Genomic DNA, 229,077 nt, shown 5'->3' with positions numbered 1-229,077 from the left:
ACTCGACAAACACACGAAAGCCCCCGGCACCGAAAGGTCCCGGGGGCTTTTTTTTGCATCAGGAAAAAGGAATAACAACCATGAACGGCGCACAGCACATTCTTGACGCGTTCCACCGCCACAGCATCAGCACGGTTTTCGGGTATCCGGGCGGCTGCATCATGCCGCTATACGATGCGCTGGTGGACGATGTCGGTGTGGAACACGTGCTGTGCCGCCACGAGCAGGCCTGCGCCCTGGCCGCCGACGGCTACGCCCGCGCAAGCGGTAAGCTCGGCGTATGTATTGCCACCTCAGGCCCCGGCGCCACCAACCTGATCACCGGCGTTGCCAACGCTCACCGGGACTCCATCCCCATGCTGGTCATCACCGGCCAGGTGCCCTCGGGATTGATCGGTACCGACGCCTTCCAGGAAACCGACGTATTGGGCATGACGCTGGGCATCGTTAAACACAGCTATCTGGTTGACGACGCAGACAGCCTGCCCGCGATCATGGAAGAGGCGATGGAACTGGCTCAAAGTGGGCGGCCGGGGCCGGTGTGGATTGATATACCCAAGGACCTGCTGCTGGCTGATGTCAGCGATGCTCCCTTCCCCCGGTCCGAGCCACGGGAGATCAGCTTCCCAGACCTGGCCGAAGCGCTCACGATGCTGCGGGCGGCCCGCAAACCCATACTCTACAGCGGTGGTGGCATCAGCCTGGCACACGCTGAAGATCGCTTTCGCACGTTTGCTGAATCCGCCGCTCTGCCAGCGGTGGTAACGCTCAAAGGTATCGGCAACCCGGGAAAACACAACCCTTACAACCTGGGCATGCTGGGCATGCACGGCTCCCGGGCGGCCAATAAAGCCGTGGATGAATGCGACCTGTTGCTGGTTATCGGTGCCCGCCTGGATGACCGCGCCACCGGCAGCCTGGATGGCTTCGCCCCCAATGCAAAGATGATTCACATTGACGCCGACGCCGCCGAGATCAACAAACTGCGCCCGACCGAGCTGGCTATTCGGGGGGACCTGAATGACATTCTCGAAACACTGACCAACGCCTTACAGGACAAGCCGCTGGACATTGGCGACTGGCAGAAACAGTGCCGAACCTGGTACACCACCGGCGGCTTCCATGCCGCCGACAATGAAGAACCCTTGGCGCCGATCACCGGCCCGGCCTTTGTTCGCCAGCTCTCCCGAATTGCCCCGGATGATACCGTTATCGCCTGTGACGTCGGCCAGCACCAGATGTGGGTAGCCCAGCACTACGACTTTGACCACCCTCGCCACCACCTCACCAGTGGCGGCCTGGGCACCATGGGCTTTGGCCTGCCCGCTGCCATCGGTGCCCAGTTTTCCGACCGCAATAGTACGGTGATCAACGTGACGGGCGATGGCTCGTTCATGATGAACGCCCAGGAACTGGCCACTATCCGCCGCTATAACCTGCCGGTAAAACTGATCGTCATGGACAACCAGTGCCTGGGCATGGTGCGCCAGCAACAGGAACTGTTCTACGGCAATCGTGAAAGCCAGATCAATCTGGACGACAACCCGGACTTCGTCGCCATGGCCCGCGCCTTCGACATCCCGGCGTTGCACATCAGCCGCACTGACCAGATCCGTCGTGGCATTGAGACCATCCTGGCCTACAACGGCCCGATGCTTTTGCACGTAGCCATCAGCCGTGAGGAGAACGTCTGGCCCATCGTCAAACCCGGCGCCAGCAACCGCGAAATGATCGACGAAACCCGACGCACCAACAAAAAGGAACACGTTGCATGAAACCGCAAAGCCAGTCCTCAACACCGAGCTATAAAATCAGCTGCCGCATGTCGCAGGAAGCGGCCGCCCTGGAGCGTCTTTGCCAGGTGGTCCGTATTCGCGGTTTCCGGATTGCAACAATGGCGGTGGAATCCGCCGGGGAGAATTTCGATATCACCCTGACCCTGGAGGGAACCCGGCCGATTGCCATGCTCCAGTCGCAATTGGAGAAGTTGCATACAGTGGCGGAGGTTGCCCTTGGTCAGGTTTCGGGGGTTCGGGTTCAGACTGCCTGACGCTTTGGGAGTTGCTTTCTCTTTCGTAGCCTGATGGTTTTGGGGGCGGGCTTGCGGGGTGGCATCTGTATTTTTCTTGAAAAAGAACTCGCTTTGCTCAGACATCTTTTTCTGGCGAAAAATCCAGATACCACCCCGCGCCGAGCTGACCACGGAGTGTTCGCGAAGAGAGACAAAGCGACTGGAAAGGTCCTGGATATTCCTGAGCTGCACGTCGATAGGGGGGTGGGGGTATTTTTTCTTCTGGAAAAAGATGTCTGAGCGAAGCGAGTTCTTTTTCCAGAAGAAAAAATACCCCCACCCCCCGTATCCGCCCGCAAAACCTCAGGCTACAAAAGAATGTGAGTAAGCCCCCCACAGTCAACCATCGGATCATCGCAGTTCACGATGATATCCGCCCGGTTAAGAACGTAGCTCTTGCCGGTGATGGTATTCTCGACCACCTGGTGCTTCCCTTCCTGGCGCACGCCTGTGAACTCACCGATAAACCCGGTTTCACGCAGGGAGACGGTTTCCAGGCGGTCGCCCGGGCTGATTTTGCCCTCGTAGTTCATTAACGCAAGCCGTGCTGAAGTACCCGTGCCGGTGGTGCTGCGGCAGATGACGCCAGGGTGCACATAAGTGGCCGAACGGGAGCGATACGAATGATCCGACAATTGTTCAACCGGCCCCATGAAATGGAGGAAGGGCAAGGGTCCGACATCACCCAGCGTGTAGTGGGAGAAGCCGCGTTCTGCCTGGATGGCCTCTACGATCTGATAGGCGCATTCGCTGAGTTTGCGTTCTTCATCCAGGGTCAGGGAAAACCCAAGGCTCGTCGCGTCCACCAGGGCGTAGAAACCACCACTGTAGGCCACGCTGTAGGATACGTCACCGATCGAGGGCACGTGGATGCTGGCCTGGTAGGTGTCGATGTAACTGGGCAGCCCGCCGCAGGTAATGGCTTCTACAACACCGTCCCGAACAAGGGCGTCAATGTGGACCAGGCCCGCTGGAGCTTCCAGAGCGAAACTCTGCCACCCTTCCCGCTTGGCGACAATGCCACTCTCCAGAACGGCCGTGGCGGTACAGATGGTGTTGGAACCGGAGTAAATCGGATATCCCATCACTTCCATGATGATATAACCGGCGACTGCCTCGGGGTCTGTGGGCGGCACCAGCAGGTCCACGGACATTTCCGGGATGCCGTAGGGCTCTTCCAGTAGTAGAGTGCGAAGGCCATCTGCCTTGTCCCGCAGGTATTCCATCTGGGCGCGCACGGTGTCCCCCGGAAGCGGGCAGATCCCGCCAGTTACTATCCGGCTCACATCCCCGCCGGCGTGGGTGTCCATCAGTTGCAGTTTGAGTTCGGGACGCATTAGGACTTCTCCAGGGCAAACGGGGCGCCATGCTCGGCCCATTGGGCATCCGGGACGATTACGATTTTGCCCAGGTAGTTGCTGTTGCGGTTGACGAAGTAGCGTTCGGCTTCGTGCAACTCTGACAGTCTGAAAGCGGCGTGCAGCACCGGCTTCAGTTGGCCGCTGCGAATCCAGGCCACCAGTTGTTCGGCTTCCTCCCGGGTGCCGTGTGACACGCCGAACACCTGCACCTGATACAGGTAAATCCGTGTCCACATGATTTCACTGACGTTTCCGGCGCTGGCGCCAGCGATGCTGAGCCTTGGGTAATCATCGCGGCTGTTCATGTCGAAGATCATGGTGTCGATAAACTGATCGGTCATCTCGCCACCGGCCAGGTCCATCACGGCATCAATCGGTCGCCCCCCAGTGACGGACCGCACCTGATCCGTGAAGTTGTCCATGTCGGAACGGTCCAGCACGGCTTCGGCGCCCAGCTTGAGCAGTGGGTCGGCCTTGTCACGCTGGCTCAGCGCATAGGGAATCGCCCCCATGATGCGGCAAAGCTGGATAAGGGCCGTACCAACGCCACCACTGGCACCGGTCACAAGGATGTGCTCGCCCGCTTTTACCCGTGCTGATGTGAGCATGTGCAAGGCGGTCTGGTAGGAGCACATGCCCATGGCGGCAAGTTCGGCATCGGCCAGATCGGCATTCTCGACATGGTGAAACTGGTCGGAAGGCACAGCAATATATTCCGCGAACCCACCATCGGCGCCGTGGCCGTAGTAGTCCGGGGTCAGGTTGATATCCCGGCGGTCGTCGGCGTAGAGGTTGAAGTCCAGCAGGCCTCGTTGGCCGATCCGCGTATCCTCAACACCCTGCCCCACGGCGACGATACGCCCAACAACGTCCGCGCCTTGAACTCTTGGGAACGTCAGCGTGGCTGAGCCTCCCATCTGAAAGGAGGTTACGTCGCCTTTATCCTTGGTGGGGTATAGACCCTCCCGGGCTTTGCGGTCGGTGTTGTTCTTCGCGGTGGCGGTGACCTGGACGAGCACCTCTCCCGCACCAGGGGTGGGGATGGGCACATTTTCGGTGTATTCCAGTTTCTCGACGCCACCGTGGCCGGTGAGCAGCATGGCTTTCATGGTCTTCTGGATCATGGGCGTTCTGCTCCTGCTTTGCTGGATATCAGGTCAGGATAGGCCAGATTCATACCAGTGTCAGGGCCCCCTGGCAGCTTTTACCGCGCAATAACCTTGTAGATCGGCCGCAGTTTCGGGATCTGCTTGAGGACCACCTGGATGATGGTCATCAGAGGCACCGCCAGCAGCACGCCCACCGGCCCCCACAACCAGCCCCAGAAGAAGATGGATACGAAGATGACCACGGGATTGATGGCCATGCGAAAACCGTGGATCCAGGGTTCGATGAAAAAACCGACGGTGGAGGTAAGTGCCAGGTAGCCGAGCGGGGCAATGGCCATTATCCAGAGTGTGTCGAGGCTGGTGGCAGACACAACCGCAAGCAGGATGATGGTCAGGATAACGCCCAGATAAGGGATGAATCTGGCCAAGCCGGCAACGAGCCCCCAAACGGCTGGGTCCGGAAGCCCCACTGCCCAGCAGATGAGCCCGGTGGTGATGCCAACCAGCAGGTTGCTGAGGCTGAGTACCGCCAGATACTGGGCGATCTGCTGCTGGGAGTCGCGGGCAATCTGGAGCACATTGCGACGTTGTCGTCTCGGGAGTTGCCGCACAAAGTTGAGGATGATGCGGTCACCGCCCACCAACAGGAAATAGGTCAGGGCCAGCGCAAGTGCGAGGCCGGCCGCACCGTTACGGGCCTTGGTCAATAGCTGGTTGCGCCACGAGTCGGTTTTAAGCACGACAGTGTTGGTTGTGGTCTTCTCGTCCTTGGACAGTTCGTCCATGGACTCCTCCACTTTCTTTGCCGATTCGTTGACCTTGTCAATCTGGCTTTTAATGCCACTCTCCCCCATGAGCAGTCGTGAGATCCCCTGTGGCGCCTGCTGCGCCCACTCCAGGGCAGGCGTTGCGACGGCGGCCCCAACACCCGCCAGACCAGCGATCACCACGATGATCAACACCAATGAGCTGAGCACCCTTGGGATCCCGGCTTTGTCATAGGCTTTTTTGACAAGGGGAAACAACAGCAGGCTGGTCAGGACCGCCAGGACAATTGGCAGGACAATCTGGTGGGCGACGTAGAGGGTATAGAGTATCCCGAGCGCAAAGAGGCCATTCAGTGGTGTCGCGAGTTCAGAGCGTGCGGGTTGTTCGTTATCGTTGTTCATGCGAGTCCATGCACCTTGTCGGGCTGTATTGGGGGTATGATACCTGAGGCACCACGGTGCTCAGTGTACCTGTCGCTCGGCTGCCATTCAGCCCTTTTGGGCCAACGCCCGGTCATTGCCAGCACGTCACTTTTGTTGTAACACATAACCGGATACCCTGTTGGAAACTGTCTCTGAAGAGTTCATACATGGCGAACTACAAGATTGAAATTGACGAAACCTTTGATGTGCCGCGCAACCGTGTGTTTGCACTGTTTGCGGACCATGAGCGCTTCGGGAAGCTGTTGGGAGCGCCGGTGAAGCGCATTCGCGACAGCGACCAGGCCGACCCCAACGGCCTTGGGTCCATCCGCAAGATCGGCATAGGCCCCATCGGCCTTGAAGAGACCGTCATTACCTTCGAGCCAGGCACGCTCATTGAGTACACGATTTCCAGTATGAGCCCCATCCGCAACCATCTCGGCCGCATCCGCTTCGACGATGCCGCCAACGGCAGAACTCGCGTCCAGTACACCATTTCCTTTGACGACATCGTGCCGTTTACCGGCAAGCTGGTCAGCTCCGCTCTCGACCAAGGCATCCGCAAGGGCATCCGCCGGGTCCCCAAACTGGCCTGAAAACACTTCAAACAAGGCATTTCGTGATCATGCCGTTGTCATCGGCAGCCTCGACAAATAAGGCTGTCGCCAGCCTGTCTAGTCGAGTAAAATCCGCACTTTTGAAAACGACATTGAGGCAGCGTAATGGGCAGAGCCTATCAGAATCGCAAAGACTCCATGGCCAAAACGGCCGCCGCCAAAACCAAGGTCTACAGCAAGTACGGCCGTGAAATCTATGTATGCGCCAAGTCCGGCGGCCCGGACCCGGAGGCCAACCTCAGCCTGCGTGGCCTGATCGACCGTGCCAAGAAAGACCAGGTGCCCGCGCACGTCATTGAAAAGGCCATCGAGAAAGCCCGTGGCGGAGCCGGTGAGGACTTCTCCCCTGCCCGCTATGAAGGTTTCGGCCCGGGTAACTGCATGGCCATCGTGGATTGTCTGACCGACAATCCCAACCGCACCTTCGGTGACGTGCGCCTGGCGTTTACCAAGACCAAATGCAAGATCGGCACCCAGGGCAGCGTCAGCCATATGTTCGATCATTGCGCCATTCTCGGTTTCAAGGGCGACGACGAGGAAGCGGCCCTGGAAGCACTGATGATGGCGGATGTGGATGTCACTGACATTGAGCACGAAGAGGGTATGATTACTGTGTTCGCGCCCCACACCGAATACGCCAAGGCGCGACAGGCATTGCAGGAAGCGTTTGAAGGCCTGGAGTTTGAAGTGGATGAGATCCAGTTCCTGCCCCAGACCACCACTACAGTCGAAGGCGACGACATTGAGCTGTTCGAGAAGTTTATGGACATGCTGAACGACCTCGATGACGTCCAGAATGTTTACCACAACGCAGTCATCGCAGACTGACGGGAGCAACACCTTGGCCAGGGTCGTCATACTCAAAACAGGTAATACCTACCCGTCCCTTCTGGAGTCATTCGGGGATTTTGATAGCTGGTTTTTGGCCGGGCTGGCTCCGGAACTCGACCTTCATGTGGTGGATGTCACGGTTGACGATCTGCCGGGCAAACCTGGGGATTGGGACGGTATCGTGGTGACGGGATCACCGGCCATGGTCAGCGACCGGGCGCCCTGGAGTGAGCGCACTGCCGCGTGGCTGGCTGAGGCAGTGACGGAAGAGGTGCCGGTTCTGGGGGTCTGCTATGGCCATCAGCTGCTGGCCCACGCTCTGGGTGGTGAAGCGGGTTATCATCCACGTGGCCGGGAAACCGGCACCCATCAGGTAGAGTTGCTGGACGCAGCGATGGATGACCCTTTATTTAAGGGGTTGCCCCAAACATTCCCGGCGCAATTAACACATCGGCAGTCCGTTCTCCGGCTGCCGGAGAACGCCGTTCTTCTGGGCCGAAACGAGTTCGAACCGCATCAGGCCTTCCGTGTGGGCCGCTGCGCCTGGGGTATCCAGTTCCACCCGGAATTCTCAGCAGAGGTGATGCGGGCCTACCTCAAGGTGCAGGCACCCGATCTGGAAAAGGAAGGGCTCGATGCCAAGGCACTGATTGAGAACGTGATCGATGCGCCCAACGCCACCTCCCTGCTCGGCCGGTTCTCCAGACTGGTGCTCAACGGCCTGCCAACGGACCACTAATCCAGTATGTAGGCGGTTTTCTCCAGCGCATTTTCATCTTCGTCAATGAAGCGGAATTCGTTCCAGCCAATGCGAACCAGGTCGTTACTGTTCAGGCGCTGGCGTCGGTCAATCCGCAGTTCATTCACAAACGTTCCGTTGGTGCTGTTCTGGTCGGTGATGTAATAGTCCACCGTGCCTTCCAGATAGGCATTGGGCACCGCCTCGATCAACGCATGATGGCCGCTGACTGAAATCTCGTCGATGCGGATATCGTTATCGCCACGCCTGCCGACATGAATCTCCGGCTGATCCAGCTCAAAAGTGGTCACCACAACGTTGTCCACCAGTTGGGAAAGTGACGCCATACAGGCCTCCTCCATTAATTAAGAATCAACAGTACAACGGACACATTGTCGGCCGCCTCGTTATCCAGGCTCGCATCCACCAGCGCCCGGACTTTATCGTCGGGTGTTTCGCACACAGACATCAGCGACAGCCATTGGTCCTCTGGCAAGGCCCCCGTCAGGCCATCGGAACAGAGCAACAGGGAGTCTCCAGCTGCCATCCGCACGCGGCGGAAGCTGGCAATGGCCGCTGAGGCGCCAAGCGCCCGTGTCAGCACATTACGGAAAGGCACATGGGGCACGTCATCAGGGCGGATGCTGCCGTCATCCAGCATGTTCTGTACCACGGTGTCATCCCGGGTCTGGCATGCCAGTTCGCGCCCTTGAACGAGATAGCAGCGGGAATCCCCCAGGTGGGCAATGTGAGCCTCACCGTCAATCACCCAGGCCATGACCAGCGTGGTCCCCATTTTGGCCAGGTCCGCATCGGCAGCCCTTCGATCAGCAATTCGCTCACTGGCCAGGTTGATCGCAAACTGTATGGCATCGTCCGGCTCCTCCGGCACCCCCTCATCCGGCGACAACCAGGGCACCAGCACTTCCATCACCGTGTCTACGGCAATGCGGCTGGCCACTTCTCCGCCGTGGTAACCGCCCATGCCATCGGCAACCACCAGCAGCACCTGCCGGTTATCCTCGCTGACCCGCCAGTCAATAGCGTCCTGGTTGGCTGTACGCAACGCCCCTACATCCGTTATGCCAGCCACCTGGGGATTCATCACGATGCTTCCTCCCTTGCCTCACGGCTCGCCTGTCTTCGCAACGCTTCCGCCATGGTGGCGGCACTCAGGAAGCGCTTGTCAGGCTCCCGTTGTATGGCTTTATTAATCAGACGGACAACACCGTTGGGGAGTTCCGGGTTGAACTCGCGGACACTCCGTGGGCGCTTGTTCAGAATCTGGTAGGTCAGGTTGGCCAGCGTGTCACCCTGATAGGGTGTTTCCCCGCACACCAGTTTGTACAGCGTGATTCCCAGGCTGTAGGTATCGGTGGCGCCAGTCACTTTCTGGCCCTTGAGCTGCTCAGGGGACATATACAGTGGGCTGCCCATGACACTGCCGGTGCGAGTCCGGGAGTCGTCGGAGATCTTGGCTATGCCAAAATCGGTAATCTTGATCTCACCGTTGTCCGGGTTGAAGATGATGTTACCCGGTTTAATATCGCGATGGATGATCTTCTGACGATGCGCGTAATCGAGGGCATCCGCCACCCGGGCGACGATATCCAGCACCTTCGCCAACGGCAGTAACCGCCCCGGCTTGCCAAATTCACTAAGCGGCCTGCCCTTGGCATAATCCATGGCGATAAACGCAAGGTCGGCCTCTTCCCCGACATCATACACGGTGACAATTGCCGGATGGCTGAGGCGGCCCGCCGCCTCGGCTTCCCGAAAGAAGCGTGATTTCAGGTCCCGCAGTTCGTTGTCCTCAAACGCCTGGTAACTGAGCGTCTTGATCGCCACGGTACGGGCAATCTTGGGGTCCTTGCCGAGATAGACCACGCCCATGGCGCCCCGCCCTATCTCGCGCTCGATCTCGTAGCGGCCCAGGGTGGGCCGGCTGACACTTTGCTCAGGCATGACCAGGGTTCGGGTATTGTCAAAGCCACCGGGAGAAACAACGGTTGCCTCGGTGGTCAGGCTCCCGAGTGCCGCCAGGCGTTTTTCCACGTCGCGATACTTTCGCTTCTGCTGAAGAATCTGCTGGTAGGTGGCTGACGCGCGGTCATACTGCCGCTTGCGCTCCTGCTGAATGGCGATGTCGTATTGCAATGCCAAGGTATCTTCGGTGGGCGGGCATTCAGCCAGCACCTCCAGCGCCTCTTCGGGCTGTCCCTGTTGCAGCAGCAGACGACCAAGCCGCGTGCGGGCTACGCGGACATTCTCCGACAAGGCGACGATATCCCGCCTCGGTTGCAGCCAGAACAGCATGATGACATAGCCGACCATCAGCAGGGTCACCACTTCACCCAATGGCAGCCAGGCGCTCTGATAGAACATGAACGCTGCTTGCAGAACCACCAGTGCCCCGGCAATCAGTAACAGCACCGGCAGCGCGACCGCTCCACCCATTCTGGGAACTGCAAGTACCAGGATGAGTGTCGACACCATCAACCCGGCACGAATCGCCAGCGCCGACCACTCTGGCTCGACGAGCCCCCGGGCCTGCAGCGCTATTGCGAAGGCGTCCGGTGTCATATCCACAACCCGAACAGCATCCCCAATACCCTCAGGGTTGCCAAGAGCGCTGAACAGCACCCGATCCAACCAGCCCAGCAGTGGCAGCGCGTCACCCACAAACACACAAGCCAACGCCAGCACAACAATGAGCAGGCGCAGACTGAACAGACGGGAACCAATAAAAGCCAGTGAATTCACAGGAACCGTTATCGTAAATGATTGATCCAGCAAGTTTAGAAAGTGAACGCCGGCAGCGATAGTTCCAGAAGAACGTTTTTTGTAAGTGTTTGTTTACCTGGGACCACGATCACGTCGCGACCATTATTAACCCAGGATGACAAGGGTGTAAGGACGGCACAGGTTCCGGTGCAGTATAGTTTCGTCTTTGGACCTTTTCCGTCAGGAAGTACGACGATGACAGTGAAGTTACTGATCGGCCTGGTTATTCTGACCATCACAACAACCGGTTTTTACCACACATTGAAGCCCCTGCCACCGGGGATAGGTTACGAGGGCACAGTCCATCCTCTGACGAATGCCAGGCTTCTCACCGACAGGACCCTGCATTTCGGCAACGAGGAACCGCGGCTGGACCAGGAAATTTTCGACGAGGCCCTCAACATGATTTCGGCGGCTCGCCGTTTTGTTCTGGTGGATATGTTCCTCTTCAACGGCACCCGCGAGGAAGGCAGCCGTCAGCGGCCATTGGCAAGGGAGTTGACTGACGCCCTGCTCAAGCAACGCAAGGCGAATCCGGATGTGCGTATTGTCGTTATTTCCGATCCCATAAACACCGTATACGGTGGTACGGTCTCGCCCTACTTCCAGCAACTAAGGCAAGCAGGCATTCCGGTAATAGAAACCAGGTTGGAGCGCCTTCGTGACAGCAACCCCACCTGGTCCGGCCTGTGGCGCTTCTGTTGTCAGTGGATGGGCAACTCCGCGACCGGGGGCTGGCTACCAAACGCACTCGGTGAGCAGCCGGTCACCCTGCGCAGTTACCTGGCACTCCCCAACTTCAAGGCCAACCACCGCAAGGTTCTGATCACCGACAACGCAGAGGGCTTTAGCGCCCTGGTGACCTCCGCCAACCCCCACGATGGCAGTAGCCGGCACAGCAACATCGGCCTGCGATTCGGAGGGCCAGCCGTGGCCGATTTGCTGCTCAGTGAGCGTGCCGTTCTGGCGATGTCCGGTGCAGACACCGAGGTGGTGGACGAAATGATCAGCAGCCTGCCTCAAGCCGCAGCCGGCATCGCTTCGCTCGATACCATCCAGGTCGTCACAGAATCGGCCATAAGGACAACCGCGAGAGACATCATTGGCACCGCAAAGGCAGGCGACAGGCTGGATCTGGCCATGTTCTACCTGTCACACCGAACATTACTGGAAGAATTGAAAGAAGCCCACGAACGCGGTGTCGAAGTGCGGATACTGTTAGACGCCAACAACGATGCTTTTGGCATGGAAAAAAGCGGCATACCCAACCGGCAGTCGGCCATGGAGCTTAATGGCAGCGGCATTACCGTACGTTGGTGCAACACCGAAGGTGAGCAGTGCCACAGTAAATTACTGATCAGGCGCGACAGCCACGGCAACGCTCAACTGCTGCTCGGCTCGGCCAACTTCACCCGCCGCAACCTTGACGACCTGAACCTTGAAACCAGCGTACTCGTGCGCTCCAACGTGCACTCAGAGATCGTGCGCAAAGCGGCCGGCTTCTTCGATGAGCAATGGAACCACGGCCCGGGCGAAACACCGGTAATGAGCCTGCCTTACAATGCCTGGGCCGATGAATCCCGGATACGGTATTGGCAATACAGGCTGATGGAGGCAACGGGACTGTCCACATTTTAAGTTTCCGTCACCATTAGGAACCTGGGACGCCGAAAACGCGTGCTACTATTAGGTCAGCTTGAATGTCGGATGTAGCCGTCGGCTACATCGCAGGCAGCAACCGGAAAGACCGCTTCTTGAACGAAAATAACAGGAGAGTGTAATGCAAACCCTGAGAAACCATCTGCGGTACGTATCGTTTGTCATGGCCATCATGATGGCTTTCGGCTCCGTTTGGGCATCGTCCGCCTCGGCGGGCATGGTTGGAACCGGTGAACTGCTGACCGAGCAACGCACGGATCTGGACCGCCAGTCACTGCTCAACATGCTTGAGCGGGATGAGGTTAAAGAGAAACTGGCGGAAATGGGCGTTAGTCAGGAGCAGGTTGAACAGCGCATCCAGAACCTGACGCCGGAGGAGTTGTCGTCGTTTGAGCAACAGTTGGCGGAGGCTCCCGTTGGCGAGGGCGTTGTCGGGATCATCGTTCTGTTCCTGCTGGTGTTCATCATCACCGACATGCTGTGCGCCACCAATATCTTCCCGTTCATCAACTGCATCCGGTAGCGCAATAGCTCCGTGATCCGTCCTACCCAGTTGCACCTGCTGCGAGTCGTTGTCAGTCTCTTACTGGCAACGATTCTGGCGGGCTGCGCCAGCCGCCCCCAATGGCCCGATACCCCTGCCCTGAACACGGCCGGTGTTGACCAGCGGAAAGTGCTGGACCATGTTCCCTTCCACGCTCAGGAACTGTACCAGTGCGGCCCGGCGTCCCTGGCCATGATGCTCAACAGCCAGGGCCTGAACACCAACCCCGCCGTACTGAAGGAGTTGGTGTACCTGCCTGCCCGCCAGGGCAGCCTGAAAGTTGAAATGGTGTCCGCCGCCCGATCCCATGGCTTACTGGTCTACCCGCTGGACGGTTCGCTCAAGAGCCTGTTGGAGGAGATAGCCTCTGGCCACCCGGTGCTGGTGATGCAGAATCTGCGATTCGATTGGTGGCCACAATGGCATTTTGCCGTGGCGATTGGTTACGACGCCAGCGACCGCTCCATCATCCTTCACACCGGCACCCAGGAGCGGCACGAGCAGGCACTGGAAGTGTTCATGGCCACATGGGACCGCGCAGACAACTGGGCCACGGTCATCCTGCCGCCCGACCGACTACCTGCAACGGCGCAGCCCCTGCGTTATCTGACATCCGCCAACGACCTGGAAACCACTGGCAGGACCATCGCTGCCACTGAGGCCTATCGAACAGCCGAGCAGGCCTGGCCAGACCAACCGGCTGCCATCATGGGGCAGGGAAACATTGCCTGGCAACAGGGCCAGGTGGACCTGGCCGCGCAACATTTCCTGAGACTGACCGCCAAATTCCCGAACCTGGCCGCAGGCTGGAACAACCTGGCCCACGCACTGGCCACCCAAGGCTGTGCCACGGCATCAAGAACCGCAGCGAGCTGTGCCAGCGCCATCGATCCAGAGCGTTTCGACGGCAATGTCCAGAACGACAGCGACAGACCCCGTCCCGTCGAGTGCCCTGCACTGGACTGCCCTACCCCGATTCACTGAATCTTCTGGAACAGCGCGACGTCCTTGGCCGGAACCTCCAGGCGCCACCCATACCTCCGGGCCAACCAGGCCATGGTGAACTCCCGATAAAACACAACGTGGGTTGGGTCCCGCCGGTAATGCCAGTTGGCAAATAGCTGGTCGTCTGTCTGGAAGCAGGTCATCACACCCAACCAGCCACCCGGTTTCAGCAGCCTGTCCAGCCGACGGAACGTATCCGCCGGGCGATGAAGGTGTTCCACCACCTCCGTGCAGGATACGAAATCATACTGGCGGTCCAGAACAGACGTTTCCGGATGAAAGACGGGATCATAGAGCGACATGTCCATGCCCGCTTCCCGCAGTATCCCGGCCAGCGCCGGGCCGGGGCCACAGCCAAAGTCCAGGCCGCGTGCACCCGCTTCCAGCCTTTCGAGTAACGGCCTGGTCATCTTCGAAAGAAAGCGGCGATAGCCCTCATCTTCCGGATGATTGTCGTGAAGGTTGTAGATATCCCTTTCCCGGCGCTCGTCCAGCCAGCAAGACGAGTCCATGACTGTGGCCTCACAGGTTTCACAACGATAATACGGTATGCCTTTGATGGTCTGGAACGGCACCAGTGAGCGTGTTTCACACACCGGACAGGGCACTTTCAATGGGAGATCTCCTGCAAAATCTAACGAATGTTTCATTGTCATTTCCGGCCATCACACCAGAACCGTGACCGGTGAGCAAAATCGACCCGAGCAACCCTGCCTATACTGGGCCAAGACAGAGTAAACAACTGTGCGCTGAACGCGACAGTTCCAGTTCAATAAGGCTACCTCTCATGGAACGAACGGTGGAAACGTCCAGCCCGATGGCGCTCGAAGTGCCGCTGATCTCGGCACGCTACGCCCGACAGTTTATTCGGTTTATGGAGCGCAAGGGCGTTCGGCGCCACGCCATCCTTGGAGATACCGACATTTCCAGCGACATGCTGGACGATCCCGATGCGAGTCTTTCCATGGGGCAGGTCCGGCAACTGCTGGGCAAGGCGGAGTGGCTGATGGGCGACGAGAGGGCGGCCTTCCAGTTCGGCCAGCAACTGGACCTCCCGGCCCACGGATTACTTGGCTTCGCCGTGCTCGGCCAGGAAAACCCCCGGCGACTGATCAGCATGATTGTACAGTACTTGCGCGTGGGCCTGCCGCTGATGGACATGGACCTCAGTTCAACCGGATCCACTTTCAGGATACAACTGATCGACAATTGGGGCCTTGGCGACTTACGCCCCTGCCTCACCAAAATCTATATGGGCAGCATCCATCGAATTTCATCCCAGGTGTGCAATCACTTCTGTTTTGAGTTCGATTTCGACTCGTCCCTGGAACCCGAGCAGTGGCGCAGCATTGCTGCCGACTGCGAATTTCGCTTCAACGCTCCGGCGAGCCAGGTCACCATGCCTTTGTCCGGCCGACCTGTTCGCAACGACGATACCGGCCTGGAATTCATCTTGGCCAACGCCCGCTCACGAGAGCGGGAACCATCAGAACAGGCCGATGAAACCGTCATGCAGGTGCGGGAGATGATCATGAGCCAACCGGGCCGCCCCTGCACCATGGACAATCTTGCACGTCGGCTCGACATGAGTCCCCGCACCCTGCGACAGCACCTGTCGACCGCAGGCACCTCATTCAGAGTGCTCAGAAACGAGATACGTCAGAACTTTGCCACTCTGTACCTCACCGATACAGTCATCCCACTCGATTCCATTGCTGAGAAGCTGGGGTTCAGCGACCAGGCCGGTTTTACCAAAGCCTACCGCTCCTGGACGGGCCAGACGCCCGGTGATGTCCGCCGGCAGGCCCGCGACCGTAGATAGCTCTCATCCTCAAAGTGCTCTCGCTCCTGATAGCCCGCACTGAATGATTTTCGGGATTTGAAGGGCGTCACGAAATTGGAATTTCCCCGGCTCTCTCTCCGCTTTGAACAAAAACCTTGCCGGCCTTAGCAATGACCCGAACCGCTCGGCGACGGCCTAATGGCACTGCGTGGAGATAGTAACCTCCGCGCAGTCATAAAGGGACACATTGCAAGACCGATACAGCAGTCCTCATCGGTGATTTCTGCATACCCACACAACAAAGATTGAAACCCTAGAGGACGAACTCATGAAACTCAGGAATCCCAACAAAAGCGTCCGCACGCTCGGTACTGCGATAGCAGCCGCGGCGCTTATGACCGGTGGTGGCAATGCCTTTGCCGAACCGGTGTCACTGGAACTGGAATTCACCTGCCCGTTCCCGTTGATTGGCGAACAGCCCATTCGAGCGCAAATCAGTGCCGATGTACCCACCCAGGCAACCGTGGGGCAACCCACACCAGAGTTCACGGTGGATGCCCTGACAACGGTGAATGAAGATTCCAGGCTGGGCCTCAAGCTGGTGGGTTCCGCCACCATTGAAGGCACCGCCACCAATGAAACCATTGTTGTCACGCCGAGCCGTGAGATTGACCTGACGGTACCGCTGACCATTCCCCAGTCGCCCATTCCCGATGAAACCGGCGAATTTACCGTTCCGGCTCAGGGCACTTCCCCGGCCATCACCTTCACCGAGGATGATGTTGGCGAGGCGGTCATTAGCATCGGTGGCCTTACACTCGACATGATCGCCCGTGTTGAGAACGGCGATATTGCGCCTGCGCCCATCGGCGAATTTACCTCCGAGTGTGTTCAGAACGCCGGCCAGGACAACATTCTGCAGACCGTGCAGGTGGTTCCCGACGAGCAGTTTGAACCCCGTATCGCGGTCAGCCCGGAAAACATCGACTTCGGCAACGTGCAGGCCGGCACCACCGCGGAAGAGGTGGTTACCATTTCCAACACCGGCCAGGCAGAACTTGGCATTAACAACATCAGCCTTGGTGGTGCGGACGCAGCAGCGTTCACCCAGACCAACAGCTGTACCACTGTTGCTGCCGGCGAAAGCTGCGACGTCAACGTCACCTATATCCCCGATGGCGAAGGTGACCAGAGCGCTACTCTGAGCATTGAATCCGGCGACGCCGAGAACCCTGTGGTGGACGTACCGCTGACAGGTACCAGCGTGCTCGCGCCCGTTCCGGAAATCAGCGCTACGCCTGCTGACGTCAGCTTTGGCTCGGTGATGCTCGGTGAAACTGCCACCGCACAGGTCACCATTGCCAACGAAGGCAACGCATCGCTGATGATCAACGCCATTGAGATCGCCGGTACCAACAGCAGCGATTTCACCCAAACCAACGACTGCACAACCGTGGCACAGGATGGAAGCTGTACCGTTGAAATCAGCTTCATGCCGTCTGCCGCCGGTGGACGCAGTGCGACGCTCAACATTGCCTCTGACGACCCTGAAACCCCGGACGTCTCCGTGGCCCTGAGTGGTCAGGGTAACGATGGCAGCGACGACGTGCTCGAGGTGCTTCTGGATCTGGAAGGACAGACCGACATCAACGCTTCCGGAAGCTCTCTGCCTCTCTCAGGCAGCATTGCAACGCAACTGGAGCTGGCAACCGGTATGTTCGAAGCAGATCTTGCGCTTGAACCCACCCAAGGACAATTCAAGATCCCGCTGCTGTTCAAGAGCTTGACGGCCAACGCGAAAGTGACGTTCGAACAGGCTGACATGACAACGGGCACGCTGATAGACGGCAACCTGACGGCCAACTCCTCGCTGTATGTGGAAGTACCGAAGGTAACCGTACGCCTGTTCGGCCTGAAAATTCCGGTAGGTGGTGGCAAGGATTGCCGCACGGCGGATCCGGTCAACATCGAGCTGGCTTCGGTAGAAGGCACCAACTTCTCGCTGTCCGAGGGCGGCGATGTGACTGGCAACTACACACTGCCTCCCCTGCAGAACTGCGGTCCGCTGACCGACGTTCTCAACCAGTTCCTCGCCGGTCCGGACAATGGCATTGATCTGACATTGACCCCGAACCTCTGAGGGAAGTAAGGGAGGCCCCCAGAGGCCTCCCGGTTTGCCGGTAGCCGCACTTTCGGGTGCCGGCAAACCACCATAACAACACCAGGAAGGATGATAACAATGAAAAGCCTGAAGCAATCAGCGTTAGTGTTAGCCATCGCGGGCCTACCCCTGAGCGGGTATGCCGAACTCAAACCACTGCACGACGCCGACATGGGCCAGATTACCGGCCAGGCCGGCGTTACCATTGAACTCGAAACCCAGGTCACCATGGACGAGTTCACCTACACCGATGAAGGCACGCTGGGCATCAGCGACATCTTCATTGGCGGTGCGGATCGCATCGACATGTTCGAGGAATTCACCTCCGGGCGCGATGCCATTTTCGGCACCAGCAGTACGGATCTGATCGACAACATCAAGATTGAACTGGATGTCGCCGACGATGGCGATGCCATTATCAACGTATTCCCCATCACCGCACGGCCCGTGGACTTCGCCGTACGTACCGGCGCCTGGGAACTGCGGGGCAACGGCGGCGAGAGCACGTTGTTGGCGGACAACTTCTCTGCGGAGGGTCTTATACTCCAGGCCCAGGCAACCGTGGATACCGACACGGACACCCTCAACCTGACCACCCGGTTCGCCATCGATGAGCTGGAACTGGATGTGCCCTTCATGGCAGTGGGGATTCGTGACATGCGGATTACCGGCGCTGGTTACGATCCGGACAACCCTTCACTTCTGCCACTGTTCACACTGGTGGACATGGACATCTACAAGGATGCAAATGCGGCGGGTACCGACAGCCTGGCTATCGACATCAACACCTTTGAAGCCGATATGTCCATCGGCCAGGTGCTGGTGGGAGGCACCTCCATTGGTTCGGTGGGATTGGATGATCTTGCTATCCGCAACACCTCCATGCGGGTGTACGGGCACTGACACCCGGCATCGCTCTCCGGGCGCAAGCCCGGGGAGCCCCCAATCTCCGACCGGTCGCTACAACGCGCCAAAGAGCACCACCATCACGACCGCCAGGAACAGCAGAAACCAGGTGGCGTAACGGTTGGCCCGATCCTCTCCATGGGCAGACGCACTCTCCGGGGCATTTGCCGATTCGTATTCAGCGACCAGGGTACGAGCCAGGACGTAATCTTCATCCTCGACATGAACATTGGTAAATCCCGCGGCACCTATCTCGCCCATGGCCCCTTGCAGGTAATGACCGCCAACATGACACTCGATGCCTCTGGACTGCAGGAGGCCGGCGACGATATGGGCTTCGGCCAGATCTCGGGCGCGATACGCTATTTGCATTGGCAGGCTCCGGTCACTTCCAAGAATGTCTTAATTGAACCCTAGCCTGCTTCACGACATTCGTCGATTCTCGCGGGTTATTTTGGCAGTCGACCGGTCCTCTCCAGCCGTTCACCCACCCAGCGGTGATAAAGCTTTGCGAATGCCGGGCGAATCACCGGTAAGCCAATCAGCCAAGCCAGTGGCTTCAGCAACCACACCCGCGACATCAGCAAAATGTAGGCATCCAGTTCCCGATGAATGTTGCCCCGGCCATCTTCAACATGCAGTTCCTGAAGTGCTGCAACCGGGTCAATACCCAGCTGTTTCAACTCTTCGTCACGACCGGTGATATCAACCCACTCGACAGCGTCACCGGTTCGGCCCGCCAGCCGTTCATAAAATTTGCGATCCCTCACACAGCTTGGACAGGCGCCATCATAAAATACCCGAAGCCGATCTTCTGATGCGGTCATAGCCCTCTCCATTTGTTGCATCGCATTCACTTGATTACACGATAAAACAATGATTACTGTTATCAAAACAATCAGAAAATCGCCGCAAGGGACCAGGTGTAGCGACTATGACCATAGCCAGCCGTATCAACGCGCTTTACCAAACCGAGTCACGCCGGGTGCAGGCCACGCTCATTCGCCTGCTTGGCGACTTTGACCTGGCCGAGGAGTCCATGCAGGAGGCCTTCGCCGCTGCGGTGAAACAGTGGCCTGAACAGGGCATTCCTGACAACCCTGCGGCCTGGCTGATCAAAACCGGCCATCGACGCGGCATTGACCACATTCGCCGGCGACAGACCGCCCGGGATAACCTTTCCCGCGTCGCCGAGGACGAGCCCTACACCCCAGAGCCGGACACCGACCACATTGACGACGACCTGCTGCGGCTGATTTTCACCTGTTGCCACCCGAGCCTTGCCATCGAGGCCCAACTGGCACTGACGTTGCGCGAGATATGCAGCCTTACCACCGAACAGGTCGCCAGCGCCTTGCTGCAGAAACCCACCACCACAGCGCAACGAATTGTCCGCGCCAAGCGCAAGATACGTGAAGCGAACATTCCCTACGAAGTTCCAGAACGAAAGGAGCTCCCTCAGCGCCTGCAGAGCGTCCTGAAGGTCGTCTACCTGATCTTCAACGAGGGTTATTCCTCCAGCGAAGGCAACACCATTGTAAACATCAGCCTCGCCGGCGAGGCCATCCGCCTGGCCACACTACTGGCCGAATTGCTGCCGGATGGGGAAGTCTTCGGCCTGCTGGCGCTGATGCTCCTGCACGATTCACGACGGCATGCTCGCCAGGATGCGAATGGCGAACTGATAACCCTGGAGGACCAGAACCGTGCTCTCTGGGACCAGGAGCAGATTCGCTCCGGACTGGCCTGGCTGGCCCGAGCCCTGGAACTGACACCAGCGGCACCCTATACCCTTCAGGCTTCCATCGCCGCCGCCCACGCCAAGGCCGCCACCGCTTCGGATACCGACTGGGCCCGTATCGCCAGGCTATATCAGGCTCTCTATCAACGTCAGCCATCCCCGGTCATTGCCCTGAACCACGCCGTGGCGGTGGCCATGCGAGACACACCGGAGGAAGGCCTGAAGCTGCTCGACCAGTTGGCCGGCCACAAAGCCATCCAGAGTTACTACCTCTATCACGCCGCACGCGCCGATCTCTTTCGCCGTTCGGGCGATCTCGCAGGCGCCCGCACTGCTTATCAGAGAGCATTGACCCTCACGCAACAGGGGCCGGAACAACGCTACCTGAGCCGACGGCTGACGGCTCTCGACAGCGCGTGATAAAAAATTTTCCCGGGCTGTCGATTCAGCCACCTTCCGTACGACATACAGATAACCACACGCAAAAAGGGAGATTCACATGAAGTACGTGGCTCTGGTGTACTACCAGGAAAGCATCATCAACAACATGACGGAACAGGAGTGGCACGACCTCAACCAGGAGTGTATTGCCGGCGTGGAGAAGCTCACCAGTCAGGGCAAGTTTGTAACCGGCCAACCTCTGCAGCCCATCGACACGGCTACAACGGTGAGAGTCAGGGACGACGAGGTGCTGATCTCAGACGGCCCGTTTGCCGAAACCAAGGAACAACTGGCGGGTTTCTACCTGCTGGATGCCAACGACCTGAACGAGGCTCTGCAACTCGCGAGCCGTATCCCCCCTGCGCGCTTTGGCAGCATTGAAGTCAGGCCCGCGCGCGAACTTCCTCCCAAGGACTGATACCAGGAGATTCAACATGACGTATGTCGACGGATTTGTAGCGGCGGTCCCTACCGCCAACAAAGAGCAATACATCAAACACGCCAGCGATGCGGCCGTGGTGTTCAAGGATCACGGCGCCCTCAAACTGGTGGAGTGCTGGGGTGACGATGTGCCCGACGGCGAGGTCACATCGTTCCCCATGGCGGTGAAGTGCAAGCCCGATGAGACGGTGGTGTTTTCCTGGATACTCTGGCCCTCACGCGAGGCCCGGAACAGGGGCATGCCAAAAGTGATGGAAGACCCCCGTATCCAGGCGGATGTAAATCCCATGCCCTTCGATGGGAAACGCCTCATTTATGGCGGATTTGAAACGGTTGTGGACGAGTAGTCTACCCCAGCCGTTTCAACGCGTTCTCGATGGCCCCCGCCCAGCCATCCGGAGTCTCTTCCCTGAACCCGGACGTGCCAGTATATGCACTGGAGATAACCACGTCCGGTGTCAGGGTACCCAGCAACCTCACGCTGCGAGCCAGCTCTTCCCTGTCGCTGACACCCTTGATGTAACCCGCCTGCCACTCACCGGACTCCGACAGGAACAGGGTATCGCCGGTGAAGAGATAACGTTTCCCACTCGGAGACAACACCTGAAAACAGGTGCTTCCGGGTGTGTGCCCTGGCGTCGGGATCACCTCAATGTTGTTCAGTATGGTTTCACGATGATCAAACAGAACGTCGGGATCGCGAATCTTGGCGAACACCTCCCGCTCTCGGACATGACCGCCAAGAGTGGCACCAAAGCGTTGATGGATCGTCACCAGCGTCTCCCCCAATTCGTCCTGATGACTAAGGAGTTGATGGGCGACACCACCAAGCTCTGCCATTCTATCAATCTCGTGATGATGGCCTGTGTTGTAGAACAATACGTTGCCGTCGTCCCGGGTCAGTAGATAGGCGTGGGTTGTCAGCCCCGGAAACGGACTTTCAACATCCGTTTCCCACAAATCAGTCTGGATCTGTCTCATCGCTTCCTCCTGTTGTTGTGTCAGGTTCGACAGCAGCTTAAAACCTGAAGTAAGCTTGAGGTCAACAAATCCAGCGATTGGAGTTGGCTATGGTGAGCATAGAAAACGGAGAAATTAAAACAGCCCTGAGCGTTGGCGAGGTTGCTGAGCGCAGTGGAGTCGCAGTCTCAGCCATACACTTCTATGAGAAGAAAGGACTGATCGACAGCTGGCGCAATGCCGGAAACCAGCGACGCTTCCATCGGGGCGTGTTGCGTCGGATCGCCGTTATCAAAGTAGCGCAACGGCTTGGCATTCCGTTGTCGGAGATCGGCGAAACCCTGGCAACCCTGCCGACCGACCGCACCGTGACATCCCACGACTGGCAGCGGCTCTCCGAGCAATGGAAGTCCGATCTGAATCACCGCATAGAGTTACTGGTCGGACTTCGGGATCAACTCACAAGCTGCATCGGCTGCGGCTGCCTGTCCATTGACGCCTGCCGGCTACGCAATCCCTGGGACGAGCTTGGCGATGAAGGCCCTGGCGCGAGATTGCTGGATAAAAACGAGTAGCCGATGGGCAGGGCTAGAGAGAAACCTTACCCCGCAGTGCCTTGGTTTTACCTTTCCGGGTCTTTTTGTCCACGCGCCGACGCTGTGATCCCTTGGTGGGGCGCGTGGGTCGGCGAGCTTTCTGCTGCTTTACCGCGTCCTGAATCAAGGCTTTCAGGCGTTCAAGGGCGTCTTCCTTGTTCAGCTCCAGGGTGCGAAATTTCTGCGCCTTGATGACAATCACACCTTCCTTGCTAATGCGCTGATCGGACAGTCGCATCAACCGCTCTTTATAGAACGGTGGCAAACTGGAGTTGAGGACGTCGAAGCGCAGGTGAACGGCGGAGGCTACCTTGTTGACGTTTTGGCCACCGGCGCCCTGGGCCCGGATCTGGGTAAGCTCGATCTCCCAGTCCCCCAGTTCCACCGCATTGGAAATTTTCAGCATGACAGGCCCGTTTTCTCGATAGATTCACGCAGGCTGGCATCCAGCTCATCAACGTCCAGGCTTTGCTCGCTAATGACTTCGAGACGGGACAGTTCTCGTGGTTCGCACTCAGATACCGACAGCGCGCCGTCCGCCATATTGATCGTCCGCCAGCCATCACTGGTTTGAGCCACAGCCTTGAACCGGACAAAACGGCTATCGAGCGATAATGCCAGCAGAGCGGTTTCTGAAAAGACCGTGTCTGGATGGACACGCCAGCCCACGCTGAAATGCCCCTGCCCACGGTTGCTGACCCGCTGCCACGGTTCGTCCTGGATATCGGGAACCGGCGAGGCTTCCGAAGAGGCATGGTGATGATGCGCGTGGGGCGTACTGACCTCGGAGAGCGCGGTCTCCCCGTCGAGCCAGACGGATTCCAACCGGCCTTGCCGGGTGTGGAAAACAGCCGTCTTTTCCGGCTGCAGCTCGGCCACCCAATGATCAAACCGGTCAACCTGCTCCGGTGTGCAAAGGTCGGTTTTATTGGCGATCACAATATCAGCTGCCGCAACCTGATCCTGAAACTGTACGTTTTCCAGAACCTTTTGCTCCTCAAGCCTTCTCGGGTCGACCAGGCAAAGCACGGGGCCCAGTTGAAGCACATCCTGATAATGCTCTCCCGTCAGGGTTTCAATAATCTGGGAGGGATGCCCAAGGCCCGTGGGTTCAATCAGCAACCGGTCTGGGCGGGCTTTATGAATCAACTGGTTGAGTCCGATTTGCATCGGTAACCCGGCCACGCAACACATGCAGCCTCCTGGCACTTCCCGCACGAAAGCACCTTCGGTTTCCAGCAAGGCGCCATCAATGCCCACTTCGCCAAACTCATTCACCAGAACCGCCCACACCTCCCCTTCCGGCTTTTTTTTCAGCAGGTCCAGTATGGCGGTGGTCTTTCCCACGCCCAGAAAGCCGAGCACCAGATTGGTGGGTATTGGTGAAGTCATAGATCGCCCGTGTCGTTCATTGAAAAGGTCGGCAGAACATAGTGTTATAACATAACACTGTAGTATTCCCCTAATACCCGCTGCGATTCGCCCGCTGATACTGTATTCAGGCTACCACCAACAAGCACAAGGAGACGGGTATGAACGGTAAAAAAATACTGATGATCACAGGTGATTTCACCGAGGACTACGAAACCATGGTGCCCTTTCAGGCACTTCAGGCCGTTGGCCACACGGTGCATGCGGTCTGCCCTGACAAAAAGTCAGGAGACACCGTGGCCACGGCCATCCACGACTTCGAAGGCGACCAGACCTACACCGAAAAGCCGGGCCATCGTTTCGCCCTGAACGCCGATTTCGCCGGACTCAACCCCGCGGATTATGACGCGCTTGTCGTACCCGGTGGTCGCGCCCCGGAATACCTACGCCTGAACGACGACGTCAAGAAACTGGTCCGCCACTTCTTTGAAACCGAAAAACCGGTGGCGGCCATTTGTCACGGCGCACAACTGCTGGCCGCGGCCGGTGTGCTCGAAGGCCGCGAATGCTCTGCCTACCCGGCGTGCCAACCGGAAGTGGAGCTGGCGGGAGGCCGCTTCGCCGCCATCGACGTTGACGCCGCGGTCACCGATGGTAATCTGGTGACAGCACCGGCATGGCCAGCGCATCCGCAGTGGCTGGCACAGTTTTTCAAACTGCTGGACAAGTGACGGAAACGGGGCTGCCAATGCAGCCCCGGATTCACGAGGACCACACCATGTGTAAACTCTTCGTCCACGCGGATTCCGAACTCTGGATCAGCCGCACCCATTCCCTGCGCATCGACGGCATGGTCACCAGTATTCGCATGGAGAACGCGTTCTGGAACGCACTCACAGAAATCGCGGCCCGGGACGGCATGAACCTGCCCCAGATGATCACCAGGCTTTATCACGAATCCATCGATGCCGGGCATGACCTGGGCAACTTCACCTCCTTTTTGCGGGTCTGTGCCATGCGATACGTCGCCCTGCAACTCAGCGGCGATATTCCCCGCGACACCCAGATACCCATCGCCTCCCTGGATGCCGACAAGATCCTCGCCAGGAACATGGACCAGAAGCCTCCCAGCGAAGCCACGCACTAAATCCGCGAATATGAGGGGTCTTTTACCAATTTCAGGTAAGATGCCCCCATACACGCCGGTCGACATCCGATGACCCGCCAGGCCCAACCAGCCGACCGAAAGGATCTATGAAGATACCCAAACGATTGCAGCCCCTTGTCGATGACGGCATGGTGGACGAAGTGCTCTACCAGTTGATGAGCGGCAAGGAGGCCCAGGTGTTCGTAGTGCGCTGCGGTGACAGTGTTCGCTGCGCCAAGGTGTACAAGGAGGCTCAGAAACGTAGCTTCAAACAGGCCGTTCAATACCAGGAAGGCCGTAAGGTTCGTAACAGCCGTCGCGCCCGCGCCATGGGCAAGAAAACCCGCTACGGGCAAAAGGAACAGGAAGACGCCTGGCTGAACGCCGAGGTGGACGCCCTTTATCGTTTGGCAGGCGCGGGCGTGCGAGTACCAGAACCGTTTGGGTTCGTGGATGGCGTGCTGCTGATGGAGATGATTGCCGACGAAGACGGCAAAGCAGCGCCACGGCTGGACGATGTCACACTCACGCCGGAGCAGGCCCGGGATTTTCACAGCAAAGTCATTGCTGACGTGGTGCGCATGCTCAGCGCCGGCCTGATCCATGGCGACCTGTCAGAGTTCAATGTACTGGTCGATGCCACTGGCCCGGTCATCATCGACCTGCCGCAGGCGGTTAATGCTTCTGGCAACAACAGCGCGGAAAGAATGCTGGAACGGGACGTGGACAACATGCGCCGTTATTTTGGCCGCTTCGCCCCTGAACTGTTGAACACGGATTATGGCAAGGAAATCTGGGCGCTCTATGAGTCCGGCGACCTGCACCCCGACAGCCGGCTGACCGGGTGTTTCGAGCACGACACGGAAAGCGCGGATGTGGACGAGCTGATGGCGGTTATTGATGCCGCGAAAGAGGAAGAGCGCGAACGTCTGGAACGCCTGAGGGATGCCGAGGCCGGCGACGACTAACCGGCCTTCCCCACGAACCGGGCTGCCATACGGTCTGACAACATCAGGTGGGCCAGCGCCGGGTACGGCAGGTAATGACTAAGCAGGAACAGTACTCCCGAGGAATCCAGCCCGGCAGACAGGCCCACATAGGCACCCCAGGCCACGAACAGTGCGCCGAGAAAGCCGCCATAGGCCCACAGCACGCGCCCGCGCTCTTCACTGGTCGGCACCCGTTTCAATACCCGGGCCACCGACCAGCCGATGTAGGCCGCAATCAATGCTGCGATCACCACGGAAACCACCACCCCTGTCAGCCCGAACAGGAAGCGCGCCAGATAGTTGGTGAGAAAAAACAGAACAACGGCGCTGACGGCGACAATAGTTACCCGCGAACGCTTCAGATCTTCCATACACAGAATCCCGGTCGGTTACATCACAAGGTCTGCACTGTTTTAACATTCCGGGCGCGCAGAAGCGACTTTGCTTCCTGAATCTGTTGTGTGCTTTCTGCATGAATGGCCAATACGTAATGGCCCTTGCGCAATGCTGACTGTGCCTTCATCAGATAGGGTGTATGGTCCGGGCGGATTGTTATGCCCCCTGCGAGCAATAGCCCGAGCATCAAACCAAGCGCGGTGAGCGCAGACGCTGAAACCACCGTATTCTGCGAAATAAAGCCAATGCCAAGGGCATTCAGTATCACATAGACGACAAAACCCGACACGGCACCGCCGACACTCAGACCCACATGGGAACGCACAAGCGTCTGCCAGATACCCTGGTCTTCAGGTTCAAGTTCTTTTCCCTGGCGCCGGTCCGCGGGGCTCAGCACGGATACCTGATCATTGGTCAGGCTGGTCTCGTTGCACAATGCTTTTGCCGTTCCATTGGCATCTGACTCTGTCTCGAAAACGGCAGCCACTTTGTGGCTTTCGTGCTCACCGGTCAAACTCATTGAGGGTTTCATGACAATACCTCCTGAGTCTTTCAGCGAATGGATGGGGCTTTTGCTGTGGAGCATCGCCCCTCTATCCACAAACATACAACACACATACCTGTATTTCGAATGACCATCCAGCAATAAGGCCCTCGGAGGGCCCGCTCTACCAGGCCAGCCAGATCACGTGGCGTGCGCCCTTGCCCGGTCGCAAAGCCCTGACCGTAACCGGCTCTACGGAGAAGCCCGCGCGGCGCAGCCTTTCGGTGAATGCATGCTCCGGGCCGGCGGACCAATAGGCCAGTACGCCGTCGGGGCTAAGAGACTTCTGGGCAGCTGCAATACCGTCCGGGGAGTAAATCCAGTTATTCTCCTTGCGGGTGAGCCCTTCCGGGCCGTTGTCCACATCCAGCAGGATGGCATCCCAGTTGCCATCGCCTTCTCTCAGCAACTCCGCCACATCGCCCACATGAACACTGGCACGAGCATCGTTCAGTGGATACCCGGCGGCAGCGCCCAGCGGCCCCCGGTTCCAGTCCTCGACCTCGGGTACGAGCTCCGCCACGGTTACCCTGGCATCCTCTGCCAGAGCCGACAACGCCGCAGCCAACGTGAACCCCATGCCCAGCCCACCAATCAATACCCGGGGCCCAGCCACGCCGCCGATACGCTCGCAGGCGAGCGTGGCCAGCGCGTCCTCCGAGCCATGCAGGCGGCTGTTCATCAGCTCACCGGTGGTACCGGCAATCTTGATAGAGAACTCATCATTGCGTTGCAGCAGTCGCAACCGGGTCCCGTTACCGGGAATCGTCGCTGTACCGATTTCCTGGAAGCGGCCCATCTATTTTTTAACCCACTGGCCATCCTTCAGGATGTACTGCCCGGATGGTGTTCTTTCCAGTGCTTTCTGGCCGGCCACCGTTTCCACCTGGGTGACAGGAATATCGTGTTTCTCCGCAATGCGGGCGTATTCATCCCGACGTGCCTGGTTGATGGCGTCGACAATTCCCTGGGCGTTTCCGCTTGCCTTGACCACATCCAGATAACCCGTTGGGGTTTCCCCTACCAGCCCTTGCTGTTTGGCGGTATCCAGCTGGTTTTTGGCCTCTTGCAGCCCCATGGCCGCGGCCGGTAGTGCCAGGCAAAGCACGAGGAAAAACGCACCGAGTTTGGAAAACCGTTTCATGAGTGACTCCCTGGATTCAGAATTGACCATCAGAACAACCCCTTCTCGCCGAAGAGTTCATCCACCTCTTCATCCACCTTCACGTAGATTTCATGCTGGATCTTGACGTTCAGGTTCACGGTGATGGGCTCCTTGGGCGCCTCCATTCTGACCGTAGGCGTGCAGGCTGCCATACCCAGGGCCAGTGCCAGCAGCACCAGCGTGTAACCACCTTTTCCGGACAAACCGCCCGGCCCAAATGCGACCATATTCCTTACTCCTGATTGTTTCCCGCCCCGGTGGATTGACGTTGCGCGTCCCGCTCCCGTATCAGGTTGCGCACTTTTTCTGTCACGGCTTCATTGACCCGGCCACTCAGTTGCAGGCTGGTCAGCAACGCTGGAATGTCCTCTTCCAGATTGATATTCAGGACAATGGGATGACCATCTCGTACTTCAGGGCTGCTACCTTCCAACCGCAATCCCAGCATAAGGGTACCATCCTGAGCGTAGTCTATCGTGCTGTTGAGAACCGAGTAGTGAAAGTTTTCCATGGCCTGGACCACCAGTGCCATCGCCTGGTTACCCTGGGCCATCCCCTTCAATCGATCGGCTGGCAGTTTCAGCGTGCCGCCAGGGGCCACCGCCTGGACCTGCCCGGCATCAATGCTCACACCCTCCGGACCAACCCGGACCGGAATGGCGCCCTGAAGCAAACCACTGCCCGCCAACCCCTCGGCGGGGTATACCTGCATCAGTTTCGCCAGCTCAATGCCGCTGAGTTCAAGGGAAATCCGCAGCGGCATGTCAGCGAGTTGCCATTCTCCGGGTGTGACCCGAACCTCACCACCCAGAAGTTCGGAAGAGGCCTGGTCCAGAACGAGGGTACCGTTGGCGATCTGATCCCGGGGTGAGCGATAGAGGCCGGCGACCCGCACATCGCGCAAGGCGATGCCAGGATTGAGGGCATCCAATACCAGGTCGGAGGTCCGAACATTTACGTGGTCATTGTCCAGGTTCAGATTCACCCTGCCGTCGAGACCGGTCCAGGCCGTCCGGTCGTACAATCCATCAAGATTATCGAAAACAAGATCTCCCTGAACGCGGAAGCCCTGAGATGGGAAGCGCGCACTCAGGGCCGCCTCGACGCGGCCGTCACTCACCTCGAGCGCCGCTGGCCACGCGGTGAACGTATCCGCCAGCGCGCGACCGCCACTTGCTCCGGCAGCGTTCATGCTCACCTCAAGCGCCGGTATCCCTTCGAACGGATAGTTCATGTCCATGTCAGCATCGACGCCGGCGTCCGACGAAAGCCTGCCGTCGATCTTCAATTCGCTGAGGGTGCCGTCCAGCTGCCCATCGAATCGCCAGGGCTGGGGAAGCAACTGGGGGTGGTGAATGGTGGCGACGGTCGCCTCAAACGGCCCCTCGACCGCAAGACGCTCCAATGCCATGGGGGCAAGCTGATACTCCCCGACCAGAGTCACACCGGCCAGGTTGACCCACAGGCCATCCAACCGGGAATCCTTACCGGGCGCGGCAATGTCGTCGAACTCGACGCGGCTTTGTTCACCGAGGGTTAGTGTTGCAGACCGCTCGCTGGCTGTACCGCTGACCGTCAGGTTTATCCGGCCATCACCTATGGTCCAGCCAGCGAGGGCCCGTTCAGCCAAGCGACCTTCGATCTTCATGGCGCTGGTGGTGAGTTGCCGTTCACCGGGTTCCAGGGGCTTTGATATTGTCAGATCGCCTTCCGCATGGACACCTTGCGGCAGAGTCAGTGCCAGTTGTTCGATCACAATGGCCTCGGGCATGGGACCATACCAGTGCCAGCTCCAGGCCAGCGACAGTTGCTTCCCCACCATGTGATAGCGCTGCCCTTCCCGGCTCTGGGTCGCAGACAAACGGTCCAGTCGCAGGCCCGCCAGCGAGACGTCACCCCATCGCCATTCAAGGTTGCTGATGCCGTTGGCCTTCCGCCAGGTCTCCCACGCCACAAGGGCGTGCAGGCCTCCCGCCATCGACAACATGACAATCAGGCTCAGAAGCAGTAGCAGGCATCGGCGTAATGTCATGAAAGCAGCCATCAATGGGTCAGTGTCCGCGCCAGTTCACCGTGTACAGGTCGTGGCGGCGATCCTTGAGGTTCTTCACGGTACCGCTGTTGCGGGCGGTAAGCAGTGTTTCCGGCCGTAGATCGGCAAAGGCGACGGTCTCCACATTCGGCGTGGTATCCGCGGCGATGCCATCACGGGCAAAGGGAAAATCACAGGGTGTCAGGATGCAACTCTGGCCGTACTGCAACTCCATGTTGGGCACTTTGGGCAGGTTGCCGACATTGCCGGACATGACCACGAACAGCTGGTTCTCCACCGCACGGGCCTGACAACAGTACCGTACCCTCAGATAACTCTGGCGCTCATCGGTACAGAAAGGCACGAACAGGATCTGGATACCCTGGTCCACCAGATGACGCGTCAGCTCGGGAAACTCCGCATCGTAGCAAACCAGGACCCCAATGGGGCCGCAATCGGTTTCAATGGCAGTGACACGGCTGCCACCGGTGATATTCCACCAATAGGCTTCGTTCGGCGTGGGGTGAATCTTGGGCTGCGAGAACACCTGTCCGTCTCTCAGGAAGACATAGGCAACATTGCGAACCCGGCCGTCCTCTTCCTTGACCGGCGTGGAGCCACCGATAATGTTGATGTTGTGCCTCAGGGCCAGATCGCGCATCAGGTTGCGGAAAGGTTCGGCATATTCCGTCACCGCTTCGATGGCTTCCGCCGGGGTCCCTTCACGGCTTTCAATGGACAGCAATTGCAGCGTGAACAACTCCGGGAACACTACGAAATCACCTTTGTAGGTGGACACCACATCCACAAAGTACCGGACGATGTCGCTGAATTCTTCAAACGATGCCACCCGGCGCTGCTGGTACTGGACCGTGCCGATCCGAACGGTGTCGGGCATTCGCCGGCCGTATCGCTTGCGCTTGCCGTTGTCGCCGTTGCGGGCCACCTTGGGATTCCGCCAGGTCAGGTGGATACCGTAACCCAGGGAAGCGTGGTCAGCATCCAGGTAGTGCGGAATAATGCCGTGGATTTCAAAACCGTTGTGTAATTGGAACGACAGTACCGGGTCCCGCTGCTTTTTCGATTTCACCGCCTCCACGTACTCTTCCACCGATTCAAACTTCTTCAGGCGTTTGGCCAGTGTCGGTAACCTGCCCGCGAACACAACGCCCTGCAATTCCAGCGCCTGGCAGAGCGTTTTACGTTCGTTGTACAGGCGCTCACCAATCCGGTAGCCACGGCAGTCGGGGTCTACACACACCTCCATGCCGTACAGCCACTCCCCTTCCGGGTCGTGGCGCGATGCATAACCATTACCGGTAATTTCTGTCCAGTCATGGGGCGCCAATGCAACGTCTTCACCAATACGAAACGTGGCGCAATACCCCACCACGCGGTCACCCAGCATGGCGACAAACTGGCCCTCAGGAAAGGTGTTGATCTGCCCTGTCAGGGGGCCAGCGGTGTAGCCATACATCCCTGTGCCCGCGTACACCCGGCGGCTCAGGGCGATGATTCCCGGTATATCGCCAAGGGTGGCGTTTCTTACGTACAGGCGCTGTGTCTTGTCTGAAAAGGGAGGACTCATGGAAACCTCGGAAGCTGGAAGCCTAAAGGCATAGTTCGCGAAATGTCCTCGAGCCGTCAAGTGGCCTCTGCAGAAAACAAATCGAAGCAAACTTTAACCTGACAAACCGGCGCCAGGCCTTTTAGAGTAGGCCCATGTAAAACGATTAGAGGCTTTCCCATGAATCGGCGCCCAGTGCTTCCGATGCTCGCAATCCTGATGGCCGTCGGCCTCGCAGGCTGCGCCAGTAACCAGAACCTGCCTCCAACGAATGGCACCACCTGGCAGCCCCCTCACAACGCCACACCCGAGGATGCGGCGACAGCAGATCGGTTATGGCAGGTATTCGAGCGTTACGAAGGCACGCCCTATCGCTACGGTGGCGCCTCAGCCAATGGCTTCGATTGCTCTGGCTTCATCGCCACTGCCTTCGATGAAGCCCTCGGCCGTCAGTTACCCCGTACAACCTCACAGATGCTGGCATCCGGTGACGTGGTCGGGCGTGACCAGCTGCGTGCTGGCGACCTGGTGTTTTTCCGTATCAAAGGCAAGGACCAGCATGCTGGCATCTACATGGGTGGTGACAGCTTCATTCATTCCTCGACCTCCATCGGCGTTACCCGCTCGTCCCTCAACGGATACTACTGGCGGGATCGTTTCAGCCAGGCAAGACGGTTTGACTAGCCCGCCAATAGCAACACCACGCCCAGCAGATAGAGAACCATGATAACCACGCTTTCTGTGCCGATCTGACCGATACCGTGGCGCTCACGGCGGATTAATCCCATCATCAGCACGCCGGACATCAATAGGGTGAGCGCCGCCCAGAATACCGAATCCTCCGGCATGGCATGGTAGATCGACCCGTCCCGGTAGGCGATATCGGAGGCTGCAGTAAACAGCGTGTCGAACGCGTTGCCGCCAATAATACCGCTTACGGCCAAGGTCAGAGCGCCTCGGCGAACTGCGGCTATGGACGTCACCAGCTCGGGAATTGACGTACTGATCGCCGTCAACATCACGCCAACAATGGTCTGGCTCAGGTTAGCCCTGTCTGCAATCACCGTTGCCGCCGGCTCCAGCATCCAGCCTGCAATTCCCAGCACCAGCATCAGCGCCAGGAACTCTATCCAAAGCCGCAGCAGCGGCGGCATGGCTGTTACGTCGTCAGGCTCGTCTTGCCGCGTGTCCCTGGTTATTGAAGGCCGCCACATGGGCGATTCCGATGCGTCCCGCACCAGGTATATTCCGTAGATGTAGGCGCCCAGAAGAACCGGCGTGACCGGATGAACACCGAAGAACGTCACGTCCGGCAGGTGGGGCGCGAACAGGATCAACGCCAGAAGGCAAATCAGCAAGCCGTTCTGCATCATGTTCGGCACAGACGCAGCCGCATGCTCAAGATTGGCGCGACGATAAACCATATCCGCCACCGCAAGGAAAAACGTCTGGACAGCAATGCCACCCAAAGCGTTGCTCACGGCCAGTTCCGCGTTGCCGTGCCACGCTGCAGTCACCGACAGCACCGACCCACCCAGGGATGTCGATGCCCCCAGAAGCACCGCGCCCGCAGCAGCCTCTCCTATTCCAGTGCGGTCAGCGAGTTGGTCCACAACCCGTGTGATACGCGTGCCGGCCAGCGCGATAATGGCGGCACACACGAAAAACACGAGACTACCCTGAAGAAGGGTCCAGCTTCCGGGAGACGATAGCTCCACGTTAAAAATCTCCTTGGAAAAGAGAGAATGGCACCTATCTGCGCGAGCGAGGCGGAAACCACCACCAGGTAGCGACGACCACAAGCCCAAATACCGTATAGGCGGCAATGAATACCCAGGCAGGCGCATCGTAATAGAGAATCTGCTGCAGCCAATGCTCGATAAAGCTGCCGGTGTAGCCATCAATACCGGCCTTTGACCGCAGCCATATTTCCAGTGTGGTCAACGGGCAGACAATGCCAAGCCAGGCCTCTGCAACCACGATGGCAATCGCACCCAGGTGAGCCAGCCGGAACCACAAGTTGTTCACCCAGCGCCAACCCAGGCCGTTGCCCGCCAGCACCAGAACCAACCCGAACAGAACGAAGGCCACCACCAGCAGATGAATGGTCAGGACGGTATCGGCGAGAATCTGATAAACGTTGCCCATGACGACTGTCTACTCTATCAAATTGCCAGGTCCCCATGATCCCGCCAGACAACATCGGTTGGCAAACGTGGACTCGCGCACGGAATGCACGATAATATCTGTAGCAAATATCTACAATCTTCTGTGGTTATGTCGGCGCCCCAAGCGCGCCCGCGATAAACGGAATTACAAACGCTATGGACCCAGCACCCGGAAATCATCTCCAAGCCGTCAAAATAGAACTTAACCGCCTTGAGACCTACCGGCGGCGCACCTATCTTGGCGTTCTGGCCCTGACCGTGGCTATCATGATGCTCAGTTGGGCCTTCCGGGAACAGGGCGACCCGTTCATTACCATCGCCTACCCTGTTTTTTCTGTCATTCTCACCATTCTTGGCTTCGCATTCTGGCGCCGATCCTTGCAGCTCAGAACCATGGAAATCACCCTCGTTGCCGTGGTCGGTACGATGATACTCAGCCGCCTCGCATGGCATTTTGCGGTTGGCGACCCGCTCGGCGAACACCTTCTTTTGCTCACGGGCGGGCACTACTGGGCAGTGGGTATCATGATCGTTGGCGGTTTTATTGCGCTTGGTTTTCGGGGCGGCATGGTGACAGGTGTCGCGACCTTGCTGTTTTCGGGCGCGCTGACCACTCAGGAAGTCTCTCAATGCTTCCTGGCAGCAGGCGATCACTGTCAAAACTGGGTATACCTGCTGCGCATCCATCTGTTCCTCACCGTTCTGTTGGTGCTTACCAGCGCCGGAACGCTGCTGCGTGAACGCTCCTGGAGTGCCTTTGCGCGAGCTGAAACCCTGCACCATTGGGCGAACACAGATCCGCTATGCGGCCTGGCAAACCGCCGGGGTGCTGACCGTTTCCTGTCTGCCGAAGCCGCCCAGGCAGACCGATACCAGCGCCCTCTGACCATCATTCTGATTGATATTGACGAATTCAAGAGCATCAACGATGACTACGGCCACGAAGTTGGTGATGCGGTGATTCGCGAATTTGCCGCTATCCTTTCCAAAACCGTTCGTGAAGTGGACCTCGCCGCTCGCTGGGGCGGAGACGAATTCCTCGTCGCCACACCGGGCGTGGACCTTCGCAGCGCCCGCCACGCCGCACAACGCTGCCGCCGCGCCATTGAAAGGGCACCCATCGCGGGTGTCTCCGTGACTGCCACCGTCGGTATTGCCGAGTACCTGCCTGGACAGGGCATCGAGGATGCCATCAGCCGGGCCGACGCCATGCTATACCGCGCCAAGGCCGCTGGCCGAAACCGGGTGATTACGGAGGCCTGCGAACTGGCCTGAACGCTACGCGAGCATCCCTGCCGTTTTTGGACGACTTGATGTCGTATTGGATTTACCACCCGTGACCGATCCGGGCCACATTGAATCAAGGCCGCGCACGCGGCTGCCATTGTGGGTAAAGGGGGATCGAGATGGCACAACTACCGAAACGTGCAAAAGTCGTCATCATTGGCCAGGGCGGTATCGTTGGCTCATCGGTCGCCCACCACCTGATCGAACAGGGCTGGGATGACATCGTCGGGCTGGAAAAATCCGCCATTCCCTCGGACATCGGCTCTACCTCCCATGCCTCGGACTTCTGCTTCACCACCTCCCACGACAAGCTGAATATCTACACCACCAAGTACAGCCAGGCGTTCTATGAAAAGCGCGGCAACTATGTGAAATGCGGCGGCATGGAAGTGGCTCGCGCTGATGACGACGAGCGCATGGACGAACTCCGCCGCAAGGTCGGTTCCGGCAAGGCGTTCGGCACCAACGTCAGTATGATTTCACCGAAACAGGCGAAAGAACTGTTTCCCCTGCTGAACGAAGACTGTATCCAGGGCGCCATGTGGGACCCGGACGCGGGGCTGGTGGTGCCCCGCTCCCAGAGCGTTGCAGGCGATCTGGTTGAAGAGGCGGTCGCTACCGGAAAATTGCAGGCCTTTGCCTACACACCGGCCATCCGCATCGACGTACAGGACGGCCAGGTACGGGGCGTTGAAACCCACAAGGGCTATATCGAAACCGAGTACGTGGTGCTGTCCATGGGCATCTGGGGGCCCCTGATGGCCAACACCGCCAACTCGCCCCTGCCGCTGATGCCACTGGAACACCCGCTGCTGTTCTTCGGCCCTTACGAGGAACTGGCCGGCACCGGTAAGCAGATTGTCTATCCCTTGTTCCGCGACCAGGGCAACTCCGCCTACGTGCGGGATACTGGCGACCCTACCACCACCGAGGGTGGCCGCATTGAGTGGGGCTATTACGAAGCGGAAGATCCCCGACTGGTCTACCCCGCGGCCATTTCCGAGCCCGGCGAGGCGCGGATGTCGCCATCCATGCGAGATCTGACGTTGGATCAGGTTATGGACGCCTACGAAAAAGCCATCGAAATGACGCCGATCCTTGGCGAACTGGGCTGGGAGGAAAAGCACTCCTTTAACGGCCTGCTGTCGGTCACACCCGACGGCGGATCACTGATGGGGGAATCCCCGGAAGTGCGCAACCTCTGGTTCTGTGAAGCGGTCTGGGTCAAGGATGGCCCCGGTGCAGGCAAAATCCTGGCGGACTGGATGACCCATGGCTCTCCGGAGATGGACCCCCACAGCATCGACATCGCCCGCCACTATCCGCTGCAGAAAACCCCGGACTACGTTTACAACCGATGCTACGAAACCGCCAAAAAAATCTACACCCCGGCGGTGCATCCCCGCGAGCCCTACATGACCGGTCGTAAGATGCGAACCAGCCCCTTCTATCTGCGGGAAGTCGAGCTGGGTGCCTACTTCATGGAAGCCGCCGGCTGGGAGCGGGCTCACGGCTACGCCGCGAACGAGTCCACTTTGCTGGCGAAATACCGCGACCGCATTCCGGTACGGGAACATGAATGGGACGCCCGGCATTTCTGGGAAGTGTCCAACGCCGAGCAACTGGAAATGAGCGAATCGGTGGGCATGATCAACCTGTCCCACTTCGCTATTTTCGACATCTCCGGAGACGACGCCGAAACTCTGCTGGAGTATCTGTCCGTCGCCAAGGTGGGCGGTACCATCCCTCATGGCAAGGGTGTTTATACTCACTTTCTGGATGCCCGTGGCGGCATCCGCTCAGACCTGACCATCATCCGGCGGGGCGACAACGATTATCGGGTGGTCTGCGGCGGCGACACTGGCCATCGGGACCATTGCTGGATCAAACGCATCGCACGGGAAAAAGGCCTGAACAATATCCGCCTGCAGGACCGCACCGATGAGCTGGCCACCCTGGGGCTTTGGGGGCCGAAGGCGCGGGAAACGCTGGCACAGTTCGTCACCAACCCTGACGAGCTGTCGGCAGAGAATTTCCCATTTGCCACCGCCCGGGAACTGAATGTCCAGGGCGTTCCGGTGTGGGCATTCCGGATATCCTATGTGGGCGAACAGGGCTGGGAGCTCTACTTCCCGTTCAGCTATGGCCTGCGAATCTGGGATCTGCTGTACGACGCTGGCGTTACGCCGGTTGGCATCGAAACCTACGCCAACACGCGCCGTCTGGAGAAGAGCCTGCGGCTGCAGAACGTAGACCTCGAAACGGAGTACAACCTTTACGAAGCCGGACTCCAGCGACCCAAGGTCAAGGAGGCAGACTTCCATGGCAAGGCCGCCTACCTGGAACAACGAAGCTGGTCACAGCAGGCCGCGTACCTGTGCACCATGACCATGACGGAACATCGGGATGCCAACGGGGTATTGCGCTACCCGGTTGGCCAGTGGCCGATCCTCGACCCGCAAACCGGAGAAGTGCTGGTGGACAGTCACGGCCGCCGCTCCTACAACACCAGCGTGGTGTGGGGGCCGTCAGTGGGCAAGATCATCCTGCTGGGGTACATTCCCGTGGAGTATGCTCAGGAGGGCCGGGAACTGACTCTGGAATACTTCCAGGAGCACTACCCCATCCGTATCGAAGCCGTCGGCTACCGGGCGCTGTTTGATCCGGACAACGAGCGGGTCAAGTCCTGAACGCTGTCGTTCAGCCAACACTGGCGGTCAGCACTCGATGATGTTGACCGCCAGCCCGCCTCTTGAAGTTTCCTTGTACTTGTCCAGCATATCGCGACCGGTTTCCCGCATGGTGTGCAGCACCTTGTCGAGGGACACAAAATGCTTGCCGTCTCCTCGCAAAGCCATAATGGCTGCGTCGATGGCTTTCACCGATGCCATGGCATTACGCTCGATACAGGGAATTTGCACCAACCCACCAATGGGGTCACAGGTCATCCCCAAATGGTGCTCCATACCAATCTCGGCCGCGTTCTCAACCTGTTCTGGTGAGCCGCCTGTCGCTGCAGCCAGGCCGGCAGCAGCCATCGCACAGGCCGATCCCACTTCGCCCTGACAACCCACTTCCGCCCCTGAAATGGACGCGTTTTCTTTGAACAGAACGCCAATTGCCGCCGCTGTCAGCATAAAGCGGACAACGCCGTCTTCATCCGCCTGGGGGCAGAACTCCCAGTAGTAGTGCAGCACCGCAGGAATAATGCCGGCGGCGCCGTTGGTCGGTGCAGTCACAATCCGACCGCCGGCCGCGTTCTCTTCATTGACGGCGAGGGCATAGAGATTCACCCAGTCGAGCGCGCTCAACGACGGCGATATCAGGTCCACTCGCGTTTTATCCATCAGCGAGCGATACAGCGACGCAGCCCTGCGCCGAACCTTGAGGCCTCCGGGCAACTCCCCTTCATGGCGGATACCGTTTTGCACACACTCACGCATCACCCGCCAGAGCTCGAGAATGCCCGTTCGAATGTCATCGGCCGTACGCCAGGCCTGCTCATTGGCCAACATTATGTCGGCGATGGTGAGCTCGTGTTCCTGGCAAAGGGCCAACAGGGTTTTCCCGCTGTTGAAGGGATAAGGCAAGGGCGTGTCGTCTGCGCGGATTTCCAGGCTGCCATCGGCGTTCGCCGCCACCACAAAACCACCGCCGACCGAGTAATAGGTATGCTCACACAGGCACTGCCCGTGCTCGTCAAATGCCTGACAGACCATGCCGTTGGGGTGTTCTGGCAGGGATTTCCGTCGGTAATACACGATATCGGTACTCTCGCGGAAACGAATCTGATGTTGACCAGCGAGGCTGAGTGTTCCTGTGCTTCGAATACGCTCAAGCCGCCCCGGCATTTGCTCCGGATCAATCCGGGCCGGTTGCTCGCCTTCCAGCCCCATCATCACAGCCGGTCCAGTACCATGCCCCTTGCCGGTAGCACCTAAAGAGCCATACAGGGATACCTTTAGTCGATGCACGGAAGCCAGCAGACATTCATCGTCCAGGCCACCTGCAAACCGGCGCGCGGCCTCCATGGGCCCGACGGTATGGGAACTGGACGGGCCAATGCCTGCCTTGAACAGCTCAAACAGACTGACAGCCACTTTTCAGCCTCCTACCTTGGGGTGTGCTTCAAGGATAGCGCCTTCAACGATCCGCCGCCTGCTTGCTGACGACATTCGAACGATGGTTTACGACAGCTCTGATCAACCAGAATAGTGGCATAAACGTCGCTTCTGGATCATTCCGCAAACTCCCGTGTCGGTTGTGGACCATTCGCTACCGGGCCGCCAGCATAGAATGAGATCACATTGGAACTGATCACTTATTGCACTATCAAAAGGCAACAACTAGTGTTCAGGTTGAGGTAATACAATTGGTGTGACAGCCAGACATTGCCGCGACAGGCCCAGGCGGGGCAAGGGGGTTTACCATGACCGCTGACACAGGCTCACACACAGACAGGCCCGCCCAAGAGCCCTATCGGGTCGGCTTTCTGCTGATCGATAATTTCACCCTGATTGCCCTCGCCACGGCCGTTGAGCCACTGCGCATGGCCAACCAATTGGCCGGTACTGAACTCTATTCCTGGAAGCTTCTTACCGCCGAAGGCGAACCTGCCCGTGCCAGCGATGGCATTACCATGCTGCCCGACGGGTCGATCCAGGAAGAGCACCGGTTTGACCTGGTGATCGTGGTGGCCGGTATTGATGTTACCCGGAGTTTTTCCCGCAAAGAGGTCGTCTGGTTGAAGCAGATGGCGCGTCGCCACGTCCTCCTTGGGGCGGTCTGCACTGGCCCCTATGTCCTGGCCAGCGCAGGCCTTCTCGACGGTCATGCCTGTAGCGCCCATTGGGAATGCCTGGAGGCCATGCAGGAGGGTTTCCCACGGGTACAGACCAACAACCGCCTGTTCACCGTCGAGCGGGAACGCATGACCTGTACCGGTGGTACCGTCCCCATGCACATGATGCTCAGCTTTCTGGCAAGGCGTCACGGCCAGGAGCTCAGTAATGCAATATCCCACATGTTTGTGTGCGACCGGGTGCGCGAGGAAAGTGAACAGCAACCGATGCCCATGCACCCGCGACTGGCGTGCGCCCAACCCAAACTGGCGGAGGCGGCCCAGTTGATGGAGGCCAATATCGAAGAGCCCATCGAACTGAAGGAGCTGGCAACACTGGCCGGCATTTCGCGGCGGCAACTGGAACGGTTGTTCCTCAAGCACACGGGCTGCACGCCTTCGCGCTATTACCTGCGGGTGCGCCTTAACCGGGCACGCCGATTGCTCAAGCAGACATCCTGCTCGATTGTGGAAATCGCCTCCATGTGTGGGTTCGTGTCCGCCACCCACTTCAGCCGATGCTATCGCAAGACCATGGGGCGAGCGCCCAAACACGAGCGAATGGAAATTTATTCCCAGGGCTCTTCCAGCGCGGTTTTTACCGATTCCATGGCCAGCCTGCCGTCTTCCTCTCTGCAGGCATTGAGGCGCGCCCGGTCTGAGCCGACCTATGGCATTTTCGAGAACACCGGGTCAGGTTAACCCCACCACCAGGCCGTTTTCATCCAGAGCAATGTCCAGTGCCGCGGGATGGCGTGGCAAACCGGGCATGGTCATGATGTCACCACACACCGCCACCACAAAGCCGGCGCCGGCCGCCAGGCGCACTTCCCTTACCGGAAGCATATGGCCGGACGGCGCTCCCTTCACCGACGAGTCCGCCGAAAAGCTGTACTGAGTCTTGGCAATACATACTGGCAGGTGGCCAAACCCCAGGCTTTCGTATTCCTCCAGCTGCCGCTTCGCCACCGTGGTGAATTCCACGCTACCGGCGTGGTAAATGCGCGTGGCGATGGTGCGGATTTTATCCGCCAGCGGCAGGCCGTCTTCATAGAGAAAGTTCACCTCAGGTGTGCCTTCGTCCATCTGATCAAGCACCGCCTGGGCCAGTTCGGTGGCACCCTCACCACCCATAGCCCAGTGGTCGGCAGGCACAGCACGCACACCCAGCGACTCACTGATGGACTGCACCAGCGACATTTCCTCCTCGGTATCGTCTGGGAAACGGTTGATGCACACCACTGGCGTCAGTCCGAACTGCTGCAGATTACGAACGTGTCGCTCCAGGTTGGCGGCACCGGCCCTCAAAGCAGCAAGGTCGGGAACGGAGAGCTGGCTGCGAGGGACCCCACCCTGCATCTTGAGTGCTCTAATGGTACAGACAACCACGGCGGCGTCTGGCCGCAAGCCTGTTTGCCGGCACTTGATATCTATGAACTTTTCCGCCCCCAGGTCGGCGCCAAATCCCGCCTCGGTGACGACCACATCGTTCAGTGCCAGAGCCGCACGGGTGGCGGTCACGGAGTTGCAGCCATGGGCGATATTGGCAAACGGCCCACCGTGGATAAACACCGGGTTGTGCTCCAAACTCTGGACCAGATTAGGCTGCAGCGCTTCTTTCAGAAGCACGGTTAACGACCCTTCCACACCCAGGTCACGAACGGTCACCGGAGTCATATCAGAGCGCCTGCCGATAATGATATTGCCCAGCCGCTGCTTGAGGTCCGCCCGACCGTCCGCCAGGCACAGGATCGCCATGATCTCGGAGGACACCGTAATATCGAACCCGGTTTCCCGGGGCACGCCATGGGCCGCACCACCAAGTCCGCACACCATGTTGCGCAGGGATCGGTCGGTAAGATCCATCACCCTCCGCCAGCTCACATAACGAGGGTCCAGGCCAGTTTCATTACCCCAGTGAATGTGGTTGTCGATCAACGACGCCAGCAGATTATGGGCCGTGGTGATGGCGTGGAAGTCACCGTTGAAATGCAGATTGATGTCTTCCATCGGAATCACCTGCGCGCGGCCACCGCCGGCTGCGCCCCCTTTCATGCCGAAACAGGGGCCCAGGGAGGGCTCCCGCAGGCACACGGACGAACGCACGCCCAGGCGATTGAAACCGTCGTTCAATCCCACACTGGTGGTGGTCTTGCCCTCCCCCGCTGGCGTGGGCGTTATGGCGGTCACCAGTACCAGCTTGCCCCGGGGCGCACTATCAGAGGTATCCACATAGGCCATATCCAGTTTGGCCTTGTAGTGGCCGAACGGCACCAGACTCTCCCCTGGCAGACCGAAACGCTGCTGGGCCAGCAGCAGAATAGACTGAGGCTGGACCGAGCGAGCGATCTCAATGTCAGGAGTGCCCGGCGGCGGAAAGTCAGCTTCCGGTGGTGTTGCGGGTGTCAGCTTACTGTACTGAAGACTCATGGAACTGACCTCTCTGGTCCTCAATGGACCCACTGTGTTCTTGAATCCATTGCGCCGATTGGCGCAGGCCACCGAATGGGAAAAGATGAATGCCCCGTAGCAAAGTATCCGGGTTGTCCAGGCAATACTGGACAAGCGCGCGCACCATTCCGTCCGGCGACCACGCACGCAACAGTTTGGCGCTGCCAGGGCGTCGCAGCATCAGGCGGGCCGATGCTCCCACCCCGCATTGAGCCGCATAGGCAATGAGCGTTTTCACCCGCGTCGGGCCGGCCATGCCAATGTATACCGGCACCTCTTCCAGGATGCTGCCGAGGCTTTGCAGCCAGTCGATGACCACGTTGGCGTCAAAGGTGAACTGGGTGACCACCCAGAGCCGCGTGGACGTCGTGCGCGCGTATTCGCGTTTGATACCAAGGGCCTGGATGAGTGTTGCCCGGTCCGCCATGGGATGCCCGTCCGGATGGGCTGCCACACCGATACCATGGAATTGGAACTGGGCCAGCAAGCCAGATTCCAGAACGGCCAGGGTATCTGGAAAAGGGCCGGCGATCGCATCGCTGTCGCCGGCAATCAGCAATAGACGGTCAACGCCGCTTTCATTCAGTTGCGAAAGCCAGTCCCGAAGTTGCCTGCGGCTCTCGGCCATACGTGCGGGTACGTGGGGAATCGGCTGCATGCCAACGCTCAGCAGATGTCGGCATGCCCGCAGGGTATCGCTGAACTGGCCTTTTGGCAGAAAAGGCACGTAGACACAGGTGCCCCGCGGCAGCAAATCCGGCAAATGCTCCTGTGCCAGTATCTGGCGGGGTGTTGCCTCAATGGACGCCCAACGTACCAGAGCCTGCATCCGTGCGGTGGCTTCCGCGTCATGGGCACTGAACGGCTGTTTATCACTCACCAGTTTCATGAATCACGCACCCCATTGATACCTGCTTGCATCGGGCAGGCGACGGCCACCGCCGTCTGCCCCACTGCATTGCTAGTCCGCGAAGTCGATTCCCTTCGCCCGTGCCCTCTCGCGGGCGTTGGGGTTCACCGAAGGCCGGAACGGAACTTCCACCACTTCCGCCTCGACAGCCGTTGAGCCATCCGTAGCAGCGTATTCCACCGGCAGGTGGACCGTCAGGCGGGTGCCAACAGCACGCAGGTCAAACGGCACATAGGCCAAGCCAATATTGGTTTCCAGCTCAGGCGAATACCAAGGCGAGGTAACATAGCCCTCTGGCTCGCCGCCTTCTGGTCCGCTGACCAGCCAGAAGTCGTTGGCATAGTCGGTTACCTGGCCACCGCCAAAACGGATACCCACCATGATGTGGCTGAAAGGCGGTCGGCCAGCGTCCAGTTGCTCGCGGACTTTCTCGAGCTTCTGCTTACCGATGTAATCCGCGTCCTTGTTGCGAGGCACCTGATACGCCAGGTTGCACTGGAATGGCAGGGTTTCCTGATCCACATCCTGGCCCCAGGAAAGGATACCGGCAGCAATTCGGCGGTGATGCGCCGGCGCAATCACTCTCAGATTGTGGGCCTCACCGGCGGCAAGCACGGTGTACCAGAGGTCTTCGGCGTATTTGGTGGCTTCCTTGAGGTAAATCTCGTAACCCTTCTCACCGGTAAAACCGGTTTGGGAGATAATCACGTCATGACCGGCCACCTGGCCCTCCATCAAGCCATAGTACGGAATCTCCTTCACGCGCTCACCGAACAGGTCAGCCATGAGCGCCTCAGATTTGGGACCCTGGATCTGCACCGGTGCTACATCGATTTCCGCGATGGTGACGTTGAAGCCCATCCCGATGTTGACGCCCCGCAACCAGAATTCCAGGTCGCTATCGGAAAGGGAGAACCAGAACTCGTCCTCGGCAACACGAAGCAGAACCGGGTCATTGAGAATGCCGCCCTCTTCATTGCACAAGATGACGTACTTGCCACGCATAGGTTTTATCTTGGTGGCATCTCGAGTAATCACATAGTTCACGAAGCGTTCCGCGTCCGGCCCCTTTACCTGAATCTGGCGCTCTACGGCGACATTCCACATGGTGACGTCATGTATCAGCGACTCGTATTCCACCATGGCGCCGCCATCTTCCGGACGGACATAGCCCCGGGGGTGATACATACGGTTGTAAACGGTCGCCCGCCAGCATCCAGCTTCGTACGCCAGGTGCCAGTATGGCGACTTGCGTACACGGGTGGAGATCAACATCTCCACCGGCGTGGGGCCGGACTGGCGCAGGTTAATGGGAACCCGACGGTCGGACTGGTCAACACTGTCAGGCTGGCGGGCGGCGCCCGCCCGTTGCTGCGGATAATCCAGAAGTGCTTGCTCAAATTTAACGGCCATTGCTATCTCCCCCTACCGGGTTGTCGATAGCTCTAATGTGACCCTGTTTTCAGTTATCAGGTTGAACCAATACGACACTGGCACAACCAAAAACGTCAACACCACCGTGATGAATCCTGGAAGCCGCGCCAAAGTGCCAAGCATGAGATGGGGCTACAGCAACCGACAAAGCCTGCTATATTGGTCAAACCTGTCCGTGCAGATCAAGGAGTCGACGTTGACACTGACCACCCCCGCCCTTCTGTTTCCCGCCATTTCACTGTTGCTGCTGGCCTACACCAATCGCTTTCTTGTTCTGGCGCAATTGATACGCCAGCTTAAGCAAATGGATACGGAAGAAGACCATGCCCTTATCGCCCGCCAGATCAGCATGCTGCGAAAACGCATTTTGCTGACCAAACGGATGCAGGCTTACGGTGTGCTCAGCTTTTTTGTCTGCACCATGTCCATGTTTGTTCTGTTTGTGGGAGCTCAGCTTGCAGGGGCCATCGCGTTCGGCATCAGCCTGATATTACTGTCGGTCTCATTGTTGTATTCGCTGTACGAAATCGTGATTTCGACCAACGCCATCAACGTTGAGCTTGAAAACTTCGAAGCCAGGAAACGAGCCGGGGAGTAACACGCAAACGTTCAGGAAACCGGATCCGGTCTTCCTTTTTTCATCCGGTACATGGCGCTGTCTGCGTAGCGAATCAGTACTTCATGGTTGTCCCCGTGTTCGGGATAGACAGCCACACCAATACTTGGAATCAATGTCAGGGATGCCATCGGCAACTCGTAGGGTTCACTGAGAGTTGCCCGCAATTTTTCAGCAACACTGTCCGCGTCACTTGGCTGTTCAATTCCATCAAGCAGCACGATGAACTCATCGCCACCCAGCCGACCAACCGTATCTGCGGCCCGAACCCCCTGCACCAATCGGCGAGCCATTTCCTGCAAGACCTGATCTCCGACGGCGTGTCCGTAGGTATCGTTGACCTGCTTGAAATCATCCAGATCGAGGTACAGTATCGCCAGAAAGCCGACTTCCCTGGCTGCACGCGCAAGCGCTGTCTGAATCCGGTCCAGGACCAGGCTACGGTTCGGCAATTCCGTCAGCTGGTCGTACCTGGCCATATGCTCCAATTGCGCTTGCATTTGCTTACGCTCCACCGCGGCGGCAACCTGTATGCCGACAAACTCCAACAGCTCTCTGTCTTCGTCCGTGTAACACGCACTCTTTGATTGCCTTTGTACGGCAATCGCGCCGAACACACCCTGGGATGATTTCAGCGGCACACCCAGCCAGTGGTGACGTACCTCAACGTGCGAGGTATCGATCGCCTGAGGCGAGAAAGCCACGCTGCTTCCGGGCGTCAGCAACAGAGCCTTGGCGGAACGGATGACCTGTTCACAGAGAGAACCGATATCCTGAGAGAAACCGTGGGTCCCCGTCTCATGACGGTCGGCATTATAGGGAAAGTACAACTCACCGCCCTGCGTATCCACGAGCGCCACCATAAAAGCAGGCGCTGACATCAGGCCTTCCACAACCTGGTGAATTCGCCGGAACATGGCAGGCAGGCTATCCGAACTGTTCGCTGCGTCCGATATGGCATACATGGCGGCCTGCATAGCCTCGGCCCGCTTGCGCTGGGTCACGTCACGGGCGACCGCCACGCGGATCTGTTCCTTTTCAGACCAACGGGCAGACCACATGATATGGGCTGTTGAGCCATCCTTGCGGATGTAACGGTTCTCAAAGTGCGGCTTCAGCTCTCCCCGCAGGATTTCTTTGACAGCCTGACGCGTTTTCTCAAGGTCCTCCGGATGAACAAAATCCAGGATTCGCCGTCCAATCATTTCCTCCGGCAGATAACCAAATACCCGCTCACTGGCTGCGCTGACGTAGCGAACGTAGCCATCGCGATCTACAACGCAGAGTGCGTCCAGCAGCAGGTCGATAAAGCTTTCCGGCGGAATGGTGGGGCCCATGGCCTATCGGGCGCCCCAGATCCGGGCTACAGCACTATCGCTGCCCAGCAGTCCTACCACGAAACAGACGAGACTGATCACGAAAAACAGCACAATAGGTAACAAAGCGCTGAAGGTTTCCGCGAAGATTGAAAAGAAAAGCGACACCCCGGACAGAACCAGGAACAGAAAACCGACCACCAGCAGTATTTTACGATGCGACTGACGATAACCCTCGGCGCTTCCACCTTTCTCGAAAAAACAGAGAATGGGCCAGAACAGCTTTCGAAAAATGTCTTTCACTGCACGCCACCTCACCTGTTTTTGGGGCTGACAATGGCCAGTGTCACCGTTGCCTTGGAGACAAGCCTCATGTCGCCGGCCTTGCCACAGTACACCTCAGACTCTACCACGGTTAACGTGGAGCCTGCCTTGAGCACAGTGGCGACACACTCGATATGTGTCCCGCTGGCTGACCGCAGCAGCTTCAGCGAGAAATCCGATGTCAGGACCATCTGCCCGGATTTAACAGCGGAGGCACCGGCAGCACCGGCCGTATGATCCGCCACCGTAGCCTGCACCCCGAAGTGCACGAAACCGTCCTGCTGCAGATGCCGTTCCGCCAGTACCAGACGGGAGCGACATTCACCGGTTTTGATAGACACCAGTTCCAGACCAATATCTGCAACAAACGGTGCCGATGAAAAAATCCGTTCCACTTCGTTATTGTTAAGCGTGTCCACGTTGTCTCCGGAACTGTGGTTGGCAATCCAGCGGTTTATGCCTCAAAAGTATGCACTGCAAGCTCGCTACGAACCGCTTCAGGGATGGGGACCGACTTTTGAGTCTCGTAGTCGAAATGAATCAGCACGGTAACGCCACGCGCAACCAAAACACCATTTTGCCAAGCTTCCTGGATTACCTCGAAGGAAGAGTTGCCGACTTTGCCAATTCCGGACCGCACCTTAACAGGCGTGGCCCAGTAACACTGGGCTTTGAGATCAATTTCCATGCGGGCGAGAATCAGTGGCCAGCCTTTCGGCTCCAGGGAAGGATGGAATATACGGAACACCGGTGTTCTCGCCTGCTCAAACCAGACCGGGTAAACCGTGTTATTGATATGGCCAAGTGCGTCGGTGTCGCTGAATCTTGGTTCGGTTTCGTAGTGGAACATTTGACTCCCCTTACATCGTGTTAGCGGCAAAGTCTCTCGGGATTTCCGGCGAGGGGAAACCGTTCAATGATCTGATAGACAGACCCATGAGCCCCCTGTGTGCTTTCAAACAACGCGATCCCGCCCACCGAAAAGGTCCCTATAGGTTGTCGTTCCTGAGACTCAAGCAATTCGGCGACTGACCCACGCTGCCTCTTGAAACGAGCCAACGTGATATGTGGGCAGAACGGGCGTTTTTCCTGCTCAAACCCAGGCATGCACAGACTCTGGTTAAGCACCTCGTGAAGCTCAGCCAGTTTATCCGCTGGCTGAACTCCGGCCCACAGATTTTTTGGAAAGTCCGGTCGGCCGAAGCAGCCCAGGCCGCAAACGGTGAGATCAAATTGTCCAACTGGCAGGTTTCGGGCAGCATCACATACATCTGGCAACCGCTGCCTGGCCACACTACCGAGAAATACCAGCGTAAGATGCAGCTGATCCGGTCGCTGCCAGCGCGCCCCTGCAACCGGTTGCTGAATTGACACCAGACGCTGCTTCACCGAATCGGGGATTTCCAACCCGAAGAACAGACGATGTGTTTCTGGTTTATCCAACCCGCACCCCAAACCATTCCGGAAACCGACGCAGACAGTACAGCGCAATCATGTCGTAAACACCATGCCAGACCATTACCAGCAGCAGGCTGTCCGTCAGTGCATACGCTACTCCCAACACCACTCCCAACCCGGTCGCCAATAGAAAGTAGGTGAACGAAAGATAATGCACCATGCCAAACAGCACCGACGCAGCGACTATCGCAACCGCATCGTGGGTGTGTTGGGCCAGCCAACCCTGGATCGCCCCGCGGAACAGCAATTCTTCACCGACTCCTGCGAAGACTGCCAAGGCTACCAGCACCGACCAGGAATACTCGCAGGCGAAACGATGCAACTGCTCCAGTTGGGATTCCAGAGAGTCACGAAGCCGGCCCGGAAGCCAGGTCAGCATCATGATCACGACGTACGTTGCCACACTGCCGGCCACTCCCCATAGAACGACCGAGCCAAAGCTCAAACCATCGTACTGAACCGGTATACCGAACAGAAAAATCGCCAGCAGCCCCACCACACCAATGCCGGCCTGGAATCCCAATGCGGCCGTGGATGGGATCTGCGGGCGTTTTCGAGCCATGGCCACTCATCTACCTCGCTTACCAGGCGGCATAACTACCCACTCAGGGTCCTCGAATTCGCCAAGCGGCGTAATTTCGCAAAATGGCGCGGCGCTGCGGATGATTCGGGCCACTTCCGGGTTATGCTGCCCTTCCATGGCATCCCGCTGCTCTTTGCTGTCCCAACTGGCGATGGCAATCAGCACATTCGGGTCACCAATTTTCCGGTGCAGCTCTGTTCCGCGCGCGCCCGGCGCCTGCTGGATGATCTCGCTGGCACGAACCCAGGCATCGGCGTATTCCTCTGCCGTGTGCCCTTCTCGTATGCGGACCTCGAAGATGTATTTCATGAGTTCACCCTCGTTCCAAACGGCAATTTCCCAAATAACGGGCCTCTGACTCTCAGAGTAATTGTTTTGATTTTGGATCGCATCGGTAAATGCCTACAAATAAACTTGGCAATTCCGGGGACATAGGAGTAAAGTTCGTTTCGTAGGAAAGATTTAGCACAGCATTTCACGAATAAGACGCATCTCTGTTGTTTTGGTAGTTGTCCGTCCTGTTTTTGATTCCGCGCGTTTTTTGTTTCCGCACAACGCTGATCAGTCATCGTTCAAGATGGTCTGGCGGCACATTAAATTATCGATTTCAGGATTATGATTATGTCGACTACTACCGGTACTGTTAAGTTTTTCAACGAAGCAAAAGGCTTTGGTTTCATCACTCGTGAAAGCGGCCCTGACGTATTCGTTCACTACAGCGCTATTCAAGGCGGCGGATTCAAGACCCTGGCAGAAGGCCAGCAGGTTGAGTTCACCGTAACTGACGGCCAGAAAGGCCCTCAGGCAGAGAACGTTGTTGCTGTTTAAATAACAGTCAGCACGTTTGAAAAAGGCAGCTTCGGCTGCCTTTTTTTATTGCCCCTTCATAATTTCGTCATTGACCTGTCACCTACCTGACACTGCTTTGTCACCCTCAAGGATTACCGTTGCATTGTAACTCGCAATAAAGCGAGCTTATGTATTGCAAAAGGTGATTCCATGCCGTCTATGCATTCCCCCGATATGATGCTCCGCATCGAGGACATGGGAGTAACATACCCCGGCAACATCCTGGCGCTGCGGCCTACCACCGTCGAGTTCCACAAAGGTGAGTTTACGGTACTACTCGGCCTTTCGGGCGCGGGCAAATCGACCCTTCTGCGTTCACTCAATCATCTGGTGCAACCCACCACCGGCACGGTGATCTCGGCTGAGTTCGGCACCCTGAAGACCAGCAGGACGGTCCGCCGGCACCGATGTAGAACTGCCATGGTCTTCCAGCACCACCAACTCATCGAACGACATACCGCGCTCCAGAATGTACTCACAGGCCGGCTTGCCTACCACAGTACGTGGCGCAGCCTGTTTCCCCTACCGAGGGCGGAACTGGAGTACGCCTTGCGTTGCCTGGAGCGTGTTGGTCTTGGTGAAAAGGCCCTTGCGCGGGTGGATCAACTGTCTGGCGGCCAACAACAACGGGTGGGTATCGCCCGCGCCCTGGCGCAACAGCCGTCCATGATCCTCGCGGATGAGCCTGTCGCCAGTCTGGACCCCGCAACGTCCGAACGGGTACTCACACTCTTGCGCGATATCTGCCGGGAGGACGGTATCACCGCCGTAATGTCACTCCACCAGCTGGAGTACGCCCGGCGGTTTGCCGATCGCATCATCGGCCTGGCAAACGCCCGGATCGTATTCGATGCGGAACCGGCAAAGCTGGAGCAACACCATCTTGATGAGATCTACCACAGCGCGAGCGTTGCAGTTTCCGACCCCGGCAAGACCGCCGCGCAGACCTCCCACCCTCAACCATCGAACCATCCCACCAAGCAACTGGAGATCGCCCAATGAAACCGTTATTCAACCTCGTGTTAGTGCTCTGCCTGATGATGGGAATGAACATGCAGGCCTCCGCAGCAGACCCCAACCCGGATCTGCTGAAGGTCGCCCTGCTCCCCGATGAAAATGCCTCTGAACTGATCAAGCGCAACCAGCCTCTGAAAGACTACCTGGAAAGCACCCTCGGGAAAGAAGTGGAACTGATCGTCACAACGGACTATTCGTCCATGATCGAAGCCATGCGCTTCGGCCGTATCGACCTTGGCTATTTCGGCCCACTGTCCTACGTGATGGCGAAGAGTAAAAGCGACATCGAGCCTTTCGCCGCCATGATTGTAGACGGCAAACCCACGTACCGTTCCATCCTCATCGCCAATGCGGACTCGGGCGTGAAGTCCTATGACGATATCAAGGGCAAGAAAATGGCCTATGGCGATCGCGCCTCCACCTCAAGCCACCTCATCCCCAAAACGGTGCTGCTTGAATCTGCCGGACTGGAAGCAGACAGGGACTATGAAGCCCACTTCGTCGGCAGCCACGATTCCGTTGCGGTGAACGTGGCCAACGGCAACGCTGAGGCCGGCGGCCTGTCGGAAGTCATCTTCCAGCATGTCATGGACCGTGGCCTGATTGATCGCGATAACGTCCGGATTCTTGGCTACAGCGGCGAGTTCCCACAGTATCCGTGGGCCATGCGGTCAAACCTGAACCCGGACCTCAAGGCAAAGATACGCGACGCCTTCATCAGCATTAATGACAAAGAAATCCTGAACAACCTTAAGGCCGAGGGGTTTGCCGCTATCGAGGATTCCGACTACGACGTGATCCGCAAGATGGGCGGCCTGCTCAACCTTGATTTCGCGAAGATGTAAGAGGCTTTATGACTCACACGACGACGGAACCGGCGGCCCTGTCGCCGGCTCCGTCGGCTTCCGTGCTGGACGAACACGCACGGGGCTGGCGGAGCAAGCTTTGGCAGGCAGGCCTGGTACTGGCGGTGGTCTTTTTCGCCAGCTGGTACGTGGACCTGCTCGACTTCCGCACCCTTGCTAACGGCGTCCCCGCGATCGCCACCCTGTTACGAGAATCACTACCACCTGATTTCACCAATGTGATGGACTGGGTATCGCCCCTGCTGGACACACTGGCGATGAGCATCGCCGGCACCGCGATTGCGGTTTCAGCCTCCGTGCCCCTGGCCTTTCTGGCGGCCCGAAACACCACGCCCCATCCTGCTGTGTTTCGCCTGACCCGCACCCTGCTGAACGGCCTGCGTTCCGTACCGGAACTCATCATGGGCATTATTTTCGTCGCGGCCGTGGGTTTTGGCGCACTGCCAGGGGTGTTGGCCCTTGGCCTGCATTCCATCGGTATGGTCGGCAAGTTCTTCGCAGAAGCCATAGAGCATGTGGATGAAGCCCCCGTTGAGGCCGCTGATGCCTCCGGAGCCACGCGTTTGCAAGTGCTCTGGCACGCGGTTCTGCCACAGGTGCTGCCGCAGTTTGCCGATGTGTCGATCTATCGCTGGGAATACAACTTTCGCGCCTCCACCGTCATGGGCATGGTCGGTGCCGGCGGTATCGGCTTCGAGCTCATGGGGTCGTTGCGCATCATGCAGTATCAGGAAGTCAGTGCCATCCTCATTGTCATACTGCTGATGGTAACGATGGTGGACAGCCTGAGCGGTCACCTCCGTAAGACATTCAAATAAGGACAGCGAATGAAACCAAGAGTTGTCATCACCCACCGGGTCCACGACAGTATACTTGCCAGCCTGGAGCCCCACTGCGAGCTGATCACTAACCAGTCTGCCGTCACCCTGCCACCGGGTTCGGTGAGAGCTCGCGCGGCTACGGCCGATGCCATGATGGCGTTTATGCCAGATCGCGTTAGCGAGGAATTTCTGGTGGCCTGCCCCGACCTGAAAGTGATCGGCGCTGCCCTGAAGGGATTCGATAACTTTGACGTGGACGCCTGCACCCGTCACGGAGTCTGGCTGACCTTCGTGCCCGATTTGCTGACCGTGCCCACCGCCGAACTCACCGTTGGATTAACCATAGGCCTGATTCGCCAGATCCGGCCAGCAGACCAGTTCGTCCGTTCCGGAGAATTCCAGGGCTGGCAGCCTCAATTCTATGGCCTCGGCATTGAAGGCTCGACCATTGGTATTGTGGGCATGGGAGCCATCGGCAAAGCCGTGGCTACACGGCTCCAGGGCTGGGGCGCACGAGTACTGTACTCACAACCGGAAAGCCTACCGGCTGCCGAAGAAGACGCCCTGGACCTTTCCAGGTCAGAGCTTGATGACCTGCTGGCCGAATCCGACATCGTCATACTGGCCCTGGCGCTTAATGAACATACCCTGCACACGCTCAACGCTGACCGCCTGCGCCAGATGAAACGCGGTAGTTTTCTGATCAATCCCTGCCGGGGTTCCGTCGTGGACGAGGCAGCCGTTCTGCAATCGCTGACGTACGGACATCTGGGTGGCTACGCGGCGGACGTGTTTGAAATGGAAGACTGGGCCAGACCGGACCGCCCGCAGCGGATTGATCCGGCACTGCGGGCCCACCCGAACACCCTGTTCACCGCACACACGGGCTCGGCCGTCAGGGACGTGAGATTTGCCATCGAACAGCGGGCAGCCGACAACATCCTTCAGGCGCTCAGAGGCCATCAGCCCCAGGACGCGGTCAACTCACCGCTCGAACCCAAGGGAACAGTATGCTGAACCTGGTCTGGCTCAAGAGTTTTATCACCCTCGTTCAGCACCACAGTTTCCAGGCCGCCGCCAATCACCTCGGCATCGCCCAGCCCACCCTATCCCAGCACATTCAGAAACTGGAGGAGCAGCTGGACGTATTATTGATCCAACGCGGCAAGTCCGGTTGCGAACCCACCAGGGCGGCCCAGGCGCTGATGCCGCTCGCCCTAAGCATGTTACGCCTGGACCAACGCGCGCGGGAGGCGGTCACGGGAACAAGTCTGCGGGTAGGTGCCAGCTCCAACATCGGTATCTACATGCTGCAGCCTCACGTTCGCTCCTTCATGGACCGGATGACCTCTCCGCACGTGGATCTGGTGATCGACAATAACCCCGCCATCGCACGACAGCTCACCAGCGGCGAATTGGATATCGCAGTCATGGAGTGGTGGCACCCCAAGCCCGGCTTCCAGGCCCGTGACTGGAAACAGGAGCCAGTGGTGTTGATTGTGCCGCCTGGCCACCCCTGTGCCGATATGACGCAGATCAACCGGGAAGCCCTGGCAGGAATGACGCTGCTGGGCGGCGAGCCAGGGACCGGCACTGGCCGTTTATTGGCTAATTTCTTTGGCGACGACGGGCCTTTTCCGGAGGTATCGATGCAACTGGGCAGTACCGAAGCCGTAAAGCAGGCGGTCAAGGCGGGGGTGGGTATTTCGCTGGTGTTGGCGGCTTCGGTCACTGACGAAGTGCGAGCAGGCACCCTGCGAGCCATCCCCGTCAGCGATCCCGGGCTTGCCAAGGAACTGGTGGTCATCTGCCCCGAGACGATTGCCCGGCACCCACCGGTCTCCAGCTTTGTCAGCCACCTATGCCACTGAGCGAGGCCCCCTGGCAAGTTATTACCAGGGCAGTTCCTCACCATTGCTGTGCCAGAAGGAGCCCGTGTTTTCCAGGTTAAGGCCCTCGATTCTCGCCGCCAAGCCCTTTGCTGACTCCTCGGGCGTAATCAGTCCGCCGAAATTCACCATACGGGTTTGCACATAACCGGGATGGAGCTGGGCCACCGCAATGCCCTTTGGTTTAAGGTCCATCGCCAGGGACTTGCCAAAGGCGTTCAGCGCCGCCTTGGACGCACGATAGCCATAGCGGCCGCCGGAGTCGTTGTCCGCGATGGAGCCCATCCGGCTGGTGATGTTGGCAATTTTACCGCCGTACGGTATCTGGGACACCAGCGCTTCCGCCACCCTCAATGGCGCGTAAGCGTTGATTTCCATCTGGGTACGAATGGAATCGAAATCAATGCTGCCCAGTTTTTCATCCTGCAGCAGGCCGGCATTATTGATCAGCAGGTCGATCGACTGGCCCTTCACGCCGTCAATCAATGACTGAAGTCCACTTGCCGTGGTGACGTCAACAGATTCAACGACTCGAGTCGCCACCTCCTTGAGCTCGGGGGACGCTTCCCGACATACGCCAATCACGTCACAGCCTTCACCAGCAAAGTGACGGGCCAACTCAAGGCCGATGCCGCGATTGGCCCCGGTAATCACAACGGTTCTTTGTTCAGGCATGACAGCCTCCTGTTATTGGGATAAAGGTCCGTTATACGGACTCACCACTGCAGTGTTCAACCCTCAAATTGAGAGAAAAATCGCCGGGCACTGTCGTTGGCGGGAAAGACCATCTCACCCCGTAGCTCCGCCTGATAGTTGACTCTCGCGGGCAGCCCTTCCACTATTTGGGAAAACAATAAGGCAAAGCCCGTGACGCAGAGTTCTTTCAAGGTCGTTATATTTGGCGCTGGCAGTATCGGCTGTTACCTCGGAGGCAGGCTGCTTTCTTCCGGTGTGAACGTGGTCATGGTGGGCCGAAAGACCATGCAGGAGCGCCTTCGAACCTCCCCACTGACGGTCACTGACTATGAAGGGTTTCGCTTCCACAGCCAGCTGGCCGAGCATCAGTATGTGACCTCTGCCGAGGCGGCAGGCAACGCCGATCTTGTGCTGGTAACGGTCAAATCCGCCGCCACCTCCGAGGCCGGCAAACAGCTCGCGCCCTGGGTGAGCGAGGGCATACCGGTGGTCAGCCTGCAAAACGGAATCTCCAACGCAGAGCACCTCCAGGCCGCTATGCCCAACGCCAACGTATTGGCCGGGATGGTTCCATTCAACGTGCTGCAACAGGAGCCGGGGCATTTCCATCAAGGCACTCAGGGCCACCTGATGGCCGACCGGCACCCGTCACTGCAACCGGCCCTGCCCTGGTTTGAGCATGCCGGGCTCCCCCTGGAACTGCGGCGCGATATCGAATCGGTGATGTGGTCCAAGCTGTTACTCAATCTGAATAACCCGGTCAACGCCCTTTCTGGCGTTCCGCTGCTGGAAGAGCTCTCGCAAAGGGACTATCGCCGCTGCCTGGCAATGGCTCAGAGAGAGACGCTAGAGCTCCTTAAATCGGCAGGCATACCCACGGTAAAACTCACAGGCCTGCCTACCAAACTGATTCCTTCCGTGATGTCACTACCAGATTGGCTGTTTACCCGACTAGCCAAACGGATGCTCACCATCGATCCTGTTGCACGTTCCTCCATGTGGGAAGACCTCCAGGCCGGGCGCCCAACCGAAATTGACTGGATCAATGGCGAAGTGGTGAAACTGGCGGAAAAGCTGGGTACGGACGCACCGGTCAACCGCAAACTTGTGCGACTGATGCATCAACGGGAGGAAACGGAAAAAACCTGGGGTGCTTCTGAATTGCTGAATGAGCTCACCGATCACTCCAGACCATAACCTGCCGGTCAAAAGCGAACACATCGTTTCGAGAGGCCAGTCACACTCCAGCTCATCCCGCCGAAAAAGACAAAAAAACGGCCACTTCCGACCTGTTGCGCTGATCATAATTTGTGCAAGTTGCGAATGAATGGTGTCTCGCCAGGCACCATTCATCCCCAACAACGGAGACACAATAATGAACAAGATCCGACACTGTGACGAAAGAGACACCTCCTCCAAAGGCCATTCCCTGTTTCGACTCCTGGCGGTCACTGCGATGGCCATGGCTATGACAGGCTGCGGCCAGCTGGGACAACTGCTCAGCAATCCCCAGGTCTCTGATGCGGACAACGACCAGGTGATATTCCTGGGCGACTCAATCTTCGCCCTGTCCGGCAAGATCCAGGACGAACTGGAAGCCAAAGCCGGGGAAACCTTCCGCCGCTACACGGTCTCCGGCGCCGAACTCACCGGTGGGTTCCTCGCGCCCTCTGTTGTCGAGCAGTTCGCCACCGCACAGGAGGACAATCCCGACATCCGCACCATGGTTGGTAATGGCGGCGGTAACGACATCCTTATTCCGGCGATTGCCCTTGACCCATACAACTGCAAAACCCAGTGGTATCAGTTCGGCCGCCTCAGCAGCAAGTGCAAGGATCTGATCGATGATCTGTATGTGGACGGCGTGAACTATCTGAACGAATTGTCCGATGCGGGCGTGGAGAACGGCGTGCTGGTGGGTTACTACTACACCAAGAACGGCCTTTTCCGTCTTAAAAGCATGAAACAGGCGGTCGACTACGGCAACAAAATCCTCGCCAGGGCCTGCGAATATTCCACTCTCGACTGTACCTTCGTGGACCCAAGACAGGTGGTGACGGAGAGCGACATCATCTTCGATGGCATACACCCGGCCGATAGTGGCTCCCAAAAGATCGCAGAGTTGATCTGGCCGAAACTCCAGCCTTTGCTGTAACTCAACCAGGGGGCCGTCAACGACGTTGAAAGGCTCCCTGACAACCGGTGAACAGGAAAATACTTTGTGAAAACATCCCTTTGGCTTGCAGGGCTGGCCGTAGTGATTCTGGGCACGGCCGGCTTTATCCTTAGCCTGTCGACGACACCCGTACAGCCTTTGACGTCCGAGACCTCGTCCACTCCGGTGCTGCCCGGCCAACCAGCTACATCACCGCCGGCCCAATCCCAGGGGCCATCAGCCCTGAGCAATGAAGACCTTGCAAAGCTCTCCGCGTACGAGCAATGGCTGGAAGACAACCGGCTGCTGTTGCAGGGCATGCCCATGCTCGAACGCCAGACAGCGCTCTGGGAAAAACGGGAGGCACTGTTCGGTGACGAGGCCAGCCGTATATGGGGCGAGCGGGAGTCTCCCATGCATGCGAATCAGGACGCCTTTCAGGCGGAACTGCAGCGACTGGACCAAGCCCACGAAATCACCCCGGAAGAAACCGCGCACCAGCTTAAAACCTCCGTAGAACAGCTTTACAACAACGATATGGCCCGACGGCTTATTGGCCCGGACGTGATGGCTCGCACCTTGTTCAGCCTCGACGCTGTTCAGAGCCACCTCCACACCTTATCGGCAGACGCTCGCCAGGAACGCATCAACAGCCTGCGCCGCCAGATGGGCTATCCGGAAGAAGCCATCAGCCGCCTTTCAAAGCAGGACCAGCAACGCAACGAACGCTGGCAAAATGGCAAAGCCTACATGGCCGAACGAAACCAACTTGCCCGGCGCTATTCCGGAGATCAACTGGATAAAGCGCTGGACGATTTGCGTGCAGAACACTTCGGGCGCTCTGCCAAAACCATTGCCCTTGAGGAACGGGACGGATTCTTCCGGTTTGAGCGAGAGCGGCGATTTGGGGTTAACTGAAATCCGCAATCACAATCGGTGAACGTTTCGTGACGGATCATAACGAGTCGGCTTCTCAGCCACTTTTCCATTCAACGATGCTTTGAAGAAATCCAGAACTTTCGCGTTCTTTAACGGCGACTCCTCAAAGTAGGCGTGGGAATCCCCGACATGAGGCTGGCTGGTAACGTCGATATAGGTCGCCACCCTGGAATCCAGCCGGCGCAGGTAATGGCCAAGCCGGGCTTTCTGCTGTTCGCCCATTTTCAGGCGTGAGGCCTTTAGTGCTCCGTCGTTTTCGTTGATGGTGATATAGAGACGATTGCGGTAGGGAATTCGGTCCACCCACTCGGCGTGGTTTTCATTATTGGTGTCCGCGGCCACCATCACAACGTTATCGAACAACAGCCGATCTCCGCTGTACACCGAACTCCCCAGCAAATGCTTGTAGAGATAGTTCCCCATGCTGTGCAACATCAGATTCACAGTGAACGGGCAGTGCTTCTCGACTTCCTTCGCAAAGTAGCGGTCCCACGCGGCGGCGTTGTCTGCAAACCGGGCTTCCGCACGCGCCTCCAGATCCATCACGTACTGCGCATGAAAGTCGCTCACCAGGGCTTCCAGCTTCTCCAGCACGCGATTGAATGCCCCTACCGAGGCGAGGGCGTCCCGCTTGTCGCTCTTGTAGCTGAGCACGCCGTGCAACCCTCCACCATTGGCGGGCCAACTGAACACAATGACTTCAACGCCGAAGTTCTGCTCCAGCCTTTCGGCACGATCAAGCACATCAGTCATATCGTTGTTGTAACCATGAACAAACAACAGCAGGTTTCTTCCGTTCGGGCGCGCACCAGCGCCGTGGCCGGATCTCTCGATCAGTTTGCGGGCCACGTAGGCGCTCGCCGGATAGGTATTGTCGGGATTAAGATCGACACTCTTCGCCATTTGCGGTGTGATCTGGTCAGGCAGGATATCAATATGCCAGCGGTTTCGCCGGCGGGATGCCTCCGCCAGCCGCAACTCGTTGGGGCCTTCAATGGGTTTACTGCCAAAGGCCTCACTCTCTGTGTGTTTGCTTTCATCGACGGTTCTATTGGTTACGATATACATGGAGCAGATTCCTTTATGCTTCCATGCCACGGAACGACCTGGTGGCCACTACTGATAGGAAGTAACGAAAAGTTCCCTGACGGCCGCCCTACAACCCCCTATGATGAACGGCATCAGAATTCAATCGCACGGTGGGAATGTTGCTACCCAACACCTAATTAATTAGCAAACTGAACTAAAATGTCAAATCACCACACGGCCCCGGAATCTTGCCCATGCTGATCTACACTCTCTGCGCGATGTCCGTGATTGCCGCCTCGGTTTTCTATCTGTTTTTCTACCGCAACTGGCGTCGCGAGAGACAGCTTCAAACTCCCTTTCCGGAGAACTGGCGCGCGACGCTCGAGTCCCAGGTGCCCCTATTCCCCGGGTTGCCGGCCAAGCTGAAACGACAACTGGAACAGCATGTACAGTTGTTCCTGGCGGAGAAATCCTTTTACGGCTGCGATGGGTTCGAGGTGGACGACACCGTACGCCTGACCATCGCGGGACATGCCTGCCTGCTCATCATGAACCGCAGCTATTCCGACTTCGACGACATCCGCAGTATCCTGGTCTATCCGGATGCCTATCGTGTCAGGGATATTGAGCATGATGGCCTGGTGGTGAGCGAGAGTAACGAGATTCGCGCCGGCGAAGCCTCAAGTTATGGACAGGTGGTTCTGGCCTGGACACAGTGCGAGGAAGGTGCCGTCAATCCTGCTGGGCACCACAACGTCATTCTTCACGAATTCGCCCACCAGCTGGACTATCTGGACGGCACTGCGGACGGCGCTCCGCCACTTAGCGGCGAACAGGCAAGACATTGGCAGGAAACGATGACTCAGGCCTATGAACACTTGAGACAGTCGCTTCAACATCACCAGAAGCCCTGGCTGGACCCATACGGCGCCACCGAACCCGCCGAGTTTTTTGCAGTGCTGACGGAAGCCTTTTACCAACAACCGGAGCACCTGAAAGCGGAACAGCCGGAAGTCTACGAAGCGCTGCAACGGTTTTACCGATTAGACACGGAGGCAATATCCCATGGAGAACGGCGATAAGACAAAGCGTGAGGAGTCGGGAGCAGACAACAACTCCCAGAACAGTCAGGCGCTGATTGACGCCATCAACATGCGCAGCATGTCGCTTATCACACTCACAAGTATCGCAACCCTTTATTTTATTGACTGGGCCCAGGCGGTTCTTTTGCCACTGGTGGTGGCGGTGTTAATCAGCTACGCCCTTGAACCCCTTGTCGCCACAATCAATCGGTTGAGAGTACCCCGCCCCCTGGCGGCGGCTGTGGTGTTGATTCTGCTTATCGGTATCATTGCCGGAGCCAGTATTCCCCTGAAGCAGGAAGCCATGGCTATGCTGGACAAGATACCGGTGGCCATCGAACAGTTTCAGCAGAATGAAGCCAGCCGCCCCAAGGACGGGGAAAGCATGATGGAAAAAGCGCAATCCGCCGCAAAGAAAATTGAAGCCACCGCCAGCCCCGATCAGGGCAACGAAGACGCCTCCCGATCGGGTGCAACGCCCGTGCGCGTGGTGGACGAACCCCTCGAGATCAAAGATTACGTACTTCAGGGTTCCCCGGCAGCGCTGGTGCTGATTTCCCAGTGCTTCTCGGCGTTGTTGCTGGTGTATTTCGTGCTCGCCATTGGCTCGCTGTACAGACGCAAGATCGTCAAAATATCCGGGCCATCCTTCGCACGAATGCGTAAAGCCGCCCGAATCATGAACGAGTTCCATCGCAGCGTACGGCAGTTCCTGTTTGTGATGTTTGTAGGTGCCGTATTTGTGGGCGTGCTGACCTGGCTGGCGTTTTTGGCATTGGGCGTTGAACAGGCCGGCTTTTGGGGTGTTTTGGCAGGCGTCGCCAGTGCCGTGCCGTACCTGGGTCCGTTCCTGGTGCTTATGGGCACAGGTGTGGCCGCCTTTATCCAGTTTGGCGAATTGGAGATGTCGATCATTGTTGCCGGCACGTCGCTGGCCATCACCAGCGTTCAGGGCTATCTGCTGACGCCCTGGCTTACCAGCCATATCTCCAGCCTCAACGCGGTTGCCATCTTTATCGGCCTGCTGTTCTGGGGCTGGCTCTGGGGACCCGTAGGCCTCGTGGTTGCCACTCCAATCCTGATGATCGTCAAGTCATTATGCGACCATGTCGTTAACTTGCGTCCGGTCGGTGAACTGCTAGGAAAATAGACGCCCCATTCACTCATTCATCGCTTAATAACAACAAAGGAGACACACGATGTTCGACAGTGAAATCCCCCTGATGGATATGTTGTTCCGACTTTTGGCCGCGGCTGGGCTGGCCCTGTTACTGGGGCTGGAAAGGGAATTGAGAGGCAAAGCGGCAGGCCTGCGCTCCCACATGCTAGTGTCATTGGGGGCCTCGGCCTTCATTATGATGGGGATTCATATCCTGTTCGCCACGGCCGAGGGCGACCCCTCGGCACGAATCGATCCCACGCGGATCGTTGAAGGTGTCATCGGCGGCATCGGTTTTCTGGGTGCTGGCAGCATTATTCAGAGCCGTGGCAGTATTCAGGGTATTACCACTGGTGCATCCATCTGGACAGCGGGCGCAGTTGGCGTTGCGTGCGGCATCGGCAACCTCGCCCTGGCCGGCATGGTCACGGCGCTGGCGCTGATCATCATGGTGGTTCTTGGCCGGTTCGAGCACGAAGTCATTAACGATAATTAGGCCATTAACGATAATTAGGTCATTAACGATCACTGATCCGGCCAAAACCGGAGGTCAGAACGCAGCTGTCGACAGCCCGGCCACCCACTGGATCATTGGCGAGGGATAAACACCCAGCACCAGGATCAACACGGCCACGACCAGCAGCGTCAGCCCACCAATGCGGTTACCCCAGTCGTTGGTGGCGTCCATCCGGCGCATGCCGGGTTCCGGCAGGTACAGGGTCACCATCACCCTCAGATAGTAGAACAGGCCAATGGCACTGCCTGCGACGATACCGCCCACCAGCCACCAGCGGTTTTCAGCAACCCCCAGTGCCAATACATAGAACTTGCCGATAAACCCCGCCGTGAGCGGGATGCCAGCCAGGGACAGGAAGCTCACGGTCATCACGGCTGCCAGCCATGGACGGCGCCAGAACAGCCCACGGTAATAGTGCAGTCCGGCGGCATCTTCACCACTGAATGGGCTGGACAGCTGGGTAACCACGCCGAAGGCTGCCAGTGTGGTGACAAGGTAGGTCACCAGATAAACCCCCACGGTTTCTACTGCCAGTGCCCCACCTGCAACGATAGCCACCATCAGGTAGCCAAAATGGGCAATGGAGGAATAGCCAAGCAGTCGCTTCAGGTTGGATTGGAACAACGCCAACAGGTTGCCCCCCAACATGGTGATCAGGGCCAGCAGTGTTATCAGCGTGTTCAACCAGTCGCTGTTAAACACCGGCGCAACGGTCACCAGACGCAGTAACAGCACGAACACCGCCAACTTGCTGACCGTGGCGAGGAAAATGGTGGCCGGCGCAGGCCCACCCTGGTAAACGTCCGGCGTCCAGAGATGAAAGGGAACAATGGAGAGCTTGAAGCCAAGCCCCACCAGCATCAACACAGCCCCGGCCAGCGTCCATGCATCGGAGGTGTTTGCCAGCCCCGTCGCCAGGCCCGCCAGGTCGAGATGCCCGGTACGGGCATAGATCAACGCCATGCCAAACAACAGGAACGCCGTCGCGGCCGCAGACAAAACCAGGTACTTGATGCCGGCTTCCAGAGACCGTTCTGCCCGAAAGCTATAGGCCAACATGCCGTAGAGGGGCATCGACAACAGTTCCAGGCTGATGAACAGGGTCGCCAGATGGTCGCTGGCCACCAGCCCCAGTGCCCCGGTCACCGCACACAAGAGCAACAGGTAAAACTCTTCCTTGGGGCCGATGTAACCGGTGAGGTAATGATGACTCAGGGCGACCGTGACCAGCGCACACAGGAGCACCAGCACGCTGCCCATTAACGCCAGCCCATCCATAGTCATCAGTGGCGGCGATGACAATGCTGTGGAGGCCACAGGCACGCAGGCCAGAGCCAATACCAGCCCAACGGCCGAAACCAACGCCGTGGCACCATGGTGCCGCTGCCAGGCTACGCCAAGCATGACGATCACCGCGGTGGCACCAACGACGATCAGTGGTATGAGTGCAACCAGATTTGCCAGGGTCAGCATCAGTTCACCTCCCCTGCGCGGCTGGCCAGTTCTGCCCCGGCTTGCTCAAACAGCTCGGCAGCCGGGCCCGCTATCGGGGCGGTAATGTCGAGTATTGGCTGAGGATAGAGCCCCACCATCACCGTCAGCACAAGCAGCACCAACATCATGCCGTATTCTCTCCCGTCCGGCCCTCTCAGGGCGCCCTGGCGGTATTCCGGGCCATAATGCACCCGCTGCATCAGCAGCAGGGAGTATATCGCCGCCAGCACCAGCCCCAAGCTGGCAATCACCACCACGACCGGCGCGCTGGGGAAGGTGCCAAACAGCACCATGAATTCACCCACGAAATTGGCGGTGGCAGGCATACCCAGGGAGGCGGCAACGAAACACAGGGTAAAACCGGGCAGCACCGGGATTCGACCCCATAAGCCGCCCATGATCCGCATGTCACGGGTGTGAATGCGCTCATACAGTTGGCCGCTGAGAATAAACAGCCCGGCGCTGGAGAAGGCATGGGCCACCATGAGGATGATCGCACCCTGAATCGCCAGTTCCGAGCCTGAATACAAGGCAATCAGCACGAAGCCCATGTGGGAGATACTGGTATAGGCGATCAGGCGCTTGATGTCCTGCTGTCCACACGCCAGTACGGCACCATAGATAATGCCCACCAGCCCGAGTGTCATGGCGACAGGCGCAAACGCCTGGGACTCTTCCGGGAACAGCGGCAGCGCAAACCGCAGGATGCCGTAGGCGGCGGTTTTCAACAGGATACCGGCCAGATCGACACTGCCGGCGGTCGGCGCCTGGGCATGGGCATCCGGAAGCCAGCCATGGAATGGGACCACCGGCAGCTTCACGGCAAAGGCCACAAAGAAGCCCAGCATCAGCCACGGCGCCAGCGCCTCCGGGACCTCGGTATCCAGCAAGGTGTCGTAGCTGAAGGACAGTTCGCCGGTGTTGGCGTAATGCACGAACACCAGTGAGAGTATCGCCACCAGCATGAGCAGGCCACTGGCCTGGGTGTAGATGAAGAATCGGGTAGCGGCTCGAATCCGGGTCTGCCCCGCCGAGCCGCTGTGCCCCCAGAGCGCAATCAGGAAGTACATCGGCACCAGCATCATTTCCCAGAACAGGAAGAACAGGAACAGGTCCAGCGCCAGGAATACGCCCACCACACCACCGAGGATGAACAGCAGGTTCAGGTGGAAAAAGCCCACACGGTGGTCAATCTCGTGCCAGGAACAGAGCACGGCCAGTGCGCCGAGGAAGCCGGTCAACGCCACCAGGATCAGCGACAGGCCGTCCATCGCCAGATGAATCTCAATACCAAAACGCGGGATCCAGGACGTTCTCCATTCCAGCAGCCAATGCCTGGTGACCTCGCCCGGCAACGCAAAATCACCGGTTACCCAGAGCACCAGGCTGATGACCAGAACAAACAACATGGTGGCCAGCGCTATCCAGCGAGGCGCCCTGTCGCCCCAACGGTCCGCCTGCCAGCACAGCAGCCCACCCACAAACGGGATCAGGATCAGCCACACCAGGATCATGCTAGCCCTCCCGGCAACACCGCCAGAGCCAGCAGGATGATCGTGGCGCCCAGTACCATCACCAGGGCGTAGCTGCGCACGCGACCGTTCTGGCTTTTCACCAGCCCGGCGTTAAGCGCACGCGCCAATAGCGCTGGCAGATTCATCACCAGGTTCAGCAGATCCACCCTCAGAACCTTCACCATCCACTGCCAGGGCTGCATCAGCACCCGATCAAACAGGGCGTCAAAACCCCACGCATGGTGCCAGAGCCTCCACAGACGAGCGCCTATGCCCTGCCCGACCTGTTTTGCAAGCCAGTCACGCCGCCAAAGGAACAGCCATGCTGCCAACAGCAAACCCGCAATAGCGGCACCCATGGCAAGTACCTGCAGCAGGGTATGGCCGGTGTCCGCTGCTTCTCCGGGTGCGTCCGGGAAGAGTCCGCCAAGGCCCGGATAGAGCCAGGCGCCGATAAAGGTGGACAGCACCGCCAGCACCATCAACGGCAGGTGATGAGTCAGTGGGTTGGTGCCGGATTCCGGATGGCGGGCGTGGTCGCTTCCGGGCTCGCCATGGAAGGTGCCGAGGATCAGTCGAACCGTATAGATGCCGGTCAACACCGCGCCCAGCAATCCAACAATCAATAGGCCGGTCTGGTCAGCCGCCATTGCCTGCCACAGGATTTCGTCCTTGCTGAAAAAGCCAGCCGACACCAGTGGCAATGCCACCAGCGCCGCGCCGCCCACGAGGAAGCCACCATAAGCCACGGGCAGCTTGCGCCAAAGCCCGCCGAGCCGCCGCATGTCCTGTTCGTGGTGGCAACTGATGATCACTGCCCCGGCAGACAGGAACAGCAGGGCCTTGAAGAAGGCGTGGGTCACCAGATGGAAGATCGCAGCATCGAACGCGCCTACCCCCAACGCCACGAACATGTAGCCAATCTGGCTCATGGTGGAGTAGGCCAGCACGCGCTTGATATCGGTTTGGGCCAGAGCCGCAAAGGCCGCCAGCAGCAGAGACACCGCCCCGATCACGCCGACCAGCAGGAGCACATCCGGGGCCAGCAGGAACAGGCCATTGAGCCGGGCAATCAGGTACACGCCCGCCGTGACCATGGTCGCCGCGTGGATCAGCGCTGACACCGGCGTGGGGCCAGCCATGGCGTCGGGCAACCAGGTATGCAGTGGCACCTGAGCCGACTTGCCGAGAGCACCACCAAGTACCAGTAACGCCGCCAGGTTGGCGGTGGCACTGCCTTCTTGCCACTGCTGCGGAGCCAGGGCCAGCAACTCCTGGATATCGAGTGTGCCCAGCTCCATGAAGATCAGGAACAGCCCGAGCGCCAGGAACACGTCGCCAATGCGGGTTACCACGAACGCCTTGAAGGCCGCCCAGCCGTTGGCACTGCCCTGATAGTAATAGCCGATCAGACCATAGCTGCAGAGGCCGACACCCTCCCAGCCGAGGAATAGCAGCAGCAGGTTGTCTCCCAGCACCAGCAGCATCATGCTGAACACAAACAGGTTCATCCAGGCGTAGAAGCGGGTAATGCCTTCCTCACCGGTCATGTACCAGGCGGCGAATAGGTGAATCAGGAAACCCACACCGGTAATCACTGACATCATCACCAGCGCCAGGCCATCCACTGCCAGGCCGATGGTGGGCTGGAAATCCCCGACGGCAATCCAGGTCCAAAGGGTTATTCCTTCACTGCCGCCGGCATGAGCCATCGTCGCCCAGGCCGTGGCCAGCGCCGCCAGCCCCACACTACCGACGCCCACGACGGAACTGGCCAATGCGCCCAAGCGTCCGCCGCTGAACGCCAGGATCAATGTGCCCGCCAAAGGCAACAGAAACGAAAGAGTCACTGCCATCGCCATCATCCACGCATCCTGCTAACGGCATCCAGATTCAGGGAGCGGAAGCGCTGGTAAAGCTGAATCATCAGCGCCAGCCCAACACTGGCTTCCGCCGCCGCCAGGGTAATTACCAGCAGGAACATGGCCTGGCCGTCCGGCTGGTTCCAGGCCGTGGCCCCCACCACAAATGCCAGCGCCGCCGAGTTGAGCATGACTTCCAGGCTCATCAGCACAAACAACATACTGCGGCGCAGCATCAGCCCCAGCAGTCCCAGGCTGAACAGAATGGCGGCCAGGATCAGCCCATGCTCCATGGGAATTCCCGTCATGAGTTGCCTCCCTGGTTGCGGTTGTCCAATGTCGTCTGCTTTCGCAAAGGATTTGATCGCCGCCCCACATGGGACGCTGTCACCAGGGCCGCCAGCAGGAGAATGGCGGCCAGCTCCACCACTATCAACCAGGGCCCGAACAGGGTCAGGGCTACGGCCCGTGCGGTCAGCAGCTCACCATCGATCATCTGCCCGATGCCACCCTGACCGATCAGGGTCGCCAGGGCACCCAAAAGCAGCAACGTTAGTAACGACGGCCCTGCCCAATGGCGAGGATTCCGCCAGGACTGGTCCCGCTCTGCATCCGACCGCAGGTTCAGCATCATCACCACGAACACAAACAGCACCATGATCGCCCCGGCATACACGATGATTTCCAGGGCGCCGGCAAACGGTGCCCCCAGGGCAAAAAACACCAGTGCCACAGCGATCAGCGACACGATCAGATACACCACCGCATGAACCGGGCTGGTGCCAGTGATCACGCCAATGGTCGCCAGCACCGCCACCAGTCCACTGACATAGAAGGCTAGCTCCATCAGGTTGCCTCCTCCGGCTTACGGTCACTATTGCGGTGACTATCAGGGTAACAACGTGCGCACATCCTCCGGCGCCTCCTCGTTCTGGGCCTGGCCCTTGTCCTTACCACCGATGGCCATGCCCGCTACCTTGTAGAAGTGGTAGTCATGGTCCTTGCCGGGACCATTGATCAGCAGATCCTCTTTTTCGTACACCAGTTGCTGGCGATCATACTCGCCCATCTCGAAGTCCGGCGTCAGCTGGATGGCCGACGTCGGGCAGGCTTCCTCGCACATGCCACAAAAGATGCAGCGGGAGAAGTTGATGCGGAAGAACTCCGGGTACCAGCGGCCGTCTTCCTGCTCTCCCTTCTGCAGCGAGATGCAGTCCACCGGGCAGGCTACCGCACACAGGTTGCAGGCCACGCAACGCTCTTCGCCGTCCGGATCGCGGGTCAGCACAATGCGGCCGCGGTAGCGCGGTGGCAGATAGACCTGTTGTTCCGGGTAGTTCACTGTCTCCCGCTTGCGAAAACTGTGCATGAACACCATGCCCAGGGTGCGCAATTGCGACCAGGTGGCCGGCAACAGCCAGAGCATGTGTTTGATGATCGGGACCTTTTCTCTTTCCATAAGCCCTCCCTTATTCAGCCACCAGGAGCATCACCGCCCCCGTCGCCAGTAAGTTGATTAGTGTTAGCGGTAGGCACACCTTCCAGCCAAAACTCATCACCCGGTCATAGCGGGGCCGGGGCAACGATGCCCGCAGCAGGATAAACAGCATCAGGAAGAAGCCGGTCTTGAGCGCGAACCACAGGATTGGTGGCAGCCACGGGCCGTGCCAGCCGCCAAAGAACAGCGTGACGATCAGCGCCGACACCAGCACCATGCCGACGTATTCGCCGATGAAAAACAGGCCGAATTTCATGCCGGAGTATTCAATGTGGTACCCGTCGGCCAGTTCCTGTTCCGCTTCCGGCTGGTCGAACGGGTGGCGGTGCGTGACAGCAATACCGGCGATCAGGAAGGTGGCGAAACCGAAGAACTGGGGAATGATGAACCAGAAACCTTCCTGGGCGTTGACGATGTCTCGCAGGTTGAACGACCCGGCCAGGGCCACCACCCCCATCAGCGACAGCCCCATGAACACTTCGTAGGACAGCGTCTGGGCCGTGGCTCGCATGGCGCCCAGCAGCGCGTATTTGTTGCCGCTGGACCAGCCCCCGAGCAACACCGCGTAGACGTTGACCCCAGCCATGGCCAGGAAAAACAGCAGGCCAATGTGCATGTCCGCCACGCCCCAACCGGGGGTGATCGGGATAATGACAAACGACAGCAGCAATGAGGCAAAGGCAATCACCGGCGCCAGGACGAACAGCGGCCGGTCGGCGAATGGCGGTATCCAATCTTCCTTGAAGAAGATCTTGATCATGTCCGCCACCAGTTGCAGAGTGCCAAACGGCCCGACCCGATTGGGCCCGTAACGGTCCTGCCAGAGCCCCAGCAGGCGACGTTCCACCACTGTCATAACCGCACCCAGAAGCACGGCGCCCAGCAGGATCACCAGTGCCTGGAACATCCCCCAGGCAATGGCAGCCAGTTGCGGAGTCCACCAGCTCATGGCTCACCTCCGGCAGAGTTGTCCAGTGCGACCGGCTCTCCCGGAAGCAGTCCGGCAAACAGCCCGGCTGGAAGACCGATCCAGCCTTTGGGCCAGCCATCCTGCTGAACCACCAATAGCGCTTCCCCAAAAATGGTCACCGTGTCACCGCCCCGGATCGACAAGTGTTCAGCGTCATCCATGCTCAGGGTGACACTGGGCGTTTGCGTACGCTCCTGAATGGGCACGGCCAATGAGGACGTCTCTTCGCCACCAAACAGCCGCGGCAGAATCAGGGCCCGTAAAGCTGGCGAGCGTTCTCCACTTTCGACGCTTTCGACGCCCTCGGCACGTTGAGGCGGTCGGCTGTAATGGCCCTGCCCCGGAACCGGACACATCAAACGCACGCCGGGGTCACCGCCGCGCAAATGCCCGCCTACTTCGTCGGTAAACTTGTTCCAGGCCTGGGGCGAGTTCCAGCCGGGCGCCCAGGCAAAGGGCACCTGCTGCCGGGGTTCGTGATAACCGCTGTAGCCCTCCATGGAGTAGGCAAACGCGGAATCCGGGTCCTGCGGCACCCGTGGTTCGCTGACGTTCTGGTTCGCCCGCATGGAAGTACGGCCACTGTACCGGTGGGGCTCCCGCGCCAGCTGCAGGCCATCAATGCGGTAGTGTGAGGCGGGAGCGGCTTCCTCCATACCGCCCAGCTCTGGATGAGCCTCGACACACGCCGCAATGACGGTATCCAGGGTGATATCACCGGCTTTCTCGCCTCGCAGGTTCACCGCCAGTGCGTGCAACCAGCGCCAGCTTTCATGAATACGGCTTTCCGGCCGCATGTAACCGGGGTCATACACCTGGAAGAAGCGTTGCGCCCGGCCCTCCAGGTTAACCAGCGTACCGTCCGCCTCCGCGAAACTGGCCGCGGACAGCAGGAAGTTGGCGCGCTCGGCCGTTGCCGTGCGTTGATGATCAAGCACCACGCAGATCTCTGCCTGCGCCAGTGCTGCATCCACCGTTTGCCGGGGCAGCCGTTGGTACAGGTCGTTTTCCAGCACCACCACGGCATCCGTGTGGCCTTTAGCCAGTTCCTCCAGTGCCCAGTCCAGCGGTTGGCCGCCCATCAGGGACAACCCCGTGCTGTTGGCCTCGCGCCGGATCAGCGCCAGCCCGCCCCGTTTTGCGCGCCGGGACAGTGCTCGGGCCACATTCCCGGCCGCTTCCAATACCGATTCGGAGGCCAGCGATCCACCACTCACCACCAAAGGGCGCTCCGCCGCCATTAAAGCCGTGGCAATGGTTTCAGCAGCCTCAGCCATGGCCTCAGAAAGCCCTTCCACCGGCGGGGCTCCCGGGTCGATCCGATGGGCCACCGCAAAACCAAGGCGGGCAATCTCATCCGGATTCAAGGCATAGCGAGCCGCAGCCACATCATCGAGGTCTGTAACGGTGGGCCAGGCGATAAACAGCGGGTGGTAACGATCCTGCGCCAGGGTTTTGAGGGCTTCAGCATTCCAGGCGGGCACACCAATGGTCTCGCCCAATGCCTCACGACGCGACAGCGCGGCCTGACGAAGGCTCAGGCCCAGGCGACCGGCACTCTGGACCGGGTCCTCGCCCAGCACCAGCACGGCGTCGTGATTTTCCATCTCCCGGGGCGTGGGCGTTGGCAGGCCGGTATGGCGCTGCAGGTGATTCATCAGGTCAAGGCAGGCCTGTTCCCGCGTCTCAATGCCGGTGGAGAAATTTTCCACGCCGACCAATGCCTGCAACTGGTGATTACTCTCCAGGCTGGCCCGTGGCGAGCCGATGCCGATCACCCGGCGCGAATGGCGCAGAGCGTCGCTGATACGGGCCAGAGCGGTGTCCACTTCAAGGCTGACCGGGTCACTGTCTGGCGATTCCCGGCATTCCGGCAGTCGCGGCCGGTCTGCGCGGTTGACGTAACCATAGCCGAACCGGCCCCGGTCACAGAGGAAATACCCGTTCAACTCACCGTGGTAGCGATTTTCAATACGGCGCAACTCTCCGTACCGCTCCCCCGGGCTGATGTTGCAGCCCATTGAACACTGGTGGCAGATGCCGGGCGCAAACTGCAAATCCCACTTGCGGGTGTAACGTTCGGAATGGCTCTGATCCGTGAACACGCCTGTGGGGCATACTTCCGTAAGATTGCCGGCGAAGGGGCTTTCCAGAATGCCTTCTTCGTAGCGACCGAAATAGACATTATCCTTGGCGCCAAAGGCCCCCAGGTCGGTACCACCAGCGTAGTCGTTGTAAAAACGCACACAGCGGTAACAGGTAATGCACCGGTTCATCTCATGGGCAATGAACGGCCCCAGATACTGGTTCCGGCGCGTGCGCTTGCGGAACCGGTAACGGCGGCAATCATGGCCGGTCATCACCGTCATGTCCTGCAGGTGACAATGCCCGCCCTCCTCGCACACCGGGCAGTCATGGGGATGGTTGATCATCAGCCACTCCACCACACTGGCGCGGAAGGCTTTGGCTTCCTCATCGTCGATATCAATGCGGGTCTGGTCCGCGGCGGGCGTCATGCAGGACATAACTACCATGCCCTTGTCGTCGTCCTTGTCCTTATACTGTTTGACCGCGCACTGGCGACAGGCACCAACACTGCCCATGGCCGGGTGCCAGCAGAAATAGGGAATATCCAGGCCGAGGGACAGACACGCCTGGAGCAGGTTGTGGGCTCCATTGACCGTATAGCGTTGTCCATCCACGTGAATCGTCGCCATGTTGCCTGCCTATCCTTCGATGACTTTCGCTCAGATTTCTCCCACCGGAATCGGGTCCTGATGGGCCTTACCCCGGGGTTTGCTGACGCCCTGCTCAAACTCCTGCCGGAAGTGTTTCAGGGCCGTCTGTAACGGCATGGCGGCGCCGGGCGCATGGGCGCAGAAGGTCAGCCCTGGGCCGCAGTCCGCCGCCAGCTTGTCCAGTAGTTCGATATCGCCAGTTTCACCCTGCCCCAGTTCCAGTGCCCACAGCAGTTTGACCGTCCACGGCAGCCCGTCCCGACAGGGGGTGCACCAGCCACAGGATTCCCGCGCAAAAAACTCCTCCAGGTTGCGCATCAGCGCCACCATGCTCTGTTCCTGAGGCACCACCGTCAGCAATCCCGTCCCCAGACGACTGCCTTCCTTGCCCACGGTGTCGAAATCCAGCGGCAGGTCCAGATGCTCCGGCAGCAGAAACCCGGTGCTGGCGCCGCCTGGCAGCCAGGCCTTGAGTGATCGGTTGCCACGCATACCCCCAGCCCGCTCAAGGATTTCTGCGCCGGTTGTCCCCATGGGCAATTCCCACAGGCCGGGCTTCTCCACCGGGCCGGACACGCCATAGAGTTTGCTGCCGCCGTCTTCAGTGCGATCTCCGGAAAGTGCCTGATACCAGTCCGCACCCTTGAGGATCACCGCCGGCACGTTGCACAGGGTTTCCACATTGTTCACCACCGAGGGTTTGCCCCAGGCCCCCGACTGGCCCGGGAACGGCGGCTTGGCACGGGGGTTGGCCCGTTTGCCTTCCAGCGAATTGATCAGTGCGGTTTCCTCGCCACAGATGTACCGCCCTGCGCCGGTATGCACGGCAATGTCGAAATCAAAGCCGCTGCCATTAATGTTGGCGCCCAGCCAACCGGCCTCCCTGGCTTCGTCCAGAGCTCGGTTCAGAACTCGAGCTGCCTCCACGTATTCACCGCGTAGGAAGATGTAGCCGTAAAAGGAATTGTTGGCCAAAGCCCCCAGAATCATACCTTCGATCAGCAGGTGAGGCTGTTGCTCCATCAGCAGGCGGTCCTTGAAGGTGCCTGGTTCCATTTCGTCCGCATTGCAGATCAGGTAGCCCCGGGGCATGTCGCCGCCCTGCAGGGTCAGGCTCCACTTGAGCCCGGCGGAAAAGCCTGCACCGCCGCGACCTCGTACATTGGCGTCTTTCATGGTGGCGATGATGGCCTGAGGGTCGCCATTGTCCAGCGCATTGCGAATCGACTGGTAGCCTTCCTTGCGCAGGTATTCGTCAAGCCAGATCACTTCGCCGTCGTCCCGCAGCCGCCAGGTCAGCGGATGGGTATCCGGATGACGGTCCGCCTCCGGTTGCAACAGCCGGCTGCGATAACGCACGGATGTACGCTGGCTGGAAATGGACTCGCTCATGGGTAACCCTCCAGCAGGCCCGGCAGGTCGTCCGGCGACACCGGGCCATAGGTATCATCGTCAATCATCAGCGCCGGCGCGCCATCGCAGGCACCCAGGCAGCAGACCGGCAGCAGAGTGAACCGACCGTCTTCTGTGGTCTGGCCATAGTCGATTCCAAGATGGCTCGCCAACGCCTGTTTCAATTCGTCGAAACCACTCAGAAAACAGGAACTGCTGTCACAGACCAGCACCACATGCCGACCCACCGGCTGACGGAAGATCAGGCTATAAAAGGTCGCCACGCCCTCTACCGACGCGGGGCCGATACCAAGCACCTTTGCAATGGCGCCAATGGCACCATCCGGCACCCAGCCGTAACGGCGCTGGACGATTTTCAGGGCCTCAATGCACGCGGCCTGAGGCTGCTCGTAGTGCCCTACTTCTTCCAGCATCGCGGCCTCGTCCGCGGGATCAAGTTCGAATCCGTCGGTGCCGATAAGCCGATGTGTCTGCGGTGTTGTTGCCATCATCAGCGGTCCACGTCTGCCATCACGAAGTCGATACTGCCCAGGTGGGCGATCAGGTCCGGCACGAAGCCTCCGCGCATCACCGCCGGTATCTGCTGCAGGTGCGGGAAGCTCGGGGTGCGGATGCGGGTACGGTAGCTCATGGTGTTGCCGTCACTGGTCAGGTAATAACTGTTGATGCCCTTGGTGGCCTCAATCATCTGCAGGGATTCATTGGGTTCCAGCACCGGCCCCCAGGACACCTGCAGGAAGTGGGTAATGAGGGTTTCAATGTGCTGGAGCATGCGTTCCCGGGGTGGCGGCGTCGTCAGCGGATGATCTGCCTTGTAGTCACCCGTGGGCATATTGTTGACGCACTGCTGGATGATTCGAAGGCTCTGGCGCATTTCGTCGATACGCAACTGTCCCCGATCGAACACATCCCCGTTGTGGCCCAGCGGCACCTCAAAATCGAACTGTTCATAACCGGAGTAAGGCCGCTGCTTACGCAAATCAAAATCGCAGCCGGTGGCCCGCAGGTTAGGCCCGGTCACCCCCCACTCCAGTGCCTCGGCTGTATTGAAGGCCGCCACATGGCGGGTCCGCTCGCGCACGATGGCGTTTTCCATCATCGCCCGCTCGTATTCCTTCAGGCGTGCAGGCATCCAGTCCAGAAAGCCCTGCACCAATTTTTCCCAACCCTGTGGCAGGTCCTGCATCACACCGCCAATGCGGTACCAGGCCGGGTGCATGCGAAAACCGGTAATGCCTTCGATCACCTCGTAGCCCCGCTGCCGGTCGCTGAAGGTGTAGAACACCGGCGTCATGGCCCCCAGATCCTGCAGGTACGTCCCGAGGAATAGCAGATGGCTGGTGATGCGGAACATCTCGGCCATCATCACCCGAATCACCTTCACCCTGTCCGGCACCTCAATACCGGCCAGTTTTTCTGCGGCCAGCACATAAGGCAGGTTGTTCATCACGCCACCGGTGTAATCAATGCGATCGGTGTAGGGAATAAAGCTGTGCCACGACTGGCGCTCGGCCATTTTCTCGGCGCCCCGGTGGTGGTAGCCAATGTCCGGCACGCAATCGACGATTTCCTCACCGTCCAGTTGCAGCACGATGCGGAAAGCCCCATGGGCGGATGGGTGGTTGGGCCCCAGGTTGAGGAACATAAACTCCGCCCCGTCGCGTTCACGCTGCATGCCCCAGGCTTCCGGGTCGAACCGCATGGCTTCCTGTTCGGCATCCTGGCCTTCCACAGTCAGGGTATAGGGGTCAAACTCGGTGGCCCGGGCGGGGTAATCCTTCCGCAGCGGGTGGCCTGTCCAGGTCGGCGGCATCAGGATCCGCTCCGGATGCGGGTGTCCGGCGACGGCGATGCCAAACATGTCCAGAATTTCCCGCTCGTACCAGTTGGCATTGGCGAAGACGTTGCTAACGGTGGGCACCCGCAAATCGCTCTCTGGCAGCCCAACCTTCAGGATCAGGTCTTCATTACGCTCCACCGACAGCAAGTGGTAGAACACGGTGAAGTCAGCCTCTGGCAGACCGTTCCTGTGACCACGCAAGCGCTCATCCACGGCCGACAGGTCATAGAGCATGGAAAATGGCGCTGGCTGCCGCTTCAAGTGGGTCAGGATATCCACGATGCTCTCACGAGACACCCAGAATACGGGCATGCCCGTCAGCGTGGGCTGTACATGCAGTACATCCTCTCTAAAATCGCCCAGCAGGCTCTCTAAGTCAGCGGTGCCTGTCGTCATCGTTGCGTTTGTCACAGTTTGTCCGGCGTTCTCAGTTCGGTGGCCTGGATGCGCTGGTCCCGCCATTTTTCACGCTGGGACGGCATCTCCGCCCGATAGACACCCTGATCGCCCACCACCCAGGACAGCGGGCGGCGCTCCTCCTGAATGGAGTCCTGCAGCAACTGCAACCCCTGCAGAAAGGCCTCTGGCCGGGGCGGGCAACCGGGCACATACACATCCACTGGCAGGAACTTGTCGACGCCCTGCACTACCGAGTAGATATCGTACATACCGCCGGAGTTTGCGCAGGAGCCCATGGAGATTACCCACTTGGGTTCCAGCATCTGGTCGTACAGTTGCTGGATCACCGGTGCCATCTTGATAAAGCAGGTACCGGCAATCACCATGAAATCCGCCTGTCGGGGCGATGCGCGGATAACTTCGGAGCCGAAACGGGCAATGTCGTGGGGCGCGGTGAAGGCCGTGGTCATTTCCACGTAGCAGCAGGACAGCCCGAAGTTGTAGGGCCAGAGGGAATTCTTGCGGCCCCAGTTGACCGCGGAATTGAGAACGTCGCTCAGCTTGCCGGTGAACACATTGCGTTCAAGCTGGCGTTTCACCGGATCTTCCGACGGTTCCTGTTGCCGTACAGGGTATTGCGTGTCACCGTCCGGCGAAGGTTCCGCCCTGGTCAGTGTGTAGGACATGCTGCGCCTCCATGGGCGCTGGTCCCAACAGCGAAATCACCGTTGGCCCGCGCCATAATCGGGTGCGTTGAATCAGCCTGCCGGACTACGAGGTCTACCGCTGGATGATTCCGGGGCCCAGTCCAGGGCACCGGTACGACTGTCATAGAGCAGACCGGCCAGCAGAATCAGGATAAAAACCGCCGCGCCCCAGAATCCTGTCCAGCCCACGTCGGGAATGACAATGGCCCAGGCAAACAGGAACACGGCTTCGATATCGAAGATCACGAACAGCATCGCGACCAGATAAAACTTGACGGAAAAGCGTTGTCTGGCATCACCGGTGCCGACGATGCCGGACTCAAAAGGGAGGGATTTGCTGACACCCCGGCTACGCCCTCCAAGCAAGCTGGAGGCACCCACCATAAAGGCACAAAGGCCCAATGTGGCAACGATGAAGAAGCCGGTGGCCCAGTAGCGGACCAGCAAGTCAGTGACGGTGTCTGCCATGCGCTCTCCCTATGAATTCAGGATGAAGCCCTGACTAGAAACCTAACAGTGGATTAGCGTTTGCGCAAATAATGAACGGCGAAAATCAATGACCTGGGGCAACTCAGCCGCCCCTCACACCCAACCTGTCCAGATAGACATGGAGCTCCGCTTCGCTGATGTTGACGTATTCCACCACCCGGCCATAGAGCATAACCGTTGGCACGTTACGACCTTTTAACTCATGCTGGGTTTCGTGTAACACATAGAGAATGATCCGCTCCGTGCGGGTGAGACCGTCACGGGCGTCGGGGATGGTTTCCAGCAGGGTATCGATTTGTTCCGGCGTCAATGAACTTTCTACCTCACCTCTGAAGCGCTGTTCTCGACAGCGCACGAATTCACACCACAGACGGATCGGATGGGCCCCTTTAATTCAAGCGAGACCATCACTACAGTATTTCCGCACAACCCCACAAACTTATACGGACATCCAGACTAGCGGACAAGCGGGGACCGACGATTGATGCGGCAAACCATCATCAGCCTGACGTCACTGATCCTGAGCATCATTCTGCTCATCGCGGGTAACGCTTTCCTCATGACCCTGCTGGGGCTCAGGCTCAGCATCGAAGACTTCAGCGCCAGTGTGATCGGGTGGATCCTGGCGTTCTACTCCATCGGCTTTGTGGCCGGCACGCTCTATGCCGGGCGCATCATTGAAAAGGTGGGACACATCCGCGCGTTCGCGGTTTTCGCCGCGGTGCTTTCTGCCTCGATTCTGATTTATCCAATGGCCGTCCAGGCCGGACTCTGGGGTGGCCTGCGGGCCGTGGGCGGCTTCGTAATGGCCGGCCTGATGATCGTGATGGAAAGCTGGTTCAGCAGCAAGGCCGACAACCGTAACCGGGCCAGCCTGTTTGCCATTTACCAGGTCATCTTCTTCCTATCCACTGCCGGGGGGCAGGTATTGATACGCGTCGCCGACCCGGCGGGCTTTATTCCCTTTTCCCTGGCCACCATCCTGGTGGTGCTCGCCCTCACCCCCCTGACAATGACCCGCCGGGAGTCACCGTCGGTTTCGCAGGGTGAACGCCTGTCATTACGTAAACTCTATAACAAGTCACCAACGGGCACGCTTGGTGCACTGATCGCCGGGCTGCTCATCAGTGCCTTCTATGCCATGGGACCAGTGTACGCTAATCAGATTGGTCTGAACCTGGGGCAGCTCTCCAACTTCATGGCCTCTGCCATCGTGGCTGCCATGCTGATGGCCTGGCCCATCGGGCAACTGTGCGACCGCTTCGACCGATACCGGGTCATGCTGGTGGCCGCCATCGTCGCTGCCGTGTGCAGTCTGGCTGCGGCCATTATTGGCAACATCAGCATGGTGGCCCTGGTGCTGTTTGTCGGGTTGTACATGGGCATCAGTGCTGCCATCTACCCAATCGCTGTGGCCATCACCAATGACCTGATGGAAACCCACCAGATCACCGCAGCGAGCACAGCGCTGTTACTGAGTTACGGCATTGGCAGCATCATCGGCCCGCTGGTCAGTTCCCTGTTCATGGACCTTCTGGGGCCGCGGGGCCTTTTCGTCAGCAATGCCCTGATGCTGGGAGGGCTGATCCTGTTCATGGTGGCGGGGCCGCAGCGCCAACACCCAACTGTGGAGCAGCAGGAGCAGTACTACACCGTCACTCCGGAAGCAGGATTGGGGGTTGAGGAACTTGATCCGCGCAATACGGAGTTTGAATCACGAGACATCTAGGATGCGTAGGATGCGCCTGCAACAACCCCACTGAGCCACCTGTCCATGGATGGTTTGGGCAGCTAATCCGGACGACGAACAACCCTCAACTTCCCACTCTGGCCGCCTCCGCAGAAGAAGCGACTACGACCATCGGCCCCAAGTCCCGATATGCCAACGCCGGACGGCATTGCAATGCTTTTCAGAACGTCCCCGGTCTGGGGGTCGATCTGCCTGATCTCATTGTCGTCACCGTCCCAGGTGGCGTGCCAAAGTTCGCTGTCGATCCAGGTAACACCGGTCACATCTCGGTTGGATTCGATGCTACGAAGAACCTTCCCTGTTTGCGGGTCCAGCTGATGAATCTTGCACGCCTGATACTGCCCCACCCAGAGAGAACCTTCCGCCCATGCCAGCCCCGAGCAGCCGTCTGGCGCAGGGATGGTTCCAAGTACCTCGCCGGTTTTTGGATCAACCTTTTGAATCTGGCTGTCCGCAATCTGGAAAATATGGTGTCCGTCAAAAGCGGTCCCGGCTTGTGCGGGCACACTAAGGGAATCGACCGGCTTGCCGCTATCCGGATCGATTGCATTCAGTTTGTCACCGGATGCAAACCAGACGCGCTGCCCATCGAATGTAACCCCATGGATCTGCTCAGCTCCGTGGAAGGGGCCGTACTCGTTGAGAATCTCTGCACTAAACTGTTTCATGGTCGTCTCCTGGTTGACTGAATCACGTCCCCATATTAGCCAAGGGCCAGTGAACCAGGGAGTAACAAGATTGTCGCGAATCCGGCAATGGGTGGCGTTGTCCAGCGGCGGTTTCGGCCCCGGCCAAACGAGTAAACCTTGCCTTCTGTCGCTAACGTATCGAGTGCCCGCTGCACGCTGCGCTGGCCGATATTCAACGCCAGAGCCAAGGCGGAACTCGACCAGGACTCACCATCGGAAAGCAGTGCCAGTATAGGCGCGTACTTTTCCTCCACTGGCTGTGCCAGGACGGCCACCTCGCACGCCTCGTGGGGTACCAGTGCAAAACCCCGTGACGTGGCATCCACGGTTGCCAACGGCTTCAATAACTCACGAAGGCGCCCGATCTCCACCCGCAGGCGTGCACGATGGGAATCATCAGCCTGTTTCATGCGAAATGCCCGTGCAATCAGCTCGTCTCTGGATGCTTCTTTGGGCCAGGCTTCAGCCATGATGCGAAGCAACACGAACAGCACTGGGCGCGTCGCGAGTAACACAACGGCTTCCTTGTGCTTCACGGTATAACGGCACCCGTCGACCACAAACGCCTGGGACGCCATTAACGCTTCTACTTCGTTCAGAAGCAGCAAACGCTCACTACCCATCCTGGTCAGGCGAGCGGCGGGCAAGCCCAGAAGTTCAACTTTACTGGCGACTTCAGCCACAAGAGCCGGAATACCGGCGTGCTGTGAGGCGCGTTCGGCCTGCAGGAGCGCATCGCGTGCCACCTGGGTTTCCAGGCGCCGCATAGCAATCCCGGCAACAATGAGTTCGTGGATGGTTCTCAACGCCGGCGGCAACGAGGCAACGTCCGTACCCCCTAGTTCGAACTCAGCTTCATTGAGTCGACCAATCAGCAGCCGGCGCCGGATATCGATATAGCGCGCATGCGTTGCATTCACCCGGTCGCCATGCTGTTCCAGCACCTCGCGCGCTGCGTCAAGCTTGCGGGATGGCCAGCCGAGATCACGGGAAGCAAGCGCAATTTCCGCCTCGGCCACAATGCACTTTGCGCGTGCCAACGGTTCCTGCGAACCAAAAGCACGGGTAGCGTTGCCTATCAACACCCTGGCCCGGTCCAGTTCTCCGAGCTGGGCCATGGCGATGCCACGCAGCGCAAGCGACGGCGCGTCGTCGCGCAAGGCAACGCAGTTCAGCGCGGCCAACGGGTCGCCCATTGCAAGCGCTCGGCCAGCGGCTGTGATCATCGGGTCCATCGCGAGCTCGTCACGGTGTTTTAGCTTTCTATGGCTTAGTTTGAGACATCTGGCTCAACCACTTCCGCAGGTTCTCACCGACGTGCGACTGGGGATAGGACCAATTCGATTCTTCCATACCAATCTCTTCTTCCCAGGTTCGGATCTGCTGGTTGATGTCCTCGAACATGGCATCAGGGTCGGCCAATGACAGCCCCACACTCTGATAAACCGCCTTGGTGAACCAGGTCATCTCCGAGTCATCACCACAGCCGAAAGAGGTACGGTCTGCCCGGGCGGAGGTCATGATCAGTGTGTCTTCGTCCTTGAGTGGCTCTATCCATTGGCCGGAGTAGCATGCCGAAATTACCAGCAATTTTCGGCGCACGTTCAGTGGTTCCAGCATTTCCGCAAAATCCTGCGGCGAGAGGTTCGGCAACTCGATACCGGGTTGCTGCAACAGCAACTGCCCGTTTTGCATGCCGTGGCTGACCAGGTGAACCACGAGCAGGTCTTCCTTCGGGTTCATCTGCGCATCCAATGCCGCCAGAGCTGAGGCAATGGATGGCCGGGTAGCCAGAGGAAACGTTTCATAGTCCCGGTGATTGAGCAGCATGATGGCGCGGTTTTCCACATCGAACTGCGCCTGAAGGCCAGTTTTGGCAACCTGGATATCGCGCATGAACACCGACTCGGTGCCGTCGCCACCAACTGCCAGGAAGTAAGCATCTGCTGCCTCCGCCTGTTCAGGGGCGAGGCTCTCGATCTGGTTGTTCAGGCGCCGACGGTCTTCGACGAGAATAGTCTCGGTGAAAAGCGCTGGTTCTTCCGGGACAGGTGCTTCCGCGACGTACTCTTCCTGGTCGACGAACTCACCAAACTCCCAGGTTCCTGTGAGGCTACCCAGATCCTCCGATTCGCCGGTAAAGGCGTAGCTGCCTTCCCCGTGGTAATACCAGTCACGGAACTCCCCTTCGTAGGTGCCGTAATCCGTAACGTGTTTTCCCTCCACGGGCTCGCCATCTTCAAACTCAGCGATATAGACACTGCCACCGGCTTCGTAACGCCCCTCACCGTGAAACTCACCGTTCCGGAATTCCCCCTCGTAGCGACTGCCGTCGTCTTCGATTACGCCCTGTCCCGACATCGTCCCTTTCTGGAACTCGCCCTCGTAATGCCAACCCGCCGGGGACTCGAGCTCACCATGGCCGTGCCAGTAGCCCTCCTGGAACTGACCGGTGTAAACCATGCCACTGGCAAATTCCTGAACGCCTTCACCGTGAAAGTAACCGTCCTGAATATCACCGGAATAGGTACTGCCGTCCGGAAGGCGGGCGTCAGGCGGAAGCAGTTGTGGCGCATCGCAGGCGGTGAGCAAAAGGATTGCGACCAGCGGGAAAGCTCGCCGCAGGGGGCTTGATACAACGGGCTTGCTCATCCAGTCTCCTGTGTGTCCGCCGCCTTGGGCGCACTGAGTGCTTTGCTGTAATACCCTGAAGGATCAAAGCAGCAAACGCGCCGCTTTCCCGAGGCCAGCATGTCGCACGCATCGCTAATCCGCTTCGTTCGGGTCTTCGCCTGCTTGGCTGAGACAACCCAATGAATCCAGTCCAGACGCGCGATGGTGGTTGTATCGTCCCAAACCGCCCGAGCCTCGGGGGCCGCTTCCAACGCCTCTTGCAGGTCCGAGGGAACTTCTGGTTCAGGTTCCTGGTCCACCGGCCTGATGCCCAAATCAACAACATCACCGACGCTCACACCTGCAGCTTCGAGATGTTCCTTGCTCACCTTTAGCCAATGGCTCAATTGACCATCGGGCTCGAGCGTTACCTGAAAATGATGACCGTTGAGGCTGGCCTCTACCGTTGTTCTTCCCCGCCTGGGAAGCTTTTTGCTTGCCTCCCGGGGCAGAACAATAAAGGCCCAGGGAGCGCCTTCGCCGGGCTTGGCCGGACAAAGTAATTCCGCGTTGAACTGAGAGTTTGTTTCACTTTGCTCCATGCTACTCCTCCCCTCGACATGCACTAGGCATTACCACTTTCTTTGACTTTATCGCCGACATGTTTGGGAAATCTAACCGATGGCTACACCACAGACAATGGAGCAGTTTCCAACGACGGAATCACCCATACAAGCGCTGGAAGTGATTCGCCGCTACCTGCTCGCCGTTGCCAGCCCCACACCAAAACCAACAAACGTCGCCCCACCCAGTTTATTGACCAAGTGCCCCCCTTTTTCAGATGAAAGCCAGCCACGGGCTGATCTGGCGAGGCGTGCATACAGCAAGTGGATGGCGACAACCAGGGCGCTGTAAGTGACGACCAAAAGGGCAAACTGGCCGACAAACTCTGTCGAGTAATCAATAAATTGAGGAAAAACAGACAGGAAGAAGAATACGGCTTTCGGGTTTGTGAGTTGCAATGTCAGCCCCTCAAGAAACTGGAGTTTCCTGCTCCGAGCTGCCGCCGTCGCTTCCTCCATTTCCGTAACAGGAGACCGCCACAGTTTTACCCCCAGATAAATCAGGTAGGCGGCACCAATAAACTTCATGATGCTAAATGCCGTCGCCGACGTCGCCAGTACAATGCCCAGGCTTGTGGCTGAAATACCCGCAACAATGAACGTACCAAAGGCAATCCCCAGAATTCCGCCGAAGGCACCGGACACACCGAACCGAATGGCGTTGGTCAGTGTCAACATAACGCCTGGCCCCGGGCTGAGGACAGTCGCTATAGCGATAACAACAAACAGCAGATAACTACCCATCTAGACTCCTACGGATTGCAATCGACGATCCCAGGATCGTTCAAGTGCTTCAAACAGGCTATCCGTTGTCAGCGCAAGCAACCCGATCAGAATCGCCCCTTGCAGCACATACGCGGTATTGCCGTTCACCAGCCCGGCGATCACCGGATCGCCCAGGGTGCGGGCTCCAATGGTTGAGCCGATAGCGGCGGTCGCGATATTGATAGTAACAGAGGTTCGAATACCCGCGAGAATGACCCTTCCGGCCAGGGGCAGTTCTACTCGCACAAGGACCTGCACTGGCGACATGCCCATACCCAGTGCTGCCTCCCGTACAGCCGGATTGATACCTTCCAGCCCCGCCAGGGTATTGCGCAGAATGGGCAGCAAGCCATAAAGGACCAACGCAAGAAGAATCGGAGCCTCGCCGAAACCAAGCACTGGTACCGCCAACGCAAGTACAGCCACCGGCGGAAAGGTCTGGCCAATGGAGGCCACTTGCCCAACCAAGGGCAGGAAATCGCGGCCAAAAGGACGGGTAACAAAGATGCCGCCAGCCACCGCAACGAACGTACCCACGGCCGCCGATACGACGACCAGCATCAGGTGATTCTGAAGCAGGAATAAAAAGCTCTCCCGTTCATAGATCACCTGCTGCTTGCCCGGCTGCACCCAGTTAAACAATGGCTCCAGCACCGGCATGCCGGCACTCAGCACGAGCAGCAGTGAGGCCAAAAGAGTGGCAGGTAACCAGACACGCATTACACGCCTTCCTGGATAATGCGTTCACGGGTAATCACACCTGTCTCCTGCCCCTGCGCATTGAACACCGCGACCTGCCGCAGGTCCTGCCAGAGCATCACGGACAGAGCCAGGCGAATACTGTCCTCCTCCCTGAGCACATGCTCCCCGGGTTCCGACTGCCGCGGCTCGGTGTGATTGGCCATCAGGTCCCGCACAGGCCGCAGGCTCATCAGTTTCAGACCGCGGTCCTGCTTGCCAATCAGGTTTTCAACAAAGTCCGATGCTGGATGGCGGAGGATATTCTCCGGCGTGTCATGCTGGATGATGCGCCCCTGATCCATCACGGCAATGCGGGTGGCCAGCTTCAGTGCTTCATCAATATCGTGGGTCACGAAAACAGTGGTTTTACGGACCTGCTTCTGGATCCGCAGCATTTCCAGTTGGAGGTTTTCCCGCGTTATCGCATCCAATGCACCAAAAGGTTCGTCCATCAGCAGAATGTTGGGGTCCGCCGCCAATGCCCGCGCAACACCGACCCGTTGCGCCTGGCCGCCAGACAATTGCTGGGGGTATTTGTTGGCGTGGGCGCTGGGGTCGAGATCCAACAAGGTCATCAACTCGTCGACGCGTGCGTCGATCCGCTCCCTCGGCCAGTTCAATAACCTGGGCACCATGGCGATGTTGCGCGCCACCGTCCAGTGAGGAAACAACCCCGTACCCTGGATCACATACCCCATGTTCAGCCGCAGCTGTTCCGGATTCATGGTGGTGATGTCCTCACCATCCACCAATATCTCGCCAGCGCTGTGGGGCAAAAGACGGTTGATCATGCGCAGCGTGGTCGATTTACCGCAGCCGGAACTGCCCACCAGCACGCAGACTTCACCGGTTTCGATGGTCAGGTTAACCCCGTCCACTGCGACGGTATCGCCGAAACGCCGAGAGACATTTTTCAGTTCAATCATCCGACCAGTTCCTTCCCCTATCAGGCCGTTGCCGGTGTCGGCTTGAGACTGGCCGCCAACATCGTGAGTAACGCGTCGGCAAGCAGCGCCAACGCAATCGTAGGCAAAGCACCGAGCAACACCAGGTCCATCGCCGCCTGCCCCAACCCCTGAAAGATAAAACCACCGAAACCACCCGCGCCGATGAGGGCGGCTACCGCCGTCAGGCCGATTGCCTGAATGGTTGTGATCCGTACACCCTCAATCATCACCGGCAGCGCCAACGGCAGCTTGAGCTGATAAAACACCTGGTGTTCATTCATACCCATACCCCGCGCCGCATCGGCCAGGCTTTCGGGAACTTCGGTAAGAGCCACAAAGGTGTTGCGCACCATCGGCAGCAAACTGTAAGCGATCAACGCCAGTAGCGCTGGCGCCCAGCCAATCCCCCGGATGCCAAGATCCTGCAGAAACGGGAGCGCTGACGAGAGCGCACTGAGTGGCGCAATCAGCAAACCAAATACCGCAAGGCTTGGAATGGTTTGCAGAAAACTCACGGCGCCCAGAAGAGGACGCTGCCAGGCGGGGCTTCGGATCATTTTAAGCGCCAGGGCGAACGCCAGGCCCGCACTGATGGCGACCGCACCCAATGCCAGGGCCAGGTGCGTCCAGAGCGCTTGCTGGAACTTGTCGGGGCGAGCGTTGAACTCCCGCACCAGCGACAGACTTTCCAGGCCCTCGCCACGCAGCAGGACAATCCAGCTCCCACCGATAAACACGAGCAGTATCAGTTGAAGCCAACGCCGGGCTTCGAGCCGGCCAAGGGTCTCAATCAACATCAGCGAAAGCAGGAACAGAAGAGACCAGAACCCTGCCCCGACCGACGAGCGGGCGTAGGGCGAACCCTCGGGCAGATGGAGGGCGGCAAACATATCCAGCAACAGCGGCATCGTTGCCAGTGAAAGCCCAATCAGACCGAGCAGGAGCTCATAGCGACGACGTAACGGCAATGTGGACAGCACAATGGTCGCCAACAGAATCCCCGTAACCAGCCCTGCCCCTGTCCATCCCACGGCCGAAAGTAGGCCATGGCCGGTGCCCGGAACAATACGGTTGGGTTGGATAGTACCAAGGTCCAGCAACCAGACCAGTGCCAGGGCCAACACCCCAAGCACCGGAATGACTCGGTTTGGGCGCAAAGTCTCGGTGATCGCCAAATCTTAGTCCTGAGCCAGGGAATCCAGATAGTCCCGCGCAACTGCTTCGGCAGGCACACCATTCACCGCAACCTGGCCATTCAGGCGCTGAAGAGTCTCCAGGTCCAGTGACTCAAAGACCGGCGCAAGAACTTCGCGGATGTTCGGATACGTTTCCAGCACCTCTGCGCGCACGATAGGCGCGGGCTGATAGACCGGTTGAACGCCCAGGGTGTCTTCCATCACCTTCAGGTCGAGTGCGTTCAGACCACCATCAGTGCCGTAGGTCATGGCGCCATTCACATCGTTGTCGGTCAGGGCCGCAGCCCGGAGCGTCGCAGCAGTGTTGCCGCCGGACAGGATCAGCAACTGGTCAGACCCCAGTTTGAAACCGTACGCTTCCTGGAACGCCGGCAACGCGCTGGCAGATTCGACAAACTCGGCACTGGCTGCAAACTTAAAGGCGCCGCCGCCATTGATATAGGAAGCCAGATCTTCAAGCGTGTTCAAGCCGTTCTCACGTGCCAGATCGCCCCGCACACTCATGGCCCAGGTATTGTTGGCTTTCGCCGGTGTTAGCCAGACAATGTTATGTGCCTTCTTATCAAGGCTGGCAGCCTGCTCGTAGGCCTTGGCGGCATCTTTCCAGATGTCCCGGTCTGCCTGATCATGGAAGAAAGCGGCATTGCCGGTGTACTCCGGGTACAGATCTATCTCGCCGGCCTTGATAGCATTGCGAACGATGCTGGTCGCGCCGAGCTGCAGGCGGTTCTCAACCGGAATGTCGGCCTCTTCGAGGGTTTGCAGGACCATCTGGCCTAACACGGCGCCTTCCGTATCGATCTTGGACGACACCACCACAGGGTCAGCGGCCAGAGCCGGCCCGGAGATCAGAACAAGGGTAAAAGCCGCTGCGCGGTAAAAAGGGGAGATAGCGGGCACGGTTATTCCTCTCATTGGTTGGCCTTTCTTTGATTATCAGATTATCAAGCCGCCACAACGCGCTAAAACGGGTTTCCGGCTGTTATCAGTCTATTGCAGGCAACTACGAAGACAAGGTTAATTTGGCTTCTCGCCGCATCATAGCGTCGACTAGCCCTTAAACATCACCGGCTCTGGCTTGCTGATTCGCGGAAATCTCAATCTTCCATGCAAACTTGCTCCTGAGCCTGTCACTCGGTTTTGAAGTTACTTACCCACCCAATCCTGCCAGTTCCCGCGTAAGAGCTGCCGCCGAAACCTCCTTGCAGCCACCAACATTCTGTCCCGCCCACAGAGGCGAAAAGTCACCGCTCCCCTCAGCTTCGGCTTTCGCACGTAATGGTGCAATGGCGGATGATGCCAGGGGGAAAGCAGGAGCTTTGGAACTCATCGGCCCCAATTCACGCATTATTCGGTTCACAATACCCCGGGCGGCGCCACCGCTAAACAGATTTGTCAGTGCGGTAACACGGCTGGTCTCTGATTTCAGGGCGGCGCGATGCACTGCTCTGGTTTGAGCTTCGGGGCACAACAAATACGCGGTGCCAATCTGCGCTCCGGCCGCCCCAAGCGCCATTGCAGCCTGTACGCCTTTGGAGTCTGCAATGCCGCCAGCGGCGATAACGGGGATTTTTACCGCGTTTACCATTTGTGGAATCAAGGCAAAAGTGCCGACCTGAGTACTGATGTCCCGCGACAGAAAAAACCCGCGATGGCCGCCCGCTTCAAGCCCTTGCGCGATAATGGCATCAACGCCCTGCGCCTCCAGCCAAAGCGCTTCGTCCACGGTTGTGGCGGTCGACAGTATCTTCCCGCCCCACCCTCTTATACGAGCCATCAACTCGGGTGCCGGCAAGCCAAAGTGGAAACTCACCACCGGCGGTTTGAAGTCCGCCAAGACATCCGCTGCCTCAGAGCTGAAAGGGGCCCTTCCCGCTTGCGCGGATACATCATTGGAATCGATACCCAACTCGTCGAAATATGGCGACAGCGCTTCGCGCCAATGATGCTCTGCATCGGCATCTGGCTCTGGGGGCGTGTGACAGAAGAAGTTGACGTTGTAGGGCTTGCTGGTCTGGTTTGTCAGTGCTTCCAACTCTTTTCGCAGTGCTTCAGAGCTAAGCATGGCGCAGGGCAACGAGCCCAGCCCTCCAGCATTGGACACCGCTACAGCCAGTTCATGCCCCTGCACACCGGCCATTGGCGCCTGGATGACGGGCAGATCAATTCCCAGCACATTCTGGATGGTCATTTTTTACCTCTAGATTCTTAATTGGTGGAGAGTCGCTCCCAAAGTTCATGGGCAACCACCCCCAGAGCGCCTTCCCGACGACGCACCAGATGAAGCTGTGAACGGCGGATCGGGTAACCTTTCAGATCAAGCGTTACCAGTTCGCCGGCCTCCAATTCACGGGCAATCAAGTGCTCCGGCAGACCGCCCCATCCCATCCTGGCCAGCACGATCTCTTTTTTAGCGGCAAAATCCGACACCGTCCAGCGTAGGCTCTCCGGAACCACGTCCCGGCTCTGGTCATATTGCCCCTGCCCGGTACCCGCCACCACAACCTGAACGTACGGGCGCATTTCAGCATTGCTCAGCCGCTTGCGACTGCTTGCCGGACCATAGCCGGGATGGGCTACCGGGATGATATTCACGGCGGTGTAGGGCGAAGCATGAACTGCCTCTGTGGAAAGACCATCCATTGTGGCGATGATAAAATCAACCTCGCCCGCCATGAGTCGTTCTGCACTGCCACCCATGGCATCCGACATCAGCCGGATATCCGTGGCTGGGTATGCCTCCTTGAGCTCACCAATCACTGACAGGAGATTACCCAACGGACAAGTGGCGGATACCGACAGCCGCACCTCCGCTTCCTGGCTGGCCGACAACTTGCCGGCCAACTCCTTCAGAGCCTGTACCTGGTCCAGCACACCCCGTGCCTGGCGGTAATAGGCCTTACCGGCTGGGGTAAGCACCGGGCGGTAACTCTCCCGGGACAGCAGGGTTAGCCCGGTTTCCTCTTCCAGGCTTTTGATGGCCTGGCTCAAAGCGGGCTGGGATTTGTAGAGCACCTCAGACGCTTTGCGAAAGCTGCCTTGCGTCACGATGGCATCCAGTACACGCAATTGCTCCAGCTTCATCGACGCCTCTTGTTTCTTCACCCAAAGATGATTCTATTAAATTATCATTATCATAATAACTCAATATTATTCTATTCTTATTGCAGGCAGTAATCTCCTCTGTGTCCAAGCCCAGTGCTTATCACACAGAGGAGATCCACCCATGAAACTGTATTTCAAGCCCGGCGCCTGCTCACTGGCGACACACATTGTACTTAGAGAACTGGGTATTGATTTCACCCTTGAGCCCGTTGATACCCAAACCCAGCGCACCGAGTCCGGTATCGACTATAAAACCGTCAACCCCAAAGGTTATGTGCCGGCGCTGGATACCGGCAGAGCGGTACTGACCGAAGGCGCTGCGATCCTTCAATACCTGGCGGAATCAACTACATTGATACCCGACGTAGGCACCCTTGAGCGAGCCCGTTTGCAGGAGCACCTGAACTACATTGCATCAGAGCTGCACAAGGCCTTTGGTCCCTTCTTCAAAGCCAGCGCAACGGACGAACAGCGTGCCCAGGCACTGGAGACCATCCCCCGCCATTTCGACTACCTGGAGTCTCTGCTCGACGATGGTCGAGTCTATCTGGTGGGCGACACCTTCACCGTTGCTGACGCCTACCTTTTTGTAGTGTGCAGTTGGGCCGCCGTGCCCGGGATCGATCTCAAGGATTGGCCGTTCCTGAACACCCTCTGGAATCGCATGGCGGCCCGGCCGAGCGTTAAAGCCGCAATGTTGTCGGAAGGACTGGTCGCACAATGAACTCACCCAAGCCTTACGAAACCATCCCGGTCCTGCTCGAAACCTATTTTGAAGGACTGCACAAGGCCGACAGCGCCATGCTCTCTGGCGTGTTCCATCCGCACGCCCAGTATGTGAGTGCAACACCAGAGGATTACCGGGTACTGTCGTTCGACGAATACCGGAAGGTGCTGGATCAACGGGTGCCACCAGCAAGCAACGGAGAAACCCGCAACGAGCGCATCATTTCGATCGAAACGGGAGGCCCGACTCTCGCGTTCGCGCGAGTGGAAATGACCATGATGGGGCGCGACTACACCGATTTCCTGACCCTGATCTACGATCAAGGCCGCTGGGCCATCATGGCCAAAATCTTTCACTATGAAATCACAAGCCAGGGAGACTGACCATGCCGTACGTCAATATCAAAATTACCCGCGAAGGCGGCCCGGAGGGCAAGGGACCTTCTGCGCAACAGAAAGCGGAACTCATCGTGGGTGTTACCGACTTGCTCGTCCGAATTCTGGACAAGAAACCGGCCTCAACCATGGTCGTGATTGATGAAGTGGCGCTTGAGGACTGGGGAATCGGGGGATTGCCGGTGCCAGAATATCGGGCGCAAGTGACAAAGCACAAGACAGCGGCAAGGGAATGAATCACTCCTTGCGATCATTCAGCAGTTGAGTCATGACACTCTGGTTGACCTGTATAAGACCGCGTTTTGGTCGATCCAGATCAATTATTATAAAGACGATCAAGGTAATCAGTATGGAAACCAACACTATCGGCGCGAACATACGTTTTCCACTCAACCCTGCGGAATACCCCATTATTCCCCCGGAGGAGACGAACACTATAAACAGTAAAACCAGTACAACTTCTGGAACTTGCATTTGAAGCAATGCATTTCTTTTACCTTGGCTATCAATAACGTCATTGAGTGATTTTACAAATGCGCCAGTTGTTACCGGGCGAGGGTCCACCTCGGTAGCTGATATTGCCAATGCCCATAACCGATTCTGCAAGTCGGCGATTTTATCATTGTAGGAAGTACGCTCTTCCGTTTTGGTAAGGTCCAACTGGCCAATTTCTACACGCAAACCAACATATTGCCGGAATAGATTGCCAGCTTCGTCTCTGTATTCCTCTGGCAGCAATTGAACCCTCAGTATTGCGGTTCCTATGGCATTCGCCTCATCTATTAAGGCCATACTTCGATTATCATATCGTTGCATGGACATGCTGAATGTAAACCCAAGCAACAATGCCAATAAACCCAGTACGCTGGCCTGAATGGAACTCGTGAGCGCTTTAACTTCATCGTCCGTATGGGACTGTACGAAACGCCCTACTCTAAATCCCACCTCATTAAGCGCCACTATGGCCATGAAGAGAATTGCAACGATAACAACACTGCTGAATCCGTAAAGCAGATCATGTTGGTTCATGGGTGATCCTTGGGGAGGCCAAAGCGTAGCGGTGCTTTATTTACCATGAACCCACGACATAACCAAGCTTTTCCGGTAACCACAACGCAATCCCCGGCACCAGCATCACCAACACCAGGCTAAGAGCCATCGCAGCCACAAACACCATGGCCCAACCGATGGTGTGTTCCAGGCGGATGTTGGCGATGCGGGTGGTGACCATCAGGTTCACGGCGACCGGTGGTGTGAACTGGCCAATGGCGATGTTCATGGCCAGCAATATGCCAAACCAGATCGGGTTCCAGCCAAAGTGATTCATCAGCGGCAGAACAATCGGAATCAGGATCAGGTAGATCGAGATGGCATCCAGCAGCATCCCGGCAATCAGCACCAGGACCATCACCAGACCCAACAGCACCCAGCCGTTTTCCGAGAGCGACAACAAGGCATCCGCAAGGTGCTGGAAAGTACCCAGCGTCGTCCCCGCCCAGGCGAAGATGCCCGCCAGCGCAATGATAAACATCACCACGCCGGAGGTAACGGCGGCGTCTGTCATCAGGCCCCAGAGGTTCCGCAGGCTGAGATTGCGATACAACACGCAACCGACCAGCACGCCGTATGCCACCGCCACCACGGCCGCCTCAGTGGGCGTAAACAGGCCTGAGCGCAGGCCGCCAAGAATGATCACCGGTGCAAACAGCGCGGGCAAGGCCGCCTTGAGGCTGGGCCAGAAAGGCGGGCGTTCTACCGCTTCGGGGTCTTCCCAACGGTACTTCTTCGCAAAATACAACGCTGGCGCCAGCAGGGACACGCCCGCCAGAATGCCCGGAAAAATACCGGCGGCGAACAGCGCCCGCAGATCAACACCAGGCACCACGATGGAATAAAGAATCAATGCAATGGACGGCGGAATCAGGATTGCTGTGGACGACGAAGCCGCAATCAATGACGCCGAAAACGGCTTCGGATAACCGGCCTTCTGCATGCTTGGCAGCATCACCATGGCAACAGCGGCCGCATCAGCTGGACCAGAACCGCTCATGCCACCCATGATCAGGCACACCAGCACCGCAACAACGGTCAGCCCACCATGGCGGGGGCCGATGATCGACTGGGCAAACCGCACCAGCGCGGCGGCAACGCCCGCACGCTCGAAGATCAGGCCGGTCAGGATAAACAGGGGAATCGCAATCAGCGGGTATTTGGCCACGCTGTTATACGTGTTGGTACCAAACGTGCCCAGCATCGCGGGCGGCAGTCCCGCGACGATACCCACCAGCCCGCCCAGGCCCAGGGCAATTGCGACCGGCATGCCCAACAGCAACGCCAGCAGGAAACTGCCAATCATCAGCAGATCAGGACTCATGGATCACCTCTGGGGCTTCCCGGCCGCGAAGGCGATCAACAAGGTTCTGGGTCAGGCGGATAATGATGGCTGCAGATAGTAGCGGCAGCCAGATCACGTAAATCCAGTTAGGTAATCCCAGGCCTGGTGACAATGACTCCCACTGGTATTCCTGCATGGCGAAGGTACTGCCATACCACGTCATGATCCCCAGGACTGTCACCCCGCCCAGCCATTGCAGGACAAACACCACCTTTCGTGCCCAGGGCGGCAGATAGTGCTCGATCAACTCAATGCGAATGTGCTGGTTGTGTCGCGCAGCCACCGCAGCGCCTGCGAAGGTAAGCACCACCAAAAGGAACACCGAGAATTCCTCGGTAAAGGCAAAGGAGGCATCTGTCGCGTAGCGCACGATCACATTGCCGAGGCTGATCAAGCAGATCGCAACCAGGGCAATGGTGGCCAGCCAGGCATCGAGCCGGAATTTGGGAGGACGGGACGGCATGGTAACTCCGGTTCGGAAAGAGCGCCCACCTGCAACGGTGGGCGCCTGAACAGATCGCGCTTACTGGTTACGGTTGGCGACCGCTTCCTGCGCTTGCTTGACCAGATCCTCGCCAATGCGCGGAGTCCAAGTTTCATAAACCGACTGGGTGGCCTTCATGAAGGCATCACGCTGCTCATCAGTCAGTTCGGTGACCTCTACGCCACGTTCCTTGATGGCGGCCAGGGTCGCATCGATTTCGCTACGGGATTTCTCGATTTCCCACTGGCCTGCATCAATCGCCGCCTGCTTCAGCAGCGCCTGGTCTTCCTCGCTGAACTGGTCCCAGATGCTGTTGCTGACTGCAAACACCAGCGGGTCTGCCATGTAGTGCCAGCGGGTCAGGTACTTCTGGCCAACCTGATCGATACGCGCCACGTCAAAGACCGATAGCGGGTTCTCCTGGCCGTCGACGGCACCGGTGGTCAGCGCCGGCTTGGCATCGGCCCAGCTCATCTGGGTGGGGTTAGCGCCCAGGGCCGTAAAGGTATCCTGGAACAGCGGCGAACCGACTACGCGTATTTTCAGGCCATCCAGGTCGGCCGGCTCATCGATGGTCAGCTTGGAGTTGGAGAGCTCGCGGAAGCCATTCTCGCCCCAGGCCAGCGGTGTAACACCACGCTTCTTGATCGCGGCAAAGACAGCTTCGCCAGCCTCGCCCTGGGTGATCGCATCGATGGCGGCATAATCCGGCATCAGGAAAGGCAGGGAAAACAGGTTCAGCTCGGGCACCTGAGGCGACCAGTTGATGGTGGACCCCACCGACATATCGATCAGCCCGGAGCGCATCGCCGAGAACTCTTTGGTCTGGTCACCGGAAACCAGTTGGGAGTTGCTGTAGATTTTCATGTTGATACGCCCATCGGAGCGCTCTTTCACCAGCTCCACCCATTTGTCGGCAGCCTGGCCCCAGGGAAACGCAGACGGCAGTACGGTGGAAACGGTGTATTCATCCTTGTAGTCGGCTTGAGCAACGGCACTGAACAGCAGGGTAGCCGCCGCGGCAGCAAGAAGAGAGCGACGTTTCAACATGTGGTTTTCCTTTTTATTGGGATTGTGAAGATCGCTGTGCCGCTATCAGGCAGCGGACCAACGATTGATTATAGAAATCGGGCTATCTGGGAGCAATAGACGAAGGTGGGAGTACCCCCTCCCCCAATGAATGAGTAATGCAATACGGCGAAAGGATAGTTGGTGCTACCCCAGGCTTTTAGTTTAGCTTGCCAGCAACAAAACAAGCTGAAAAAAATATTGGGGGACAATGTGTTAGACAGAGCAGCCAAACCTATGGTCAGTCTGGTAGACAAATACCTACCGGACCCCTACCTATTCGTCATCATACTGACACTGCTGTCATTCGTTGCCGCTATGGTGTTCCAGGGGCATAGCCCCATGGCGGTAGTAGAGATGTGGGGGGACGGTTTCTGGAACCTGCTGACCTTCTCAATGCAAATGCTGCTGGTACTGGTCACCGGCTTCATGATGGCGAGCACCCCACTGGTGCGTGGCATCCTGAACCGGATTGCAGGCCTTGCCAGAACACCGGGCCAGGCAATTGTACTGGTTACCTTCATCGCGCTGATCGCCAGTTGGATCAACTGGGGCTTTGGCCTGGTGGTCGGCGCGCTGTTTGCCAAAGCCCTCGCCCGGCAAAGCCGCGTACACTATCCGTTGCTGATTGCCAGTGCCTATTCAGGGTTCATTGTCTGGCACGGCGGGCTTGCAGGCTCCATCCCACTGACGATTGCCACAGAGAACCACTTCACTGCAGATGTGATCGGCGTTATCGGCACCAGTGAAACCATCTTCGCCTTCTTCAACCTGGCCATCGTCGCCGCACTTTTTATTATTGTGCCCCTGGTTAACCGCCTCATGCTGCCCAACGAAAGAGACAGCGTGTACGCGGACCCCAAAATCCTGAACGATGAGCCCGACACTTCGGTTGTTATCAATCGCCCGGCCGACTATCTGGAGAACAGCAGAACACTTGCCTGGCTGATCGGGTTCAGTGGTATCGCATTCATCTTCCAATACTTTATCGAGGGTGGCGGGCTGAACCTGAACATCGTGAACTTCATGTTCCTGTTCGTTGCCATCATCCTGCACCAGACCCCAAAGCGCCTGCTTGCCAGCCTGAATGAAGCCGTGAAAGGCGGCGCCGGCATCGTTATCCAGTTTCCGTTCTACGCCGGCATCATGAGCGTAATGACAGCTTCCGGACTGGCAGCAAGCATCTCAACAGGGTTTGTGTCCATTGCGAGCGCCGAGAGCTTGCCATTCTGGAGCTTTATCAGCGCCGGGGTGGTCAACATATTCGTGCCATCCGGCGGCGGCCAGTGGGCCGTTCAGGCGCCGGTTATGCTGCCTGCTGCACAGGAGCTTGGCGCTGACATATCCAGAGTGGCCATGGGGGTTGCGTGGGGCGACGCCTGGACCAATCTCTTACAACCTTTCTGGGCTCTGCCTGTGCTTGCCATCGCTGGGCTGAAAGCCAAGGACATCATGGGCTACTGCCTGATGCTGCTGATCGTCACCGGCATCATTATCAGCGCGGGCCTGACCTGGCTTTAACTGCCATCCAAATATAAAGGCCGGAGAGTAGCGCTACTCTCCGGCCTTTGACACGGATAAAAGCTATCTAGACACGCGTTCAGGATACGCCTCTAGCGCTTCCTCAGAATGGCGCGGTCTTGCTCAACAAAATCACATGCTTTTACCTTGGGCCATATGCCGCTCATGGAGCTCATTGTTATACTCACCAAGGCGCTCACGAGCGTTCTCAAGCTCTTTCCAGGCTTCCTGTAGCTCCGATAGATCTTCCTCGGCGGGCGCCTGGTCCTTGATGCCACTATCGAGGCTTTCGTATTTGGCATCTATCCGCTCAGCCACGTTCTGGTACTTGGCCCAGGCCGCCTGATACTGTTCCCGCTCGCGTTTCCAGTTTTGTGCGTTTGCCATTGCTTACCTCCCACTGGTGCAATTGAGTGATGGGGAATTTTCGCCTCACTCATCATGACGTTACGGCCGGAAGGGGCTTTTTCAACCAGAGACAAATTACGGAATAGACAGTTGGAAGCCGCCTGGGTTGAGCAGCCCCTCAAACATTTGTGCTGCTCATAACGACCCACGTTAGTTGCAGAATCATGACCGTCCTTCCCTACGGGCTCACCAGCACGTAGTCGATCGCCGCACACACGGCAGCAGCCTGCGCTGCATTGCATTGCTCGGGGGTCACTCGTGCGCTGTCGGGATAGACTTCGGTGGTGGTCCTGTATGGAGCACTGGTGATACTGGCGCACAGGCCCAGCTGTTTGAGCGGGTACTGAATGACGCCTCGAGCGGCGACCGGTGAGCCAAAGATCTCGCCGTTACCATCGGCCGGTGCGATGTGTGTGACCTGCTCCACCGCCTCAATCAACGCCTGTTGAAACTCGGGCTCTGGGCTTTCGCTGTCATCGACCAGATAGAAGCCGTCAGGAATTTCCCCCGGCTCGAACGGCTTGCCGTCTCGGGCCGCGAGCGCGGGACGAAACTCGGTTTCATCCGTATCAGTGGTCTCGTGCAGATCGATATGCATCAATGCATGATCGCGAACGGGGGCCACCAGTCGCATAAGCGCCGCCGCCTCATCCGCCAAACCGTCATCTCGGAACGAACGGTTCGGGTCGACCGCGTTCGGGTTCCAGCGATGAATGCGCTCGTATGCCCAAGGGCTGACGCACGGCGCAACCAACAAATTGACACGGCCCGCGTAATCCTCCGCATGCTGATCAACGAACTGCAGCGCACCGTGTACGCCGCTGGTTTCATAGCCATGAACCCCGCCTGTTATCAGCACGACCGGCAAATCCTCACGCCAGTCGCGGCTGCGAATCGCCATCAGCGGATAATGGTTGGCGCCATAATCCAGATGGCCATATTCTTTCACATCAAAACGTGGGCGCAGACGCTCGATCACGCTCAACACATCAGACTCGTAGCTCCGTTGACGGGTCTGCTGTGACAACCACTCAGCACGTTCCACCTCACCCCAGGGAGTGCCAGGCTTACCGATGGGATAGGGTGCGGGAGCCGTGTTCATATCATCTTTCCTCCATATGAGTTGTCAGACGTCGTACTCGTCGTGGCGGCGATTCCATACGTAGGGCTCCGTCTGCGGCCAGCCTTCCGGTGAGTCTTCCCACGTTTCCTGACGACCAAAGGGAGTCAGATCCAGGTATGTCCAGAGAGTGCCAAGATATTCGACGCCACGCGCACCCGTATAGTAGGTGCGGTAGATGTCATCTCCGTCGCGAATAAAAACACTGGCACCGTGCCGTTCACCGTTATCCGTGGTTGCGCCGAAATCGACGTTAAAGTCGCTCTCGTAAGAGGAATACCATGGAACAGGCGCCGTCCATCCCATCCGCGACCTGTACTGCACGAGCTTTTCCCTTGGTGCGCGTGACACCATAACCAACGACGTATCGCGAGCATGCAGGTGGGCCGGGTGTGTCATGGCATCTACCAACCAGGAGCAACCGTCGCAGCCAGCGTTCCAATCCGGGGCAAACATGAAGTGATAAACAATGAGCTGACGGCGCCCTTCGAACAAATCGAGCAGGGACACTGCGCCATTTTCCCCCTGGAGCGTATAGTGCTTGGCCACCTTGACCATCGGTAACTTCCTACGCTCTGCGTTCAGTGCATCCCGTGCCCGGGTTAACTCTTTCTCTTTTACAAGAAGCTGATCCAGCGCCGCTTTCCACTGTTCCGAAGAAACGACCTCCGGTAATGGCTGTTTATCTGTCGCCATTGTCTGAGTCTCCTATGCGTTCAATGTAGGGCCTCCGGCAACCGCGGAAACTGCATAACACTGCGCACGGTTTTGGGCTGGAGTTGTCGCCACACTAGTTCGACAGGTTTAGCTGCCAAGACACACCATACCTATCATTCAACCACCCGAATTTCTGGCTAAAACCATAATTATCCAGCGGCATTAGCTCTGAGCCACCTTCTGCCAGGGCTTTAAATACGTCCTCAATTTCGCTCGCCGATTCGCACTCAACATACAGCGACATGGAGGGCGTAAACGTAAATTGGTGATCAAGGTGGCTGTCGAGCGCCATAAACTCTCGACCGTTTATCTTAAACTTCGCCATTTTCACAGAACCTTCTGGTTCATGCTCGCCGGCCTGGTAACGTTGAATATCGTCGATCTCTGAACCAACGAATAGCGAGGTATAAAACCTGACGGCCTCCTCGGCTTTCCCAGCCTGCTCTCCAACAAACATGAGTGACGTTGCGATGGATTTCATCTGTGTCTCCGTTCCAATCAGATAACATTCCGCAGCGGACCACACACGCGCGCATCCGCCGGTGCTTAACGAGGTTGTAAAGAAACCGGTTCCAAGCGTTCCCACCACCAGTCTTGATTATGTTTTTTTACACGCCACGAACTCACCTTTGCCTACCGGCACAGTAGTGGTGGTAAACCCGCCAGTGCTGTCGACAAAATCAATGAATTCCCTCAGTTCCTCAGCGTGCGAAACCGCATTGTCACACACCAGAATGCCCCCGGGCCGAATGAGGGAAACGATTTGGTCAGCAACTTGAACGTAGCTCGCGCGGTCGGCGTCAAGAAAAACCAGATCAAACAAACGGCTAGCTTGCCCGAGATAATCGACGGCGCCCATTTGTACCACAGTGATCTTATGATCGAGATTGGCACGTTTGAAGTTGCTTTTGGCCTGACTAATCTTGAACGGAGACACTTCCAGAGTGGTCACATGTCCATCCTCTGGTAGCGCGGACGCTATCCACAAAGTGGAATAACCGTTAGACGTTCCGATCTCCAGAACCTGTCTCACTGCGCCAGCTTTTATCAGTACCGACAAGAACTCCCCGGTATCCCTGGTGATGTTGAGATACTTGCGATCTTTCTGCTCTACCGACGCATCGTTCTCTTTCCCTAGCGTCTCGAGTTCTTCTAAAAGTTCCTTGAGTTTCACGTCGCTACTCCAGAAGCAACATTCAGCTCAGCCAGCCGAATCTATCTTCAGTTCTACCAGATTGCAGTGCCCGCAGTGCGTCGCTCAGTTTTCGAGTGTTAGGGCCGGTGCTACCATCGCCTACCTTGTATGTAGCGCCTTTGTGCACAAACGACCCCACACCAGAAAGAACAGCCGCTGTTCCGGATAACGCGGCTTCTCCGGTCTGAATCCAATCCATGACCTCAGCAACGGTAAAATCTCGTTCGATGACGTCATAGTTCAAGTCTCGAGCAAGGGTTATTACCGAATCCCGGGTGACGCCATGCAGAAACGACGCATCCAAAGGCTTCGTGAGCAGCTGAGAATCATTGATCAGGAAGAAGTTCGACGCCCCTGTTTCCTGCACATCGCCGTTCGGGCAGAACAACACCTGATCTGCTCCATGTTCTTTCCTGGCTTTAACGACATGGCGAAGCGCTGAGGCATAATTACCTCCGGCTTTCGCCTGACCGAAGCCGGGAGTACTCCGCAACTCCTGATCTTCGATCAGGATAGTCAAACCATGACCACCTCTCGAGAAATAATCTCCGACGGGCGACGCCAACACATAGAGCATGGCCTGTGCAGAGGGCGCACCCGCCGCACCGATGTTCTCCTCCGTGCCAATCAGTGCCGGCCGTAGGTAGAGCGCACCAGGTGCTTCCGGTATATCGTCAAGACATAAATCAACGAGTTGGCGGATCATTGCTTCGACAATGTCGGCGGGCGGCAGAGGCAAGCAAAGCAACTCGGCGCTGCGCTGGAAGCGCTCAACATGGCGGTCGAGGCGAAAAATACGAACGCCGCCATTCTGCATCCGAAAAGCTTTCATGCCCTCGAAACACGAACTGCCATAATGCAACACATGAGATGCTGGGTGTAGCGGCAAAGGTCCTACCGGCAGTGTCTCCACCTCAGACCAACGCCCATCGGCAAAACGGACGAGTGTCATATGATCGCAAAACTGAGTGCCAAATGGCGAGGCGGTATGATTAGCTGACGATACAAGCTTTGCTGACGGGGTTTCTTTCACGATTGAATGCCTCCGCAGAGACAGCGACCCATTTGCTTCATCTGTACACCTCCTTGTCTGCTTGTTTGATCCCGTCAGAACCTGGACTGAATCGACTGTTCCATACCTAACATTCAGTTTGAATTTTGGCTCCCTTTTGAACCAAACCCATGAACCGGTGCAGGCCACCACTGCTGTGGCCTATTCGCTTTATATCTCAATGTACCACTTGGGTTTCATGCGCCCGAAATCCCGGCGGACATTTGCTTTCAGTGCCTTCCTGGAATCCAACACCTTTGCATCACCACGCTCTCTGACCAAAGCGCCGTATCGTCGGCGTAAATACCCAGCGCGTTTGCAGTCCGTTTAGCCTCGGCATAACTGATGCCTGCTAAAGCTGCACTTGCGGCTATACCACAACCAGTGGTTTCTTCCTGAACAACGGGTTCCATATTTTTACCATCTGACACGGAACGAACCGTTAGAGCATCCCCAACGATTACTCATGCTGCAATACATTGATGAGCTTTCCGAACGGATCACGAACATAGAACCGGCGGACACCCCAGGGCTCACTTACCGGGCCGTACTCAATCTCAATATTTCCATTCTTCACTCTCTCCAAAGCGATCTCCAGGTTATCAACCTCGATAGACAGATCAGGAACTGCCGTTCCGGAGCCACCTTCCGATGCCACGCTTACCTGAGTAGTCATTTCCTCGCCCGAGCTATAGGTTCTTATCCATCCATGATCCATCACAACCTTAAGCCCAAAAATAGCCGAGTAGAATTTCTCTGCTTCGGAGGGGGTTGCCGCCGCTATGTTGGTAACGATTCGTTTTACCTTCATTTTGTCTCCCGCAGATTGAGGTTCATTTAGCTCTAACCAGGCAGTATAGTCGCCACTGGCTCGGCACACTCTTCTGCCTGACCCCATCAAAACCCGGGGATTTCAGGTTTTATCTACAGTCTCAAAACATTGTCATCAGGCACTTGTCGCGTGGATGGCCTTGTGAGCATCTGCTATTTCATACTGGCTAAACACTTGAATGTTATGACGACGTAGCAACGCAGCCGTAACCCCCATTCCTGAAGTTCGGTTACCTGAAAAGCTACCGTCATAGATGAATGAACTTCCGCAAGAGGGACTAGACTCGGCCAGTATCGCTATTTCAATGTTGAATTTCTTGCACAGTTCCAAGGCAATCGAGGCACCTGCAATAAAATCGTCGGTAACAATATTTCCGTCTTTCTCAACAACATTGGTTTCGCCATCTAATACACTGTTTCCGCTTCCTCCGTAGATCTCCGCAGGCATCCTTGGGATATTCATTCCGGCTTCAACTTCGGGACACACTGAAACAACCCGACCTTCTGTTATCCAGGTCTCTACAAGCTGATCATTCATCGAAAGGCTCCCACCATCGTATCGAACCCGTTTCCCTAGAAGGCAGGCGCTCATTAATACTCTTCTCAACTTACTAGACCTCAATATTGCTGTGTTTATGCAGCATTCTCAAAATGCCATTGCCGCTGATATCGACACGATCAGCAGCCCAACCCATCCCGGGTGCATTCCTTTGGTTGCGAAAAGTACCAATGCGCTGGACACGCCCATTGAAATTGCCACCGCTCGGAGAAACAAGCCTCGGACATCGGTGACCGGATAAAGAGACATGAAAATGAGTACCCCCGCAATGGCCAGACCAAATACAGAAACGATGTGCCATGTGGCCCACAAAATTCTAACGTAACGCTCTCTGAGGACTGGCTGCCCCTGCGTTGGGACAATTGTCTCTTTACGCATTCGCTGGAAAATCAGAACTTCGCCAAGCGCTGAATGGACAACCGCTACAACGATGGCGACCAGTCCACCAACTAACAACCAGCTTTCACTCGCCATCCGATTCATTCCTTTGATGCAGGGTCAGGGTGCTGTGGCTTAATTTAGCGCGTCCACCGACACGTATAGAGAATTACCATCGCAGCTTGCTATTTGCTACTGGCAGCAAGGTGAGATGGCCTTTATTTGAGGCTTGGGGGTCGAAACCATAGTCTCTGGTGATGTGCTTGACCTATGAGGCACACGGTTGGAGTGAAAAAATGAAAAGCCCAAACCACACATTACCAAGAAGTATCAGTAACTTGATGCCGCCCCGCGCAAAGGCCGGAATATTTTGATATCGGAATAAATACCCGATCACCACCCATTGCACAACCAGCCACACGACTGAGAAATACAGAAAACCTTTGTGGCACTCTACGTCAGTTGCTGTGTAATACGCATACCACCAAGCCGAAACTGCCCCTGTAGCGAGTAGCACAAGAATCACGCAAGATAGAATATTGCGCCAACGCGGGTAACCCGTGCTTAAAAGCTTTTCTTTCGCTTGGCTAAATTTTGCTGTCATTCAAGTCTCTTTTCCAATTGCCACAAAACGAATGCCAACCTCCGACTCGATTTTGCTGAATAACTCCTTAACTAGAACCTTCCGAATCACTGAGGTGCGGCCCTGCATCATATTAATCTCAATGACCGTGTAAGCGGATGATCTTACATCTGGATAGTAAAAGTCCTCAGCATCCGTGGGGATGAAACGATGAGCCCGCTTGTCTTCTGGCATGCCCAAGACTGACTTCATACATCCGTGAATGGCATCAGAAAGCTGAGCCCTGACCGGATCAAGGTGTTTCTTGATTGCAAAGATCAAATGCGTAGAACTTGGTGTCAGGTATCGGGTTGTGGAAATAGGGCTCAATTTCAGTAAACCCCATTCTCTCGTACAAGGCTTGGGCTTTTTTCGTGGGAGGTACTGCGTCCAGAACGAGCCGGGCATAGCCTAAAACTCTGAGTTTTTGGAGGAGGTTTTCCATAAGCGACCATCCGATATCCTTCCCCTGATGTTTCGGACGGACGTACAAACGCTTTACCTCTGCTGTTTGATTGTCGATTCTCCTGAAGCCCACGCCCCCAGCAACAACAGAGTCCACTATTGCAAACGTATATTGTCCACTTGGCAAAGAAAAGAGTGCTTCTATGTTAGCCATCTCTCCCGCAAAATCCTGATAAGAGAGATCAATGCCGAGCCAATCAACGTACTCATGAATTAGCCGTCGGAGTTCCCTGCTATCCGAGGGAAAGCGCACATCCCTGATTACCATCGACTACTCCCTGTTTTTGACTATTGCTTAACACTGAACGAAGCAGCGACTGAAGGCCCTCCGCCTTCCGTCGCTGGTTAGCAAGCCCATAGGGCTGCACCATAGATTACTACACCAGTTCCAAAGACAAACTGGCACAAGATCAGTCCGCGAAACGCGGTACTGTATCGGACGATTATTCCGTGGCGACTCGAATCATTTGCGAAGAGCCTGCTGTGCGGAGGGAAGCTCTTCTCAAGCTCCTGAAGACCCGGGATGGTGAGACGCAGAAGGTGTTGGCTTCTCAAATCCACCAGCCAGAACACCAATGCCAAAATAATGATGAATGCGCCTAGCAACACTAGAAGTACAGGATTGAACTGCCTGTCGATGGCAGTGAAAACACCGCCATCTGCGAAGATCGAGAGAAGCACAAAGAAGTTGAAGCCCTTTAGTCTCTGCTCCGCATTAAATTTGAAATGGTCCCAAAGGTATTGCCACTCATCCATGTGATGTCCTTATTTGCTAACAGCGTGCTATACGAACCCGTGCGCATATCAGGCGTTCGCATACCCCCAGCCAACATCGATCAATGCCCGGAATGGTCCATCCCGTGCTCTTCCATCTTCATGTCGCCGTCCAGCGGCTCAACATGCAGCATCACGTCCATCGTGTCTGCTCCGTCAAAGCTCACCGTCAGCGGCACGCGCTCCCCTTCTTTCAACGGCCCATCCAGTTTTTCCAGCATCATGTGGTAGCTGTGGGGTTTGAGCTCCACGGTTTCACCGGCGGGGATGGTCAGGCCACCTTTCAGAGGGCGCATGCTCATGGTGCCGTCGGTCATGGTGCTTTCGTGAATGGAGACGCTCTTCGCCCTGGGCGTGGTAGCGCTGGTCAGGGTGATGTCGCTGTCGCTGTGGTTGGTGATCACCATGTAGCCAACGCCCATGGGTACACCGGGAGGCGTCGGGCGGCTCCAGGGGTGATTGATGGTTATGGAGTCTGAGGAATGATCGTGGGCGGCGGCCGGGGTGACAATCAGGGTGCTGCAGGCGATCAGGGCGCTGGCGGCCAGTTTTTGGAGTGGGTTCATGTTCCTTGTTACCTCATCAATGGTTGTTTCAATGGAAGTCGTCGTCAGGGCCGTGGCGTTCCGGTTTCAGGAAACGTGTGCCGCCAGAGCGTGAATTCAGTTGCTGGATATTGGTTGGCGCACCGGTTCCATCCAGCTCTACCAGGCCGATACCGGCGTTGTTCCATAACCGTTCGCCAGCATCACGCCCTTCGGGCAGCCTGGGGCTCACTCGCATGCGCCGGCGCTTGGTAAACCAGTTTAGCGGGGACCAAGGCGCGTACAACCAGCGATTGATCCTATCCAGCCACTCCATAAGGGTGTGGGGGAATTCGTTCTTGAGGCCGCTGCTGGTAATTTGCCAGATTCTAGGCCGTTCCGGCCTGTGCCGCAGTCGAACATCGTAGACGAATGAGTAATGTACGTCACCCGAGAGAATCACGAAGGTTTCCGGTGTGCGGGAGTGGCCGAAGATATTGAGCAGAACATTGGCAGCACCCCGGTGGGCCATCCAGTTTTCAGCGTCCACCACCAGGGGTTTGCCGAAGAAGGTGAACACACTCTGGATGGCTTCAATCAGTTTTACACCGAACATGGGCGCAGGCGACACCACAATGACAGCGTCTTCGCCCATCACATCCTGCTGGAATTCGGTCAGCGCTTCCCAGTCCAGCAGGCCGGAAGGCCGCGCCCGATTAAGCTCGCTTCGCCACCGGCGGGTGCGGGTATCCAGCACCACCACTTTAGGTGACGTCTGCAGGGTGTAGTGCCATCGCTGGAACTGCAGCAGATCATCAATCAGTTGGTCCTGCCCGGCGTGATTAAACACGCCATCCTGCTCTGGGGAGGCGGCCAGTTCCTTGATGGCGGGCATGATGTCATCGAAGGCGTCGGGGTTGTTGCCCCAGCCCTGGCACAACAGGTATGCCACCAGGGCATTGCCAACGATGCGCCGGGAAAACGGGTGTTCATAGGTGGTGGTTTCCCAAAGGGCAGACAGGTTCCAGTCGTCGGTCACGTCGTGATCGTCAAAGATCATGTAGGTAGGCAAGTGTGCCAGCGCCCGGGAAGCTTGTGGCAGGCCAGCGACGAAGTCATCGATGGCGGCCTGCTGGTCCTGAAAAACGGCGGCATCCTTGGAAGCCAGCGCAGGCTGGTCCCGTTCGACCAGTTCCCAGCACACAGGCGACCACACCAAGAGGTACATGGCCATCACTTCGCTGAGGGAAATCAGGTGGTTGTGGGCGCTGGCAGTGGTGAACACCGGTTTTCGCACACCGCCGAAGAATCGCTCGATCAGCGCTTCATTGCTACGCACATCCGGGAGCAGCTTTTCCCTATGAAAGTAGGTGTCTGCGTTTTCCCGCAAGGTTTTGCTGTCGCCGACCGAACCGCCGGAGAGCGTTTCCTCATACAAACCCAAACGGTCGATCAGGTGATGTATGGCCCGCAGCATGGGGCCGGCCACGTCGTCCGCGTATATCTGGTCGCCGGTCATCAACAACAATGCTGGCCGCTCTGTGATATCGCCTTCGGCTTCCAGTAACGATTGATCCACTCTCACCAAACCGTCGGCAGCGGCGGAATGGGGCCGCCGGCAGGAACCATGGGCGATCCGGTCCAATCGCTCCCGGATCACGAAGTCAGGCCGCTCGGCGCCCGGCAGGCACAGGTGTGGCGCCCATTCCCGTATCCATCGCTCGTCGCTCCCGACCGAATCCACGGTGTCGTCCGAAACGCCCAGGTCGTAACCGATGCGCGTGTTGGCTGGCAACGGGTCGTTCAATCCAACGTCGATCAGATAGAGGTAGGCGGAGGCGCCGAATCGCACCCTGGTGACGTCCTTCTCTGTCAGTACCCGGTCCATCCATGGCTCATCCGCATCTTGCAGATACAGGCGCAATCTCAGGGCGAGCGCACAGGAGCCGACCAGCCAGAGCGTAAGCCGGTTGAGAGAGGTATGCCGGAGAACAGGCCCGGCCAACACCGGCGACAGGGGCTTTGAAGATCGCTCATTCATTTAATCCTCCTGACACACTTTGCTGTTTTAGTGGTGTCTACCTGACCTATTTCGGGCCCTTGCGTGCTGCGGAAGGCGCGCCTCAACCAACGTCTGGTGACAACAATGCGAGTCGGTGACAATTTTTCCAAGAACCTGCAAAAACTGGGTTACTACTCCGGAAACGCGGTGCGCTCCCTGGTTCCTCGAGCCTACTGGCAATGGCAGTGCGACCTGCTGATGTCGGAATACGAGGCGATGACGGGCGAACGCAGAGCGGCGATTGACGCAAGGGTTGCGTACTACAATCGCCTTTCAAACCCGTTCACGCTACCAGCAACCGCCGAACCCGCCGGCGACTTTACCTTCGCCGGCAAAAGCAGCGCCTACTGCTTCGATTTTCGCAATCTGATCCAGTGTTTCCCCCGGAACCGAAAAGTGGACTACCAGTTCGGTGATGTAACCGAAATCCCGAACGAACCCCGTTTCGTGAAAAGCCGCCCGGTACGTCGTGATGCCTCCAACCGTAACTCAGTATTGCTCAAACTCAACTCGGTTCGGCATTACCAGTTTGTAGAGGACCCGACACCTTTCCGCCAAAAGAAGCCCCTGGCGGTGTGGCGCGGCAAGTCCAACCGCCAGCACCGCATCGAATTTGCTACCCGCTTTAATGACCACCCCCTCTGCGATATTGGCTGCACCCAACATAAGGAACCCGCACCCCAGCCCTACCACAAGGACTTCATGAGCATTGAGGAACAGCTGCAGCACCAGTTTGTGGTGAGCGTGGAAGGCATTGATGTGGCGACGAACCTGAAGTGGATCATGGCCTCCAATTCCCTGTGCCTGATGCGCCGGCCCCGCTTTGAAACCTGGTTCATGGAAGGCTCACTGGTGCCCGGTTATCACTATGTAGAACTGGCCGATGACCACTCTGACCTGCCGGAAAAAGTACGCTATTACCAGAATCACCCTGAACAGGCAGAGGCCATCATTGCCAACGCCAACCGGTATGTAGAGAAGTTTTTCGACCAGCAGATGGAACAGACCATTGCACTGCTGGTGATCCAGAAATACCTTCACCTGAGCGGGCAGGAGGTGTACGACCTCCCACGCCTGAAGGCCGGTTGACCGATAGATAGGGAACATCGAGCCCTGGATTTGAGCGCCTAACTCCCCGGCGACACACGCGCCAGTATCGTCGGGTTTTCTGACAACGGCAGTGCCATAACCACTCCCTCGTTCGACGATGGGTATATGCCGGTCAGTGCCGTAATATTTACCTGATGGGATACCAGCACCACTGGCAGGCCTGGCTCCATTTCATTCACAATGGCGATGGTCTGCTGGGTATGCATGTCTGAGTTGCTACGGTTCTGGAAAAACGAGTTCAGCGACATCATCTCCTTCACCGGCCCCACATCCATTCCCCGCGCGGTATCGAGGCAGCGGCACCACTGACTGCTGAAGACCCTGGCCTCCTCAACGCCATGCTCCGCCAAATAGACCTTCCAAGCCAGCGCCTGCTCGCGCCCTTCGGCATTCAGGTTTCGCTGCGTGCTGCAATCGTCGACATCAAAGTTCGCGGGGTCGCCTGTTCCCGGTGCCAGGGCGTGTCGCAACATCAAAACCGCCCGGCCTTCCCGGAGAGCCTCCCAGGCCTCTGATTCATCGGCGTACGCAGTTCCTGCAAAAAGGGAAATCAGCCCCAGCGAAAACACAAGAAGTGCAGTAAGAACACTGTGAGTTTTCATAAGTTTGTCGATCCTCCACCCGCAAAGCATGCAACCACGTAATTAATACGCACCCCAAACCTACCAGGCTCACATCATCAAAAGGTAAACTTCACCAAGCACCGAACCAACAAAGGAACCAAACATGCCAATCTGGGTCGACGCCGACGCCTGCCCCGTGCCCATTCGGGAAATCCTCTGCCGCGCCGCCACCCGCTGGCAGGTCGATACCACCTTCATCGCCAACCACGCCATTAACCTGCCCCCGAGCCCTTACATCAAACGCCGGCAGGTACCCCAGGGTTTCGACGTGGCCGACAACGACATCATTGACCAGATGGAGACAGGCGATCTGGTGATCACCCAGGACATCCCCCTGGCTGCCGAAGCCATCGAAAAAGGCGCGGACGTGTTCAACCCGCGCGGCCAGGCTTTCACCAAAGAGAATATTCGTCAGCGCCTGGCCATGCGCAACTTCATGGAAGAAATGCGCAATGCTGGCCAGGTCACCGGTGGCCCGGCGCCCTTCAGCCAGACCGACCGCAAGGAATTCGCCGACAAGCTTGACCGCTGGCTGCAACAGAACGCCAGTAGGTGATAATGATTCCATTTTAAATTCTCGACAAATCCGCTACGCTTGCCGCTTTCTGGCGCAAGCGGAGCGAACCATGACAGAGTCTTCCCCCCACACCACCAGCAGCTTTGCCGCCCTGGGCCGACTGCTGAAATACGCTCGCGGCTATCGTCGCCAGATCATTACCGCCACCACTTGCTCCATCATCAACAAGTTGTTCGATATCGCACCGGAGATCCTGATTGGTATCGCCATCGACGTGGTGGTAAACAAGGAAGAAAGCTTTGTGGCGGGCCTGGGCTTTGAGACCGCTCAGGAGCAGATCACCATCCTGGCTGTGCTGACCTTCTTTATCTGGGCCGGCGAATCGATATTCGAGTACCTGTTCCAGATCCTCTGGCGCAACCTGGCTCAACGCCTGCAGTCCGACCTGCGGCAAGACGCCTACGAGCATGCCCAGAAGCTGGACATGAGCTTCTTTGAAGCCCGCAGCTCAGGGCAACTGGTCGCCACCATGAACGACGACGTCAACCAGTTGGAGCGTTTCCTGGATGGCGGCGCCAACGCCATGATTCAGGTGGTGGTGACGGTCGTTGCCGTAGGCGCTGTGTTTTTCGTATTGTCACCGCTCATTGCCCTGCTGGCGTTTACTCCCATTCCGCTGATTATCTGGGGCGCGTTCTACTTCCAGCGCAAGGCTGGCCCGCTGTACGCCGACGTGCGCGAGAAGGTCGGTGACCTGTCGAGCCGGTTGGCCAACAACCTGGGCGGCATTGCCACCATCAAGAGTTTCACAGCCGAAAACCGGGAAGCGGAGCGGCTGAAAGCCAGCAGTGAAGCCTATGTGGACGCAAACCGCCGGGCTATTCGCATCAGCTCCGCGTTTATTCCGGTGATCCGCATGGCGATCCTGGCGGGTTTCCTGGCCACCTTTACTGTTGGCGGCATGATGGCCCTGGAAGGCTCTCTGAACGTCGGTGCTTACGGCGTGCTGGTGTTCCTGACCCAACGTTTGCTGTGGCCTCTGACCGGCCTTGCGGAAGTAATCGACCTGTTTGAACGGGCCATGGCCAGCACCCGCCGCATCCTGGACCTGCTGGCTGAGCCGGTTCACGTTCGGGATGAATCCGGCAAAACGCTGGAACAGCCGGTGAAGGGCGAAGTCACCTTCGAGGGCGTGAGCTTCCACTACCCGTCCAGCGGTGCCGGTATCGACGACATTTCGGTAGCGGTACCAGCCGGCAATACCCTGGCGCTGGTCGGGGCGACCGGTTCCGGTAAGTCCACACTGATCAAGCTGTTGTTGCGTTTCTACGACCCCACGGGCGGCCAGATCCGCATCGACGGCCAGCCCATCCAGTCCGTCAGCCTGAAGTCCCTGCGGGAGGCCATCGGCCTGGTCAGCCAGGACGTATACCTGTTTGAGGGCAGCATTCGTGACAATCTCGCCTACGGCTCCCCCGGCGCGAGTGACGAACAGATTATCGAAGCGGCCAGGACGGCGGAGGCCTGGTCATTCATCGAGGCACTGCCCGAAGGGCTTGCCACCGCCGTGGGTGAACGAGGAGTTCGGCTTTCCGGTGGCCAGCGCCAGCGCCTTTCACTGGCCCGCGCACTGCTGAAAGACCCGCCCATTCTGGTGCTCGACGAAGCCACGAGTGCCGTGGACAACGAAACCGAGGCGGCCATCCAGCGCTCCCTGAAGCGGATTGGGCACAATCGCACCGTGATCATGATCGCGCATCGGCTGTCCACCATTGTGGATGCCGATACCATTGCCGTGGTAGCCGGCGGGCGCATTCTGGAATCCGGCCGCCATGAGGAACTGCTGGAGAACAACGGCCCCTATTCCGCACAATGGCGCGTACAGACCGGTCAGGCCTGACAGCACGCCATACATTGCCAGGCATACATTGATAGTAATTCGCATTTAGATTATTCTGCAGGCCCTCAGATCCATGGGAGCCTGCATGTCTGCGTTCTTTGAAGTATCCAGCCTGGGCGTGCACATTGGTGACGCTGCCATCCTTGACAACATCAACATCGAGTTTCGTGAAGGCGAGGTCACTGCCCTGCTCGGTCACAATGGCTCCGGCAAGTCCACGTTATTGAAAGTGCTGGCCCGCCAGATGTCGCCTTCTTCGGGCAATGCAAGCCTTCTTGGCAGCTCATTCCGGACCACCGGCGCGCGGGAATTCGCCCGTACGGTCGGTTACCTCCCCCAACATCCACCGGGCACAGACGGCCTCACCGTACGGGAACTGGTTGCCCTGGGGCGTTATCCCTGGCGCGGGCCTTTAGGCCGCTATACCGGCGAAGACCACCAGTTCATCGACCAGGCCATACACGATACCGGGCTCGACCACTTCCAGCACCGCTCTGTGGACACGCTCTCCGGCGGCGAACGCCAGCGCGCCTGGATTGCCATGCTGCTGGCGCAACAAACTCGCTGCCTGCTGCTGGACGAGCCGATTTCCGCCCTGGACGTCAAACACCAGGTGGAAACCCTGCGCCTGGTGCACCGCCTGGCCGAAGAACGGGAACTGACGGTGATTGTGGTACTGCACGATGTCGACCTGGCCGCCCGCTTCTGCGACCGCTTGGTGGCCCTCAAAGGCGGCCGGTTGATTGCAGATGGCAGCCCACGCGACATCATGGACTCGGGAATCCTGGAATCCATTTACGGCGTACCAATGGGGGTGATGGAGCGGGCGCCGGGCCAGTGGGTCTCGTATGTGCACTGAGCGTGTGGCTAAAACCCTGATTGCCATGGTGTTCATTGGTGCTCTGTCGCTGCCCGCCAGCGCCGGCACCTGGCAGCATGAAGGCGGCACCCTCACCCTGGACGAGCAACCTGAGCGGATTGTTGCCCTCAACTGGGCCGCCACAGAAGCCTTGCTGTTGCTGGGCGTGACGCCCGTGGGCGTCGCTGACCGCGATGGCTATGACGTGTGGGTGAATGAGCCGCAGCTTCCAGAGGAGGTTGCCAACATCGGCACCCGCGTCGCCCCCAGCCTCGAAGCCATTGCCGAACTCAAACCGGATCTGATTGTTACCAGTGCCGAAATGGCGCCCGCCGCAAAACTGCTGGAGCGTATCGCCCCCACTTACGTTATCAGTGTGTACAAAGAGGGCAGTCAACCCTTCGAGAAAGCCAGTGACATGCTGACCACCCTCGGCGAGATGCTGGGCCGCGAGGCTCGCGCCGAATCGATTCTGGCGGATATTGACACCACTCTGGAAACGCAACGCCGCCGGCTGGAAGCGGCGGGACTGACAGACCGGCCGGTTGCACTGGTTAATTTCATGGACGCCCGCCACGTGCGTATTTATGCCCCCAACGGCCTTTACCAGAGTGCCCTGAATGCCCTCGGGCTGGAAAACGCCTGGCCCCGGCAAGGCAACTTCTGGGGCTTCTCGGTGGTGGGCCTGGAATCCATAGCCCCTTATGAAGACAGCCGTATTGTGGTGATTGCGCCCACCGCCCCCGGGCTTGCAGACACCCTGGCCGCCAGCCCGTTCTGGACGTACCTGCCAGCGGTCAACCGCCATCAGGTTTACGAGATCGACGCCATCTGGCCGTTTGGCGGGGTTTTTCCGGTGAAACGGCTGGCCACCATGCTGACAGACAGCCTGCTGGCCGGGGGCTCTGACAATGTACGCTAGCACCTCCGGCATGCCTGCTTCCCGGCCTGATATGCCCGCCAGGCTGCCCATCGCCGCCACACTCCTCTTGCTGGGCGCGTTACTTGCCAGCGCCGCTCCCTGGCTCAACCAGTTGGATGCCGGCGCTGTGGTGTCAGCGTTCTGGGCCTTCAATCCGGACGACTATTCATCGGTTCTGGCTCACTTCAGCTGGGCGCCACGTGTATCCATCGCCATTCTGATTGGCTGCGGCCTGGGTCTGGCCGGGGCGGTTACCCAACAGGTGCTGGGCAACCCACTGGCTTCGCCTACCACCCTCGGTGTGGAAGCGGGTGGCCAATTCGGGGTGACCGTTGCCACGCTGTTCGCGCCCGGGTTACTGGCCTTCAGCCCGGATCTGGTGGCCATTGCAGGTGGCCTCATCGCCATCGGCATGGTCATCGCCCTGACGTGGCGGCTTGGTTTTTCACCCGTGACGGTGATCCTTGCCGGCCTTGTCATCACCTTCTTCCTGGGCGCCCTCAACATGGCATTTCTGCTGCTCAAGGGTGAGTGGCTGGGCAATCTTTTCATCTGGGGCGCCGGCTCCCTGGTACAGAACAATTGGGGGCCGTTCATGGAGCTGTGGCCCCGCGTGCTGATCATCTCGGTGCTGATATTGCTGCTGATGCGCCCGTTGCAGGTGCTGCAACTGGGGCAGTCGTCCGCCAGTTCACTGGGTGCCAGGGTCGGGCTTATTCGGGCACTGGCTCTGTTCCTGGTGGTACTGATGACGGCAACGGTTGTCAGCCGGGTGGGCGTCGTGGCCTTTGTGGGGCTGGCAGCGCCGGTACTGGCACGCCTGCTGGGCGCGCGTACATTAGCCAGTCGCATCCTGTGGAGCACGCTCATGGGCGGCGGGCTATTGCTGCTGGCGGATACTCTGGCGCATTGGGCATCTACCTGGGGTGATGGCTCCCTGGTGCCGACGGGAACCACCACGGCCCTCATTGGCGGCCCCATCATCCTGCTGGCGTTACAGGGTTTCAGAAACACCCATCACATGCCCGGGCAGGAATCCAACCTTGCGGGCTTCCAGCCCAGGCGGCGCGCGCCGTTGCTGGTCAGTGGTATCGTGACCGGGCTGATCGCACTGACCGTTGTCGTTTCCATGGGTTGGTCCCCGGGCCTGGATGGCTGGAACTGGACACCTGTCACCCAATGGGACAATGCCTGGGTGTGGCGCGGCCCGCGCCTGTTGGCCGCCATGCTGGCAGGGGTCGCATTGGGTCTCGCCGGCACGCTGATTCAGCGGATGACAGGTAATCCAATGGGGAGCCCGGAGATGTTGGGTATCAGCGGCGGCGCCGCGCTGGCCATGGTTCTTATCGTGCTCACCGGCGCGGATGTAGGCCGGGCCGGGCAGCTTGGCGCTGCGACGCTCGGCGCGGCCGGCGCACTCGGGTTATTGATTCTCCTGGCCCGAAAACATCGATTCGCCGGTAACCAACTGCTGCTGGGCGGCCTGGCCCTGTATGTATTCATGGATGCGGGGCTGAGATTGGTCATGGCCTCCGGCGGCACCGTCGCGTCACAACTGCTGAACTGGATGTACGGTTCCACCTGGCTGGTTTCCGAAACCGAAGCGTTTGGGCTGCTGGGATTCATCCTTCTTATCTGCGGCGTTTTGGCGCTGATCGTAAGGCCCCTGACGCTCTTGCCTCTGGGAGATACTTCGGCATCGTCCCTCGGGCTTCCGGTCACTAAAGCCCGCCTGCTACTGCTGCTGCTTGCCGCGGTAATGACTGCATCGGCTACGGTGGTGATTGGCCCTCTGAGTTTCGTAGGGCTCATTGCACCGCACCTGGCACGGGTACTGGGGCAGCAAACCGTTGGCAGGCAATTGATCGTGGCCGGGTTGGTGGGTGGCCTTCTGTTGGCCCTGGCGGACTACCTGTCGCGCATTGTGGTCTTCCCCAACCAGTTACCGGCGGGCTTGCTGGCTGCGCTGGTTGGTGGCGTCTACTTCTTGTGGGGGCTAAGCCGGCACGGTAAAGCGTGACCGACGGGACGTGTCACCAGAGCACCAGGAGGCTGGCTATGATCAGAACAAACACACCGGCGCCGGCGGCCAGTTTCAGCCCTTCAATCGCTTCCTCTTCCGGGGTCATTGTACGTCTCCTTGTGTCCATGGGTATGGATGGTTCCCGTTGATATTGAAGTAACAGTACATGATACTCGCCCAAATGTTAATAGTTCTCATTAACGTTTTTGGTGACGTCAGGGTCGTAATGCCTAGTCGTAATGTTATCACCTGATACTGCCGGCCATTCCGTTCGTATCAAATGCTAGACTTTATCGATGCAGGAATAACCTGGCACGGAGATCATTCTATGAATCGACTCGGCAACATCGCGACTCTACTGGCGTTGGCTGGGCTGGCAGCGGCCGGGCCAGCCTTCGGGCAAACGTTCAGCTCAGACAAAGCCGACTTTCGTCTGGATACGGTCGCGGAAGGCCTGGAACATCCCTGGAGCCTCGCCTTTCTCCCCGATGGTTCACAGTTGGTGACCGAGCGCGAAGGCCGGCTACGCCGAATCGAGAATGGTGAATTGCAGGACAAGCCAATTGCCGGTGTTCCCGAGCTGGTGGTCTCCGGCCAGGGCGGCCTGCTGGATGTAATCCTGCATCCGGACTTCGAAAACAATCGCACTCTGTTCCTGAGTTACGCCCATAAGATCAGCCGCGACGGGCTGACGACCAGAGTGGCTCGTGCAACGTTGGACGGCGACCGGCTGTCAGAGGTTGAAGTGATTTTCGAGGCCCTCCCCCGAGGCAACACCAGCCGTCATTTCGCGGGCCGCATGGAATTTGATCGCGATGGCAATCTGTACGTCGCGGTGGGCGACCGGGGTGAAATGGATCGTGCCCAGGCCACCGATGACGATGCCGGCGGCGTTCACCGCCTGACCGTTGACGGCGCCCCCGCGCCGGGCAATCCGTTTGTCGACGACCCGTCAGTGAATGACACCTTCTTCACCTACGGCAACCGCAACATTCAGGGCATGACCGTTCACCCGCAAACAGGCGACATCTGGAGCCATGAGCACGGCCCCAGGGGTGGCGACGAGATCAATATCATCCGTGCGGGTAACAACTACGGCTGGCCAGACGTCACCTATGGCATCGACTACTCCGGGGTGCCCATTACCAGCAAAACCACCATGAAGGGCGTGACCGACCCGCTGCACTATTGGGACCCGTCCATTGCCCCCTCGGGCATGGCATTCTATACCGGTGACGAATTCCCGGAGTGGCGGGGAGATCTGTTTGTGGGCGCCCTGAAAATGCAGAAGCTGGTGCGCCTGAGCATTGAGAACGGCACGGTCAGGGAAGAAGAAGATCTTCTCGAAGACCTGGGTGAACGCATCCGTGATGTGCGAATGGGGCCCGACGGTGCATTGTGGCTGTTGACGGACGCGGACAACGGCAAGGTCTACCGGATAGTTCCAGCAGAATAGTTCGACGAAGAAAGCAACGACGCGTCAGTGAGGATCGTTGGTTCTCTCGGTTTTCTCAAACTGCGGGGTATCGTCGGTGATGGTGAACCAGTCCGACTTGGAGCCCACATAAACGTGTGATGCCGGCCCCTTTTCCAGGGGCTCATTGATCACGCCCACCCGCAGGCGCAGTATACCGGGGATGGCATCCACGCGGCTGTATAACTGGCTACCGCACCTGGGGCAGAACCCACGGTACTTTCCCGGCCGGGATTCGTATTCACGGATCAGATCCTCACCCGCCGTAAAACGGGCATGGATTTTCTGGATCGGCGCACTGGCGGAAAATGCGCTGCCGTGAGCCCGGCGGCACTGGCTACAGTGGCACAGGGCAATCGGCCCCAACGGGCCGTCGTATTCAAGTTTTATATCGCCGCACAGGCATTGCCCTGTCAGCATAACGTGACCTCAACCATGGTTTCGCTTGCGGGTTCCGAAGGCCGGTATGATAACCACCCGCCACTTGAAGAACCAGCGGGCGGGCACCACATATAAGTCACAGCGTTCACGAAGGAGGACACTATGGCATTCAGCACACTTCCGAACATCGGTATGGGTACATTCCGCCTGAAGGGCAACGATGCACGAGACGCCGTGAAGAGTGCCCTTTCCCTTGGCTACCGGCATATCGATACCGCCCAGATGTACGGGAATGAGGCTGAAGTAGGCGATGGCATTACCTCAAGCGGTATTCCACGACGGGAGATTTTCCTGACGACAAAGGTGTGGCACGACCAGCTCCAGCACAGCGACCTGATCAACAGCCTGCACGACAGCCTGTCGCGACTGAAGACCGACCATGTCGACCTCACACTGATTCATTGGCCATCGCCGGGCGACGCCATCCCCATGGAGGAATACCTGGGTGCACTGCGCGACGCGCAACGCGAAGGGCTAACCACCCACATTGGGCTGTCCAACTTCACCTGCGCGCAAATGGACAAGGCCAAGGAAATACTGGGTGACACGGCGATTTTCACCAACCAGGTGGAAGTGCATCCGTTTCTCGCCAACCGCAAGGTGGTGGAGCATGCCCAGAAGCTGGGCATTACCGTAACCGGTTACATGCCGCTGGCGGTGGGCAAGGTAATGGACGATGAAACCCTGGCTCGCATTGGCCGCGAACACAATGCGTCTGCTGCGCAGATTGCCATTGCCTGGGTGGCCTCCCGAGGCGTGGTACCGATTCCGTCGTCAACCCGGCCCAAGCACCAGAAGTCCAACCTCGACGCGCTGAACATCACGCTCAGCGAGGATGAAATTGCGGAAATTGACGGCCTGGACCGTGGTGATCGGATCGCTAATCCGGATTTCGCGCCTGCCTGGGACTGACGAAGCAGGCCATCGCCGCCAACACCAGCGTGGTACCCGGAATGACCGCCAGCACCCAGGTGCCTAATGTCCAAAGGGTCGCCATGCTGAACAGTGACCATATCAGTGGTAATAGTAGAAACAACCACCGCACCCGGCGGGGAAACAGCAGCATGCAGGGCACCGCGCCCAACGCGGTGACGTCCGGCGTAACGGCGAACAGCGCTGCTGCCTGACCATTGCCGGTTTGAGCGACTGCGAGGAGAGGCGACAGCCCCATCAATGCGATCCAGCCGATGCCCATCAGCCAGCGAGACCATATCGGCCGGTTCGTTGCCGCATTCCAGGGCCAGAACAGCCCCGCCACCGTCAGTAAGGCACCCTGCAGGACAAAGGCCCAGCCGAACCAGATTGCCGGCAGATTGATCGGCCCGTAGTAATGCATCAGGAAGCCGGCCCCGCTCCATAGCCACGCCGCGGCCACCAGCAGCAGTGCACTGCGCCTCGCCATCGCGTCCCCACGTACCAGTAAGGCGCCAATCGCGATCACCATCACCACCGCAACACCCTGCCATGGCCAGAGATCCTGGTTGATGCGAACAAAGAGCCGAAGAAACACCTCCGGCCCGAACATCAGGAAATCCGACAGGGAATAGCTGAGCCAGGTGGTCCCCATCACAGCCCTGCGACATAGGCCGCCATTCGGCGCCGTTGTTTCTCATCCGGCAAAGCACCGTATAGGGCGCCCATGTTCTCTTTCATATGCTCAACGCTGGTGGTGGCCGGAATGGCACAGGTAACCGCCGGGTGGGAAAGGATGTACTTCAGGAAAAACTCCGCCCAGTTGCGGCAGCCCACCTCATCGGCCCAGGGCGGCAGTGCTTCGGACTGGAAGCGCCGGAACAGTCGCCCGCCCTGGAAAGGCCGGTTCGCAATCACGGCGATCCCGCGTTCCCTCGCCAAAGGCAGCAGTCGGTCTTCCGCCTCCCTGTCCAGCACATTGTAGGTCAGCTGCACAAAGTCCAGCGGTTCCGTCTCCATGATGCGTGCAAAGTCTCCGTGCCTGCGGCCATGGGAGGTGGTGATGCCGATATAGCGCACGTCACCATCGGCTTTCATTTGCTGTAAGGTTGCCAGGTGTTGCTGCCAGGCCACCAGGTTGTGTACCTGCTGCAGGTCAAAACGCTCTATACCCCACTTCCTGCGGGATTCCCGGTCCTGTTGCCGGGTTGCATCGCCGTCTCCGGTCCAGATCTTGGTGGCGGAAAACAGTTTTTCACGGGCATTGAGGGTGTCCAACGCCTCGCCCATCACCTCTGCCGCCGAGCCGTACATGGGTGAGCAGTCCACCAGGGTGCCACCGAGATCGAAAAAGGTTTTCAGTACCTCGGTACGCTGATCAATCAGGTACTGGTCACCGCCGACATTGAAGGTACGCCAGGTACCCATGCCCACGGCAGGCACCCGTTCGCCGGAGGAAGGAATGGGATTCGTCATCACATCCCCCTTCGGAGCAGCCATCAGCGCAGGCATCCGACATGAAAGACCTGCCGCGGCCATGGCAGCCAGAAATCGCCGCCGAGTCAGTTCGTGCGCCATACTCACTCCATTTTCTGTTTCCATCATACTAATCAAGAGGTTGTACAAATGCTAACCAGTTGATTAGCATAGGCGCTTACATCCGTTAACAAAAACGCAATATAAACAACGCCCCTACTGGCATTTTTTAACGTCATGTAGAGCCTTTCCACATAGTACACGCTTAGAATATGAGCTATTGTTAATGCACCTGGAATCAATGAGCGCCACACCATGTTGCTGAAGGCACGACGCCACCCGAACACGTCCCGTAATGGAACTATCCGCCAGCATGGTCGGGTGGCCCGTGGCATGGTGGTCTCCACCATGACTGCAGTGCTGGCAGTCGGGTCCGCCTGTGTTTTTGCCTCGGAGTCAGCCGAAGCTGGTGGCACCAATAAGACCTGGAGCAATCAGGTGCGGGATTACGCCACCGAATCCCTGAACGACGAACAGGCGCTGAGCCTCGCGGCCATCCCCATGAACGGGCCGGGCATCGAGCAGTACATCAATGCAGATGCCTTGATGAGCCCCGGCTCTATCATGAAGCTGGTCACCACCTATGCGGCGCTGGAAATCCTGGGGCCCACCTATCATTGGGACACCAGCTTCTACACCGATGGCGAGCTTGTGGGCGACACTCTCAACGGCAATTTCTACGTTGACATGGGGGGTGATCCCAAGCTGACCATTGAACGGCTCTGGAGCACCCTGAACGAGCTTCGCGGGATGGGTATCAGTGCCATCAATGGCAATCTGGTGCTGGACGGTGATGTGTTCCGCATCGCAGACGAGCAACCCGTTTTCGACGACAACGGTGACAACCCCCACGCTCCGTTTCTGGTAAAGCCGTCGCCGTACCTGAGCAATCTCAACCTGATTCACTTTCAGGTTCGCGCGGATGAACGCGGAACACAGGCCTGGAGCGCGCCTTCGCTGAACGACGTGGTGATCGACAATCGGGTGATCGCTACTGCGGAAGCCCCCTGCCCCGCTCGCCGTCATTTTACCTGGGAGCCATTTTTCCACGAGGACCACCGGGTCACCGTTCGGGTGTCAGGCGAATTACCGCAGGGCTGCCGCACCACGGCCTATCTGTCGCTTCTGCCTCACGAACAGTACACCGCATCCATGATACGTTCACTGCTTTCAGACATGGGCATCGACATCAACGGCAAGAGCCTGCTGGCCAAAACGCCGGATGATGCCCGCCTGTTGCTGAGGACCACGTCTCCGGATCTGGTAACGATGGTTAGGGACATCAACAAGTGGAGCAGCAACGTGATGGCTCGCCAGTTGCTCCTTACCATTGGTGCCGAGAATCGCCTGGAAGATGAAGAAGACGATCGTGTGGCCGGTATTCGCGTCGTTAACGAGTGGCTACAGGAAAAAGGCGTCAATACCGCTGGCCTGGTGATCGAAAACGGTGCGGGTCTGACACGCGAGGGCCGTATTACAGCGCGCCAGGGTGCGCAGATTCTACAGCACGCCTGGAACAGCCCTTTCGCTTCGGACCTGATGGCCTCCATGCCGTTGATCGCGATGGATGGCACCATGGCCAGACGGCTGCGGAATTCCGGCCTGGACGGCAAAGGGCGCATCAAGACAGGTTACCTTGAGAACGTGCGCTCCATTGCAGGCTTCACCCGCGACGACACCGACACCACCTGGGCCATTGTCGGCATGGTCAACAACGACCCTGCCTGGAATGGTCAGGCCGTGCTGGACCGGATTATCTACTCCCTTCACTACCGTCCGCCCACCGGAACCACCCTCTCCAGGGCCCAATCCAGCGGCACAAAAATACGCTGAACCAAACCAATAAGCGGTAGCTGCCGGGTTTCGGTGGTTACCGTTCTGTCATTTACCGGCCCAAAGCCCACCCCCCGCACCCGCAACCTTTTGTGGCGCATTCGGCAACAGATCCGTTGTAGCGACGCCTCTCCCTACCAAGTTTATTTCCATACCTTCATGCCGTAATCAGATCCCGCTGCTAATCTTAAGCGTAGCAGTAGCACTAGGTGCTTAAATGGCGGAGCCTTCAGGGGTGTCGCCAAAGACAAGTACCAACAAGAGTCTGGACGGGGCTATATCGCCCCGTTCCTCACTGGAAGGAGATTGTGCATGAGCAAGCATACTTCGATGTTAGGTGCTGCAGGTGTAATCAGCATCGCTGTCATTGCCGGAGGCTGCGCCAGTTCGGTTGAGCGGCCGGATGGTGAACTCCGGTCCGCCGAGTCTGCCATTCAGCAGGCGGTGTCGTCCGATGCCAGGGATTTTGAACCCGTACTCTTGAATCAGGCTCAGAACCGGGTTGCGGATGCCGAGGAATTGATCAATCGCGAACAATACCTTGAGGCAAGCCGCTTACTCGAAAAGGCAGCCGTGGATGCGCAACTGGCCGGCGCTCGCTCGGAAACCGCGAAAGCAAGACAAGCGGTTGATGAGGTCAATCGCAATATTGAGTCTCTTCGCAAGCGAATCGACGAACGCCAGTAAAGGCCTCATCGGAAACGGGAGATGGTTATGAATAAGCGCAACATGACTTTGGGTATGGCAGTAAGCGTTTCTGTCCTCGTGGCAGGCTGCGCCAGCACGCCCCAGGATAACGCAAAGGTCGATGAAGCACGGGCCGCCTATGAGGAAATCCGCAACGACCCGAACGTAGCCCGCAGTGGTGATCGCCAGTTGAGGAACGCAAGGGAGCAATTGTCCCGTGCTGAAACTCTGCTCGCGGACGGTGCGGACGTTACCGAGATTGAACACGCGGCTTATCTTGCCAACCGGCATGCACAAATAGCCGGTGAGCAGGGAGAGCGCGCAGAGCTGCAGGAGCAGATTGATTCCGCGGAAGCGCGTCGCAAGGAGCTGGAACTGCAGATGCGCGCTGACGAAGCGGCACAGGCCAGGCGGGAAGCCAAAGAGCTTCGCCTGCAAATGGAAGCCATGCAGGCAGAGCAAACCGACCGGGGAATGGTGTTGACCCTCGGAGATGTGCTGTTCGATCTCAACAAGGCCGAACTGAAGTCTTCCGGTGAAGCCACTGTCAGGCGACTGGCCGAGTTCATGGCCGAGTATGAAAACCGGCGTGTGCGGGTGGAAGGCTACACCGATAGCACCGGTGAGGCCTCCTACAATCAGGGGCTGTCCGAGCGTCGTGCGGAAGCCGTTCGCGATACCCTTGTCGATATGGGCATCAGCAGAAGCCGCGTTGAGACAAAAGGGTTTGGTGAGCAGTTCCCCGTTGCCAGCAATGACACCTCTGGCGGAAGGCAGCAAAATCGCCGGGTAGAGATTGTCATCTCCGACGAAGAGGGCAATATCAAAGCGCGGGAGAATTGATCACCCCGTTGCCACTTACCCATAAAAAAGCCCCGGTTTAACCGGGGCAAGTTTTTTCAAAAGATGCAAAGAATCAACGCTTCAACCTGATTCTGAGGTGTTATACGTCACTCATCGTTTTTGGATCAGGTTACCCGCTTTTCCCGAGGACCGATCATGATTCGGATTATTTCCATTGCGCTGCTGGGCCTCGTACTCCTCGCCGGCTGCAGCTCCACCAAGATGGCATATCGCTATGCGGACTGGGGCATCGTATGGTGGGTGGACGACTACATACCCATGACCGCCGAACAGGAATCCCGGCTTGAACAGGACATCCGTGGCCTCCGCCAATGGCATTGCGCCACTGAATTGCCACGCTATTCCGAGTGGCTTGCCCAGTTAAAAAGCGATGTTCGCTCTGGCAACCTGAGTCAACCCACCGTTACCCACCACCAGGAACAGCTGCTTTCCTTTTTCCCCCCACTCATGGAGCGCGCAAGGCCGGCAGCCACACGCCTGTTATCAAGCCTCAGCGATGAACAGGTTCAACAGTTGGCCAGCAATATGGAAGAGAGCCAAAAAGAGCTGGAAGACGAGTTCCTGGCGGACAACCCGGAACAAACCCGGGAAGCCCGGGCCGAGCGCACGATGGAACGGGTTGAACGCTGGCTGGGGTCCCTCAACGAGCGACAGCGTGACACGGTCAACGCCTGGTCGGAAGGCCGGGGCAAGCAGACTGAAATCTGGCTGGAGGGGCGTCGGAATTGGCAACAGGCGTTAATCGATGCCCTGGCAACGCGAGACAGCGACGATTTTTCAGATCGAGTCCATTATCTAATGAGCAACTACGAGGAAGTTCGGGGGGAACGATACCAGCGGATGATGTCGGAAAGCCGGGCAGCCATGGCGGGCCTGATGACCGATTTACTGCAGCAGGCCGACCAGCGCCACCTTGACCACTTGCTGGAACAGGCGGCAACCATGCAGGGCGATTTCGATACCCTCGCCTGCACCAGCGAGGGTACCGGAAGCCTTAACGGCTAACGTCAGGACGCCCGGCTCAGATCGTCAGGTAACCGCCGTCCACGTTAATGCAGGTGCCTGTGGTATAGCTGGAAGCACCCGACGCCAGGTAAAGGACCGTGCCGGCCATTTCGTCCGGGTCTGCCACCCGCTTCATGGGGATGTGGGCCATCGCCTGCTTCTTGATGGCTTCGTTGCTGGTCAGCGCACTGGCGAACTTGGTGTCGGTCAGCCCCGGCAGCAGGGCGTTTACCCGAACCTTCTGCTGCCCCAGTTCCATGGCGAAGGACTTTGTCATGGATATCACCGCTGCTTTGGTGACGGAATAGATACCCTGGAAATGGCCAGGGTTAACACCATTGACCGAGGCCACGTTGATAATGGACCCACCGCCATTCTTCTTCATGATCTGTGCGCCGCGGGCACACATGAAGAAATAGCCGCGAATGTTCACGTCCACCGTCTTGTGGTAGGCGCCCAGATCCGTGTCTTCGATGGGACCGAAATAGGGGTTGGCTGCAGCGTTGTTCACCAGAACATCCAGCTTGCCGTGTTTCGATTCGATGTGCTGCCAGATGTCTTCAATCTGATCCATTTCGCCAATGTGGCAGGCATAGGCTTCGGCGCTGCCCCCGGCTTCGCGGATGCTACTGGCAACCGCCTCGCAACCGTCAATCTTGCGGCTGCTGACAATCACATGGGCGCCGTAGTTTGCCAGGGTGCGGGCGATGCTCTCGCCGATGCCACGGCTGGCGCCGGTGATCAGGGCCACTTTCCCACTCAGATCAAACAGGTCTTGCTTACTCATTCTTCACCTCAGTTCGTTATCGGAAGGTCACCAGGGAGGGATCTTCGGCTTCCAGGTGACTGTAATTGTTGAACACCGCCAGGCTGCGCCGGGCCCCGGAATGCAGAACCCGGGTAACACTGGTATTGGCAATCACGGAATTCATATCCAGGGCCTTGCGATCACTCAGTTCCAGCAGGTGCTGGGCGATCACGGCAATCGGGCCGCCGGATGTGGATACCAGGGTCTCGCCACCGTCGGCATACTCAATCAGTTGCTCCAGCGACGTAATCACCCGTTGACGGAACGCTTGCCAACTTTCGGTGTATTCGTGATCGTGTCCGCCACTGACCCAGCGCTGCATGGCTTCCTCGAACACCTGCTGGAACGCCCTTGCCGGCTTGGGGAAGGCGGCCAGATCACGCGCCATGCGTTCGCGGTCTTGCCACTCGGGGCGCAAACGCTCCACCACCTGGGTATGATCAAACTCGTTGAAGCCATCCACCGCCTGCATGTCTGGCAGTGCATCACCGTAACCACTGGCGATCGCCTCTACCGTTTCCCTATGGCGCTCCATGTTGCCGCCGAAGACCGCGTTGGGCGTCACCTTGCCCGCAAGCCACCGGCCGAGGACACGCCCCTGCTCCCAACCACGAGGAGAAAGCTGGTCATAGTTTTCCTTGCCGAAACTGGCCTGCCCGTGGCGAATCAGATAGATCGTTGCCATTACAGGTCACTCGCCTCGATCAGTCGCTGACAGCGTTTTTCCAGGTAGTTCGCGGCATGGCCAAAGGCGGCGAATCGCTTGTCTTTGGTCTGGCCGTGGTAAAAACGGTAATAGATCTGCTGGACAATCACCGCCAGCCGGAACAGACCATAGATCTCGTAGAAATCGAAGTTGTCGATCTTGCGGCCGGATTTCTCCGCATAGTAAGCGACCACTTCCTTGCGGGTCAGCATGCCCGGCTGGTGGGTCGGCTGTCGACGCAACATCTGGAACGGGCCTTCGTCATCGGCCTCAATCCAGTAAGCCAGGCTGTTGCCGAGATCCATCAGCGGGTCGCCGATGGTCGCCATTTCCCAATCAAGAACACCAATCACCTCGAACGGGTTGTCCTGATTGAGCACCACATTGTCAAAGCGGTAGTCGTTGTGAATGACCACCTGGGCAACGTCGTCCGGCATCTTGTCGTTCAGCCAGCCCATCACTGCTTCAAAGTCACCCACGTCATCCGTCTTCGCCTTGCGGAAACGGTCACTCCAGCCGCCAATCTGGCGCTGCACATAACCGGCGCCCTTACCCAACTTATCAAGGCCGGTGGCCTTGGCATCGACATTGTGCAGGTCCACCAGCTTGTCGATCACATTCAGGCACAGCTTGCGCGTATCCGCCTCACTGAGCTCAAAGTCCTTGGGGAAATCCTGGCGCAGGATGATGCCTTTCAGGCGCTCCATGATGTAAAAATCGCAGCCCAGAACGTCGTGGTCGTCGCAGATGGCGACAATGTTCGGAACATACGGGAATTCAGGCTTGAGAGCCCGCATCACCTTGGCTTCCCGCAACATGTCGTGGGCAGACTTAGCAATATGGCCAAACGGCGGGCGGCGCAACACGTAAGAACGATCGCCATAGTCCACCTGGTACGTCAGATTGGATGCGCCACCGGGATACTGTTTGATCGCAGGCGCGCCTTCCAGGTCCGGGATGGCCTGCTTCATGAAGCGGTCAACGGCCGCAATATCCAGCTCTTCACCTTCGCGGATATCAACAGCCTGGTCGATCTGGGTCATACGGCTCTCCCTTACTTCCTGATTCTGTGTTAATTGATGACTTAAGCCTTGCCGCCCATTTTCTTCATCCAGCGCTTGCTTTCCTGGTACATCAACCAGTCAAACGCCTTGGGCGCGTGGCGTTTGAGTATCCACATGCGGCGCTCTTTGGCATGGGGCAGCACCCAGAAATCGCCTTTCTCTACCGAGCGGACAATATCCTCGGCCACGTTTTCAGCAGTGATGGTGGAGCGTTTCATCAGTTTGTTGACGTTCTGCTGAATGCCCGGAATATCCGACCGCATGCTGCTGGTCAGATTGGTCTGGAAAAACGCCGGGCATACGCAGCTAACGTGTATACCGGAGTCTCGCAGCTCCTGGCTGAGGGTTTCCGAGAGCGCAATCACACCGGCCTTGGACACATTGTAGCTGTCCATCAACGGCGCGAGCATAAGCCCGGCCATGGAGGCGATGTTCACGAACGCGCCGGAGCCCTGCTTCTTGAACTGCGGGGTAAAGGCCTTGCAGCCACGAACGACACCCAACACGTTGATGTCCATGATCCATTCCCAATCGGCCATGGTGGTGTCTTCAATCGAGCCCGCGGAAGCGACACCAGCGTTGTTCACCACCACGTCTACCCCGCCCCATTTGCCGGTGAGGTCCTCGCAGATCTTCTCAAGGTCGGTCAGCCGGCGCACATCGCACTCAACAAAGTAACCTTCGCCACCCGCGTTGTTGATCTCCTGCTCTACGGCAATGCCCTGCTCGGGATTAATATCGCCAATACAGACCTTGGCGCCTTCTTTGGCATACCGCAATGCAATAGCCCGGCCCAGGCCGCTGGCCCCGCCGGTAATAAATACTCGCTGTGTCATCGTTGTCTTCCGCTGTTTTCTATCGTTTTTAGTTTCGGTGCAAGAGCCCGCGATGGCCCCACATGCCGACTCCCTGAGTTAGCAGGGGACGGAGGGGGGCTGTTTCAGAAACTGTACGGAGCCATGGATGGCGGAGTCCAAGCGCCACATGGATGTGCCGAAGGAGCGTGTTTCTGAAACAGCCTCCCTCCGTCCCCAGGCACCCAAGCTTCAGTTCCGGTATTTAGCCAACTCCAGCCGGGCAACCATCGCCCGGTGAACCTCATCAGGGCCATCAGCCAGGCGCAAAACCCGAGCATAGGCGAACAACTGAGTCAGCGGGAAATCATCGTCGCTGACACCAGCACCACCGTGAATCTGAATCGTATCGTCCACAATCTGCTGAAGCATCTTCGGAATCACCGCCTTAATCATGGACACTTCCTGCAAGGCTCCAGAGATACCCTTGGTATCCAATGCCCAGGCGCATTTCAGCGTCAGCAAACGCGCCTGCTCAATCGCCATACGGGCATTGGCAATCACATCCGGATTACCGCCCAGTTTAGCGATCGGCCGACCAAACGCCTCACGACTGGTCGCCCTTTTGATCATCAGTTCCAGAGTACGCTCCGCCGCACCGATGGCACGCATACAGTGGTGAACACGCCCCGGCCCAAGACGGCCCTGGGCAATCTCGAAGCCACGGCCGGGGCCCGCAATAAATGCAGTCTTGGGCAAGCGCACGTTGTCGAAGGACACAACACCGTGACCGTATGGCTCATCGTAGGCGCCGAACACCGGCAGCATTCGCTCAATTTTGACCCCAGGGGTATCCAGCGGCACCAACACCATGGAATGACGGCGGTGCTTGTGGGCATCGGGATCGGTCAGGCCCATGAATATGGCAACCTTGCAATCCGGGTGGCCAACGCCAGTGCTCCACCATTTGCGACCGTTGAGAACAACCTCGTCGCCATCCACGGTGGCCGTGGCTTCCATGTTGGTGGCGTCTGAAGATGCCACAGCTGGCTCTGTCATGCAGAAAGCGGAGCGTACTTCACCGCTTTGCAGACGGGGCAGCCACTCGGCTTTCTGCTCTTCGGAGCCGTAGTGGATCAGCACTTCCATGTTGCCGGTGTCCGGCGCGTTGCAGTTGAAGATTTCCGGGGCAATGAAGCTGCGGCCAGTTTCTTCGGCAATCAGGGCATAGTCGGAGTTGAGAAGCCCACACCCGTATTTCTCATCCGGGAAGAACATGTTCCACAGGCCCTGTGCTTTGGCCTTTGCTTTCAGTTCCTTGATGATGGGCAACACCACCCAGCGGTTTTCCTGCGCCATCAGTTCCTTATGGTACTGCTCTTCAAACGGGAAGATTTCTTCCTCCATGAAAGTTTTGACGCGCTTGAGATAGTCCTGGCCCTTCTCGGAAATACTGAAATCCATTGCCATGTCCTCTTGGTTTGACCGATATCGGGCCAGTCTAGTTTTCTATCCACTATTACGCGACTGAATAATTCTTATCATTTATCATAAGGCTGACTTATTCGCGAAGGGGAGATGCTTATGGCACTGAATCGACTGGACCTGAACCTGCTGCATGTATTCGACACCATCTACCGGGAGGGCAGTCTGACCCGCGCCGCCCGGGCCCTCCACCTCACCCAGCCGGCGGTCAGCCATTCCCTGTCACGTCTGCGGGAGCATTTTGATGACCCATTGTTCAGCCGTCAGGGCAACCAGATGGTGCCCACTCCCCTGGCCCGTCGTTTCCTGGAGTCCATGCGCCCGGGGCTGACCCAGATACAGAGTGCGGTCAACCAGTTCCACGCCTTCGACCCGGCCAATCAGCGCAAAACCTACTCGCTGGCCTTGCGGGATATCCTCGAGTCGACGTTCCTGCCCAAACTGATGGGCCGGCTGGAAAGCTACCCTGAGTTGGAGATTGTCAGCCAGCGGGTGCCCCGGCGGGATATGGAAACCCAGCTAGCAGCGGGCAAATTGGATTTTGCGGTGGATGTGCTGTTGCCGGTCAGCAATCAGACGGGCCATGAACTATTGCGACACGACAGGTTGGTGGTGCTGGCGAGAAAGGGCCACCCGCTCACCGGCGGCGGCCTGACCTTGGACAAGTATCTCGAAGCCAAGCATGTACTGGTTTCGTCCCGGTCGGAGGGCCCCGGCATTGAGGACTTTGAGCTGTCGCGGTTCGGAGTGCAGCGAAACATTCGTCTGCGATGCCAGCACTACTACGCCGCCTGCCGGGTCGCTGAGGGAACCGACCTGTTGCTGACCATGCCGGAAAACTACGCGCGGATCATCGCGGAACGGGCTGACATCGATATTCTGACCACACCCGCGGATCTGCCGGGTATCGATGTACACCTATACTGGCACAAGGCCTACGAACGAGAACCCGCGCTTATCTGGTTCCGGGAGCAGTTGGCCAGCATCGTGTGAGCGCCACCTTCAGTAGGCCCCCACCAGTTTCAGGAAACCAAGAAATCCGGCGGCGGTAATACCCAGTGACGCTACAACAATGCCGAAGCCCCACCAGATCGCGGCCCCATCAGACACCTCAGTGTCGTGCCCTCGCAAGGTGCGGTAGAACGCCCAGGGGCCAAGAATAAAGGCACCCAACACCGCAAACACGAGCCCCACACTGACGCCCGCAAATGTCCAGGTGGCCAGCACCGTGGCGCGATCAGATACCTGCTCCTTGACGCCATGGCGAAGCAGGAACTGTTTGCAGAAGAACCAGATCAGCGCGAACAGGATGATGACAAACAACAGTCCGCCAACGACGGTAATCAGGCGATAGAACAAGGCAAATCCTCAGTTAAATTAGTCAACCACAGCACTATAACCAGCAATCCATAACTGGTAAAACAAACGAGGGATTAAATGGTGTGGAATCCCCATGGCACATGACTACACTGAATCACACAACTGACTCTACGATCACAGCAACAGGAAGGAGTATCCGGAATGGCCCAGAAAACCCGAATTGCGGTGACCCCCGGTGATGGCATCGGTCCTGAAGTGGTTGCCGAGGCGGTACACTGCCTGGAGACCCTGCGCAAACGACACGATTTGCCGATGGAGTGGACACGCTTTCCCTGGCCATCCCATGCCTGGCACGAAGAGAATGGCGAATCCATGCCGGCTGATGCTCTGGACCAATTAAAATCCTATGATGCGATTCTGTTGGGTGCCCTGGGCGACCCCGGCCCGGTCGACGACCCTGACCGTTACCTGCTGCCAGACAGCATCTCCCTGGCCCCCCTGCTGGACATGCGCAAGGGATTTGATCAGTGGGTTTGCGAACGGCCCGCCAGACTGCTTCCCGGTGCCCGTCAGTATCTGGCGGATGAGCGCGCCAAAGACATCGACATGCTGGTGATTCGAGAAAACAGCGAGGGCGAGTACGTTAGCCAGGGCGGGCGGCTCCGTAAGGGCGCACCGGATGAAGTGGCTACCCAGATGGAAGTATTCACCCGCCGGGCGACCGACCGGATTATCCGCTATGGCTTCGAGCAGGCCCGCCTGCGAGCCGCCGCACGCGCCGAAGAAGGCCGCACCCGACACTTCCGTACTCTGGACGGTAAAACCTGCGAAAGCCAGGTGTGCATCGTGACCAAACGCAATGCCCTGCGCTATTGGGGCGACATGTACACCGAAGCCTTCGAGGAAATGGCGAAACAGTACCCCGACGTAGCAACGCACCACGAACTGGTGGATGCGGCCTGCATGAAGTTCGTTCAGGCGCCCTGGGCGTTCGATGTGGTGGTGGCCAGCAACCTGCAGGGTGACATCCTGACCGACCTGGCAGCCGTATTGTCCGGCGGCATGGGCGTGGCGCCCTCCTGCAACCTGAACCCCGACGAAAACGGCATGCCCTCAATGTTCGAGCCGACCCATGGCAGCGCACCGGATATTGCCGGCCAGGGCCTGGCCGACCCCACAGCAATGCTGTTCACCACGGCACGCATGCTGGAGTGGCTGGGGCGGAAAGACCCGGCTGTGGCAGCGGCCGGGCGGGAATTGTTTGACGCAGTAGCCGCTGATCTGGCGGAGAACGCCGGCAAATCCAGGGGTACACAGGAAATCGGCGCCGCCGTGCGCGAGCGCCTGGAGTCACTTACTCGGCCATAACGAATTCCAGCCGCCCGGGCGCAACCCTCACGTCCATGGGCACCATACCGAACATTCGCTGGGTGAAGTCCGCTTCATCCAGCCGATACACCGGCATGGTTTCCAGCATCTGGGCAACTACCCGCATGACGTTATCCGTAACCGGTTTGAGATCCCCTTTGAAAAACGACGAATCGATACTGCTTTCCAACAGTTGCAGCCGCCGAATGTAGATCGCTTTCTCCTTACTGTCGTAAACAGGCGCTCCTTCCACTTTCAGGGCAATATCGACTGGTAGCTTTGCCATCAGCGCATTCAGGGCGACCTGTCCTCTCAGGTCAATGACCGCCACGTCACGGCCATCCGGGCCAAGGGTAATGTCCGCATTGCTCAGGCTCAGGCTAAGTGGCGACCCGCTCTGCAGCTGCCGGCGATCAAAGTCACTGACGGTATCCTGAAAGTGGCGCTCCAACGTCGCTTCGGAAATGGAATAGGGTGACAGGCTGGCACAGCCGCCTAGAACAAACATGGATAACAGAATAACGGCCGAAAACAGGCGGGTTGATGCGTTGACCATCGAAAGACTCTCCTTTGCAGTTCCTCCTATCCTGAGCCAAGGTGGCTGCCCGGGCAAGCCGGGCAGGTTAATCATCGTTCAGGAATGAATAGACACCGCCGAAGGTTGGCGGGCGGTTATTCGTTCTCGGCCCGGACGGTCACGGAGGGGGTCAGGTTCTCGTCGAGGACCACGTGGACCAGGATGGGCTGACAGCACACCTGGCAGTCCTCCACGTACTCCTGATCTTCCACCGAAGGGTCGACGCTGAGATCCAGCGTCTCCCAACAGTAGGGGCATTGCACAAGCACTGAGTCCAGAGCCGACATGACGGTCAGAACTGCTGCTTGGCCATCCAGGGGATGATCCGGTCGAAGGCTTCATCCAGTTTCTCGCACGTGGTCGAGAAACTGATCCGAACGGCGTTCGTGCACCCTTCCCCGAAGGCATCTCCCGGCACCAGGCAAACACCCGTTTCCTTGAGCATTCGCAATGCCAGGTCAGAACCGTCTACATGGGGCGGCAAATCCGGAAACGCAAAGAAGGCGCCACCGGGTTTGTACCCTGTCAGATACGGTGTCTGGTCGACCAATTCCACCACCTTGTCGCGGCGTTCACGGTAGATATCCACCATGTTCTTGACGCATTGCTGGTCTCCGGTGAGTGCCGCGACGCCCGCGAACTGGGACGGCGTGTTGGCGACAGAGGTGGTGAACATGTGAAAACGCCGCAGCGACTTGATCGCCGCCTGGCTTGCGATCACCCAACCTACCCGCAACCCGGCCATGCTATAGGTCTTCGAGAAACTGCTGATGCACATGATGTTGTCCAGGTCCATCGAGCAGTTCAGCACGCTGGCGAAGTCGTCATCGTCAAAGATGAGGTGGTCATAGACCTCGTCGGCGTATACCTGGATTCCCCGGTAGGCGCACTCTTCCAGAATGGTCTCGACGGTAGTGCGGGGGTATACGGCCCCGGTGGGGTTATTGGGGTTGTTCAGGATCAGTGCAAACGTGCGCGGCCCCATGGCCCGGATTACTTCGTCCGGATCCAACTGGTGGTCGTTATCCGCCCGGGTGGGCACAAACTTGACCTCACCACCGTTCATGCGAATCAGCGGTGCGTAAAGCAGGAACGACGGGTCAGTCACGATGAACTGCCGGCCTGGAGCAGACGTCGCCGAAATCGCCAGGTACATCGCCTCGGTCGCCCCGCTGGTGATCAGGATGTTGTCCCGGGTCAGCTTGCGATCGTAGCGTGCGCCGTAGTAATCCCGCAGGGCAACCAATAACTCGGGCAGGCCCGCGTCCATGGTGTACCCCGTCTGCCCGGCATTGAGCGCGTCAATATAAGCGTCAATGACATGCTTGGGGGTTGGCAAATCCGGCTGACCGATGGAAAGATGAATGACATCCTTCATGGTGGCCGCCATATTCACCATGCGACGAATGCCCGGCACCGGAACCGCCTGCATCGCCGGGTTCCAACTGGCCTTGTTCTTCCGGTATTTCACTTTACGCGGTTTGGTCTGGCCGGTTTCTCGATTGGCGGCTTCTGCCATAAACACCTCCTGGACGCGGGGCAAAATAGTAGCTACTCCTGCAGGTTAGTCAGTAAACAGGGGCCGTACAAGACATAAAACAGAAAGATTGGATTACCGGAACGAAACGCCGTAGTACCCGCTATAACAAGGGCTACGACCTTTATCTTATATGGGGTCAGGTTGACCAGTTCAGGCTCAGATACCAGACTGTAGACTCGACATCCGGACTGTCGATTCCCGCGGCCGGACGCGGACAAACTGCATTGGCGGAGGACAGATGACCCAACACAGCAAACCGGTTGTAACCGTTCTGACAGCACCCGGTGAAAACGAGCCTCCTGGCATGGATGCCCTGCGGGCACGAGCAGAGGTTCGCTTTGCCTCTGACGAGCCCACTCTGCGGGACACCTTGCCGGGCACCGACGTAATGATGGTGACGGACTTTCGTACCGAGGCCCTGGCCGCCGCCTGGCCGTCAGCGGACAAACTGCAGTGGATCCACGCCACCAGTGCCGGCGTGGATGCCTTGATGTTCCCGGACCTTATTGAAGGCGACGTTACCGTAACCAACGCCCGAGGTATCTTCGACCGCACCATTGCCGAGTACGTGCTGTGCACGATTCTGATGTTCGCCAAGGATTTTCCCCGCTCCCTGCGCCTGCAGGCAGAGCACAAATGGCAGCACCGGGACACCGAAAGAGCTGAAGGCAAACAGGTACTGATCGTTGGCGCCGGTTCCATCGGCGGGCAGATTGCCCGGCTATGCAAGGCCGCCGGCCTGAAACCCCACGGTATTGCCCGCAAACCCCGCCACGACGATCCGGATTTTGTCGCGGTTCACGGCAATGACGACCTCACCGAGCAACTGGGCCTGGCGGATTTCGTAGTCATCGCCGCCCCACTGACCCCCCAGACCGAAGGCCTATTCAACGAAAAAGCCTTCAAGGCCATGCGCAAGTCCGCCCGCCTGATCAACATTGGTCGCGGGCCCGTGGTGAAAACCGACGACCTGATTGCCGCCCTGAATAACGGCGACATCGCTGGCGCGGCGCTAGACGTGTTCGAGGAAGAACCCCTACCGGCGGATCATCCGCTTTGGGATATGGAAAATGTCATCATGACCGCCCACATGTCTGGCGATTTTATCGGCTGGAAACGGGCGCTGACCGACCAGTTCCTGGAGAACCTGGACCGCTGGCATCAGGGTGAGGAGCTGTTCAATCTGGTGGATAAGAAATTGGGGTATGCCAGTAAAAAGTGAGCACGCCCGCTCAAACAAAAAAAAGCGGAAATCCCATTCGCAGGGATTTCCGCTTTTTCAATTCAATAGAACCTCTGGGCCAATCAGCTACCAGACAACGACGTATCCGAAGGATCTATCTCCATTTGCTGGATCGCAATTACCGCCTGGGTCCGGTTGCGAACCCCCAGCTTCCGGAACACCGCCGTGATATGGGCCTTGATGGTAGCCTCTGAGACGTCCAGATCATAAGCGATCTGTTTGTTCAAAAGCCCCTCAGCCAGCATACCCAGCACCCGGAACTGCTGCGGCGTCAGTGACGCCAGTTTTTCGGAGAAGTCCGTCATGTCCGAATGCATCCGCTCGATCTTGTCCGCCACACCCTCCGGCAACCAGACGTCCCCTTCCAGGACTGCCTGAATCGCCTCGGTGATGGTTGGCAGAGGCGCCGACTTCGGAATAAAGCCCGACGCCCCGTAGTCGATCGAACGGCGCATCACCTGCATTTCTTCCGATCCTGACACCACCACCACTGGCAGGCCGGGGTACTGCCCGCGCATGAACACGAGCCCCGAAAAGCCGTGGGCGCCCGGCATGTTCAGATCCAGCAACACCAGATCCGCATCCGGATGCGACTCTACCGCCGCCTGCAGCGCCTTGATGCTGTCCACCTCCACTGTCTTGGCATCAGGTACCGCCTGACTGACCGCCTGTTTCAGAGCTGCCCGAAACAGCGGGTGATCATCGGCGACGATAATAGTTTGTGTCATTCAACAGATTCCTCACAGGGTCACAGCCTGATAGCAAGCAGGCCTTACTTGTTCGCACGACCGCTTATCAGGTCATCCACCACGCCCGGGTCCGCCAGAGTGGAGGTGTCGCCCAGCTGATCGTGCTCATTGGATGCGATTTTACGCAAAATACGACGCATAATCTTGCCAGAACGAGTCTTGGGCAGTCCAGGCGCCCACTGAATTACGTCCGGAGACGCAATCGGCCCGATTTCCTTGCGCACCCACTGGACCAGTTCCTTCTTCAACTCGTCGCTGGGTTCCTCGCCATGAACCAGGGTTACATAGACATAAATGCCCTGCCCCTTGATTTCGTGGGGGTAACCAACCACAGCTGCTTCGGCAACCTTGTTGTGGGCTACCAGGGCGCTCTCAACCTCAGCGGTCCCCAGGCGGTGGCCGGACACGTTCAGAACATCGTCCACCCGGCCGGTGATCCAGTAGTAGCCGTCTTCATCACGACGGGCACCGTCGCCCGTAAAGTACATTCCCTTGTAGGTACTGAAGTAGGTTTGCTTGAAGCGCTCATGATCACCGTAGATGGTGCGCATCTGGCCAGGCCAGCTGTCCAGGATCACCAGGTTGCCCTCAGTCTTGCCTTCCAGGATATTGCCGTCATTATCCACCAGTGCCGGCTTGACGCCGAAAAACGGCACAGTCGCGGAACCCGGTTTCAGATCGATGGCGCCCGGCAGCGGCGAAATCAGGATGCCGCCAGTTTCCGTCTGCCACCAGGTGTCCACAATCGGGCACTTGCTGTTACCGATTACGCGATGGTACCACTCCCAGGCTTCCGGGTTGATCGGCTCACCCACCGAACCCAGCAGGCGCAAACTGTCGCGGGTGGTGCCGTTCATGCAGGACTCACCTTCGGCCATCAAGGCACGGATGGCGGTAGGTGCGGTGTACAGGATATTGACCTTGTGCTTGTCCACCACCTGACCCATACGGGAGGTATCCGGGTAGTTGGGTACACCTTCAAACAGCACGGTGACAGCACCATTGGCGAGCGGGCCGTACAGAATGTAGCTGTGACCGGTGACCCAGCCAAAGTCCGCCGTACACCAGTAGACGTCGCCATCGTGGTAATCGAAGACGTATTCGTGGGTCATGGAGGTAAAGACCATGTAGCCACCGGTGGTATGCAATACGCCTTTCGGGGCGCCAGTGGAGCCGGAGGTGTACAGCATGAACAGCGGATCTTCGGCGTTCATGGATTCTGCAGGGCAATCCGTGGACGCGCCCTTCATCAGCTCCTCGTAACTCTCGTCACGACCGTCTTTCCAGGGCACATCACCGCCGGTACGCTTGACCACGATAACCTTGTCCACCTCTGCGCCGGCTTCCTTGCTCAACGCAGCGTCGACGTTTTTCTTGAGAGGAATCTTGCGGCCGCCGCGGACACCTTCATCAGCCGTTACCACGAATCGGGATTTACCATTAGCAATCCGGGCACCCAGTGCTTCCGGAGAAAACCCGCCGAAGACAACAGAATGGATAGCGCCGATGCGGGCACAGGCCAGCATGGCAACACCCGTTTCAACAATCATGGGCATGTAGATAGTGACAACATCGCCCTTCTTGACGCCCTGATCTTTCAGAACGTTCGCGAACTTACAGGTTTCTTCGTACAGTTCGCGGTAGGTCACGTTGCGGGAATCGGCCGGGTCGTCGCCCTCGAAAATGATGGCCGTCTGATCACCGCGCTTTTCCAGGTGACGGTCCAGGCAGTTAGCGGCGGCGTTCAGTTGGCCGTCTTCAAACCATTTGATGGATAGGTTGTCGTAATCGTAGGTGGTATTTTTCACCTTCGAGAAGGGCTTGATCCAGTCCAGTCGCTTGCCGTGTTCAGCCCAGAAGGTCTCCGGGTCATTCACCGACTGTTGGTACATCTTCTCGTACTGATCCCGGTTTAGCAGGGCCCGTTTGGCCACGTCCGGACTTACCGGATAAACCTGTTTATCAGTCATTGTGCTCCCCCTTATTAGTCAGAGTCTGTTGTCATTATCGGTTATTTAATAAAGAGCGTGACGGGCAAAAAAGCCCTGAAGACGGATACCCATAGTTCAACACGCGTGCCAGTGAACAATGAATTAGACTAACGTCCCAATCCGCCAGCACTTTTAGCTAGAATGACGGTCTCACGAGGGGTGACCCTATGTTCTGGAGCCTGCCCTAAAGGATAGACCCGCCAGCGGAAACAACAAGTGAGGTTCCGCCCCCCGGGAACCGGGGGGACGGGTAGAAAGGACAGCCGACTGACCGGGTGTCAGGCGGCTTTCTTGCGTGTCTGGGCAGCCCGCAGGCTGTACAGTTTCCTCTCCTTGAGAGCGTAACGGTTAAGACCTCCGAGGTGGATCTTGCACAGGTACAGCTGCCAGTCGATCTGGCGTGCATCCACCGGGAACAGGACACGATCCAGTTCACCCATGCGGGAAGCCAGGGCCATCAGCGAATCGTTACGGAAGATGTAATCCGGTGCCGTGTAGAAACCAAAGATGGTGGCGAGTGAACGCGTGGTATCGAGGTTTTTGAGAACCTTTAGCTCACGGTTCTGGCCAGCCAGCCTCAGTGCCTTGCCAGCGATGGACAACGGCACGCGCATCCCGCCAACCACAACATCAAACAGCTTGCGATTGACCGCCACAAACGGTTTCGTGGGCCGTCGATAGAACAACTGGTCATACGCTGCATAGTTGGACTTGGCTTCGGCCATCAGGTAGTCAATGAACGTGCCCAGCGAAATTGGGTTTGAACCGCCACTGCAGCATTGATAGATGCGGCGATGCCCAGGCTCGGAAATGGCTTCAGCCAGGGACAGGATAATGCTGTTGGCCACCAGGTCCACCGGAATCACGTCGATAATACCGCTGCGTTTGCCGGGAAACAGGGAGACCTTCTCACGGGCGTAGGCAAGTATGATCGCATCCGCCACCTTCACACCTTCAATCCATCCCGGCGAGGGTTCTTCCAGTGCACTTTCAATGATGGAAGGGCGAACAATTGTGAGTGAGCGCCCGGAAAGGGCTTTCATCAGGAGTTGCTCACCCAGCCATTTGGTAAACGTGTAGGTGTCGCTCCAGCCGTAGTTGTTGGCCTCGCGAATACCCAGGTCCACGAGCTTTTTCTCAAGCACTTTGCCGGAGTATCGGGCCTTCACGTCGGAGATCTTGTCCTGCAGAAGGTGTACAAGCTCTTCCGTTTCATAGTATCCGTCGGTGCTGCGGGGGATAGACTCTCCCGCCGGCTTGATAACGGACTCCGTGATCTGACCGGAATTTTTTCCGTTGACGTAGCAGGTGGATACCTGGATGACCGCCATAGTGCTGTTGAGCTCCGCCAGAGCGGCAACGTTCTCGAGGCAAAGGGTATTGATCTTCAGCGCCTTATCGAGCTCCTCCCGGAAATTTACGCTGGCTGCGGAATTGATAAACGCATCGACCTGCCCGGCAAGAGCACGGAACCGCTCCTGCGTAAGCCCAAAACGGGGTTCAGTCACTTCGCCGGTGATGCAATGAACGCGTTCCTCAAGAAAGCTTTCGAACGCCTCGTTGTCATCGTGCCTAAGGCGCTCGAACACGGAAGAACTCGCGATCTCATTGAGGAATCGTTCCCGCGCTGCCGGATGCCTTTTGTTACCGCGGATAAGCAGATGGATCCCGCCAATATCCGGCACCGTGCGAATCAGTTTTTCCAGTACCACCTTACCAAGAAACCCGGTGGTGCCGGTGATCAACACGTGTTTACCACGTAGTTGCTCAAGAACACCGGACGCTGACGCTCCATTCTGTTGCTGCTGTGTTGCCATGGCGAGAACTCCTTCTCAAATTCACTGTGTAGCCATCAAATGCAGTGGGTTTTACTGCATTTTGCGGGCCACGATTCCGGGAATAAGGCTGATTTTTGCACAGACCGAATGACAGTGCGGTGACATAGAGCAAAGTTACGCTACAAATTGCATCAATAAAATGACCATAAAATAAGGTGACTAAATGCGAAAAAAAGGAATGGAGAGAAACCGGATAAAAGGCGCTCAGGAACCGTTCTTGTCGGTGTCCGCCAGCGAGCGTAGAAGCTGATCCAGGGAGATATTGGACGGCTGCTCCTTAAGCGCCCGAATCAACCGGCTTTGTTCACCAAAACTGATACGGTCGTAGTACGGCTCCCGCTCTGGCTTATTTACTATTGCTTCCGCCTTACGGGGAACTGCCGCAGGGTCAACTTCTGCAGCGAGATGGCGAAGATGAGTCGCCATATGTTCTCGTTGTTCCTTTTCCAGTTTGTCCCAATTGAGAGAGGCTAAACCGGTCTGGATAATCTCGATGGCATCTGCATCCATTTTGCGCCCTAACAGTGCAAAAAGCTCCTGAAACGCTTCATAACGCAGCAGCGGCTTGTCATTGCTGTCAGCCAGTATTTCGCCGAGTTCTGCAGTCAGCCGCTTGCATTCCTGGGCCGGGTCTTTTGGCGTTTTTGCCTGGCCACCGCCGGACGCAGGCGCCGTATCCGCTGAACCGGACGACACCCGGTGCCAATACGCCGCAATCCCCGCCTTTCGCGGCGGCAGCTGGCGCAGCCGCACGTTCAGCATGTCAGCCAATGTTCGGAATTGACGGCTGGACGGATCAGAAGCCGGCAACAGTGCCACAGGGCGTTGATTCATCACTGACTGGCGCAAGGTTTCGTCACGCCAGATCGCACCCAGGTAATGCAACTGCAACCCCAGGTGCCGAACTGCAGCAGCATCAAGGCGCTGAAACACGGATCGAGCCTGACTTGCACCCTGGGCCATGTTCACCAACACGCTCGGCGTCCTTCGGTAGCCACGGCGAATCAGAAGTTTTATCAGGGAGAAGGCATCGGTCAGCGATGCAGGGTCTGGCGTGACCACGACGCAGGCCAGTTCCGCCGCCGCAATCATGTGCATGCCGGTCTTCTGCAAACCGGAGGCCGTGTCTGTGATCACGTAGTCGTAGTTTTTCTCCAGCCTCGACAACGCCTTGAGAACACGCAAGCTTTCTTCAGCGGCCATATCCACACATTGTTCAACTCCCGAGGCGCCGGGAATGATGTGCAAACCCCACTCCGCTTCCATAATCACGTCGCGGAGAGAGCACTCACCGGCCATTACGTTGGCCAGGGTGCGCTCCGGATACCGGCCCAGCATGATACTGACATTAGCCAGATCCGTGTCACCATCCAGCAACAATACTCTGTAACCCTCTCGCGCAAGGGTCAGGGAAAGGTTCAGTGCCACCGATGTTTTTCCGACGCCACCTTTGCCACCGGTTATGGCCAGTGTTCTGGGTTGCTTCGGAATGTGCCTGGAAGTGCGGGAATCGGTCATGAATGCTTAATAGGCGCTGTCTTGTCCGTCGACTGACACGTGATCCGGGTAAAATTTGAGTACTGTGTCAAAGTGTAACCCGGACGGAGTTCTAACTGTAGACAAAAAGAGACGGGTTGAATGCCCGATCATGGACGGTTTTGCGACATTTAACCTGTAAAAAGTTTACACACATCACAACACGGGTAATACTCTGCTTAAAAAAGGACCAATAACTGTTTAATAAATGCAGGTTATTGACTAAGCTCCATCGGGTTAATGTTTATGAACAAGTCGTCAGATACTAACGAAATATCTGGCGCGTTACACAGGCAGGCCTATGCAGATTGCCCCTGACATACAGCTACCGAGTCTCCCGGAGGTTACCCTTCGGGCGCTTGAGGCCTGCCATCAGGATGAAAACTATCGCCGAATAAGTGACATTGTGTCTGCCGACACCGCTCTGGTCACTCGCGTTCTCGCCCTCGCCAACTCGGCACTGTACGGCCCCACCTCGCAAATACGTTCCATTGACCAGGCCCTGCTCCGGCTGGGAACCCGACGTTTTCACACCCTGGTTCTGACTGCTGCACTGCGCCAGATTCTTTACGAACTCGGGGCAGACCAGTGGCAACAGCTGCGGGACTTCTGGCGCCATTCCCTGACCACCGCCCTGACGGCCAGGGCTCTGGCAACACTGACCCGCTACCCCGAACCCGACCAGGCGTTCATGCTGGGTATGTTGCACAACGTAGGCGAGCTGATCGCACTGAAAACACCGCCTGGAGAAACCCAGCAATACTACTTTGACCACCAGTCCGATATTGCTGCCGAACTGGTCAATTCATGGGGGCTGGGCCCCATGGCGGTTGACGCTATGCGCTATCAGCAGGCCATGCCAACGGAAATACAGGATGCCGGGCACCTGGTCAAACTGATCAGTCTGGCAACGCGCCTGGCACTCTCGGACGCGGCGGGCATTGCGGCGGCGGGGACCATTTTTGGGCTCAATGAAGAGCTCACGCGAGAGATCAACCGCAGGATCGACCAGGAAGTGAGCGGCGTGGCCGAGTCACTGGGCATTCCGCTATCGGAAGACTACGACGCCCACCATTCCAACCACAAACTCAAACAGACCATACTGAAACAGGCCATGGCCAGCCAGGCGTTGGAACTGTCGCCGATTCGCGGCAGTGCCCAGGAGAGTCTGGCCGCAACCGTCACCAGCCTGACACTGATCACCGGCCTGCCGGCACTGTATTTTGGCCAGGCCGGAGACGGGCTGACACTGCTATCCGCCAGCAACGGCGATACTCCCGACCTTACAGTTGCCAGCGGGCCGGCCACCAGCGTGTTGACCGAGGCCTACAGCAGCGGCACCGCCCTGTGTCTTGGTGGCCGCACAACGACTGTGCTGGACCGCCAGCTGCTTTCTCTCTTGAGAACCCCTTCTCTGGTGGCTATTCCCGTTCGGGGGGAAGATCAATGTGCTGGCGTCTTTGTCGTCGGTACCGACCATGACAGTTCCGGTCAGACAGAAGAAATCGGTCGCCTGTTCAGCGCCAAACTGTCTGACGCCGTCACTGCCACGCTAGCCAATAGTGGTACCCAGGACAGTATGGAGTCGGAACTGGCCCGACAGGCCATTCGTCGCCAGGTCCATGAGGTGAGCAACCCGCTGACCATCATCCGGCAATATATCTATCAGCTACGGAACCGGCTGGATGATGACGAAGTACAGGAAGAGCTGGACGTCATACGTGACGAACTCGATCGCGCGGGGGATCTCCTGTTGCAGATCAGCCGGGGTCCGGGCCATGATGCAGCAAACCCGACCGGCGTCTGCAATCTTAATGACGAACTGAGAATTCTGCAGGACTTGCTGGAAGACAGTCTGTTCAGCGGCGACGACATGGCGCTGGAGCTTGACCTTTGCGCGGACCCCACCGATGTTACCGTGCCCGGTGCTGTCATCCGGCAGGTGGTTATCAACCTGGTCCGTAATGCGGCAGAATGCCTTGTTGACGGTGGCGAAGTGGCTATTCACACACAGGCACCAGTCTGGCAGAGCGGAAAAACCTGGGTGGAACTGGAAGTGGCGGACACCGGTAATGGAATTCCCGACGAGGTCCGAAAACACTTGTTTTCACCGGTTCAATCCACCAAGGGCAAGGGCCATAGCGGCCTGGGTCTGAGCGTGGTCAAACAGTTGATTGATGACATGGAGGGCATCATTAGTTGCCGCACGGGGCGCGGAGGGACAGCATTCCGAATTCTGTTTCCCGCGGCGGCAAATAAAAAAAACGATGAAAAATGACGAAGAAACGACGGGCTACTGACATGAAACCTGCGAGCACCGAGTGGACTTACGGCGACGACGGAAAGGCGCGCATCCTGGTCGTCGACGATGATCCGAGACTGCTTTCCGGCCTTGCTTCACTGCTCAGAAGCAAGGGGTACGAGGTCACCGAAGCGGAAGGTGGGCGCATGGCCTGTCGCATCCTTGAGACCGAATCGTTCGACCTGGCAATGCTGGATCTTCGCATGCCCGATGTGGACGGATTCGGTGTGATGGAACGCCTGTCATCGGAACAACCAGAATGTGGCGTGATTGTCGTGAGCGGTGAAAGCTCGTTCAGCGCCGTCAGCCGTGCCCTGCGCCGGGGGGCACTGGACTATATCCGCAAACCGTTCGACCCGGAAGAACTGCTGGCAACGGTCGACGGCGTGCTCGGCAAGCGTTCTCTGCTTCGCGCCCACGAGCACATACGAATGCGCCTGGAAAAGTCCGAGGAACTGCATCGCTACATCGTCAACAGCTCACCCGATATCGTTTTCATGCTCGATGGCGACGGGCATTTCTGTTTTGTGAACAGCAAGATTGAGAGCCTGCTTGGCTACCAACCCGCTGAGCTGTGCGGGCGTCACTTTCGCCACATCCTGGATGACCGGGACATCGCCCGGGGAACCTATGCTCTGAAAGGCCCGAATATCAGCGCCGACAATCCCCGGACACTGGAAGTTCGGCTCAAGACCCGAGGCAGCCGCAAAGCCACCCGACACTTTGAAATTACCGCGTTTCCGATTGACCCGGAAACCTGGCCCCACACCAATCACGATGACGGCAAATACAATGGTCGCGAGGCCCGCTACTACGGCACTGCTCGCGATGTGACCGAGCGTAAGGAAGCGGAAGCCTTTATCAACTTCCAGGCCTACCACGACTTGTTGACCCGACTGCCAAACCGCGCCCTGTTCAAGGACCGGCTCGACCTGGCCATCACCCACGCGCGCCGCAGTGAGCAGAAGCTGGCGGTGATGTTCCTGGACCTTGATCGCTTCAAGGTTATCAACGACACGCTGGGACATGCCATGGGCGATCGCCTGTTGCAGGCTGTCACACAGCGACTGGAACGGTGTCTGCGCAAAGGGGATACCCTGTCACGCTTCGGTGGCGATGAATTCACTCTGCTGTTGCCGTCGATCCACGGTTACGAGGACGCAAGACAGATTTCAAAGAAGTTGATCAAGGCCTTGCGCGCGCCTTTCCAACTGGGCGAACACGAAGTTTTCGTAGGTGTGAGCATTGGCATTGCCACCTACCCGGAAGCCGGCGAATCCATGGATCAACTGATCCAGAACGCCGACATTGCCATGTATCACGTCAAAGCGCGGGGCAAGGATGGCTATCGCTTCTACTCGGAGAGCATGAGCATTGACACGGCCAACCGCCTGAGCCTGGAAAGAGACCTTAGGATGGCACTGGAGCGCGATGAGTTGCGGGTGTTCTATCAGCCGCAAGTCTGTTCCTCGAGCAATCGCGTGGTGGGTTTGGAAGCGCTGGTGCGCTGGCAACATCCGGAAAGGGGATTGCTCTATCCACGGGACTTCCTGCCGCTGGCGGAAGAAACCAAACTCATTGCCAAACTCAGTGAATGCGTACTCGACCAGGCCTGCCATGATGTCGGCCAGTGGATTCGAGAAGGACACAGCGACCTGCGACTGGCCGTAAACCTGTCCCCGGTCCAGGTGGAGCACCCAAGGTTTGTAGAGACCCTGATGGCTCAACTCCAGGCCCACGGCTTCCCGCCCCAAAACCTGGAAATCGAGATCACTGAAAACGTGATCATGAACGATCTTGAGCAGATCAGTCAGAAACTCCGGGAATTAGCGTCATTGGGCGTCAGAATTGCCATTGATGATTTCGGCACCGGCTACTCCTCCCTGAATTACATTCACCGGCTGCCCATTCACACCCTGAAAGTGGATCAGTCCTTCGTCAAAGCCATTCGCAGAGGCGAAGATGGTGCCTGTATTGTAAACGCCATTGTCGCCATGGCCCATGGACTGAAACTTCAGATCGTGGCGGAGGGTGTGGAAACGGACGAACAGCTCACCTACCTCAAAAGCCTGGGATGCCACCAGGTTCAGGGATTCTTCTACGGCCCGGCGCGGCCTGCAGACGTCATCGGCAAAACCCTCGGACATACCCCGGCGCGCGCCGTCGCTTTCTAACCTACCGCATTATCGATACTCCATTGTCGGACAGTCAGATCTAAAATGTTGATCTGGTTTGCAAAGTGTTGCTGTTCGTTACGTTATGTATCTGGAAATGCGCGGTACTGCACATAATTCCCCCACCGGCTTCTCTAAGCTCAAATCCATCAGGCGCTTCCTTCAATTCACCTGACGGTGAATCAACAATCACAAGAAGAATGGAAGCATCCCCAGGATATGGACAGGCAGAAGTCACCATGCGCGATAAATACAAATACATTGGCCCGGTATACGATTTTCTGAGCAACCTCTACAGCGGCAAGAACATCCATCGCTGCAAGACCGCCATGCTCGATGTGGAAACCGTCAAGCCCGGCGCCCGCATCCTGTTTGCAGGCGTGGGTCATGGCCGTGACGCGATCCGTGCCGCAGAACTGGGCGCGGACGTGACCGTGGTGGACCTCTCCGAGACCATGCTGCGCAAGTTTGCCGAAGCCCAGGAAAAAGAGGCGCCGCACCTGAACATCCGCCGCATTCACAGCGACATCATGAAGGTCGATGAGTTCGAACAGTACGACATGGTGGTCGCCAACTTTTTCCTCAACGTGTTTGACGAAGACATGATGGTGCGGGTGCTGGAGCATCTGATCCGTCTGGGCAAGGCCGACGCCAGGGTGGTTGTGGGTGACTTCTGCTACCCCACCGGCAACATTGTGGCCCGCCTGTTCAAGAAGATGTACTGGTACATGGCCGTCTTCATCTTCTGGCTGTTCGCCAACAATGCCTTCCACAAGATTTACAACTACCCCGAACACATGCAGCGCCTTGGCCTGCACGTTACCGAGAAAAAGCATTTCAAGCTGCTGAACATGAACTGTTACTGGTCGATCCTGGGACGGAAACAGGTGTAGACACGAGGCCTCACGCCGGATTTAAAACAATAAACGGGGGAGTTTCACAATGTCAGACCAGATCCTTTCACTCGATGGCGTACGCTCTCTGGACGAAGGTGTATTTACCTTTCCGGAGCGCATCAGTTACCTCAAGAAGTACGGCACCCATTCCCAGTCGTTCTCGACGTTGCAACCTGAGATGCAGTATTTCGATGTGCCCGGCGTTGGCTACCTGGCGTATATGCGCAAATGGGGCGGCACGTTCGTGCTCTCCGATCCTGTCACCGCACCGGAACACTTTGAGGTGATCCTGGAACAGTTTCACCAACGCTTCCCTTCCGCCTGCTACATCCAGGTATCCAAACCTGTCGTGGACTACCTCTACCGCCGCTTTGGCCTGTTTGGCACCCAGTTTGGCAGCGAATCCCGTATCAACCTGAAAAACTGGTCGCTCAGCGGGAAGAAGAAACAGATCCTGCGCACGGCCCTCAACCAGGCGGAAAAAAACGGCATTACCGTGAAGGAGCGCTTCAGCGATGACCACACCCGCGAAATTTCCGATGCCTGGATTCGCACCCGTAAATGCAAGAGCAAGGAGATCCGTTTCCTGATACGTCCCATGGAGATGGAGTACCGGGAGAACGAACGCCATTTCTACGCGTACCAGGATGGCAAGGCCGTGGGCTTTATCTACTTCGACCCCATCTACCGCAATAACGAGATCATCAGTTACGTGCCTAACATCTCAAGGGCCAACGCGGATTTCCGCCAGGGTATTTTCTACACCCTGATGGCCCATGCCATGGATGTGTTCAAGGCCGAAGGCGTGCCCTATCTGGACCTGGGTTTAATTCCGCTATCCCTGGACCCGGCTACCGAGCATCAGGAAAGCCGACTGCTCAAGCGCATCATGCACGGCCTGTATGAGAAGGGGAACTTCCTTTACAACTTCAAGGGCCTGGAATTTACCAAGTCACGATTCCGTGGCGACAACTTTAAAACCTACTGTTGCCACCGCCGATCCTTACCGGCACTGGAGTTCCTGGCCATGTTCAAGCTGACCCGCTTGCTATAGCACCGACTACCGACGAGGACCAGTTACCACGGATGTCGTTGGTGGCCAGGCCAAGCCCATCCAGGAACTCCCCGATACCTCGTGGGATGTCCCCGGAAAACAGGGCGGCATCAACCACATCGCCATCGCTGTTGAGGGCCATAAGACTTTTCACTTCCAGCCCCTGCTGTTCGAATAACCAGGCCGCTCGGCGGGCGATGGCCTCTCCGGAATCCACCCAGTGTTTTACGGTCGGCAACTGGCTCTGCAGCAGATCCTTTATCAGCGGGTAATGAGTGCAGCCCAGAACCACAGTGTCCACACCCACGTCCCGGAATGGTTGCAATGCCACGGACAAGGCCTGTTCGGGGACTGGCGAACCGGACACCAGATTTTCGATCCATTGCACCAAGTCCGGATGCCCCAGCCGTTCCACCGTGCAATCACTGGCAAACTCGTCAATCAGGTCTGCAAGGTAGGGCCGACGAACAGTGGCGGGGGTGGCCAGCAGACCAATACGGCGGTTTTCAGACACCGCCGCCGCAGGCTTTACCGCCGGCACCACGCCGATCACCGGTATCGGTGTCATGGTCCGAAGATGCGGCAACACCACAGTGCTCGCAGTGTTGCACGCCACCACAATGACATCACAGGGAAATTCCGACAGCGCCAGCCGGATCAGTGTCTGGCTGCGTTCAATGACCACCGTTTCCGGCTGGGCGCCGTAAGGAAAGCCAGCGTTATCAGCCAGGTACACCAACTTCACCCCCGGCAATTGTTGATGGATACAAGCAGCAACGCTCAATCCGCCAACGCCTGAATCAAAGACCAGCACTCTTGGCGCAGTCACGACGATGCCCCCTGCCCTTTAATTTCCCGCACCATGGCCTGGATCAGGCCGCCGGAGATGGTGGTCACCGGCGGCACAGGTGGCATATCGCCCGGCAGAAACCAGTCCGCTTCCGCAATTTCGTCTTCCTGCAGCACCAGCTCGCCCCCGGCGTAGTCTGCAAAAAAGCCCAGCATTAACTGATGGGGAAACGGCCATGGCTGAGAGGAGTGGTAGCGAACCCCACTAACCTCAAGGCCGGTTTCCTCTTTCACTTCCCGGGCAACCGCCGCTTCAATGGTTTCACCCGGCTCCACAAAGCCCGCAATCAGGCTGAAATAATGACGCTTTGTCCGCGATGACCGGGCCAGCAACATTCGTTCACCACGGCGGATAACCACAATTACGCAGGGCGCCAGCCTGGGATACCAGGGAATGCCGCAGGGCTTGCACCACTTGGCCCTTTCCAACGGGTGCAGCTCTGTCAATTCACCACAGCGGCCGCAGAAGCGGTGATCCCGCCACCACTGATGCACCTGGAACGCGGTGCCCAGCATTTCCGCGGGAGCATCCTCCATCAGCAGCAGCGCTTCCCGAAGCGTCACCCGTTCTGTAGACCCGGCCAGTCTGGCCGCGTCGGCTTCGGCCACGTAGACAGGCTTGCCGTCCATCTGGCCAACATACACCGGCCCGATATCACCGTGCGTACTAGGGGCAATCATCCGCCAAGGCTTCAGCCAGCCAACGTCGGGCTTCAGCACCGCATCACCGTCGATGGCCAACACAAGATCGTCATCGTCGGGCCCTTTCGAAGACCAGCCGGGAGTCCATAACGCCATAATCCGTGTCCAGAAGCTATTATGTGGGTAGAGCTGGAAATGTATCACAGCGGCACAACACAACAGAACGACCGCATGGCTTTCCGCACTGCACGCAACCAAGTAAACTTACCGCCTGTTTTGTGAACCGGAGCGACCGTTTATGCGTTTTTTCCTGGGCCTTCGCAGCCTGATCCTGACCCTTTTCCGCAAAATCCTGTTTTTGTGGGTCCGGACGGATGTGAGCGGCAACAGCGTGGAAGCCCTGGGAGTAGACCCGGAAAAACCGGTTTGCTACGTACTGCAGTACAGCTCGCTGTCCAGCCGATTGGTCCTGGAACAGGAGGTGCTGCGAGCTGGCCTGCCTGGTGCCGAGTCGTCCCTGCCGGTCAAGAACGGTCCGAACCACTCCTTCTTTTTTCTCTACCGTCGGATTGGTGGTCTTTTCCGTCGTCGCCAGACGCCCGTTCCCACCGGTGAGTTCCGGGCGCTGGTTCGCCATGGCCTGGAACACCCTGAGCAGGATGTTCAGATCGTCCCTGTGTCGCTGTTCTGGGGGCGCTCCCCGGACAAGGAAAAATCGCTGGTCAAACTGCTGCTGTCCGACACCTGGTCCGTGGCTGGACGTTTGCAGAAATTCCTGATCATCATGGTGCATGGGCGTAGCACTTACGTGCAGTTCAATCAGCCCCTGTCCCTGAAGCAGGTGATTGACGAATACCGCCATAGCGAGGAACGCGCCAACCGTAAGCTCGCCCGCATTCTCCGTACCCATTTCCGCAGGGTGCGCCAAGCCGTGCTCGGCCCGGACCTGTCTCACCGCCGCACCTTGGTGGGTGGACTGGTGCGGACCCAGGCGGTCAAGGAAGCCATCCGGGAAGCTGCCCGAAAGGATGACATCCCCCCGGAAAAGGTGCGCGCCAAGGCGTACAAATATGCGGACGAGATCGCTGCCAGCATGTCCATCGTGACCATACGCTTCCTGGAAGTGGTGCTGTCTTGGCTGTGGAATCGTATCTACAACGGCATCGCTATCAACAACATCCGCGTTGCCAAGGAAGAAGCCCAGGACAATGCCGTGGTGTATGTTCCCTGCCATCGCTCCCATATTGATTACCTGCTGCTGTCCTACGTGCTCTATAAGAACGGGCTGATGCCCCCGCACATTGCCGCCGGCATCAACCTGAACATGCCTATTGTTGGCCCCATCCTGCGACGCGGCGGCGCGTTCTTCATGCGTCGGAGCTTCCGTGACAACCCGCTCTACGCCACCGTGTTCAACGAATACATGCACGTGATGTTCTCCCGAGGCTATTCCGTTGAGTACTTCGTGGAGGGCGGGCGCAGCCGCACCGGCCGCATGCTCCAGCCTCGGCCCGGCATGCTGTCCATGACCGTCCGCAGCTTTCTGCGAGACCATCGCAAGCCCATCGTGTTCGTCCCGGTATACATTGGTTACGAGAAGGTGATGGAAGGCCGTTCTTACCTCGGTGAGCTACGGGGCAAGAAAAAACAGAAAGAGAGCGTGTTCGCGATTGCCAAGACCGTTCGCAAGTTGAGCAACTCGTTTGGCCAGGTCGCTGTAAACTTCGGTGAAGCCATTCCCCTTGCTGAGGTATTGAACGAAGTCGAACCAAGCTGGCGGGAAGAAGCCTACGATTCCGAATACCGGCCAAAATGGCTCAATCAGGCGGTGTCTGAACTGTCCAATCGTGTTGCGTCCAGCATTAACGCATCTGTCGCCGTCAATCCCATTGGCATGACTGCAACGGTTTTGCTGGGCACCGATCGCCTGGCTATGGATGAAGGCCAGTTGATTCGCCTGATGGACCAGTATGCCGACCTGCTGAAAGCCTTTCCCTACGCCGACACCATCACGCTGCCGGAAGGCAGTGGCAAAGATTGGGTCGACTACTGCGAAAACATGGGCCTGATCACGCGCCAGCCCCAGAAACTGGGTGACATCATCGCGCTGGAAGGCAGCAACGCGATCCTGATGACCTATTACCGCAACAACATCCAGCATCTGTTTGCCCTGCCGTCTCTGATCGCGAGCCTGTTTGAGAACAAGAACTCCCTGCGCCGGGACAAAATTGAGTTCCTGGCCAGCGTGGCGTACCCCTATCTGAAATCCGAACTGTTCCTCAAATACGACGCCGAGGAGATTGACGGGGTCATCAACCAATGGATCGACGTCCTATTGGAGAAAGGGTTGCTGTTCGAAGAAGAGGAAGACAGGATCAGCCGCCCTGAGGAAGGCACCGATGCCATGCTGCGCCTGCGGGTGCTGTCACGGTTCATCATCCAGACCCTAGAACGCTATCACATTGCCATCGGCATCCTGCGCAAATACGGGTCGGGTAAGATTACCGCCGGCGAACTGGAAGAGCAGAGCACGCTTCTGGCCGAACGTATGTCCATCCTGTTCGGCCTCAATGCGCCGGAGTTCTTCGACAAGACCCTGTTCCGTAACTTCATCGCCAACATGCAGCACAATGGCGTTATCACCACCGATGACGACGGGCTGTTGTGCTACACCGACGGCCTGGATGAAGTAGCGGAAGACGCACGGTTGGTGCTAAGTGTGGAAAAACGCCAGGCCATTCAGCAGGTGACCATGCTTGGGGCCTGAGCGAGACCGGTGACCACCTATCCGGCGGGAAACGCCTTGATGGAGTAGATATCGTACCGGCTGCTCTTCCCTTCAATACGGGTGGTGGGTTCGGGGCCACTCACTGGCTCCGCCTTGCGCGGGCGTTTGACGACAACCCGATAGGTTGCCACTGCCAACGCGGCCTTCAACAACGCCGGTGAGTCATCGTCGTCTCCCACCACCGTGCGGAACACCTGCATTTCCTTCTTGACCAGGGCCGACTTGTCGCGATGGGGAAACATCGGGTCAAGGTAGATCACATCCGCGGCGCCCGCGCCCGCCTGCGATAACCAGTCGATACTGCTACCCGACTGCAATACCATCCGGGCGACAATGGGCGCGCTCTGCTCGTTCAGGGCCGCACGGGAAAGTCCGTCACTAAGCAACGCATGGATAACCGGCGAGCGTTCGAAAAGGGTTAACCTGCAGCCCAGGGAGGCCAGTACGAACGCGTCCTGGCCAAGACCGGCCGTTGCATCCAGAACATGAAGGGGCTGGCGGGCTTTCTTCAGGCCAACAGCCTTGGCAATCAGTTGTCCGGTGCCACCGCCGTGTTCTCTCCGGTATCCCGCCTTTCCGGTCACGAACTCGGCTCTGACAGGCCCTGGAGCCCCCTTGCCGGTCACCTGCAGGCCAAGACCATTTTCATCCAGAAACAGCAGCACTGGGTAATCCCGCACGTCTCGCGGACGAAGCGTACCCAGCAGAGGCAACGATAATGCTTCAGACAGGGAACGTGCAGCGTGGAGATCGCCAAGGGGGCTGCAGCCAACTGCGAGTTCAGACAGGGTGTTTCCTGGCGACATCAAACCAGGATATCGATGCCTGAGAGCCCTGCATCCGCAATATCGCCTCCGGCGGCGACATCGGCAAACGTGGACAGGGCTCTGGAGGTGCTCAGGGAAACTTCATCGGCACGGAAACGCTCCAGGCGCACGTCCTCCGCGGCTTGACGTGCCTCGACACGGCGTTCTAGCGACTCAGCAGAAGGAACCGGCCGTTGTTCGGCGTTGGGGGGCCGTGCATCGGTGAGATCACGGCGAACGGCCTGGCTATCGTTATCGGGGGCGGACGCAGGCGCACGAGCGATGTCACTGCGCTCACGAACCGGGCTGCTGTTGCCGGACTGGAAAGGAAGACTGCTGTTTGGGTTAACACCACCGATCATTCTGGTACACCGGTTAAAAAGACCACAGGTAGTGGATTATGGAAGATCCTGGACCAATTTTAAAGCAGGCTGTTCAATGTTTGCACTACCAGAGCACGACAAGCAACAGCAGACCGAGTACCAGGCGGTATATAACGAACGGCATCAGGCCAAGTCTCTCAAGGAACTTGAGAAACAGGTGGATACAGACCACGGCACTGACAAATGACAGCGCAGCACCCAGGGCAATAGCCGCCCAGTCGGTTGCCCCGCCCTGCTCCACCAGCTCCAGGGTTTTCAGCAGACCGGCGGCGAGAATCAGCGGGATCGACAACAGGAACGAGAATCGGGCGGCTGCCTCCCGTCCAAACCCGAGAAACAGAGCCGCCGTGATGGTAATACCGGATCGGGAGGTGCCCGGAATGAGAGCCAGCGCCTGGGCCACGCCAATGATCACCGCATCTTTCATGGTCAATGCCGGCAGGTCCCGGTTGCGACGTCCCACCGCGTCCGACCACCACAGCACCAAACCAAAACCGATGGTCGAAACTGCAATCACCAACCCGGAACGCAGGGAGGTTTCAATGAAATCATTAAGCAACAGACCAGCCAGTCCGGCTGGAATGGTGCCGGCGATGACCGCCCACGCAAGGCCACTATCCTGCCCGACACGGCCCCGAACCGTATCTCCAACCCAGGCAACCGTGAGACGGCCCACTTCCGCGCGAAAGTACCAGATCACCGCTGCCAACGTCCCTACATGCACAGCGACATCGAACGCAAGGCCTTGATCCGGCCAGCCAAATACCTGTGAGGGAAGGATCAGATGGGCCGAACTGCTGATCGGCAGAAATTCCGTCAGCCCCTGTATAACGGCCAATACAATAATGTGCCACAGTTCCATCGGCAGTGATTCCGGGTGGTAGCAGTGAGGTTGTTGTTAGCGGCCGGGCAGTTTTTTCCAGGCCACTTCATCACGAATGTAAACCGGTTGTGCCTGTTCGGCCGGTACCCCGGCTCCCGCATGAAAGGCACGGGCGGCGATCTCCGCCACTCTGGAAGCCCTGGGCACTAGAGTCTCGTCGATGCGGTCCATGGTTGCGGCAACATCGGCCGGGAAATTTTCTTTCAGGCTCCACCCCTGACCGGCACCAAACCACCGGGATGCGCCATCGGCCAGAGTCACAGACACCGGAGCGCAGACCTGCTCGTGCCCCATCAACTCCGGTTGCCCATCTCGGCACATATAACAGGCCCAATAGGCTTCACCCATGCGGGCATCGAAGGCCACTGCAACGGCGTCGCCGTCCAGCATTTGCCAATGCTGTATCGCATCCTCGGCAACGGCTGCCAGGGATGACACTGGAATAACGGGGACTCCAAGACCATAGGCCAGGCCCTGGACAACCCCCGTAGCAATGCGAAGGCCCGTGAACGAGCCCGGACCACAGGCAAATGCGAGCGCATCGAGGTCCGCCGGCACCAGTTCCTTCTCGGCGAGAAGCTCGCGGATCATCGGCATCAACAGGCGGGTGTGTCCGCGGGGAGCCAGCTCGAACCGCTCCACCAAGCTGTTATCCACCAGCAGGGCTGCTGAGCAGCCCTCTGATGAGGTATCCAGTGCCAGTAGTTTCACAGGGTTACTTCAGTTGGGTAAGAATCTGGTCGCGAATGTCATCCAGGCTGCCCACGCCTTTTACGCGCACATATTTCGGCGCAGCGGCAGGGGCTTCTTTCGCCCAGTCCTGATAGTAACCGACCAGTGGCGCGGTTTGCTCGTGGTAGATCTTCAGGCGTTTACGGACGGTTTCTTCCTTGTCGTCCTCGCGCTGGATGAGGGCATCGCCAGTCTCATCGTCTTTACCTTCGGTCTTGGGCGGATCGTACTTCACATGATAGATGCGACCACTGCCCTCGTGCACCCGACGACCTGACAGACGGCTTACGATTTCCTCGTCATCAACGGCGATTTCCACCACATAGTCAATAACAATACCCTGGTCTTTCAGGGCCTCGGCCTGGGGAATAGTGCGGGGGAAACCGTCGAGCAGGAAGCCGTTCTTGCAGTCAGGCTGCTTAACCCGTTCTTCGATGAGCGCAATGATGATGTCATCAGACACCAGACCGCCAGAAGCCATCACTTCCTTGACCTGCTTGCCAAGATCGGACTCGGCTTTCACCGCCGCGCGAAGCATGTCGCCGGTCGAAATCTGCGGGATTTCAAACCGTTCGGTGATGAACTGGGCCTGCGTACCCTTGCCTGCGCCTGGCGCGCCTAACATGATGATTCTCATAACGCTGTGCTCCCGTTGTAGTCATTATCATTTGAAAAGCTGTTGCAAAACCCGGCGGCTTTGCGACAGCTTCTCGGCAGCAACGAGCCCGCAGCCCCTGCCAAGGAAGGCGCATTATACGAACTCAGCCCCCTCATAGAAAGTGGACCTCCGTAGCATGCACCAAAAGGTTACATCGGGCTGTGAGTTGCGGCTGTAGCTGATAGTGCTCGACGGTCAGGATGACAGGGATAACGCCAGCGCGTCCAGCTCCCCGGAAACGCTGTCAATCTCCTCGTTCAAACGAGCAACATCCCCTTCGGAAAGCCCGAGGGACGACGCAAGGGAGGCGACATCATCCGGGTTGAACTCATCCCCAATCCCCCTTTCCTTCAGCAGCCCATTGGCCAGCTGGACCATGAGCACATACTGTTCATGCTCGCCATGGTAGCCCTCCTGCTGATGCATACCCGCGGCCTTGACCACCGGGTCAGGCAGTTCCCAAAGTCGGTGAAGGATGCCGCCAATGGCGCCGTGGCCAACCGCCAGCATCTGTTGATCGTTGCTGGCCCCGAACACCTGTTGCTCCAGCGAATGCATGCTGGCGTCGGGATTGGCTTCCCGCAGCGAATTCAGCTCGTCAAACTCCTGGGGAAACAGGTGGCCGATCAGCAGTAGGCCGAAGTTGTGCAGCAAGCCACACAGATACGCCAGGCCTTTATCGGAATGGCACTTTGGCGCCATACGCTGGCAAACAAACGCGTTATACAGAGAGTGGCGCCAGAACTGGTCCATCCCCAGCATGCCCTGACGGGGCACTTCGAAAGCGCGCACGGACGCGATACCCAGCGCGATATGGGCCACACGATCAAACCCAAGAACCCGGGTCACCGCTTCCTGTACCGAGTTGATCTGACCGGGATAGTTAAACAGGGCAGAACGGGCATAGCGCATGATCTGCGCGGTAAGGCTGGGATCAAACTCTATCAGCTCGCCCAGTTCGCGGGCGGTCGCCTCGGAATTGGCCGTCAAACGGAGAATGCGCAGCGCCAGCGCTGGCATGGGCGGCAGACGGTAAAGCTTCTGCAGCTTGTCGGCCACTTCTTCCAGCGTCAGGGCATCACGCTCATCGTTGTTTTGCCCGCGAATCGCCAGGTGGCCCTGAGTGGCATCCGCCAGGGCCCTTGCCAGAGAGGTGCGGTCCAACTCGAGAAGAGCGTTGTCGGTCCCGCAGCACATGAGGGTGCGGGGGTATCCCAGGATATCCTCATCAACGAGCACCGGCAGATCGTAGGCAGCCCCGACCGGCGGCTGGAAGCCCGGGTCACAGTCGGCAAACAGCCGGGCGGACTGGCGAGCCGTTAACGGCTGCAGGCGTCGGCCAGTTTGCTTGTGCACCAGGTCCATATCCAGACTGGTGTTGTAACCGTGAACGGCCATGACGACGCCATTGATGTCGATCAGGGGCGTTGCCCGGATAAACTCATCCTGAGGACGCCCGGACGCCATGACCGCGGCGTCAAAGCTAAGTACCTGATCAATCTCAAGTTCCCGATAGGCAATTCCTTTGCCGGTTAAAAAGCGTTCCAGTCTTGCCGCTAACGCCACGGCGTTACTCCTGTTTTTTATGATCCGCTGAACCTGCTTTAGCCGGTGTTCCGCATGCCGGCCGCAATACCAGCCATGGTTACCTTGAGTGCGCGCTCAACCATCTCGGGCACTTCGCCCTTGCCCTCGCCCTCACGGTCACGCTTGAGCAGTTCCGCCTGTAAATAGTGTAGCGGATCAGTATACGGATTACGTACACGCATGGAATGGGCAAATACAGGTTCCTGTTCCAGCAAGGTGTCCTGCTGCTTCAATTCCAGCAAATGGCGGATGCAGCCCTGCAGGCGCTCCCGCAGGTTCTTGCCGAGTTCAAGCAGTTTTGGATCATCGACCAACGTCTTTTCGTAGTAGCTGGCAATTCTCAGGTCAGATTTTGCCAGCACCATTTCCAGCATATCCACGTAGGTTTTGAAGAACGGCCATTGCTGCATCATCTCCCGCAGCACCGGCACGCGGTCGTTGTGAAATGCCTCCTCCAGGGCAACGTCGCTACCCAGCCAGCTGGGTAGCATCATCCGCATCTGGGTCCACGCGAAAATCCAGGGAATGGCCCGCAGGCTTTCCACGCCACCGCCGGGTTTGCGTCGTGCCGGGCGGCTACCCAGGGCCAGCTTGCCCAGCGCCTGTTCCGGAGTGACCTGGCGGAAATAGGGAACAAAGTCCGGATTCTCCCGAACCACGTCACGGTAAGCTTTGAGGGAGCGTTCGGTGAGCCAGTCCATAGCCTCCCGCCATTCCGGCTCTGGCCCTCGCGGTGGCGCCAGGGTGGCTTCAATCACCGCCGTGGTGTACAGCGTAAGGCTCTGTTCCGCCAGCCGGGGAAGGCCAAACTTGAAGCGGATCATCTCGCCCTGCTCGGTGATCCGGAAACTGCCGTTCACCGAACCCGGCGGTTGAGACAGGATTGCACGGTTGGCCGGGCCACCACCACGGCCGACGGTGCCACCGCGGCCATGAAACAGCGTGAGGTGGACGCCATACTGATTGGCGACCTCGGTGAGCTTTTCCTGAGCCTGGTATTGAGCCCACGCGGCCATCATCTGACCAGCGTCTTTGGAGGAATCGGAATAGCCGATCATGACTTCCTGCCGGCCTTCGCAATAGTCCCGATACCAGTCCACGCTGTAGAGCGCCGCCATACTGTCAGGGGCACCGCGCAGGTCATCCAGGGTCTCAAAGAGGGGCACTACCCGCATCGGGTTTTTCATACCCGCTTCACGTAGCAGCAAAATCACGTTCAGCACATCCGACGGTTTGCTGGCCATGGAGATGACATAGGAACCCAGCGCTTCCGGCGTCTGCTCTGCCACCACTTCGCAGGTAGCCAGCACCTCGGCGACTTCGTCGGAGGGTTTCCAGTGCCTGGGAATCAGTGGCCGGCGCCCCTTGAGTTCGCGCACCAGGAAATCCTGACGTTCCTGTTCGGACCAGGACAGATAATCGCCCAGCCCCAGGTAATCCACCATTTCCGCAACCGCCTCGGCATGACGGGTCGACTCCTGGCGGATGTCCAGGCGAATCAGAGGCAAGCCAAAGGTGTGGGCGCGGCGAATGGTGTCCAGCAGCGGACCATTGGCAATGGATTCCAGCCCGCAGTCCACCAGGGACCGATAACAAAGCTCCAGCGGCCCGGTGAAGTCCTCGTTGGCAAACAGAATGCCGGTGGCGTCGGAGGGCTCGCCGGCAACCCTGGCTTCCGCCCAGTCCCGGGTTTTGATCAGTTTTTCCCTCAGCCCGGCCAGCACCTGGCGATAGGGCTCCCGGGTATCACCAACGACGTCCCGCAGCTCATCACTGGCCTGCCACATGGACAATTCCGCACGCAGGGACTGGATGTCCCGCAGGTAGAGATCGGCTGCCATCCAGCGGCCCAGCAGGAACACCTTGCGGGTTACTTTATGGGTCACATTGGGGTTGCCATCGCGATCACCGCCCATCCAGGAGGCGATCCGGATGGGCGACGCATCCAGCGGTAACCCCTTCCCCGTGGCGTCTGAAAGCGATAGATCCAGGCTTCTCAGAAAACGCGGCAATGCCTGCCACAGACTGTTCTCAATAACGGCAAATCCCCACTTGGCTTCGTCAACCGCCGTCGGGCGCTCATGCCGAATCTCATCCGTGTGCCAGGCTTCGGTGACCAGTTGCGACAGGCGTCCGACGATTTCATCACGCTCCGCGGGCAACAGGTCCTCATGATCCAGTCGGGCCAGGCAATCGGACATTTCGTCGTACTTCATGATCAGCGTACGGCGGGCCACTTCGGTGGGATGTGCTGTCAGAACGTACTCGATACGAAGGTCAGCCACTCGCCTGTGCAGTTCATCGGCACTGACGCCACCGTCTTTGAGGCGGCCAAACACCTCTTCGAGGGATTCCACCATCAGGTCCGATTGATGACCCCGCTTGCGGCGGATGCCGTGGTATTGTTCCGCCAGATTGGCCAGGTTCAGGAACTGGTTAAAGGCGCGGGTTACCGGCAGCAACTCGTCATCACGAAGCTTGCCCAGCAGGTTGACCAGGCGCTGGCCGGAACCGCTTTCCTGGCGACGGTCGGCCTTGGCAGCCGCCCGCACTTCTTCTATCAACTCGTAGCAATCTTGCCCGGGGTGACGCTGGATACTCTGCCCCAGCAACTCGCCCAGCATGCGAACGTTTTCTCGAAGGTCAGGGTGTAGCTCAGTCACATTGACGTCCTTTTAAATTGACGGAGGCGAAGTAAACTAACGATACTGTTTACTCTTATAAAGCCTTTCTAACGATTAAAGCCTGTCGCCGCAAGGAGTATCCATGAAAGTAACCGATTTGCCCAAACACTGGGAAAGCAAGAAAGAGTCTGTTGAGCGCAGCCACGATTACAATCTCCGCTTGCCGCTGGAAGATGCCGCGCGCATAGCAGCACTGGCCGAGCTTTACCCGGACCGTTCAGAGAGCGACATACTGAATGACATGATTGGCGCCGCGTTGGACGACCTGGTCAGGCTGAGCCCGTTGAAGGACAAGCTGGAAGGCAAGGATAAATAAAGCGGGGGCACTTCTCTGCGGGGTGGCGAAGCCACCCCGTCGGGTATCACAGGGCCGTCGCGATCAATCAGGCGTTGGCCTGATCAGGCAACCGATTCGAGCTGGCGCGCCTTCAGCCGCTGGATATGCTTCTGGCTGAGACTGATGAAGCGCGGGGTCATCCCCTGATCTTCATAGATTTCGAAGCCGTCTTCATCGAACGCAACAACCTTAGACCCCTGAACGTACGGAAAGCTGGTTTCCAGCTCATCAAGGGCAGCGGAAATCAGGTCTCGCATCAGGTCCTGGGAAGACTTCATCGGATACAACGCGGCCAGTTTTTCCAGTCGCTTGTGATGCTGGTCAGAGAGGTCGGCAAAATACGCATCACGGGTCAGCCGACCACGTGCGTGCTTGTCCCAGTAGTTGACCAGATCTTTGATTTTCATGGTGCCTTCACTCCTGCATCTTCTTGGTGGCCCACAGGGTGCACAAAGTGTGTGCATCCTTAACCGGAAGTGTAGACGAAGCGGCCGCACCAGGGGCGGAAAACTTGGTAACGGATTGTACTTATCCGTTACCTTTTACGAGTCTTTTCAACCCCTTTGACGGCTTGCCAGACGGCGTCCAATGCCTCCAGCGATTCGCCATCAAGATCACGGCCTTCGCGTTCGAGGTGCTCCTCAATAGCACGGAATCGCATCTCAAACTTGTGATTCGTGCTGTTGAGGGCCTGCTCAGGATTAACCTTCATGAAACGTGCCAGGTTGACGCACACAAACAACAGGTCACCCAGCTCGTCCTCCACCGCCTCCGCCGGACCATCGCCGGAACTCGCGTCATACCAGGCTTTCTTTAGCTCATCGATCTCTTCGTGAAGCTTGTCGAAGACCGGCTCAACCTCTGGCCAGTCAAAGCCATGGTTGGCGGCCCTGCGCTGAAGTTTCTCAGCGCGCACCATTGCGGGGAGCGTCCGGGCAATGCCGTCGAGCCGGCTTGATGACTCTGCCTTCGCAGACGCCTCCGGCTTCGCCGCCCGCTCCTCTGCCTTGATACGTTCCCAGCTTGCCTTGATGTCAGCCTCACTGGGCCGGTTGTGCGGATCGATCCTGCTTTCCAGGGTGCCTTCCGGGAACACGTGGGGATGACGCCGGACCAGCTTGCGCACGAGGTTATCAACCACCGAGTCGAAGTCGAAGTGGTTATCTTCCTTCCCCATCTGGCTGTAGAAGATCACCTGAAACAGCAGATCACCCAGTTCATCTTCCAGGTGCGGGTAGTCTTCTCGGTCGATGGCATCGGCAACCTCGTAGGCCTCTTCAATGGTGTGGGGCACGATGGTCTTATAGCTCTGGCGGGTATCCCACGGGCACCCGGACTCCGGGTCCCGAAGCCGGATCATCAAGGTTTTAAGATCGTCAATGGAATAGCTCATGATCGCTTTCGCCTGACATTAATGATGTTGGGGAGATTGCGAATCTGGGCGAGCAACTTGGCCAACTGATCAAGGCTGGAAATTTCCAGGGTAACGGTCATGGTGGCTGTGTTCTCATCCTTGTTGGACAGGGTATTGAGTGCCAGAACGTCACTTTTGGAAGACGACAGCACCTGGGTGATATCCCGCAACAACCCGGAGCGGTCGTAAGCTTCAATTTCTACATCAACGGGATACACGGCCACAGGCTGACCGCCCCAACTCACCTCGATAATCCGATTGGGCTCGAACTCCTTCAGATTCAGGAAGGTGATGCAATCCTGCCGATGCACGGTGACACCACGGCCGACGGTGATGTAGCCACCGATCGGATCACCCGGCAGGGGCTTGCAGCATTTCGCCACCTGGGTCTTGAGTTTGCCAACACCCAGAATCTGGATATCCGATTCGGTGTCGTAGGGCTTGCGCCTCTGTGTGCTGAGCTTCAGATCCAGTTGCTCGGATTTCGGCTCCAGCATCTGCTGGGCGACGTTAGCCACGTGGGTGGGTCGAAGATCCCCGGCCCCCACTGCCGCATACATGTCCTCGGCAGCCTGGTAATTCACTTTGCGAGCCAGGTCGTTGAGGTCCACCTCGTACAGCGACAGGCGTTTGAACTCGTCTTCCAAAATGGCCCGACCATCGACAATGTTGCGATCGCGGTCCTGTTGCTTGAACCAGTGGGTAACCTTGGCCCGGGCACGGGAAGTCTGGATATAGCCCAGGCTCGGGTTAAGCCAGTCACGGCTGGGCGCCTGGTTATTGGACGTGAGAATGGATATCTGGTCGCCGGTCTTCAGCGGATAAGTCAGCGGCACGATACGGCTATTAACCTTGGCCCCGCGACAGGCATGACCGATTTCCGTGTGCACACGATAGGCGAAGTCCACCGGCGTCGCGCCTTGTGGCAGGTCCACCACATGGCCTTCGGGCGTGAACACATAGACCCGATCGGAGGCGACATCGGATTTGAGATGATCCGCCAGCCCGGACAGGTCGCCGAGTTCCTCCTGCCACTCCAGCACTTGCCGCAGCCAGTTGATCTTGGCGTCATAGCCCACGGACCGGTTGCCCTTATCCATGCCTTTGTAGAGCCAGTGAGCACAAACGCCAAGCTCAGCTTCCTCATGCATGGCCTGGGTACGGATCTGCACTTCCATCACCTTGCCTTCAGGGCCGATGACAGCCGTGTGCAGGGACTGATACCCGTTTTCCTTGGGATTGGCAACGTAGTCGTCGAATTCGTTGGGAATATGGCGCCAGAGTGTGTGCACGATACCAAGCGCGGCGTAACAGTCACGGACCTCAGGCACCAGGATACGGACGGCCCGAACATCGTACACCTGGGAAAAGTCGATGCCCTTGCGCCGCATCTTCCGCCAGATACTGTAGATGTGCTTCGCACGCCCTGAAAGCTCACCGTCTATTCCAGACGCAACCAGTTCGTCCTTGATGGTGGTGATGACACGCTTGATGTAGCTTTCGCGGTCAAGCCGTTTTTCATCGAGCAGCTTGGCGATCTTTTTGTAAGCGGTTTCGTGCAGGTAGCGGAACGAAAGATCTTCCAGTTCCCACTTGATGTGACCGATTCCCAGTCGATGCGCCAGCGGCGCATAGATATCAAACACCTCGCGGGCCACACGCATGCGCTTCTCTTCAGACGCGTTTTTCACCGCACGAATGGCACAGGTCCGCTCTGCAAGCTTGATCAGCGCCACCCGGACGTCGTCGATCATGGTGACCAGCATCTTGCGAACGTTATCGAGCTGGCCCTCGGTCTGGCCCAGCACATTACCCTTAAGAGGGTGATGGATGGACGATATTGCCGCCATCTGCTGAACACCATCAATCAGCCCGGCCACCTCATCGCCGAACCCCTTGCGGATGTCCTCCAGGGGAATCCGTTCCTCCCGCACTGCCCGGTAGAGAATTGCTGCCACCAGGCTGGTCTGGTCGAGGTGCAGTTCCACCAGTACCTGAGCCATTTCGATGCCGGTTCGGAAGCTGCTGGCACCCGGGGCCCAGACCCTGTCCTCGCGTACCGCCTGGACATCAATCGCGGCGGCCATTTCACAGGCCCGCCGGAACTGTTCAGCATCCTCAAGATGCGTCTGTGACTCGATCTGACGGACCCAACGCTCGATATCAACCTGACCGTCACCCGTCACTGCATAGTCTTCGCGAACTTTTACCATATCGCTCTTGTTCTTCCTGGTCGCTTATCCGGCCATCCCTGACCGGTCCCGAGAGGCATCAATTATCCACGCGCTCGAACATCGCCATGGATTCAACATGAGTGGTGTGGGGAAACATGTCCATAACGCCCGCCCTCACCAGTCGATAACCATTACGTACCATCACCCCTGCGTCCCTGGCCAGCGTGGCCGGGTTACAGGAGACATAAACAATTCGCTTCGCACCAAAGGCTGTCAGGTATTCACACACCTCCTGGGCTCCGGAACGCGGCGGATCAATCAGGATTTTGTCAAACCCCTCCGCTGCCCACGGTTGTGCTGTGAAATCCGCCTGCAAGTCAGCGCCGTGGAATGCGACATTCGATAGCCCGTTGAGTTCCGCATTTTCCCGCCCGCGGACGACCATGGCATCGTCACCTTCCACTCCAACCACCTGCCCGGCACTGCGAGCCAGCGGCAGGGTGAAATTACCCAGTCCGCAAAACAGGTCCAACACCCGCTCGCCGGGTTGGATGTCCAGCCACTCGACGGCCCGATGTACCATGTTGCGATTGATGTCCACATTGACCTGGGTAAAGTCCATGGGATGGAACTTCATGGTCAGGTCGAATTCCTCCATGCCGTAGGACAGTCGCTCTTCGCCGGTCTCGGGCCAGATTCTGTGAACCGTATCCGGCCCTTTCGGTTGCAGATAAATATGCAAGTCATGGGCCTGGCCGAAATCGATCAACGACTGCCTGTCGGAATCGCTCAACGGGTCCATGTTGCGGAATATCATCGCCGCCGAATCGTCGCCGCAGGCGACTTCCACCTGCGGTATGCGACGATAGGCGTCCATGCCATGAAGAAGTTCACGTAGCGGCGTGATGCGATCGCCGATACGCGGATCCAACACCACGCAACGATCAATATCGGTCAGGAAACTGTTGCGCTTTTCCCGGAACCCGACCAGCACCGATTCCCGTGCTGGCACGTATTTCACGCCCAGCCGTGCCTTGCGACGATAGCCCAGAGCCGGGGAACGCATGGGCGCCACCCACTCGTCCGGTTCAATGCCCCCAAAATGGGCAAAATGCTCCCGCAGGGTATCTTCCTTGAACCGGATCTGGGCATCGCCACTCATGTGCTGAAGACTACACCCACCACACAGGTCGGCAAAGTCGCAGGGCGGAGTCATACGCGCGTCGTCGGCTTCAAGCACTTCCACAGCACGTAATTCATCGAACTTGCTGCGTGTACTGGTAAATTTGGCCATGACCGTCTCGCCAGGCAGGGCGCCGTCGACGAACTGTGCCTTACCGTTGTCCCGGGCGATGCCCCGGCCATCGTGACTGAGGGTTTCAATCACACAGCGCACCGGTTCGCTTGGCAGGGCCTTCCTGCGTCTTCTACTCATAGAAAGTCTCTTAACTGGATTCAGGTCTTGATGGGTTCAGGCACCGGGAAACACACCGGTGGAAAGGTAACGATCACCCCGGTCACAGATAATGGCCACGATCACCGCGTTTTCAACCTGTGCCGACAGCTTGAGGGCTGCAGCGATGGAGCCACCTGATGAAACACCACAGAAAATGCCTTCCTCACTGGCCAGGGCACGCATGGTGTCCTCAGCTTCCTGCTGGCCGATGTCCATGACCGTGTCCACACGGGTGGCATCAAAAATTTTCGGCAGGTATGGCTCCGGCCAGCGCCGGATACCGGGGATAGACGCCCCTTCCTGGGGCTGCAGGCCAACAATCTGGATATCGGGATTCCGTTCCTTGAAATACCTGGACACGCCCATGATGGTTCCGGTGGTACCCATGGAGCTGACAAAATGCGTAACCCGCCCTGCCGTCTGCTCCCAGATTTCCGGGCCGGTGGTGCGGTAATGCGCCAGCGGGTTGTCCTGGTTGGCAAACTGATCCAGCACTTTACCCTTGCCTTCCGCTTCCATTTGTTGGGCCAGGTCGCGGGCGGTTTCCATGCCTTCCTCTTTGGTGACGGTGACAATCTCCGCCCCATAGGCGCGCATCGACGCCCGACGCTCCTCGCTCATGTTCGCTGGCATGATCAGCACCATACGGTAGCCCTTGATGGCAGCCGCCATCGCCAGGGCAATTCCGGTATTTCCACTGGTGGCTTCGATCAGGGTATCGCCCGGTTTGATTTCACCCCGTCGCTCTGCTTCCTGGATCATGCTGATAGCAGGACGATCTTTCACCGAACCGGCGGGGTTATTACCCTCAAGCTTGGCCAGAATCACATTGCTGGTCTCGCCCGGAAGTCGCTGCAGACGCACAAGAGGCGTATGCCCTACATAATCTTCGATGGTCGGGAAATGCATGTTGTAACCTTCCTCAATTCTTCCGGAACCCCGCCGCCAGCGGGTAACGCCGACGACACAAGCCTGTGATACACTCCGGGTTCGCATGATACGCGGAATATCCGCAGTCTCCCAATACAGCTTCTCGCTATATCCATGACTGTGGGCTATATCCGGGGACGCCATCACGGCCAGACTGCGTGGAATCAACTATTCTGACAGGGAAGAATGCCGGATATCAGGCCGGCGACGTCAATCGGGAACTCACTATGCGGCGCTGGGGCATACGCAAAAAAGTACTGGTGGTGACACTCGTCCCCACCCTTCTGACCACGTTGATGCTGGGGCTTTTCTTCACCTACAGCTGGGTCAACAACATTGAAAGCCTCCTGCAGGATCGTGGCGAGTCGCTTTCGCGGCAGCTGTCAGCCGGCTCGGAATACGGCCTGTTCACTGCCAACAGAAGCCTGCTCAGCAGCCTCTCCAACGCCCTTCTGGAAGAGCAGGATGTGCGCTCGATTACCTTCTTCGACAGCGAGCATAACCGGCTGCTGCACACAGGCCCCGGCAGCTCCGACGATATTGGCAAGGACACGTTGACCGGCGAAGAAGCGGTACGGGTTACCCGCACCGACAGTACTGTTTTCGTGACACCGGTCTATCTCCAGGACCTGATGATCGAAAGCATGCTGGACCCGGATTCCCGCCAGAACGTGGGGGCGGGCAAGAAACCGATCGGCTGGGTAACCGTGGAGATGTCCCACATACGCACCGAAAAGGAAACCTATAAAGCACTGCTGATTTCCCTGTTGCTCGTCTTAGGCGGCGTACTCCTCAGCCTGATGATTGCGCTACGCATGAGCCGCTCGTTTACCGATCCTGTCTTTGAACTCAATGAGGCGGTGGCCAAACTCAAGGAAGGCAAACTGGACACTCGGGTCTATACCCGCGCCGGCCCTGAATTCGAGCAATTGGAATCCGGCCTGAACGCCATGGCCGGGGAACTGAGCAAAGCCCAGGCGGAAATGCAGCAGAACATTGACCAGGCCACGGAAGACCTGAGAGAAACCCTGGAAACCATCGAAATCCAGAACATCGAACTCGATTTCGCCCGCAAGGAAGCCCTGGAAGCCAGCCGCATCAAATCGGAATTCCTGGCCAACATGTCCCATGAAATCCGCACCCCGCTGAATGGCATCATCGGCTTCACCGAGTTACTGCTTAAAAGCCCGCTACCGCGCCAGCAGCGGGATCACCTGAGCACCATCCGCAAGTCATCGGAAATACTGCTGACCATCATCAACGACATTCTCGATTTCTCCAAGATCGAGGCCGGCAAACTCATCCTCGACCGCATTCCCTTCCAGCTCCGGGACATCGTAGAAGAGGTCATGGTCATGCTGGCTCCGGCGGCTCACAGCAAGAACCTGGACCTGGTACCACTGGTCTACAATGATGTACCCGACAACATCATGGGCGATCCCCTACGGGTAAAGCAGGTGATCACCAACCTGGTCAACAATGCCATCAAGTTCACCCAGACCGGTGAAGTGGTCCTGCGCGCCAGCCTTGAAGAAGAAGATAAAGAGAGTAACCGGATCACCCTGAGACTCAGCATTACCGATTCCGGTGTCGGGCTCTCGCGAGCTCAGCAGCAGTCCCTGTTCAACGCCTTCAGCCAAGCCGACGCGTCTACTGCCCGGCAATACGGTGGCACCGGACTGGGGCTTGCGATCTCCAAGCGCCTGGTTGAGGAAATGGGCGGCAAGATCGGGCTTGAGAGTGAGCTGGGCAAGGGCTCCACGTTCTGGTTTACCCTGACCTCGGAACTGTCTTCTAACGGCGAAGCCATCGCGCCCAAAGACTCTTTGCGCGGCGAAAGGGCCATCTACCTTGACCAACAGAAAACCACCGGCCTGGCGGTAGAACATATGCTCCGGGAATGGGGCATGACGGTCGACCGGGTTTCATCACCGGGTGCCATGCAGGAGCAGATAGAGGAAGCTCAAAAAGAGCAGTCCGGTTACGCCGTTGCGGTTGTCGGCATCACCCGTCACCTGCTGAATTCAAGCCAATACTGCTCGTTAGTACGGTCCCTGGAGCTGGAGCGGGATTGCCGCACACTGCTGTTGACCCCTACCCTTGAAACTCACGATACACCGCTATCGGGGCTGGCCAGTGGCCACCTGACCAAGCCAGTATGCCGCGACTCCCTGTACGACGAACTGTTGCTGCTGGTGCACGGTATCAGCAACCGGCAACGCCAGTTGCCGGATCATTCCCATGCCATTAGCCGTGAGTTGCCAACCCAATCAACACGCGTACCCAGAGTGCTGGCGGTGGACGACAACGATGCCAACCTGAAGCTGGTAATGACCCTGCTCAACGACTGCGGCGTTGTAGCTGAGGGAGCAACCAGCGGCTTTGAAGCGCTGAGCAAGGCGCGCCAACACTCGTTCGACCTGGTTTTCATGGATCTTCAGATGCCCGGAATGGACGGGGTGGAAACCACTGAGAGATTGAGAAGCCTTGATGGCGCCAGCCATCGTACTCCGATCATTGCGCTCACGGCCCATGCCCTTGCAGAGGAGCAGGACCGCCTGATCCAGCAGGGATTCGATGGCTACCTGGCCAAACCCATTAGCAACAGCCAACTGATCGACATTATTCATGACTACACTGGCTATACCTGCCACCCCGACCCGGATGATGGACACCTGCCGGTACCCGAGGTGCGCGATACACGCCGCTCGGTTCGCCCGTCAACCAGAAAGAAACAGCCTGACTGTGTCAGCGTGGCCGAAAGCGTACAGTTGGCCGCCGGAAAAGCAGATCTGGCCGAGGAACTGTTCAGCATGCTGATCGAACAGATCCATACCGACATTAACCAGGTGCCGGCACTCTGGAGCAAAGGCGACATGGACGAGCTACTGGAGTGCGTCCACAAACTGCATGGCGCCACGCGTTACTGTGGCGTGCCGGAGTTACGCGCTGCTGCAAACCAACTGGAAACCGCCTTGAAGTGCGCAGCGCCGGATATGGAGTACCAGAAGAATCAATTGCTTGCAGCCATGGAGCGCTTGCAGACCTGGAGCGAACAAACTGACTGGCAGCAGTTGTTCCGGCAGCAAAACCCTCGGCAGGCAACCGTGGACTGAGGGACGATCAGCGCCTTAGGTTCGGGCGCTTTCGAGGATTGCTTTCATATCCTTTACCGCCTCTTTGAGCCCGGTAAACACCGCCCTGGCAATGATGGCATGGCCAATGTTGAGTTCGTTGATACCCGCGATGGCGGCAACGCGTTCAGTGTTGTGGTAGTGCAGACCGTGGCCGGCGTTGACCACCAACCCTTTCTTGCGAGCGTAAGTCACCGCGTCCTGCAAGGTGTTAAAAGCCGCCTCAACAATCTGAGGGTCTGTCGCTTCCGCGTATTCCCCCGTGTGCAGTTCCACCACCGGCGCACCGCAACGGACTGCCGCATCAATCTGCGTTACATCCGGATCGATAAACAGGGAGACCTCGGCACCAACCTTTGCCAACCTGTCACAGGCTTTGGCCACCCGCGCCTCCTGGCCGTCTACATCCAGGCCGCCTTCAGTTGTCAGCTCTTCACGCTTTTCGGGCACCAGACACACACATTCCGGCCGCACCTGCTCGGCGAATGCCAGCATCGCATCAGTGACCGCCATTTCCAGGTTCATCTTGGTGGTGAGGATTTCCTTCAGCAGGAGCACATCACGGTCCTGGATGTGCCTGCGATCTTCGCGGGGATGGATGGTGATACCATCGGCACCCGCCTCTTCCGCCAGAATCGCAGCCTGTACCGGATCCGGATATCGGGTTCCCCTGGCCTGACGCAAGGTAGCAACATGATCAATATTCACACCCAGCAAAACTCTGGGCTTCATTGAGCTAGAGGTCATTACGGTCTCCTCGATGATGACTGAACAGGCTTCTGCTATGGAGCACCTTGCCCTGCAACAGGTAGTCCACAAGTACCCTTGTTACCCGCTTGGCGATGCGCCGGCACTCCGCAGATTCGAGGTCGCCATCAGCCAGCGCCAACAGTGTATCCCCGGGCAGGTTCCGGAGCCTGGAGCCCGGCGAGGGCTCGGCCAGAATCCCCTGCTCCGGATCATAGCAATAAAGCCCACCGGCCTCGACCGGCTGCCCACTATCCATCGCCTGATCCCAGACGAAGTCATACCCGAGTTCCGCAGCCAGGGATTGCTCGAAACGTCGAAGAACCGGCTCCACGTCACTGGCTTCCGACAACTCAGCAATCACATCAATGTAGGCAGCAAAGAGTTGGTGGTGAGGGTCGGCCATTGGCAGCAGACGCTGCAATAACTCATTCACGTAAAGACCGCTGTACAGGGAGAGAGTGCGCTTCAGGGTGGGGCCGCTGCGAACGTCCGCCTGAGTCAGCGTCTTCAGGTCGCTGCGTCCGGTCCAGTCCAGCAACAGAGGCTGGAACGGTTGCAACTGCGCCTTGAGCGGGCTCTTTGCGCTGTTGCCACCACGGGCAATCACGGTTACCCGGCCCGCGTTGAGGGAAAACACATCCACCATCAGACTGGTTTCGCGCCAGGGCCGGCGGTGGAGGACATACGCGGGCTCCTGTTGCATTGGCCCCGTCATAGCTGCCTCAGAAGTCGTTCATACCCAGGCTTTTCAATGCCCGGTCGCTGTCCGCCCAACCTCGCTTGACCTTGACCCAGAGCCTCAGCATGACTTTACTGTCGAACAGGCGCTCCATATCCGTTCTGGCTTCCTGACCGATGCGCCGCAGGCGTTCGCCCTTGTCGCCAATAATGATCTTCTTCTGGCCCTCACGCTCTACCAGTATCAGCGCAGAAATGTGAAGAGTCTTACCGTCCTTGCGAAATTCTTCGATCTCGACCGCCACGGAGTAAGGCAGTTCTGCTCCCAGTTGCCGGGTAATTTTCTCCCGCACCATTTCGGAGGCCATAAACCGTTCGCTGCGATCCGTGATCTGGTCATCCGGGTAAAAATGCACACTTTCCGGCAGGAACCGACTGACCGCAGCCTCCAGCGGCTCCAGGTTCATCCCCTTGAGAGCTGATAACGGAATGATTTCGGCAAACTCGCGCTTCCGGGATAGCATATCGAGGTGCGGCAACAGGGCCTCTCGATTTTCAATGCGGTCGACCTTGTTCACTGCCAGAATCACCGGGCACTTCAGGCTACTGAGCTTCTCCAGAACCATTTCGTCCGCCGTCGTCCACGCCATCTGGTCGACAACAAACACAGCGACATCGACATCCTTGAGGGCCGATGTCGCTGCCTTGTTCATATACCGGTTAATAGCGCGAGGTTCTTCTTCGTGCATCCCCGGCGTATCCACGTAAATTGCCTGAACCGGGCCTTCGGTCTTGATTCCCAGTACCTGATGACGGGTTGTCTGGGGTTTACGGGACGTAATACTGAGTTTCTGGCCAAGAATGTGGTTCAGCAATGTGGACTTGCCCACATTGGGCCGACCGACGATCGCCACAAAACCACAACGGCTGTCCGGGTTTTCCGGACGAGTCACATCATTCATCAGTCATTCTCCACACCCAGTTGCTTAAGGGCATTGCGGGCGGCCTGCTGCTCGGCGATTCGACGGCTATTGCCCGTGCCGGTTGTTTTTCGGTCAAGTGATGGCAGGGCACAGGAAACATGGAACGTCTGGGCGTGGGCTTCACCATCCACGGAAATGACGTCATAGCGAGGCAGCGGAAACTGCCGTGACTGCAGGTACTCCTGGAGCCGGGTTTTGGGGTCTTTCTGGGTATCCTGCAGATCCAGCTTCTGAAGGCGTACCTCAAACCAGCGCAAAACCTGTTCCCGACAGGTGTGAAAATCACTGTCCAGGTATATGGCACCGATGATGGATTCAACAGCGTCGGCAAGAATGGATTCACGACGGAAACCACCGCTCTTCATTTCACCGGAACCCAGCCTGAGGTACTTGCCCAATTCGAATTCACGGCCAATTTCCGCGAGGGTTACACCCTTGACCATACGGGCTCTCAGACGGCTCAACTGACCTTCCCGGGCTTTTTCAAAATGCAGGTACAGGTATTCAGCAATGACCATGTTAACGATGGAATCACCCAGGAACTCCAGGCGCTCATTGTTCTGGTTGCCAAAACTCCTGTGGGTCAGCGCCAGCAACAGCCGCTCAGGCGTCTTGAACTGGTAGCCGATACGTCGCTGTAACTGCTCGAGATCCGGTTGCGAACTCACTTGCCCTTCATCTCATACTCATGTTGAAAATGGATAACGGTATCCACATTACGGAACAGGTTATTACGGACTTCGTAATCCACATTGATGATGACCAGATCCCCGTCCTTCTCAACGGTGATGTTCTTTTCATCAAAACCGCGAACATTGTTCACGCTAAGTCGCTTGTTTATCAGACTTCTCACCTGAGCAGGCCCCATGGTGGAAAGGTCCTCTGTTCCTTCCAGGCTCTCAAGCGCTTCCTGAATGGTAATGTCATCAAGATACGCTGGCCCCAGCTTGATGGCCAGTGTCAGCAAGCCGCCGAAAAAGAGCACCATAATCATGATAACGAGCGCCGATGCACCCGACTGCCGATGCATGGAGGAAAGACTGTTCTTCTTCATGTTAGATACACCCCTGAATAACAACGTACTTATTCCAAACCGCCCACTCGGTCAAAGGATGGCAGACTGGTGAGCGATTGCCAGTGCATCCAGATCGCGAACGCCTTGCCAACGACCATTTCATCCGGAACAAAGCCCCAATAGCGACTGTCATTACTGTTGTCCCGATTATCACCCATCACGAAATACTCGCCTTCGGGCACCACCCACTCGCCTTCACCAGAGCGCCCCGTGCGCCCCAGGGTCAGGAAGATGTCGTGCTCAACGTCGCCCAAGTATTCACGTCTCAGCTCCACTGGTGGCAGCCGGGCAACAAAGCGCGTCTCCACTTTATCGCCGTTGATAAACAGCTCCCGATCCTCGTATCGAATACGGTCTCCCGGAAGCCCGACCACCCGCTTGATGTAATTGGTGCTACCGTCATCCGGATAGCGGAACACCATGATGTCACCGCGCTGGGGATCATCCACTGCCAGGATTTTGTTGCCCGCAACCGGCAGGCGAAGCCCGTAGGCGTATTTGTTAACGAGGATGAAGTCTCCGACTTCAAGGGTAGGCAACATGGAGCCGGACGGAATCTGGAAAGGCTCCACCAGAAACGAGCGCAGAACCAGCACCACCGCCAGCACCGGGAAGAACGAACGGCTAAGATCAACGAGGTAAGGCTCCTTAGGTTCTTCCTCAGCCTCAACCTCCCCGCTGGCGCCTTCTGCGACCGCGAGCCTGCGCTTACGCAGAAATACAACATCCAACAGCCAGATCAGCCCCGTTGCAAACGTCAGAACAACCAGAACCAGGGGGAAATCAATATCCATTCAGGTGCCTTTTAGTTATCCACTTTCAATACGGCAAGGAATGCTTCCTGAGGCACCTCAACATTGCCCAGTTGCTTCATGCGCTTCTTACCTTCTTTCTGCTTCTGCAGCAGTTTCTTCTTCCGGCTGACGTCGCCACCGTAACACTTGGCGGTGACGTTCTTGCGAAGCGCCTTGACGGTCACTCGCGCTACCACCTGATTCCCGATAGCCGCCTGAATGGCGATGTCGAACATCTGGCGCGGAATCAGCTCTTTCATCTTGTCGATCAGAGCGCGACCCCGGTAGTGGGACTGGTCCTTATGGACAATCAGCGCCAGGGCGTCCACGCGCTCGCCGTTGATCAGCACATCGAGGCGCACCAGGTTGGCCGCCTGGAACCGCACAAACTGATAGTCCAGCGATGCGAACCCGCGACTGGCGGACTTGATCCGGTCGAAAAAGTCCAGCACCACCTCGGCCATCGGCAACTCGTAAGTCACCTGAACCTGGGTGGACATAAAGTGCATGTTCTTCTGGATGCCGCGCTTTTCCTCACAGAGGGCAATCACGTTGCCCAAGTGTTCCTGGGGCACCAGAATGCTGGCCTCCACGATTGGCTCGCGCATTTCCTCAATGGAACCAATATCCGGAAGACTTGAGGGGTTGTCCACCGACAGCGTCTCACCCTGCTTGGTAACGACTTCATAGATAACCGTCGGGGCCGTGGTAATCAGGTCAATGTCGTATTCCCGCTCCAGCCGCTCCTGGACGATCTCCATGTGGAGCATGCCCAGGAAGCCGCAACGGAAACCGAATCCGAGGGCATCCGAGCTCTCCGGTTCGAAGAACAGCGAGGCGTCGTTCAGGGTCAGCTTTTCAAGAGCATCCCGGAAATCATTGTAGTCATCGGAACTGACTGGAAACAGGCCCGCATAGACCTGAGGCTTGACCTTCTTGAAGCCGGGCAGCATCGGAATGTCGTCCGAGCCTTTCTGCTGAACGATGGTGTCACCCACCGGCGCCCCATGAATGTCCTTGATGCCGGCCACCACAAAGCCGACATCCCCGGATTCCAGAATATCCGTGTCTTTGGGTTTGGGATTGAAAATACCGACCTTGTCCGCATTCCAGGCCTTGCCCGTCGACTTCATGACGATCTTGTCGCCCTTCTTGAGGGTGCCCTCAGTCACCCTGACCAACGACACAACCCCCAGGTAGTTGTCGAACCAGGAGTCAATAATCAGTGCCTGCAAGGGTGCTTTTCGATCACCCTTGGGTGGCGGGATTTTCCTGATCAGATCTTCCAGAACATCCTCGACGCCCAAACCACTCTTGGCGCTGCAGCGCACGGCGTCGGTTGCCTCTATACCAATGATGTCCTCAATTTCCTGGGCTACGCGATCCGGCTCAGCCTGCGGCAGGTCCATCTTGTTGAGCACCGGAACCACTTCCAGCCCCTGTTCAATCGCGGTGTAACAGTTGGCGACAGACTGGGCCTCAACGCCCTGGCCTGCATCCACCACCAGCAACGCACCTTCACAGGCGTACAGTGAACGCGATACCTCGTAGGAGAAGTCAACGTGGCCGGGTGTATCGATGAAATTCAGTTTGTATTCAATGCCGTCCCGAGCCTTGTAGTTCAGAGTCACACTCTGGGCCTTGATGGTAATACCACGCTCACGCTCAAGATCCATGGAATCAAGGACCTGCTCAGCCATCTCGCGTTCTGTCAGGCCACCGCAGATCTGGATAAAGCGGTCTGCCAGAGTGGATTTACCATGGTCAATATGGGCGATTATCGAAAAATTTCGGATTCGGCTCAGTTCAGTCACAGACAATGAATACTCGCAAAAGACGAAGGATTGAGCCCGGAAGGGCCGTTGCCGGAGTCCGGCGACGGCGTGATTTTACCGGTTACCGGCCGCTATTGCCATGATCAGGAGATCAGCGGCCGTTCATATTGCCGAATAAGGAAGCCGATAAGCGCATCCTCGTCCAGCGGGTAACTGAACAAGTTGCCCTGACACTGGGCGCAACCGGCGCTTTTGAGGAAGCTCAACTGCTGAGGCGTTTCCACACCCTCGGCAACAACGGTCAAGTGTAACTTTCTGGCCAGTGCGATCACCGCCGAGGCAACATCGGTTGCACTGACGTTGTACGGGATGTCGCGAATAAAACGATGGTCAATCTTGATAACGTCCAATGGCAACTGCTGGAGCGCCACCAGAGAACAGGAACCGGTGCCAAAATCATCCAGGATCAGGCAGACACCCATGTCGTGCAGGGACACAAGGAGCTCTCTCAGCATGCGCGGGTCTTCATTCAGAAGCTCCGCTGGCATTTCAAGTTCAAGCCGCTCTGGCGACACCCCCGTTTCGGTAATGACCTGGCGCATCATATCCAGAAACCCGGAATCCGTCAGTTGGCGAACGGACAGGTTGACCGCCATTTTCAACGATTCAAACCCAGCCCGTTCGAGGGCCTGAACCTGGATACAGGCCTGCCTCAGCGCCAGCTCGCCAAGGCGTATGATCAGGCCCGTTTCCTCGGCCAGGGTAATGAATTGCTGGGCACTGACCAGCCCCTTCTCGGGGTGGTGCCAGCGCAGGAAAGCCTCGACGCCAATCACCCGCTCACTCTCGAGATCCACCTTGGGCTGGTAATGCAGCACAAACCGATCGCCTTCCAGTGCCGTCGCCAGTTCTTCCTGCTGAAGCAGCCGCCTGGCTGCCTTGATGTTCATGGCCGGGGTAAAGAACTGGTAGGTGTTGCGCCCTAACTCCTTGGCCCGGTACATGGCCAGGTCGGCGTATTTCATCAGCGCGCCAGGGTCCTCACTGTCATGGGGGATCATGGTAATACCGATACTGACGGTAACCCCCACTTCGTGATCGTTGAGACGAATTCGCTGGCACAGCCTCCGCAGTATGGCTTCGGCAACCTTGCCAGCGTCATCGGGACCGCTGATTCGTGACAACAGCACCACGAACTCGTCGCCACCCAGCCGGGCCACCGAATCTTCCTCCCGCACGCAGCCAGATAACCACTGGGAAACCTGCTTCAGCAGTTCGTCGCCACTATCGTGGCCGAGGGTATCGTTGATACGTTTGAAGCCGTCAAGATCCAGGAACATCAGGGCGGCCGGCTCTTCCGTGCGACGACTTCTGCGCACCACATGGTTAAGCCTGTCACGGAACAACTGCCGATTGGCAAGCCCGGTCAGCGGATCGTAGAACGCCAGGCGATGCAGCTCCGTCTGTGCGGCTTTCAGCTGGGTCAGGTCACGGAGGCTCAACACCACCCCATTCACGCCGGGCACCGTCAGCATAGCTGTGAACGTGCCTTCCATATCCCGCCACTGGCCTTGCGCATCGCGTATACGACCACGGATCACCGGCATCTGCTTCCCAGGTGATTTGACCGCTTCATCAAATCCGGACTTTAACTGCGGCCAATCCTCGGCATGCACCAGGGAGGCCAACTCCAGACCATAAACCTTGTCGGGATCGAAGCCCAAAATGTCGTGACTGGACGGACTGGCGTAACGCGGCGTGCCATCGCGATCCAGCACAAGAGTCACGTTCGCGGCACCTTCGGTAATAGCCCGGTAGCGACCCGCGCCAATCTGCGCCATGATCCGGCCGCGAATCATGGTCAACACGAACAGGAACATCAGCAGACTGATAACAATACCGGAACCGAGAACGATGGGCGGCCGCGGATCAGACGCCAGGTAGTCAAACGCCGGTGTGGAACGGGTTTGCAGCAACCAGTCGCGCCCACCATGGGTAATGGTCTGACTCATTTCAAAACTGAAATCCTCATCCAGGGAGCCCAGGTTTGACCCATACATCTGCGTATCCCGTGACACCTCCCCGCTATCGTATATCTTCACGTCCAGGAATGGCGAGATCAGGCCGACGATGCCATCGAGCAGGGTGTTCATCCGAAAGGCACTGAACACATAACCGGCGAGCATCATCTGCCGCTCAACACGACTTTCAGGTATTTCCCCACCCTGGTAAACAGGGTAATACATCAGGAAGCCTGCCTGATCCTCCGCCACTTCCTCCTGAACCAGCACGACTTTACCCGTCACTTTTGGCTCGGCATGGTCCCGTGCCCTCGCCATGGCATGCCGGTGCACCGGATCACTGAAGGCGTCGTAACCAAGTGCCTTGCGATTCCGCTCCGTTCCGGGCTCCAGATACACCATGGGGTAGTAATCCGGCCCGGTACCAAGAGGCGTCACGAGGTAATTGAGGACACCATCTTTCCTGACCGACGCGATGTGGTCCGCCATCTGGCGGACACCTATTCTTTTCACGTAGCCAATGCCCTGGATGCCCGGGTAATAACGGTTGATATCCACATTGTCGACGTATTCACGCCAATCGTCCCTATCCACTTCACCGGCAACGGCAAACAGGCCCGCACTGCCGGCCAATACCTGCTCATAATTCAGCAGGCGCTCTTCAATAGCAGTTCGCAGCTGTAGTGACTGTGTTTTGAAACGGGCTTCGGTACGGTCTTCGACCAGGCGAATGGAAACTTGCCATAACAGGACGGTGACAGCGAGAGATGCAATCAGCACTAGCCATGCTGCCCACGAGTAGCGCAGCTGGAGCAGTTTCCGGAGGGGAAGTTCCTTTCTGTTCATCATTCTCGTGCAGGTCCGATCCGTGGCCAGTAATCTGATTATTTTGGGAAGTATAACAAAAGCCCCACTGGCTGTCGTTTAAACGACCCCCAGCAGGGCTCTCAGTTTTGTACCATTTTGTGTCCGCCGATCCGGCGGATCAACCGTCAGGGCTTCATCACCAGATAAGTCGCCCGCCCCTGGCGAACAACGCGCACCGAGACGGCACTGTCGTCTGGCAAGGAGGACACCGCTTCGCGGAAATCCTCCACAGAGGTGACTTTGCGGCGGTTCAGCTCGGTGATCACATCCCGTGGACGGATACCCGCATCAAGCGCTGGCCCGCGGGCAACGTCTGCCACAAGTACGCCCCCAGATACCCCCAGCGACTCCTGAAGCTCAGTTGGCAGGGGCTCAACCGTCATCCCCAAGGGCGCCGATGATGGGCCGTTGTTGCTGGACGCCGGAGCGGAGGCCTGCTCCGAACCCTCTTCCGGCAGTTTGCCGATTTCAACGTCCAGTGTAATCTGCCGGCCTTCCCTCATTACTTCCATGGTGGCCGTTTCACCGACCGGCGTACGCCCTACCATCGGCGGCAGATCCGAAGACAACGTCACGTCCTCGCCCTCGTACTCGAGCACAATATCACCCGCCTGCAATCCCGCTTTCTCGGCAGGCGAGCCCGCCATCACTTCTGCAACCAGGGCGCCTCGAGGACGCTTAAGGCCAAATGACTCCGCCAGATCTCGATTAACCTCCTGTATCAGCACACCCAGCCAGCCACGGGAAACCGATCCATCGTCCCGAAGCTGCCGGAACACATTCATGGCATCATCAATGGGGATTGCAAAGGACACCCCCATGAATCCACCCGAGCGGGTGTAGATCTGGGAGTTAATACCCACAACCTCGCCGTCCAGGTTAAACAGTGGCCCGCCGGAGTTACCCGGGTTGATAGCAACGTCAGTCTGGATAAACGGAACGTAGTTTTCCGATGGCAGTGAACGGCCCAGGGCGCTGACAATGCCCGCTGTTACGGTGTAATCAAAACCAAAGGGCGAGCCGATAGCCAGGACCCACTCACCCACTTTCAGGTCATTGGAGCGCCCGATCCGCACCACAGGCAAGTCGTCGCCGCCCTCAATCTTCAGAACCGCCATGTCCGAACGTGGGTCAGTGCCAATCAGTTTGGCAGGCAATTCTCGACGGTCATTCAGGCGCACAATGATCTCGTCGGCCCCTTCCACCACATGGTTATTGGTCAACACATAGCCATCACTGGAAACGATAAACCCGGACCCCATGGACTGACGCGGGGCTGAACCACCAGGGCTGCCGCCAAACGGTGACTGGGGACCGCGGAAGAAATCCTGGAAGAACTCCGGTAACTGCTCAAGCTGTCGATCGTTAAAAGGGAGACCGTTTGAGCGGCCACGATTCGCTGACTTGGGCTCGGTCGTTGTACTGATGTTGACCACAGCATTCGAGTTCTCTTCGACCAACTCGGTAAAGTCAGGGAGACTGCGAGCTGAGACAGACTGAGCCAGAGACAAGGGAACAAGAAGACACAAAAGATACCAGACGAACACAATGGAACCCTGGCGCTGAGGCCGGCGCAGCATGTCTTGATCGTTCTTTACTTCAGGCATTAAAGACCCCCTGTTCAGCGGACGTTATAAACTCAATGTGCGGTCAAAGCCGATAATTTCAACAGAGCCTGTTGGAACATCATTCCGGGGAAGCGACCACCCCCTGCCTGACCTCCACCAGTGTCGGCTCCCAGGTTCCCGCTTTACGTGACTGCCCCCTGCGAGCGGCCAGGAAGCCCAGGGCAAGTCCCGCCGCAGCACCCATCATGGCGACGGCCTCACTGGCCGCGTGGCCTGCCGACAACTGGTGCCCCAAAACAGCCCCGGCCACCATCGACACCAATGGCAGGGCGTAAACAAGCAGGGAAGCACCAAGCAGCGCGGACTCATCAATGGCCACCGTCACCTCATCACCCACCTCGGCACCAAGGCTGTTGGCCACCAGAACCTGATTGGCCCTGCCTCCTGAAACACCGGCCAGTGCACGCTGGCCACAGCCATGACGAGCCGAGCAACTTTCACAGGCGCTGGTGCGAATCGTCTGCACCCATACTCGGTCGCCGGCAACACCGACAACCCTCCCGGTTTCCGTAATCATTTCCGGCCTCCGCCGAACGCCAGGGTATCGTCAATCGTCACTGATTCGGCCACCTTACGGGCCGTCGTCGGTGGAACTTCCCCAACCACAGTTACGAAAAACGCGATGTCATCCACACTGAGCTGTTTCATGTACACCGTGGTTGCGCCAATTCGCGAAGCGCCGGTGGGCATCACCATCTTCCGTGCTGGTTCGACAAACACAGAAAAGGCTGCCAGCCCATCCGAGAACGCCACTGCCTGCCCTTTGCCTGATCGCGGGGCAGCGGCGGGAACAAAACCATCCGGGCGCCACTCGAGCGTCCAACCATCCATCCGTGCCGCGGGAGACGACGTCTGTTCCGGTTTCAATTCCCGTTTGATGGCCTCTCCCTCCGTTTGCACGATAAATTCGCTATCCGGGAGAGAGTCCGTTATTTCAAGGCTGGTGAACTGAAAATGCTCAAGCACCTCACCGCCGACGGAACGCACATGGCTCTTCACCAACAGACCGGTGGATTTTTCCAGCCATAACTGGTGACTGTATCGAAGATCATCCCTCGCCCTGAGCCCGAGCTTGACCACATCGTAACCAGCAATACGATCATCGCCCACCAGCTCTGGCTGATACCATTGACTGACCGGCATCAACTGATGGGAAAATGCCTCGGCAAAAGGACCCGACGGAATAACCTGATCCAACTGGATGCGCCCATGGTCAGGAAGCACACAGACAACCCGCATCCCCTTTCGCACGATCTCACCGCTGGCTCCGTCCTGCAGAACCAGCCGCTCTTCCACCATGCCATCCCGATACCGGTGCGCAATCTGCATCGAACTGACCTGATCACCCCGGGCATACACAAAGACGCCGCGATAGGACGTCATATTGAGGGCAGGACCAAGACGGTTGAGCCAATATTCGGCGCTCTGTTCATTCTTCCCGGCGCTCTCCGCCGTCTCGGCAGACACTTGCCCTGTCAGAACGGTGAGCAACGTCAACATGACCAGCCCGTGCCTGATTGCACCAGGGAATCGACTCTGGATTGCCATTGCGATTCTGCCCATCAGCCGTTTAACTCCAGCCAGTGTCCTGCAAACATGAAACGTCAATACCCTGGTCCGGACGCGCTAACGACACGCGCATAGCCAACGGAGCCTCGACCGGCTCCTACGCTGTTATGTTGGGCGTGCTCAAGAAGATAGCGGCTAAGATGTTCCCATTGCTCCTCATCAAGTCCTTGCAATGCCACCTCCGGCACCGGCTCGACCGCCGACTCCTGCCGATCCTGTTCTTCTGAAACGCCCGCGGCTGTAATCGCTCCACCATCTTCGGCGGACTCCCAACCAGCACCGGCGCCAAAACCAATCACCGCTGCCAGTGTGACCATCGCAACCGCTGGCCAATGCCAGCTTTTGTCCCGGCGGGGCATCGAGCCGACTGTCGCAGCAGGCGATACCGCACCGCTGCCATCCAGAACATCCCTGACCCCAGCACTGACATCCACAGCCTCCGGTGCCACGCTGCCCTGATGCATGAGATCCCGCACCTGCTGCCAACGCTGCCACTGCGAACGAACCTGATCCTGCTCAGCGTGTGACAGCAGTCTGCGAACTGACAATTCATCTGCCTCGTCATCCATCATTGCCGACAGCGTTTCTTTGAGACGATCATCCATAGGATGCAACCTCATTACGTCCGGGAATCATTTAACAAAGGGCCCAGGTGGCGATCCACTGCATCCCGTGCCCTGAATATTCGTGACCTTACCGTGCCGATGGGGCACTCGAGAATACCGGCGATGTCTTCGTAACTCAGCCCGTCGTACTCCCTGAGCAAAAACGCAGATCGAAGCTCCTCCGGCAAGTTTGATATCGCCACCCTGAGCGCGCTCTGCAACTGATCCCGCTGCAACAGTTTCTCCGGTGACGCATTGTCCCTGAGTCTTGAACCGTCGTCGTAATTCTCGGCTTCCCCCGCGTCGGCACTGCCTTGCGGACGACGCCCGCGGGACTCAAGAAAATTCTTGGCCGTATTCACGGCTATACGGTACAGCCAGGTGTAGAACGCGCTGTCTCCCCGAAAACGGTCAATCGCCCGGTACGCCTTGACGAAGGTTTCCTGGGTAAGGTCCATCACCTCCTGGCTGTCGTAGACATAACGACTGATAATCGACGCAACCCTGGACTGATATTTGACAACCAGAAGATCAAAGGCGGGCCGATCACCATGACGGACCTTTCTTACCAGCTGAAGGTCTGTCTGGCTTTCGCTGCCGTCTTCCTTGTGTCTTTCTGTATCCGCATTCATGGACGGAGTGCCGGAGTTGCCATAGCGTTCGACCGTCTGGCCCACTTGCCTGCTATTCAATGGAATCATGCTGCTGTCCGGCATCCGATGAGTCTACAATGCCCCCTTTTATCCGGGAGCACCCCGTCAGGCCAAATAGACAGCGAGCGCAAAGTTTAGTTCAATACACATCCACATTATGGCCCGCGATTACGACCCGATGCCACAGTCCTACGAATTCGATGTCCTGATTGTCGGCAGCGGTGCTGCCGGCCTCACTGTTGCCCTGAATTTGCCCGAGCACCTGCAGATCGCCGTCATCAGCAAGGCCGATATCAGCAGCGGCGCAACACTCTGGGCCCAGGGCGGCATTGCCGCCGTGCTGGATGACGACGACTCTCTTGAGAATCACGTCAGCGACACCCTCAACGCCGGGGGCGGCCTCTGCCACGAGGATGCTGTCCGGTTTACGGTTGAGCATGGCCGCGAGAGCATCAACTGGCTGATCGACAGCGGCGTCACCTTTACCCGCGATGACCAGTCCCAGTACCACCTGACACGGGAGGGCGGGCATAGCCACCGCCGCATTATCCACGCGGCCGATGCCACCGGCCACGCTGTTTCCACCACCCTGACGTCCCAGGCCCAGGCGCGCCCCAACATTACCCTGATGTCCCGCCGGGTTGCCGTAGACCTGATCACCAATCGCAAGCTGGCATTGCCTGGAAACGCGTGCGTAGGCGCCTACATACTGAACCTGGAAGACAACCATGTCGAACTGTTCCGGGCCCGGTTCACTATCCTCGCCACGGGCGGCGCCAGCAAGGCGTATCGCTATACCACCAACCCGGACGGAGCTTCGGGAGACGGTATAGCCATGGCCTGGCGCGCCGGCTGCCGGGTCGGCAATATGGAATTCAACCAGTTCCACCCCACGTGCCTGTACCACCCACATGCCAAGTCGTTCCTGATTACCGAGGCAGTGAGGGGTGAAGGCGGTGTGCTGAAGCTTCCGGACGGCTCCCGCTTTATGGATCGCTTCGATGATCGAGGCGAGCTGGCGCCCCGGGATATCGTGGCCCGCGCCATCGACCACGAAATGAAACGGCTGGGTGCTGATCATCTATACCTGGACATCAGCCATAAACCGGCCGAGTTCATCAAACAGCATTTCCCAACCATTCGCGAAAAATGCCTGACGTTCGGGATTGATATCACCAAAGAACCGATCCCGGTGGTACCCGCCGCGCACTACACCTGTGGCGGCATACTCAGTGACGAACGCGCCCGCACCGACATCAACCAGCTCTATGTTGTCGGCGAGGCTGCGTTTACCGGTCTGCATGGCGCCAATCGCATGGCCAGTAACTCCCTGCTTGAATGCCTGGTCTACGGCCGTGCCGCCGCTGCGGATATAGCGCGACGGGAATCGGACATTCCTGCACCACCCCAAGCACCGGACTGGGACGAAAGCCAGGTAAGGGATTCCGACGAAGACGTGGTAATCTCCCACAACTGGGACGAACTGCGGCATTTCATGTGGGACTATGTTGGCATCGTTCGTACGACCAAACGCCTGCAGAGAGCCAAGCACCGGATTGATCTGCTGGAACGGGAAATTGGCGAGTTCTACAGCAACTACCGCGTCTCGAACGACCTGCTTGAGCTGCGCAACCTGGTGACCGTGGCGGACCTGATTATCTGTTCCGCGTTGCAGCGCCGGGAAAGTCGCGGCCTGCACTACACACTGGATTTCCCCGGACTACTCCACGAGGCAAGGGATACTGTACTGGTTCCCACCACTTACCGACGGTCGTCTCCCTGAAGGAAATGGCTCGGTCCACTCCAATGCCCACTGGTTAACTGAGAGAATCAATGTCTGACAATACTGAATTCAACCGCCTCTACTGGCACAGCCGCCGCGGCATGCTTGAACTGGACGTTTTGCTGATCCCATTCCTTGAGAACGCCTATCGAGATCTTCCCGCTGAGGACCAGGCACGGTACCAAAAGCTGATCAACTGCGAGGACACCGATATGTTCGAGTGGTTCATGCAGCGCAGCCGCCCGGAAGATCCCGACCTGCAACGCATCGTTGACCTCATACTGAACCGTGTCCAGCCGAATTGAACTGGCACTGATTCCATCCCACGCTGTCGGGTTACTGTGCGCCCTGCCCTGGCTGGCGCTGACCCTGTTCGTAGCCGCCGTAGCCAGTGAGTTCAGCCCCCTCCTTCTGGTGCTGGCTATCCCCTCACTCGTGGGTGCGGTTTTCCAGTATCGCCGAACCGGCTTGCTGGTCGGTCCGGAAGCCGTAACCGAACTACGGGTTGAGGGCGAGCAATTATACGTGCGCCTTCGCTCAGGGCAGGACCGCGCTGTTCAGGTTGCGGACGAAAGTCGTCTGGGTGCCCACTTTGCGATCTTGAAACTGCAGCATTCCGGCACCATATCGTGTACATATCCTGTTGTCCTGGTTGCAGTTACGCCGCGGTTTCGCAACATCCCTTCCGATGCATTCCGCCGTTTGCGGGTCTGGCTTCGCCTGGGCCCGACCTCTGGCAGCAAGGCATCTGGTCGCCAAACGCAGGAAATCCACTGATTCTGGAGTGCTTCATGTCAGACATCGAAAGTCCGTTGGCTAACCATCCGCTTCCCCAGCCCCGCTGCGTTTTCATCTCTGACCGTGTCATGGTTCGAATATCCGGGCCAGGCACTGACAAGTTCCTGCAGGGGCAGTTCAGCCAGCAGATCGACGATGTCACCCAGGGTCATTCGCCAAGAGCGGCAGCCTGTACACCCAAGGGGCGCGCCTATTGCCTGACCCGGTTGGTGAGGGATGGTGATGACATATTGATGGAGCTGCCAGCGGATCTCTCCGACGGCACGGTGACTCATTTGCGCAAGTACCTGATGCTGTTCCGTGGTACGTCAATGGAGGTAGAGTCGGACGCTCGGATCATCGGACTTCTGGGCGATGCCGCAGTAGAAAAACTGCTGCCAGAAGGCACCGGTGCACTGGCAGTCGCAGGCGATTCCGTGAAAATCAACGGAGGCCACGTGATACGTACGATGGACACCGCCGAGGGCATGGCTCGCTATGAACTCTGGCAAACGGGTGATCTGGACACATCGCTACAACAGGCTCTGGCGGACATTCCTGCAGCCCCCCTCGCCGATTGGCAGGCTTCCGAAATTGCTGCCGGCGTAGCATTGCTCACGGCCGCCACCACGGAGAGCTTCGTGCCGCAAATGCTGAACTGGCAGCATGTTGGAGGCATCCACTTCAAGAAAGGCTGCTACACCGGGCAGGAAGTGATCGCGCGCATGCACTTCCTGGGGCAACTCAAAAAAAGCCTTTTCCGGTATACCTGCAGCGATGCCGGTACCCTGCCTGCCCCCGGTGAGTCGCTGCTGGACGGAGATCGGTCAGTGGGAAATGTCGTGAATTCTGTTGGTTTCTCTGACGGACACTCGGAGATTCTGGCCGTTGTGCGCCACGATGCGGCGGAGAAATCATTGGTACCCGAGAGCGCCTCCGACGCGGTTCTGTCACTGCGCCCCTTGCCGTATTCTGTTCCGGAGCGTGAAAAAACCGACACGCCTGATACATAAGTTGACAGGAAGAATCCCGATAATTTGCTATAAAGTACGTCATATACATGAACATATTAGCCTTTCCGGACGTTCCTGCCGGCCAGGTGACACTTAACAGGCGGATTCAAACTGACTATGTCCAACATTGTAGAAACCATAAAAACCGACCTGACCGACGCTATTGAAAACGACAAACTGGTACTTCCGACACTTCCGGAAGTTGCGCTTCAGGTACGCGACATCGCAGAAAACGAGGACTCGGCCATTATTGACCTGGTGAAGGTCATCAGCAACGACACGGCCCTGTCAGCCCGTATCATTCGAGTCTGCAACAGCCCGCTATTTCGCGGCAGCCGGGCGATTGAGAACTTGAATATGGCGGTTGGTCGCCTGGGCATGGCTTATACCAGCAACCTGGCGATGGGTCTTGCCATGGAGCAGATGTTCCAGGCCACTTCGGACATGATCGACAAGCGCCTTCGTGCCACCTGGCAAAAGAGCACTGAGGTGGCCGGGGTGTGCCATGTGCTGGCACAGCATTACACCAATCTCAAGGCAGATCAGGCCACCCTGGCCGGGTTGGTTCACCTCATCGGGGTGTTGCCGATTCTGCGCTATGTGGAAGACCGGGATATTCAGATCAGTAGCATCATGCTGGACAATGTGATTGATGAGATTCATCCGCGTATCGGGGCGACGATTCTGCAGAAATGGGATTTCCCGAAAGAACTTCAGAATGTGCCTCTGGAATACGCGAACCTGCATCGTGAGGTGCCGGCAGCGGATTATGCGGATCTGGTGATGATTGCCAATCTGCAGTTGATTGCCGGGACAGATCATCCCTGGACGGAGGTGGACTGGAAGACGATTTCGGCGTTTGATCGTCTTGGGTTGGATCCTGAGGTGGATATGAGCGAGGAAGAGGACCTGAATGCGCAGATGGAAGCTGCTATGGCGCTTCTTCAGTAGGTTTGGGGGCTGGCCGAAGGTGGGGGTATTTTCTTCGGGAAAAGAACTCGCTTCGCTCGGACACCTTTTCCTGTCAGAGAAAATACCCCCACCTCCGGCCGATCAATACAGTTGCGGGCCGCTCTTTCGGGCCGCTTCATTTTTTCAGGATTGGCTCTTACCGTATTGTTCCAGTAGCTGCGATTTGTTTGGCAAAGACCAATCAACGGTCGGCAGGCCCTTCTGCTGTAACCACTCGTTGGCCCGGGAAAAATGCTTGCAGCCGAAGAAGCCGCGGTAGGCGCTTAACGGCGATGGATGTGGCCCGTCCAGTACCAGATGCTTGCTTCGGTCGATGTGCTGGCCTTTTTTCTTGGCGTAGCTTCCCCAGAGTAGAAACACCACCCCTTCACGCTCGCGGTTAATGGTTTCGATGACGCGGTCGGTGAAGGTTTCCCAGCCTTTGCCCTGGTGGGCGCCAGCCTCGCTCTGGACGACGGTGAGGACGCTGTTGAGAAGGAGCACGCCCTGCTCCGCCCAGGGTTGCAGGCAGCCGTGGTCTGGGGGCTGAATGCCGAGGTCGGCGTGGATTTCCTTGAAGATGTTGACCAACGACGGCGGCGTGGCCACGTGCGGGCGCACGGAGAAGCACAGGCCGTGGGCCTGGCCGGGACCGTGGTAGGGGTCCTGGCCGAGAATAACCACGCGCACCTTATCCAGCGGTGTGCTGTTCAGGGCGTTGAAGCAATGCTGGCTGGCGGGGAACAAGGTCTTTCCCGCCTGCTCTTCCGCCGCGAGGAATTCAGCCAGCTGCTGCATGTAGGGCTGACGGAATTCGTCACCAAGGTACTCCGTCCAACCTCGCCCTGATTTTAGCTGGCTTGCCAGTATCTCCACCGGCTGCATGTTCAGCCCTCGTCTTTCTTCGTTTCAGCCTTGTGCTCCGGGCGCATGGCGGGGAACAGGATGACGTCGCGAATCGAGGCGGAATCCGTCAGAAGCATGGCCAGACGGTCGATGCCAATGCCTTCACCTGCGGTTGGTGGCAGGCCATATTCCAGCGCCATGACGTAGTCTTCGTCGAAGAACATGGCTTCGTCGTCGCCGGCGTCTTTCTCGGCCACCTGATCCTGGAAGCGCTCAGCCTGGTCTTCCGCGTCGTTCAGCTCGGAGAATCCGTTGGCGATCTCGCGGCCGCCCACGAAGAATTCGAAACGCTCAGTGACGAACGTATCGTTGTCCTTGCAGCGGGCCAGCGGTGACACTTCTTTCGGGTAATCGGTAATGAATGTGGGCTGCATCAGGCGATGCTCAGCAGTCGCTTCAAAGATTTCGATCTGCACCTTGCCCAGTCCCCAGCCTTCTTTAAGGTGAATGCCCAGATCCTTCGCTACCTGTCGAGCACTGGTTTCATCGGCCAGTTGTTCGGCTTTGATATCGGGGTTGTATCGCAGGATGGCGTCCACCACGGTCAGGCGCTCGAAAGGCTTGCCGAAGTCGTACTCAATGGTTTCTTCTTCGCCATCGGACAGGGTACGGGTGTTCACCACCGTGGTGGTACCGAGTACTTTCTGGGCAATGGTGCGCAGCATGTCTTCGGTAAGGTCCATCAGGTCGTTGTAATCGGCATAGGCCTGATAGAACTCCACCATGGTGAATTCCGGGTTATGACGGGTGGAAAGCCCTTCATTACGGAAGTTGCGGTTGATTTCGAATACCCGCTCGAAACCACCGACCACCAGGCGCTTGAGGAACAGCTCCGGAGCAATACGCAGGTACATGTCGATACCCAGGGCGTTGTGGTGAGTCACGAACGGACGCGCCGTGGCACCACCAGGAATCACCTGCAACATCGGGGTTTCGACTTCCATGAAGTCCCGGTCGGTGAAGTACTGACGCATGACGCTGATAATCTTCGAACGTGCATAGAACACGCGGCGACTGTCTTCGTTCACCATCAGGTCAACGTAGCGGTGACGATACCGGGCTTCCGTGTCGGTCAGCCCCTTGTGTTTCTCCGGCAATGGACGCAGCGACTTGGTCAACAGCGTGTACTCGTCCATGCTTACATAGAGGTCACCCTTGCCTGACTTACACAGAATACCCCGCACACCCACGATATCGCCCAGATCCCAGTGCTTGGTGTCTTTCTGGACATCTTTTGAGGCGTAGATCTGAATGCGGCCCGTCATATCCTGAACCACTTTGAATGCTTTACGATCAAGCATCATGCGGCCGGCAACAGCCACCTGAATGCCCATCTCAGCCAGCTCTTCCTTGCTCTTGTCGCCATATTTGGCCAAAAGCTCGGCCGCGGTGGCGTCGCGACGGAAGTTGTTGGGAAAGGCATTGCCCTGATCACGCATCTCCGCCAACTTGGCGCGACGCTCGGCAATCAGCTTGTTGTCCTCTGGCTGTGCATTCGGGGTGTGTTCAGTCATGTTGGCTCGCAAAATCGGGAATTGTCCGGGTTAGCATGGCAAAGGCGCTGTTTACAGCGCCATCTTCAGGCTGGCTTCGATGAACTTGTCGATGTCACCGTCCAGCACCGACTGGGTATTGCTGGTTTCCACCTTGGTGCGTAAGTCCTTGATACGGCTGTCGTCCAGCACGTAGGAGCGGATCTGGCTGCCCCAGCCGATATCCGCCTTGGCATCCTCAGCCTTCTGTTTCTCGGCGTTACGCTCCTGCATCTCACGCTCAAACAGCTTCGCTTTCAGCTGTTTCATGGCCTGGTCTTTGTTCTGATGCTGGCTTCGGCCAGCCTGACAGGCCACGACAATACCAGTGGGATTGTGAGTCAGACGCACAGCAGATTCAGTCCGGTTTACGTGCTGACCACCCGCACCCGAGGCGCGATAGACGTCGACACGAAGGTCTGCCGGATTGATTTCAATCTCGAAGCTGTCGTCCACTTCCGGTGAGACAAAGACGGATGAAAACGACGTGTGACGGCGGTTGCCGGAATCAAACGGCGATTTTCGCACCAGACGATGCACACCGGTTTCCGTGCGCAACCAACCAAACGCATAGTCGCCCTGGATGTGGATGGTCGCACTCTTGATGCCAGCCACATCGCCTTCCTGCAATTCGACGATCTCGGCCTTGAAGCCACGGCGCTCAGCCCAACGCAGGTACATGCGCAACAGCATATTGCCCCAGTCCTGGGCCTCAGTACCGCCGGAGCCGGCCTGAATGTCCAGGTAGGCGTTGTTGGCGTCCATCTCGCCGGAGAACATGCGGCGGAATTCGAGCTTCTCGAGCTCTTTGTCAAGCCCGGCCAGATCGGCTTCGATCTCCGCGGCCGTGCCCTCGTCCTCTTCCTCGTCCGCAATTTCGAGCAGACCTTCGGCGTCTTCAAGGCCGGAGGTGAGGTTGTCGATGGTACGAACAATCAATTCAAGATCGGAACGTTCCTTGCCCAGCGCCTGAGCCCGTTCGGGGTCTTCCCATACGGAAGGCACTTCCAGCTCACGCTCAACTTCGGTCAGTCTTTCACTACGCTGATCGTAGTCAAAGATACCCCCTGAGCGCTTCAGTGCGCTCACGAAGGTCTTTTATCTTCGTAACAATGGGATTGATTTCCATGAAATCCTTACTCTCGCTCGGAAAATGAATGCGATCAAAATCAGACGCGAGATTCTACCGGAAATCTGTTCTTAAATCAGCCGGTGGGTTTTTGACTGGGTGCATGCATTGGTCGGCGACGCCCTTCCAGGATACGCGGTAAATACATCCATGTACGCTCGACAAAAACATCCATGTTTTTGACGATCCTGAAAGGGCGTCACCGACCAATGCCTCAACCACGAGTTATCGCCACAAACGTATGAATACGGAGCGATCTCTCAGGTTTGATCGGCATGGGGGTGGGGGCTTTTTCTGTCGGGAAAAGGTGTCTGAGCGAAGCGAGTTCTTTTCCCAGAAGAAAAAGACCCCCACCCCTGTGCCAGACGCCTAAGTCAGCCCAGCGGCTCCAGATAATCCACCAAAAGCTGCAGATTCGTCCGCCCACGAAAGGTATTTGCATCAGGTTTGTAAACCACTCGAGCGCCAGTCCTGGTGTAGTCAGGCACTTCCGGCCCGGTGTTGAAGGCGATGCCATCGATGATGGCGCCGCCCTCTTCCGGCTGGAGCACCAGCTTCAGGTGGTTCTCGCCAACGATGCGCTGGCTGACCACACGGAAGTTGCCGTCAAACAGGGGCTCCGGGAAATGCTGCCCCCAGGGACCGGCACGCTTTAACAGGGTGGCGGTTTCCAGGTGAAGCTCGTCCGGGCTCAGGGGGCCATCGGTGGTAATGGCCGCCTCAAGGTCTTCCGCCCGCAGGGTATCGCGGACCGCCCGGTCGAACGCGTCACTGAACGCATCCAGGTCACCGCGGGACAGGGTCATGCCTGCCGCCATGGCATGGCCGCCGAATTTTTTCATCATCCCCGGGTGCCTGGCATCAACCACGGCGAGCACGTCGCGGATATGCAGGCCCGGGATGGAACGGGCCGAACCCTTGATGTCCTCGCCGTTGTCGTCCGGCGCAAACGCAATCGTCGGGCGGTGGGTCTGCTCGCGGATACGGGCCGCCAGTATGCCGATCACACCCTGGTGCCAGTCGGTGTCAAACAGGGCCAGGCCCCACGGCAGGCCCTCGATGTCCAGCGACATGGACGCCAGCAGATCCTGGGCCTGGGTTTTCATATCTTTTTCGATGGTGCGACGTTCACGATTGAAGGTATCCAGTTCTCGAGCCAGGCGCTGGGCTTCGTCACGGCTGTCCGCCAGCAGGCAGGCAATGCCCACGCTCATATCGTCCAGGCGACCGGCAGCATTCAGCCTTGGGCCAACCACAAACCCGAGATCCGTGGAGCTGATTTCGCTGTGATCGCGGCCTGCCACTTCCAGCAGCGCCAGAATACCGGGGCGGGCCTCCCCCTGGCGGATGCGGCGCAGGCCCTGTTCCACGAAGATGCGGTTGTTATGATCCAAGGGAACAACGTCCGCTACTGTGCCAAGCGCCACAAGATCCAACAGATTGCCGAGATTAGGTTGCGGCTCTGGCAACAGGCCCTGCTCACGCAGATGCTTTCGAAGAGCCGTCAGCACATAGAACATCACACCCACGCCCGCCGCGTTCTTGCTCAAGAAGGGGCAGCCGGGCTGGTTGGGGTTCACGATGGCGTCCGCCTCAGGCAGGGTTTCACCGGCCAGGTGATGATCGGTCACAACCACCCGGATGCCCAGTTCCCGGGCTGCGCGAACACCTTCCACGGCGGAAATACCGTTGTCCACGGTCACCAGCAGGTCCGGCAGCGCACCCTCATCTCTCAACCGGTGGATAATGCCCGGCGTCAATCCATAACCGTCGGAAAACCGGCTGGGCACACGGAAGTCAATATCGTTCAGCCCCAGCATCCCCAATCCCAGCATGGCAACTGCCGTGCTGGTGGCGCCGTCGGCGTCGAAGTCCCCAAGCACCAGCACTCGCTGCTGACTGGTGATGGCTTCCGCCAGGAGCGCAACGGCACGGTCGACACCTCTTAGATCCATGGGCGATGCCAGGTGTTTCAGTGTGTAGGTGAGTTGGTCATCGGAAGTCACGCCACGGGCGGCGTATAGACGGCGAAGCAGTGGGGGCAGATTCTGGCCCCAGTCCGGAGTGGTGTCCGGGCTGGGGCGACGAAGGATTTTTTTGGGCGTCATACCACTCAGGTATTTTTCCAGTGTTTGGCGATAAAGTCCTGCACGGCGGACAGGTCATTATCCAAAACGGTGTATCGCTCCTCCCGTTCGAACAGATCCGACATATGCACCGGCAGGGACGGCTCGGCTTTAACACCTGAGCGCAACACGGCATCCGGGAACTTGGCCGGATGCGCAGTACCCAGGGTAATCATCGGTACCGCCGGGTCGCGACGACAGTTTCGGGCCGCACGCACGCCGATGGCGGTATGGGGGTCGAGCAAGTACTCGTTCTGGTCAAACACCTCACGGATGGTGTCTGTGGTGCCCTCATCACCCACCGCGTCACTGTCAAACAGTTTGCGAGCGTGCTTCCAGCGGTAATCTTCAATGCTGACTGGGCCCTTGGTGGCATTCTCCAACAGGTCCTTTACCGCAGCCCCGTCGCGGCCGTGCAGGTCGAACAACAGGCGCTCGAAATTGCTGGACACCATGATATCCATGCTTGGTGACAAGGTATGCTCAAGCTGGAGCTGCTCGTAGCGATTGCCACTCATAAAGCGATGCAGGATGTCGTTACGGTTGGTGGCGATCACCAACTGGGAGATCGGCAAACCCATTTTCCTGGCCAGATAACCCGCGAAGATATCGCCGAAGTTACCCGTGGGCACCGAGAAAGCCATACTCCGATCCGGACCGCCGAGCGCCAGGGAAGCATGAAAGTAGTAGACGATCTGAGCCATGATACGGGCCCAGTTAATGGAATTCACCGCCGCAAGCTGGGTTTGACCACCGAGGAACGACTGGTCACCAAAGCTCGCCTTCACCATGCGCTGGCAGTCATCAAAGTTGCCGCGCACCGCGATGTTATGGATATTGTCACCCTTCACGGTGGTCATCTGGCGACGCTGCACCTCGGACACCCGTTCATGGGGATGCAGGATGAAAATGTCGACGTGTTCGCACCGGCGGCACCCCTCAATGGCGGCGGAGCCGGTATCACCGGACGTTGCCCCCATGATCACCACGTGCTGCTTGCGTTTCTCCAACACGTAGTCCAACAGGCGCCCCAGCAGTTGCAGGGCAAAATCCTTGAACGCCAGGGTTGGGCCACGGAAAAGCTCCATGACCCACTCATTGGTGTCCAACTGAACCAGTGGGGCCACCGCTTTATGGGCAAATACATCACCGTAGGTCTCGTCCAGCATCCTGCGGAAATCCTCCGCAGGAATCGCATCGTCGACAAACGGGTGCATTACCTTGAAAGCGAGCTCGCTGTAGGAAAGCCCACGCCAGCTGCGAATTTCTTCCAGGCTGAAATGAGGCAATGATTCCGGGACATACAGGCCACCGTCGGTGGCCAGGCCTGTCAGCAGGACGTCTTCAAAGCCCAGGGCGGGAGCTTCGCCCCGTGTACTGATGTATCTCACCTTGCGTTCCTGTCAGTTAAAGTTTTCGGCGCGGATACGGACGACTTTTTCGTCGATATCGCTCAGGGCTTCCAGCTCTTCAATAGCGCGGTTGATCTGTCGCTCCTGGACCGTGTGGGTCAGGATAATTACCGGGATGCGGCCATCTTTCAGCTCCGATTCCTTCTGCATAATGGACTCGATGTTGATGCCGTGCTCACTGAGAATGGAAGCGACTTTCGCCAGCACGCCGGGACGGTCCAGCGCCTGTATGCGCAGGTAATAGGCGGACTGAACATCCTCCATCGGCAGCACCGGCAGATCTTCCATTGCCGCAGGCTCGAAGCCAAGGTAGGGAACCCGCTGGTTGCTCTTGGCAGCCACGGAACGGGCCGCGTCGATGATATCGGCGATAACCGCTGATGCCGTGGCCTCATCGCCGGCGCCGGGGCCGTAATACATGGTCTGACCAACGGCATCACCGTCCACCAGAACTGCGTTCAACACACCATCCACCTGTGCAATGAGATGGCTGCGCGGAACCAGCGTGGGATGCACCCGCAACTCGATGCCCTCATCGCGGCGACGTGCGATCCCCAGGTGCTTGATGCGATAACCAAGAATTTCCGCGTGAGCGATGTCGTAAGGGGTGATTTCCGAAATCCCCTCGGTGTAGGCTTTTTCAAATTGCAGCGGCACACCAAAGCCTGCAGAGGCCAGGATCGTCAATTTGTGTGCAGCGTCAATGCCTTCCACATCGAAGGTCGGGTCCGCCTCGGCATACCCCAGGTCCTGAGCTTCTTTCAGCACTTCAGCGAACTCGCGACCGGCGCGCATCTCGGTGAGAATATAGTTACCGGTGCCGTTGATGATGCCGGCGATCCAGTCAACGCGGTTGGCGGCCATGCCTTCGCGAACAGCCTTGATGACGGGGATACCGCCAGCAACGCCAGCCTCGTAGGAAACGATCACATTCTGCTTCGCCGCTGCCTCGAAAATCTCGTTGCCATGGACCGCAATCAACGCCTTGTTGGCGGTGACTACGTGCTTGCCATTTCGGATGGCAGCCAGCACCAGCTCCCGAGCAGTTTCGTAACCACCAATCAATTCGACCACAACATCCACAGACGGGTCGTTCACCACGTCAAAAATGTCGGTACTGAACGGGATATCCCCCAGATCAATATCATTGCGCGGGGTGCGTGTCGCCACCCGGGCAATACGGAGATTGAAACCTGTCCGGCCTGTGATCAGGCTGGCATTACGGGTCAGTACGTTGAACGTACCACCACCGACTGTTCCCAGTCCGCAGATTCCGACATTGACGTCTTTCAAGCTTTCACCTCTGTTCCCGATGGGTTGCTGTGGGGAGCGATAGTATAACGGTTAACGGGCGCCCGAATAAGCCCCGCCTGATGAACAGGCAAACAAGGCATTCCGTAGCCTATCAGAGCAGCCCCAGGCCTTCAGCCAGTTTTTCAGACGGCACATAACCACGCACCATATTACCGTCTTCCAATACGATCGCTGGGGTACCCGTCACACCGACGCGACTACCCAGCTCGAATTGCTCCCTGACCGGGTTCTCGCAGCTCTGATCATCCACGGATCGACCCTGCTTGGCGGCATTCATGGCAGCCTGCGGATCATCGGAACACCAGACGGAAATATACTTGCGAAAAGAGGGCGTATTGGGGCCGGAACGGGGAAAGCCATAGTAATTGACAGTAATACCCAATTCGTTCAGTCGCGGAACCTCGTCATGCAGCTTGCGGCAGTATGGGCAATCGATATCGGTGAACACAGCAATAGAAGCCTTTTCGGTGCCCTTGGCCGGAAAACTGATCAGCCCCTCATCACCGAACTCGTCCATGGTTTGAGCGCGCTGGGACGCCCTGCCCTGTTCAGAGATATTGGCAATACCGTTCGCGGTCACTTTCAGCAGGTCGCCGGTCAGGAGATACTGACCATCGGCCGTTGTGAAAATGGTATCGCCGTTATTACTGTACACCTCGTACAAACCCTCAGCCTCCGACTTGCGGACATCGGATATCTTCAGCCCCGGAATCGCTGCGGTGAGTTTGTCGGCAATCGCATCCTCGACCTCGCCCGCATGAGCAGTGTGAGCGCCAGCCGCCAGAGCCGCGAGCACCAGTGGCAGCAAGGGTTTAAACAAGTTCTTGATCAGCATATTGGTTTCCAGTTTTCCAGAATCACGAAGGTATATAGCCTGTCAGACGGCGAATTCCGCCGAGTTTGTGCGACACCGCTGCCCGCAAAAAGTTCAGTGTACCAAGCGCCATGCCCGCCGACTAACCCGGGATGTTACGACACCCTAACTAACCGCGCGGATGGTGAGCCTGATGCAGCGATTGTAATCGCTGACGTGCCACATGGGTGTATATCTGGGTTGTCGACAAGTCCGAATGCCCAAGTAACATCTGAACCACCCGTAAGTCGGCACCATGATTCAACAGATGCGTCGCAAAGGCATGGCGAAGGGTATGGGGTGACAGATGCTTGTGAATTCCAGAACGGAGTGCGTAATGTTTGATCCGATGCCAGAAGGTCTGCCGCGTCATCGCAGCGGGACGGTTACCCGGAAACAGTGCGTTGCTGGCCCGCCCCTTGAGAAGCTCACCTCGCCCCTCCCTCATGTAACGTACCAGCCAATCAACTGCCTCTTCACCAAGCGGAACCAGGCGCTCCTTGTTTCCCTTGCCAACAATCCTGATCACCCCCTGGCGCAGGTTCACCTCATCCACCGTTAAAGCCACAAGCTCCGAAACCCGCAAACCGCAGCCGTACAGGATTTCCATCATCGCCTTGTCGCGAAGCTCAATGGGCACTTCAGGATCGGGTTCCGACAACAGGTTTTCCACGTCGTCTTCCGACAAAGAATCCGGCAACCGTCGAGGAAGGCGGGGGCTATCTATTCGCAGTGTAGGGTCTTCAGCGATCACGCCTTCTCGCAAAAGGTAGCGGAAAAAACGACGAAGACCGGAGAGGCGACGGGCAGCCGTGGAGGTTTTGAAACCATCAGACAACCCACGGGATATCCAGCCCAGCAAGTCGGTCCGGCGCACCTCGGTCAGCAGGGGCGTTCCCGGCTGCTCCTGCAGCCAGGCCGCCAACCGCTCAAGATCACTCCGGTACGCCTGACGGGTTTTTTCCCCCAAGCCATCTTCAAGCCAGATGGCATCGGTGAAGCGCACAATGACCGCTTCATCCTGCGATCTAAGCTCAACTCTGGAGGTGGGTTTCCGGGGCATGGCGGCCTACTCGAAACGGAACCGAAAAGTTCCGGCAACCGGATACGAAAAAGGCAGCCTTGGGCTGCCTTTTCCTGACGAACTGTACCAGCAACTTCTGCTGATCAGCCCAGCTTTTCCTTGATACGAGCTGCCTTGCCAGACAGGTCGCGCAGGTAGTAAAGCTTAGCCTGGCGAACGTCACCACGACGCTTCACACTGATGCTGTCGATCAGCTTGGAGAAGGTCTGGAAGGTACGCTCAACACCCACACCGTAGGACACTTTCCGTACAGTGAAGGAAGAGTTCATGCCACGGTTGCGCTTGCCGATCACAACGCCTTCGAACGCCTGCAGACGCTCACGGTTGCCCTCGGTAACGCGAACCTGGATCACCACGGTATCACCCGGCGCAAAGGCAGGGATTTCCTTGGTCATCTGCTCTGATTCAATTTGACTGATGATGTTGTTCTTGCCGCTCATCGTATGTGCTCCTGATACCCAATCTTTTAATGCCCTGATGATTCAGAGGCACCCGGTTCGTTCAAAATCTCTTCCAGCAGCTCACGCTCTTCGTCCGTAAACACCCGCTTATCCAGCAGGTCGGGGCGTCGCTCCCGGGTTCGCCTCAACGACTGTTTCAGCCGCCAACGCCGGATCTGATCATGGTGACCGCCTAACAAAACATCCGGCACAGCCTGACCTTCGTAAACCTCCGGCCGGGTGTAGTGCGGACAATCCAGCAAACCGTCAGCAAAGGAATCCTGCTCTGCCGACTGCGCATGACCCAGCGCTCCGGGGATGAGGCGTGTAACCGCATCAATGACAGCCATGGCCGCCAACTCGCCACCGGAAAGCACGAAATCTCCCAGTGACACCTCCCGATCGACTTCCGCCGATATCAGGCGCTCATCAACACCCTCATATCGCCCAGCGACGAGAATAAGACTCTCTTCCGCTGCCAGCGATTCAACCACGCCCTGATTCATCGCCTCCCCCTGGGGAGACAGATAAACCACGCAGGCGCGTCCGGGTGCAGACTCCCTTGCCGCATGGATGGCATCCCGCAGTGGCTGAATTTTCATCAGCATACCGGGGCCTCCACCGTAAGGCCGGTCGTCTACCGTTCGGTGACGATCATGAGTGAATTCCCGAGGATTCCAGGCCGTGAACGTCAACAGACCATCACGAACGGCCCTTCCGGTAATCCCGTAATCCGTCACCGCAGCGTACATCTCCGGGAACAGACTGACTGCGCCAATCCACACCCGTCAGAACTCCGGATCCCAGTCGGCCACCAAACGCGAGCCGGCCAGATCCACACTCCGGACCACTTGGTCCGGAAGATAGGGAATCAGCCGCTCACGCTGGTCAATGGAGGCGTCGGTTGCCCGCACCACCAGGACGTCGTTGGAGCCTGTTTCTATCAGATGATGCACCTTACCCAGGTACTCATCCTCTGTCGTGAAAACGTCAAGGCCTTCCAGTTGATGCCAGTAGTATTCCCCTTCGGGGAGCTGCGGCAATTCCTCGGTAGACACAACAACGTCGGCACCACAGTAACTGCGGGCCACTTCACGATCATCGATACCTTTCAGCCTGACGACGATCCCCTGGCCTTGCCGGCGACCTTCCTCAAGCCTGGCCGGGATACGCTTGCCGTTGTGAACCAAGGTCCAGTCCCGGTAGTTCAGTATTCCGTCCTTGGGGTCAGTATAGGAGTAGACCTTGAGCCACCCCTTAACCCCAAACACCGAGGTAATCTGACCAATCACAGTTTCCTGCGAATGTTGAGCCATACCCTAACCCCGGTGGTGAAACGTTCTTTCAATTACTCTGCAGCAGCGCCTTTCAGCAGCTGTGCAACGCGCTCGCTGGTCTGGGCGCCTTGACCCAGCCAATGATCGATGCGATCACGATCAATACGCAGACGCTCTTCCTGGCCACGGGCAACCGGGTTGAAGAAACCAACACGCTCGATAAAACGACCGTCGCGGGATTTGCGGCTATCTGTCACTGTCAGATGGTAGAACGGGCGCTTCTTGGAGCCGCCACGAGCCAAACGGATTATTACCATTTCGACCAATATCCTGTTCTGTTGTACGAACTTTGTACGATTCACACCCGCCAAGCTTCAGAAATCACTGGCTGACGCGAAGACCCATACTCGAAAGGGGCGCTATTCTATGCTAAATGAACGCCAAAGAAAACAGGGAAAACATCCCGGTTTCTACATACGCCCACGCGGAGGCATACCACCGCCTGCGCCACCCGGCGGCATCATACCGCCAAGACCGCGCATCATGTTAGCCATTCCGCCCTTCTTGCCGAATTTCTTCATCATTTTCTGCATTTGCTTGTGCTGCTTTAGCAGACGATTCACATCCTGGATTTGCGTACCGGACCCCGTCGCAATGCGGCGCTTGCGAGAGTTATTGATCACATCCGGGTAGCGGCGCTCCTTTGCCGTCATCGAGCAGATAATGGCCTCCATCTGCCCCATGGACTTGTCATTGACCTGTTGCTGGGCCATCTGTGCCATCTGGCCCATACCGGGCAGCTTATCCATCAGACCGCCGATGCCGCCCATGCTTTTCATCTGCTGAAGCTGGTCACGGAAGTCTTCAAGATCAAAGCTTTTACCCTTCTTGATCTTCTTTGTCAGTTTCTGGGCTTTCTTCTGATCAATCTTGCGCTCGGCTTCCTCTATAAGGGAGAGCACATCCCCCATACCCAGAATCCGGGACGCCACCCTGTCAGGGTGGAATGGCTCCAGGGCATCGGACTTCTCGCCCACACCCAGGAACTTGATCGGCTTGCCAGTAATGTGACGCACCGACAGCGCGGCACCGCCACGGGCATCGCCATCGGTCTTGGTCAGGACAACGCCCGTCAGTGGCAGCGCATCATTAAAGGCCTTGGCCGTGTTGGCAGCATCCTGGCCCGTCATGGCGTCGACCACAAACAGGGTTTCAACCGGGTTGACGGCTTTATGAAGACGACCAATCTCGCCCATCATCTGCTCATCGACGTGCAGGCGGCCGGCGGTATCCAGAATCACAACATCAACATGTTTCTTGCGGGCTGCATCCATGGCGCCATTGGCGATATCAACAGGGTCCTGGTCCTCAGAACTGGGAAAGAACTCCACACCCACTTCACCGGCCAGCGTTTCCAGCTGACGAATGGCCGCCGGGCGATACACGTCGGCGCTCACCACCAGAACGGACTTTTTCTGCCTTTCCTTAAGGAAGCGGGCAAGCTTGGCCACCGTGGTGGTCTTACCGGCACCCTGCAAGCCGGCCATCATAATCACTGCCGGTGGCTGTACTGCCAGGTTGAGGGATTCGTTGCCATCCCCCATCACGCGTTCCAGCTCCTGCTGGACAACCTTCACGAATACCTGGCCCGGACTCAGGCTACGCTGAACTTCCTGCCCGATTGCCCGCTGACGCACGCCCTCAATGAATGCCTTGACCACAGGCAGGGCAACGTCCGCCTCCAACAGCGCCATGCGCACTTCACGCAGCGTTTCCTTTATATTGTCGTCGGTCAGCCGCGCCTGCCCAGATATCTTGCGCAGACTGCCGGAAAGTCGGTCCTGGAGGTTTTCAAACATGTTGCTCTTCCGTACCCGGATAAATTGGTTGCATGAAACACCGGAACCCGATCAGGTTCCTTGATTCCTGTTGCATAATCGCGACATTATAACCAGACTATCGCCCTGAAACGACCAGCCCGGTCAAATCGGCGTGGAACCCCGCCGATCTCGAGTCAGAAAGTGGTTATAAAAAGGACGTCATGGGAACGTTGATCCTCGCGGTCACTTCGTTATTGCTTTACAGCGTAGGTACCGCCCTGCAGGCTCTCAGCTTCCGGGGACGGGTACACACCAGCATTGCCATCACCACCCTTATCGGCCTGCTGGCCCTGACAGCACATGGACTGTTGATTGCCCAGACCGTTCATCGTGAAGGCGGTTTCGATTTCGGCTTCTTCCAGAGCTCTGTCCTTATTTCCTGGCTGATCGCTTTTTTGCTGCTAGCCCTCAACCTTCGCAAACCGGTACAAAGCCTTTTCCTTGGCGTTTACCCGCTGGCAGCGCTGACCATCATTATGGGTCTGATTACTCACTCCCCTTCCCGATTGGTGCCGGAAGACCACTACGGCATGCTCTCCCATATCGCACTGTCGGTGACAGCCTACAGCCTGTTTACGCTGGCCGCCATACAGGCGGTGCTGCTTTACCTGCAGAATCGCCAGCTCAAACAGAACTATAACAGCGTCCTGATACGCAACCTGCCGCCGCTGCAGACCATGGAGTCATTGCTGTTCGAGCTGGTGTGGGCAGGCGTGGTCATGCTGATTCTGGCCATCGTGACCGGCGCCCTGTTCATTGACGACCTGTTCGCTCAGGATCTGGCCCACAAAACGCTGTTCTCGCTGTTGTCACTCATCGTCTTCATCGCATTGCTGATCGGACGCTACACGAAGGGCTGGCGCGGCATTACCGCCAGCCGCTGGACACTGGCAGGGTGCGCCCTGTTAATGCTCGCCTTCTATGGAAGCAAGTTCGTGCTGGAACTGATCTTTCACCGGGGCGGCTGACGCTACCATGAATTTCCCCGGACAGACACCAACTTGACACCCCGACTTTCAACCACCTATTTTCCCAACTTGTCGGCAACATAAGGACACTCAGTCTTGAACGAAACATCGCTTACTGCGCTGTTCATCATCCTGGCAGGACTCATCCTGCTTTCCGCCTTCTTCTCCAGCTCTGAAACCGGGATGATGTCACTGAACCGGTACCGGCTGAAGCACATGGCCAAGACCGGCCATAGAGGCGCCCGCAGAGCCCAGTCTCTCCTCAATCGCACCGACCAGCTGATCGGCGTCATCCTGATCGGCAACAACTTCGTCAACATCTTTGCCTCAGCCATCGCCACGGTGATCGCCATCCGCATTTGGGGCGACGCCGGGATTGCCATTGCCACCGTTCTGCTGACCATCGTTATCCTGATTTTTGCGGAAGTCACCCCCAAAACCCTTGCTGCACTGTTTCCCGAAAAGATTGCCTTTCCAGCCAGCCACGTACTGGGGCCGCTGCTCAAATTACTCTATCCCGTGGTTTGGGCGGTTAATCTGTTTACAGGCGCCATCCTGAAGATCATCGGCGTGTCCGCCGACGATGCCGCCAACGAGCACCTCAGCCGCGAAGAACTGAGAACCCTTGTAAATGAGGCGGGCGCACTGATCCCAGCCAAACACAAGGACATGCTGGTTAGCATCCTCGACCTTGAGAAAGTGACCGTGAACGACATCATGGTGCCACGCAACGAGGTGGTCGGCATCGATCTGGATGATGACCTGGACACCATCCTGCGCCAACTAAGAAGCAGTCAGCACACTCGCTTGCCGGTGTTCAAGGGGGACATCAACAACATTCAGGGCGTGCTTCACCTGCGCAACGCCTCAAAACTCCTGCTTCACGATGAAATCAACAAGGCCATGCTGATGCAGCTGTGCCGTGAGCCCTATTTCATTCCGGAAAGCACACCCCTCAACACCCAACTGATCAACTTTCAGAAGGAGAAACGACGCTTCGGCATCGTTGTTGACGAGTACGGAGAAGTACTCGGCCTGGCGACACTGGAAGACATTCTTGAGGAGATCGTTGGCGAATTCACCACCGATTACGCCGCCACCAGCCCCGACATCATTCCCCAGGACGACGGCACATACATCATCGATGGTACGTCCGCTGTGCGAACCATCAACAAAACCCTTGGCTGGAAGCTACCTATTGATGGCCCCAAAACACTCAACGGCCTCATCACCGAAACCCTGGAAAACATCCCGGACACCAACGTGTGCCTGAAGGTGGGCGGGCACCGCGTTGAGGTGCTCCAAATCAAGGACAATGTGGTCAAGGCTGCGATCGTTCACCCCAAAAAGAAGAAAAAGCGCGCTATGGGCTAGATCATCTGGCTATAACACCTGACTATTTAGAAAGATCAAATTTTAATATTTTTCTTGACCGAAATGCGGTTCCACCCAAGACTGGAGTCACGCAAAAAATAATAACAACATGCCGTAAGGCATATGATCCGCCGTTCCTTAGGGTGCTTTGGAACATTAGTGGGTTTTGTTAGCGTTTGGTCATGTTACCGTGTGTTAAAATGCGGTAGATTTAACGTATAAAGAAAAAATACAGCTGTAAGCTCGGTCATGTATCCGGTTGAGGCGTACACAGGAGTCGGCCATGAATAAGCAGTCCGGCATACATTATCTCCGCGAGCACCGGGAGGCAGGGAGCTCAAATCCCGTACCTGCGCAGGTGGTTCGCATCCGCGACACTGTCGTTGCTGGACTGGGGGATTTGTTGCAGGGTGCATTTGATGCAGTTGATGACTCGCTGTTCGAGCTGGCAAACAACGCCAGAAGCAACAACGAGCAAAACCGCTATTTCGAGGCCATGCGCGAAATCCGTATCAAGCGGAAGGGTGTAGAGCGTCACTTCCAGAATGCGGTAGCACAACTGTTCGCCAATCCGCCTCAAAGCGGCAGCGTGGCAGCCGACGAAAGTCTAGCCAGCCAGACCAGCTCAGACAGCCTGTCGCTGGTAGGCGACGACGACCTGGAAGAACAGGTTGCCCTCAATGCCATGATCACCAAGTCCAAGGTCCACTTTCAGGGTCCCCTGTTACAACTGCAGACACGCTTCAGCGTGGTTTATCCGGGCGCCAGTGACGAAGCGCCGGTTAACCCCATGGCGCCAGAACATCTCTGCAGCGCCTTTGTGGAAGCCATCCAGGCGCTGGAAATCCAGATACGCGAACGCCTGATTCTGCTCAAGCAATTTGATCGTTACGTTGTTTCCAACCTTGGCATGTTGCTGGACGAAGCCAACCGAATCCTCATCCAGGCCGGCGTGATTCCGAATTTCCGCTACCACGGCAAGGCTGGTAAACAGCAGAGCAAGACAGCATCCGGCACTCACGCTGACGAAACAGGTGGGAACGCCAGCGCGATGACGGAACCCGCTGCTGCGGAAAGTCAGCAAGGGCACCATGAAGGCGCCATGTTCGACCAGATCCGGCAGATGCTGGCGCTCCAGCGCGCCAACGCAGGCATTCCGCCGCGGGCATCCGACCCCAATATTCATGTCGTTGGGGGAGCGGAACTGGCAAGTCTGCTCGGCTCACTTCCCCAACACCCCCCTGGCGAACAGATTAGCGGCAACCTGAGTGCCGGCGAGCCGGTGATGGTTGACCTCCACCAGGTTGTCCAACAGTTGCTGGCACAGGCCGGAACGACCAGCGATGGCAAAAAGCCGGCGTTGGCGGAAATGGACGAGGACCTGATCAACCTCGTGTCCATGTTGTTTGAATTCATTCTCGACGATTACAACCTCTCGGCCCCCGTGCAGGTCCTGATCAGCCGATTGCAGATCCCCATCCTCAAGGTGGTGATCAAGGACAAGTCATTCTTCAGTAAAGCAACTCACCCAGCCCGCCGCCTGCTGAACTCCCTGGCACGGGCCGGCATTGGCTGGAGCGAGAGTGACGAGAAAACCCGCGACAAGCTGTACGAGCAGATCCACGCCATTGTCGTTCGCATACTGAACGAATTCGATGGTGACGTAACACTCTTTGAAACCCTGGGCGAGGAGTTCGAACAGTTCCTGGCAAGGGAAAACCGCAAGTCCTCCCTGGTGGAGCAGCGCACCCGGGAATCCGAGCGCGGACGTATCAAATCGCAGAAAGCTCAGGAAACCGTCGATCAGTTGCTGCAGAAAAAACTGGCGCGATACAAGCTTCAGGAGCCAGTGCGGAACATCCTGATCAACGGCTGGAGCCGGGTGATGTTCCTGGCTTACCTGAGGGACGACGTGGAACACCGCTGGCTACAGACTGTCCGCGTGGTGGATGACCTCATTTGGTGCCTGCATCCGCATCAGGAAGATGAAGAGCGGGATCAGTGGGTTCGCGTGGTTCCCGGCTTGCTGAAGTCACTCCGGGCCGGGCTTGAAGAGGTTTCCTACAACTCATCCAAGCTGGATGAGATGATGGCGGACCTCAAGCACGAGTTAACGGAAGCTTTCCGAGCCAACGCGCTGGCCGAGGCCATGGAGGACTCTCCCGAGCCGGAGCCCGAAGAAGACATCCCCACGGCTCATCAGACTGCCATCGAGCGCCAACAGGAGCTTGAGGACGCCGCCATCGCCGAATATGTGGCACAGATCGATGCTATTGAAATCGGCAATTGGGTGGAGTTCAACCTGGTCAACGGGGCCAGCTTCCGCTGCAAACTGTCCGCCATCATTGAGGAAGCAGACTGCTTTGTTTTCGTAAATCGCATGGGGCTCAAGGTGATCGAGAAAACCCGCACCGACCTGGCGCATGAGATGCGGCGCGGCCGTCTGACCGTCCTTGAGCAGGGAGCGCTGATTGACCGGGCGCTGGACGCAGTCGTGGGCAGCTTGCGGAGCAAGGCAGGTTAAAAGTACTGGGAGCGTCTGAGCAACAATGCTGGAGTATGGCAGTGTTACCGGCCTCCCGGACAAATACCGGATCACCCTGGCGATATCGGTTGCCTTACTGCTTCATACCCTGATAATGGCCACCCTTCCCTATACGGCTCCAAGCGCGGAAAGCCATCGCCAGACGGTGAAAGTGGAACTGGTCAGTCCTGGCAGTATTCCCTTGCCGGAATCCGCCGCCAGCGCGACATCGCCGACTCGCACGACAGCTCCGGACCGCAACACGATCACAACTGAACCAACGCCCACCAGCGACCAGCGTGACCCCGTTGCTGTGGAATCGCCGCAAGTCGACACCAGTCATCCGCGGCACAAAGAACCAACTGCGCGTTCGGCGCCATCACCACAAACACCCGTGATGGAGCCCCAATCTCCAGCACGGACAACGCCCTCGCAGGACTCGGCCGCTACTGCCGCAGGCAACCCGGAGCAACCGGTGGAGGACACGCCGGAAAAGGTCACTCAGATAACATCGTCTCCACGAGATGTGGATCCCTATACGGCAAGCCTGGCCGTACACATTGGTAAGGAACTCGGCAAACGACCGGTTCCTTCCAGCCGCAGTGTCACCGAGCCGGTGAGCAGTCAGCTTGAGCTGAAACTACTCCCAAGCGGAGCACTTACTGGTGCCAAAGTCACCAAATCGACGGGGTTCAACGACATAGACCGAGCGATTTATCAGGCTGCCCTGCTAGCCAGTCCTTATCCAAAACCACCGGAAGAATACTCAGGAAGGAAGCAATTCCGGGTCGAACTCATTTTCGCCCCGGAACGCCTTTAAACGCGGTTAACTCAGGCTTCTGCCTGTTTCGCAGCGGCTTTGACCTGCTCGGCCAGCTCACCACTTTCCGACATTTCGAGAATAATGTCGCAGCCGCCTACCAGCTCACCATTGATATAGAGCTGCGGGTAGGTGGGCCAGCTTGAATAGACCTTGAGGCCTTCACGCAATTCCTGGTTATCAAGAATATTTACAAAGGCGAACCGCTCGCCGCATGCCATCAGCGCCTGGACGGTCTTCGCTGAGAAACCGCACTGCGGAGCCTGTGGAGTGCCTTTCATATAGAGGATAATGGCGTTTTCCTCAAGCTGGCTCTTGATGGTTTCGTTGATGTCCATGAACTCTCACCTCTCATTGGAAACGGGGTCGCCCGGTTGCGACATGCCTGACACTATTGTACACGTCCCGTGACGCTCACCAAACACCGCCTGACACCTGCATATGCCCTGGCGTTGTCTTCAGCCCCCTGACGGGCTAGACTTGAGCCCCTGCCTTTCAGGCAACCTCCGTTTCCGTATTTCCCGCCAGTGCGGCTCTCACCGCGTGCTGGCGTATTGCCGTTTCAGGACAATGACCACCGCGGGCCGGTTGTAACCACGAATAGATCCGGATTTCTTGGATAGGGTTATCGATTAATTAAGGGCCACTCCATGGCAGCAAGACATTTTCTCACACTCAATGACTTAAGCTCCGACGAGCTTGAAAGTCTGGTCGACCACGGCACTAAACTCCGCAACGATTGGCGCCAGGGCGTCGTGCGCGAAACCCTGAAGAATCGTGTCCTGGCAATGATCTTCGAGAAGTCGTCAACCCGTACGCGGGTATCCTTCGAGGCGGGCATGACCCAGCTCGGTGGCGCTGCTCTGTTTCTCTCTCCCCGTGATACCCAGCTCGGACGAGGAGAACCCATTGAAGACTCCGCCATCGTGATTTCCAGCATGGTGGACGCTGTCATGATCCGGACGTTTTCCCACGATACCGTCGACGCATTCGCGGCGGCCTCCAGAGTGCCCGTCATCAACGCTCTGACAGATGATTTCCATCCTTGCCAGCTGCTGGCCGACATGCAGACGTACCGGGAACATCGCGGCAGCATTCGTGGCGGTACGGTTGCCTGGGTTGGCGATGGCAACAACATGTGCCAGTCCTACATCAATGCAGCAACGCAGTTCGGCTTTAACCTGCGCGTTGCCTGCCCGGAGGGTTACGAACCTGACAGTGAATTGCTGAAAACCCATCAGGATCGGGTGTCTGTAGTTCATGATCCGGCTGAAGCCGCCAGAGGTGCTGATCTCCTGGTCACGGATGTCTGGGCCTCCATGGGGCAGGAAGATGAACAGAAAGCCCGTCAGAGAGTCTTCCAGAACTACCAGATCAATCCCTCGCTGATGAAATTGGCGGACAAGGACGCCCTGTTCATGCACTGCCTGCCGGCGCACCGTGGCGAGGAGATATCCGCGGACATGATGGAACACCCGCGTTCGGTGGTCTGGGACGAAGCCGAAAACCGCTTGCACGCCCAGAAAGCGCTGCTGGAATTCCTGATCCTCAATCGACTGGACTGACCGAATGACCGATAGCCTGGCTCAGCCTGCTGACTGGCTGCTGGAAGTAAACAACCTGTCCTGCGGGTATGGCGATGGCTCAGTGGTCAGGAACGTCAACTTTGCCCTCAGTCACGGCGATATCGGCTGCCTGCTGGGCCCCAGCGGTTGCGGAAAAAGCACCATCCTCAGGGCATTGGCAGGATTTCTTCCCATCAATACCGGTGAGATTTGCCTGCAGTCCAGTTCCATCAGCCTGCCCGGTCGCACTCTCGCCCCTGAGAAGCGCCGAATCGGCATGGTGTTTCAGGACTACGCCCTGTTCCCGCACCTGACAATTGCCGAAAACGTCGGCTTCGGCTTGCGCAGAGAGGATCGCGAGGAAAAACATCAGAAAGTCACCGAGTTGCTTAAGGTGGTTCATCTGCAGGATCTTGCCGACAACTACCCCCATGAACTGTCGGGTGGGCAGCAACAAAGGGTGGCGCTTGCCCGTGCCCTGGCACCGGAACCCACGTTGATACTGCTGGACGAGCCGTTCTCTAACCTCGACGCAGATCTGCGCCGCCGACTCAGCCTGGATGTGCGGGAAATCCTCAAGACACTGGGCATCAGTGCCATCCTGGTCACTCACGATCAACAGGAAGCCTTCGCCATGTGTGATCAGGTGGCGGTTCTGAAAGACGGCGGAATACAGCAATGGGACGTGCCCTACAACCTATACCACGAACCCGCCAACCGTTTTGTTGCAGGTTTCGTGGGCCAAGGAGGCTTCGTTCCAGGAAAAGCGTTGGGGCCGGACACGATTGAGTCCGAGCTGGGGGTCATCCGCGGCAACCGCGCCTACACCTGGCAACCCGGCACGCTGGTCGACGTGCTGATCCGGCCAGACGACATCGTCTACGATGCCAACTCCGAACTTAAGCCAAAAGTGGTGGAAAAGACCTTTGCCGGGACGTCGACGCTCTATCGCTTTCGCTGCTCGGAAGACACCGAGTTCGAGGCCCTGTTCCGGAGCCATCTGGACTTTCACCTGGGCGAACACGTGCCAGTCCGGGTGGAGGCAGACCATCTGATCGCCTTCGAGAGAACCTGAGAGCCCGAGCCTCAGTTATTACAAACCCGCTCCACGGAATCCAGCCAGCCGGCGTACAGGGTCTCCCGCAATGCCGGCTTCATAGCCGCCTCGAAGCGATGTTCCCGCTCCCAGAGTTGTGCTATCTCGTCCAGCCCCTGGTATACACCGGTCTGCAGCCCGGCCAGATAGGCCGCCCCCAGAGCCGTGGTCTCTGTCACGCGGGGGCGGTCCACTGGCACGTTGAGGATATCCGCCAGAAATTGCATCACCCAGTCGTTGACCACCATGCCACCATCCACCCGCAGTGCCTGCAGGGACGCACCATCGTTCTGGATGGCGCGGATCAGGTCCTTGGTCTGATAGCAGACGGATTGCAGGCCGGCGGTGACGATCTCGCCGATTCCGGTGTCCCGGGTAAGGCCAAGAATCGCCCCGCGGGCGTGAGGATCCCAATGTGGCGCACCCAGACCGGTAAAGGCCGGAACCAGATAAACAGGGTTTTCCGCCCCCACTTTCGAGGCGTAATCAGAGGATTCGCTGGCGTGACTGATAAGCTTCAACCCGTCCCTGAGCCATTGCATGGCGGCGCCGGCAACAAAGATGCTGCCTTCCATGGCGTAGCACGGTTTGCCATTCAAACGATAAGCCATGGTTGTCAGCAACCGGTTTTCGGAGCGTAGCGCCTTTTCGCCGGTATTCAGCATCAGGAAACAACCGGTGCCATAGGTGCTTTTCGCCATGCCGGGCTCGAAACAGGCCTGCCCAATCAATGCTGCGTGCTGGTCGCCCGCGATACCGGCGACCTGCACCGATGCCCCCAGCCACTGCCTGTCGGTGGTGCCAAAATCCGCGGCGGAATCGAGCACCTCCGGCAACAGCGCCCGGGGAACCCGGAAGAGGGTCAACAACTCGTCGTCCCATTGCTGACTATGAATATTGAACAACGCGGTGCGCGAGGCGTTGGTGGCATCGGTCTTGTGGGAGCGCCCACCAGTCAGATTCCAGAGCAGCCAGCAGTCCACAGTACCGAAGGCAAGCTCGCCAGCTTCCGCCCTCTGACGGGCACCGTCCACATGGTCGAGTATCCAGGCAATCTTGGTGGCGGAGAAATACGGGTCAATCAAGAGGCCGGTGCGTTCCACCACCCTACCTTCATGGCCATCGGACTTGAGTTTGGTGCAAACAGACGCTGTGCGTCGATCCTGCCAGACAATCGCGCGGTGAATTGGCTCTCCGGTTTTCCGATCCCAGATCACCGTGGTTTCCCGCTGATTGGTGATGCCGATACCTGCCAGGGTTGAGGCATCCAGCCCTGACGACTCGAGAACCTCCCTGCACACCGCCAATGTACTTTGCCAGATTTCGCCAGCCTCATGTTCCACCTGGCCATCTTTCGGAAAGTACTGGTGAAATTCCTGTTGCGCCGTGGCGATGGCTTGGCCGGAGGCATTGAAAATGATCGCGCGGGAACTGGTGGTCCCCTGATCGATGGCGAGCAGGTGCTGGGTCATGGGGCGTCCTTTCAGGTGCTTCAGCATTGTTCTGGTCAATGCTGCAATCTTCTCAAAGGATTGCTAAGAACGCTATGGGAAAGTCGGGCATAAAAAAAGGGCCGGAAAACCGGCCCTCAAATGACGAATGAAACAAGGAAAGTTCGTAAGAACTACAACCTCAAAAGTCATCCCTTACACATTTAGTATCGGCTCGGATTGCCCAGCCTTCAGTTGAGGTTGTGTTGCGCCTTTGTTACATCAGGTTAGGGGCTGAGAGGCGCATCACAAAACGGCTTAGAGGGTGTGCTCCACCGGCTTCTTGCGAGGCCAGACCAGACTGAAGCGGGCTCCGCCCAACTCGTCGCTGCGACTGACAAACGCCTGCCCGCCATGCCAGTAGAGGATTCTCCTGACAATGGAGAGGCCAAGGCCATAACCGCCCGAGGTTCGGGTACGGCTGTCATCGAGGCGAGCAAATGCAGTAAACACTTTTTCCCAATCCTCTTCGGGAATACCAGGGCCGTCATCCTCCACATCAATGCGGCAATTATCCTCATCAAACTGGCAGTGGACTTTCACGCGGCCGGCCGCGTAGCGTGCAGCGTTTCCTACCAGATTCTGAACCGCCCGGTGCAAATACCGAGGCTCCACATCAGACAGTGACCAACGCTCGGATTCATCGTCAATGTCTGCCTCGATGGTGTGGTCCGGGCGGACCATCTGCTGCTCGCTCACCACCTGGCGAACGATATCAATGACCGACCGCTCCTGAAGCGCAAATACGGGACCACCCTGCTCCAACCGGGCGTAGGTCAGGATTTCATCGATCAGCTCATCAAGCTCCTGGATGTCGCCGTCAATGCCATCAAGCTGCTTCTGGAGCGCCTCCGGAGAATTGGCGCTTTCGATCATCTGGACACCGAATCGAATACGGGCAACCGGTGTTCTCAGCTCATGGGAAACCGCGTGGATCATTTCCCGCTGAACCCCTACCAGCCGCTGGATATGCTCCGCCATACCGTTGAAGGCTGCGGCCAACCGGGACACAAGGCGACTGTCGCCTGCATCCACCCGCGCCCCCATCTCGCCGCGGGCTATGCGAATTGCCACCGACTCCACGGCCCGGAGATTGCTGTCTACATCCCTTAACGCCAGATAGAGAGCCAGTGCGAGAACGCTTCCCGCCACTACGAGCAATAGCAGCATTACCGGCCATGCCCAGGGACTGAAGGGCGCGGGCATGGCCATGTCCACGAGAGTGCCATCTTCCAGACGGATCAACACCTGGGCACGATCCCGGGAGGGATGATGGTATAGCGAGATACCCCGCTCGGAGACGCGTTCGAGAACCTCGGAATCCGGAAGTGCAGCCTGATCTCGAACCGGCAGCAGCTCTACCCCGAGCGTATCGGATAGCTGCGACATGGCACCTTCCCGGCCATCCGAAGACATGTCATCAAGATGCAGGCGAGCGATGAGAGCGGTTGCCTCGGCAACATCGCTGTAGATATCCCGAAATCGCAGGTCGATGATCCCACCGCTATCGTTCCGGACCATCACCTGCTGGCCGATACTGGTGTCCATCGCCACTACCTGGCCATAGGAAAGGCGCTCCATGATGACATCGGACACCGACAGGTTACCCGGCGGCGTCACCCGGAAATCGTAGAAAGACTTGAGCCAGGGATACTGTTGCTGAGGATGAGGAGTCGCGACAAGCCAACGCAACAGGGGCTCTGAAAAACGCTCCTGCCAGTACTGCTCCCTGACGGAATTCACACCCAGGAACAATGCGGCACAAAGCAGGAGAATCAGAAAGGTAAGACCAATCAGCCGGGCGTAAAGCTTGAGAAAAAACTTGAGGGGCATTGCGATAACCCTGGCAATGAACGCCGGCCCCGCCGGGCCAGCGCCAGAGACTGAACAGTCAGGCTTCCTTTACGAACAGGTAGCCTTTGCTGCGTACGGTTTTAATGCGCCTCGGGTGGATGGGATCGTCGCCAATCTTGGGACGTATCCTCGAAACCCGGACATCGATCGAACGGTCCTGGCCATCGTATTCGATCCCTCTCAGGGCGGTGAAGATTTCCTCCCGACTGAGCACTCGGCCAGCATTGCTTGCCAATAGCCAGAGCAGGTCGAATTCCGCGCTGGTGAGGTCGATACTGTCGTCACTCAACCATGCTTCACGCATTGACCTGTCCACCACCAGGTTGTTGAACTGCAGTCTGACCGGTTCTTCACCGCTACCCTCTTCCGCAGCCACCGAACCATTCTCGGTAACCCGCCTCAGCAAGGCGCGGATTCTCGCCAGCAGCACCCTTGGCTGAACCGGTTTGCCGATGTAATCGTCGGCACCCATTTCCAGGCCGAGCACCTGGTCCAGATCGTCCGTGCGGGCAGTAAGCATGATAATCGGGCCTGGATAAAAAGGCCGCGCACGCCTGCAGATAGACAGTCCATCCTCACCCGGTAACATCAGGTCAAGCACGACCAGGTCCGGCTGTTCCTTGCGAATGCGCTCCACCGCGTTCCCACCGTGAGTTTCGAGGGTGACAGTCAACCCGTTACTCTCCAGGTACTCCCTGGTCAGCTCTGCCAGCCTCTCATCATCTTCGACTATAAGAATCCGCCAACTTTCGTTCGTCTGTTCCACGCCATCCATCTCTGATTTTGTTTTTCCGGTTTCTGAAACGTCCGGCCAACGTCACCCCACATGGCCGGAACAGAGCTGCCTGTCAGAAGATCAGCTACCCAACTGACAATACAGGCTACCTCCTGTAACAGCAATTATACATGCTATTCAGAAATATACATGGAACCGCCTGTTCGTTACAGCCCGTGACAAAGGTCACACCTCCACACCGATAACGGGACTTGTCACAAAGTCGTCATCCCCCGTTCATTCCGATGTCACACCGGATTCATAGCCTTGTCGAAAAGTGGAAACAAAGAGGCATTGCCATGAACGCCCAGACCGCCCGCCTGTCACGCTCGGCCCGACAGCTCAAAACCGTCATTACCCAACAGCCGGATCTCGTTGAATCCGCTCAGAAATTGCGCTATCAGGTTTTCTCGGAAGAGTATGGTTCTGACCTGGGGGCTACCGTCCCTGGCATTGATGCGGACGAGTTTGACCGATTCTGCGATCATCTGATTGTCACCGATGAGACCACCGGTGAACTGGTCGCTACAACACGAGTGCTTCACCACAGCCAGGCCATGGAAGCTGGAGGCTTCTATTCCGAGGGTGAGTTCGAACTCTCTTCCCTTTACCAACTCCCCGGGACTGTCGCCGAGCTTGGGAGAACCTGCGTGCACCCGGACTATCGCAATGGTGCGACCATCAGCCTGTTGTGGGCATCCGTTGCGGAATACCTGGTATCGCGAAACGTGGATTACCTGATTGGCTGCGCCAGTATCGGTATGTCAGATGGCGGCCTGAAAGCCTGGCGCATAGCCCGATACCTGCAGCGGGAATTCCTGGCCGGCGAGGAATACCGAGTGACTCCGTTGCGGGCGATGCCACACCTGACTCACACTGTCAGCGAGGATCGCCCGGTGGACGTTCCCGCGCTGATCAAGGCCTACATGCGCCTCGGCGCCCGCGTATGCGGCGAGCCCTGCTGGGACCCGGACTTCCGTTGCGCAGACCTGTTGGTGGTGCTGGACGTCAACAACCTGGCCAGTCGCTACAGCCGCCATTTCATGCGTAAACAGGCCCAGTAGACAACCGGGACTACCCTGGCAACCCGAGGATTGGTTATGGAACTGATACGCCTGACCGCAAGACTGGTACTCTTTACCGGCTTCATGGGCCTGACGGCAACGCTTGCCGGCACTCTGTTACTGGTTGAGACCCTGTTCCGCTGCCAAATCGACCGCGCGCCCTTCGCCCGCATCTGCTTTAACGGAGCCAGTCGCTGCCTTGGCTTTCGCATGTCCACGCAGGGCACCTTCAGCAACAGGCCCGTGCTCTATGTCAGCAACCACATCTCCTGGTCGGACATTCCTGTACTTGGCGGACAGGTGCCCCTGCGCTTCCTGTCCAAAGCGGAAGTAGGCCGCTGGCCGGTGATCGGTTGGCTGGCCACGCAGGCGGGCACGCTGTTCATTCAGCGCGGCAGTGGCAAAGCCGGCCAGGCCCGCGACGAAATTGCCCGCACCCTTCTGAACGGGCAGTCGGTGCTGGTGTTTCCCGAAGGCACCACCACAGCCGGAGTGACCGTCCTGCCCTTCCATAGCCGGCTGCTTCACGCCGCGGCGGATGCAGGCGTGGACATACAACCTCTGAGCATCGGTTATTTGAGAAACGGCCATCCCGACCATTTGGCGCCGTTCATTGGCGACGATGAGTTTCAGCATCATTTAATGCGCATGCTGCGCCAGCCGGCGGTCGAGGTCGGCGTTATCGCCCATCCGGTGGTGACTATCGACGACAGCACGGACCTGACAGATGTAACGCGGGATTTGCGGCAGACAGTACACGATGGGTTGCGGCAGATTCAGGCGGGACGCCTTTCAGACCAGGCATCAGACGGGCCGACAGCGGTTGCCGGCCCGGAGCTGTAATTCAGCTCAGCGGATGGCCGGCGTTGATTTCCTCTTCCGTGGCTTCACGCTTACCGATGATCTCCAGATCAAAGTACAGGGTAAAACCCGCCAGAGGATGGTTGGCATCCACCCGCACCAGATTACCATCAATGCTTACCACCTGTACCACCTGGGCCGTGTCGCCGGTATTGGTTTGAAACTTCATCCCTACCTGCAGGTTCTCCACGTTCTCGAACATGGAACGAGGTACTTTGCGGATCAGCTCCGGATTATGTTCTCCATACGCCATGGCCGGAGGTACGGTCACTTCCAGGCAATCACCGACATTACGGTCTTTCACCGCTTTCTGGATGCCTTCGATGATTTCCGGGCTGCCTTCCAGGAAATGAAGCGGCTCGCTGCCCTCGGAGGTGTCAACCAGCTCACCGAGCTTGTTCTTGAGGACATAGTGGACGGTTAATACAGCAGGTTTTTGCATCAGGCGTTTGTGTTTCCTGTATTCGGGGGTGTATCAGTCAGATTCAGGCCATGGATAACCAGGCGCCGGTCCAGTCTCGCCTTCAGGCTCCGGGGTTTATCCAGGCTCATGCGCTCCAGCAACGGCTGGTAGCGATTGTCGTCGTCGTTTGCCTTAACGGCGCGCCACAAAGTCAACAGTTTACCACGACGAGTCGCCGTTGCGGCCTTCAGAGTTTGTAAAGCCTTGCCCAGCCGGAGTTCTTCATCGGTAAAGTCCCGCCCGAACGGGAATGCTGGAAACATATCCGTGTCTCCGGCGATCTTTACAGCCTCTCCAACCGCCTCCGGCGTGTTATTGCACCAGTGCTCAGGCAGACGAAACGAAGCATCCACTTTTCCCGCTTTCTGGGCCTGCTTGAGCAAATCGGCCTGGAAACGGGAATCTGCAATGCGGATCAGTTGCAGGTATACCTGCTCGTCGGACTGACCCCTCAGATCCGCAATACCGTACTCGGTGATGACTATGTCGCGAAGATGACGGGGAATGGTGCAGTGCCCGTAACTGAAGACAATGTTGGACAGTGTTTCCTCACCGGACTTACGGGTGCTGCGCAGGGTCAGGATAGACCGCGCGCCCGGCAGCTCGTGGGCCATGGCGACAAAATTGTACTGGCCGCCAACACCGCTGACCACACGGCCGTCTTCCAGCCCGTCGGACACGGCCGCACCGCTTAGCGTATGCATCATCGCCGAGTTGATAAACCGGCCATGCACCCTCTGTGCAGCTTTCAGACGCTGGTTGCCGAATGCGTGGTCATATAAGTGGTTGATGTAGTTGACGCTGGTCATGCAGATGCGTTGGCGGTCGCGCGGCGCCAGGTCCCGCAACCGCTGATAGAAGGCTTCGGGGCCGACGAAGAAGCCACCATGCACCACAATCCCTCCGGTCAGTGACTTTCCCAGGGCCAACGACTCAATGGCGCTTCTCGCCTCCTCACTGTCGAGATCCGGATCCAGGGATTGCTCGCCCACACGCAACCGCCCGCCTTTGAACTCGACCTCCGGATTCAGGATGCCGTAACGACACAGCCACTGCACGTCCCTGGCCCGTAACGGCGAGTCGATCAACTGTTCCCGCCGCAGGACATCAAGGGTGTCGAGAGAAACACTGTGAGTAAGTTCGCCCCGGTTTATCAATGTTTGCAGTCCGGCATGATCAAACACCTCGCGGGTCAGGACACCCGCCTCCATGAGGTAAATAAAACCATCCACCATCATTTCACTGCAGCCGTAGAGTCCCTCCTCGAAGACATCCGTGCCACCGTACTCGGAAACCACCGGGAAGCGGTCTGCCACCTTCAGGTGATCAAACACCTGCTTCCAATGCTCGTTGTGACGATGCCGCAGAATCGCGCTGTGAACCAACGCCGCGCCCAGCGAGCCAATCCCCACCTGCAGGGTCCCTCCATCCCGGAGCAACGCACTGGCGTAGAACCCGATAAGGTGATCCTCCGGGCTGACCGACATTTGCGGTGCCGAAAACAGGGGGTAGTCGGAGGCGGCATGCTCCAGGACGATATCAAACTGGCCCGTCTCGACGGCGGCGTCATTGCCGAGAAAGGGCAAATGGCTGTTGGTCTCTGCCACCAACGCCACGGGGGTTCCGGCCGCTTCCCGCGCCCGTAACAGGGGCAGCAGGTCCAGACTCAGATCCGGGTTGCAGCTCAGGCTAACGTAGCCTTCCTGATCCGGCTCGGTCGCCGGAGCCACCATCTGGCCGACGACATTGACACCGAGCGCCATAAGGTCGCGCACTGCATGGGTGTAGTTGGTACAGACATAGTTGCGCTGTTGGTCCTTGTTATTCAGGAAGGACCCGGCCTTGAAGAAGAACTCGGATACCCGCACGTTCTCGGGCAAACGCTGACCAATCACGTCCCGTGCGTAATCAAGTTCCGGAATCCGCCCGTACAGGCGCTCGGCGAACGGGCCCATGAAACGCTTTTCCAGCGATGAACTGCCACCGGGCGCGGTCAGGGATAGCGCCGTGACAATGTGAAGCTCTATGGACGGATCGTCCTTGGCACGCTGGTAGAGAGCATTGGCAAAACGTATGGGTTTACCAAGCCCCAGTGGCAGGCCGAGTGTGATGCGCTTACCCACCCGGTGAATCAGCTCGTCTACACAGGCGCTGCTGTCTGCGAGCGTTACCGGTTGTTCCTCCACCATCGCGGCCATAGTGTTACTCCCTTAGTTGCCGTCAGAATGCTTACCGATATGGATAATCACATGTGCCATTGCGACAGGCAATGCACTGAGACAGATAAGCGGTGGCGAGGATTCGTGGGAGGTCAGTCAGGGTTCAGGAGGAGAAAACGTCGGCGGGAGTTCAAAAATTCCAGCGAAGGTTGAGGCAGGCGCCCTCTTCAAGCAATGCGATACCGTGGTCTGGCTTGGCACGATCAGACGCGTAGGACTTCTTTCCCGAATCTGAGTCGCTGAGACTGAGGCTCAGCAGGCGAGAACCAATGGTCGCATACATGTCGGATTCTTCACGCTCGAAGTCACCCGACATCTCTTCCTGAAGCTGATACACATTCTCGGCCGGAACTTCGTCTGCAAACACACGTTCGCTCGCTTCGGCGCGAACGACGAAGGCGATCATGTTGAGTGCAAGTAGTGCGACGAAGATACGGATAATCATAATAATTCTGGCGACCTGTAATCGAAGCGGAATTCTACTGTCATGTAATGCTTAAGTCTAATGATTAAAGGTCAGAAAGATGTGATTTTGCACACAAAAGCGCCGCTTTTTTGTCACAGGATCACCGCATTTTTGTCAAGAAAACAGCAATTTTTGTTGCAAACTGTAAGCACCCCACTCTGCCGCCTGTAACGGTCAGAGTGGCTGCTTCACGATGGGAGTTGTTAAAAAACCGTAACGCTTGCAGGATTAAGGGCAGGGGTAGGTGTACACCTGGTTAAGGTTCTCTATCTCCCCAAGCACCTCTTCGCTCAGGGACACCGACGCTGACCCCAGGTTTTCACGAAGCTGCTCAAGCGTCGTGGCCCCAATAATGTTGCTGGTAACGAAATCACGGCTGGTCACGTACGCCAGCGCCATCTGTACCGGTGACAGCCCGTGGCTGGCCGCCAGGTCTACGTAGGCTCGGGTCGCCTCGGCACCACGACCGCTGGTGTAACGGGTGAAGCGCTCAAACAAGGTCATCCTGGCGCCTTCCGGGCGCTTGCCATCGAGATATTTGCCAGAGAGCATGCCGAAGGCCAGCGGGGAGTACGCGAGCAGACCAACCTGTTCACGGCAGGCAATTTCCGCCATTCCCACCTCAAACGTGCGGTTGAGCAGGTTATAGGGGTTCTGGACGCTGACCACCCTGGGCCAGTCATGCTCCCGGGCCAGCCTGAGGTATTCGTTCGTTCCCCATGGGGTTTCGTTGGAGATTCCTACGTGGCGGACTTTGCCTTCCTTGACCAGCTCCGCCAGTGTGCCCAGTGTCTCTTCAATGGGGGTCGCCTGCTCGTCCACACTGTGCCGGTACCCCAGCTTGCCAAAGAAATTGGCGTTACGATCCGGCCAGTGCACCTGATAGAGGTCGATATAATCGGTCTTGAGCCGGCGCAGGCTGTCTTCACAGGCCTGACGAATATGGTCCCGGGTCAGGCGCGGGCCATCCCGGAGGTAACCCAGTCCATTACCCGGCCCCGCCACTTTGGAAGCAATCACCAGATCGTCGCGACGGCCCCGCTTCGCCAGCCAGTTGCCCAGATAGCTTTCCGTGAGGCCCTGGGTTTCAGCCCGCGGGGGCACCGGGTACATCTCCGCGGCATCGATGAAATTAATGCCCTCGGAGGTGGCCAGGTCCAGCTGCTCAAACGCTTGCTGTTCGGTATTTTGCTCGCCCCAGGTCATGGTGCCCAGGCAAATCTCGCTTACATCAATGTCGGTCCTGCCGAGCTTGCGGGTTTTCATGCGTACTCCCGAATCTGATTGGTGAAAAAGGTAAAGGGATTGTCACGGGATTGTCCCGGAACTGTCATGCCAGGTTTCCATAGTGGAGGCATGAAAGAGGAAACCACAGGTAACACCGCGATGAGAGTCACCCAGGCTTCAGGGCGCAAGCACCACATTACCATTGTTTCGGAGACCTTTCCTCCGGAAATCAATGGCGTGGCGAACACCCTCAGGCACCTATGCCTGGGCCTGATGCAACGTGGCCACAAGGTAACGGTCATCCGTCCACGCCAGCGCCATGAATCGAAAGGACGATTCGATGGTGCCGGGGAATGCCTGTTTTCCGACGAGCAAGTTGTGACCGGCCTGCCGCTACCGGGTTACAGTGACCTGAGGTTCGGAATGACCCGGCCGGGCTTCCTGGCCTCACTCTGGAAGCATCAACGCCCGGATGCCATTTACGTTGCCACTCAAGGCCCCCTCGGCGTAGCGGCCGTTGCGGCCGCCAGACGGGCCGGCATCCCGGTCAGTTCCGGCTTTCACACCAACTTCCATGCCTACAGTCGCTACTACGGTGCCGGGTTCCTGGAAAAACTGTTGTGCAGCTACGGCCGTTGGTTTCATAACAGGACGGCCATAACACTGGTCCCCACCCGGAAAATCGCACAGACCACCCATGACATGGGCATTCAACCGACATCGGTCTGGAGTCGCGGCGTTGACTCCACCCGTTTTTCGCCCCACAAACGGGACGCGATGCTCCGGCAACAATGGGGGCTGCAAGCCAACGACCGCGCGGTACTCTATGTTGGTCGCCTCGCTCCGGAAAAAAACCTTCAGATGGCGGTGTCATGCTTTGAGCGTATCCGCGGGCTGCACCCCTGCGCGAAATTCATACTCGTAGGTGATGGGCCGATGCGCAAGCGCCTTGCCGAACGCCATCCGGATTACATTTTTGCAGGAACCCGCCGTGGCGAAGATCTGGCCCGGCACTATGCCTCCGGTGACATCTTCCTGTTCCCCAGCAAAACCGACACCTTCGGCAACGTGGTTACTGAAGCCATGGCCAGCGGCCTGGCGGTGGTTGCTTTTGACGATGCCGCCGCCAGCGAACATATCCGCCATGAAGACAACGGCATGAAGGCTCAGCTCAGCAACGACGAAGGCTTTGTCGATCATGCCCTGCGCCTGGCCGACCAGCCAACCCTGATGAACAGGGTACGGGCACAGGCACGCCTGGACGCACTGGACCTGAATTGGGCCGCACAGGTTGAGCAGTTCGAACACCTGATACTGAACCAGCCACTGAGGAACAGCTACAATGCCCTCCACAAGCAAGGCATCTCGCTTCTTTAACGTGGTGGATCAGAGGGAATTTGCCCTCTGCCAGTCCATCAATCGCTCTCTGCGGTTTCGACCGGTGCAGGGGTACTTCAAGGTTGTCAGCCGGCTGGGTGATGGTTGGCTATGGTATCTGGTCATCCTGTCGATGCCAGTGCTTATGCCTCAGGCCGGGCTCGCCATCGCGCTGCTGATGGTGGCTACCGGCCTCACCTGCACCATTACCTACAAGCTGCTGAAGCGCTGGCTGATCCGCGAGCGCCCGTTTATATCGTTTCCTTCGATAAACTGCGGCACACCGCCCCTGGACCGTTACAGCTTTCCGTCCGGTCACACCCTACATGCCGTCTGCTTCAATACGGTGCTGGCCATGACAGCGCCTGAGGTGGCCTGGCTGTTGTTGCCGTTCACCCTGAGTGTTGCCGCCTCCCGGGTCGTGCTCGGCCTTCATTACCCCAGCGATGTAGCGGCAGGCGCCTTGATCGGCGGTTGCCTGGGCCTGGCTTCGGTTAACGGCCTGTACGACCGGTTTATTCAAATAGCCGCAGTTGCATAACCGGCGACTCATCACTGCGAAAGCGCACGCCCAGTCCCAACAGGCGCACCGGGCGGCCCGTATCAGTCACCAGTTCATCCAGCAGCGGCTGATAGTCTTCCAGCTCGGGCTCCTGAATCCGGTCGCGCACACGCTCCAGGGTATGGGTGGAAAAGTCGCTGTAACGAATCTTGATAAACAGCTTGTGAATGGGTTTTCGGCCGGCCTTGCGGCTGAGCCGGAGGTTCAGGTCGGCCACCAGCGAGGCCATCACCGACTCGCAGGCGCGCTTGTCCGGCAGGTCCTGGGAAAAGGTCCGTTCCACGCTGACGGACTTGGCAATGCGCGACACCACCACATCCCGGTCATCACGGCCGAACGCCATTTCCCGCAGCCGGTACCCCTGCTTGCCAAACTTCTCCGGCAGGGCTTCAGCGGGTAGCGCCTGAATGTCGCCACAGGTGGCAACGCCCATCGTGTGAAGTTTGCCAGCGGTCACTTGCCCCACGCCAAAAAGCTTTTCGACCTTCAGGTCCTGAACGAAACCTTTGACGTCCTCAGGGCGGATCACGAACAGGCCGTCAGGTTTTTTCCAGTCACTGGCAATCTTCGCCAGGAACTTGTTGGGGGCCACACCGGCGGAAATAGTGATACCCACCTCATCTTTCACTCGCTTGCGCAAGTATTGCGCCATCAACGTGGCACTGCCCTTATGCTCGGTTACCTCGCTGACATCCAGGAAGGCTTCGTCCAGCGACAGCGGCTCCACCAGATCGGTCAACTCCCTCAGGATGGCCATCACCTGTTTCGACACCGCCCGGTAGCGGGCCATGTCCGGCGGCACGGTCACCAGGCCGGGGCACAAGCGCCGGGCTTCGCCGCCAGGCATGGCGGACCGCACGCCAAAAGCCCTCGCTTTATAGTTGCAGGTGGTAACCACTCCGCGGCCGCCTTCGCCACCCACGGCCAACGGAACTTCCCTTAATGATGGATCGTCCCGCATTTCCACGGCGGCGTAGAAGCAGTCGCAATCTACATGGATAATCTTGCGCTGGGCCATGACTCTTCAATCAAGTAAATTATCTGTACATATGTACAGCCTTGTATCTTACGGTAACATGCTGAGAATGTCAGGAGCTCCGAGTAGCAACTCCCAACGACGACAGAGACAGGTGTGAGCAATCATGACAAACCCGATCCCAGAACAATCGCAGACGGAAATCGAAGCCGCCGCGTTTCGAAAGCTGGTCAACCATCTGCGCGAGCACACCGAGGTCCAGAATATTGACCTTATGAACCTGGCAGGGTTCTGTCGCAATTGCCTCTCCAAATGGTATCGCGCCGAAGCCGCCGAGAGAGGCTTCGAGCTGTCTGACCCGGACGCCCGGGAGCTCATCTATGGCATGCCTTATGAAGAGTGGAAAGCCCGCTATCAGCAAGGGCCCAAACAGGACCACAAGGCATGAACGTCAATGACGCGGTTCGTATCCACCTGGCATCGGTTGAGGCCGGCCATGGCGACTTTGACGATACCCTGGCGCTGATTGACCGATTCTTCGACTATCAGCCCACCGGGTTTCACAACGGACCGCTGTACAATGGCACCGGCGAGAACGCCGGTTCATGCCGGGTATTTTCCCTGGCCCAATACTGCAACCTGACCGAATCCGACACTTTGCGTCTGTTTGCCCAGCACTACCAGCAAGTGCTGGACGAACCGGCAGGTGAAAGCCATGGCAATATCCGCCAGTTCATGGGCACCGGCTGGTCCGGTATCCGCTTTGACGGCCCGGCGCTTCGCAAACGCCCGGGCACCACTCAGGACGACACCACGGAAGAGACCCATCCATGAGCGAGACCGCCGTATCCGGGGTAAAGCAGTGCTTCCAACTGAAGAGTGCGAACGTTTCCATGACCGCACTGGAGCTGTATTTTTTTGACAATGACGACTTCGAAAGCACGCTCAGAGACAAAATCAGCCAGGCCCCCGGATTCTTCAAGGACATCCCCCTGATCATCAGCCTGGAAAAGTATGAGGGGCTGAGCAGCGAACTGGATTTTTTCAAGATCATCGGCGCCTGCCGCCGCCACAACATCCATGTCATCGGCGTACGCGGTGGCAACGATGATCAGCGCCGCCTCGCCCGCGGTGCGTCATTGGCGCTGCTTCCCGGTGGCAACCAGCGCGACCGGGACATCGATACCGCGCCGGCCACGGAATCGGCCGCCACTGAACCGACCGAAAACCCGACTCCCGCCAGGGTCGAGAATCCGGGTGAGCCAGCGCCCGCGAAAATCATCAACCAGCCAGTCCGTTCGGGCCAGCAGGTTTACGCACCCGAGGGCGACCTGATCATCCTTGCGCCGGTTCAAGCCGGCGCCGAAGTGCTTGCGGCCGGCAACGTTCATGTGTACGGACCATTGCGCGGGCGGGCCCTCGCGGGTATTCACGGCGCGGAACATGCACGGGTATTCTGCCAGTCTCTTGAAGCAGAGCTTGTGTCCATCGCCGGACACTATAAAATCTCCGAAGATCTTCAGGACAACGGCTGGAAAACCGCCGTACAGATCCAGCTCAGGGATGACCTGCTGGTGGTAACGCCACTGGAGAAGGCCTGAAAAGAACGTAACTACCCGCACGGGCGGGAAAAACGACGAATCCACCGCAAAACAGGAATGCAACCTTGGCTAGAATCATTGTCGTTACCTCAGGAAAAGGTGGCGTAGGTAAAACCACAACCAGCGCCTCTATCAGCACCGGCCTGGCGAAGCGAGGCCACAAAACCGTGGTGATCGATTTCGACGTGGGCCTGCGCAACCTTGATCTCATCATGAACTGCGAACGCAGGGTGGTGTACGACTTCGTGAATGTGATCCAGGGCGAAGCCACTCTCAACCAGGCTCTGATCCGGGACAAACGGGTCGACACCTTGTATATCCTGCCGGCCTCCCAGACCCGGGAAAAGGAAGCCCTGACCAAAGATGGCGTTGAGAAGGTGATCAACGAGCTGTCCGAGCGGTTTGACTACATTGTCTGTGATTCTCCCGCCGGCATTGAGCATGGCGCCCTGATGGCGCTCTACTATGCCGATGAGGCGGTAGTTGTTACCAACCCGGAAGTGTCCTCGGTGCGGGATTCAGACCGTATTCTCGGCATCCTGCAGAGCAAATCGCGGAGAGCCGAGATGGGGCAGGACCCCGTAAAGGAACACCTGCTGCTATCCCGCTACAACCCGGATCGGGTGGAAAAGGGCGAAATGCTTTCCGTGGCCGATGTGGAGGAAATTCTCGCCATCCCCCTGCTGGGCGTGATTCCGGAGTCCCAGGTGGTACTGAATGCCTCCAACCAGGGCGTTCCGGTCATTCTTGAGGAAGACAGCGATGCCGGACAGGCCTATGATGATGCCGTGGCCCGCCTTCTGGGTGAGGAGCGAGAACATCGCTTCATGACGTCCCAGAAAAAAGGTTTCTTCTCACGGATGTTCAAGGGGGGCTGACGGATGAGTTTCCTGGATTATTTCAAGAGCAAGAAAAACAACCGGTCCGCCAGCGTTGCCAAGGAACGCCTACAGATCATTGTTGCCCACGAACGGGGCCAGCGCGACCAACCTGACTACCTGCCAGAATTGCAGAAAGAGCTGCTTGCGGTCATCCGCAAGTACGTTCAGATCAGCGATGACCAGGTCCAAGTGGAAGTTGACCGCAACGACAGCTGTTCGGTACTGGAACTGAACGTTACCCTGCCGGAACACTGACCGCGCCACTACCAGCGTGCGAAGTGATCCTCCATCAATCCCCGTAGCCCGTCTACGGGGATTGAGTTGCCCGCCTCATCGCGCACTGTGCCGGAAAAGGTACCGATGTACTGGCGGAAATTGGAGGCAATCAGCCATGCATTGAGTCGCTCCCGCCGAACCCCCGATGGCTCAAACCAGAGATCGATTCTGCCATCGTCCGTGGTGACCTGCCAGGGTGCGGTTTCATCGTAGCGATCAAACACGAAACGGGCCTGCCCGAGCTTGATACAGCGCCCTTCCAGCCAGAGCGCATTTTCCGTCATACCGGTTTCATTCACGCCCGCCGCCAGATTGAGACCAACGGCACGGCCATCTGCCAGCACCCCTGCCAGGCTTGCCCAGTTCCAGGCGGTTTCGCGCCTCATAAAGCCGCAACTCCAATCAACGGCTGCGCGTGACAGCGAGTCGCATTGCCAGCTCTGTCCCTGCCACCGAATGTCTCCGGACACCGGCAGACCCGCTGATTTACGGGTAAACACCCAACCGCTGTAACCGGCTGGGCACACCAGTCGCAGAGGGCGGGTGTCCCCTTCTATATTCAGGGCTATCCGGAGGTCGCTGGGGCCGGAAACCAACACACCACGCGAGTGGCCGTCCGACGTAATACGAACGCATGTTTTCCCTTTACGAAACTCCGTCACCCCGGTTTCAGGCCTTGGCTCAATGTAAGTCCCCTTCGCCAATGGCTGCGTCAGGGACTGCTCCAGCATCTGCCCGGTCTTGAAATCATAAAGATAGAAAAACGCCGTACTGACCAGTTTCAGATCCACTACCGCCAGCCCGAACACCCAACCCGGCGCCATCGCACTGACGAACTGGAACTGGTTAAAACGGGCTTTACGGGCCAGGGCCGAGCGCGGTTTATCCATCACCGTACGGAGGTCAAAGTCCCGGTAGTTGATGACATCCACCGGTGTGTCCAATACGCCGTAGGGAATCCGCCCCCAGTCATCGATCAGTCGCTTGTTCGCTTTTTTCATCGTCAATTCGGGCCAAATGTTAACGTCAGGAATTCAGTCAGTTACCCAGTTCACAAACCCCCGATCGTAGCAGGTTGGCACCAGATCAGTCGTGCTAGACTCGCCCGACCATGTTCAAGGAAGTGTACCTCATGCAAAACCTGAGAGCCCGTGGCAACCAACGCCTGGCCAATCGACGCGTCATCTGGCTTGCAGCCACCACGGTTTTCCTGCAGGCCTCAGGTTTGACCTTCGCCGGGCTGCCAGCCGAAGACTCAGAGAACTGGAGCCTTCGCAAGGAAACCGATCGTATCCAGGTCTATACCACTGACCAGCCGGACTCCAGCTTCCAGGCCTTCAAGGCTGTGGCTGTGCTTGATGTGCCGATCGAGAATCTGATGGCGGTTATGATCAATCCCAAATCCTGTGTCCAGTGGGTTCATAACTGCTCGGAATCCTATGCCTTCGGCTCGGGTGACTTTGATGAGCGCTACGCCTACTCGGTCAACGATATGCCCTGGCCGGTCACCGACCGGGATTACGTACTACGGATTCGCACCCGGGGCCAACAGGCCGACGGCGAAATCGTGATGGACCTCAATGCCATTCCCGATCAACGGGAGGAAGAAGATGACTACATCCGTGTCGACAAGTCCGACACCCTTTACCGCTTTGTTCCCGAAGACGACCAGACCCGGATGATCTGGGTTCAACACACCGAGCCAAACGGTTCGATACCCGGCTGGCTGGTCAACACCCTGCTGGTGGACATTCCTATCCGTTCCATGGAGCAGTTGGAGCGGGTTGCCCAGTGGGACCGTTACCAGAACTACGAACTGATCTATGACTCGCAGGGCCAACTGAAAGATGTAGTCCCCAAAGCTGAATCAGGGGATGACTAGAACATCAGTAACAGCTAAGCTCTTTTACAAAGGACCTGCAAACGGAGCCGATTCGTCAATGACCGTTCTCGCTTACGAGATCATGACCCCGAGCATCAAGGCCGTACCCCAATCCTGGACGATGGACCGTCTGGCCAGGTTCCTAACCGACAACGAAATCACCGGCAGCCCGGTTACCGACGAAACGGGCGAGATTGTCGGCATTGCCACCCTGAAGGACATCACCGAATTCCGCTGGAACGCCAGCCGTTCCGAGTCCGATGCGCGCATGACCCCGGAAGAAGAACACGAAGCCCGGCGCCTGCGCATGGCCATTTTTGAGGAGATGGGCAAGGTGCCGGTGGAAGTGCGTGACATCATGACCCCTATCGTTTTATCGGTTGACGAGCAAACGCCTGTGCGCGACATTGCCGATATTATGATGCGTGAACACCTGCACCGGATTTTCATCACCAAAGACGAAAAGATCACCGGTATTGTGACCACGTATGACATGCTCAAACTGATCTCCGACCAGGAGCTCACCAACCGCTGTGCCGGGAACGGCTGACCAGAGAGGTATCACACCCTATGCCAAGAGCATCGCAGGCTCGCAGAAAGATGTATGTCCTCGACACCAACGTCCTCATCCACGACCCGAACGCCCTCCTGAACTTTGAAGAACACGACGTCATCATTCCGATGACGGTCCTCGAAGAACTCGACAGTCTCAAATCCGGCAAACAGGCCGTTGCTGCCGATTGCCGACAGGCCATCCGCAACATCGACAAGTTGCTGGGTGACGCCAGCCCAGGAGAAATCGAGAAAGGCGTACCCATCGTGCGCGGCAAGAAAGCAGAACCGCTCGGCGCGTTATCGATACTGATGAGCACGGACTACCAGGGCAACCATGGCCTGCCCGAGCACCTGAACGACAACAAGATCATCAATACCCTGGCGGCCCTGCAAACCCGCCACACATCGCGCGACATCATCCTTGTCAGCAAGGACATCAACATGCGATTGAAAGCCCGGGGCTTCGGCGTGGAGGCCCAGGACTATCACAACGACATGCTGCTGGACGATATTGACCTGCTGCCGAAAGGGTACAAAGAATTCCCGAACTCGTTCTGGGACACCATCGAGAAGGTCGAAACCATCCAGCGGGAGGGTATTACCGAACACATCCTTCGTCGTGAGGGCGACCTGGCCAGGCTGACCATCAACGAGTTCGTGATTGATGAACAGGGATTCGTTGGCAAGGTGTCTGATGTGGGCGAAGACCAGATTGTCATTCGGGATCTGCACCAGCACGATCTGATGCACGAGGAAGTCTGGGGCCTCGTACCGCGGGATATATACCAGGCCATTGCCCTGAACCTGCTGCTGGACCCCGATATCCACCTGGTAAACCTGACCGGTTCCGCCGGCTCCGGTAAAACCATCCTCGCTCTCGCGGCCTGTATCGAAATGACGGTTGCCAGCAAGCTGTACAAACGCATCATCGCCACCCGTAGCACCCAGGGTCTGGACGAGGACATTGGCTTCCTCCCCGGCACCGAAGCGGAGAAAATGGAGCCCTGGCTGGGGGCCATCGTGGACAACCTCGAAGCTCTCCACGAAGACGATGAAAATATGACCGCCAGCGTGGACTACATCCTCAGCAAGGTGCCATTGCACTTCAAGTCGATGAACTACATTCGTGGCCGCAGCTTCCAACACAGCCTGATCATCATCGACGAATCCCAGAACCTGACGCCGCATCAGATCAAGACCATCATCACCCGTGCCGGCAACGGCTCCAAAGTGATCTGCCTGGGTAACCTGGCTCAGATCGACACCCCTTATCTGAGCGCCCTGAGCTCGGGACTCACCTACATGACCGAGCGCTTCAAGAGTTTCCGCCATGGCGGGCACATTCACCTACAGGGCGTCCCACGTTCTGTTCTGGCGGAGTACGCCGAAGCGAATCTCTAACCAGCGCGATCGAGTAGGAGGGGGAGTCACCTCCCCCGTCCTCTCACACCACCGTACATACGGTTCCGTATACGGCGGTTCATGGCTGACTCTGAAGCCGGGCCATCGTATC

At 57.9% G+C, this 229,077-nt stretch carries 229 protein-coding genes and 2 pseudogenes; 86 read left to right on the top strand and 145 right to left on the bottom strand.

Going from position 1 to position 229,077, the window contains the following annotated elements; genetic code table 11:
* The first annotated feature begins 80 nt into the window (after positions 1 to 80).
* Positions 81 to 1,775, top strand: coding sequence for an acetolactate synthase 2 catalytic subunit (ilvG, locus tag AXW11_RS01150; RefSeq protein WP_041334682.1), 1,695 nt, complete (start codon positions 81 to 83; stop codon positions 1,773 to 1,775).
* Positions 1,772 to 2,050, top strand: coding sequence for an ACT domain-containing protein (locus tag AXW11_RS01145; protein ID WP_075195854.1), 279 nt, complete (start codon positions 1,772 to 1,774; stop codon positions 2,048 to 2,050). The genes ilvG and AXW11_RS01145 overlap by 4 nt, the downstream gene beginning before the upstream one ends.
* Before the next feature lie 329 nt (positions 2,051 to 2,379).
* Here the strand turns inward: AXW11_RS01145 and AXW11_RS01140 are convergent, their stop codons facing one another.
* The 3 genes from AXW11_RS01140 to AXW11_RS01130 all read right to left on the bottom strand — a co-directional run bounded on the left by AXW11_RS01140 (position 2,380) and on the right by AXW11_RS01130 (position 5,710).
* Positions 2,380 to 3,408, bottom strand: coding sequence for a proline racemase family protein (locus AXW11_RS01140; protein ID WP_075195855.1), 1,029 nt, complete (start codon positions 3,406 to 3,408; stop codon positions 2,380 to 2,382).
* Positions 3,408 to 4,556 carry a zinc-binding dehydrogenase gene (locus AXW11_RS01135; RefSeq protein ID WP_091641652.1) on the bottom strand — a complete coding sequence of 383 codons (1,149 nt, stop codon included), beginning with the start codon at positions 4,554 to 4,556 and terminating at the stop codon, positions 3,408 to 3,410. The genes AXW11_RS01140 and AXW11_RS01135 overlap by 1 nt, the downstream gene beginning before the upstream one ends.
* 80 nt (positions 4,557 to 4,636) lie before the next feature.
* Positions 4,637 to 5,710: an AI-2E family transporter gene (locus tag AXW11_RS01130; protein ID WP_091641654.1), complete on the bottom strand. Its 1,074-nt coding sequence runs from the start codon at positions 5,708 to 5,710 to the stop codon at positions 4,637 to 4,639.
* A 188-nt stretch (positions 5,711 to 5,898) separates the two neighbouring features.
* On the opposite strand from AXW11_RS01130, the gene AXW11_RS01125 reads away from it, so the two are divergent.
* From AXW11_RS01125 to AXW11_RS01115, 3 genes are all read left to right on the top strand, one after another.
* A complete protein-coding gene (locus AXW11_RS01125; RefSeq protein ID WP_041335876.1) occupies positions 5,899 to 6,327 on the top strand; it encodes an SRPBCC family protein in 429 nt (142 codons plus the stop codon).
* Between the two features lie 126 nt (positions 6,328 to 6,453).
* Positions 6,454 to 7,176: a YebC/PmpR family DNA-binding transcriptional regulator gene (locus AXW11_RS01120; RefSeq protein WP_091641657.1), complete on the top strand. Its 723-nt coding sequence runs from the start codon at positions 6,454 to 6,456 to the stop codon at positions 7,174 to 7,176.
* A gap of 13 nt (positions 7,177 to 7,189) precedes the next feature.
* Entirely contained in the window at positions 7,190 to 7,918 is a 729-nt protein-coding gene (locus AXW11_RS01115; RefSeq protein WP_041335871.1) for a glutamine amidotransferase, read from the top strand.
* Here the strand turns inward: AXW11_RS01115 and AXW11_RS01110 are convergent.
* From AXW11_RS01110 to AXW11_RS01100, 3 genes are read right to left on the bottom strand one after another with little or no spacing between them, the layout of a single operon-like run.
* Positions 7,915 to 8,265 (bottom strand): FHA domain-containing protein, encoded by a 351-nt coding sequence (locus AXW11_RS01110; RefSeq protein WP_091641659.1) that lies wholly within the window; start codon positions 8,263 to 8,265, stop codon positions 7,915 to 7,917. The two genes, AXW11_RS01115 and AXW11_RS01110, sit on opposite strands and share 4 nt — an antisense overlap.
* A 14-nt stretch (positions 8,266 to 8,279) precedes the next feature.
* Positions 8,280 to 9,023, bottom strand: a complete 744-nt coding sequence (locus AXW11_RS01105; protein WP_036204502.1) for a PP2C family protein-serine/threonine phosphatase — start codon at positions 9,021 to 9,023, stop codon at positions 8,280 to 8,282.
* A complete protein-coding gene (locus AXW11_RS01100; RefSeq protein ID WP_091641896.1) occupies positions 9,023 to 10,681 on the bottom strand; it encodes a serine/threonine-protein kinase in 1,659 nt (552 codons plus the stop codon). Before AXW11_RS01100 ends, AXW11_RS01105 begins: the two co-directional genes overlap by 1 nt.
* Before the next feature lie 216 nt (positions 10,682 to 10,897).
* On the opposite strand from AXW11_RS01100, the gene AXW11_RS01095 reads away from it, so the two are divergent.
* The 3 genes from AXW11_RS01095 to AXW11_RS01085 all read left to right on the top strand — a co-directional run bounded on the left by AXW11_RS01095 (position 10,898) and on the right by AXW11_RS01085 (position 13,889).
* Positions 10,898 to 12,340: a phospholipase D-like domain-containing protein gene (locus tag AXW11_RS01095; protein ID WP_091641662.1), complete on the top strand. Its 1,443-nt coding sequence runs from the start codon at positions 10,898 to 10,900 to the stop codon at positions 12,338 to 12,340.
* 142 nt (positions 12,341 to 12,482) lie between these two features.
* Positions 12,483 to 12,884 carry a PA2779 family protein gene (locus AXW11_RS01090; RefSeq protein WP_075195863.1) on the top strand — a complete coding sequence of 134 codons (402 nt, stop codon included), beginning with the start codon at positions 12,483 to 12,485 and terminating at the stop codon, positions 12,882 to 12,884.
* 12 nt (positions 12,885 to 12,896) lie between these two features.
* Entirely contained in the window at positions 12,897 to 13,889 is a 993-nt protein-coding gene (locus tag AXW11_RS01085; protein WP_051946624.1) for a PA2778 family cysteine peptidase, read from the top strand.
* Here the strand turns inward: AXW11_RS01085 and AXW11_RS01080 are convergent.
* Positions 13,883 to 14,560, bottom strand: coding sequence for a class I SAM-dependent methyltransferase (locus AXW11_RS01080; RefSeq protein ID WP_091641665.1), 678 nt, complete (start codon positions 14,558 to 14,560; stop codon positions 13,883 to 13,885). The genes AXW11_RS01085 and AXW11_RS01080 overlap by 7 nt on opposite strands.
* 137 nt (positions 14,561 to 14,697) lie before the next feature.
* Here AXW11_RS01080 and AXW11_RS01075 point away from each other — a divergent pair, with 137 nt between their 5' ends.
* From AXW11_RS01075 to AXW11_RS01065, 3 genes are all read left to right on the top strand, one after another.
* Positions 14,698 to 15,732, top strand: coding sequence for an AraC family transcriptional regulator (locus AXW11_RS01075; protein WP_177190599.1), 1,035 nt, complete (start codon positions 14,698 to 14,700; stop codon positions 15,730 to 15,732).
* A gap of 289 nt (positions 15,733 to 16,021) precedes the next feature.
* Positions 16,022 to 17,833: a choice-of-anchor D domain-containing protein gene (locus tag AXW11_RS01070; protein WP_091641667.1), complete on the top strand. Its 1,812-nt coding sequence runs from the start codon at positions 16,022 to 16,024 to the stop codon at positions 17,831 to 17,833.
* Between the two features lie 99 nt (positions 17,834 to 17,932).
* Positions 17,933 to 18,757, top strand: coding sequence for a DUF6160 family protein (locus tag AXW11_RS01065; RefSeq protein WP_007151916.1), 825 nt, complete (start codon positions 17,933 to 17,935; stop codon positions 18,755 to 18,757).
* A gap of 57 nt (positions 18,758 to 18,814) precedes the next feature.
* Here AXW11_RS01065 and AXW11_RS01060 read toward each other — a convergent pair whose 3' ends face one another.
* Both AXW11_RS01060 and AXW11_RS01055 read right to left on the bottom strand, forming a co-directional pair.
* Positions 18,815 to 19,132, bottom strand: coding sequence for a putative signal transducing protein (locus tag AXW11_RS01060; RefSeq protein WP_036204490.1), 318 nt, complete (start codon positions 19,130 to 19,132; stop codon positions 18,815 to 18,817).
* A gap of 77 nt (positions 19,133 to 19,209) precedes the next feature.
* The gene (locus AXW11_RS01055; protein ID WP_091641670.1) at positions 19,210 to 19,587 is read right to left on the bottom strand and encodes a thiol-disulfide oxidoreductase DCC family protein; all 378 of its coding nucleotides are present in this window, start codon (positions 19,585 to 19,587) and stop codon (positions 19,210 to 19,212) included.
* Between the two features lie 107 nt (positions 19,588 to 19,694).
* Between AXW11_RS01055 and AXW11_RS01050 the strand changes: the two genes are divergently transcribed.
* The 3 genes from AXW11_RS01050 to AXW11_RS01040 all read left to right on the top strand — a co-directional run bounded on the left by AXW11_RS01050 (position 19,695) and on the right by AXW11_RS01040 (position 21,730).
* Positions 19,695 to 20,921 (top strand): RNA polymerase sigma factor, encoded by a 1,227-nt coding sequence (locus tag AXW11_RS01050; protein ID WP_091641672.1) that lies wholly within the window; start codon positions 19,695 to 19,697, stop codon positions 20,919 to 20,921.
* Positions 20,922 to 21,000: 79 nt separating this feature from the next.
* Positions 21,001 to 21,360 carry a YciI family protein gene (locus AXW11_RS01045; protein WP_007151921.1) on the top strand — a complete coding sequence of 120 codons (360 nt, stop codon included), beginning with the start codon at positions 21,001 to 21,003 and terminating at the stop codon, positions 21,358 to 21,360.
* 16 nt (positions 21,361 to 21,376) lie between these two features.
* Positions 21,377 to 21,730, top strand: a complete 354-nt coding sequence (locus tag AXW11_RS01040; protein ID WP_036204482.1) for a DUF1428 domain-containing protein — start codon at positions 21,377 to 21,379, stop codon at positions 21,728 to 21,730.
* A 1-nt stretch (position 21,731) separates the two neighbouring features.
* Here AXW11_RS01040 and AXW11_RS01035 read toward each other — a convergent pair whose 3' ends face one another.
* Positions 21,732 to 22,364: an MBL fold metallo-hydrolase gene (locus AXW11_RS01035; RefSeq protein ID WP_041335856.1), complete on the bottom strand. Its 633-nt coding sequence runs from the start codon at positions 22,362 to 22,364 to the stop codon at positions 21,732 to 21,734.
* A gap of 89 nt (positions 22,365 to 22,453) precedes the next feature.
* Here AXW11_RS01035 and soxR point away from each other — a divergent pair, with 89 nt between their 5' ends.
* Positions 22,454 to 22,918, top strand: a complete 465-nt coding sequence (gene soxR, locus AXW11_RS01030) for a redox-sensitive transcriptional activator SoxR (protein WP_091641675.1) — start codon at positions 22,454 to 22,456, stop codon at positions 22,916 to 22,918.
* Positions 22,919 to 22,931: 13 nt separating this feature from the next.
* Here the strand turns inward: soxR and arfB are convergent, their stop codons facing one another.
* Together arfB and AXW11_RS01020 are read right to left on the bottom strand one after the other, a co-directional pair.
* Complete coding sequence (gene arfB / locus AXW11_RS01025) at positions 22,932 to 23,345, bottom strand: alternative ribosome rescue aminoacyl-tRNA hydrolase ArfB (RefSeq protein WP_091641678.1); 414 nt, start codon at positions 23,343 to 23,345, stop codon at positions 22,932 to 22,934.
* Complete coding sequence (locus AXW11_RS01020; RefSeq protein ID WP_091641680.1) at positions 23,339 to 24,331, bottom strand: CobW family GTP-binding protein; 993 nt, start codon at positions 24,329 to 24,331, stop codon at positions 23,339 to 23,341. The genes arfB and AXW11_RS01020 overlap by 7 nt, the downstream gene beginning before the upstream one ends.
* A gap of 140 nt (positions 24,332 to 24,471) precedes the next feature.
* Between AXW11_RS01020 and AXW11_RS01015 the strand changes: the two genes are divergently transcribed.
* The 3 genes from AXW11_RS01015 (at position 24,472) to AXW11_RS01005 (ending at position 26,425) form a co-directional block, all read left to right on the top strand.
* Positions 24,472 to 25,041 carry a DJ-1/PfpI family protein gene (locus tag AXW11_RS01015; RefSeq protein WP_041335849.1) on the top strand — a complete coding sequence of 190 codons (570 nt, stop codon included), beginning with the start codon at positions 24,472 to 24,474 and terminating at the stop codon, positions 25,039 to 25,041.
* Between the two features lie 47 nt (positions 25,042 to 25,088).
* Entirely contained in the window at positions 25,089 to 25,457 is a 369-nt protein-coding gene (locus AXW11_RS01010) for a ribbon-helix-helix domain-containing protein (RefSeq protein WP_036205757.1), read from the top strand.
* A gap of 107 nt (positions 25,458 to 25,564) precedes the next feature.
* Positions 25,565 to 26,425, top strand: a complete 861-nt coding sequence (locus AXW11_RS01005) for a PA4780 family RIO1-like protein kinase (RefSeq protein ID WP_075195875.1) — start codon at positions 25,565 to 25,567, stop codon at positions 26,423 to 26,425.
* Here the strand turns inward: AXW11_RS01005 and AXW11_RS01000 are convergent.
* From AXW11_RS01000 to AXW11_RS00970, 7 genes are all read right to left on the bottom strand, one after another.
* Complete coding sequence (locus AXW11_RS01000) at positions 26,422 to 26,817, bottom strand: hypothetical protein (protein WP_085681383.1); 396 nt, start codon at positions 26,815 to 26,817, stop codon at positions 26,422 to 26,424. The genes AXW11_RS01005 and AXW11_RS01000 overlap by 4 nt on opposite strands.
* 23 nt (positions 26,818 to 26,840) lie before the next feature.
* Positions 26,841 to 27,374, bottom strand: coding sequence for a hypothetical protein (locus AXW11_RS00995; protein ID WP_041335843.1), 534 nt, complete (start codon positions 27,372 to 27,374; stop codon positions 26,841 to 26,843).
* A gap of 136 nt (positions 27,375 to 27,510) precedes the next feature.
* Positions 27,511 to 28,185 carry a polyamine aminopropyltransferase gene (locus AXW11_RS00990; RefSeq protein ID WP_075195877.1) on the bottom strand — a complete coding sequence of 225 codons (675 nt, stop codon included), beginning with the start codon at positions 28,183 to 28,185 and terminating at the stop codon, positions 27,511 to 27,513.
* Positions 28,186 to 28,530, bottom strand: coding sequence for a YdbL family probable chaperone protein (locus AXW11_RS00985; protein ID WP_091641902.1), 345 nt, complete (start codon positions 28,528 to 28,530; stop codon positions 28,186 to 28,188).
* Between the two features lie 29 nt (positions 28,531 to 28,559).
* Entirely contained in the window at positions 28,560 to 28,778 is a 219-nt protein-coding gene (locus AXW11_RS00980) for a YnbE family lipoprotein (protein ID WP_051946621.1), read from the bottom strand.
* 5 nt (positions 28,779 to 28,783) lie between these two features.
* A complete protein-coding gene (locus tag AXW11_RS00975; RefSeq protein ID WP_177190600.1) occupies positions 28,784 to 30,583 on the bottom strand; it encodes an intermembrane phospholipid transport YdbH family protein in 1,800 nt (599 codons plus the stop codon).
* A gap of 19 nt (positions 30,584 to 30,602) precedes the next feature.
* Positions 30,603 to 32,171: a bifunctional GNAT family N-acetyltransferase/carbon-nitrogen hydrolase family protein gene (locus tag AXW11_RS00970; protein ID WP_036204463.1), complete on the bottom strand. Its 1,569-nt coding sequence runs from the start codon at positions 32,169 to 32,171 to the stop codon at positions 30,603 to 30,605.
* Positions 32,172 to 32,330: 159 nt separating this feature from the next.
* Here AXW11_RS00970 and AXW11_RS00965 point away from each other — a divergent pair, with 159 nt between their 5' ends.
* Positions 32,331 to 32,834 carry a C40 family peptidase gene (locus tag AXW11_RS00965; protein WP_091641685.1) on the top strand — a complete coding sequence of 168 codons (504 nt, stop codon included), beginning with the start codon at positions 32,331 to 32,333 and terminating at the stop codon, positions 32,832 to 32,834.
* On the opposite strand, the gene AXW11_RS00960 is transcribed toward AXW11_RS00965, so the two are convergent.
* Together AXW11_RS00960 and AXW11_RS00955 are read right to left on the bottom strand one after the other, a co-directional pair.
* Complete coding sequence (locus tag AXW11_RS00960) at positions 32,831 to 33,868, bottom strand: sodium:calcium antiporter (RefSeq protein ID WP_036204460.1); 1,038 nt, start codon at positions 33,866 to 33,868, stop codon at positions 32,831 to 32,833. The genes AXW11_RS00965 and AXW11_RS00960 overlap by 4 nt on opposite strands.
* Positions 33,869 to 33,902: 34 nt before the next feature.
* Positions 33,903 to 34,298: a DUF2784 domain-containing protein gene (locus AXW11_RS00955; RefSeq protein ID WP_036204458.1), complete on the bottom strand. Its 396-nt coding sequence runs from the start codon at positions 34,296 to 34,298 to the stop codon at positions 33,903 to 33,905.
* Between the two features lie 176 nt (positions 34,299 to 34,474).
* On the opposite strand from AXW11_RS00955, the gene AXW11_RS00950 reads away from it, so the two are divergent.
* Positions 34,475 to 35,593, top strand: coding sequence for a GGDEF domain-containing protein (locus tag AXW11_RS00950; protein WP_051946617.1), 1,119 nt, complete (start codon positions 34,475 to 34,477; stop codon positions 35,591 to 35,593).
* A 131-nt stretch (positions 35,594 to 35,724) separates the two neighbouring features.
* Positions 35,725 to 38,295 (top strand): GcvT family protein, encoded by a 2,571-nt coding sequence (locus AXW11_RS00945; protein WP_085681388.1) that lies wholly within the window; start codon positions 35,725 to 35,727, stop codon positions 38,293 to 38,295.
* A 27-nt stretch (positions 38,296 to 38,322) separates the two neighbouring features.
* Here the strand turns inward: AXW11_RS00945 and AXW11_RS00940 are convergent, their stop codons facing one another.
* The gene (locus tag AXW11_RS00940) at positions 38,323 to 39,705 is read right to left on the bottom strand and encodes an L-serine ammonia-lyase (protein ID WP_036204454.1); all 1,383 of its coding nucleotides are present in this window, start codon (positions 39,703 to 39,705) and stop codon (positions 38,323 to 38,325) included.
* 329 nt (positions 39,706 to 40,034) lie between these two features.
* Here AXW11_RS00940 and gbdR point away from each other — a divergent pair, with 329 nt between their 5' ends.
* A complete protein-coding gene (gene gbdR, locus AXW11_RS00935; protein WP_036204452.1) occupies positions 40,035 to 41,147 on the top strand; it encodes a choline metabolism transcriptional regulator GbdR in 1,113 nt (370 codons plus the stop codon).
* Here gbdR and AXW11_RS00930 read toward each other — a convergent pair.
* From AXW11_RS00930 to AXW11_RS00920, 3 genes are all read right to left on the bottom strand, one after another.
* Complete coding sequence (locus tag AXW11_RS00930) at positions 41,139 to 42,875, bottom strand: formate--tetrahydrofolate ligase (RefSeq protein WP_075195882.1); 1,737 nt, start codon at positions 42,873 to 42,875, stop codon at positions 41,139 to 41,141. The two genes, gbdR and AXW11_RS00930, sit on opposite strands and share 9 nt — an antisense overlap.
* On the bottom strand, positions 42,856 to 43,785 hold the full coding sequence (locus AXW11_RS00925; protein WP_091641688.1) for a methylenetetrahydrofolate reductase: 930 nt from the start codon (positions 43,783 to 43,785) through the stop codon (positions 42,856 to 42,858). The genes AXW11_RS00930 and AXW11_RS00925 overlap by 20 nt, the downstream gene beginning before the upstream one ends.
* Before the next feature lie 72 nt (positions 43,786 to 43,857).
* Entirely contained in the window at positions 43,858 to 45,219 is a 1,362-nt protein-coding gene (locus AXW11_RS00920) for a glycine cleavage T C-terminal barrel domain-containing protein (RefSeq protein WP_036204446.1), read from the bottom strand.
* 217 nt (positions 45,220 to 45,436) lie between these two features.
* On the opposite strand from AXW11_RS00920, the gene AXW11_RS00915 reads away from it, so the two are divergent.
* The gene (locus tag AXW11_RS00915; protein WP_036205745.1) at positions 45,437 to 45,838 is read left to right on the top strand and encodes a DUF2721 domain-containing protein; all 402 of its coding nucleotides are present in this window, start codon (positions 45,437 to 45,439) and stop codon (positions 45,836 to 45,838) included.
* Positions 45,839 to 45,849: 11 nt separating this feature from the next.
* On the opposite strand, the gene AXW11_RS00910 is transcribed toward AXW11_RS00915, so the two are convergent.
* From AXW11_RS00910 to AXW11_RS00880, 7 genes are all read right to left on the bottom strand, one after another.
* Positions 45,850 to 47,193, bottom strand: a complete 1,344-nt coding sequence (locus AXW11_RS00910; protein WP_091641691.1) for a diguanylate cyclase domain-containing protein — start codon at positions 47,191 to 47,193, stop codon at positions 45,850 to 45,852.
* Between the two features lie 3 nt (positions 47,194 to 47,196).
* On the bottom strand, positions 47,197 to 47,475 hold the full coding sequence (locus AXW11_RS00905; RefSeq protein ID WP_091641693.1) for a hypothetical protein: 279 nt from the start codon (positions 47,473 to 47,475) through the stop codon (positions 47,197 to 47,199).
* A gap of 11 nt (positions 47,476 to 47,486) precedes the next feature.
* A complete protein-coding gene (locus AXW11_RS00900; protein ID WP_041335346.1) occupies positions 47,487 to 47,915 on the bottom strand; it encodes a PaaI family thioesterase in 429 nt (142 codons plus the stop codon).
* A gap of 35 nt (positions 47,916 to 47,950) precedes the next feature.
* Entirely contained in the window at positions 47,951 to 48,346 is a 396-nt protein-coding gene (locus AXW11_RS00895) for an acyl-CoA thioesterase (RefSeq protein WP_036204438.1), read from the bottom strand.
* 20 nt (positions 48,347 to 48,366) lie between these two features.
* The gene (gene thpR, locus AXW11_RS00890; RefSeq protein ID WP_256713614.1) at positions 48,367 to 48,870 is read right to left on the bottom strand and encodes an RNA 2',3'-cyclic phosphodiesterase; all 504 of its coding nucleotides are present in this window, start codon (positions 48,868 to 48,870) and stop codon (positions 48,367 to 48,369) included.
* A 61-nt stretch (positions 48,871 to 48,931) separates the two neighbouring features.
* Positions 48,932 to 49,516 carry a CPBP family intramembrane glutamic endopeptidase gene (locus AXW11_RS00885; protein ID WP_177190601.1) on the bottom strand — a complete coding sequence of 195 codons (585 nt, stop codon included), beginning with the start codon at positions 49,514 to 49,516 and terminating at the stop codon, positions 48,932 to 48,934.
* A gap of 6 nt (positions 49,517 to 49,522) precedes the next feature.
* Positions 49,523 to 49,846, bottom strand: a complete 324-nt coding sequence (locus AXW11_RS00880) for an antibiotic biosynthesis monooxygenase family protein (RefSeq protein WP_036204434.1) — start codon at positions 49,844 to 49,846, stop codon at positions 49,523 to 49,525.
* A gap of 312 nt (positions 49,847 to 50,158) precedes the next feature.
* Between AXW11_RS00880 and AXW11_RS00875 the strand changes: the two genes are divergently transcribed.
* From AXW11_RS00875 to AXW11_RS00850, 6 genes and pseudogenes are all read left to right on the top strand, one after another.
* Positions 50,159 to 50,365 carry a cold-shock protein gene (locus AXW11_RS00875; RefSeq protein ID WP_007151952.1) on the top strand — a complete coding sequence of 69 codons (207 nt, stop codon included), beginning with the start codon at positions 50,159 to 50,161 and terminating at the stop codon, positions 50,363 to 50,365.
* Between the two features lie 171 nt (positions 50,366 to 50,536).
* Positions 50,537 to 51,371, top strand: a pseudogene (gene phnC / locus AXW11_RS00870) (phosphonate ABC transporter ATP-binding protein); the annotation flags it as partial.
* 13 nt (positions 51,372 to 51,384) lie between these two features.
* Positions 51,385 to 52,248 carry a phosphate/phosphite/phosphonate ABC transporter substrate-binding protein gene (phnD, locus tag AXW11_RS00865; RefSeq protein WP_036204430.1) on the top strand — a complete coding sequence of 288 codons (864 nt, stop codon included), beginning with the start codon at positions 51,385 to 51,387 and terminating at the stop codon, positions 52,246 to 52,248.
* Between the two features lie 8 nt (positions 52,249 to 52,256).
* Positions 52,257 to 53,087 (top strand): phosphonate ABC transporter, permease protein PhnE, encoded by an 831-nt coding sequence (gene phnE, locus AXW11_RS00860; RefSeq protein WP_091641696.1) that lies wholly within the window; start codon positions 52,257 to 52,259, stop codon positions 53,085 to 53,087.
* A gap of 9 nt (positions 53,088 to 53,096) precedes the next feature.
* Positions 53,097 to 54,107, top strand: a complete 1,011-nt coding sequence (locus tag AXW11_RS00855; protein WP_091641698.1) for a phosphonate dehydrogenase — start codon at positions 53,097 to 53,099, stop codon at positions 54,105 to 54,107.
* Positions 54,101 to 54,961: a LysR family transcriptional regulator gene (locus AXW11_RS00850; RefSeq protein WP_091641701.1), complete on the top strand. Its 861-nt coding sequence runs from the start codon at positions 54,101 to 54,103 to the stop codon at positions 54,959 to 54,961. The genes AXW11_RS00855 and AXW11_RS00850 overlap by 7 nt, the downstream gene beginning before the upstream one ends.
* Positions 54,962 to 54,982: 21 nt before the next feature.
* Here AXW11_RS00850 and AXW11_RS00845 read toward each other — a convergent pair whose 3' ends face one another.
* Positions 54,983 to 55,654, bottom strand: a complete 672-nt coding sequence (locus tag AXW11_RS00845) for an SDR family oxidoreductase (RefSeq protein WP_091641704.1) — start codon at positions 55,652 to 55,654, stop codon at positions 54,983 to 54,985.
* 192 nt (positions 55,655 to 55,846) lie between these two features.
* On the opposite strand from AXW11_RS00845, the gene AXW11_RS00840 reads away from it, so the two are divergent.
* The 3 genes from AXW11_RS00840 (at position 55,847) to AXW11_RS00830 (ending at position 58,748) form a co-directional block, all read left to right on the top strand.
* Positions 55,847 to 56,872, top strand: coding sequence for a 2-dehydropantoate 2-reductase (locus AXW11_RS00840; protein ID WP_036204422.1), 1,026 nt, complete (start codon positions 55,847 to 55,849; stop codon positions 56,870 to 56,872).
* A 178-nt stretch (positions 56,873 to 57,050) separates the two neighbouring features.
* Positions 57,051 to 57,830: an SGNH/GDSL hydrolase family protein gene (locus AXW11_RS00835; RefSeq protein ID WP_036204420.1), complete on the top strand. Its 780-nt coding sequence runs from the start codon at positions 57,051 to 57,053 to the stop codon at positions 57,828 to 57,830.
* 66 nt (positions 57,831 to 57,896) lie between these two features.
* On the top strand, positions 57,897 to 58,748 hold the full coding sequence (locus AXW11_RS00830; protein ID WP_075195892.1) for a lipase secretion chaperone: 852 nt from the start codon (positions 57,897 to 57,899) through the stop codon (positions 58,746 to 58,748).
* 9 nt (positions 58,749 to 58,757) lie between these two features.
* Here AXW11_RS00830 and AXW11_RS00825 read toward each other — a convergent pair whose 3' ends face one another.
* On the bottom strand, positions 58,758 to 59,837 hold the full coding sequence (locus tag AXW11_RS00825) for an alpha/beta hydrolase (RefSeq protein ID WP_036204418.1): 1,080 nt from the start codon (positions 59,835 to 59,837) through the stop codon (positions 58,758 to 58,760).
* A 215-nt stretch (positions 59,838 to 60,052) separates the two neighbouring features.
* Between AXW11_RS00825 and AXW11_RS00820 the strand changes: the two genes are divergently transcribed.
* The 3 genes from AXW11_RS00820 to AXW11_RS00810 are packed head-to-tail and all read left to right on the top strand — an operon-like array spanning position 60,053 to position 62,535.
* On the top strand, positions 60,053 to 60,880 hold the full coding sequence (locus AXW11_RS00820; protein WP_036204416.1) for a M90 family metallopeptidase: 828 nt from the start codon (positions 60,053 to 60,055) through the stop codon (positions 60,878 to 60,880).
* Positions 60,864 to 62,030 carry an AI-2E family transporter gene (locus AXW11_RS00815; RefSeq protein WP_036204413.1) on the top strand — a complete coding sequence of 389 codons (1,167 nt, stop codon included), beginning with the start codon at positions 60,864 to 60,866 and terminating at the stop codon, positions 62,028 to 62,030. Before AXW11_RS00820 ends, AXW11_RS00815 begins: the two co-directional genes overlap by 17 nt.
* Before the next feature lie 49 nt (positions 62,031 to 62,079).
* Entirely contained in the window at positions 62,080 to 62,535 is a 456-nt protein-coding gene (locus tag AXW11_RS00810) for an MgtC/SapB family protein (RefSeq protein WP_075195894.1), read from the top strand.
* A gap of 54 nt (positions 62,536 to 62,589) precedes the next feature.
* On the opposite strand, the gene nuoN is transcribed toward AXW11_RS00810, so the two are convergent.
* The 14 genes from nuoN to AXW11_RS00740 all read right to left on the bottom strand — a co-directional run bounded on the left by nuoN (position 62,590) and on the right by AXW11_RS00740 (position 77,790).
* The gene (nuoN, locus tag AXW11_RS00805) at positions 62,590 to 64,029 is read right to left on the bottom strand and encodes an NADH-quinone oxidoreductase subunit NuoN (RefSeq protein ID WP_091641707.1); all 1,440 of its coding nucleotides are present in this window, start codon (positions 64,027 to 64,029) and stop codon (positions 62,590 to 62,592) included.
* A complete protein-coding gene (nuoM, locus tag AXW11_RS00800; protein ID WP_091641709.1) occupies positions 64,029 to 65,564 on the bottom strand; it encodes an NADH-quinone oxidoreductase subunit M in 1,536 nt (511 codons plus the stop codon). The genes nuoN and nuoM overlap by 1 nt, the downstream gene beginning before the upstream one ends.
* Entirely contained in the window at positions 65,561 to 67,429 is a 1,869-nt protein-coding gene (nuoL, locus tag AXW11_RS00795) for an NADH-quinone oxidoreductase subunit L (RefSeq protein ID WP_091641712.1), read from the bottom strand. The genes nuoM and nuoL overlap by 4 nt, the downstream gene beginning before the upstream one ends.
* On the bottom strand, positions 67,426 to 67,734 hold the full coding sequence (nuoK, locus tag AXW11_RS00790; protein ID WP_007151973.1) for an NADH-quinone oxidoreductase subunit NuoK: 309 nt from the start codon (positions 67,732 to 67,734) through the stop codon (positions 67,426 to 67,428). The genes nuoL and nuoK overlap by 4 nt, the downstream gene beginning before the upstream one ends.
* The gene (gene nuoJ / locus AXW11_RS00785) at positions 67,731 to 68,273 is read right to left on the bottom strand and encodes an NADH-quinone oxidoreductase subunit J (protein ID WP_091641714.1); all 543 of its coding nucleotides are present in this window, start codon (positions 68,271 to 68,273) and stop codon (positions 67,731 to 67,733) included. The genes nuoK and nuoJ overlap by 4 nt, the downstream gene beginning before the upstream one ends.
* 42 nt (positions 68,274 to 68,315) lie before the next feature.
* Positions 68,316 to 68,864: an NADH-quinone oxidoreductase subunit NuoI gene (gene nuoI / locus AXW11_RS00780; protein WP_036205735.1), complete on the bottom strand. Its 549-nt coding sequence runs from the start codon at positions 68,862 to 68,864 to the stop codon at positions 68,316 to 68,318.
* Between the two features lie 31 nt (positions 68,865 to 68,895).
* Positions 68,896 to 69,873 (bottom strand): NADH-quinone oxidoreductase subunit NuoH, encoded by a 978-nt coding sequence (gene nuoH, locus AXW11_RS00775; protein ID WP_036204402.1) that lies wholly within the window; start codon positions 69,871 to 69,873, stop codon positions 68,896 to 68,898.
* Entirely contained in the window at positions 69,870 to 72,611 is a 2,742-nt protein-coding gene (nuoG, locus tag AXW11_RS00770) for an NADH-quinone oxidoreductase subunit NuoG (RefSeq protein WP_091641717.1), read from the bottom strand. Before nuoG ends, nuoH begins: the two co-directional genes overlap by 4 nt.
* Positions 72,612 to 72,641: 30 nt before the next feature.
* Positions 72,642 to 74,024, bottom strand: a complete 1,383-nt coding sequence (gene nuoF / locus AXW11_RS00765; protein ID WP_091641719.1) for an NADH-quinone oxidoreductase subunit NuoF — start codon at positions 74,022 to 74,024, stop codon at positions 72,642 to 72,644.
* Positions 74,021 to 74,536, bottom strand: a complete 516-nt coding sequence (nuoE, locus tag AXW11_RS00760) for an NADH-quinone oxidoreductase subunit NuoE (RefSeq protein ID WP_091641722.1) — start codon at positions 74,534 to 74,536, stop codon at positions 74,021 to 74,023. Before nuoE ends, nuoF begins: the two co-directional genes overlap by 4 nt.
* Complete coding sequence (gene nuoC, locus AXW11_RS00755) at positions 74,536 to 76,281, bottom strand: NADH-quinone oxidoreductase subunit C/D (RefSeq protein WP_075195904.1); 1,746 nt, start codon at positions 76,279 to 76,281, stop codon at positions 74,536 to 74,538. Before nuoC ends, nuoE begins: the two co-directional genes overlap by 1 nt.
* An 11-nt stretch (positions 76,282 to 76,292) precedes the next feature.
* A complete protein-coding gene (locus AXW11_RS00750; protein WP_075195905.1) occupies positions 76,293 to 76,970 on the bottom strand; it encodes a NuoB/complex I 20 kDa subunit family protein in 678 nt (225 codons plus the stop codon).
* Positions 76,971 to 77,042: 72 nt separating this feature from the next.
* Positions 77,043 to 77,459, bottom strand: a complete 417-nt coding sequence (gene ndhC / locus AXW11_RS00745) for an NADH-quinone oxidoreductase subunit A (protein WP_041335332.1) — start codon at positions 77,457 to 77,459, stop codon at positions 77,043 to 77,045.
* A gap of 103 nt (positions 77,460 to 77,562) precedes the next feature.
* A complete protein-coding gene (locus AXW11_RS00740) occupies positions 77,563 to 77,790 on the bottom strand; it encodes a hypothetical protein (RefSeq protein WP_075195906.1) in 228 nt (75 codons plus the stop codon).
* Positions 77,791 to 77,964: 174 nt separating this feature from the next.
* On the opposite strand from AXW11_RS00740, the gene AXW11_RS00735 reads away from it, so the two are divergent.
* On the top strand, positions 77,965 to 79,209 hold the full coding sequence (locus tag AXW11_RS00735; RefSeq protein WP_036204390.1) for an MFS transporter: 1,245 nt from the start codon (positions 77,965 to 77,967) through the stop codon (positions 79,207 to 79,209).
* 62 nt (positions 79,210 to 79,271) lie between these two features.
* On the opposite strand, the gene AXW11_RS00730 is transcribed toward AXW11_RS00735, so the two are convergent.
* The 11 genes from AXW11_RS00730 to AXW11_RS00680 form a co-directional block, all read right to left on the bottom strand.
* A complete protein-coding gene (locus tag AXW11_RS00730; RefSeq protein WP_091641724.1) occupies positions 79,272 to 79,898 on the bottom strand; it encodes a Vgb family protein in 627 nt (208 codons plus the stop codon).
* A gap of 35 nt (positions 79,899 to 79,933) precedes the next feature.
* Positions 79,934 to 81,154: a helix-turn-helix domain-containing protein gene (locus AXW11_RS00725; protein WP_091641727.1), complete on the bottom strand. Its 1,221-nt coding sequence runs from the start codon at positions 81,152 to 81,154 to the stop codon at positions 79,934 to 79,936.
* Between the two features lie 28 nt (positions 81,155 to 81,182).
* Positions 81,183 to 82,571, bottom strand: coding sequence for a C13 family peptidase (locus tag AXW11_RS00720; RefSeq protein ID WP_091641730.1), 1,389 nt, complete (start codon positions 82,569 to 82,571; stop codon positions 81,183 to 81,185).
* Entirely contained in the window at positions 82,568 to 83,134 is a 567-nt protein-coding gene (locus tag AXW11_RS00715) for a YdeI/OmpD-associated family protein (protein ID WP_036204383.1), read from the bottom strand. The genes AXW11_RS00720 and AXW11_RS00715 overlap by 4 nt, the downstream gene beginning before the upstream one ends.
* A gap of 153 nt (positions 83,135 to 83,287) precedes the next feature.
* On the bottom strand, positions 83,288 to 83,899 hold the full coding sequence (locus AXW11_RS00710; protein ID WP_036204380.1) for a LysE family translocator: 612 nt from the start codon (positions 83,897 to 83,899) through the stop codon (positions 83,288 to 83,290).
* Positions 83,900 to 84,640 carry an ABC transporter permease gene (locus AXW11_RS00705; protein WP_036204378.1) on the bottom strand — a complete coding sequence of 247 codons (741 nt, stop codon included), beginning with the start codon at positions 84,638 to 84,640 and terminating at the stop codon, positions 83,900 to 83,902. It abuts the gene before it with no gap.
* Complete coding sequence (locus AXW11_RS00700; RefSeq protein ID WP_036204376.1) at positions 84,640 to 85,587, bottom strand: ABC transporter ATP-binding protein; 948 nt, start codon at positions 85,585 to 85,587, stop codon at positions 84,640 to 84,642. The genes AXW11_RS00705 and AXW11_RS00700 overlap by 1 nt, the downstream gene beginning before the upstream one ends.
* A 20-nt stretch (positions 85,588 to 85,607) precedes the next feature.
* Positions 85,608 to 86,783, bottom strand: coding sequence for an ABC transporter permease (locus AXW11_RS00695; RefSeq protein WP_075195913.1), 1,176 nt, complete (start codon positions 86,781 to 86,783; stop codon positions 85,608 to 85,610).
* A gap of 3 nt (positions 86,784 to 86,786) precedes the next feature.
* Entirely contained in the window at positions 86,787 to 87,719 is a 933-nt protein-coding gene (gene osmF / locus AXW11_RS00690; protein ID WP_091641733.1) for a glycine betaine ABC transporter substrate-binding protein OsmF, read from the bottom strand.
* Between the two features lie 235 nt (positions 87,720 to 87,954).
* Positions 87,955 to 88,995 carry an NAD(P)H-dependent flavin oxidoreductase gene (locus AXW11_RS00685; RefSeq protein ID WP_091641735.1) on the bottom strand — a complete coding sequence of 347 codons (1,041 nt, stop codon included), beginning with the start codon at positions 88,993 to 88,995 and terminating at the stop codon, positions 87,955 to 87,957.
* A gap of 17 nt (positions 88,996 to 89,012) precedes the next feature.
* Positions 89,013 to 89,888 (bottom strand): LysR family transcriptional regulator, encoded by an 876-nt coding sequence (locus AXW11_RS00680; protein ID WP_036204370.1) that lies wholly within the window; start codon positions 89,886 to 89,888, stop codon positions 89,013 to 89,015.
* Between the two features lie 142 nt (positions 89,889 to 90,030).
* Between AXW11_RS00680 and gstA the strand changes: the two genes are divergently transcribed.
* Genes gstA through AXW11_RS00665 form a run of 3 tightly spaced genes read left to right on the top strand, consistent with a single transcriptional unit; the run spans position 90,031 to position 91,267 of the window.
* Complete coding sequence (gstA, locus tag AXW11_RS00675; protein ID WP_091641738.1) at positions 90,031 to 90,633, top strand: glutathione transferase GstA; 603 nt, start codon at positions 90,031 to 90,033, stop codon at positions 90,631 to 90,633.
* Positions 90,630 to 91,019, top strand: coding sequence for a nuclear transport factor 2 family protein (locus tag AXW11_RS00670; protein WP_091641741.1), 390 nt, complete (start codon positions 90,630 to 90,632; stop codon positions 91,017 to 91,019). Before gstA ends, AXW11_RS00670 begins: the two co-directional genes overlap by 4 nt.
* A gap of 2 nt (positions 91,020 to 91,021) precedes the next feature.
* Positions 91,022 to 91,267: a tautomerase family protein gene (locus AXW11_RS00665; RefSeq protein WP_091641743.1), complete on the top strand. Its 246-nt coding sequence runs from the start codon at positions 91,022 to 91,024 to the stop codon at positions 91,265 to 91,267.
* A gap of 1 nt (position 91,268) precedes the next feature.
* Here the strand turns inward: AXW11_RS00665 and AXW11_RS00660 are convergent, their stop codons facing one another.
* The 4 genes from AXW11_RS00660 to AXW11_RS00645 are packed head-to-tail and all read right to left on the bottom strand — an operon-like array spanning position 91,269 to position 94,960.
* The gene (locus AXW11_RS00660; protein WP_036204362.1) at positions 91,269 to 92,060 is read right to left on the bottom strand and encodes a bestrophin-like domain; all 792 of its coding nucleotides are present in this window, start codon (positions 92,058 to 92,060) and stop codon (positions 91,269 to 91,271) included.
* Positions 92,061 to 92,100: 40 nt separating this feature from the next.
* Positions 92,101 to 93,405, bottom strand: coding sequence for a TRAP transporter large permease (locus AXW11_RS00655; protein ID WP_091641746.1), 1,305 nt, complete (start codon positions 93,403 to 93,405; stop codon positions 92,101 to 92,103).
* The gene (locus AXW11_RS00650; protein WP_075195920.1) at positions 93,395 to 93,889 is read right to left on the bottom strand and encodes a TRAP transporter small permease; all 495 of its coding nucleotides are present in this window, start codon (positions 93,887 to 93,889) and stop codon (positions 93,395 to 93,397) included. The genes AXW11_RS00655 and AXW11_RS00650 overlap by 11 nt, the downstream gene beginning before the upstream one ends.
* Before the next feature lie 60 nt (positions 93,890 to 93,949).
* Entirely contained in the window at positions 93,950 to 94,960 is a 1,011-nt protein-coding gene (locus AXW11_RS00645) for a DctP family TRAP transporter solute-binding subunit (protein ID WP_075195921.1), read from the bottom strand.
* 231 nt (positions 94,961 to 95,191) lie between these two features.
* Here AXW11_RS00645 and AXW11_RS00640 point away from each other — a divergent pair, with 231 nt between their 5' ends.
* Positions 95,192 to 96,499: a short-chain fatty acid transporter gene (locus AXW11_RS00640; protein WP_091641905.1), complete on the top strand. Its 1,308-nt coding sequence runs from the start codon at positions 95,192 to 95,194 to the stop codon at positions 96,497 to 96,499.
* A gap of 132 nt (positions 96,500 to 96,631) precedes the next feature.
* Here AXW11_RS00640 and AXW11_RS00635 read toward each other — a convergent pair whose 3' ends face one another.
* The 11 genes from AXW11_RS00635 to AXW11_RS00585 all read right to left on the bottom strand — a co-directional run bounded on the left by AXW11_RS00635 (position 96,632) and on the right by AXW11_RS00585 (position 103,575).
* The gene (locus AXW11_RS00635) at positions 96,632 to 96,886 is read right to left on the bottom strand and encodes a hypothetical protein (RefSeq protein ID WP_085681424.1); all 255 of its coding nucleotides are present in this window, start codon (positions 96,884 to 96,886) and stop codon (positions 96,632 to 96,634) included.
* A gap of 199 nt (positions 96,887 to 97,085) precedes the next feature.
* Positions 97,086 to 98,009, bottom strand: a complete 924-nt coding sequence (locus tag AXW11_RS00630) for a M14 family metallopeptidase (protein WP_091641749.1) — start codon at positions 98,007 to 98,009, stop codon at positions 97,086 to 97,088.
* Between the two features lie 24 nt (positions 98,010 to 98,033).
* Positions 98,034 to 98,723 carry a DUF899 domain-containing protein gene (locus AXW11_RS00625; RefSeq protein WP_091641751.1) on the bottom strand — a complete coding sequence of 230 codons (690 nt, stop codon included), beginning with the start codon at positions 98,721 to 98,723 and terminating at the stop codon, positions 98,034 to 98,036.
* 94 nt (positions 98,724 to 98,817) lie between these two features.
* Complete coding sequence (locus tag AXW11_RS00620) at positions 98,818 to 99,225, bottom strand: VOC family protein (protein ID WP_091641754.1); 408 nt, start codon at positions 99,223 to 99,225, stop codon at positions 98,818 to 98,820.
* Positions 99,226 to 99,342: 117 nt separating this feature from the next.
* The gene (locus tag AXW11_RS00615) at positions 99,343 to 99,918 is read right to left on the bottom strand and encodes an O-methyltransferase (RefSeq protein WP_091641757.1); all 576 of its coding nucleotides are present in this window, start codon (positions 99,916 to 99,918) and stop codon (positions 99,343 to 99,345) included.
* A gap of 22 nt (positions 99,919 to 99,940) precedes the next feature.
* Positions 99,941 to 100,972, bottom strand: a complete 1,032-nt coding sequence (locus AXW11_RS00610) for a branched-chain amino acid aminotransferase (protein WP_091641760.1) — start codon at positions 100,970 to 100,972, stop codon at positions 99,941 to 99,943.
* Positions 100,973 to 101,450: 478 nt separating this feature from the next.
* Positions 101,451 to 101,801, bottom strand: coding sequence for a VOC family protein (locus AXW11_RS00605; protein WP_091641762.1), 351 nt, complete (start codon positions 101,799 to 101,801; stop codon positions 101,451 to 101,453).
* A gap of 135 nt (positions 101,802 to 101,936) precedes the next feature.
* Entirely contained in the window at positions 101,937 to 102,428 is a 492-nt protein-coding gene (locus AXW11_RS00600) for a 2-thiouracil desulfurase family protein (RefSeq protein WP_227662312.1), read from the bottom strand.
* Positions 102,429 to 102,467: 39 nt separating this feature from the next.
* Positions 102,468 to 102,854, bottom strand: a complete 387-nt coding sequence (locus tag AXW11_RS00595) for a hypothetical protein (protein WP_091641766.1) — start codon at positions 102,852 to 102,854, stop codon at positions 102,468 to 102,470.
* Positions 102,855 to 103,026: 172 nt separating this feature from the next.
* Positions 103,027 to 103,362: a hypothetical protein gene (locus tag AXW11_RS00590; protein ID WP_075195937.1), complete on the bottom strand. Its 336-nt coding sequence runs from the start codon at positions 103,360 to 103,362 to the stop codon at positions 103,027 to 103,029.
* Complete coding sequence (locus AXW11_RS00585; protein ID WP_228301252.1) at positions 103,363 to 103,575, bottom strand: tautomerase family protein; 213 nt, start codon at positions 103,573 to 103,575, stop codon at positions 103,363 to 103,365.
* An 87-nt stretch (positions 103,576 to 103,662) separates the two neighbouring features.
* On the opposite strand from AXW11_RS00585, the gene AXW11_RS20775 reads away from it, so the two are divergent.
* Complete coding sequence (locus AXW11_RS20775) at positions 103,663 to 103,719, top strand: hypothetical protein (RefSeq protein WP_353743715.1); 57 nt, start codon at positions 103,663 to 103,665, stop codon at positions 103,717 to 103,719.
* Here AXW11_RS20775 and AXW11_RS00580 read toward each other — a convergent pair.
* The 4 genes and pseudogenes from AXW11_RS00580 to AXW11_RS00565 all read right to left on the bottom strand — a co-directional run.
* Positions 103,709 to 104,113, bottom strand: a pseudogene (locus AXW11_RS00580) (GNAT family N-acetyltransferase); the annotation flags it as partial. The gene AXW11_RS20775 and the pseudogene AXW11_RS00580 overlap by 11 nt on opposite strands.
* A gap of 77 nt (positions 104,114 to 104,190) precedes the next feature.
* On the bottom strand, positions 104,191 to 104,601 hold the full coding sequence (locus tag AXW11_RS00575) for a hypothetical protein (protein ID WP_091641775.1): 411 nt from the start codon (positions 104,599 to 104,601) through the stop codon (positions 104,191 to 104,193).
* 80 nt (positions 104,602 to 104,681) lie between these two features.
* Positions 104,682 to 105,185: a copper chaperone PCu(A)C gene (locus tag AXW11_RS00570; RefSeq protein ID WP_091641776.1), complete on the bottom strand. Its 504-nt coding sequence runs from the start codon at positions 105,183 to 105,185 to the stop codon at positions 104,682 to 104,684.
* A 28-nt stretch (positions 105,186 to 105,213) separates the two neighbouring features.
* Positions 105,214 to 107,184, bottom strand: coding sequence for a metallophosphoesterase family protein (locus AXW11_RS00565; RefSeq protein WP_091641779.1), 1,971 nt, complete (start codon positions 107,182 to 107,184; stop codon positions 105,214 to 105,216).
* A gap of 105 nt (positions 107,185 to 107,289) precedes the next feature.
* Between AXW11_RS00565 and AXW11_RS00560 the strand changes: the two genes are divergently transcribed.
* A complete protein-coding gene (locus tag AXW11_RS00560; RefSeq protein ID WP_091641781.1) occupies positions 107,290 to 108,294 on the top strand; it encodes a glycosyl transferase family 90 in 1,005 nt (334 codons plus the stop codon).
* Between the two features lie 38 nt (positions 108,295 to 108,332).
* On the opposite strand, the gene AXW11_RS00555 is transcribed toward AXW11_RS00560, so the two are convergent.
* The gene (locus AXW11_RS00555; RefSeq protein ID WP_091641784.1) at positions 108,333 to 108,917 is read right to left on the bottom strand and encodes a histidine phosphatase family protein; all 585 of its coding nucleotides are present in this window, start codon (positions 108,915 to 108,917) and stop codon (positions 108,333 to 108,335) included.
* Between the two features lie 124 nt (positions 108,918 to 109,041).
* On the opposite strand from AXW11_RS00555, the gene AXW11_RS00550 reads away from it, so the two are divergent.
* The 6 genes from AXW11_RS00550 (at position 109,042) to AXW11_RS00525 (ending at position 116,615) form a co-directional block, all read left to right on the top strand.
* A complete protein-coding gene (locus AXW11_RS00550; RefSeq protein ID WP_041336161.1) occupies positions 109,042 to 109,494 on the top strand; it encodes a YaiI/YqxD family protein in 453 nt (150 codons plus the stop codon).
* A gap of 70 nt (positions 109,495 to 109,564) precedes the next feature.
* Complete coding sequence (locus tag AXW11_RS00545) at positions 109,565 to 111,355, top strand: ABC transporter ATP-binding protein (protein WP_091641786.1); 1,791 nt, start codon at positions 109,565 to 109,567, stop codon at positions 111,353 to 111,355.
* A gap of 85 nt (positions 111,356 to 111,440) precedes the next feature.
* Positions 111,441 to 112,214: an ABC transporter ATP-binding protein gene (locus AXW11_RS00540; RefSeq protein ID WP_041336165.1), complete on the top strand. Its 774-nt coding sequence runs from the start codon at positions 111,441 to 111,443 to the stop codon at positions 112,212 to 112,214.
* Positions 112,204 to 113,136: an iron-siderophore ABC transporter substrate-binding protein gene (locus tag AXW11_RS00535; protein WP_036204309.1), complete on the top strand. Its 933-nt coding sequence runs from the start codon at positions 112,204 to 112,206 to the stop codon at positions 113,134 to 113,136. Before AXW11_RS00540 ends, AXW11_RS00535 begins: the two co-directional genes overlap by 11 nt.
* Positions 113,126 to 115,156 carry a Fe(3+)-hydroxamate ABC transporter permease FhuB gene (gene fhuB / locus AXW11_RS00530; protein WP_091641789.1) on the top strand — a complete coding sequence of 677 codons (2,031 nt, stop codon included), beginning with the start codon at positions 113,126 to 113,128 and terminating at the stop codon, positions 115,154 to 115,156. The genes AXW11_RS00535 and fhuB overlap by 11 nt, the downstream gene beginning before the upstream one ends.
* A 331-nt stretch (positions 115,157 to 115,487) precedes the next feature.
* Entirely contained in the window at positions 115,488 to 116,615 is a 1,128-nt protein-coding gene (locus tag AXW11_RS00525; RefSeq protein ID WP_091641792.1) for a PQQ-dependent sugar dehydrogenase, read from the top strand.
* Positions 116,616 to 116,639: 24 nt separating this feature from the next.
* Here AXW11_RS00525 and AXW11_RS00520 read toward each other — a convergent pair whose 3' ends face one another.
* The gene (locus tag AXW11_RS00520; protein ID WP_091641795.1) at positions 116,640 to 117,053 is read right to left on the bottom strand and encodes a GFA family protein; all 414 of its coding nucleotides are present in this window, start codon (positions 117,051 to 117,053) and stop codon (positions 116,640 to 116,642) included.
* Between the two features lie 123 nt (positions 117,054 to 117,176).
* On the opposite strand from AXW11_RS00520, the gene dkgB reads away from it, so the two are divergent.
* Positions 117,177 to 117,986 carry a 2,5-didehydrogluconate reductase DkgB gene (gene dkgB / locus AXW11_RS00515; RefSeq protein ID WP_041335107.1) on the top strand — a complete coding sequence of 270 codons (810 nt, stop codon included), beginning with the start codon at positions 117,177 to 117,179 and terminating at the stop codon, positions 117,984 to 117,986.
* Here the strand turns inward: dkgB and AXW11_RS00510 are convergent.
* Positions 117,955 to 118,641, bottom strand: coding sequence for a DUF6064 family protein (locus tag AXW11_RS00510; protein WP_091641797.1), 687 nt, complete (start codon positions 118,639 to 118,641; stop codon positions 117,955 to 117,957). The two genes, dkgB and AXW11_RS00510, sit on opposite strands and share 32 nt — an antisense overlap.
* A complete protein-coding gene (locus AXW11_RS00505; protein WP_177190602.1) occupies positions 118,641 to 119,564 on the bottom strand; it encodes an aldo/keto reductase in 924 nt (307 codons plus the stop codon). The genes AXW11_RS00510 and AXW11_RS00505 overlap by 1 nt, the downstream gene beginning before the upstream one ends.
* 213 nt (positions 119,565 to 119,777) lie before the next feature.
* On the opposite strand from AXW11_RS00505, the gene dacB reads away from it, so the two are divergent.
* The 4 genes from dacB (at position 119,778) to AXW11_RS00485 (ending at position 123,911) form a co-directional block, all read left to right on the top strand.
* Positions 119,778 to 121,355, top strand: coding sequence for a D-alanyl-D-alanine carboxypeptidase/D-alanyl-D-alanine endopeptidase (gene dacB, locus AXW11_RS00500; protein WP_087148984.1), 1,578 nt, complete (start codon positions 119,778 to 119,780; stop codon positions 121,353 to 121,355).
* A 312-nt stretch (positions 121,356 to 121,667) separates the two neighbouring features.
* On the top strand, positions 121,668 to 122,042 hold the full coding sequence (locus AXW11_RS00495) for a DUF4398 domain-containing protein (RefSeq protein WP_036204295.1): 375 nt from the start codon (positions 121,668 to 121,670) through the stop codon (positions 122,040 to 122,042).
* 27 nt (positions 122,043 to 122,069) lie between these two features.
* Positions 122,070 to 122,885, top strand: coding sequence for an OmpA family protein (locus tag AXW11_RS00490; RefSeq protein WP_041336782.1), 816 nt, complete (start codon positions 122,070 to 122,072; stop codon positions 122,883 to 122,885).
* Between the two features lie 156 nt (positions 122,886 to 123,041).
* Entirely contained in the window at positions 123,042 to 123,911 is an 870-nt protein-coding gene (locus AXW11_RS00485; RefSeq protein ID WP_091641800.1) for a DUF6279 family lipoprotein, read from the top strand.
* A gap of 16 nt (positions 123,912 to 123,927) precedes the next feature.
* Here the strand turns inward: AXW11_RS00485 and AXW11_RS00480 are convergent, their stop codons facing one another.
* The 5 genes from AXW11_RS00480 to AXW11_RS00460 form a co-directional block, all read right to left on the bottom strand.
* Complete coding sequence (locus AXW11_RS00480) at positions 123,928 to 124,698, bottom strand: SDR family oxidoreductase (protein ID WP_036204289.1); 771 nt, start codon at positions 124,696 to 124,698, stop codon at positions 123,928 to 123,930.
* 16 nt (positions 124,699 to 124,714) lie between these two features.
* Positions 124,715 to 125,404 (bottom strand): histidine phosphatase family protein, encoded by a 690-nt coding sequence (locus AXW11_RS00475; RefSeq protein WP_036204287.1) that lies wholly within the window; start codon positions 125,402 to 125,404, stop codon positions 124,715 to 124,717.
* On the bottom strand, positions 125,404 to 126,468 hold the full coding sequence (locus tag AXW11_RS00470) for a phosphotransferase family protein (protein ID WP_091641802.1): 1,065 nt from the start codon (positions 126,466 to 126,468) through the stop codon (positions 125,404 to 125,406). The genes AXW11_RS00475 and AXW11_RS00470 overlap by 1 nt, the downstream gene beginning before the upstream one ends.
* 41 nt (positions 126,469 to 126,509) lie before the next feature.
* The gene (locus AXW11_RS00465; protein ID WP_091641805.1) at positions 126,510 to 127,325 is read right to left on the bottom strand and encodes an SDR family oxidoreductase; all 816 of its coding nucleotides are present in this window, start codon (positions 127,323 to 127,325) and stop codon (positions 126,510 to 126,512) included.
* A gap of 210 nt (positions 127,326 to 127,535) precedes the next feature.
* Positions 127,536 to 128,747, bottom strand: coding sequence for an acyl-CoA dehydrogenase family protein (locus tag AXW11_RS00460; protein WP_091641808.1), 1,212 nt, complete (start codon positions 128,745 to 128,747; stop codon positions 127,536 to 127,538).
* A 120-nt stretch (positions 128,748 to 128,867) separates the two neighbouring features.
* On the opposite strand from AXW11_RS00460, the gene AXW11_RS00455 reads away from it, so the two are divergent.
* Positions 128,868 to 129,761 carry a LysR family transcriptional regulator gene (locus AXW11_RS00455; protein WP_091641811.1) on the top strand — a complete coding sequence of 298 codons (894 nt, stop codon included), beginning with the start codon at positions 128,868 to 128,870 and terminating at the stop codon, positions 129,759 to 129,761.
* Between the two features lie 9 nt (positions 129,762 to 129,770).
* Here AXW11_RS00455 and AXW11_RS00450 read toward each other — a convergent pair whose 3' ends face one another.
* Positions 129,771 to 130,127 carry a hypothetical protein gene (locus AXW11_RS00450; RefSeq protein WP_036204277.1) on the bottom strand — a complete coding sequence of 119 codons (357 nt, stop codon included), beginning with the start codon at positions 130,125 to 130,127 and terminating at the stop codon, positions 129,771 to 129,773.
* Between the two features lie 162 nt (positions 130,128 to 130,289).
* Here AXW11_RS00450 and AXW11_RS00445 point away from each other — a divergent pair, with 162 nt between their 5' ends.
* Positions 130,290 to 131,456 carry an isocitrate/isopropylmalate dehydrogenase family protein gene (locus tag AXW11_RS00445; protein WP_036204275.1) on the top strand — a complete coding sequence of 389 codons (1,167 nt, stop codon included), beginning with the start codon at positions 130,290 to 130,292 and terminating at the stop codon, positions 131,454 to 131,456.
* Here the strand turns inward: AXW11_RS00445 and AXW11_RS00440 are convergent.
* From AXW11_RS00440 to AXW11_RS00430, 3 genes are all read right to left on the bottom strand, one after another.
* A complete protein-coding gene (locus AXW11_RS00440) occupies positions 131,443 to 132,012 on the bottom strand; it encodes a YceB family lipoprotein (RefSeq protein WP_036204273.1) in 570 nt (189 codons plus the stop codon). The genes AXW11_RS00445 and AXW11_RS00440 overlap by 14 nt on opposite strands.
* A 116-nt stretch (positions 132,013 to 132,128) precedes the next feature.
* Positions 132,129 to 132,320 carry a CPXCG motif-containing cysteine-rich protein gene (locus AXW11_RS00435; RefSeq protein ID WP_007152033.1) on the bottom strand — a complete coding sequence of 64 codons (192 nt, stop codon included), beginning with the start codon at positions 132,318 to 132,320 and terminating at the stop codon, positions 132,129 to 132,131.
* A gap of 5 nt (positions 132,321 to 132,325) precedes the next feature.
* On the bottom strand, positions 132,326 to 133,552 hold the full coding sequence (locus tag AXW11_RS00430; RefSeq protein WP_036204271.1) for a pyridoxal phosphate-dependent aminotransferase: 1,227 nt from the start codon (positions 133,550 to 133,552) through the stop codon (positions 132,326 to 132,328).
* Between the two features lie 259 nt (positions 133,553 to 133,811).
* Here AXW11_RS00430 and AXW11_RS00425 point away from each other — a divergent pair, with 259 nt between their 5' ends.
* Positions 133,812 to 134,795, top strand: a complete 984-nt coding sequence (locus AXW11_RS00425) for a D-2-hydroxyacid dehydrogenase (protein ID WP_085681465.1) — start codon at positions 133,812 to 133,814, stop codon at positions 134,793 to 134,795.
* Between the two features lie 83 nt (positions 134,796 to 134,878).
* Here the strand turns inward: AXW11_RS00425 and AXW11_RS00420 are convergent, their stop codons facing one another.
* The 4 genes from AXW11_RS00420 to AXW11_RS00405 form a co-directional block, all read right to left on the bottom strand.
* On the bottom strand, positions 134,879 to 135,544 hold the full coding sequence (locus AXW11_RS00420) for a LuxR C-terminal-related transcriptional regulator (RefSeq protein ID WP_007152036.1): 666 nt from the start codon (positions 135,542 to 135,544) through the stop codon (positions 134,879 to 134,881).
* A 44-nt stretch (positions 135,545 to 135,588) separates the two neighbouring features.
* Positions 135,589 to 137,535, bottom strand: coding sequence for an acetate--CoA ligase (acs, locus tag AXW11_RS00415; RefSeq protein ID WP_036204267.1), 1,947 nt, complete (start codon positions 137,533 to 137,535; stop codon positions 135,589 to 135,591).
* A gap of 299 nt (positions 137,536 to 137,834) precedes the next feature.
* Positions 137,835 to 139,373: a fatty acyl-CoA reductase gene (locus AXW11_RS00410; RefSeq protein ID WP_036204264.1), complete on the bottom strand. Its 1,539-nt coding sequence runs from the start codon at positions 139,371 to 139,373 to the stop codon at positions 137,835 to 137,837.
* A 225-nt stretch (positions 139,374 to 139,598) separates the two neighbouring features.
* Positions 139,599 to 140,912 (bottom strand): MinD/ParA family ATP-binding protein, encoded by a 1,314-nt coding sequence (locus AXW11_RS00405; RefSeq protein WP_091641814.1) that lies wholly within the window; start codon positions 140,910 to 140,912, stop codon positions 139,599 to 139,601.
* A gap of 319 nt (positions 140,913 to 141,231) precedes the next feature.
* On the opposite strand from AXW11_RS00405, the gene AXW11_RS00400 reads away from it, so the two are divergent.
* The 4 genes from AXW11_RS00400 to AXW11_RS00385 all read left to right on the top strand — a co-directional run bounded on the left by AXW11_RS00400 (position 141,232) and on the right by AXW11_RS00385 (position 147,356).
* Entirely contained in the window at positions 141,232 to 143,208 is a 1,977-nt protein-coding gene (locus AXW11_RS00400) for an HDOD domain-containing protein (protein ID WP_091641817.1), read from the top strand.
* 23 nt (positions 143,209 to 143,231) lie between these two features.
* Positions 143,232 to 145,406 (top strand): EAL domain-containing response regulator, encoded by a 2,175-nt coding sequence (locus tag AXW11_RS00395; protein ID WP_075195967.1) that lies wholly within the window; start codon positions 143,232 to 143,234, stop codon positions 145,404 to 145,406.
* A gap of 239 nt (positions 145,407 to 145,645) precedes the next feature.
* The gene (locus AXW11_RS00390; protein WP_091641820.1) at positions 145,646 to 146,299 is read left to right on the top strand and encodes a class I SAM-dependent methyltransferase; all 654 of its coding nucleotides are present in this window, start codon (positions 145,646 to 145,648) and stop codon (positions 146,297 to 146,299) included.
* A 49-nt stretch (positions 146,300 to 146,348) separates the two neighbouring features.
* Positions 146,349 to 147,356: a DUF2156 domain-containing protein gene (locus AXW11_RS00385; RefSeq protein WP_036204254.1), complete on the top strand. Its 1,008-nt coding sequence runs from the start codon at positions 146,349 to 146,351 to the stop codon at positions 147,354 to 147,356.
* Here AXW11_RS00385 and murI read toward each other — a convergent pair.
* Positions 147,334 to 148,185: a glutamate racemase gene (murI, locus tag AXW11_RS00380; RefSeq protein WP_091641823.1), complete on the bottom strand. Its 852-nt coding sequence runs from the start codon at positions 148,183 to 148,185 to the stop codon at positions 147,334 to 147,336. The genes AXW11_RS00385 and murI overlap by 23 nt on opposite strands.
* Complete coding sequence (gene nudC / locus AXW11_RS00375; protein WP_075195969.1) at positions 148,182 to 149,003, bottom strand: NAD(+) diphosphatase; 822 nt, start codon at positions 149,001 to 149,003, stop codon at positions 148,182 to 148,184. The genes murI and nudC overlap by 4 nt, the downstream gene beginning before the upstream one ends.
* Before the next feature lie 142 nt (positions 149,004 to 149,145).
* On the opposite strand from nudC, the gene plsB reads away from it, so the two are divergent.
* Complete coding sequence (plsB, locus tag AXW11_RS00370; protein ID WP_085681471.1) at positions 149,146 to 151,614, top strand: glycerol-3-phosphate 1-O-acyltransferase PlsB; 2,469 nt, start codon at positions 149,146 to 149,148, stop codon at positions 151,612 to 151,614.
* A gap of 17 nt (positions 151,615 to 151,631) precedes the next feature.
* Here the strand turns inward: plsB and AXW11_RS00365 are convergent, their stop codons facing one another.
* The 7 genes from AXW11_RS00365 to ppc form a co-directional block, all read right to left on the bottom strand.
* On the bottom strand, positions 151,632 to 152,441 hold the full coding sequence (locus AXW11_RS00365; RefSeq protein ID WP_085681472.1) for a class I SAM-dependent methyltransferase: 810 nt from the start codon (positions 152,439 to 152,441) through the stop codon (positions 151,632 to 151,634).
* Positions 152,441 to 152,803 (bottom strand): hypothetical protein, encoded by a 363-nt coding sequence (locus AXW11_RS00360; protein ID WP_041335070.1) that lies wholly within the window; start codon positions 152,801 to 152,803, stop codon positions 152,441 to 152,443. Before AXW11_RS00360 ends, AXW11_RS00365 begins: the two co-directional genes overlap by 1 nt.
* Before the next feature lie 85 nt (positions 152,804 to 152,888).
* Positions 152,889 to 153,686 (bottom strand): undecaprenyl-diphosphate phosphatase, encoded by a 798-nt coding sequence (locus tag AXW11_RS00355; protein WP_085681473.1) that lies wholly within the window; start codon positions 153,684 to 153,686, stop codon positions 152,889 to 152,891.
* A gap of 36 nt (positions 153,687 to 153,722) precedes the next feature.
* Complete coding sequence (gene tsaB / locus AXW11_RS00350) at positions 153,723 to 154,418, bottom strand: tRNA (adenosine(37)-N6)-threonylcarbamoyltransferase complex dimerization subunit type 1 TsaB (protein ID WP_091641826.1); 696 nt, start codon at positions 154,416 to 154,418, stop codon at positions 153,723 to 153,725.
* 4 nt (positions 154,419 to 154,422) lie between these two features.
* Positions 154,423 to 155,076 (bottom strand): adenylate kinase, encoded by a 654-nt coding sequence (gene adk, locus AXW11_RS00345; protein WP_036204233.1) that lies wholly within the window; start codon positions 155,074 to 155,076, stop codon positions 154,423 to 154,425.
* Between the two features lie 216 nt (positions 155,077 to 155,292).
* Positions 155,293 to 156,663 (bottom strand): HDOD domain-containing protein, encoded by a 1,371-nt coding sequence (locus AXW11_RS00340; protein ID WP_091641828.1) that lies wholly within the window; start codon positions 156,661 to 156,663, stop codon positions 155,293 to 155,295.
* A gap of 38 nt (positions 156,664 to 156,701) precedes the next feature.
* Entirely contained in the window at positions 156,702 to 159,347 is a 2,646-nt protein-coding gene (ppc, locus tag AXW11_RS00335) for a phosphoenolpyruvate carboxylase (RefSeq protein WP_091641831.1), read from the bottom strand.
* A gap of 103 nt (positions 159,348 to 159,450) precedes the next feature.
* Between ppc and AXW11_RS00330 the strand changes: the two genes are divergently transcribed.
* Positions 159,451 to 159,684 carry a hypothetical protein gene (locus AXW11_RS00330; RefSeq protein ID WP_007152054.1) on the top strand — a complete coding sequence of 78 codons (234 nt, stop codon included), beginning with the start codon at positions 159,451 to 159,453 and terminating at the stop codon, positions 159,682 to 159,684.
* Between the two features lie 83 nt (positions 159,685 to 159,767).
* On the opposite strand, the gene AXW11_RS00325 is transcribed toward AXW11_RS00330, so the two are convergent.
* The 5 genes from AXW11_RS00325 to cysM form a co-directional block, all read right to left on the bottom strand.
* Positions 159,768 to 160,112 (bottom strand): hypothetical protein, encoded by a 345-nt coding sequence (locus tag AXW11_RS00325; protein WP_007152055.1) that lies wholly within the window; start codon positions 160,110 to 160,112, stop codon positions 159,768 to 159,770.
* A gap of 128 nt (positions 160,113 to 160,240) precedes the next feature.
* Positions 160,241 to 161,098, bottom strand: a complete 858-nt coding sequence (gene mazG / locus AXW11_RS00320; RefSeq protein ID WP_091641834.1) for a nucleoside triphosphate pyrophosphohydrolase — start codon at positions 161,096 to 161,098, stop codon at positions 160,241 to 160,243.
* A complete protein-coding gene (relA, locus tag AXW11_RS00315; protein WP_091641837.1) occupies positions 161,095 to 163,332 on the bottom strand; it encodes a GTP diphosphokinase in 2,238 nt (745 codons plus the stop codon). The genes mazG and relA overlap by 4 nt, the downstream gene beginning before the upstream one ends.
* 58 nt (positions 163,333 to 163,390) lie before the next feature.
* Positions 163,391 to 164,728, bottom strand: a complete 1,338-nt coding sequence (rlmD, locus tag AXW11_RS00310) for a 23S rRNA (uracil(1939)-C(5))-methyltransferase RlmD (protein ID WP_091641840.1) — start codon at positions 164,726 to 164,728, stop codon at positions 163,391 to 163,393.
* 36 nt (positions 164,729 to 164,764) lie between these two features.
* Complete coding sequence (gene cysM / locus AXW11_RS00305; protein ID WP_036204217.1) at positions 164,765 to 165,658, bottom strand: cysteine synthase CysM; 894 nt, start codon at positions 165,656 to 165,658, stop codon at positions 164,765 to 164,767.
* Between the two features lie 248 nt (positions 165,659 to 165,906).
* On the opposite strand from cysM, the gene AXW11_RS00300 reads away from it, so the two are divergent.
* Complete coding sequence (locus tag AXW11_RS00300; RefSeq protein WP_091641843.1) at positions 165,907 to 168,795, top strand: ATP-binding protein; 2,889 nt, start codon at positions 165,907 to 165,909, stop codon at positions 168,793 to 168,795.
* A gap of 15 nt (positions 168,796 to 168,810) precedes the next feature.
* Here AXW11_RS00300 and pdxJ read toward each other — a convergent pair whose 3' ends face one another.
* From pdxJ to rpoE, 13 genes are all read right to left on the bottom strand, one after another.
* Positions 168,811 to 169,545 carry a pyridoxine 5'-phosphate synthase gene (gene pdxJ / locus AXW11_RS00295; protein ID WP_036204211.1) on the bottom strand — a complete coding sequence of 245 codons (735 nt, stop codon included), beginning with the start codon at positions 169,543 to 169,545 and terminating at the stop codon, positions 168,811 to 168,813.
* A 4-nt stretch (positions 169,546 to 169,549) separates the two neighbouring features.
* A complete protein-coding gene (recO, locus tag AXW11_RS00290; RefSeq protein ID WP_041335061.1) occupies positions 169,550 to 170,278 on the bottom strand; it encodes a DNA repair protein RecO in 729 nt (242 codons plus the stop codon).
* Positions 170,279 to 170,285: 7 nt separating this feature from the next.
* Entirely contained in the window at positions 170,286 to 171,203 is a 918-nt protein-coding gene (gene era, locus AXW11_RS00285) for a GTPase Era (protein WP_036204205.1), read from the bottom strand.
* Positions 171,203 to 171,892: a ribonuclease III gene (gene rnc, locus AXW11_RS00280; RefSeq protein ID WP_007152064.1), complete on the bottom strand. Its 690-nt coding sequence runs from the start codon at positions 171,890 to 171,892 to the stop codon at positions 171,203 to 171,205. Before rnc ends, era begins: the two co-directional genes overlap by 1 nt.
* On the bottom strand, positions 171,889 to 172,278 hold the full coding sequence (locus tag AXW11_RS00275; RefSeq protein WP_036204200.1) for a DUF4845 domain-containing protein: 390 nt from the start codon (positions 172,276 to 172,278) through the stop codon (positions 171,889 to 171,891). Before AXW11_RS00275 ends, rnc begins: the two co-directional genes overlap by 4 nt.
* 29 nt (positions 172,279 to 172,307) lie before the next feature.
* Positions 172,308 to 173,093, bottom strand: coding sequence for a signal peptidase I (gene lepB / locus AXW11_RS00270; protein WP_091641846.1), 786 nt, complete (start codon positions 173,091 to 173,093; stop codon positions 172,308 to 172,310).
* A gap of 11 nt (positions 173,094 to 173,104) precedes the next feature.
* Entirely contained in the window at positions 173,105 to 174,907 is a 1,803-nt protein-coding gene (lepA, locus tag AXW11_RS00265; protein WP_091641849.1) for a translation elongation factor 4, read from the bottom strand.
* Positions 174,908 to 175,011: 104 nt separating this feature from the next.
* Positions 175,012 to 177,738 (bottom strand): bifunctional diguanylate cyclase/phosphodiesterase, encoded by a 2,727-nt coding sequence (locus AXW11_RS00260; protein WP_091641851.1) that lies wholly within the window; start codon positions 177,736 to 177,738, stop codon positions 175,012 to 175,014.
* A gap of 143 nt (positions 177,739 to 177,881) precedes the next feature.
* Positions 177,882 to 179,336, bottom strand: a complete 1,455-nt coding sequence (locus tag AXW11_RS00255) for a DegQ family serine endoprotease (RefSeq protein ID WP_091641910.1) — start codon at positions 179,334 to 179,336, stop codon at positions 177,882 to 177,884.
* A gap of 106 nt (positions 179,337 to 179,442) precedes the next feature.
* Positions 179,443 to 179,901, bottom strand: coding sequence for a SoxR reducing system RseC family protein (locus tag AXW11_RS00250; RefSeq protein WP_036204183.1), 459 nt, complete (start codon positions 179,899 to 179,901; stop codon positions 179,443 to 179,445).
* Positions 179,898 to 180,947 (bottom strand): MucB/RseB C-terminal domain-containing protein, encoded by a 1,050-nt coding sequence (locus AXW11_RS00245; RefSeq protein ID WP_227544260.1) that lies wholly within the window; start codon positions 180,945 to 180,947, stop codon positions 179,898 to 179,900. The genes AXW11_RS00250 and AXW11_RS00245 overlap by 4 nt, the downstream gene beginning before the upstream one ends.
* 41 nt (positions 180,948 to 180,988) lie before the next feature.
* A complete protein-coding gene (locus AXW11_RS00240) occupies positions 180,989 to 181,558 on the bottom strand; it encodes a sigma-E factor negative regulatory protein (RefSeq protein WP_091641854.1) in 570 nt (189 codons plus the stop codon).
* Positions 181,559 to 181,572: 14 nt separating this feature from the next.
* Positions 181,573 to 182,190 carry an RNA polymerase sigma factor RpoE gene (gene rpoE / locus AXW11_RS00235; protein WP_127402363.1) on the bottom strand — a complete coding sequence of 206 codons (618 nt, stop codon included), beginning with the start codon at positions 182,188 to 182,190 and terminating at the stop codon, positions 181,573 to 181,575.
* A gap of 199 nt (positions 182,191 to 182,389) precedes the next feature.
* On the opposite strand from rpoE, the gene nadB reads away from it, so the two are divergent.
* The 5 genes from nadB (at position 182,390) to AXW11_RS00210 (ending at position 186,735) form a co-directional block, all read left to right on the top strand.
* On the top strand, positions 182,390 to 183,994 hold the full coding sequence (gene nadB, locus AXW11_RS00230; RefSeq protein ID WP_177190603.1) for an L-aspartate oxidase: 1,605 nt from the start codon (positions 182,390 to 182,392) through the stop codon (positions 183,992 to 183,994).
* Between the two features lie 50 nt (positions 183,995 to 184,044).
* Positions 184,045 to 184,299: an FAD assembly factor SdhE gene (locus AXW11_RS00225; RefSeq protein WP_091641856.1), complete on the top strand. Its 255-nt coding sequence runs from the start codon at positions 184,045 to 184,047 to the stop codon at positions 184,297 to 184,299.
* Positions 184,283 to 184,771: a hypothetical protein gene (locus tag AXW11_RS00220; protein WP_091641858.1), complete on the top strand. Its 489-nt coding sequence runs from the start codon at positions 184,283 to 184,285 to the stop codon at positions 184,769 to 184,771. The genes AXW11_RS00225 and AXW11_RS00220 overlap by 17 nt, the downstream gene beginning before the upstream one ends.
* Before the next feature lie 14 nt (positions 184,772 to 184,785).
* Positions 184,786 to 185,784: a CAF17-like 4Fe-4S cluster assembly/insertion protein YgfZ gene (gene ygfZ, locus AXW11_RS00215; protein ID WP_091641861.1), complete on the top strand. Its 999-nt coding sequence runs from the start codon at positions 184,786 to 184,788 to the stop codon at positions 185,782 to 185,784.
* A 117-nt stretch (positions 185,785 to 185,901) separates the two neighbouring features.
* Entirely contained in the window at positions 185,902 to 186,735 is an 834-nt protein-coding gene (locus AXW11_RS00210) for an HDOD domain-containing protein (protein ID WP_036204169.1), read from the top strand.
* A 144-nt stretch (positions 186,736 to 186,879) separates the two neighbouring features.
* Here the strand turns inward: AXW11_RS00210 and ung are convergent, their stop codons facing one another.
* The 13 genes from ung to ffh form a co-directional block, all read right to left on the bottom strand.
* The gene (gene ung, locus AXW11_RS00205) at positions 186,880 to 187,620 is read right to left on the bottom strand and encodes a uracil-DNA glycosylase (protein ID WP_091641863.1); all 741 of its coding nucleotides are present in this window, start codon (positions 187,618 to 187,620) and stop codon (positions 186,880 to 186,882) included.
* A 2-nt stretch (positions 187,621 to 187,622) separates the two neighbouring features.
* Complete coding sequence (gene lysS, locus AXW11_RS00200) at positions 187,623 to 189,155, bottom strand: lysine--tRNA ligase (RefSeq protein ID WP_091641866.1); 1,533 nt, start codon at positions 189,153 to 189,155, stop codon at positions 187,623 to 187,625.
* Positions 189,156 to 189,206: 51 nt separating this feature from the next.
* A protein-coding gene (prfB, locus tag AXW11_RS00195; protein ID WP_126810486.1) for a peptide chain release factor 2 occupies positions 189,207 to 190,302 on the bottom strand; the annotation gives its coding sequence in 2 pieces (ribosomal slippage) (positions 189,207 to 190,229 and positions 190,231 to 190,302; 1,095 coding nt in all).
* Positions 190,303 to 190,676: 374 nt separating this feature from the next.
* Positions 190,677 to 192,410, bottom strand: a complete 1,734-nt coding sequence (gene recJ, locus AXW11_RS00190; protein ID WP_091641868.1) for a single-stranded-DNA-specific exonuclease RecJ — start codon at positions 192,408 to 192,410, stop codon at positions 190,677 to 190,679.
* Positions 192,411 to 192,415: 5 nt separating this feature from the next.
* Entirely contained in the window at positions 192,416 to 193,819 is a 1,404-nt protein-coding gene (thrC, locus tag AXW11_RS00185; protein WP_091641871.1) for a threonine synthase, read from the bottom strand.
* A gap of 12 nt (positions 193,820 to 193,831) precedes the next feature.
* Positions 193,832 to 195,133 (bottom strand): homoserine dehydrogenase, encoded by a 1,302-nt coding sequence (locus AXW11_RS00180; protein ID WP_036204154.1) that lies wholly within the window; start codon positions 195,131 to 195,133, stop codon positions 193,832 to 193,834.
* A 112-nt stretch (positions 195,134 to 195,245) separates the two neighbouring features.
* Positions 195,246 to 195,989 carry a DsbC family protein gene (locus tag AXW11_RS00175; RefSeq protein WP_075195986.1) on the bottom strand — a complete coding sequence of 248 codons (744 nt, stop codon included), beginning with the start codon at positions 195,987 to 195,989 and terminating at the stop codon, positions 195,246 to 195,248.
* A gap of 148 nt (positions 195,990 to 196,137) precedes the next feature.
* A complete protein-coding gene (gene xerD, locus AXW11_RS00170; protein ID WP_091641873.1) occupies positions 196,138 to 197,070 on the bottom strand; it encodes a site-specific tyrosine recombinase XerD in 933 nt (310 codons plus the stop codon).
* A 104-nt stretch (positions 197,071 to 197,174) separates the two neighbouring features.
* Complete coding sequence (rplS, locus tag AXW11_RS00165; protein ID WP_007154388.1) at positions 197,175 to 197,531, bottom strand: 50S ribosomal protein L19; 357 nt, start codon at positions 197,529 to 197,531, stop codon at positions 197,175 to 197,177.
* A gap of 26 nt (positions 197,532 to 197,557) precedes the next feature.
* Complete coding sequence (gene trmD / locus AXW11_RS00160) at positions 197,558 to 198,316, bottom strand: tRNA (guanosine(37)-N1)-methyltransferase TrmD (RefSeq protein WP_036204148.1); 759 nt, start codon at positions 198,314 to 198,316, stop codon at positions 197,558 to 197,560.
* A gap of 3 nt (positions 198,317 to 198,319) precedes the next feature.
* Entirely contained in the window at positions 198,320 to 198,847 is a 528-nt protein-coding gene (gene rimM / locus AXW11_RS00155) for a ribosome maturation factor RimM (RefSeq protein ID WP_036204145.1), read from the bottom strand.
* Between the two features lie 32 nt (positions 198,848 to 198,879).
* Positions 198,880 to 199,125: a 30S ribosomal protein S16 gene (gene rpsP, locus AXW11_RS00150; RefSeq protein WP_007154391.1), complete on the bottom strand. Its 246-nt coding sequence runs from the start codon at positions 199,123 to 199,125 to the stop codon at positions 198,880 to 198,882.
* Positions 199,126 to 199,278: 153 nt separating this feature from the next.
* A complete protein-coding gene (ffh, locus tag AXW11_RS00145) occupies positions 199,279 to 200,667 on the bottom strand; it encodes a signal recognition particle protein (RefSeq protein WP_036204143.1) in 1,389 nt (462 codons plus the stop codon).
* Between the two features lie 182 nt (positions 200,668 to 200,849).
* Between ffh and AXW11_RS00140 the strand changes: the two genes are divergently transcribed.
* The 4 genes from AXW11_RS00140 to AXW11_RS00125 all read left to right on the top strand — a co-directional run bounded on the left by AXW11_RS00140 (position 200,850) and on the right by AXW11_RS00125 (position 206,374).
* Positions 200,850 to 201,656, top strand: coding sequence for a cytochrome C assembly family protein (locus tag AXW11_RS00140; protein WP_036204139.1), 807 nt, complete (start codon positions 200,850 to 200,852; stop codon positions 201,654 to 201,656).
* A 96-nt stretch (positions 201,657 to 201,752) separates the two neighbouring features.
* Positions 201,753 to 203,030, top strand: coding sequence for an HlyC/CorC family transporter (locus tag AXW11_RS00135; RefSeq protein ID WP_041333515.1), 1,278 nt, complete (start codon positions 201,753 to 201,755; stop codon positions 203,028 to 203,030).
* 283 nt (positions 203,031 to 203,313) lie between these two features.
* Positions 203,314 to 205,554, top strand: a complete 2,241-nt coding sequence (locus tag AXW11_RS00130; RefSeq protein ID WP_036204133.1) for a DUF1631 domain-containing protein — start codon at positions 203,314 to 203,316, stop codon at positions 205,552 to 205,554.
* A gap of 25 nt (positions 205,555 to 205,579) precedes the next feature.
* Positions 205,580 to 206,374: an energy transducer TonB family protein gene (locus AXW11_RS00125; protein ID WP_091641876.1), complete on the top strand. Its 795-nt coding sequence runs from the start codon at positions 205,580 to 205,582 to the stop codon at positions 206,372 to 206,374.
* 11 nt (positions 206,375 to 206,385) lie between these two features.
* Here the strand turns inward: AXW11_RS00125 and grxD are convergent, their stop codons facing one another.
* A complete protein-coding gene (gene grxD / locus AXW11_RS00120; RefSeq protein ID WP_036204127.1) occupies positions 206,386 to 206,712 on the bottom strand; it encodes a Grx4 family monothiol glutaredoxin in 327 nt (108 codons plus the stop codon).
* 312 nt (positions 206,713 to 207,024) lie between these two features.
* On the opposite strand from grxD, the gene argF reads away from it, so the two are divergent.
* Complete coding sequence (argF, locus tag AXW11_RS00115) at positions 207,025 to 207,939, top strand: ornithine carbamoyltransferase (RefSeq protein ID WP_041333511.1); 915 nt, start codon at positions 207,025 to 207,027, stop codon at positions 207,937 to 207,939.
* A gap of 4 nt (positions 207,940 to 207,943) precedes the next feature.
* Complete coding sequence (locus AXW11_RS00110) at positions 207,944 to 209,014, top strand: ABC transporter ATP-binding protein (RefSeq protein WP_036204120.1); 1,071 nt, start codon at positions 207,944 to 207,946, stop codon at positions 209,012 to 209,014.
* An 11-nt stretch (positions 209,015 to 209,025) separates the two neighbouring features.
* Here AXW11_RS00110 and glpK read toward each other — a convergent pair whose 3' ends face one another.
* The 3 genes from glpK to AXW11_RS00095 all read right to left on the bottom strand — a co-directional run bounded on the left by glpK (position 209,026) and on the right by AXW11_RS00095 (position 213,154).
* Entirely contained in the window at positions 209,026 to 210,507 is a 1,482-nt protein-coding gene (gene glpK / locus AXW11_RS00105; RefSeq protein WP_036204117.1) for a glycerol kinase GlpK, read from the bottom strand.
* A 276-nt stretch (positions 210,508 to 210,783) separates the two neighbouring features.
* On the bottom strand, positions 210,784 to 212,358 hold the full coding sequence (locus tag AXW11_RS00100; RefSeq protein ID WP_091641879.1) for an ATP-binding protein: 1,575 nt from the start codon (positions 212,356 to 212,358) through the stop codon (positions 210,784 to 210,786).
* Positions 212,359 to 212,416: 58 nt separating this feature from the next.
* Entirely contained in the window at positions 212,417 to 213,154 is a 738-nt protein-coding gene (locus AXW11_RS00095; RefSeq protein WP_036204113.1) for a response regulator, read from the bottom strand.
* Positions 213,155 to 213,453: 299 nt separating this feature from the next.
* On the opposite strand from AXW11_RS00095, the gene AXW11_RS00090 reads away from it, so the two are divergent.
* Both AXW11_RS00090 and AXW11_RS00085 read left to right on the top strand, forming a co-directional pair.
* The gene (locus AXW11_RS00090) at positions 213,454 to 214,218 is read left to right on the top strand and encodes a GNAT family N-acetyltransferase (RefSeq protein ID WP_041333504.1); all 765 of its coding nucleotides are present in this window, start codon (positions 213,454 to 213,456) and stop codon (positions 214,216 to 214,218) included.
* Positions 214,219 to 214,254: 36 nt separating this feature from the next.
* The gene (locus AXW11_RS00085; protein ID WP_075195991.1) at positions 214,255 to 215,061 is read left to right on the top strand and encodes a lysophospholipid acyltransferase family protein; all 807 of its coding nucleotides are present in this window, start codon (positions 214,255 to 214,257) and stop codon (positions 215,059 to 215,061) included.
* 1 nt (position 215,062) lies between these two features.
* Here the strand turns inward: AXW11_RS00085 and AXW11_RS00080 are convergent, their stop codons facing one another.
* From AXW11_RS00080 to AXW11_RS00065, 4 genes are all read right to left on the bottom strand, one after another.
* Entirely contained in the window at positions 215,063 to 215,521 is a 459-nt protein-coding gene (locus AXW11_RS00080) for an FKBP-type peptidyl-prolyl cis-trans isomerase (RefSeq protein WP_041333500.1), read from the bottom strand.
* Entirely contained in the window at positions 215,521 to 217,731 is a 2,211-nt protein-coding gene (locus tag AXW11_RS00075; protein WP_091641913.1) for an acetyl-CoA hydrolase/transferase C-terminal domain-containing protein, read from the bottom strand. The genes AXW11_RS00080 and AXW11_RS00075 overlap by 1 nt, the downstream gene beginning before the upstream one ends.
* Positions 217,732 to 217,891: 160 nt before the next feature.
* Positions 217,892 to 218,206 (bottom strand): hypothetical protein, encoded by a 315-nt coding sequence (locus tag AXW11_RS00070; protein WP_007154407.1) that lies wholly within the window; start codon positions 218,204 to 218,206, stop codon positions 217,892 to 217,894.
* 249 nt (positions 218,207 to 218,455) lie between these two features.
* A complete protein-coding gene (locus AXW11_RS00065; RefSeq protein WP_036204104.1) occupies positions 218,456 to 219,493 on the bottom strand; it encodes an NADP(H)-dependent aldo-keto reductase in 1,038 nt (345 codons plus the stop codon).
* A 90-nt stretch (positions 219,494 to 219,583) separates the two neighbouring features.
* Here AXW11_RS00065 and AXW11_RS00060 point away from each other — a divergent pair, with 90 nt between their 5' ends.
* Complete coding sequence (locus tag AXW11_RS00060) at positions 219,584 to 220,831, top strand: glycosyltransferase family 4 protein (protein WP_091641882.1); 1,248 nt, start codon at positions 219,584 to 219,586, stop codon at positions 220,829 to 220,831.
* A complete protein-coding gene (locus AXW11_RS00055; protein WP_036204101.1) occupies positions 220,797 to 221,372 on the top strand; it encodes a phosphatase PAP2 family protein in 576 nt (191 codons plus the stop codon). Before AXW11_RS00060 ends, AXW11_RS00055 begins: the two co-directional genes overlap by 35 nt.
* Here AXW11_RS00055 and dinB read toward each other — a convergent pair.
* Positions 221,347 to 222,411 (bottom strand): DNA polymerase IV, encoded by a 1,065-nt coding sequence (gene dinB / locus AXW11_RS00050; protein ID WP_036204097.1) that lies wholly within the window; start codon positions 222,409 to 222,411, stop codon positions 221,347 to 221,349. The two genes, AXW11_RS00055 and dinB, sit on opposite strands and share 26 nt — an antisense overlap.
* Positions 222,412 to 222,535: 124 nt before the next feature.
* Here dinB and AXW11_RS00045 point away from each other — a divergent pair, with 124 nt between their 5' ends.
* The 5 genes from AXW11_RS00045 (at position 222,536) to minE (ending at position 225,106) form a co-directional block, all read left to right on the top strand.
* Positions 222,536 to 222,817, top strand: coding sequence for a DUF1244 domain-containing protein (locus AXW11_RS00045; protein ID WP_091641884.1), 282 nt, complete (start codon positions 222,536 to 222,538; stop codon positions 222,815 to 222,817).
* Positions 222,814 to 223,203: a HopJ type III effector protein gene (locus AXW11_RS00040; protein WP_036204091.1), complete on the top strand. Its 390-nt coding sequence runs from the start codon at positions 222,814 to 222,816 to the stop codon at positions 223,201 to 223,203. The genes AXW11_RS00045 and AXW11_RS00040 overlap by 4 nt, the downstream gene beginning before the upstream one ends.
* Complete coding sequence (gene minC / locus AXW11_RS00035; protein ID WP_036204088.1) at positions 223,200 to 223,970, top strand: septum site-determining protein MinC; 771 nt, start codon at positions 223,200 to 223,202, stop codon at positions 223,968 to 223,970. Before AXW11_RS00040 ends, minC begins: the two co-directional genes overlap by 4 nt.
* 65 nt (positions 223,971 to 224,035) lie before the next feature.
* Positions 224,036 to 224,848, top strand: coding sequence for a septum site-determining protein MinD (minD, locus tag AXW11_RS00030; protein ID WP_036204085.1), 813 nt, complete (start codon positions 224,036 to 224,038; stop codon positions 224,846 to 224,848).
* Between the two features lie 3 nt (positions 224,849 to 224,851).
* Positions 224,852 to 225,106, top strand: a complete 255-nt coding sequence (minE, locus tag AXW11_RS00025) for a cell division topological specificity factor MinE (protein ID WP_007154416.1) — start codon at positions 224,852 to 224,854, stop codon at positions 225,104 to 225,106.
* Positions 225,107 to 225,114: 8 nt separating this feature from the next.
* On the opposite strand, the gene AXW11_RS00020 is transcribed toward minE, so the two are convergent.
* Positions 225,115 to 226,128 (bottom strand): DUF2804 domain-containing protein, encoded by a 1,014-nt coding sequence (locus AXW11_RS00020; protein ID WP_091641887.1) that lies wholly within the window; start codon positions 226,126 to 226,128, stop codon positions 225,115 to 225,117.
* A gap of 131 nt (positions 226,129 to 226,259) precedes the next feature.
* On the opposite strand from AXW11_RS00020, the gene AXW11_RS00015 reads away from it, so the two are divergent.
* The 3 genes from AXW11_RS00015 to AXW11_RS00005 are packed head-to-tail and all read left to right on the top strand — an operon-like array spanning position 226,260 to position 228,965.
* Positions 226,260 to 227,009, top strand: coding sequence for an START domain-containing protein (locus AXW11_RS00015; RefSeq protein WP_091641889.1), 750 nt, complete (start codon positions 226,260 to 226,262; stop codon positions 227,007 to 227,009).
* A gap of 58 nt (positions 227,010 to 227,067) precedes the next feature.
* Entirely contained in the window at positions 227,068 to 227,559 is a 492-nt protein-coding gene (locus AXW11_RS00010) for a CBS domain-containing protein (protein WP_036204075.1), read from the top strand.
* 20 nt (positions 227,560 to 227,579) lie between these two features.
* Positions 227,580 to 228,965, top strand: a complete 1,386-nt coding sequence (locus AXW11_RS00005; protein ID WP_036204072.1) for a PhoH family protein — start codon at positions 227,580 to 227,582, stop codon at positions 228,963 to 228,965.
* Positions 228,966 to 229,077: the final 112 nt, after the last annotated feature.

It is taken from the genome of Marinobacter sp. Hex_13, from assembly GCF_001566815.1.
Taxonomy (GTDB): Bacteria; Pseudomonadota; Gammaproteobacteria; order Pseudomonadales; family Oleiphilaceae; genus Marinobacter; species Marinobacter salarius.
Note: the sequence above shows the minus strand (reverse complement) of the source record. Positions and strands in the feature narration are given on the sequence as shown.

Coding starts and splice junctions, on each gene's coding strand:
- AXW11_RS00715 (WP_036204383.1), bottom strand. CDS start 83,134: ATGGAGCAAAGTGAAACAAACTCTCAGTTCAACGCGGAATTACTTTGT.
- AXW11_RS00925 (WP_091641688.1), bottom strand. CDS start 43,785: ATGAAACTGGTGAGTGATAAACAGCCGTTCAGTGCCCATGACGCGGAA.
- AXW11_RS00090 (WP_041333504.1), top strand. CDS start 213,454: ATGAACGCCCAGACCGCCCGCCTGTCACGCTCGGCCCGACAGCTCAAA.
- AXW11_RS00420 (WP_007152036.1), bottom strand. CDS start 135,544: ATGACACAAACTATTATCGTCGCCGATGATCACCCGCTGTTTCGGGCA.
- AXW11_RS00705 (WP_036204378.1), bottom strand. CDS start 84,640: ATGCGTGTCTGGTTACCTGCCACTCTTTTGGCCTCACTGCTGCTCGTG.
- rlmD (WP_091641840.1), bottom strand. CDS start 164,728: ATGAGTAGAAGACGCAGGAAGGCCCTGCCAAGCGAACCGGTGCGCTGT.
- rpoE (WP_127402363.1), bottom strand. CDS start 182,190: ATGAATGCGGATACAGAAAGACACAAGGAAGACGGCAGCGAAAGCCAG.
- AXW11_RS00560 (WP_091641781.1), top strand. CDS start 107,290: ATGCGAGTCGGTGACAATTTTTCCAAGAACCTGCAAAAACTGGGTTAC.
- nuoG (WP_091641717.1), bottom strand. CDS start 72,611: ATGGCGACGATTCACGTGGATGGACAACGCTATACGGTCAATGGAGCC.
- AXW11_RS00555 (WP_091641784.1), bottom strand. CDS start 108,917: ATGAAAACTCACAGTGTTCTTACTGCACTTCTTGTGTTTTCGCTGGGG.
- AXW11_RS00545 (WP_091641786.1), top strand. CDS start 109,565: ATGACAGAGTCTTCCCCCCACACCACCAGCAGCTTTGCCGCCCTGGGC.
- AXW11_RS01090 (WP_075195863.1), top strand. CDS start 12,483: ATGCAAACCCTGAGAAACCATCTGCGGTACGTATCGTTTGTCATGGCC.
- AXW11_RS00140 (WP_036204139.1), top strand. CDS start 200,850: ATGGGAACGTTGATCCTCGCGGTCACTTCGTTATTGCTTTACAGCGTA.
- AXW11_RS00385 (WP_036204254.1), top strand. CDS start 146,349: ATGTCAGACCAGATCCTTTCACTCGATGGCGTACGCTCTCTGGACGAA.
- AXW11_RS00425 (WP_085681465.1), top strand. CDS start 133,812: ATGACCCAACACAGCAAACCGGTTGTAACCGTTCTGACAGCACCCGGT.
- AXW11_RS01020 (WP_091641680.1), bottom strand. CDS start 24,331: ATGACTTCACCAATACCCACCAATCTGGTGCTCGGCTTTCTGGGCGTG.
- AXW11_RS00410 (WP_036204264.1), bottom strand. CDS start 139,373: ATGGCAACACAGCAGCAACAGAATGGAGCGTCAGCGTCCGGTGTTCTT.
- AXW11_RS00815 (WP_036204413.1), top strand. CDS start 60,864: ATGGAGAACGGCGATAAGACAAAGCGTGAGGAGTCGGGAGCAGACAAC.
- AXW11_RS00455 (WP_091641811.1), top strand. CDS start 128,868: ATGGCACTGAATCGACTGGACCTGAACCTGCTGCATGTATTCGACACC.
- AXW11_RS00465 (WP_091641805.1), bottom strand. CDS start 127,325: ATGACACAGCGAGTATTTATTACCGGCGGGGCCAGCGGCCTGGGCCGG.
- AXW11_RS00990 (WP_075195877.1), bottom strand. CDS start 28,185: ATGGGCCGCTTCCAGGAAATCGGTACAGCGACGATTCCCGGTAACGGG.
- nuoK (WP_007151973.1), bottom strand. CDS start 67,734: ATGACGGGAATTCCCATGGAGCATGGGCTGATCCTGGCCGCCATTCTG.
- recO (WP_041335061.1), bottom strand. CDS start 170,278: ATGACGGGGCCAATGCAACAGGAGCCCGCGTATGTCCTCCACCGCCGG.
- ygfZ (WP_091641861.1), top strand. CDS start 184,786: ATGTCAGACATCGAAAGTCCGTTGGCTAACCATCCGCTTCCCCAGCCC.
- AXW11_RS00955 (WP_036204458.1), bottom strand. CDS start 34,298: ATGGGCAACGTTTATCAGATTCTCGCCGATACCGTCCTGACCATTCAT.
- AXW11_RS00110 (WP_036204120.1), top strand. CDS start 207,944: ATGACCGATAGCCTGGCTCAGCCTGCTGACTGGCTGCTGGAAGTAAAC.
- AXW11_RS01015 (WP_041335849.1), top strand. CDS start 24,472: ATGAACGGTAAAAAAATACTGATGATCACAGGTGATTTCACCGAGGAC.
- nuoL (WP_091641712.1), bottom strand. CDS start 67,429: ATGATGGCGATGGCAGTGACTCTTTCGTTTCTGTTGCCTTTGGCGGGC.
- AXW11_RS00125 (WP_091641876.1), top strand. CDS start 205,580: ATGCTGGAGTATGGCAGTGTTACCGGCCTCCCGGACAAATACCGGATC.
- soxR (WP_091641675.1), top strand. CDS start 22,454: ATGGTGAGCATAGAAAACGGAGAAATTAAAACAGCCCTGAGCGTTGGC.
- AXW11_RS00850 (WP_091641701.1), top strand. CDS start 54,101: ATGCTGAACCTGGTCTGGCTCAAGAGTTTTATCACCCTCGTTCAGCAC.
- nuoH (WP_036204402.1), bottom strand. CDS start 69,873: ATGAGCTGGTGGACTCCGCAACTGGCTGCCATTGCCTGGGGGATGTTC.
- AXW11_RS00655 (WP_091641746.1), bottom strand. CDS start 93,405: ATGAGTCCTGATCTGCTGATGATTGGCAGTTTCCTGCTGGCGTTGCTG.
- AXW11_RS00060 (WP_091641882.1), top strand. CDS start 219,584: ATGAAAGAGGAAACCACAGGTAACACCGCGATGAGAGTCACCCAGGCT.
- AXW11_RS01045 (WP_007151921.1), top strand. CDS start 21,001: ATGAAGTACGTGGCTCTGGTGTACTACCAGGAAAGCATCATCAACAAC.
- AXW11_RS00550 (WP_041336161.1), top strand. CDS start 109,042: ATGCCAATCTGGGTCGACGCCGACGCCTGCCCCGTGCCCATTCGGGAA.
- minC (WP_036204088.1), top strand. CDS start 223,200: ATGAGCGAGACCGCCGTATCCGGGGTAAAGCAGTGCTTCCAACTGAAG.
- AXW11_RS00570 (WP_091641776.1), bottom strand. CDS start 105,185: ATGAACCCACTCCAAAAACTGGCCGCCAGCGCCCTGATCGCCTGCAGC.
- AXW11_RS00525 (WP_091641792.1), top strand. CDS start 115,488: ATGAATCGACTCGGCAACATCGCGACTCTACTGGCGTTGGCTGGGCTG.
- AXW11_RS01050 (WP_091641672.1), top strand. CDS start 19,695: ATGACCATAGCCAGCCGTATCAACGCGCTTTACCAAACCGAGTCACGC.
- rplS (WP_007154388.1), bottom strand. CDS start 197,531: ATGAGCGGCAAGAACAACATCATCAGTCAAATTGAATCAGAGCAGATG.
- AXW11_RS00750 (WP_075195905.1), bottom strand. CDS start 76,970: ATGTCCTACACACTGACCAGGGCGGAACCTTCGCCGGACGGTGACACG.
- AXW11_RS00875 (WP_007151952.1), top strand. CDS start 50,159: ATGTCGACTACTACCGGTACTGTTAAGTTTTTCAACGAAGCAAAAGGC.
- phnE (WP_091641696.1), top strand. CDS start 52,257: ATGACTCACACGACGACGGAACCGGCGGCCCTGTCGCCGGCTCCGTCG.
- AXW11_RS00895 (WP_036204438.1), bottom strand. CDS start 48,346: ATGTTCCACTACGAAACCGAACCAAGATTCAGCGACACCGACGCACTT.
- argF (WP_041333511.1), top strand. CDS start 207,025: ATGGCAGCAAGACATTTTCTCACACTCAATGACTTAAGCTCCGACGAG.
- AXW11_RS00665 (WP_091641743.1), top strand. CDS start 91,022: ATGCCGTACGTCAATATCAAAATTACCCGCGAAGGCGGCCCGGAGGGC.
- AXW11_RS00585 (WP_228301252.1), bottom strand. CDS start 103,575: ATGCCAGAAGACAAGCGGGCTCATCGTTTCATCCCCACGGATGCTGAG.
- AXW11_RS00820 (WP_036204416.1), top strand. CDS start 60,053: ATGCTGATCTACACTCTCTGCGCGATGTCCGTGATTGCCGCCTCGGTT.
- AXW11_RS00490 (WP_041336782.1), top strand. CDS start 122,070: ATGAATAAGCGCAACATGACTTTGGGTATGGCAGTAAGCGTTTCTGTC.
- rimM (WP_036204145.1), bottom strand. CDS start 198,847: ATGGCTCAACATTCGCAGGAAACTGTGATTGGTCAGATTACCTCGGTG.
- nuoC (WP_075195904.1), bottom strand. CDS start 76,281: ATGACGACAGGCACCGCTGACTTAGAGAGCCTGCTGGGCGATTTTAGA.
- ung (WP_091641863.1), bottom strand. CDS start 187,620: ATGCAGCCGGTGGAGATACTGGCAAGCCAGCTAAAATCAGGGCGAGGT.
- adk (WP_036204233.1), bottom strand. CDS start 155,076: ATGAGAATCATCATGTTAGGCGCGCCAGGCGCAGGCAAGGGTACGCAG.
- AXW11_RS01035 (WP_041335856.1), bottom strand. CDS start 22,364: ATGAGACAGATCCAGACTGATTTGTGGGAAACGGATGTTGAAAGTCCG.
- glpK (WP_036204117.1), bottom strand. CDS start 210,507: ATGACCCAGCACCTGCTCGCCATCGATCAGGGGACCACCAGTTCCCGC.
- AXW11_RS00365 (WP_085681472.1), bottom strand. CDS start 152,441: ATGTCGCCAGGAAACACCCTGTCTGAACTCGCAGTTGGCTGCAGCCCC.
- AXW11_RS01065 (WP_007151916.1), top strand. CDS start 17,933: ATGAAAAGCCTGAAGCAATCAGCGTTAGTGTTAGCCATCGCGGGCCTA.
- AXW11_RS00520 (WP_091641795.1), bottom strand. CDS start 117,053: ATGCTGACAGGGCAATGCCTGTGCGGCGATATAAAACTTGAATACGAC.
- AXW11_RS00130 (WP_036204133.1), top strand. CDS start 203,314: ATGAATAAGCAGTCCGGCATACATTATCTCCGCGAGCACCGGGAGGCA.
- AXW11_RS00040 (WP_036204091.1), top strand. CDS start 222,814: ATGAACGTCAATGACGCGGTTCGTATCCACCTGGCATCGGTTGAGGCC.
- AXW11_RS00620 (WP_091641754.1), bottom strand. CDS start 99,225: ATGAAATCCATCGCAACGTCACTCATGTTTGTTGGAGAGCAGGCTGGG.
- AXW11_RS00680 (WP_036204370.1), bottom strand. CDS start 89,888: ATGAAGCTGGAGCAATTGCGTGTACTGGATGCCATCGTGACGCAAGGC.
- AXW11_RS01075 (WP_177190599.1), top strand. CDS start 14,698: ATGGAACGAACGGTGGAAACGTCCAGCCCGATGGCGCTCGAAGTGCCG.
- AXW11_RS00475 (WP_036204287.1), bottom strand. CDS start 125,404: ATGGCAACGATCTATCTGATTCGCCACGGGCAGGCCAGTTTCGGCAAG.
- AXW11_RS01055 (WP_091641670.1), bottom strand. CDS start 19,587: ATGACCGCATCAGAAGATCGGCTTCGGGTATTTTATGATGGCGCCTGT.
- AXW11_RS00980 (WP_051946621.1), bottom strand. CDS start 28,778: ATGGTCGCATTTGGGCCGGGCGGTTTGTCCGGAAAAGGTGGTTACACG.
- AXW11_RS00930 (WP_075195882.1), bottom strand. CDS start 42,875: ATGAGTCTTCAGTACAGTAAGCTGACACCCGCAACACCACCGGAAGCT.
- mazG (WP_091641834.1), bottom strand. CDS start 161,098: ATGAGCTATTCCATTGACGATCTTAAAACCTTGATGATCCGGCTTCGG.
- AXW11_RS00400 (WP_091641817.1), top strand. CDS start 141,232: ATGCAGATTGCCCCTGACATACAGCTACCGAGTCTCCCGGAGGTTACC.
- AXW11_RS00260 (WP_091641851.1), bottom strand. CDS start 177,738: ATGATGAACAGAAAGGAACTTCCCCTCCGGAAACTGCTCCAGCTGCGC.
- AXW11_RS00460 (WP_091641808.1), bottom strand. CDS start 128,747: ATGGATTTCAGTATTTCCGAGAAGGGCCAGGACTATCTCAAGCGCGTC.
- AXW11_RS00730 (WP_091641724.1), bottom strand. CDS start 79,898: ATGAAACAGTTTAGTGCAGAGATTCTCAACGAGTACGGCCCCTTCCAC.
- AXW11_RS00970 (WP_036204463.1), bottom strand. CDS start 32,171: ATGAGTCCTCCCTTTTCAGACAAGACACAGCGCCTGTACGTAAGAAAC.
- AXW11_RS00430 (WP_036204271.1), bottom strand. CDS start 133,552: ATGGCAGAAGCCGCCAATCGAGAAACCGGCCAGACCAAACCGCGTAAA.
- AXW11_RS00590 (WP_075195937.1), bottom strand. CDS start 103,362: ATGACAGCAAAATTTAGCCAAGCGAAAGAAAAGCTTTTAAGCACGGGT.
- AXW11_RS00005 (WP_036204072.1), top strand. CDS start 227,580: ATGCCAAGAGCATCGCAGGCTCGCAGAAAGATGTATGTCCTCGACACC.
- AXW11_RS00405 (WP_091641814.1), bottom strand. CDS start 140,912: ATGACCGATTCCCGCACTTCCAGGCACATTCCGAAGCAACCCAGAACA.
- pdxJ (WP_036204211.1), bottom strand. CDS start 169,545: ATGAAGCCCAGAGTTTTGCTGGGTGTGAATATTGATCATGTTGCTACC.
- nuoF (WP_091641719.1), bottom strand. CDS start 74,024: ATGAGCGAGTCCATTTCCAGCCAGCGTACATCCGTGCGTTATCGCAGC.
- AXW11_RS00845 (WP_091641704.1), bottom strand. CDS start 55,654: ATGCCTGAACAAAGAACCGTTGTGATTACCGGGGCCAATCGCGGCATC.
- AXW11_RS00360 (WP_041335070.1), bottom strand. CDS start 152,803: ATGATCGGTGGTGTTAACCCAAACAGCAGTCTTCCTTTCCAGTCCGGC.
- AXW11_RS00175 (WP_075195986.1), bottom strand. CDS start 195,989: ATGCTGATCAAGAACTTGTTTAAACCCTTGCTGCCACTGGTGCTCGCG.
- AXW11_RS01145 (WP_075195854.1), top strand. CDS start 1,772: ATGAAACCGCAAAGCCAGTCCTCAACACCGAGCTATAAAATCAGCTGC.
- lepB (WP_091641846.1), bottom strand. CDS start 173,093: ATGGATATTGATTTCCCCCTGGTTCTGGTTGTTCTGACGTTTGCAACG.
- dinB (WP_036204097.1), bottom strand. CDS start 222,411: ATGGCCCAGCGCAAGATTATCCATGTAGATTGCGACTGCTTCTACGCC.
- AXW11_RS00045 (WP_091641884.1), top strand. CDS start 222,536: ATGACAAACCCGATCCCAGAACAATCGCAGACGGAAATCGAAGCCGCC.
- nuoJ (WP_091641714.1), bottom strand. CDS start 68,273: ATGGAGCTAGCCTTCTATGTCAGTGGACTGGTGGCGGTGCTGGCGACC.
- AXW11_RS00855 (WP_091641698.1), top strand. CDS start 53,097: ATGAAACCAAGAGTTGTCATCACCCACCGGGTCCACGACAGTATACTT.
- cysM (WP_036204217.1), bottom strand. CDS start 165,658: ATGCATTTCCCGACCATCGAAGATTATGTAGGGCATACGCCTCTTGTG.
- recJ (WP_091641868.1), bottom strand. CDS start 192,410: ATGACGCCCAAAAAAATCCTTCGTCGCCCCAGCCCGGACACCACTCCG.
- AXW11_RS00255 (WP_091641910.1), bottom strand. CDS start 179,336: ATGCTGCGCCGGCCTCAGCGCCAGGGTTCCATTGTGTTCGTCTGGTAT.
- AXW11_RS00700 (WP_036204376.1), bottom strand. CDS start 85,587: ATGATTGAACTGAAAAATGTCTCTCGGCGTTTCGGCGATACCGTCGCA.
- gbdR (WP_036204452.1), top strand. CDS start 40,035: ATGACCGCTGACACAGGCTCACACACAGACAGGCCCGCCCAAGAGCCC.
- lysS (WP_091641866.1), bottom strand. CDS start 189,155: ATGACTGAACACACCCCGAATGCACAGCCAGAGGACAACAAGCTGATT.
- AXW11_RS01130 (WP_091641654.1), bottom strand. CDS start 5,710: ATGAACAACGATAACGAACAACCCGCACGCTCTGAACTCGCGACACCA.
- AXW11_RS01005 (WP_075195875.1), top strand. CDS start 25,565: ATGAAGATACCCAAACGATTGCAGCCCCTTGTCGATGACGGCATGGTG.
- fhuB (WP_091641789.1), top strand. CDS start 113,126: ATGTACGCTAGCACCTCCGGCATGCCTGCTTCCCGGCCTGATATGCCC.
- AXW11_RS01010 (WP_036205757.1), top strand. CDS start 25,089: ATGTGTAAACTCTTCGTCCACGCGGATTCCGAACTCTGGATCAGCCGC.
- AXW11_RS00275 (WP_036204200.1), bottom strand. CDS start 172,278: ATGAAGAAGAACAGTCTTTCCTCCATGCATCGGCAGTCGGGTGCATCG.
- gstA (WP_091641738.1), top strand. CDS start 90,031: ATGAAACTGTATTTCAAGCCCGGCGCCTGCTCACTGGCGACACACATT.
- AXW11_RS00240 (WP_091641854.1), bottom strand. CDS start 181,558: ATGGATGATCGTCTCAAAGAAACGCTGTCGGCAATGATGGATGACGAG.
- AXW11_RS00710 (WP_036204380.1), bottom strand. CDS start 83,899: ATGGGTAGTTATCTGCTGTTTGTTGTTATCGCTATAGCGACTGTCCTC.
- AXW11_RS00720 (WP_091641730.1), bottom strand. CDS start 82,571: ATGAGCAAGCCCGTTGTATCAAGCCCCCTGCGGCGAGCTTTCCCGCTG.
- AXW11_RS00565 (WP_091641779.1), bottom strand. CDS start 107,184: ATGAATGAGCGATCTTCAAAGCCCCTGTCGCCGGTGTTGGCCGGGCCT.
- AXW11_RS00735 (WP_036204390.1), top strand. CDS start 77,965: ATGCGGCAAACCATCATCAGCCTGACGTCACTGATCCTGAGCATCATT.
- AXW11_RS00885 (WP_177190601.1), bottom strand. CDS start 49,516: ATGGCTCGAAAACGCCCGCAGATCCCATCCACGGCCGCATTGGGATTC.
- AXW11_RS00020 (WP_091641887.1), bottom strand. CDS start 226,128: ATGAAAAAAGCGAACAAGCGACTGATCGATGACTGGGGGCGGATTCCC.
- AXW11_RS01110 (WP_091641659.1), bottom strand. CDS start 8,265: ATGGCGTCACTTTCCCAACTGGTGGACAACGTTGTGGTGACCACTTTT.
- AXW11_RS00825 (WP_036204418.1), bottom strand. CDS start 59,837: ATGTATATCGTAACCAATAGAACCGTCGATGAAAGCAAACACACAGAG.
- AXW11_RS00070 (WP_007154407.1), bottom strand. CDS start 218,206: ATGATTATCCGTATCTTCGTCGCACTACTTGCACTCAACATGATCGCC.
- AXW11_RS00085 (WP_075195991.1), top strand. CDS start 214,255: ATGGAACTGATACGCCTGACCGCAAGACTGGTACTCTTTACCGGCTTC.
- AXW11_RS00685 (WP_091641735.1), bottom strand. CDS start 88,995: ATGACCATCCAGAATGTGCTGGGAATTGATCTGCCCGTCATCCAGGCG.
- AXW11_RS00575 (WP_091641775.1), bottom strand. CDS start 104,601: ATGGATGAGTGGCAATACCTTTGGGACCATTTCAAATTTAATGCGGAG.
- AXW11_RS00505 (WP_177190602.1), bottom strand. CDS start 119,564: ATGGCGCACGAACTGACTCGGCGGCGATTTCTGGCTGCCATGGCCGCG.
- era (WP_036204205.1), bottom strand. CDS start 171,203: ATGAATGATGTGACTCGTCCGGAAAACCCGGACAGCCGTTGTGGTTTT.
- AXW11_RS00480 (WP_036204289.1), bottom strand. CDS start 124,698: ATGAGTAAGCAAGACCTGTTTGATCTGAGTGGGAAAGTGGCCCTGATC.
- AXW11_RS00635 (WP_085681424.1), bottom strand. CDS start 96,886: ATGGCAAACGCACAAAACTGGAAACGCGAGCGGGAACAGTATCAGGCG.
- ilvG (WP_041334682.1), top strand. CDS start 81: ATGAACGGCGCACAGCACATTCTTGACGCGTTCCACCGCCACAGCATC.
- AXW11_RS00435 (WP_007152033.1), bottom strand. CDS start 132,320: ATGTCGGCTCTGGACTCAGTGCTTGTGCAATGCCCCTACTGTTGGGAG.
- AXW11_RS01125 (WP_041335876.1), top strand. CDS start 5,899: ATGGCGAACTACAAGATTGAAATTGACGAAACCTTTGATGTGCCGCGC.
- AXW11_RS00100 (WP_091641879.1), bottom strand. CDS start 212,358: ATGCCCCTCAAGTTTTTTCTCAAGCTTTACGCCCGGCTGATTGGTCTT.
- acs (WP_036204267.1), bottom strand. CDS start 137,535: ATGACTGATAAACAGGTTTATCCGGTAAGTCCGGACGTGGCCAAACGG.
- AXW11_RS00210 (WP_036204169.1), top strand. CDS start 185,902: ATGTCCAACATTGTAGAAACCATAAAAACCGACCTGACCGACGCTATT.
- AXW11_RS00440 (WP_036204273.1), bottom strand. CDS start 132,012: ATGGTCAACGCATCAACCCGCCTGTTTTCGGCCGTTATTCTGTTATCC.
- AXW11_RS00920 (WP_036204446.1), bottom strand. CDS start 45,219: ATGGCCGTTAAATTTGAGCAAGCACTTCTGGATTATCCGCAGCAACGG.
- AXW11_RS00075 (WP_091641913.1), bottom strand. CDS start 217,731: ATGGTGGAGGAACAACCGGTAACGCTCGCAGACAGCAGCGCCTGTGTA.
- AXW11_RS00355 (WP_085681473.1), bottom strand. CDS start 153,686: ATGGAACTGTGGCACATTATTGTATTGGCCGTTATACAGGGGCTGACG.
- AXW11_RS01105 (WP_036204502.1), bottom strand. CDS start 9,023: ATGAATCCCCAGGTGGCTGGCATAACGGATGTAGGGGCGTTGCGTACA.
- AXW11_RS01140 (WP_075195855.1), bottom strand. CDS start 3,408: ATGCGTCCCGAACTCAAACTGCAACTGATGGACACCCACGCCGGCGGG.
- AXW11_RS01060 (WP_036204490.1), bottom strand. CDS start 19,132: ATGCAAATAGCGTATCGCGCCCGAGATCTGGCCGAAGCCCATATCGTC.
- AXW11_RS00880 (WP_036204434.1), bottom strand. CDS start 49,846: ATGAAATACATCTTCGAGGTCCGCATACGAGAAGGGCACACGGCAGAG.
- AXW11_RS00660 (WP_036204362.1), bottom strand. CDS start 92,060: ATGAACCAACATGATCTGCTTTACGGATTCAGCAGTGTTGTTATCGTT.
- AXW11_RS00095 (WP_036204113.1), bottom strand. CDS start 213,154: ATGGATGGCGTGGAACAGACGAACGAAAGTTGGCGGATTCTTATAGTC.
- AXW11_RS00945 (WP_085681388.1), top strand. CDS start 35,725: ATGGCACAACTACCGAAACGTGCAAAAGTCGTCATCATTGGCCAGGGC.
- AXW11_RS00015 (WP_091641889.1), top strand. CDS start 226,260: ATGCAAAACCTGAGAGCCCGTGGCAACCAACGCCTGGCCAATCGACGC.
- AXW11_RS00995 (WP_041335843.1), bottom strand. CDS start 27,374: ATGAAACCCTCAATGAGTTTGACCGGTGAGCACGAAAGCCACAAAGTG.
- AXW11_RS00630 (WP_091641749.1), bottom strand. CDS start 98,009: ATGAACACGGCTCCCGCACCCTATCCCATCGGTAAGCCTGGCACTCCC.
- nuoM (WP_091641709.1), bottom strand. CDS start 65,564: ATGATCCTGGTGTGGCTGATCCTGATCCCGTTTGTGGGTGGGCTGCTG.
- AXW11_RS00390 (WP_091641820.1), top strand. CDS start 145,646: ATGCGCGATAAATACAAATACATTGGCCCGGTATACGATTTTCTGAGC.
- AXW11_RS00395 (WP_075195967.1), top strand. CDS start 143,232: ATGAAACCTGCGAGCACCGAGTGGACTTACGGCGACGACGGAAAGGCG.
- AXW11_RS00540 (WP_041336165.1), top strand. CDS start 111,441: ATGTCTGCGTTCTTTGAAGTATCCAGCCTGGGCGTGCACATTGGTGAC.
- plsB (WP_085681471.1), top strand. CDS start 149,146: ATGCGTTTTTTCCTGGGCCTTCGCAGCCTGATCCTGACCCTTTTCCGC.
- xerD (WP_091641873.1), bottom strand. CDS start 197,070: ATGCCCCGGAAACCCACCTCCAGAGTTGAGCTTAGATCGCAGGATGAA.
- AXW11_RS00250 (WP_036204183.1), bottom strand. CDS start 179,901: ATGATTACGGAAACCGGGAGGGTTGTCGGTGTTGCCGGCGACCGAGTA.
- AXW11_RS01135 (WP_091641652.1), bottom strand. CDS start 4,556: ATGATCCAGAAGACCATGAAAGCCATGCTGCTCACCGGCCACGGTGGC.
- AXW11_RS00975 (WP_177190600.1), bottom strand. CDS start 30,583: ATGACATTACGCCGATGCCTGCTACTGCTTCTGAGCCTGATTGTCATG.
- AXW11_RS00910 (WP_091641691.1), bottom strand. CDS start 47,193: ATGGGCCCCACCATTCCGCCGGAAAGCTTTATCGACCTGCTGCTGGAC.
- AXW11_RS00985 (WP_091641902.1), bottom strand. CDS start 28,530: ATGAAACGGTTTTCCAAACTCGGTGCGTTTTTCCTCGTGCTTTGCCTG.
- AXW11_RS00670 (WP_091641741.1), top strand. CDS start 90,630: ATGAACTCACCCAAGCCTTACGAAACCATCCCGGTCCTGCTCGAAACC.
- AXW11_RS00510 (WP_091641797.1), bottom strand. CDS start 118,641: ATGGGGACCACCTGGCTCAGCTATTCCCTGTCGGATTTCCTGATGTTC.
- relA (WP_091641837.1), bottom strand. CDS start 163,332: ATGGTAAAAGTTCGCGAAGACTATGCAGTGACGGGTGACGGTCAGGTT.
- dkgB (WP_041335107.1), top strand. CDS start 117,177: ATGGCATTCAGCACACTTCCGAACATCGGTATGGGTACATTCCGCCTG.
- AXW11_RS00605 (WP_091641762.1), bottom strand. CDS start 101,801: ATGAAGGTAAAACGAATCGTTACCAACATAGCGGCGGCAACCCCCTCC.
- AXW11_RS00065 (WP_036204104.1), bottom strand. CDS start 219,493: ATGAAAACCCGCAAGCTCGGCAGGACCGACATTGATGTAAGCGAGATT.
- AXW11_RS00485 (WP_091641800.1), top strand. CDS start 123,042: ATGATTCGGATTATTTCCATTGCGCTGCTGGGCCTCGTACTCCTCGCC.
- AXW11_RS00245 (WP_227544260.1), bottom strand. CDS start 180,947: ATGGGCAGAATCGCAATGGCAATCCAGAGTCGATTCCCTGGTGCAATC.
- AXW11_RS00495 (WP_036204295.1), top strand. CDS start 121,668: ATGAGCAAGCATACTTCGATGTTAGGTGCTGCAGGTGTAATCAGCATC.
- rpsP (WP_007154391.1), bottom strand. CDS start 199,125: ATGGTAATAATCCGTTTGGCTCGTGGCGGCTCCAAGAAGCGCCCGTTC.
- minE (WP_007154416.1), top strand. CDS start 224,852: ATGAGTTTCCTGGATTATTTCAAGAGCAAGAAAAACAACCGGTCCGCC.
- AXW11_RS00080 (WP_041333500.1), bottom strand. CDS start 215,521: ATGCAAAAACCTGCTGTATTAACCGTCCACTATGTCCTCAAGAACAAG.
- AXW11_RS00725 (WP_091641727.1), bottom strand. CDS start 81,154: ATGGACCCGATGATCACAGCCGCTGGCCGAGCGCTTGCAATGGGCGAC.
- AXW11_RS00595 (WP_091641766.1), bottom strand. CDS start 102,854: ATGGCGAGTGAAAGCTGGTTGTTAGTTGGTGGACTGGTCGCCATCGTT.
- AXW11_RS00325 (WP_007152055.1), bottom strand. CDS start 160,112: ATGAAAATCAAAGATCTGGTCAACTACTGGGACAAGCACGCACGTGGT.
- AXW11_RS01080 (WP_091641665.1), bottom strand. CDS start 14,560: ATGAAACATTCGTTAGATTTTGCAGGAGATCTCCCATTGAAAGTGCCC.
- AXW11_RS00055 (WP_036204101.1), top strand. CDS start 220,797: ATGCCCTCCACAAGCAAGGCATCTCGCTTCTTTAACGTGGTGGATCAG.
- AXW11_RS00225 (WP_091641856.1), top strand. CDS start 184,045: ATGTCTGACAATACTGAATTCAACCGCCTCTACTGGCACAGCCGCCGC.
- AXW11_RS00300 (WP_091641843.1), top strand. CDS start 165,907: ATGCGGCGCTGGGGCATACGCAAAAAAGTACTGGTGGTGACACTCGTC.
- AXW11_RS00535 (WP_036204309.1), top strand. CDS start 112,204: ATGTGCACTGAGCGTGTGGCTAAAACCCTGATTGCCATGGTGTTCATT.
- AXW11_RS01070 (WP_091641667.1), top strand. CDS start 16,022: ATGAAACTCAGGAATCCCAACAAAAGCGTCCGCACGCTCGGTACTGCG.
- AXW11_RS00835 (WP_036204420.1), top strand. CDS start 57,051: ATGAACAAGATCCGACACTGTGACGAAAGAGACACCTCCTCCAAAGGC.
- arfB (WP_091641678.1), bottom strand. CDS start 23,345: ATGCTGAAAATTTCCAATGCGGTGGAACTGGGGGACTGGGAGATCGAG.
- AXW11_RS00810 (WP_075195894.1), top strand. CDS start 62,080: ATGTTCGACAGTGAAATCCCCCTGATGGATATGTTGTTCCGACTTTTG.
- ffh (WP_036204143.1), bottom strand. CDS start 200,667: ATGTTTGAAAACCTCCAGGACCGACTTTCCGGCAGTCTGCGCAAGATA.
- AXW11_RS01095 (WP_091641662.1), top strand. CDS start 10,898: ATGACAGTGAAGTTACTGATCGGCCTGGTTATTCTGACCATCACAACA.
- AXW11_RS01120 (WP_091641657.1), top strand. CDS start 6,454: ATGGGCAGAGCCTATCAGAATCGCAAAGACTCCATGGCCAAAACGGCC.
- AXW11_RS00950 (WP_051946617.1), top strand. CDS start 34,475: ATGGACCCAGCACCCGGAAATCATCTCCAAGCCGTCAAAATAGAACTT.
- phnD (WP_036204430.1), top strand. CDS start 51,385: ATGAAACCGTTATTCAACCTCGTGTTAGTGCTCTGCCTGATGATGGGA.
- AXW11_RS00645 (WP_075195921.1), bottom strand. CDS start 94,960: ATGTTGAAACGTCGCTCTCTTCTTGCTGCCGCGGCGGCTACCCTGCTG.
- AXW11_RS00010 (WP_036204075.1), top strand. CDS start 227,068: ATGACCGTTCTCGCTTACGAGATCATGACCCCGAGCATCAAGGCCGTA.
- nudC (WP_075195969.1), bottom strand. CDS start 149,003: ATGGCGTTATGGACTCCCGGCTGGTCTTCGAAAGGGCCCGACGATGAC.
- AXW11_RS00650 (WP_075195920.1), bottom strand. CDS start 93,889: ATGCCGTCCCGTCCTCCCAAATTCCGGCTCGATGCCTGGCTGGCCACC.
- nuoN (WP_091641707.1), bottom strand. CDS start 64,029: ATGCTGACCCTGGCAAATCTGGTTGCACTCATACCACTGATCGTCGTT.
- AXW11_RS00625 (WP_091641751.1), bottom strand. CDS start 98,723: ATGGCGACAGATAAACAGCCATTACCGGAGGTCGTTTCTTCGGAACAG.
- AXW11_RS00470 (WP_091641802.1), bottom strand. CDS start 126,468: ATGACCCAGATCGACCAGGCTGTTGATATCCGCGAAGGTGAAGAGCTG.
- ndhC (WP_041335332.1), bottom strand. CDS start 77,459: ATGGCAGACACCGTCACTGACTTGCTGGTCCGCTACTGGGCCACCGGC.
- dacB (WP_087148984.1), top strand. CDS start 119,778: ATGTTGCTGAAGGCACGACGCCACCCGAACACGTCCCGTAATGGAACT.
- AXW11_RS00445 (WP_036204275.1), top strand. CDS start 130,290: ATGGCCCAGAAAACCCGAATTGCGGTGACCCCCGGTGATGGCATCGGT.
- grxD (WP_036204127.1), bottom strand. CDS start 206,712: ATGGACATCAACGAAACCATCAAGAGCCAGCTTGAGGAAAACGCCATT.
- AXW11_RS00965 (WP_091641685.1), top strand. CDS start 32,331: ATGAATCGGCGCCCAGTGCTTCCGATGCTCGCAATCCTGATGGCCGTC.
- AXW11_RS01040 (WP_036204482.1), top strand. CDS start 21,377: ATGACGTATGTCGACGGATTTGTAGCGGCGGTCCCTACCGCCAACAAA.
- AXW11_RS01000 (WP_085681383.1), bottom strand. CDS start 26,817: ATGGAAGATCTGAAGCGTTCGCGGGTAACTATTGTCGCCGTCAGCGCC.
- nadB (WP_177190603.1), top strand. CDS start 182,390: ATGCCACAGTCCTACGAATTCGATGTCCTGATTGTCGGCAGCGGTGCT.
- AXW11_RS00330 (WP_007152054.1), top strand. CDS start 159,451: ATGAAAGTAACCGATTTGCCCAAACACTGGGAAAGCAAGAAAGAGTCT.
- nuoE (WP_091641722.1), bottom strand. CDS start 74,536: ATGATGGCAACAACACCGCAGACACATCGGCTTATCGGCACCGACGGA.
- osmF (WP_091641733.1), bottom strand. CDS start 87,719: ATGAGAGGAATAACCGTGCCCGCTATCTCCCCTTTTTACCGCGCAGCG.